Here is a 195,144-nt window from a genome sequence, read left to right on the forward strand (position 1 = left end):
GCGAAATGTTGAAAGGCTCGGTGCTTGACATCGAAACCATTGCTGCAAACCTTGGATACTCAGACCGGCGAAGCTTTACCAGTGCCTTTGTCAAGTGGCAGGGTATCTCTCCCAGAGAGTTCAGAAATCAGCACTGAAACCTTTCGACCATGTTTACTGCCCGTATTTCATGTTTAAATTTTGGCTGTCAATAATCGCATTTAATTTTGGAGCTTCCCATGACCCCCACCACCGACCTTTGTGATGCAAACGAAGACAAAATTGCCGCGGGCACATTGCGTGTTGTTGAACCCATGTTTCAAAGCTGGGGCCTGAAAAGCAGTTTTATGGGCCAGGCGCATACGTTGAAAGTGTTCGAAGACAACTCGCTGGTGCGCAGCGCCCTGGAGAAAGACGGGCAAGGCAAGGTGTTGGTCGTGGATGGCGGCGGCAGCATGCGTTGTGCCCTGGTCGGTGGCAACCTTGGGATGCTGGCCGAGAAGAACAACTGGGCAGGTATTCTTGTGTACGGCTGCGTGCGTGACACACTGGAGCTGGATGAGTGCGATGTGGGCATTCGCGCATTGGCCACACACCCCATGAAAAGTCAGAAGCGGGGTATTGGCCATGAGAACATTGATGTTGCGCTCAGCTTCACCACCGTGCGCCCCGGCAACTGGGTGTATGCGGATGAAGACGGCGTGCTGGTGAGTGACCAGGCGTTGATCTGATTTGCTGATTTGCGCAGCCAAGTTCATTTGAAATTTAAGCTGCGCCGCATGATTTAGAGTGCATCCTCTTTTTCATTTAGAGAAAAAGTATTTCACATCGTGATTAATTGGAGTTAAGTCATTGATTTTAAATGATACGAAAAAAAGTCTTGTATAAGATATAACTCTTGTTGCTCTGCGAAATGATCTGTAAGATACGGCTCATCACCTGATCGACACCACTTGCCCAAGTGATACCCGCGAAGCTGTACACGCAGGGCACCGCAAGTAGGCCATCAAGCGAACCGTTTTCTTTTTTCTCTATCGCCTCTAAGGAAATCACCATGAAATCTTTTGACCAACAGGTTCAAGAACTCAACAAAGACTGGGAAACCAACCCCCGCTGGAAGCTGGTAAAGCGCGGCTACAAAGCTGAAGACGTGGTACGTCTGCGCGGTTCACTGCAGCCAGAGTACACACTGGCCAAGCGCGGTGCTGAAAAGCTGTGGGAAAAAGTAAACGGTACAGCCAAGAAAGGCTACGTGAATGCGTTCGGCGCGATCACTGCTGGCCAGGCCATGCAGCAAGCCAAAGCTGGTTTGGAAGCCGTGTACCTGTCAGGCTGGCAAGTTGCTGCTGACGGTAACAGCTCTGAAACCATGTACCCCGACCAGTCTCTGTACGCTTACGACTCAGTGCCAAAAATGGTTCGTCGTATCAACAACACATTCCAGCGCGCTGACGAAATTCAGTGGAAGAACATTTGCGACGGCAAAATGAAGTCCGACGACGCAATCGATTACTTCCTGCCTATCGTGGCCGACGGTGAAGCCGGTTTCGGTGGTGTTTTGAACGCCTACGAACTGATGAAGAACATGATCGCTGCAGGTGCTGCTGGTGTTCACTTCGAAGACCAATTGGCCGCTGTGAAGAAGTGTGGTCACATGGGTGGCAAGGTATTGGTTCCAACCGCTGAAGCGATTCAAAAGCTGATTTCTGCACGTTTGGCCGCCGACGTAATGGGTGTTCCCTCAATCGTGTTAGCTCGTACCGACGCTGAAGCCGCTAACCTGCTGACTTCTGACTTCGATGAAAACGACAAGCCATTCTTGACTGGCGAGCGCACTCCTGAAGGTTTCTACCGCGTAAAGAATGGTCTGGAACAGGCCATTAGCCGTGGTATCGCCTACGCACCTTACGCTGACCTGGTATGGTGCGAAACAGGTACACCCGACATCGGTTTTGCCCGTGAATTTGCGCAAGCTGTTCTGGAAAAGAACCCAGGCAAGCTGTTGAGCTACAACTGCTCACCATCATTTAACTGGAAGAAAAACCTGAACGACAGCCAGATCGCTTCCTTCCAGGAAGACCTGTCAGCCTTGGGTTACAAGTACCAGTTCATTACATTGGCCGGTATTCACGTTAACTGGTACAACACATTCAAGTTTGCCAATGCATACGCCAACGGCGAAGGCATGAAGCATTATGTCAATATGGTTCAAGAACCTGAGTTCGCAGCGCGCGAACAAGGTTATACTTTTGTATCTCACCAGCAAGAAGTTGGCGCAGGTTACTTCGATGACGTAACGACTGTGATCCAGGGTGGCGCTTCTTCAGTAACAGCCTTGAAGGGCTCTACAGAAGAAGAACAGTTCCACTGATTTGCTGGTTGAACTGAATTTGTCGGCAATCTTGGCAGTCTCCCACCCCAAGAGGGGTGGATAGGTTGACCGACTAAGGGGGGGAGAGGAGACAAGCTCAAAAAACCAATTCAAGAGTATTTTTCCCCTTGCTGGGCCTTTACAAAAGGCCCAACAGCGAGTGCTGAAGCCCGGTAAGAAACTTGCCGGGCTTTTTATTTGTGCTTGAGCATGTCGTGAACAATGGCGTCGCAAAGCGTGTCTTCCCAGCGGTAAACATGAACATCCTGAAGCGCACCCAATAATTCTTTTTCCTCTTTCGAGTACGCCTGTACAAATATTCGAATGCTGGGGTTCAACATTTTCGCGTTCTCAATCATTTGGGTCAGTCCCGGTGTATCGCCAGTGGCTATCACAAGGCTGTTGGCATTCGTCGTGTGCGCTTGCACCAAAGTGACAGGATCCGCATATTCGCCAGAAACTGCTGCAAGGCCATTCTTTCTCAGCTTGGCCACTACCTCACGGCTGGTGTCGACGATCACATGCGCTACATTTTTCTTTTTCAGTGATTTGGCGATTCGTTTACTCAGTTCAGTGTGGCCAACCAGAACCACATGACTCCCCAGGTACTTGCCATCGGTTTGCTGCGGCAGTTCTTCCATGGTGTGGCCACGGGCATTCAAATTACGAACCCATTGAAAGCGTTTGACCATGCCACTGTTCAATTTCGGGATGAGTGAGAAGATGACCGGGTTCAAGGCAATCGACAAGATTGCACCCGAGACCACCAGGCTTTGTACCTGCAGGTCGACCAGGCCCAGGTACAAACCCAACCCAATCAAAATGAAAGAAAATTCGCCAATTTGTGCAAGGCTGGCAGCAATCACCAATGCGCTTTTGAGCGGGTATTTAAACAGCAGCACCAAGGCACCCGCAGCCAGCGATTTACCCAGCACGATAATGGCCACCACAGCCAGCACGCGCAGCGGGTATTCAAATAACACGTCGACCTGGAAAAGCATGCCCACCGACACGAAAAACAGCACGGCGAATGCATCACGCAAGGGCAGGGATTCCTCGGCTGCGCGGTGGCTTAATTCAGATTCGCGCATGACCATGCCGGCAAAGAAGGCACCCAGCGCAAAAGACACATCGAACAAGCCCGCCGCCACGAAGGCCAGGCTGATGGCCAGAGCGATGACTGACAGTGTGAACAATTCGCGAGAACCAGTTTTTGCGATGTGCCATAGCATCCACGGAATGACCCGCTTGCCCACCACCAGCATCAAGCCAACAAACAGGGCGACTTTCACCAAAGTGAATCCGATTTCAAACACCAGGTTGGTCTCTGGATCCAGCGAGCCGCCCTTCAACAAACCAGCCAGCGGGGGAAGCAGCACCAGAATCAGCACCATGGCCAGGTCTTCAACCACAAGCCAGCCCACTGCAATTTGCCCATTTGCACTGGTCAACATGCCGCGGGCTTCCAATGCCTTCAGCAACACCACCGTGCTGGCCACTGACAAGGCAAGACCAAAAACCAGACCTTGGCCCATGGGCCAATCCCAGTAATGGGCCACACCCATGCCCAATAGCGTGGCTGCCGTCATTTGAACAATGGCGCCAGGCACGGCGATATTCTTGACGGCCAACAGGTCTTTCAGGGAGAAGTGCATGCCCACACCAAACATCAGCAGCATCACGCCCACTTCAGCCAACTGGTTGGTGAGCGCAGGGTCTGCCACAAAGCCGGGTGTGGCCGGGCCAATCAGGAACCCGGCAACCAGGTAACCCAGCAAGGCAGGCGTTTTCAGTTTTTCTGCGATAAAGCCGAAGATGAGCGCAAGGCCAAAGCCAAATGCCAATGTGGCAATCAGGGAAACGTCATGGGGCATGTTGGGGGCAGTCCTAATGGTATTGTTCTAATGATAGCAAGTACATATAGAATGCACTCACCTCATAGACAAGGACTTCCCCCCGAAGTTGCGAACAAGAAGCGTCTTATTCTGTTTTAAATACCTTGATTGCATTCATCATTGATAGCGACACGCCAGACAAGTGCGTTGCCACTTGAGTGTTTTGTTGGGCAGCAGCTGTATTCTCTTCAGTCATCTGTGCAACACGTTCCACGTTGCGGCTGATTTCGATGCTGACATTCGATTGTTCTTTCATGGACACCGCAATGGCGGCAATCGCCTCAGAAACCCGGTCAGAGTCAGACTTGATTTTCTGTATGGTTGTGTTCACCACTTCGGCTTGATCGATCCCTTCCTGTACCAATTGCACCGAGGTGTCCATCGATTTGACTGCACCTTGCGTGATGTTCTGAATTTCAAACACCATGCTGGAAATTCGGTCGGTAGATCCTTTGGTTTGTTCGGCCAATTTGCGAACTTCATCGGCGACCACAGCAAAACCTCGGCCTTGTTCCCCAGCGCGGGCGGCTTCAATGGCGGCGTTCAAGGCCAGCAAATTGGTGCGGTCTGCAATCTCGGTAATGGTCGAAACAATCTCTGAAATATCTGCAGATTGTTTTTCCAGTGTTTGTACTGCTTGCGCACTGGTTTGAACTGATGCTGCAATCCGCTGTATACCCTCAACCACCTCACCCAAAGTCACCATGCCATTGTCGGCCGATTCACGCGCTGCGTTGGCAGTGGTGGTGGCGTCATTTGAATTCTCTGAAATTTGTGAAATGCTGACAGTCAATTCCTCTACGGCGGCTGCCATTGATGAGGTGGCATCAGCCTGTTCTACACCCGCATTGGCCATGGTTGATGAAGACTCTTTCACCTGTGTCGCGTTGCTGCTCAACTCAAGTGCAGATTGGCGAATGCCATCGATTAACTTTCTCAAGTTACCCTGTGCGGTAGCCAGTGCAGCCAAGAGCTGGTCTACTTCATCCTTGTTCTGGTGGTTAATGGGGCTGTTCAGCTCACCATTGGCCAAAGCATTAATGTGCTTGCCTGCAGTGCCTAATTTGTTTTGAAGCAGCTTGACCAAACTGATGGTTGCAAACACACCCACCACGAAGCTGGCAATCAGGGCGGCAGCCACCGACCACAGTGCTGTTTGATAAGTCGTCTCGGCCGCTTGGGTACGAATTTTCAGCAAATTCAATTCTTCTTGTTCAACCTGTCCAATCAGCTCGCGCATTTTGTCCATGATGGGCTTGCCCGACAAGGAGACGAATCGGTTCATGAACTCGGTTTGATCAATTTCCTGATTGTTGAGTGATTGGCGCAGTTCAATGGTTTTCTCGATTGAAAACTTCAACCAGTTCGAATACATTTCTCGCAGGCTGTTAAATCGTTCGGTTTGTGCGGGGTTGTCTGAGGTGAGTTTGATCGCCGCCGCAAAGTGCGTGTCAATTTCCTTTTTGCCTTCGGTGTAGGGCTCAAGGTAAGTGGGGTATCCCGTGACCAGAAAGCCGCGTTGGCCGGTTTCAATGTTGGTCATGTTTTCCCGTATCAAACTAACTTCCCGCAGCACCTCATGGGTGTGCTCATTGGCCTGGGCTCCTTCCATGATTTTCTTGGCATTCAAAAGCCCAAGTGCGCCCGTCAACAGGCCCAGAGCAATCACGAGAGCAAAGCCAAATCCCAGTTTGGCACGTATGGTATTAAACATGGCACTTCCTTAGTGGTGGTTTATTTGTTGTAGTCGAGCAAGTATCGCCAATGTTTACAAAGTGAAGTATCTCTAGTTTTGGGGGATTCCCCTTTTGAGTGCTTTGAAACTAAAGCGATTCTGTGGATTGCTGCCCTTGAATATCCAGCAGTATCCGAATCAGGGTCTCTTTCTTGAATGGTTTGATAACGTGCTCGCACATGCCGGCGTTCAGAATGTCCATGCGGTCCTGCTCGCTGGCCGATGCGGTTACGGCTACGATGGGTGGTGCTGCATTGCCCAACTCTTCGAGAATTCTGGCGGTGGCTTCATAGCCGTCCATTTCCGGCATTTGCAAGTCCATCAACACCATGTCGTAGCGTGCAGTGATACAGGCTTGCACGGCTTCCTTGCCATTTTCTGCCAGGTGCACTTGTGCCCCCCATTTCTTCAGCATTTCCGAGGCCACCATGCGGTTCAGTTTGTGGTCATCGACGACCAATACGAGCTTGTTCAACATCGGCGGAATGGCCGGTCCAGTGTCAGCGGGTGCGTCCTGAGTTTGCAATTTCAAGGCTTGTTGATCCTCAGCCCTTACTTTGAATTCGGGCTCAATACAGTCCACTGTGAAGTGAAAGGTTGTGCCCAGTCCTGGCTTGCTTTCTACCCAAATACGTCCGCCCATCAGCTCAACCAGGTTTTTACAGATCGACAGGCCCAATCCAGCACCACCATAGCGGCGTGATGAACTGTCGTCGACCTGGCTGAAGGGCTTGAACAAAGCTGCACATTGTTCCTCGTTCATACCTATGCCGCTGTCATTTACGCTGAACTGCAACTGTCTACCGTCCGCCACGCTTTGTACCTGCAAATGAATTCGCCCCTTCTCGGTAAATTTCAGTGCATTGGACAACAGGTTGTTCAATATCTGAGCCAAACGCAGTCGATCGCCTTTCAGGCTGACCGGGCAGTTGGCGTCTTTGGTGCAATACAGTTGAATTGCCTTTTCTTCGGCCCTGTATGCGAAAAGATCGGTGGTTTTTGTAAGTACATGGTCCAGAAGAAAACGGCTGCAGCTTAGCTCCAGCTTGTTGGCCTCAACCCTTGAAATATCCAGGATATCGTTCAGCACATTCAGCAATACATCTGCAGCGGAACCGATTTTACTGAGGTAGTCGCGTTGTTTTGCTTGCAGGTCCGTGTCCTCGAGCAATTGCAGCAGCCCCATGATTGCATTCATCGGCGTGCGAATTTCGTGACTCATATTGGCCAGGAATGCGCCTTTGGCTTTGCTTGCTGCCTCTGCTTGTTGGGTACGGTCGGTTAATACATGGTTGATTCGTTCAAGCTCGCGTTGTTGAGCCTTGAAGTCGGTGATGTTGGTGGAGATCGAGAAGAAACCCTCAACTTTGCCGTACAGCACGTCGGGAATTAAATGTACCAGCATGTCGGCATGGTCACCCGAGGGTAGGGCCTTTCTGCGCTCGAACCGCTGTTTTTCTCCTTTGAGAACGCCCAATACATAGTGGTGGTCATGCAAGAACAGTTCTTCACCAAGCACTTTGCGCATGTGCTGCCCGCGCATTTTGTCAGCAGGAATGTCTGACCATTTTTCATGGTTGCGGTTGGCAAAATGACAGCGCAAGTCTGTGCTCCAGTAAGAGACCAGTCCTGGCAAGCACTCCGACAAGGTGCGTAAAAAGTGTTCACGTTCAATCAAGGTGGCTTCATTGCGCTTGCGCTCTGAAATATCTTGAATTTGGGAAATGAAGTAAATCACCCGCCCGTTGTCATTGCGAACGGCCGACACCGAAAGGTGAACCCACACGACATGTCCGTCTTTGTGAATGTACCGTTTCTCCAGCTGATAATTGTGTCGCCGACCCTTCAGCACATCACGCACCAGATGGGTGTGTTGCATGGTGTCCTGTGGATGTGTAATCGCATCAAAATTGAACCCCAGCAATTCTTCCATGCTGTATCCAAGAATGTCTGACAATGCTTTGTTAACCTGCAAAAACTGGCCTTTGAAGTCCAGCATGGCCATGCCAATTGCCGCCCACTCAAACGAGGCGCGGAATCGGGCCTCGGCCTCGCGCAAGGCATCTTCAAATTGGCGTTGCACTGTCACATCCACGTTCACTCCAATCGTTCTGAACGGAATGCCTTTGGCGTTTCGATGGGTTTTTGCACGGGCCTGAATGTGGCGAATCCGGCCATCGCTGGCGCGTCGAATATTGAAGTTGAATTGAAACGTATCTTGATTCCTGGACGCCTCAAGCAAGACTGTTCCCAATGTGTTGACGTCTTCAGGTACCACGTAATTCAACCACTCTCGGTAGGACACCAATTCCTGGCTGTCTTGCACGCCATAAATTTTGCGCATAGCGCTGTCCCAGCGAATTAATTTGTCCTGAATGTTGTATTCCCAAACACCGATCCCTGCGCTTTCGGTGGCCAATTGAAAACGTTCGTCATTGAATTGTTGGTCTGCTTTGATTTTTTCTTTTGCCAGAATTCGTTGAGCCTGGTGGTTCATGCTGGCTTTGATCATGAGCACGGCAAGTATGCAAAAAGCCAGGTAACCCAAAAACAAGCTGATGGTTTGCTCTCGCCACCGGGCTTTCATGGGTGCAGCGTCTGCCCAGGTAATCAGGTAAAGGGGAATGGGTGTATTTAATTCTTCCGAGTTTGCAAGCGACAGGCTGGCGAAGTAGTGATCCTTGAACAGCCCGTGTTCAATTAAATTGCCCGTCACGTCCGCAGAATTTGCCTGAGCACGAAAGGATTCGAAATAGGGCAGTTGTTTGCCCAGAATTTTGTTGAACTCGGGTTGGATGAGAAGTACGGTACCGTCTTTGTAGGCCAGCCCACTGCGCATGTGATCGCCGAGTTGAAGCGATGTCACCTTGCGTTCAAGGTATCGGGCATCAAGTCTGCCTTGAATGATCCCCAGCGTTTCACCGCTTGCAGTTTTGATCTGATAGTTAATGATTAATACAAGTTGCTTGTTTGCAGTGAATGATTCGGAAAATGACACCAGCCGTTCGTTGTGCAGCAGTTTTGCATTCGGTGTAAACGTCGCCTTGTTACTCATCAACTCAGCGTCTTCACCGGTCTGACCCAAAATATTGCCTGCAGCATCCCTGACTACAATGGCTTGCATTGCTGGAAGTGCGCTCTTGAGCAACTCCAGTCGCGTCCGAATATTGTTGGTGTTGTTCAGTCCAATCTGATCAGACAACTGGTGTGTGGTTTCATCAAACGATCGCACAATGGCACTGAATTCGTCATGCAAGATATCGTGAAGTAATCGGAGCTGTGTTCGTGTGTTTTGTTCGGCTGAATCATTGATACGACGAAGATCAGCCGCCGCCATCGCAAGCAACGCCAGACCAAGCACGCACAGCATAGCCGCGGCCAGAATCCATTGATGTCGGATGTTGCGTGTAATCACCGTAGAAGGCCCGTGGCAAGTGGAAAAAGAGTGCTGTGTGTTGGGGGCAAATCACCCCATAGCGATTCTGTTACACCTTCCTGCACATCAATACAAAGATTAAAGGGGGGTTTTCACGGCTTATTGCCCTCAAGTTTCAGGCGTTCCAGTACGAGCCAACACTGTAGCGGTGTTTCAGGAAATCAATCCACAAGCGAACGCGCAGGGGGAGGTGTTTCCTTTGAGGGAATACAACGTAAATTGCATTGGGTGGCGCAATGAAATCGTCCAGAACGGTAACCAGGCTGCCGTGGCGAAGGTGCTGTTGCACCTCCCAGCGGCTGCGCCAAGCCAGCCCGGCATCGTCCAGTGCCCAATCCAGAATCGACGAGCCGTCATTGCAAGCCAGACTGCCGCTCACCCTGATTTGTGTGGCTTCGCCATTGATCGTAAACAGCCAGCCACTTGGGGCGCCCGAGCTCACCAGATTCAAACAATTGTGTTGGGCCAAATCATTGGGGTGCTGCGGACAACCGTGCCGTTGCAGGTAGGTTGGGGTGGCAACCACCAGCCGTTGGTTGTCTGCCAGTTTCACACCGACCAGGCTGGAGTCAGGCAACACACCAATGCGGACTGCACAGTCCATGCTTTCATTCAACAAATCCACAACCCGGTCTGACAAATCCAGCGACACAGTGACTTCTGGATGCTCGCGCACGAAATCATGCACCAACGGTGCCACGTGCTGTCTTCCGAAGCCACCCGGTGCAGATACGCGAAGGTGCCCACTGGCTTTGATACCGCCCAGGCTTACACTGGCTTCAGCGTTGGACAGGTCGTTCAGTATTCGCTGACAGTCTTCCAGGAATGCTGAGCCCTCATAGGTCAGGTTCAACGTGCGGGTGGTGCGAATCAGAAGCTTCACGCCCAAGCGTTCCTCGAGCGCATCAAGGCGTCTGCTGATCACAGCCGGTGCCACGCCTTCATCCCTGGCCGCTGCCGAAAGGCTGCCTTTCGTGGCCACTGCCGCAAAGGTGGTGATTTGTTTAAAGTGATCCATGCTTTTGCGTAAAAGGTAAAAATGTCTTCAATTTATTGAAAGAGTATGCTGGTTTAATTCAATAAACTAGAGATTAATCAATTCGCAATGAAAGGTGTAATGAATGGCAACTCCGAAATTGGTACTTTTTGATGCGTATGGCACCTTGTTTGATGTGTATTCAGTCTCTAGCACGGCAGAGCAAATATTTCCCGGGCAGGGCGCAGCGCTCTCCGTGCTGTGGCGCGATAAACAAATTGAATACACGCGCCTGCGTGCCATGGCTGGGCGCTACAAGCCCTTTTGGGACATCACCATTGATGCGCTGCGTTATGCTTGCGAGGCACTCAAGCTTGATTTAAGCGAAGAACGCCAGCGGCGTTTGCTCAATGTGTATTCAAGTCTTGCGGCTTATCCCGAGAACAGAGCGGTGTTGCAAGCGTTGAAAAGTCGGGGCATCAAAACTGCAATTTTGTCCAACGGCAACACAGAAATGCTGAACGTGGCAGTGCGTGGGGCGAACTTTCAGGACTTGCTCGATGCCGTACTGTCCGTCGATTCGCTGCAAACCTTCAAAATTCACAGCGCTGTGTATCAAATGGGTTTGAATCACTTTGGGCTGCAGGCGTCTGAGGCCTTGTTTGTTTCCAGCAATTGCTGGGATGCATGTGGCGCCTCCTGGTTTGGTCTGCCCACACTCTGGGTGAACCGCGCTGGTTTGCCTCTGGAAAGGCTGGATGTAGAACCCATGGCGACTGGCCGCAATTTAAACGACGTGTTGTCCCTCATCTGAGGGAGCAAGAGTCCAAGATTTTGCCAGCCATGTTGATTCGTGGCACCGTAATAAAAAAATACTGTCGATCCTTGTCTTGAATTCAAGCAAAGGAAGTAGTAATGGCTGGCTGCCCACCATTGGTTTCAACGCATTCGGGCACTGATGTGCCTTTAGAATTAATGTTTTCGCCCAGGAAAGATGATTTTTCTTTGGCCGCCTGTCGGGCTCACACCATTCGCAAAGCGAACTACAAATCGCTAGGCCATGGGCAGCTGGTTCGCAAAGGCTGGCAATCCAGGCTGCGGGCCTGGATCGAGGGTAACAATGCAGACGCGCGTTATCACCGGGCGGCTTACGAAAGCAGCCAGCGGGTATCCGCTGCATTGTTTGCGGAGCAGTACAAAAATGCTGTTGGCGGCAAACCAGTTAATGTCTTTGACAGTGCCTTGCTCAAGGCACGGTTTTACCGACAAGACAATTTAAGGTTTAACCCCGAATTAAGTGAGCCCCGGTTTGGTTTGTCCAAACCAGATCAGCGTGCGGTCAAGCTTTCTCGCTGGGCCCACTGCGCAAATGGTGTCACTGAACTGGGTGCAGCGCCCACTGGCTTGCTGTTGAAACTCAGCAAAATCGCAATAACGCCCAATCGGGATGACAAGTCCTTCACCAGCCAGCTGCGTGTCCTGGCTGCTCTCCCCTTGGTCGCGGGCGCCGTAGCACTGTTTTCCCGAGGGGTATTCACCGAGGGTTTGGGCCGGGCTTTCAACAATGTGTCGCAGGCATTGCTTGCTGACATGCGCGCCCTTGCATGCAGCTTTAGTGCAATTTCGGCGGTCTCTGCCATGGTGTCTCTGGCACTTGGTGCAAGCAGTTGCATGGTCGCTTCAAAATCCAGTTTGAGTGGCGCAGTGACGGGCCTGATCCAGTTCAACAAGGACAAGCACCTTCACCGTATTTTTTTGTTGTTAAATGACGTCAAAAACAAGCCAGGCGCCATCACCTTGCTGGCAAAAGCCTTGCGATACAAGATCGGCGAAAAATACTGTGCTGCAAATAGTTTGCCTTTGTTGTTGAATCGGCTGCTTGAGAACACCAACAATTGTCAAAACGAAGCACAGATCAAGCAGGCCATTGAAAAAACGATTGGGTCTTATCTTACGGAGTTAAGCCCGACTGGCAGTACATCAGGCAACTTTCTCGATGCCAAGTCAGCCAAAGCCGAACTGTTGGCCCGTGAAAATCACTTTTTGGCTTTGAGCAACTTGATCGAACATTCTGCCGTTCATTCTGATCCACACGAAAATTTCATGGATCTTCGCCACTGTGTTGAGAAGGGCGCAGAGACGTTGCGCAAGGGTGTGTCCAACAGTCTTGTGCATGTTCTTGGTTTTGTCAGGAAAGAGGGTGGGCAGGCGCAAGTTCGGCCAACCGCAGCCAGCTTGCGTTACAGCGCGGAAAGTATGCTGAACAACTCGCATCAATATGGGCCGGTGACGCGCAGTTTGGCCCGGATGTCCGAGGGGCTGAGGGTGTTTAATCACGGCATTCTGATGTCTCTGAATTATCAGTTAACCCGTCCAATCGCCAAGTTGGCGGGATACATTACCGAGTCGGCACTGAAAATACCCAATTCCCGCACGGCGAGTTTCAGCATAGGCCGGGCAGTGGCCAGCTCTATCTGGGCCGCAGTTGATGCGTTTCTTTTTCTTTCTCTAGCTGCGGGCAATGGTGTGGGCTTGGGTGGGCCCGAGGCATTGACCAAGGTCAAATTCCCCTTGAATGTACCTTTTGGTGCCATTGGCTTGGGAATTTCAATCATCAGCACTGCTGCGCAAATGCTCTTGGTTGCCATACCAGCCGCCATTTTGATGGGGGCTGCCAAAGGCGCTTGTCATCTCGAGGGTTGGAATGGCAACGTGGCGAGGCCACTGGAACTGGCGGGTAGCAAAAGAAAACCTGTGGCCTGGGCTTGACACGACAGGCATAAAAAAAGCCGCCCGAGGGCGGCTTTTTCACGTAGACGCGAGAATTACAGCGCTGTTACGTTTTCAGCTTGTGGGCCTTTCTGACCTTGAGTCACAGTGAAAGACACTTTCTGGCCTTCAGCCAAGGTTTTGAAGCCGTTGCCCTGAATGGCGCTGAAGTGTACGAACACGTCAGGACCGTTTTCACGGGAAATGAAGCCAAAGCCTTTGGATTCGTTGAAAAATTTAACTTGACCGGTTACGGTATCAGACATAGCAATATCCTGGATTTCTGAATTGAACAAAATAGCTAAAAAACTGGGTGAAATTCGAGAAACAGAACTATTGCTTAAGCGGTTTGCCTGAATTGAACTGACCTGAAGTAGCGCCAAATTTTTTTTGCTGAAGCCAGTTTAGGCTTTTCCTGAAGCTTGTCAAGCAACATTTTCAGTTCAGTCACCTTTTCTTCACATTTCTTTTATCGCACTGTCACATGCAATCCGTACATTTCGTGTCATCGAAATGACAAATGGACCCTTGGATGGAAGCGATCAAGCACGATGTCACCAAGCAAGATGCCTTGAGAAATGCCTTGTACCTAAGTACTCCTGCGCGCGCACAGGCCCCTTCGCTGGAGGTTTGTCTGGCCAGAACAGCCGCTGAGGTGCTTGAGGCCCAAAAACTACGTTTTAATATTTTTTCCGAAGAATATGGTGCAGATCTGGGTAGTAACGGGATTGATCATGATGTGTTTGATGCCTACTGTGATCACCTTCTTGTAAGAAACAGCCAAACCGGCGAAGTGGTGGGTACTTACCGCATTCTCGCGCCAGAGAATGCGGCACGCCTGAAATGCTGGTACTCAGAGACCGAGTTTTTCATGAACCGCATTGAAAGGTTGCGCAAAACCACCGTTGAGGTAGGCAGGTCTTGCGTACACCCGGATTACCGCAATGGCGCGGCCATCATGCTGCTGTGGAGTGGTATTGCGCAATACATGAAGCTGGGTGGCTACAAGCACCTGATTGGTTGCGCAAGCGTCAGCCTGCGCGATGGAGGCCACCAGGCTGCCAGCCTGTTCAAGCAGCTTGAGCCGCACCTGGCCGAAGCCAGCTGCCAGGTATTCCCTAAGAACCGTTTACCGGTTGAGCGCTTGCGTTGCGACGTGGAAATTGAGCCGCCACCCTTGGTAAAAGGTTATTTGCGCCTTGGCGCGGTGGTGTGTGGCGAGCCCGCATGGGATCCCGATTTCAACACCGCAGACTTCATGATGCTGTTGTCAATCGACAAGATGAGCCCACGTTACGCAAGGCACTTCGGCTTCATTTGATCGGGTTTGAATAAGCCCGGTTCAGCGCCGGGTCAGCAACTCCAGTTCAAGCCCGATTCGTTGCCACTGTTCAACCTCTGTTTCAAGGCTGTATTGGGTCAAGGGGTGGGTGATCAGCCAGTTTTTAGGCACACTTATTTGAATGCCTTGTTCAAGCAGCTTCACCTTGAGTTCAGGCAAGGCCTCTACCTCCCTGCGGCGCAAAAACAGGGCTGCAAGGCGCAAGCACATGGGCGCTGCCCAGTGAATGGCGGTGTTGGCGATGTCGCTGACCTTGCCCAGTTTTCCGTTGTGAGCAAGCACCCAAGTCGACAACAATTGTTGTTCGCGTTTTGAAAACCCGGGCATGTCTGCGTTACTGAGAATGTAGGCAGCATGCTTGTGGTGACCATTGTGACCAATCGACAAACCAATCTCGTGCAACATGGCAGCCCAATGCAGCATCGGTAGCTGCTCTTTTAATTCGGGCAATTGTTTCATGAGTTGCTTGAACAACAGTTCGGCCAGTACTTTGACCTTGCCCGCATGTTTGCTGTCAATTTTGTAGCGGTGTAAAAACTGCGCAACTGTAATTTCGCGCATGTCTTCGTTGTGCTGGCGGCCCAGCATGTCATAGAGCAAACCTTGGCGTAACGCACCATCGGTCACATCCATTTGTTCAATTTCAAGCTCTTCAAACACGGCACTCATCACTGCAAGGCCGCCAGGCATCATGGGCAAGCGATCAAGCTTCAGCCCCTCAAGGGTAATGTTGTCCAGGTGCCCGGCTGCCGTGACATGTTCTCGAATCAGCCTTAGGCCTTCAGCAGACATGCCATGTTGGGTAAACCCGTTTGAAATGCATATTTCAGCCAAAGCCCTTGCTGTGCCTGAAGATCCAATGGCGTGAGTCCAACCCATGTCCAGCATCTGGCGGCGCAGTACCGCAACTTCTTTGCGTGCCGCCATGATGGCGTTTTTCATGGCGCGGGGGCTGATGCTGCCATCGGTAAAGTATTGCTGGGCGGTGCTCACGCAACCAATGTACAAACTTTCCATGGCTTCGGGCTCGTAGTCTTCGCCAATAATGAATTCAGTGGAGCCCCCACCAATGTCGACCACCAGGCGCTTGCCTTGTCCAATGGGCAATTGGTGGGCAACACCGCAGTACACCAGGCGAGCCTCCTCAACACCCGAAATTACATCGATCGGGAATCCCAGCGCGGCTTCAGCCTTGGCAATAAATTCGGCAGCATTGCGCGCCACCCGCACTGCGTTCGTGGCGACGGCACGCACCTCGCCCGGCTTGAACGAGCGCAAACGTTCGCCAAAACGGCTCAACGCGCCAAGAGCGCGCTCTTGGGAGTCTTCGTCCAGGCACTTCTGAGCGTTCAGGCCTGCACCCAAACGAACGGGTTCTCGAAGGGTATCAATGATGTAAATTTGGGATTGCCCGTTGAGCTCTTCCACTCGGGCAACAATCATTCGAAAGCTGCTGGAACCCATGTCAACGGCGGCAATCAACTGGCGTGGCTTGGACATTGTGTGGTCTGTGATTCGGGTCAGGCGCTAGGATGCCACAAATGAAGCACCCTGGTTTTGTTTGTGGCCATTTGACCACTTTCAAATGTTTGTCACATTTTTGAAATACCATCAAGGGTAACGCATCGACACTTGGAGTATTGCTTGAAAGTAGCAACCGTCACTGACGTAGCACCCAATAAAGAATTGTATTTGAACCGCGAGTTGGGTGTATTGGCCTTCAATCGTCGGGTTTTGGCCATGGCCGAAGACGAGAGCGTGCCTTTGCTGGAGCGTTTGAAATACCTGTGCATCGTGTCCAGCAACATGGACGAGTTCTTCGAGATCCGGGTGTCGGGGTTGCAAGAACAAATCCGGCAAAATCCGGAATTCACCGACAAAGACGGCTTGAGCGCACTGGAAACATTGCACCGGGTTTCTGTGGCCTCGCAAGAAATTGTTGGGCAGCAGTACCGTTTGCTCAATGAATCGGTGTTGCCCGCCCTTCGGGAGGAAAGCATTGCCTTGATGACACTGGCGACCTGGAATGAGGAGCAGGCACACTGGGCCCGCCAATACTTCCGGCACGAGGTGTTGCCTGTTTTAACGCCGATTGGACTCGACCCCGCACACCCGTTTCCACGCGTGCTGAACAAATCCTTGAATTTTGCTGTTGAATTGACTGGCCATGATGCGTTTGGTCGAGCATCGAATGTGGCCATTGTGCAGGCCCCACGCGCTTTGCCACGCCTTGTTCGCATGCCATCCAATTTGTCGGGTTACGAACATGGTTTTGTGATGTTGACCTCGATTTTGCAGGCTTTTATTCCCGAACTTTTCCCGGGTATGGAAGTGCACGGTGTGTACCAGTTTCGCGTAACCCGCAACAGTGACCTTTATGTGGATGAAGAAGAAATCACCAATCTGCGTGTGGCTTTGCAGGGCGAGTTGTCGCAGCGACATTTTGGCGATGCTGTGCGTCTTGAGGTAAGCGATCAAACGTCAGCCGACATGACTTCACGTCTGTTGAAGGAGTTCGGGCTATCGGAACAGGCCCTGTATCGCGTGAACGGCCCCGTGAATTTGGTGCGCTTGATGCAGTTGCCAGACTGGGTGGATCGCCCTGATTTAAAGTTTGCGCCTTTCGCGCCAGGGCGACCTGAAGCACTTGTGAAGCAGCCTGATATCTTCAAGGCGATTCAAAAGGGCGATGTATTGCTTCATCACCCTTATCAAAGTTTTAGCCCTGTGCTGGAATTCATCAAGAAGGCTGCGACTGACCCCGATGTGGTGGCTATCAAGCAGACCATATACCGCACGGGCACTGAATCGGTGTTGATGGACAGCTTGTTGGCTGCAGCCCGCAGTGGCAAGGAAGTGACGGTGGTGCTGGAGTTGATGGCCCGTTTTGATGAAGAAGCCAATATTAACTGGGCATCCAAGCTTGAGCGCGTGGGTGCTCATGTGGTGTATGGGGTGGTGGGGCAGAAAACCCACGCCAAAATGGTGATGGTGGTTCGCCGTGAAAAAACCGAGACCGGCAAGGTGATATTGCGCCGCTATGTGCATTTGGGTACGGGCAATTACCACCCGAAAACTGCGCGTTTGTACACCGATTTTGGTTTGTTTTCCTGTGATGAATCGTTGGGGCACGATGTGCACGAGGTGTTTAACCATTTGACTGGTTTGGGCCGTGCCCGCAAGTTAAACAAAATATGGAATTCGCCCTTTAATTTGCACAGCAATGTGGTGATAGCAGTACGAAAAGAGGCTGAGCTGGCCAAAGCCGGTAAAAAATGTCGGATTATGGCGCGCATGAATGCCTTGCTCGAGCCGAATTTGATCAATGAGTTGTATGCGGCTTCGCAAGCCGGTGTAAAAATTGATTTGATCGTTCGGGGTGTGTGCGCGCTGCGTCCCGGAGTTCCGAACCTAAGCGAGAACATCACCGTTCGCTCTGTGGTGGGTCGTTTGCTGGAACACAGTCGAGTGTTTTACTTCAGCAATGATGGCGATGAAGAAGTCTTTATTTCCAGCGCAGACTGGATGGACAGAAATTTCTTCAGGCGTGTGGAGTTGGCCGTACCGGTTGCCGACAAGAAACTGAAAAAGCGCGTGATTGACGAAGGATTGAAAGCTTTGCTGGCTGACAACATTCTGGCGTGGACCATGGATTCTCAGGGGAATTACACCCGCAAGAAGCCCACGGGAGCGCGCCGCATGAACTCGCAGAATTATTTGTTAACAACACTGGCGGCCAGTTTTGTGGAACACAGGGAACCTGTCAGCCCGCCGGAATCAAGTTGAATTAGCGTCGCCGCACTTCAAACACCCCGTTGACTTCGAGCAGGTGTGTCAGTGCGCCTCGCAATTGTTCACCGCTGTTGACTTCAGCGGTGAATTGCATTTTGGCAACCCCGCGTTGTGTTTCAGTTTGCACGCCAATCACGTTGATTTTGTCTTTTGAAAACACTTCAGTGATATCGCGCAACAAACCTTGCCTGTCATTCGCGGTCACTGCAATGTCGACCGGGTAATGAAGGCCCGAGGATTCTCCCCAGGTGGTTTCAATCAGGCGCTCGGGTTGGCGACGCATGACCTCGGCCAGGTTGGAGCAGCCCAGGCGGTGAATGGATACACCTTTGCCACGGGTTACAAAACCGATAATGGGATCGGGTGGAGCAGGGCGACAGCACCGGGCCAGGTTGGTCATCAGGGTGCTGACACCCACCACCAACACGCCCGATTCTTTGCCCGTTGAGTTGCCCAATGAGCCGGCTTTGCGCTTGTTAAGAATTTCAATCTGTTCTTCGTCGGACAAGGGGCCCGAGGGTTGCAGGTCGGCCCGCAATGCATTTTCGATCGCGCGGGGTCGTATTTCTTCACGGGCCAGCGCAACATACAAGTCATCGGGTTTCTCGTATCCCAGCTTCTGGGCCAACAACTCCAGGTTTTGTGCGGTTTGCCCAATGCGTTGAAGTTCGCGCTCGGCAATAGCACGGCCGCGTTCAAGCGTTTCTTTGCGTTCTTGTTGTGCAAACCACTGCTTTACCTTTTGGCGTGCGCGGTGGCTGATCAGGTACTTTTGGGTCGGGTTTAGCCAGTCGCGGGAAGGCCCGGTGGCCGCGTCGCCCCGCGCGCTCACAATTTCCACAGTTTGGCCGTTGTCCAGCGGGGTGTTTAATTGCACCATTTGCCCGTTTACCTTGGCACCCCGGCAGCGGTGACCCAGCTCGGTGTGTACATGGTAGGCAAAATCGAGTGGTGTGCTGCCAGTGGGCAATTCCACCACTTTGGCTTGCGGAGTGAACACGTACACCCGATCATTCAGGGCGCTGGTTTTCATTTCCTGCGCCCAGTCGCTGGCCTCGCCCATGGTGTCGGTCACATCTTTTTGCCACGCCAGCAGTTGGCGCAACAAGGCAATGCGTTCCTCAAACTGACCCTCAGCGCGACTTTCGCCGGTGTAACCGTCTTTGCCCGATTCTTTGTAGCGCCAATGCGCAGCCACACCATATTCAGCGAACTGATGCATGGCCTCAGTGCGAATTTGCACCTCGAGTGTTTTACCGGTTTCGTCCTGCACCACGGTGTGCAGACTTTGATAACCGTTGGGCTTGGGTTTGCTGATGTAGTCGTCAAACTCCTCGGAAATGGGGGTCCACAAGTTGTGAACAATTCCCAAGGCTGTGTAGCAGTCATCGACTGTGTCTAAAATCACCCGGCAGGCACGCACATCGTACAGCTTGTCAAAGCTGACGCCTTTGCCACGCATTTTGTTCCAAATGCTGTAGATGTGTTTTGGGCGACCGGTGATTTCGCAATGAATACCGGCAAGCAGCAGGTTTTCCTTGATACTTGTCATTGCAGATTCAATGAAGGCTTCGCGCTCAATGCGCTTTTCATCCAGCATTTTCGCCACGTTTTTGTACGTGTTCGGTTGCAAAATGCGGAATGACAAGTCCTCAAGTTCCCACTTCAGTTGCCACAGGCCCAAGCGGTTGGCCAAGGGTGCATACAGGTCAAGGGTTTCTTGCGCGTGCGACACGGCATAGGCCCACAAAGGACCTTTTTCGTTTTTGATGTCGTCGTGACTGGTGAAGTGCCGCAGGGTTTGAAGACGCGAGCACAAACGAATCATGATGACGCGAATGTCGGTGGACATGGCCAACAACATTTTGCGCAGGGTTTCAATTTGATCGGCCCAGCGCAAGGTTTCAATGGTGGTGCGGCTGGCACTGGGACCCACCATGGATCGCATTTTGAAAAGCTTGCGCAGGCTGGCCAGCATGCGGCCTACCTCGTCCCCAAATTTCTTCTCCATTTGGCTTTCAAGGTGTTTGTCGAAAAACACCAAGGGGCCCAAAGCACCGGCAATTCGGGTGTTGGCGTCAGCTCGCAGCTCAGCCAACAGGTCGGCCACCGCCAGCATGTGTTGAATGGCAGATTCTTGGGTGTCCAGAAGATGATCGGCCGCATGAGCCCGGGCGTAGTTGAGTGCTTCCTCAACGCGGGCAGCGTCAAATTTATTCAACAACACCAGGGCAGGCGCAGAAGCGCTGCCTTTTTTTTCAGAGCCCAGTGTTGATGAAACTGAAACCATGTGTGCTTGGGTGGATTCGTTAAGACCAGTTTAAAACAAAAAGTCGCGAACAATATTAATTTGCTCGTTCTGCATGAAAGTAGGGGCATGACCAACGCCCGGCACCTCGATAACGCGTGGCCTGGGGCCACGTTGACTCATTTCCGACACTGTTTGTTTCGACAGCAGGTCGGAGTGTTCCCCGCGCACCACCAAGGTGTCGGCCTTGATCGCATCAAATGCTGCCCAAAGTGCAGTTTCATGCAGCAAGGTGGTGGATTCTGACAGGTTTTGAAATGCCTGGCCGATTGCGGGGTCGTAGTGGGGCTGCCAATGTCCGTTTTTTTCGATCAACACGGAATCGCACAATTCATTCCATTGCGATTCAGAGTGTGGGCCAAAGGGTTGGGAAATTGTTCGAATATAAAGGCGTGCTTCTTGAAGTGTTTGAAATTGAACGGGTTTCCCAACGTAATCGCCAATGCGTTGCAAAGCGCTGAAATTCAGGCTTGGCCCAACATCATTCAATATCAGCTTTCGAATGGGGTTTTTGGGCAGGCTAGCATAGCCCATGCCGATCAGCCCACCCATGGAGGTACCCAACCAGTCCAGTGTCTCTGCATTTAAACGGGCCACCAGTGCCACACAGGCGCCAACATAGGTGGGTACGCCATACAGGGCAGGATCAGCCAAGCAATCCGATTTCCCCCGGCCTGGCATGTCGGCTGCTACAACGCGTATGGATTTGCCCAATTCCTGGGCCAGCGCTTCAAAATCAGCACTGCTGCGGGTGAGTCCATGCACACACAACAGCACATGTGGGTTGTCGGGGTCGCCCCATTCGCGGTAGGCTAAATTGTGTAAGCCTTGCGGGCTTAACCATTGCACGGTGTGCAAGCGCGCTGTCAGCATTGTTCAATACCCTCCAGTGAATTGTTTTAATCAGTATTTCAGAGTTTCATTATCGAAAGAGGTTCATCCGTGGATTTTAAGAACATGAATGCGTTGGTCACTGGTTCGACCAGTGGTATCGGTTTGGGTATTGCCCAGCGCCTGGCTGCCAAGGGCGTGAACGTGATGCTCAACGGTTTTGGGTCGCCTGAACAAATTGAAGCGGCCAGGCAAAGTATTGCTGCTTATGGCGTGAAAGTGGGTTACCACGGCGCTGATTTGACGAAGGTGGTTGAAGTTGAAGACTTGGTGAGAAGTACAGAGGCTTTGTTCGGCAGTCTGGATGTTTTGGTGAACAACGCAGGTATTCAACATGTTTCGCCGGTGGAAAGCTTTGATCCTGCAAAGTGGGATGCTGTCATTGCGATCAACCTGAGCGCGGCTTTCCACACCACGCGATTGGCCTTGCCCGGTATGCAGGCACGCAACTGGGGGCGTATTGTCAATATTGCTTCGGCGCATGGTTTGGTGGCGTCGGCCAACAAATCGGCTTATGTGGCGGCCAAGCACGGCATTGTGGGTCTGACCAAGGTAGTGGCTTTGGAAAATGCGAAAAGCGGTATTACCTGCAACGCGGTGTGCCCGGGCTGGGTGCTGACCCCGCTTGTACAGGCGCAGGTTGATGCGCGTGCGGAAAAAGAGGGCGTTTCCGTGGAAGATGCCAAAGTGGGCTTGTTGAGTGAAAAGCAACCTTCGCAAGAGTTTGTAACACCCGAGCAGTTGGGTGGGCTGGTGGTGTTTTTGTGTTCGGACGATGCACAGGAAGTGCGTGGTGCTGCATGGAATATGGACGGCGGGTGGGTGGCGCAGTAAGCGTCGCTTTGTGGGCTGCAGATCCCGATTTTCTGGGTCACCGCCACGGTTTGTTGCCCACTCTGCATGGGTTACTTGAGCCGCACTTGAATGTTCACCGCTGGGTTCAGTGCCCAATCGGCGGCGGTGTTTCGATCGCTTCGCCTTCAAGAAAACCTGCCCGTTTGAATTTACCCGCCACGGTCGGCCAAAGGCCGGCACCGAGACTCGGCCCGCCTTTTTGCCGAGCGAGGTGAGTCAGGGTGAATTTCAAAAAGGGAGGATCAGGTTTTCAGGCGAGAGATTGAAACCCAAGCCGATTTGGCAGTTAACGGGCGTTCTAGAAAGCGGAACCCAAGCCGATCGGGCTATAAAAACCAGTTGGTAATCTAACCAACCCGCTCAATGGTCACTTGAACGTCCAAACTTTCTTGCCCACCCCCAGTGCGAATGCCGCGAATTGGTGATGCACCAGTGAAGTCTTTGGCAACAGCCAGGCGGCAGTGATTGCCTTGCACCAATGATTCGTGCGTGGCGTCTACCCCCAACCACTGCTGCCGATCTTCGTCGAACACCTCGACCCACGCGTGGCTGTCGTGTTGCTCCACATTGGGATTGAAAAAATAACCGCTCACATATCGCGCAGGAATGCGATGCGCACGCAGGCAGGCCAGCATCACATGCGAGTGATCCTGACAAACACCCTGACCATTCTCGAAGGCTTGCATGGCAGAATCAGCCACCGTGGTGCTGCCTTTGGTGTACACAACCCGGTCTGCTACTGCATGCGCCAGTGTCAGTATTCGATGTGCAAATGGAACGTGGGTATCGGTCACGAAACTGGCAAAGTCCCGCATCTCATCGCTGTACTGAGTCAATGGCGTTGTGGGCGTGTACACCAGGGGGTTGAGTGAAAATTGGCGGGCCGGGGTATAACCATCGTCAAGTGGATCAATTTCAACCTGCCCTTGTGACTGTACCGTTAATTCCCGATGTTGCTGATTGACTGAGAAGGTGTGCACCGCATTGCCGTGGTGATCGCGCGCACTGTGATGTTTCGCGGGTGTTTTTATTTTCCAGTCGATAATTCTTTGCTTGGTGTCTTGCTGCGGTGTCAGGCGCACATGCTGAATGCTGTACAGCACGGGCCAGGTGTAGCGGTAAGTGGTGTGGTGTTGAATGCGCAGTTTCATGCCTCAAGCGGCACCAGGAAATCTTTGCTGATTCGGTTGCCCAAATCGTTCACGCGTTCCAGGAAATTGGTGAGATAAGCGTGCAAACCCATCTGCAAAATGTCGTCGATTTGGCTGTACAGCAATTCAGCACGCAGCTTACCCGCGCGGCGTTCAGTGGATGCGGAATAATCGTTTCGAATCATCTCCAGGTTGGCACACACTTCGTTGAGCGAGGCCAACAGTGACCTTGGCATGTCATCACGCAAAATCAGCAGCTCGGCAACACGGTCGGGTGTAATCACATCCCGATACACCTTTCGGTAAGTTTCGAAGGCAGACACTGAACGCAAAATCGCGGCCCAGTGATAATAGTCGGCATGTGGGTCGGCGGTATTCAAATTGGCCAAAGGGCTAAAAGGCATGCTGTGGAACTTCACATCCAACAGTCGCGCGGTGTTGTCTGCACGTTCCAGAAAGGTGCCCAGCCGAATAAACCGAAATGCGTCGTCCTTCAACATGGTGCCAATGGTCACCCCCCGGGACAAATGGCTGCGAAACTTTACCCACTCAAAAAACTCGGATGGATCGCGTTCTACAGTTCCGTCAGTCAATACCTTTTTTAATTCAAGCCAGGTGGTGTTGTTGGTTTCCCAAACTTCGGTGGTGAGTGCGCCACGCACCGCACGTGCGTTTTCCCGGGCACCTTGCAAGCAGCAATAAATGCTGGAGGGGTTGCTGGGGTCTTTGACCATGAAGTCAATCACGGCCTCTGCGCTAACCTCGTCGTGGCGTTGCGCAAATGCTTCGGTCAATTCGCAAATTGACAACATGGCTCGCCATCCTTGTTCCGCATTCTCCGGGTCTTGCGGAAGCAGGGCAGTTTGTACGTTGACATCGAGCATGCGGGCTGTGTTCTCGGCACGTTCAATGTAACGTGCCATCCAGAACAAGTGGTCAGCAGTTCTACTTAGCATGTTGATTGCTCCTTATCGTTCCAGTACCCAAGTGTCTTTGGTGCCACCGCCCTGGCTGCTGTTCACCACCAGCGAGCCCTCGCGCAGCGCCACCCGGCTCAGGCCGCCCGGGATCAGGCTGACCTTGCTGCCCGATAACACAAAGGGGCGCAGGTCAATGTGGCGGGGCGCCAAGCCCTGTTCCACAAAGGTGGGGCATGTCGACAAAGCCAGTGTGGGTTGGGCAATGAATTTCGCAGGATCAGAAATGAGTTTCTTGCGGAAGTCTTCAATTTGCGCCTTGGTGGATGCCGGTCCTACCAACATGCCGTATCCACCCGCGCCATGCACTTCTTTCACGACCAGTTCAGGCAGTTTGTCCAGCACCTCTTTCAATTGCTCGGGTTTGCGGCATTGCCAAGTGGGTACGTTTTGAATAATCGGTTCTTCGCTGAGATAAAAGCGAATCATGTCAGGCACATAAGGATAGATCGATTTGTCATCGGCCACACCCGTGCCTATTGCGTTGGCCAGTGTGACATTGCCTGCGCGGTACACCGACAACAAACCTGGGACACCCAATTGCGAGTCTTCCCGAAAGGCCAGTGGATCGAGAAAGTCGTCGTCCAGCCTGCGGTAAATGACATCCACACGTTTTGGACCTTGAGTGGTGCGCATGTAGAGCACTTCCTCATCCACAAACATGTCTTTTCCTTCCACCAATTCAATGCCCATTTGCTGGGCCAGAAAGGCGTGCTCGAAATAGGCCGAGTTGTACATGCCTGGCGTAAGCAAAACCACTGTGGGGTCGGTGCTGTTTTGTGGCGAGACCGAACGCAGGTTTTCCAGCAAATTGTCGGGGTAATGTTCCACTGGGGCCACGCGGTTGCGGGCAAACAGTTCCGGAAACAGGCGCATCATCATTTTCCGGTTTTCGAGCATGTAGCTGACGCCTGAAGGCACTCGCAGGTTGTCCTCGAGCACATAAAACTCGCCTTCACCGGCACGCACCACGTCAACACCGGCAATGTGGGCATAAATATCGCCAGCCACTTTCACGCCCTGCATTTCAGGGCGGTATTGTTCATTGTTGAAAATCTGTTCAGGCGGAATTAGCCCTGTGCCCAGTATTTTTTGCTCGTTGTAAATGTCTTTCAAAAACATGTTGAGCGCTTGGACACGCTGGCGCAATCCGGCTTCCAGTGTTTTCCATTCAGACGCCTTGATGACGCGCGGCACGATGTCGAATGGAATTAATCGCTCCGTTCCCGATTCTTCGCCATACACAGCAAACGTAATCCCCACCCGTCTGAAAATAAGATCTGCCTCGGCTCGCTTGTTTTGCAATTTCTCAGGGGTTTGTATTTCCAGCCATCGCGAAAAATCCAGGTAATGCGGGCGAATTTCGCCGCCGGGCGTGTACATTTCGTCGAAGGGTGTTGCTGACATAAGTTGATTATTCCTGTTCTGTGTAGTTTTGAAGTAACAAGAAGCATGCCAAGCGCATGCAGGCTGATTGTGTCGCGCTCAGGCATAAAGTTAACAGTGTTAACGACCTTTTGCACCGCTTTCGTGCATGTGCCAGTATCGCTGGCGTTGCTGGTGTGCGTTGAGCACTTCAGGCTGAACGTTCATGTGGTTGAACTTCCATTTCATTGCACCATTTTGGGCGGTATTGGACCATTGGACGCCCATGGTTTCGTATCGTTCAATCACGTGTCGGTGTGGATGACCAAACTGGTTTTCCCAGCCAGATTGTATGAGGGCGTACTCGGGCCGCACAGCGTGAAGAAACGGAGTGGTTGATGACGTTTTTGATCCATGGTGGGGCACTACAAGTACCCGGGACCTTAGCGCTTTTGCCCCGTGTTGTGCCAACAAGGTCATTTCCGAAATCGCTTCGATGTCACCCGTCAACAGCACACTGTGCAGCGTATTGCTGATTCTCAGTACGCAACTTTGATTGTTCTTTGCCAATAACTTTTGGGACTTATCGTGGGGTGAGTGAAGTCCGAGTGGGGTGAATGTCACCCCGTCCCAGGTCCACGGCTTCAGGGTGTGGCAATTGCTGGTGCTGCTTTGAAGAGTTTGAGCAAGCAAGTTTAAATGGTGTTGTTTGTCGATGGACGACGCAAACTGAGCGGGTACTGATTTTTGTAATAACAGGGGTGCACCGCCGGAATGATCTGCATCGTCATGTGACAGCATGAACATATTGGCCTGCCGATATCCATGGGCGGCCATCCATGGCAGGACCACGCGCCTGGCCGAGTCGGATCGCGAATTGAAAGCAGGGCCAGCGTCGTAAATCAGCAAGTGTTTCCGGGTTTGAATGCTGATGGCTGTGCCTTGGCCGACATCCATCAGGGTCATCCAGAAATCATTGTGTTCTGGCCGCGGTGGCGGAAGTGCCAGCAAGCCAATCAGCCCGATTCCGACCCACCGGGCAATAAGTCCGGCAGGTAAAATCAATACCAGACAACCCGTCGCCACCAATGCATTGATCCACCAAGGCTGGTTGTGTACCGGTACGGTGGCCCAGCTCAATTCATTGAAATAGACAAGCCATTCGCGCTGTACAGAAAGACTGTCGGCTGCCAGCAGCAGCGCCCATGCTTGTTGCGTCAGGCCGCCAATCAATGCCAGGGGCGTGCTCACAAAACTCATCCAGGGAATGGACAGGGCATTGGCCACAGGGCTGATGAGTGATTGTTGGTTGAATAAAATTGCGCACGGAAGTATCAAACCAATGGTGACCGTGTACTGGGCTTTCAAAGCGTTGGCAATGAATTCATGCCGGGGTTTAATGAAGTAGTAATGCCCTTGGGTGACGAGGATCAACAGTGCCACGGCACCGAAGGAGAGAATGAAACCTGCATCCTGTACAGCCCAGTTGTCGAACGCCAGGGTTAAGAACAAAGCGAGAAAAAATGTGTCCCAGCTGCTTTGATGCCCCGCGCGCACTTGCCCCACAAACAATGCAAACAGCATGAACACGGTGCGTTGGGCGGGTACGCCCCAACCTGCAATCAAACCGTACAGGACTGCAAACAGCAAACCGAAGGCACTGCCCGCCAACGGAGCGGGTAGCAGTAGACAAAGCAATGAGGAGCGACGCCACAACGCACTGAGAAATTTGCCTGCCAGCATGGCAAACAGTGTGATGTGCAAACCGGAAATGGCAACCAAATGCGCAATGCCAGTGGCATTGAACATTTCACGATCCTCGGCGCTGATCAAGCCTTGATCACCGACTACCATGGCCAACACCAAAGCCCGTTCGGGGTGGTTTTGCAGGGCGGTCACAATGGTGTTTGCAACATGCAGACGAGCACGCTCCATCCAAACCAACGGATTCAGCATGGCTGCTTCAGGTAATTTCTCCAGCACGCCTTTCAATTGGGCAGTGCCAGCGATTCGATTGGCAAACCAGTGGCGGTGAACATCGAAACCTTCCAGCTGCAAAGGTGCTTTGGGCGATTTGATGCGAACCATTGCCCGGAAAAACTCTCCTGGCAGCAGTTCTTGGTAAGTGGATGCATTGTCAACAAAAACTTGCAAACGAGCGCCGTTCATCAGGCAGTCACTCTTAATCCACGGGCTTTCTGGTGTGTGTTCAATCAGCCAGGTTTGTGCGCTGTTGTCGCGGAATGTTTTTTCAAGCAGGCGGAATTCGGATTTGATTTTTTGTTTGTTGCAACTCAAGGGGACCTGTGCGTGTTGATGTGCAGCCGCTTGAAGGCCCGCGCACATTTGCGCCATGACAGCACCCAGAATAAACCAGCTTATTTTCTCGCTGATGGATTTGCTGACGCCGCCGCGAATACCAAGCATCAGGAAACTTGCTGCCCATGCGAACAGAATGAGACTGTTTCCGCCCAGCGCTTGATGAACTTTTACCCACGTCCATGGCAGAGTGGTTTGGCTGTGGAATAGCAGAAGGCTTAGCAAGTAAGCTGTTGTGAACAACGGCAGGGAAGGCACGACTTGGTATTGGTGTGGAGGCAAGCCCACAAGCGTGCACCAATGTGTTCAAGTTCACCAATGGTGACCGAATTTGGGTGATGGTTTTGGTTAGCTTTGCAGGGCGAGTGCGGGCAGTGCGCGTTGCGCGTTTCGTTCTGTTTGCGCTGAAAGTTCTTGTAAACTCAGCCCGCGCAATTGCGCAATGGTCTGTGCAATTCGGGGCAAATGCTCCGGTGCGTTGCGTTGTTTGTTGATCCATTCAGGTGCAATGTCAGGCCCATCGGTTTCAAGCACCATGGCATGCTCGGGCAGCTCGGTAGCCAGTCGCCGCAGCTGCAGTGCCCGCGTGAATGTGCTTGCACCGCCAAAGCCAAGGCACATGTTCAAATTCAAAAAATGTTCAGCTTGCTGAAAGCTGCCGTTAAACGCGTGGGCAATGCCGCTGCGTGGTTTATAAACACGCAGGCTTTTTAAAACCGGGTCTTGTGCCTTGCGCACATGCATGACCACGGGCAAATCAAAATCGCGGGCCAGCTTCAATTGCGCGTTGAAAAACCGCACCTGCTTTTCCCAATTCAGGCCAGGCACAAACCCATCCAGACCTATTTCCCCGATGCCCGCAAACTTGGGGTCATCAATTGATAGCTGAATTTTTTGCTTCAAGGTCAGCAAATCTTCTTCGCGTGCATTGTCTACAAACATGGGGTGTATGCCCAGGCAATAAACCGCGCCTGCGGTGTGGTGGGCCAATTTTTTTACGGTATCAAAATTGAATGCGCCCACGGCGGGCAATACAAAGCGGGTAACATGCAATTCACGCGCACGCTGAACCACAGCAGTGCGATCACTGTCGTATTCAGAAGCATCAAGGTGTAGGTGCGTGTCGGTCCACATACTTTAAAGTTTGCCATGTTTCGTCGGAAAATTCGCAAGTACCTGCCCACGCCCGATCATTTCGATCGCCTGGCTTGGGCACGGCCATTCAAACGCTTCTTGGGGCACCCGAATATTTGGGCCTTGAATCGAAAAAGTATCGCGGGTGGCGTGGCTGCTGGCCTGTTTTGCGGGTTGATCCCCGGGCCTTTTCAAATTTTCGGTTCTCTCATTTGGGTGCTGGTGGGCAAGGTGAACATGCCCGTGGCGTTTGTCGTCACCCTGTATACCAACCCGATCACGATTGTGCCGCTTTATCTGATTGCTGTCGCTTATGGTGACTTTCTTCTTGGCGGGATAGGGCAGGCCAATATTCAACCTGCACCACACTGGAACTGGTCCGCTTGGTTGGATTCGTCACGCGCTTTCCTGGACTGGATGTTCTCCATGGGGCCATCGCTGGCGGTGGGGCTGCCCGCACTCATGGTGACCTTGTCAATATTGGGCTATATCAGCGTTCGCGTGGCCTGGAACATTGGCGTTCGAATTGCGGTGATACGCAGGCGCAAGCGTTTGGGTTAACCCAGAACCAACCCACTCTCACCACTTGTGGTGGCACCTTTTTCCATCCAAAACGCGGCATGTTAGCTTGTTCGGTTATTGACCGAACAGAGCAAAACCATGCCATTGATGATTCGCCAAGGCGACACCACCAGCCACGGTGGCACAGTGCTTGAAGGCTTTCCGTTTTACACCGTTGAAGGCCGTACAGTGGCCGCCATGGGCCACAAGGTGGCCTGCCCGCTGTGCAAGGGCGTGTTCCCGATTGCGCAGGGCAACCCAGCCCACACATTCAACAATGTGCCCCTGGCCTATGAAGGCATGAAAACCGCGTGCGGTGCTTCGTTGATCGCCTCGCAAGCCAGCACCACCCACGCCGCGCCAACAGGTTCTGTTGCCCGAATTGCGGAACAGCAAATTCCCGACAACCCCTTGGGCAATCAAACCGAAGACAAAGTGGTGCAGTTTGTAATTCGGCACCATGAAACCCAAGAACCGTTGGAAGGCGTGCCCTACAGCATCAAGTTGTCCACTGGCGCAGTTGAATCGGGGCACACCAACGCCGAAGGTTTGACCCGCAAACTGGTGGTCAACAAAACCGTTCAGGCAGAATTGATTGTGCACACCATGCCATGACCAACAATTGCTTTCCCCACCTGCTTAGCGACGACCTTCTGCTACACAAAGGCGCGCGCACGCTGGACAAGTGCAAGTGCTACAGCACCGACCGCTACGACAACACCGAAAAACTGATTGCGGAAGTTGAAGTATTAACCTGCGACTGCCTGTGGCGCATTTACCAGCGCGAAGCCCAGCACATTGTTGCCCCCGGCGGCGTGTTGATTGCCGACCCCATTGCGCGCAACAGGCGCATTAATGCGGCATATGCAGCGCTATGGAAAGCCGACAGCCGCTTTGAATGGGCCGGGCTTGCGGCTTTTGCATCCAAACAGGTGGGCTGTGGCCTGTTACACGCAGCCACAGGCATGGAACAGATCAACCGCACCCAGCGCGAACTGGAGAATATTGAACGAAAACCTTGGGTACCGCCCGGTGCAAAAATTGGATCAGCTGGTGTGCGTGGCGGCATGGAAGGTGCAGAGGTGTCGATGAAGTATGTGTTCGACACCCTGGCCCTGGGCAACACCGCCTTGTTTCTGGACATTTACCCGCTGCACATGTTTTACAAAAAGCGGGGGATTGGGGAAATGAAAAAGTGCATGAACGCACGCCAGAAGATTGACCAAAACCCGAAGTTTCCGATTTTTTGGCCGATTGCAAGCAAAGTAAAGTTTGGTCGACCATACGAAGAAATCATTCCCGCATTCGAAGCAATTGAAGCTGGGGATATTTTTGAGAGTGTTCGTTTGCTTGCTCGTCATGAACAAGCGAATATTCTTCAACCCGCCATTTACGAAGACTTTTTGATGCGTGGGCTGTTACAAAGCAACCAGGCAGCCAGTTCACTGGCCTATGTCACCAATATTTCCACGGGGCTGGAACAACCCGTTCAACTGACACTGGCCAATCAATGTGCACCCTTGCAAGATGGCCGCAGCATTGAATTCAGCACCAGTGCCGTTGCAAATCTTGCCAACATGGATGAACGCATGCCTTTTGTATTGCGTGCAGCAAGGCAATTCCACAACCTGCTAAAAAGCGGAAACCGACACTTGATTGAACAAAGCCTGGGTGAAATTTCAAACGGAAACGCCATTCGATGAAAACACACAACAATCTGTTGCAGTGGGTCAGACGGCACAAAATTCTTGCTGTATTTGCCGCGACACTTCTTGTAGTAGGTGCTTGCAAAGCAGCTGAAATGCTGACGCCAGCCAAGGAAATTGCATTAATAATCGGTGAACCGTGGAAAGACATGCAGGCCAGATCGACTGCCGAGATTGCCGATGATATACCCGATGAAATTTGGTACCGCACGCCCAAAGAACTTGCTTATTTAAGGTTTGCGGACTCTGAATATGGATTTAAAACTCCTCCAGCTAAATTTTTCATGGTTGGTTTCAACAGGGGAAAAATAGACAGTATTAGGATGTCCCCCCAAGTCGAACCACTTCCATTCCAGGAAGCCTTGGATATCGTGCTGGATCTGCAAAATCAATGGAGAAAATCGGGGTGGGAACTTGATGAGCCAGAAGAGTTTCCAGCATATGACGACACTCCTGTTTGGCACGAAGCGCTTAAAAAGTGCGCTGCCCTAAGTACTCACTGGAATGCAGGGAAATTGTACCAGCTGATGGTGGCTATTGATTGTTACGAGGACAGCCGCTATCCGGACAACAAAGGTTACCTGGTCACTATTTCCATGGGTAAGTATAGAGAATAAATAATAATTCGCCTGCCGATGCGCACTCTTGAAAGATGGCCGCAGCATTGAATTCAGCGCCAGTGCTTTTGCAAATCTGGCCAATCTGGGTGAACGCATGCCCTTTGTATTGCGCGCAGCAAAGCAATTCCACAACCTGCTAAGAAGCGGAAATCGACACGTGATTGAACAAAGCTTGGGTGAAATTTCAAATGGAAGCGCTATTCGATGACCGTGCACGACAATCTGTTTCAGTGGATCAGACGGCGCAAAATTCTCGCTGTATTTGCCGCGACACTTCTTGTAGTAGGTGCTTGCAAAGCAGCTGAAATGCTGACGCCAGCCAAGGAAATTGCATTAATAATCGGTGAACCGTGGAAAGACATGCAGGCTAGATCAACAGCAGAAATTGCTGATCACATACCCAATGAAATTTGGTATCGGATGCCTAAAGAACTCGCTTACTTGAGGTTTGCTGACCCCAAACACGGCTTTGTTACACCGCCTGCAAAGTTTTTTACTGTTTCGTTTGACGACGATGCTTCAATTCGATCTGTCAGAATGTCCCCCCAAGTTGAGCCGCTGCCGCTACAGGAAGCTCTGGAGATCGTGCTGGATCTGCAGAATCAATGGAGAAAGTCCGGGTGGGAGGTGATGTACCCCGATGAAAATCCACCTTATGAAAATTCCGCCTTGCTGGTTGAGAAAATGACACGTTGCGCCCCTGACTCAACTTATTTGGAGGTTAAAGGTAAATATCAGATCATGCTGATCATGGCTTGTTACAAAGATGAAAGATATCCCGATGAACAGCGCTTTTTAATTAGCTTGTCGATGGGCAAACCATGGCATTAGGCATTCGATGACAGTGAACAACAATCTGTTTCAGTGGGTCAAACACCATAAAACTCTCGCGGTTTTTGCAGCGACACTTCTTGTAGTAGGTGCTTGCAAAGCAGCTGAAATGCTGACGCCAACCAAGGAAATTGCATTGATAATCGGTGAGCCTTGGAAAGACATGCAGGCCAGATCAACTGCCGAGATTGGTCCCGTTTATGAGGGCCGTCATTGGTATCGCCAACCCAAACAGTTGTCGTACATGCGTTTTGCAGACCCTGTTCATGGGTTCAAAACTCCCGCAGCAAAATTTTTTACTGTCGGCTTTGATGACAAAGGCAATATTGACGGCGTACGACTGTCCCCCCAGGTAGAACCTTTACCGCTACAAGAGGCCTTGGATATCGTGCTGGATCTGCAAAATCAATGGAGAAAATCGGGGTGGGAACTTGATGAACCAGAAGAATATCCTGCGTATGACAACACCCCTGTTTGGCACGAAGCGCTTAAAAAGTGCGCTGCCCTAAGTACTCACTGGAACGCCGGGAAACTATACCAGCTCATGATCGTGATCACCTGTTACGAGAACACCCGATATCCGGACAACAAAGGGTACCTAGTCACTATTTCCATGGGCAAATACAGGGAGTGAACATAAACAATACTTTGCTTGCTTATATCTTTGGTGGAATTTCAAATCGACTCACCATTCGATGACAGTGCACAACAATCTGTTTCAGTGGATCAAGCACCACAAAAATGAGCTAAGTCGATTCGTATAGTTCACTCCGCCTTCAGTTCACCCTTCTCAAGCCTCAACACCTTACTGCACTTGCGCGCCAGTTCCATGGAATGGGTCACGATGATCAAGGCAGATTTGTTGGCTGCCTTGCTGTGAATCAGGCTTTCAAATACCTGGTCGGCAGTTTCCTGGTCCAGGTTGCCGGTGGGCTCATCAGCCAAAATGGCTTTTGGGTTGGTCACCATGGCGCGCGCAATCGCCACGCGCTGACGTTCGCCGCCCGACAACTCCGCAGGGCGGTGGTTTAGCCGGTGTTCAAGCCCAAATTGTTTCAACAGCACAGCGCTTTTTTCTCGTGCCACTTGTTTGTTCTCACCACCAATGCGCAATGCCATGGCTACATTGTCCAAGGCATGAAACTCGGGCAGTAAATGGTGAAACTGGTAAATAAATCCCAGCGTTTTGTTGCGTTCCATGCCCAGTTTGCGCACCGACCATGGCTCAATAGCCTGGCCAGCCCACAGCACTGAACCGCTGTCGGCTTTCTCGAGCCCACCCAACACATGCAACAGTGTGCTTTTGCCTGCGCCGGAGGCACCAACAATTGCCACGGTTTCGCCTGCCTGCACCTGAAAGTTCAGGTTTTTGATGACTTGTGTGGCTTTGTCGTTCGCAGTAATGCCTTTGAACGCCTTGCTCAGGTTTTTGGTTTCCAGAACAACATTACTCATAACGCAGGGCCTCCGCAGGTTCGGCACGCGATGCGCGCCAGCTTGGGTAAATGGTGCTGAGCACGCTGAGCACCAAGGCCACGGTTACGATAGTGACCACATCGCTTGCGCGTGGGTCGGAGGGCAACTGGCTGATGAAGTAAATTGATTTTGGCAAAAATTCAACGCTGAGTGCGCGCTCGATGGCCGGCACAATGGTGCCCAAATTAATGGCCAGCAACCAACCCGCTGTTACACCCAGAAATGTGCCTATCCAGCCCACCAATGCGCCTTGCAACATAAAAATTCTTTGAATCGCAAATGGGCTTGCTCCCAAGGTGCGCAAAATCGCGATTTCGCCGCGTTTGTCTTTCACGGTCATTACCAGCATCGAAACCAGGTTGAATGCGGCCACGGCAATGATCAGGGTCAGGATAATGAACATCATGCGTTTCTCGGTTTGAACCGCAGCAAACCAGGTGCGGTTTTGTACCGACCAATCGCGAACCCACACGCTAGGTGGCAATTGGCTTTCAATGTCGCGGGCCACAAAGGGGGCGGCGTCCATGTCGTTGAGCTTCACGCGAATGCCTGTGGGGCCAAGGCTGCGATAAAAACGTGCTGCGTCGTCGATATTCATCAGCACCAGGCCACTGTCGTATTCATAGTGGCCAGTGCTGACCAAGGCAGTAATTTCGAATGCCTTCAGGCGGGGGATCATGCCAGCGGGGGTCATTTGGCCCGAAGGCGCAATCAGCGTAATTCGGTCGCCCACGCTGACACCAATCTGCTTGGCCAACTCAATGCCCAAAACAACGCGGAATTCGCCAGCTTGCAGGTTGCTGAGGCTGCCGGAAATCACTTCCTTGAAATCCGACACTTGCTGTTCTTGCGCGGGGTCAATGCCGCGAACAATGGCGGGGCGCAATAAATCGCCATGGGCCAGCATGCTTTCACCGGCCACGTAAGGCGCAGCACCAATTACTTTGGGGTTGGCGCTTTTGATCGCACCCACCAGCGCCTCGGGGTTGTCGAACCCTTCCTGCGGGGCCAGTACCTCGATGTGTGCAATCACCGACAGCATGCGGTCGCGCACTTCTTTCTGAAAACCGTTCATCACCGACAACACCACGATCAGGGCGGCAACGCCAAGCCCAATACCGGCCATGGACAATCCAGAAATGAAGGAAATGAATTTGTCGCGGCTTCTGTGGCCGCCACCGCGCACATAACGCAGTGCAATTTCAACATCAAAGGGTAAACTAATCACAAATTGTCCCGAATTGTTCAAATGCGCTTCCGAAGTTTCAAAGCGCTCTCATTGTAGTGTGAATAAAACCGTGTCCAAACCAAGCAATGCGCCTTTGTGGGTGTTCGTTCCCAACATTCTTGTGCCTGAAATGGCACTTGAACGCCTGTCTGCCAATTCGCAGGCCCAGTCTTTTGCGGGCTTGCCAGCCGGTTTGCTGCAAACCATGGCCAGAAACGCTGCGCCAGAATACCAAAATGCCGATGGGCTTGACCGTATCGAAGCCTGGCTGTTGCGATACTTGGATTCACAAGCCCGGGCAAAGTTCGACCAGTACCCGGCTTGGGCCATGGTTCAAAACCCGGAGGCAGGCGACAACACAGCACCTCTAACGCCTTTCACCCGGTTTTGGGGCACAGTGGGTTGTCTGGAAATTGAACGCGATGGCGTGCGCTTTACGCCACCCGAGGTGTTGCAGGTTGGCCAAGCTGACCTGGACGCCTTCTGGAGCGTGGTGAAACCTCTGCTGGAAAAACATGGCTGGGCCTTGAACACGCCCGCTGGTTTGCACAGCCTGTTGAGCAACCCTGTGCCTGTGCCCATGGAGCAGGCTTCGCCTTGGTCGGTGCAAGGCATTCGATTGACCGATTACCTGCCCATGACCCACGAATGCAGCGACTGGCGGCGCATGTGGCTGAATATGCAGGTGGAATTGCACAACGCTGAATTCAACAAGGCCCGCGAGGCCAAAGGCTTAAAGCCTTTGAATGCGTTGTGGTTTTGGGGCGGTGGTGAGGCTTGGCAAACGGAAGTGCCTTTGCCGCGTGTGAAATCGGTGTCAGAGGATGGCGTGTTTGATGCCGTAAAAATGACCGATGGTGCAGATGAAGCCCTAAACCGCTTTGTGTTCTGGACCCAATTGCTGGGTCCCGTATTAAAACAGGGCGCCCATTCCGGGCCAAAACCCGATCATGTGTATTGCGTAAACTTTCAAGGTTGGGGTGGCAATATTGCTGTGTTCAAACTGCTGGAAAGCGAAGTGCTGCAACCCATGCGCCTGGCGGGCTTGGCCTTTAACTGGGTGCTGTTGGGCAACAATGGATGGAAAACTTTAAAAAGTAACTGGATGAACCGCTTTAAATTTTGGCAGAACACACCCAACTGGGCCGTGCTGGGTGAACCCGAAGTGCAGGAAGGTCCTTCCGAGGAAGACCTGCAAGCCGCATGGCAACAAGGCCAGCGCGACCAGGACAGCATTCAGGCTGAATGGGAGGGGCGGTCATGAACACTTTGAACAATGCGGTTCAGCACCGGGTTCGAACGCCACGTCCGCAAGTTGAGGCTGTACTTCGCAGCCAAGGCATGCACCCTTTGTTGGCCCGCTTAATGGCCACGCGCGGAGTCGATACCCAAGCTGAAGCAGAAACCAAACTGGCTGATTTGATTCCGCCTGCTCAACTCAAAGGAATTGATCAAGCCGCAGAAATTTTGGCAGATGCACTGGAAGCCGGTGCGCGCATCGTGATTGTGGGTGATTACGATTGCGATGGCGCAACTGCGACAGCGGTGGGCGTGCGCGGCTTGCGCATGCTGCTGCAAAGCCTGGGCGCCGATGAAGAAGCCGCCAAGTACCACATTGATTTTTTGGTGCCCAACCGCTTTGAATATGGTTACGGCCTAAGCCCTGAAATTGTTCAACTGGCAGCCCAAGAATTTGAACCTGATTTGCTGGTGACCGTGGACAACGGCATTGCCAGTGTTGACGGCGTGAATGAGGCCAATGAGCTGGGTATTGGCGTGATTGTGACCGACCACCACTTGCCCGGCGAGCAACTGCCGCAAGCCTTGGCCATTGTGAACCCCAACCAGCCAGGTTGTGAATTTCCCAGCAAATCGATTGCCGGGGTGGGCGTGATGTTTTATGTGTTGCTGGCCACCCGTGCCGTGTTGCGCGAACGCGGCGTGTTCGATGCCGCCAGCCAACCCCGCATTGATGCGCTGCTTGACCTTGTTGCGCTTGGTACCGTGGCCGATGTGGTGAAGCTGGATGCGAACAACCGCCGCTTGGTGGCGCACGGTTTACAGCGCATACGCGCAGGCCGCGCCCAGCCGGGTATGCTGGCCTTGTTTCATGAGGCCAGCCGTGATCCCCGCAAGGCCACAGCCGCCGACATGGGTTTCGCATTGGGCCCGCGCCTGAATGCCGCTGGCCGCCTGGCCGACATGGCCATTGGCATTCGCACCTTGCTGGCTGACGATGCCGCCGAGGCCAGCGCCTTGGCCGCCCAGCTTGGGAAAATGAACGAAGAACGCAAGCGCATTGAAGCGGACATGAAGCGCGATGCGCTGGAAGACATTGAAAAATTCATCAGCCAGGACGAACCTGCTGCGGGCATTGTGGTGGCGCACGGCACCTGGCATCAGGGTGTCATCGGTATTTTGGCGTCTCGCATCAAAGAACGCCTGTATCGCCCCACCATTGCCTTGGCCCCCGGCGACGACGGCTTCTGGAAAGGCAGTGGCCGTTCCGTGCAGGGCGTGCATTTGCGCGATGTGCTTGATTTGGTGTGCAAACGCCTGCCCGAAGGCAGCATGCCCAAGTTCGGCGGGCACGCCATGGCGGCTGGCTTAACCATTGCCGAGGGCGCCATTGAGCAATTCAAAATTGAATTTGCCAAAGCCATTCTTGATTTAAGCGACCCCAGTGCGCTAACACAGGTGGTCGAAACCGATGGTTCCATTCCCGCCGACTACATTGCAGCCAGCGCTGTGGATTTGCTGGACACACAGGTGTGGGGGCAGGGCTTCCCGGCTCCTCTGTTTTGTGATGAATTTGAGGTGCTGGAGCACCGTTTGCTGAAAAACGCACACAGCAAGTTCACCTTGCGCCGCGATGGGAAAACCTTCGTGGCCTTGCGTTGGCGAGCAGTAGAGGCACTGCCGGCCAAAGTGAAACTGGCTTACCGGTTTGAACGGGACACTTTCACCGGCGGCGATGCGGTGCAAATCATTGTGGAGCATGTGTTGTAAGGCGGCTTGCGTTACAATATCGGGTTACGCACATTGAATACATTAGAGAAACATGGAAGCCGAACGCCTGAATGCCATCATCAACGCCCTGACTGACCAAGCCGACCGTGCTGGCCAGTTGCGGAGGTATCTTTGACGTCGACCGCAAGGCCGAGCGACTCACAGTAGTTGACGCCGAACTGGAAGACCCCAATGTTTGGAATGATCCCAAACATGCACAAGAGCTGGGCAAAGAGAAAAAGATGCTCGATGGCGTCGTGGTGACCATGAACACCGTGCAATCCAATATTAGCGACGCACAAGAACTGGTCGAAATGGCCCAGGCCGAGGGCGACTTCGATGCGCTGGAAGCCATTGAAGGCGATGTCGCAGAATACGAAAAAATCATTGCTGACCTCGAATTCCGCCGCATGTTCAGCAACCCGGCCGACCCGGCCAACTGCTTCATCGACATTACTGCGGGTGCCGGTGGCACCGAAGCCCAAGACTGGGCCAGCATTTTATTGCGCCAATACCTGCGCTATTGCGAACGCAAGGGCTTCAAGGTCGAGGTGATGGAACAGTCTGACGGTGAAGTGGCCGGCGTTAAATCTGCCACCATCAAGGTGGAAGGTGAGTATGCGTTTGGTTACCTGCGCACCGAAACCGGCGTACACCGTTTGGTTCGCAAATCGCCTTTCGATTCCTCGGGTGGGCGACACACCTCATTTGCTTCCCTGTTTGTGTACCCTGAAGTGGATGACTCATTCGAGATCGACATTAACCCCGCCGATGTGCGAACCGACACCTACCGTGCCAGTGGTGCGGGTGGTCAGCACATCAACAAAACCGACTCGGCTGTTCGCCTAACCCACATACCCACAGGCATTGTGGTGCAGTGTCAAAACGACCGTTCGCAGCACCGCAACCGCGATGAAGCCTGGGGCATGTTGAAAGCCAAACTGTATGAGTTCGAAATGCGCAAGCGCATGGCCGAGCAACAGGCTTTGGAAGACACCAAAACCGATGTGGGCTGGGGCCACCAAATTCGCAGCTATGTGCTGGACAACAGCCGCATCAAAGACCTGCGCACTGGTGTTGAAATTTCCAACACCCAGCGCGTACTCGATGGCGATCTCGACCCATTCATTGAAGCCAGCTTGAAGCAAGGTATCTAAACCATGAACGACAAAACACAAGCCGCTGGCGACGAAATGCCAGTCGACGAGAACCAGATTATTGCCGAGCGACGTGGCAAGCTGAGCAAATTGCGCGAGAAAGGTCAGCCTTTCCCCAACAGCTTCAAGCCTGAACACCGCGCTGCCGATTTGCACGCGCATTACGGTTTGCTGGACAAAGAAACACTCGATCCGCAAGGCATTGAGGTATCCGTTTCTGGCCGCATGATGCTCAAACGTGTGATGGGTAAAGCCAGTTTTGCAACCGTGCAAGACGGCACTGGTCGCATTCAGTTTTACATCAACAATGAAGGCGTGGGCGAAGACGTTCACGGCGAATTCAAGCACTGGGATTTGGGCGATATCGTTGCGGCCAAAGGCAAGCTGTTCAAAACCAACAAAGGTGAATTGAGCGTGCACTGCACGGAAATTCATTTGTTGGCAAAAAGCCTGCGCCCGCTGCCCGACAAATTTCATGGCTTGGCTGATCAGGAAATCAAATACCGTCAGCGTTACGTGGATTTGATCGTTTCCGAGCAAACACGCGACACCTTTGTGACTCGTTCCAAAGGCATGTCCTCGATTCGAAATTTCATGACCAATCACGGGTTTCTGGAAGTGGAAACGCCGATGTTGCATGTGATTCCTGGCGGTGCTTCGGCCAAACCATTCGTCACACACCACAATGCACTGGACATGGAAATGTACCTGCGCATTGCGCCTGAACTGTATTTGAAACGCCTGATTGTGGGCGGCTTCGAGCGTGTGTTCGAGATCAACCGCAACTTCCGCAATGAAGGGGTCAGCCCACGCCACAACCCTGAATTCACCATGATGGAATTCTATGCGGCGTACTGGAATTACCGCGACCTGATGGACTTCACCGAGCAGGTGATTCAACACGTGGCCACTACAGCAACCGGCAGTGCAAGCTTGACTTACCAGAGTCGTGAGCTTGATTTGTCCAAGCCGTTTGCACGCTTAACGATTGTTGAGGCGATTCAAAAGTATTTCCCCGAATACGGCACGGAAGATTTGCAGAATATCGACTACCTGAAGCAGGCCTTGGCCAAGAAGGGTGTGCATGTGGACAAAGAGCCTGCACTGAAAAACGCAGGCATCGGTGCTTTGCAGTTGGCTTTGTTTGAAGAAACCTCTGAAAGCCTGTTGTGGGAACCCACGTTCATTGTGGACTACCCGGTTGAAGTGTCGCCTTTGGCGCGAGCATCCGATGCGAATTCACAAATTACCGAGCGCTTTGAGTTGTTCATTACGGGCCGTGAAATTGCCAACGGGTTCTCTGAATTGAACGACCCGGAAGACCAGGCGGATCGATTCAAGAAGCAGGTTGAAGCGAAAGAGGCAGGCGATGACGAAGCCATGTTCTACGACGCTGACTTTATTCGTGCGCTTGAATACGGCATGCCACCCACTGGTGGTTGTGGCATCGGTATTGACCGTTTGATGATGCTGATCACTGACAGCCCGAATATTCGGGACGTGATTCTGTTTCCGCACCTACGGCGCGAGGACTAAGTCAAATTTGCACCGCGCGGGCGTGATTCAGTCTCCTGCGCGGTTTGTGTTCACCGCAAGTGCAATGCTCACCTCATGTGTCGCACCATCCCGCCTTGGCGGGCTTTAATCCCTTCTTGATTGCTGGCTCGGTTCATGCGAAACGCAAAAGCGTGTTCGCATCGATTGCTTGCGCAATCGCCCCTCGCTGCGCATCAAACGGGCAGCCCACCTGAAATCGGCGGAACGGTGCAACACATGAGGTGAACTTGAGCGCCGGTGATGCACAACAGAACATTTAATTTGCGTTCTGTGAGCGCACTATTACACTGAGCATCCAAAATATTGCTCGGCTCACTATGCTTTGCTCTGCCTTTGTTGTAATACTTGCTTCCCTTCCGATTATTTCTGCATGTTCCGCGTCTGATCAGCGACTATCGACTCAACTGTTTATGCATTCGGAAACTGCATGCGAGTTGATATTCAAATCTCATGAAGTGTTGATCGTCGAGAATTTTTGCGACACTGATCAGCGACCAATCTTGATCAAGACGGCTGATCGGGAAATCAGATCCGATTGGATTGACGAGAAGACCAGTCGTTTTCTGTTTCAGGAAGGTTGTGCCCAAGCGGATGAGTGTTTCTATGAACTGAGTACAAACGATGCTGGAGTGAGCGGCCGCTTTTCGTATCGAATCAATATGAGGGAAGGTGAATACGGCTTCGAAGTCAATAGGTCTGGACAGTCGAAGGTGTTCAAGCAGTCATCCAAGGATATTCCGTCTTGAAAGGATTGTCACAGGCATTTTTAGGCCTCCGCGCTTTGTTGCATTCATCTCGCCGAGTTCAGGTGGGCTGCCCGCTTGATGCACAGCGAGGGGCGCTTCCGATAGGAAGCGATGCGAACACGCTTTTGCGTTTCGCATGAACCGAGCCAGCAATCAAGAAGGGAATAAAGTCCGCCAAGGCGGGATGAAGCGACATGAGCGGAGGCCATCAAGAAAGCAGCTGGAGGATACGCGACAAGCGTGGAGGCAGCAAACGAACTGGTGAATAATCCAACGTGCACGGAGGCCAACAAGCAACTGGCTGAACGACGCGCAACTCAGAACACCGTTACAGCCACCTTCAGCGTATGCTCTCCACCCCCATGCACAACCCCGCGCATCGGTGGCACATCAGCATAGTCACGCCCAATCGCCACAGTCACGTAGCGCGTGTCCGGTAACTGGTTGTTGGTCGGGTCGAAGTCGACCCAGCCCACATCAGGCCCGCACCAAAGCGATGCCCAAGCATGGCTGGCATCGGCGCCCAGCAGCTTGGGCTGCCCGGGCGGTGGTTCAGTCAGCATATAACCACTCACATAGCGCGCTGAAAGTCCAAGTGATCGGAGTACGCCCAACATCACATGCGCAAAGTCCTGGCAAACACCTTCGCGGCTTTGCATCACTTCTTCAACGGTGGTGTGAATGGTGGTTGATCCGCTTTGATAGCTGAACTCACGAAAAATACGCTGCATGAGCGCTTGCCCTGCATGCACAATTTGACGGCCTGGCCAGAAATCAAGACTGCCGTAATCGCGAAGCGAGTCGAGCAGCGGCACATGCTTGGATTCAAACCTGAACTGATAATCGCTTGAAATCGCCTGACCGGCCTGATAGCGCAACTGGTCTACCAAATCATTCCAGCTTGGGCTGATCAAATCATCGATTGGACCTGTGTGCAAAAAGCTGCTCACCTCGACTTCACTTTCACTGAGCACTTCCAGATTGTCATGTGGGTAATTCATCTCAAAGTGATGAACCACATTGCCGAATGCATCGGTGTTGCTTTGCACGCTTGAAGGGTTTGGCCGAATTTTCAAACTGTGCGAAATCAGCTTTTGCCCCTTGCGCAAGGGGCCGGCTTGCATGCCTACTCCTTCCTGCGGTTGGAGGATACAAATTTGCTGAGCGCACTCTGCGGGTTGGTGATAGTCGTAGTCGGTGACATGGGTCACCTTTCTTCTTTCGGAGAAGGTCATTGATTTATCTTCCCTGAATGACTTGATCGGGCAATTCAGCCAGTCTGAAATATTGAGCGCCGACCAGGTCGGAAACCTTGAGGGCGGTATCGAGTAATTCTTGCAACCAAACACGCAACTGACGCCCTGTTTCGGCCGGGAAGGGTGGTTGCAACCCCTCAAGGCTAAGTCCCTTGGGCATGTCGCCATTGCGGTACACGCTGTCGAACAATTGGCGTATTTGACTGGTATCGCCAGGCAAACGGTCGATCACAATGTCCAGCTTATACAGAATTCGGCGAATGGCATAGGGCGCGTCTTCGTCAAAAATCAGCAGGTCGAGTGTGGGCAACCATTCAAAACGGTGCTGGTAGCGCGACCTGTAGGTAATCGTGCTGTCGGCAAGCGCAATGGCCAGGGCCAAACCATGTTCACCGGCACGCCCGGGCATGCTCGTCATTGACAACAAGCAGTCGCAGGCACCGCACAGGCGTTCAAGCTGACGCCCTAGCTGTAAAAAGCGCCAGCCATTGTCGCGGGTCATGTGGTCGCTTTGTTCACCGTGCATGGCCAACAAATACAACTGTACCTGTTCAAGTGATGAAGTGGGCAAGGTGCGCTGGAAACGAACCCATTCGGGTTCGGTCAGCACTTTGGCGCAATCGTTCAGCAGGCGCCAGTGGCCACTGCTTAAGCGCTCGCGCAGTTGACCCGCCACGTTGGCCAGTCCATTCAGTTGACCTGCCAAACCCACCGCGGCAGGTGCATCCACGCCGGTTTTGTACCACAGCCTTTCAAGAATATTGGTTTCCAGTTCATCTTGAGTCAATGGTTCGGCCGGGTCCAGCTCAGTGCTTAAGCCCTGTTTGCCGCACAATTCATGCAACAGGCCGAGCGTGGTGGGGTCCAGGTATTCTTCCTCGTTCAGCAGCAATTGGGCGCGCATCAACAAGCGAAGTGAAAAACTGGCGCGCTCGGTGTAACGCCCCAACCAGAACAGGTGTTCAGCGGCTCGGCTGGAAACAGGTCTACGCAACGCTTGCAAATCTTTGGCTTGTAGCTTTTCTTTCAGGTTGGTGGTGCGTTCTACGGGTTCGCCACTGCGCACCCAGGTGTCCAGGCTGGTGCCACCTTTTTGCATGCTCACAATGCCATTTTGGTCGCCTGCCACGCGGGTTAGTCCGCCGGGCATGACCGTGTAGTTGCCTTGCCCGTCGGTCACTGCGAATAGTCGCAGCATCATGGCGCGTTCTTCAATGCCACCTGCGCCGGTCCAAATGGGCACGCGCGAGAGCGGTATTAATTCCTGCAAGGTGTACTGCGAAGGCCGTTGGCTGATCTTCGACAGCCACGCGCGTTTCTCGATTTCATCCAGCTCGGAGCCCATGATCGAATCCATGGTTCGCCCGCGCCGGTTTGGCCCTGTGGATTTAATCACCAGGTTGTTCAGCCTTTCGCTGGCTTGCGCCCAGGCGGGTGATTCCCCACACCACCAACTCGGTACGCTGGGCAGCAGCAAATCTTCCTGAAGGTAATGTTGGCCAAGACCTGGCATGAAGCCATGAATGGCCGGGCTTTCCAACCAGCCGGAGCCCGGCATGTTGGCCATGACTACGCCGCCAGTGCGAATGGCCTGCAGCAAGCCGGGAACACCCAGTTGCGAGTCTTCGCGCAGCTCAAGTGGGTCCAGCCACTGGTCGTCGGTACGGCGAATCAGGCCATCGATGGGTTCAAGCCCGTTTACCGTTTTCAGGAATACATGGTTGTTGCGTACGGTCAGGTCACTGCCTTCAACCAACGATATGCCCAGGTAGCGCGCCAGGTAGGTGTGTTCAAAATAGGTTTCGTTGTAGGGGCCCGGGGTCATCAGGGCAATGCGTGCATTGTCACCTTTGGGTGAAAGTCTGCGTATGCCGTCGATGTAGTCGCGGTAAAACCCCGCCAAATGCTGAATGTGCATTTCGCGGAAACCACGCGTGAAACTGCGCGAAATGCTCAAGCGGTTTTCAAGGGCATAACCCAGACCGGAAGGTGCCTGCATGCGGTGGGTAATCACCCACCATTTGCCATCGGGACTGCGGCCCAAATCAAATGCCACCATGTGCAGCCACACCCCGTTTTGAGGTTCGGTGCCTTGCATTTGTGGCAAGTAGCCAGAATGCCCGTACACCAAATCGGCGGGTAGCAGACTTTTGGAGAGCAGTTCGCGCTTGCCGTACACATCGGCCATCATGGCATTTAGCAGGCGTGCGCGCTGGGCAATGCCGGCTTGAAGTACAGCCCAATCGGCTTGGTCGATGATGAAGGGCAGCAAATCGAGAGACCATGGGCGTGACGTGCCTTGTGCATGGTCTGCGTAAACATTGTAGGTAATGCCGTTGTCGCGAATTTGCTTGGCCAGCGCATTCAGTTTGCTGTCCAGGTGATCGCTAAGCCCCGTGGTGGGTAATCGGTTGACAAAGTCAGCCCAGACAGGTCGAAGAACGCCCTTGACCGCCAGCTCGCTGTAGTACGCACTGGTGCCTTGTAGGATGCTCTGTTGCCAGGGCACCTCAACATTTGCAAGGGTGGTGTTCGGGTTCGCGCTCAAAGCGGTCATTGCCTAAAGTTCGGTGCCCTATTGTAAATGCCTAACACCATCTTAGGTCTAGTGTGATGGGGAACTCCGGTCTTCCACTTGGGCTTTTTACACTAACCTTTCCTTGGGTGTGGCCCATGCGGAAAAAGCGCGTCAACCTGCGGCTTTCCGCTTCAAAGGCATTCACCGGGAAAATATCGTAGTTGCGCCCGCCAGGGTGTGCCACGTGGTACTGGCAGCCACCCAGGCTGCGGCCGTTCCAGGTGTCGATCAGTTCAAACACCAAGGGCGTGTGTACATCAATGGTGGGGTGCAAGGCATTGGGTGGTTGCCAGGCCCGGTAACGCACACCAGCTACATATTCGCCTTCAGTGCCGCTGCGGTGCAGGGGCACTTGCACGCCATTGCAAGTCAGTGTGTAGCGCTCGTCCACAAAGTTTTTCACTTTTACTTCAACGCGTTCAAGTGAGGAATCTACATATCGCACCGTCCCACCCGGTGCACCTTCTTCGCCCAAGACATGCCAGGGTTCCAGTGCACTGAAAATTTCCACCTCCACACCCCGGCTGGAAAAGTCGCCCATTTTTGGAAAACGAAATGCAAAGTGCGGTGCAAACCAATCCAGTTGAAACGGAAAGCCTGCGGCCTGCAAATCAGCCACCACGTCGGCCATGTCATTTTTTACAAATGTCGACAGCATGAATTGATCGTGCAAGCGCGTGCCCCATTTCACCAAACGGCCGGTGTAGGGGGTTTTCCAGAATTTGGCAATCAGGGCGCGCAGCAGCAGTTGTTGAGCAAGGCTCATTTGCGCATTGGGTGGCATCTCGAAGGCACGCAACTCGAGCAGCCCCAGTCGACCTGTTGAGGTGTCAGGGCTGTACAGCTTGTCGATACAAAATTCGCTGCGGTGGGTGTTGCCCGTTGAATCAATCAGAATGTTGCGCAACAAGCGATCGATAATCCACGGCGGTGGGTTACCCGCGTGTTTTTGCATTTGCCGGCCCAGTTCGGTGAGCGCAAGTTCCAGCTCATGCACCTGATCGCTGCGCGCCTCATCCACTCGCGGTGCCTGGCTGGTGGGGCCAATGAACAGACCCGAAAACAGGTATGACAGACCTGGGTGGTTGTGCCAGTAACGCAGCAGGCTGCCCAGCAAGTCGGTGCGGCGCAGGAAAGGGCTGTTCTCGGGTGTTTCGCCGCCCATCACAAAGTGATTACCGCCACCCGTGCCGCTGTGCCGGCCATCGAGCATGAATTTCTCGGTTGAAAGTCCGATCAACCGTGCGTCCTCGTACAAATTATTGGTCAGGTGCAGCAATTCAGCCCATGTTTTGCTGGGTTGCACGTTCACTTCCAATACGCCCGGGTCGGGTGTCACCTGCAGCATGGTCAGGCGTTTGTCACGCGGGGGCGGATACCCTTCCAGCACCACGGGCTGGTTCATCGCCTCTGCAGTGTCTTCTATCCGGGCCACCAGCTCCAGGTAGTCGTCCAGTACTTCCAGTGGGGGCATGAATACATACAGGTGTCCATTTCGCACCTGTACACACATGGCAGTGCGTACCACGTGGGTTGCCGATTCTTTCAACACAGGCTCGGTGTCATCCGCCGCGCCGGTTTTTGCACCTGGCTTTTGCAGCGCCATTCGGGAAGGTGCTGCTGGCGCAAACGGATCGGCAGGAATGGTGTACGGAAAATCTTTCTTGGCCACCCAGGGTTGTGAATCAAGTGGCAGGCGATAACCCATTGGCGAATCGCCAGGAACCAGATACAGGCGTTCATCGCGCAGAAACCATCGCCCTGTTCGCCATTGCCCTTTGGCCGATTGAATGGGCAGGCAGTATCCCACTTCCTCAGTCAGACCTTGGGTGAATACCTTGTTCAAGCGCTTTCGTTCAAGCGGGTCGTCAAGCCGCGAATCGAAGGGGTCCACATTCACTGGCAATTTGCGTTCGCGCCACATGTAGTACCAGGCGTCTTCGAAACCGGGCATGACATAGCGCGGGTGCAGTCCCAACCGGCTGCAAAGCTCCTCCATGAATTGTTTGGCGGTGGCGTTGGTCGCCTTGCCGTCAACTTGCTCATGGCTAAGCAGTTTCGGATTTTTCCAGATTACCTCACCGCTTTTCAGCCAATACATCGACAAGGCCCAGCGGGGCAATTGTTCGCCCGGGTACCATTTGCCTTGCCCAAAATGATAAAAACCACCTTTGCCGTAGTATTTGGCCAGCTTGTTCAGCATCTTGATGCCGTAGTCGCGCTTGGTGGGGCCCAGTGCATCCACATTCCACTCCGCTGCGCCGCGGTCGGTGTTGGCCACAAAAGTGGGTTCGCCGCCCATGGTCAGGCGCACATCCAGCGCGTCCAGTGCCTTGTCCACTTCAAAGCCCAGTGCTTCGATACCTTTCCACTGCGCCTCGGTGTAGGGCTTGCTGGTGCGCGGCGATTCGTAAATACGCTGCACACTCATTTCATGTTCAAATTCAACTTCACATTCATCCAGCGTGCCGGTAATGGGTGCGGCGCTTCCGGGTTCGGGCGTGCAGGCCAAGGGGATATGACCCTCACCCGCCAGCAAACCCGACGTGGGGTCCAACCCGATCCAGCCAGCCCCGGGCAAATACACTTCACACCACGCATGCAGATCAGTGAAATCTTTTTCCGGGCCATCGGGGCCGTCGATTGCTTTGACATCGCTGGTCAATTGAATCAGGTAGCCAGAGGCAAACCGCGCTGCCATGCCAAGGCGCCGAAATATTTGCACCATCAGCCAAGCGGTGTCTCGGCAGGAACCAGAGCCACTGTTTAAGGTTTCATCGGGTGTTTGCACACCGGGTTCCATCCGGATCAAGTATTTGATCCGCCCAGCAAGGTCTTGATTCAAGGCCACCAGGAAATCAATGGTTTTTACACGGCTCAAATTCAGCTCGGCCATGTAGGCATTGAACGCCTTGCCTGTGTGGCAGGGCACCAGGTAGGGCGCCAATTCCTGATCCAGCGACGCATCGTATTTAAACGGAAAGTACTCGGCGGCTTCCTCCAGGAAAAAATCGAAGGGATTCAGCACCGACATTTCAGCCACCAAATCAACTGCAATTTCCATCATCCCGGTGCGCTCAGGGAATATCAAGCGCCCCAAATAGTTGCTTTGCGGGTCTTGTTGCCAGTTGATGAAATGAGTTTGCGGCAGCACTTTCATGCTGTAGCTCAAAATACGTGTACGGCAATGCGGAGCAGGGCGCAAACGCACCACTTGAGGGCCCAGGTTGATCAAGCGGTCGTATCGGTACCGTGTAATATGGCGCAGAGCAACGTGAATTGACACTTTGTAATCCCAAAAATGAAGCCGAACAAACAAAACCCGTTTACGGCGTGGAGAGAAGCATGAACCATGCCGAAGAAATCTGGAAAACCTTGGTGCGGGCCACAGTGGACAAAAAGCACCCATGGCGTGTAGTCGCATTCAGCACTGCGGGTGCAAAAGGACCACAGGCGCGCTCTGTTGTTTTGCGAGCCGTGAATATGGCTGAACACGCGCTGGTGTTTTACACCGATCGTCGAAGCCAGAAAATGGCTGACCTGGCCCACGACTCGCGTGTCGCTTTGTTGTTCTGGAACCCGCGCAGCAACACCCAACTCAGAGTATGTGGCATTGCAAAGCCTGAGACCAGTGAATTGATTGTGAATGGTTTTTGGGATCGAATCCCCGAATACGCCAGAAAAGACTACGCCACCCTGAGCGCTCCCGGAGATGCGCTTGTTGGTGACAGCTTGACTTACGATTTCGACACGGCCCGCATGAATTTTGTGGTGTTGAACGTGAAAGTTTTGAATGTCGAATTATTGGAATTGAAGCGCGAGGGCCATGTGCGATTTCGCTGTGATCTTGACGAAACCGGACACTGGATTCATCAAAACATGGTTCCCTGAAGGTATCCTAAACCTTGATATTTTTTGAGCAGTTAGCAAAGCGAGGTCAGAATAATGAGTGATTCCAAATACACGCCACCCAATGTATGGGTGTGGGACAAAGAAAGCGGTGGCAAATTTGCCAACATCAATCGCCCCATTGCTGGCGCCACCCATGAGAAAGATTTGCCCGTGGGCGAGCAGCCCTTGCAGTTGTATTCCCTGGCCACGCCCAATGGCGTAAAAGTGACTGTAATGCTGGAAGAATTGCTTGCCTTGGGGCATTCCGGTGCGGAATACGATGCCTGGTTGATCAATATTTCCAACGGCGACCAGTTCAGCAGCGGATTTGTTGAAGTGAACCCCAACAGCAAAATTCCAGCCCTGCTTGACCGCAGCACCAACCCACCCACACGCGTGTTTGAATCGGGTTCGATCCTGCTGTATCTCGCCGAGAAGTTCAAGGCATTCTTGCCCACTGACCCTGCAAAGCGAACAGAAACCTTGTCGTGGTTGTTCTGGCAAATGGGCAGCGCGCCTATGTTGGGTGGCGGTTTTGGGCATTTTTATGCCTATGCGCCTGAAAAATATGAATACCCGATTAATCGCTACGCGATGGAAGTAAAACGTCAGCTTGATGTGCTGGATCGCCAATTGGCCGATCAGGAATACATTTCAGGCAGCGAATACACCATTGCGGACATGGCGATTTGGCCGTGGTATGGTGCTTTGGTCACCAACAAAGTGTATGACGCCGCAGAGTTTCTGGAAGCCCACACTTATACCAATGTGTTACGTTGGACCGAGCAAATTGCCAAACGGCCTGCTGTAATTCGCGGGCGCATGGTGAATCGCGCCTGGGGCGAAAGCAATGAGCAGGTGCTGGAGCGGCACAGCGCCAGTGATTTCGATGGCAAGGCCATTTAAGGTCAGCAGGCTGGGGCACAATGTGCCCTTTCTTTGATTTGTTGTGGAGTTCTATTTTGCAAAAGCTTGTGTTTGCGGTGGCGTTGGCCTGCCTGGCGGGTTGTGCTTCCACCCATGATTTGTCCAAAGGCAACAACATGCTGGGCGGTGGTTACAAACAGGAAGAAGTTGGACCGGGTTTGTTTTATATTTATGCGCGTTCAAACCATGCACCCTGGACCAATATTGATGCCGCCAGAACCACTTGGCGAAACGGGGCAGAACGGGCGTGTTTGTCTGCAGCCTACGACGAACTGAGTATTCAGGAAGGCGAAAAAGACACAGGCTTGCAAAACAGCAGTGGTGTGCGTTATCTGGTGACCGAGCGAACCGGGTATGCGAAATGTGACTCTTCAACGTTAAGTAGCGCAGAGATCAATAAAATTATCGGAAAGGACTCCGCTGTTCGATAATAAAAAAAGGGGGAGTTGATGCGCCTGTTCAATGCGGTATTTCTTGCATTCTCTTTTGTTTTAAGTACTGTTCACAGCGCCACTCCGCTTGAAGTAGTGGAACGCCCTGAATGGAAAACCTTCTTTGAGCAGCACAATGCCGAGGGCACCCTAGTGGTGTTGGACCAACGCACTCCCGGTGCAATTGTTCAGGTTCACAATCCAAAACGTGCCAGTACTCCCTATCTGCCTGCCTCCACTTACAAGATTCCCCATGCCCTGTTTGCACTTGAACACGGGGTGGTGAAAGACGAGTTTCAGGTGTTCAAATGGGACGGGAAGAAACGTGACTTCGATGTCTGGAACTCGGACCACAACCTTCGCTCTTCCATGCGGGGCTCCGTGGTGTGGGTTTATCAGTGGATTGGCCAACAAATTGGCGAGAAGGCCGCCCGCACCTATCTGGAAAAAGCGGGCTATGGCAATGCCGACCCCAGTGGCGGAAAAGACGGTTATTGGCTCGACGGAAATATTCGAATCAATGCCTTCGAGCAAATCCAGTTTTTACAAAAGCTTTACACGAACAGTTTGCCTTTCAAGCTAGAGCACCAGCGACTCGTGAAAGACATCATCATTGTCGAGGCGGGAAAAGACTGGATACTTCGCGGCAAAACGGGCTGGGAAGGTCGCTTTGGCTGGTGGGTTGGCTATGTTGAATGGCCAGATGGGCCCGTATTTTTCGCCTTGAATATCGACACGCCCAATCGCATCGGCGACTTGCCAAAGCGAGAAGCAATTACCCGGGCGGTACTTCGTTCCATCAACGCTTTGCCTGCCAACTGACATGAGCCGCTTGCTTGTTCGGGCCTCAGTTTTTCTACTGCTTGGTTTGCTGCAAGGCTGCGCACTACCGCTCCTCAATGACCGCATTCAATCCAGCGCGCTGAGTGAACAACTGGCCCGTCAAACCAGTTTGGGCAGGGCACTGGGCCCACTGGAAACCGAGCATCGCGGCAAAGCAGGCATATACCCCATACAAGACCCCAAGGATGCCTTTGCCAGTCGGGTGATCTTGCTGCGAGCGGCCGAACGCACCATTGATATTCAGTCTTACCTGTGGCGCAATGACACCACAGGTACCTTTATGTTCAACGAATTGATCAAGGCGGCTGACCGTGGCGTGCGGGTTCGTTTGCTGCTGGATGACAACGGCATTGCCGGTCTGAACAATCAATTGAATCGGCTGGACCGTCACCCCAATATCGAGGTTCGCCTGTTCAATCCATTTGTCATTCGCAACCCCAAATGGCTGGGCTACTTCACCGACTTTTCTCGCGTGAACCGGCGCATGCACAACAAGTCGTTCACGGTCGACAACATAGTTACCATTTCTGGTGGGCGCAACATTGGGGACGAATACTTTGGTGCAACCGATGCGGCTGTGTTCATGGATCTGGACATGTTGTGCGTGGGCCATGTGGTCCGAGCCGTATCGCGGGATTTCGATGCCTACTGGCGAAGCGACTCGGCGTATCCATCCGCTAAAATTTTGCTGCCCACCGAGCCAGCCATTCTTGATCAAATTGATCAAAGCGCACTGAACTTTGAGCAGACCGAGCGTGTCATGGAGTATCAGACTCCGGTAGAGAATTCAGTTTTTTTGCGCCAATTCATGAATGGCACTTTGCCACTTCAGTGGACCTCTGTGCGCATGGTGAGCGACGACCCGGCCAAAGGGTTGAACACAGCCAACCGAGAAAATTACCTGGTGACTGAGTTGCGTGATTTCATTGCAGAACCCAAGTTCAGCTTGAGTGTGGTGTCGCCGTACTTTGTGCCGACTGAACGTGGTGTTGCATTCTTTTCCCGCTTGGCCAAAGCAGGTGTAAATGTCCAGGTATTGACGAATTCGCTGGAGGCCACTGATGTGGCCGCCGTGCATTCCGGTTATGCAAAAACCAGAGTGGAGTTGTTGAAAGCTGGCGTGAAGCTGTTCGAATTGAAAAGTGCCCCAGGCGCTAAAAATTCTGACCGAGGCAAACGTAACCTGATGATCGGCAGTTCGGCTTCAAGCCTGCACACGAAAACTTTCGCAGTGGATGGTTCTCGCGTATTTGTGGGCTCGTTCAACTTTGATCCACGGTCTGTGAACTTGAACACGGAAATGGGCTTTTTGATTCAAAGCCCCGCGCTGGCAATGCAAATTGAATTGGGCTTTCAGGCGCTGCCAATTATGGCTTATGAAGTGCGTCTGGATGAGAACGATGCTTTGGTGTGGATAGAGCGGCAAGCCGGGAAGGAAATTGTTCACAATCTGGAGCCCAAGGCCACACTGTGGCGAAGGACTGTGGTGTTTTTCTATTCCCTGCTGCCCATCAACAGCTTGTTGTAATCAATCCTGCTCTTCAATCCAGGTCATCTGGATTGCTTCCAGAATTTTTTCATTTGACTTGTTGGGGTCATCTTCAAAGCCGGGCAGGGCACATACCCATTTGTGCAAATCCGTGAAACGAATGTACTTTGGGTCCACATCGGGGTGTGCATCAATCAATTCAAGCGCAATATCCAGCGTGTCAGTCCATTTCATGTTGTGGCCCCCTTGATCAGTGATTTTCGCGTGCGTGGTTGATGGTGTATTTCGGCAATTCCACCACCAGGTCTTTGTCGGCTACTTTCACCTGGCAAGACAAGCGACTTTGGGGAGTCAGTCCCCAAGCCATGTCCAGCAAGTCATCTTCATCATCATCGCTTTCATTCAGGCTGTTGAAACCTTCCTTGATCACGACATGGCAAGTGGTACAGGCACAGCTCATTTCGCAAGCGTGTTCCAGTGCAATGTCGTTGTTCAAAATAGCTTCGCACAATTGGGCACCCACGGGTACTTCAAATGTTTTGCCTTCAGGGCAAAGGCTTTCATGGGGCAAAATTTTAATAATTGGCATCTCTAAATCTCTCGTGTTCTGTTGTGTCGCGTTTATTTCGCAGCGCCGCCAAGGGTGGTGCTCACAGTGTCGATGGTTTTTCCGGTCAGCGCTTTGCGAATACCTGCATCCATTCGGCGTGCGGCAAAGTCTGCTGTCAAATGGCTTAAGTCGTCGATGCCTTTTTCAATGGCACGCAAATCCTCGGTTTGAGCCAGTTCTCGCAATGCATTCACACTGGCATCAATCGTGTTGAGTTCGGTGGTGTCGAGCAATTCACTGTCTTTCGCAATGGCCGCTTCAACCGATTCCACCAGGCGCATGGCTTCCACTTGCTGCTCGCGCAACTGGCGTGCGTTCATGTCAGCTTCTGCAAACTCAAAACTGTTTTTAAGCATGCCGGCAATTTGATCGTCGTCCAGTCCGTAAGAAGGCTTTACGGTGATATTGGCCGATACGCCAGAACCTGTTTCCATGGCATTTACAGCGAGCAAGCCATCGGCATCAACCTGAAAGGTGACACGAATGCGCGCCGCACCAGCCACCATGGGTGGGATGCCGCGCAGCTCGAACCGCGCCAGTGAACGGTTTTCTGACACCAGTTCGCGTTCACCTTGCACCACGTGAATGGCCATGGCGGTTTGCCCGTCCTTGAAGGTGGTGAATTCCTGTGCACGCGCAACTGGAATGGTGCTGTTGCGGTTAATGACTCGCTCAGTCAGGCCACCCATGGTCTCAAGGCCCAGGCTCAGTGGAATCACGTCAAGCAGTAGCAGTTCGTCGTCGCTTCGGTTGCCCGCCAAGGTATCGGCTTGAATGGATGCGCCAATCGCTACCACTTCATCCGGGTTCAAGTTCACCAGCGGGTCTTTGCCAAAAAACGCTTTCACAGCTTTGCGAATCACGGGCATGCGGGTAGAGCCACCCACCATGACCACGCCATCAATTTCATCGGTACTCAAGCCAGCGTCGCGCAATGTTTTGCGGGCGGCTTGAATGGTGCGTTTCACCAACGGCTCTACAATGGCCTCAAACTGCTCGGCGGTGACTGTTTCTGCAATGGTTTCACCGCTTTTAAATTCCACGCTTAGAAATGCAGTGTGCTCGTGAGAAATTTGTTCTTTCACGCGGCGGCAAGCCATGACCAGGCGTGATCGCTGTTGCGCGTTCAGTTCTTCAAAGCCATGTGTGGCAATGAAGTGGTCGGCCATGGCGCGGTCGAAATCGTCACCGCCCAACGCTGAATCACCACCTGTGGCCAGCACTTCAAATACACCGGCTTGCAGGCGCAGAATGGACACATCGAATGTGCCACCACCCAAATCGAACACCACAAACTGGCCCTGCGCATTTTGATCAAGACCGTACGCCACAGCAGCTGCGGTGGGCTCGTTGATCAGTCGCAGTACGTTCAGACCAGCCAGTTGTGCTGCGTCTTTGGTGGCTTGGCGTTGTGCATCATCGAAATACGCGGGTACTGTAATTACCGCACCGACCAGCTCGCCACCCAAAGTGGCTTCAGCGCGTTTGCGCAATGCACGCAAAATATCGGCAGACACTTCCACCGGGCTTTTGGTGCCATAGTCAGTTTCAATTTCAACCATGCCGCCGGAATCTTTCACACGGTAGGGCAGGTTCAACCCCTGCACATCCTTGTGACCTCGCCCCATCAGGCGCTTGACCGAAAACACGGTATTGAATGGGTCTGTGTCCGCACAGGCCAAGGCGTCTTCACCCATGTTCTTCACGCCTGTTTCGCCGTAACGCACCACGCTGGGCAAAATGACACGGCCTGAAGAATCGGGCAAACATTCGGCGCTGCCGCTGCGTACGCTGGCCACCAGTGAATGCGTGGTGCCCAGGTCGATCCCCACCGCGAGCCTGTGCTCATGCGGTGCTGTCGACATGCCTGGTTCAGCAATTTGTAACAAAGCCATTAGCTGGCATCCTCCAGTTGCTCCAATTTCTTGGTCAACTCAATCATGAATTTGTTAATGAACAGCAAAGCCTGTGCAGTGCCATTGGCTGCCTGCGCGTTCTTTTCTGTATCAATTTGTTGTGCGATCAAGGTCAAACAACGCTTTTTCTCGGCGGCCACTTCGCTCAGCAAATCTTCAAGTGCTTCTACGCCCTTGATTTCTTCAAGTGATTCTCGCCATTCCATTTGCTGCATCAGCAGTGCAGGTGGCAGATTACTTTGTTGCCCACGCGGATTTTCGCCGTGTAGTTCGCACCAGTAAATGGCACGTTCCATCGGGTTTTGAAGGCGTTTGTAGGCTTCGTTCACACGGGTGGCCCACTGCACTGCCAGCCTTTTTTCCTGAGCGCCGGCATTCGCAAAGCGATCAGGGTGGGTTTGGCTTTGAAGTCGCAGATAAGAAGCAGAAAGGGCTGCGCTGTCCAGAGCAAACTGGCAGGGCAACCCAAAAATATCAAAATCGCTGTCGTTTAACTTGATTGCTAAGTTGGTCATTGGGCTGACAATTAAACGGTGAAGCTTTCACCACAGCCGCAGCGCGCCTTTTCATTGGGGTTGTTGAATTTGAAACCTTCATTCAAGCCTTCGCGTGCGAAGTCCAGTTCAATGCCTTCAAGGTAAGGCATGCTTTTGGGATCCACAAAAAGCTTCACACCATGGGCTTCGAATACATTGTCTTCGTCGGAAACAAGATCCACAAACTCCAGCTTGTAAGCCATGCCGGAACAGCCGGTGGTGCGCACACCAATGCGCAAACCAATTCCCTTGCCGCGTTTGGTCAGGAACTTGCTAATGTGGTCGGCGGCGCGCTCAGTCAATGTAATCGCCATGGTGTTCAATTCCTTATCAACAACTTTTCAACAATCAGGCGTGCTTCTTTTTGTAATCTTCAACCGCTGCCTTGATGGCGTCTTCAGCCAAAATGGAGCAGTGAATTTTTACAGGTGGCAAGGCCAACTCTTCAGCAATCGCCGTGTTCTTGATTTCCAAAGCCTGGTCCAGGGTTTTGCCCTTGACCCACTCGGTGACCAATGAAGACGATGCAATGGCCGAACCACAGCCGTAGGTTTTAAACTTCGCATCGGTAATCAAACCGTCGGCGCCTACCTTGATTTGCAGTTTCATTACGTCGCCGCAAGCGGGTGCGCCCACCATACCTGTACCCACTTCGTCGTCGCCCTTTTCGAACGAGCCCACGTTGCGGGGGTTTTCATAATGGTCTAGAACTTTTTCGCTGTATGCCATGGTACTTCTCCTCAATCTTCAAATATTTCAGTGCTCAGCCCATTGAACGGTGCTTAAATCCACGCCGTCCAGGTGCATTTCCCAAAGGGGCGACAATTCACGCAACTTCGCCACTTTGGCTTTCATCAATTCGATGGTGAAATCAACATCGGCTTCAGTCGTGAAACGACCAATCGAGAAACGAATCGAGCTATGCGCCAATTCGTCGCTGCGGCCCAATGCTCGTAGTACATAGGAGGGCTCAAGAGAGGCCGATGTACAGGCTGAACCAGACGATACCGCAATTTCTTTTACGCCCATGATCAGCGACTCGCCTTCCACGAAGTTGAAGCTCACGTTCAGGTTGTGCACCACACGCTGATTCAGATCACCGTTGACATAAATTTCATCAATGGCTTTCAAACCGTTGAGCAAACGGTCGCGCAATGCTTTCATGCGTGGCAATTCACTGGCCATTTCTTCTTTGGCAATGCGGAAGCATTCGCCCATGCCAACGATTTGATGGGTGGCCAAGGTGCCTGAGCGCATGCCACGCTCGTGGCCGCCACCGTGCATTTGTGCATCAATGCGAATACGGGGCTTGCGGCGTACATACAGGGCACCAATGCCTTTGGGGCCATAAGTTTTGTGCGCAGAAAAGCTCATCAAATCTACTTTCAGCTTTTGCAGGTCGATTTCTACCTTGCCGGTGGCTTGCGCAGCGTCCACGTGGAAAATGATGCCTTTCTCGCGACACAATTCGCCAATGGCGGGAATGTCTTGAATCACGCCAATTTCGTTGTTCACAAACATGATTGAAATCAACACAGTGTCTGGGCGAATGGCAGCTTTCAGGGCGTCCATGCTGATCAGGCCGTTGTCCTGAACGTCCAGGTAAGTGGCTTCAAAGCCATGGCGTTCCAGGTCGCGGAAGGTGTCTAGCACAGCCTTGTGTTCAGTTTTCAAGGTGATGATGTGCTTGCCCTTGGTTTCGCCATAGAAAAGCGCCGCACCCTTGATGGCCAGGTTGTTCGATTCGGTTGCGCCAGAAGTCCACACGATTTCGCGTGGGTCGGCGTTGACCAAAGCGGCAACGTCTTCACGGGCTTTTTCAACGGCTTCCTCGGCGGTCCAGCCATAGGCGTGACTGCGGGATGCCGGGTTGCCAAAGCTTTCACGCAGGAAAGGAATCATGGCGTCGGCTACGCGCGGATCCACAGGGGTGGTGGCGCTGTAATCGAGATAAATCGGCATCTTCATAGTGTATTTGCTCCAATCAACTGCTATTTAATGTGTATGTTGTGCGGCTGCGGCATTAGATGCCGTTGGCCTTTCACGAAACTGAATGGTTCGCTCAGCGTCTTTTTGTTTGTGCTTTTCAACCAAGCACTGCAAAGTGACTGAGCCCAAATATTCGAGCATTTTGGTGTTAAGGCTGCTCCACAGGTCGTGCGTCATGCACTGGCCTTCATCGGTGCAATTTTCCTTGCCACCACACTGGGTTGCATCCAGCGGTTCATCCACAGCCAAAATGACGTCAGCAACGCTGACTTCCTTCAGGGCGCGGGCAATATGATAACCGCCACCGGGGCCGCGAACGCTTTCAACCAGCTCGTGCCTGCGCAGCTTCGAAAACAACTGCTCCAGATACGACAGTGAAATACTCTGGCGCTGGCTGATGCCGGCGAGCGAAACCGGCCCTGTGTCTTGCTGTAAAGCAAGATCAATCATGGCTGTAACGGCAAATCTGCCTTTTGTGGTCAATCGCATGGCAATCCTTTTATTGCACCCTTAAAAGCCTTCCGGCTAATTCCTACTATTTTGATCAAGTATAGCAAAGTTGACTGTTTTACTCAAGTATTCGGCGGGTTTGAATGGCTAGGGGAAACCTTGGTCTGCAAAAGAAAAACCGCCAGCCTGGGCTAGCGGTTTTTTATGATTTGCCCGCTTTCACACGGGCGTTGTGCAATTATGCTGCTGCGAACTGAAATACACGTTTGCGCAACACTTCCAACAAGCCTGTGCAGCTGTCTTCAATGTAGTTCAACACGGTGTCAAAACCATCGGGGCCGCCATAGTAGGGGTCGGGCACGGTGGCTTCGTCATGTTCAGTGGCGTAGCGCATCATCAATTGAATTTTGTGCGCGTACTGGCGTGGGCACTGCTGTTGAAGCAGGCTCATGTTGTCCCAATCCATGGCCAGGATCATGTCACTGTCGCGGAAATCGTCAGCAGTGACCTGGCGTGAAATCAGATTGGAAATGTCGTAACCACGCTTGGCTGCAGCTGCCTCGGCGCGGGGGTCGGGCGTTTTGTCCAAATGGTAGGCATGCGTGCCGGCTGACTCAACAGAAATTTCATGGTCAAGACCCGCTTCGCTTACCATCTGCCTGAAAACGCCTTCTGCTGTTGGTGAGCGGCAGATGTTTCCCATGCACACAAACAAAACTTTGCTTTTCATATTGGCTTCCTATTGTCCTGAACCCATTAAAGTAAAACTCTTCAAATCTTTGCAACGCGCCTGCTTGCTTCAGGCGCTGCGTTTGGCATCCAGCGAGGTCACGTTGGACTCGCCCTTGCTGCCAAACAACTGTTCTTTCAGCAAACCCAACTGGTCGCGGGCCTGGGCGGCTTTTTCAAACTCCAGGTTCTTCGCGTGTTCCAGCATGAGTTTCTCAAGCCGTTTAATCTCTTTTGCCAACTGCTTTTCACCCAAGGGGGCAACTTCCATGGCCTTATCGGCTTTGCGTTGCCTTGAAGCGTTTGGATCGAACACACCGTCGATAAGTTCCTTGACCTGTTTGTTCACGCCCCGTGGGGTAATGCCGTTTGCTGTATTGAACTCAATTTGCTTGTTTCTGCGGCGGGTGGTTTCGCCAATTGCCAATTCCATGGAATTGGTAACCCGGTCTGCGTACAAAATGGCTTTGCCGTTCAAATTGCGGGCAGCGCGGCCAATGGTTTGAATCAAACTGCGTTCACTGCGCAAAAAGCCTTCTTTGTCGGCATCCAGTATTGCAACTAGGGACACTTCCGGAATATCCAAGCCCTCGCGCAATAAATTAATTCCAACCAGCACATCAAATTCGCCCAAACGCAGGTCACGGATAATTTCAACGCGCTCAACGGTTTCAATGTCGGAATGCAAATAACGCACGCGAACACCATTGTCGCTGAGGTAGTCAGTGAGGTCTTCGGCCATGCGCTTGGTCAACGTTGTGACCAATACTCGATCGCCAGCGCGAGTTCGTTCGTGAATCTCGCTGAGCAGGTCATCGACCTGGGTGGTGGCAGGGCGCACCTCAATCACAGGGTCAATCAGCCCTGTGGGGCGCACCACTTGTTCAACCACTTGGCCAGAATGCTCTTTCTCGTAATTCGAGGGCGTGGCTGAAACAAACACTGTTTGCCGCATTTTGGACTCGAATTCCTCGAAACGCAAGGGGCGATTGTCCATGGCAGATGGCAGACGAAAGCCGAAGTTAACCAAAGTTTCCTTGCGGGACCTGTCTCCACGGTACATTCCGCCCAGTTGGCCAATGGTGACGTGGCTTTCGTCAATGATCATCAAGCCGTCTTTGGGCAGGTAATCGATCAGTGTGGGGGGCGGCTCGCCAGGCGCTGCGCCTGACATGTGGCGGCTGTAGTTTTCAATGCCTTTGCAAAAACCGAGTTCGGCCAGCATTTCCAGGTCAAAGCGGGTGCGCTGTTCCAGGCGCTGGGCCTCGACCAGTTTTCCGGTTTTGACAAAGAAATCAAGTTGTTCGCGCAATTCTGCTTTAATGGTTTCAATGGCACGCAGCACCGTGGCGCGGGGCGTTACATAGTGGCTGCTGGGGTAAATCGTGAAACGTGGCAGTTTTTGGCGAATTTTGCCGGTTAGCGGGTCAAATAGCTGAATTGCATCTATTTCATCGTCGAACAGGTCGATACGCACAGCCAACTCGGAATGTTCGGCCGGGTACACGTCGATGGTGTCGCCCCGAACCCGGAAGGTGCCGCGCGTGAAGTCCAGGTCATTGCGCTTGTACTGCATGGCGATGAGGCGTTTCAGAATGTCGCGCTGGCTGAGCTTGTCGCCATGGCGAATACTCAGAATCATGGCGTGGTAGTCCGATGGATCACCAATGCCGTAAATGCAGCTGACCGTGCCCACAATAATGGTGTCGCGGCGCTCCAGCAGGCTTTTTGTGGCTGAAAGCCGCATTTGTTCAATGTGCTCGTTGATCGAGCTGTCTTTTTCAATGAACAGGTCGCGGCTGGGCACGTAGGCTTCGGGCTGGTAGTAGTCGTAGTAGCTGACGAAGTATTCCACCGCATTTTTGGGGAAAAACTCGCGCATTTCAGCGTACAGCTGGGCAGCCAGGGTTTTGTTGGGGGCCAAAACCAAAGCCGGGCGCCCGGTTTGGGCGATTACATTGGCCATGGTGAAGGTTTTGCCCGAGCCGGTAACGCCCAGCAGGGTTTGAAACACCTCGCCATCGTTCACGCCTTCGATCAGCTTTTCAATCGCGGTCGGCTGGTCGCCAGCCGGGGAGTAGGGCTGGTAAAGCTCGAACGGACTGTTGGGGTAACTGATAAATCCAGGGGCCATGTTAAACTACGAGTCTTGATGCGAGGCAACCACAAAGCACAGCGGTTTTAGCCAATGATTAACCCCACGGGTTGAACCTTCTGGCCAATCCCGTAGAATTACGGAGTTGCATCATTGGGCTGTTGGCTGCAGAAAATTCGCAGCATTTTGTGATAAGCCAATCCTGCATTATCGTCGGAAATGAGTTTTTTTTCCAGACTTGACTTTTTCTTTTTTCACTCCCAGACAACGGAATCATGCTTTCAAATCGCGCACTTACGATCAAACCTTCCCCTACACTTGCCGTGACAGCCAAGGCGGCCCAACTGAAAGCCGAGGGTAAAGACATTATCGGCTTGGGCGCTGGTGAACCCGACTTCGACACGCCTGACCACATCAAAGAGGCTGCCAAGAAAGCCATTGATGCCGGCTTTACGAAATACACAGCCGTTGGTGGCACCGTAGGCCTTAAAAACGCCGTGATCGCCAAGCTAAAACGCGACAACGGGCTGGAATACAAAGCCAATGAAATTGTTGTTGGCGTGGGTGGCAAGCAATGCATTTTTAATATGGTGCTGGCTACCATCAACGATGGTGACGAGGTGGTAATTCCTGCACCTTACTGGGTGAGCTACGCTGACATTGTTGAAATTGCTGGCGGTGTGCCCAAGCTGGTGTTTGCCGGCATTGAGCAGGGCTTTAAAATTTCCCCTGCCCAACTGGAAGCCGCCATTACGCCAAAAACCAAGATGTTCATGATCAACAGCCCCAGCAACCCCACGGGCGCTGTGTACACCAAGGAAGAGTTGGCGGCCTTGGGCGAAGTGCTGTTGAAGCACCCCAATATTATTGTGGCCACCGATGACATGTACGAGCACATCAACCTGGCTGGTGTGCCGTTTGTGAATATTTTGAACGCCTGCCCCGCATTGAAAGACCGTACCGTGGTGTTGAACGGTGTTTCCAAGGCGTACAGCATGACCGGATGGCGTATTGGTTTTGCAGCGGGCCCGGCCAAGTTGATCGATGTGATGACGAACCTGCAAAGCCAGTCCACTTCCAACCCCACGTCTATTTCACAAGTGGCCGCGGAAACTGCCTTGAGCGGCGACCAGGATTGTTTGAAGCCTATGGTGGCTGCGTTCCGTGAACGCAATGAGTTTGTGACCAAGGCTTTGAATGCTGTGCCGACGATTCAAACTTTGAAAGCCGAAGGCGCTTTCTACGCATTTGTAGACGCGCGCAAGGCCATCGAGAAGCTGGCTGCAGAAGGCAAGATCAAGGCAGCAAATGATCTGGAACTGACGGCGTACCTGCTGGAAGCCGGTGTTGCTGTGGTGCCTGGTTCTGCTTTTGGTGCTGAAGGTTACTTCCGCATTTCATTTGCTACCAGCATGGGCAACCTGGAAAAAGCCTGCGAGCGCATTGCGAAAGCATTGGGTTAAACAGGGGTTAAGCAATAAGTTGCCTAAGGTTTAAGCAGGCAGCGGGGTTTTTGTAATTCATTTGTCCAATTTGGGTATTTGGGGTTGCACAAAAAAATTTCGCTGCTATAATCTCGGCTCTTTCCCCGATAGCTCAGTCGGTAGAGCGACGGACTGTTAATCCGCAGGTCCCTGGTTCGAGTCCAGGTCGGGGAGCCAAATACAGAAAGGGTTTCGAGAAATCGGAGCCCTTTTTCTTTTCCCGCAAAAAACGCACTTTCCCGCAAAAAAACTACCCCCCAAAACAGATAGCTTCTCTAAGTAATATTTATGCATTTAAACTCGTTCTAATGCTTTAAATAATGTAAAAAAAATAACGGGGTTGATGTGGAAGATATATTGGTATATGCCGCCATTGCGGCGCTCATCGTTGTTCCTTTTTTTCGAATCATAGGCCGTGCGGGTTTCAACCCTTGGCTTGCCCTTTTTGCTGCGATTCCATGGCTTGGGATTGTCATCCTTGCCTGCATCCTGTCTTTTGCTGAGTGGCCAGCACCAAAACAAAAAATAGAGGGGAAATGAAATGGGCAGCTTTTCGATTTGGCATTGGATCATTGTGCTGGTGATCATTCTGCCTAATATTTTGATCGCCCCCGCTGTTAAAAAAGCAGGTTTCAACAAAGCTTGGGCTTACATATCAATAATTCCTGGCGTCGGGTTGGTTCTGCTATGGATCTTTGCGTTTGCAAAATGGCCCAATCATCCGGATAGGTAATGTCAAAACTTTTCACGCACTATGACAACCTGAAGGTTTTGAGGAACGCGCCGCCTGAGGTGATCAAGGCAGCGTACAAAGCACTGAGCCAGCGCTACCATCCTGATCGAGAAGGCGGGGACGAACGCATCTTCAAAATCGTTAAAGATTCCTATGAGGTTTTGATCGACCCTCAGCGTCGGGCCGAACACGACGAATGGATCAAATGGCAAGAGGAATCGGGTCAATACGAAAATGAAAACGATGCTGATGAAATAGGTGACTGCAAGGATTGGATGCCAGATCCAGTCCCTATGGCACCGGCCAAAGCCGGTTTTTTTCAAAAGTTTTACGACTCAACTGATGCGTATGCCGTCATCTCTATACTTATTGTTGTTCTGGTCGGCATTGGTTATTTCAGCGAAGAGTCAGCACCCACACCCCCAGCGACTGTAGCCGATAACTATCAACCCCCTGTTGCCCCTGCCTTTAATCCAAATAGCCGTTCGTATATGAAGTACGAAAATTGCGACTCTGGCGGCAAGGTCCACGGTGGCATGGCTTGGGCTTCAAATGTCGGCGAAAAAGTTGCGCCGCTAAGCATCAGCACAACAGCGGGCCAGGATTATTTAATAAAGATGGTGAATCTTTCCACTGGTCAGGATGATGTATTTATCTACGTAAAGGGTGGGCAGCCATTTAAAACTGAAGTCCCCTTGGGACGGTACGAGATGAGATATGCGACAGGAAAGGTGTGGTGCAACTCACAAATTTATTTTGGTGACGATACTTTGTTCAGCAAGGTTGGAGAGCCATTGGAGTTCAATCTAGACATACAAACAGGTCAATATATGGGCTACGTCATTGAACTAATTCTTCAAGCAAACGGCAATTTAGACACGCCGTCCATCCCAAAAAATCAGTTCTAAAATTAGGCATACAATGATTCGAAATCAAATCCTATGTGCTTTTTTAATGTTTGGCATTCATTGCTATTCCAAAGCTTCCACTAATTTTGTAAATCTGGAACTGGAATGCAAGGTTGTTGGCTCAATGTCTTTTTCACTTTTAGATCCTAAGTCTCCAAAAAAATTTGGTGGCGTTGAAACTGTAACCATTAACAAATTCGATGTTGATTCAATTTATATAAATTTTGGTACAGATCAATTTTTTGAAGACATAAAAGTCAGCGATGGTAACTTGAGCAATGGAAAGCTTATATCAAGAATATTCGATGATCAGCAAATTTATTTTAAGTTCACAACTCAAAGTCCTGGTCAATCGATTGTGACCACGGAATTTAAGATTGATCGCTATTCTGGTCTAATATCGCAAAACAGCAAATCTGAAAACTCTAATTCTGAAGTAAATGGTACCTGTCAGAAAAGGCAAAAAAAGTTTTAATTTACTAACCTAAATTTTTAAAGATATTGTCCACCACTTCGCCTTTGGTCATTCCGCCCTTCGCCAAAGCCCGAATCCGCCTGTCTGTTTCTTCGGCCACGAAGATTGAAATGCGCTTGAAACCGGCCGACTCCTTTCGAGCTTTGTGAGCAGCAACCCGCTCAGCCACGTTGCTTTTACCATTATTCATATTAGGCCTCTAGCTTTTCGAACTTTTTGGCAATGTATGAAAAAAGCGCTGATCGGTCCTTGGCGAATTCCTCCTCGCTTCCTTTGTATGCTTCATTTACCTCATCGTAATAATCAACATCAATGGGCTGAGGAATAAACGGGAAACGTGGGCTGTAGTCCATATACTCCCCATCGCAATCAAACTCAAACTCGAATTTCTTTCCACCAATTATTACATCGCCACAAATTAATGGGTTTTTTCCTCCATTGTCTTCGGCGCTAATAATTTCAAAACTTTTCATTTCAATTTTTCCAAAGTTCATTTTTTATTCCTTATAAATTTTTAGGTTTGTATTTCTTTATTTTCTAGCAAAATCGATTCACACTTCGCACCATTCGCCGTTGACCATCTCCACTTCTACTACCTCCCCCAGGTCAACCGCATTAACTGTCTGACCACTTTCGTTTTGATAAAACCAACCATCGCGCGAATCTACACTGCCGGTGCTTATGTTCATGTACATTTTTTCGCTTTTCATTTTTTTCCCCTTTAAAAAATTAATTAGATTTTTTCAACGAAACCAAATTCGATTGGCCATTTGTCGCCATCCTCGGCGGCTTCCAATACTTCTTCGTCGGTGTAATCTCGGCAGCGCTCAAAAAATTCATCGCGCAGTAGGTCGAGTTGATTCTCGGTATAACCAACATAGGTTAATTTTTCTTTTTCCCATGCTCGCTGAACGCTGCAACACCCTTGGTGGTGAAACGCAGAGCCATTTTCAAACAATTCAACAATCATGGCTAGCGGGCATTTTTTGCTAATTTGATAAGTAGTCATTCTTAATCCTTTTGTTATTTTTCGGACTAATTTTTTTCGTCCATGTGCTTATGTTAGCGCTAACAAAAATAAAGGCAATAGCCATAACCCCATGAAATACATCGTATATTTGCATTGTGTGTAACTTTAAGAAAATATACATCTAACAGAAATGCTGATTTTCTTAATCCGATATTTAGAGTATTTATTCTAACTTGTAGATTTATTTGATTTACGTTCAATAATGGCCTTTGCCATCTCGCCCAAGTGGGGTGCCGCAAAGTAAAAAGCAAGTATTAACATAACCGCATCATTCATGTCCGTTGCACCAATCCGAAGGATTTCAGCGGCCTCGTTGGCCTCAGTTGCTCGACCGGCGTAAACCGCAACCAGCGCGAACGCCTGGCTTAGGATGTACTGACCCAGCCAAACGGCAGTAATGGCCAGAGAAATAACTCGGCGAGCGATGTTCTGCCCGGCGGTGGCCTGCATCCACTCAACGATCATCTTCCTCGCTTCGCTTCGTTCTGCCGATGCGCTCTCGGCTTTTTCTTGCTCAGTTAGTATTAGCTTATCTAGCCCCTTGCTCACCGTCTCAACGGTTTGGGTCAGCGCCTTGTCGGTGCCAAAAAGTTTCCCTAAAAATCCCATGCTTCACCTCAGGGTTGAAAAATTTGAATTTGTTTTGTTCCGGTGTTGGCCGTATCGAAATGCAACCAGGTCTTGGTCGCCCGGGCGTCTTCCAGGCGTCGTATATGCGGGAATGCCGCTGGGCCTTTCAAGATCGCGTCAAACACGGCAATCGGGTTTGTGTCCCTAAAAACGCAGTCGAAGGCGCGGCCGAACCTGTGCAAAGAAAAAGGGGCCCCTGGGCCCCCTGTCATTGGTCTGAGACCTGAAAACTGCCTAGGCCCACCCCATAAATAATTGTTTACCGTGATCTGACCAAATCTTTACCTCATTTGATCCAGTGTGGCCACCGCCAAAGGGTCTAGGAATTGCCAGGCACGATCCCCGAACTTTTCCACGTAGCTTGGGTGAACCAGCTCTTCGAGTTTGAAGTGTTTGGCTTTCATGCTGCACCTCCTTCCAGCGCGGCTAAGGTAGTAACAATGGTTTCACTTGATTCCCCTTTTGGCATAGGTGGGTGTGTTTTCAATTGCAGGTGGCACGTAACCAGGGCGATCTTCGAAATACTGAGTACGTCCGTGGAAAGATGAGTAAGCCGTACCCGTTTTCCCACCGCGACATTTGAGAACAATGTGTTCGCAAAGATCGGGGTCACTGAAATTCTTGTCATACTCAATGGGCCTATGCAGGCCAATGACGACATCGCAATCCTCCTCGACCCCTCCTGACCCTTTAAGGTTTGAAAGCAAAGGCCGCTTTTCTGAATTGTTTTCGGTATCCCGATTGAATTGGGCCAAAATAACAACCGCGCACTTCATTTCCCGGCTTAAAATTTTTAATTCGCCGCTCATCTTTTTAATACGCTGTGCCTCGTTTTGTTCGTCCCTTTCGCTTCCAATGATCCCTAGATAGTCGATAACGATAACGTCTGGCTTGTTTTTAACGGCCATGCGCTTTGCTTCGCGAACAATTGAGCGAACCGTTTGTCGTGGTGTGTCGTCTATGAAAACGCCATTAAGATCTTCGCGCGCACGCTCAATTCCGGCCGAAAAAGCTGACCAATCGGTTTCGCTCATTTCTTCTGGGTTCTGAATCGAGTAAAGGTTTACGCCGCTGTAGTTAGCCACGACGCGATCACCCAACTCAAAATTGTCCATTTCCAGTGAAAAATGAAACACTGTTTTGCCAGAGCGTGATGCATGTGTGATTAGGTGCTGACCCTTCGCCGACTTACCCATTGCCGGGCGCCCAGCAATACAGTACAACTTGCTCGATCTCAGTCCACCGCCAATAAGCCTGTCAAGATCCATCAGCCCTGTGCTGATTTTTGTAACCTTGCCGTCAAGGCGATTCTGCATTGCATCAAGCTGGGCGTTCAATACCTGGGACATGTGCACCAATCCATATCCTGGGGCACGCTTGGTGTCCATCAATGCGCTTAGCTTTTCTTGAAAATCGGGAACTAGATCATCCAGCGAAGCCCCTGGCGACTGCAGTTCACCCATCAGGGCGTTAATAGCCTCGATCATTTCAGCCTTGGCCGCCCGGTCAATTACGGTGCGGGCATGCACAGGCAGCATTTCAGGCTTAAGCGCCGAGGCCTCAATTAAAAGGTCTGTGACCTTTTGCGTTTTTTCAACCTTGGCGGTGGCACTTACCGTTTGACCGACGCTGTACCAATCAAACGTGTCCAGTTCATCATCCAGCTTTACGCATGCTTCAAAAATCTGGCGAGTAAGAGTGCCGCGGAAGTGGTGTGGTCTAAGTCCCTGGGCCATGCAGGTGTGCATGTGTACCTTGTGCGCGCAGAACATGCCGAGCAAGTTCTTTTCAATTTGCAGGATTGGGTCAACGCGGGAAGCGTCCATTTCCATTACGTCATAGCTCATAGCTGCACCCCGTGCAATTTGGCAGCAGCGCGGCCGGTTGAAGTAAGAATTACTTGGCCATCAGCCTGGATGTAGTAAAGCTTGTGCCATCCGTTCGTAACGGCGTTCGCAAAGGTTTGCAACCAGTCGGCGTATTTTTTAGATTTTGTTTTGGCACCAGAGGTGTATTTGTCTTTAAAAACCGCCCATTCCAAGTTCACCATGGGAACGGTCAGGCCGATCGCTTCTGCTTTGTCCCACACGTAATGGTTTTCAGGCACCACCTCCAAGTCATTTTCTTGGCAATTGGCTATGTATTCCGTGAGTGTGATCTCTGTCTTTTTCTTACCTGCTTTAGCAGGAACAGAGGGAAGGGGGGAAGCGTCAGCTTCCTTACCTAATGGTTCAACTGATTGTTCTACTGATAGGTTAGTGGTGCAAATTGACCTCTTACGTGGGGTCAATTTGACCTCACGTAATGGGTCAAAATGACCTGTTACTTTGTCACCATCAGTAATAGTGCAAATTGACCCATTACTTTCAGCTATACCTTGCTCTTCTTCTGCTAAGGAAGTTGTGATTTTTTCACCAAGGATTAGATTTCGAATTTCCTCCTTGCGCTCCCGAGAAGGAATTCCAGAGGAAAATTCAGTGCGCAGAGGACACGGAATTGGCGTCAGTTTGTAAAAATTCGATTTATGGGCGCGCTTTTGCTTGGCCAGGTGGCCATCTTTTATCAACCGGGCAATAGCCCTTTTTATAGTAGATTCCGACAACCTGGTGTGAATCCGTATGTAGGTTATTCCTGGGTAACATGTGCCATCGTTGCCCGCTATGTCCGCAAGTTGCATTGCAACTTTAAGGTCAGTGGGGTTGCTAATAGTAGAGTTTGCAACCAGGTTGGAAATTGAGAAGCTCATTTTGAACCCCCAACAAAAACATGCACTTGCGCAACAAATAACTGTTGCTTTTTAATTAATAAACTGGTATTCTTTTTCATATCGAATGTCATCCCTTAATGACGTTTTGATAAATTCACTAAGCTTGTTAGCGCAAGCAAAAGTGAGACCGAAAGGATCCTGCGCGGGTCCTTTTTGTTTTTCTAACTACAAAAAAAATTAGTGCACCAGAACCGATCCGTTGATGATTGGTTGCTCTGGCAGTCCAGAAATCATGTCCCCCGCCAAAACAAGCTGACGAACACGATCACTCGTGATTTTCATGCACACATCAGTTATTGCAACTTTCTTCTGATCAACCTCCTTTGTTGCTAATTCCTGCAATTTGCTAATTGCCTTGCCAAGTTCGGCATAGGCTCCCAAAAATCCAACTGAGTTAATTTCTCGATCAAAAACAAACCCGCGCATTACTTGCTGGGCGCATCTGTTGATCACCTCCCCCGACACCTGGTCTGTCTTTAAAACTTGATCAGCCAGGCCTTGGTCAATTTCCTGAATTTCACCAAACCTTAAAATCATATTAATTACCCCAATTTTTTTGTGGGCGAAGAACCCTGTTTTTTCCAACTATTTTTTATTGCTTTAAATTTCAATCGTTCTTCTTGCTGCGCCCAGGGCGTTGCTTTAACATTTCAACTGGAATTCCAGTGTATTCAGCAACGCGCTCCACCATGTTTTTGGGGATTCCCTGAACCACCCAATTTTGGACGCCCTGAGGTGTGTACCCAAACTTCTGGCCCGCCTTTGTTTGGCCACCCAAAACGCGGATGGCGATTTGTGGGCCGCTTAGGCCTTCAAAGCATTGATCTTTAATTTCCATTTGTACCCCCGTTGTTGATGGTTTAAATATAATTCAAATTTAAAGTGATTGCAAGCACTTTCGGGAATATTTCTTTCAATTCAGTTGACTTTTAAATTAAAATATTGTAGGATTGACACCAATGAATGAAAATTTTGAAGCGGCAATAAGCCACATCCTGCATAAAAAATTCGGGGGTAATCGCTCGCGAATGGCCGATGCGCTTGGGTTTAGTCCGCAGCAGGTAAGCCAGTGGTCGGCTGGAAAAACGAGACCGAGCGTGGATAGCTGTAGGCAAATCGCTGATTATTTAGGCATGTCGTTTGAGGAAATAAGGGATGGGTCGCAGTTCCTGGTGGTCGAAAAAAGCTTGGAACAACGTGTGACTGAACTTGAATTAAAACTGGCCAGCATGAATTTACCGGCCGGCAGCGATGATGATATTGCTCACATTGTTCAGGTATTGCAGTCAGGCTCGCCTGAATTTAGGCGGGCAGCAAGAAAAATGATTGACTCCCTCGCGGGAAGTTTTTGATAAAGGGGTACATGATGGCTTGTTCAAAATTTGACCGCGCTGACGCGACAGACATTGGTTTTGACCTGATGTATTACAAAAAAACCATTATGACCCGCATCACATTTGAAGCAATTTGTTCCGTTGAAAACTTGGCTGATCAACTGCTTCAAAACGCTCAGCTTGCACAGGCCGGGCTGATTGAACACTTCGTCCGCTAAATAATCCCCACCGCCAACGAATTTCTTAGCCCCACCGCCAGGGGCTTAGGCCCCTTTTTGCTTGGAGTTTTAAATGTCCAATTTTGAAGAGAAAAATGGGCCATTGAGTTGGTATCGGGTACACGGTGGTATGACTTACATGGCATGGCACCAAATTTACAAAATGCACCATTCCGGCGACTTTTCCTTAATCGTGCCCGAAAAATTGGCCAAGCAATTGCAAATTGTGGAGCAGTTTGCCGATGTAAAAAAGAAGCGGGACCCGCTTGTCGAGGAACTGAATAAAGCGGGACTGCCTGTAAAAGATGAAGAGCCCGAAGAGCCCGAGGAAAAGTTCGACCACGACGAAACGCCTGCTGAGTTTCGTCTGCCAGAATGGCACCTGTTGCAAAACGTACTAAGTCGTGACCGAGAGACCATGCACGACGAAGAGTCTGCATTTTTCAAAAAATTGAAATCCTTGGCCAGAGTTGCTGGCAAGCAAAAATCGATTTACAAAAATCAGTATGACCCGCGCTTTGCGGTGCTGGAAGAAATCTTGACCGAAAGCCACCCAGCTATGGGGCAGGCGATCGATTTCCTTTGTAGCGAATTGATTTTGTCCGCTAAGCAGGAAAAGCCATCGCCGCGGCCAATGCTTCTAGTTGGTTCGCCAGGTATTGGCAAAACCCATTTTGCGAATTCGATTTCGCAAATCACAGGGGCACCATTTATTAATTTTTCTTGCGCCACCGCCGACGCACCATGGGCATTAACGGGCTCAAACTCGACCTGGAACAAAGGTAAGCCATCCAATTTCATTTTTGAGATTGCACGCACAAATGCCCATGCTGGCGTATTTTTCTGCGACGAAGCGAATAAAGGAAATCCAGACAATCGCCATTACCCAATTGAGCCAGTTTTGCTTGAGCTTTTGGACCTGGATCAATCCAGGCGGTTTAAGGACCTCTACTTTGAGCACGAAATGGACCTAAGCGGATGGATCAAGATCCTTGCTTGCAACTCCACCGCCGGCATGGACTCCGCGATTTTGGATCGCTGTGAAGTCATTCATGTGTCCCGTCCTACGCCGGAACAGCAGCTAAAAATCATTCAAATGATGGCCGCTAAGTTGCCAGTAGCGTTTGATAGCAAGGCTCTTGAGGCCTTGAACGTCTCAACCCGATCCCTTCGCCAGATCAATGCAGACCTACGCAGATTGGCCGCACGCGCCCTTCGAAACAGCGCTGAAGAGGTCAACCTGATCGACGTAAAGCGGCTTGGTTTGAAGTCGGAATTTCGTTCATGAAAATATAGTTGCCTAAAACCCCTGTTTTTTTACACAGGTGTAATTTTTAAAGCTAATTTATTTTCATGTGATTGAAAAAAGAGGCCTAGATGTTTTTGTCCGAAGAAGAAATGGTTGAGCTAAGTGGCATTGGTGTTGGAAGAAGCGGCCTAACCAAGCATGAGCTGCAGTGTGCTTTCCTGCGTAATGCTGGCATTCCTTTTATTCAGAACGCCAGGGGCAGGCCCATTGTGGCCCGTTCCTACTTTGAGTCAACTCGTGTTTCGCCACCGCCGGCCGCTCAAAAAGCAACCTGGCAGCCTGGAGTTATGTAAATGGGCCGCACCGCGTACAAGAATAACAACTTGCCGCCCAGGCTGAGAAAGCGGACTAAAAATGGCACGGACTACTACGCCTATGACTTGGGTGGTCGCCCACGCAAAGAAGTGGCCTTGGGAACCGATTATTTGAAGGCGGTGGAACGATGGGCTGAGCTCGAAAAGCAATATAGCGGCGTTCTGGTCATTAAAGATGAGGGGCCTACCTTTATTGACCTGGTTCACCGGTACGTGAAGGATGTGCTCCCTACCAAGGCGCCACGCACACGCCAGGATAACCTCAAAGAAATTGAGAACCTGAAGAAGTTTTTTGGAAAGCCACCAGCTCCACTTGATCAAATCCGGCCTCTTCATGTCAGGCAGTACTTGGACCAAAGGACAAAAGATGGCAAAGGCCACGTGCGCGCTAATCGTGAAAAAGCCTTGTTTTCGCATATGTTCAACTTCGCCCGAAGCGTTGGCATGACGGACGCTGAGAACCCAGTAAAGGGGATCAAGGGTTACTCAGAGACAGGGCGCGCAACTGTTTACGTTGAAGACGATGCATTTGAGGCGGTGTTAAAAGAAGCTGACCAGCCCACCAGGTTTGCAATGAAGTTGGCTTACCTCACTGGCCAGCGCCCAGGTGACGTGCTTTCGGCCACCGCCGGGGACATTCGAGATGGCTTTCTTCATTTTGAGCAGTCAAAAACCGGCAAAAAGCTGAGGATCGAAATTGTTGGTGAGCTCAAGGTGTTAGTCGAAGAGATTCAGGCCTACCGGCGGGTCAAAAACGTGATCCACCAGTATTTGCTCGTCACTGAAACAGGCAGTAAGCTGACTGAGGGCGCACTGAAAGGGCGCTTCACCAAGGCCAGGGCTGCCGCTGGGGTGGATATTAAAGGGTTCCAGTTTAGGGATTTGCGGGCTAAGGCGGCGACCGATACCACCGAAGCCACTGGGGATATTAGGCAAGCCCAAAGGCAACTTGGCCATGCCGCATTGAGCATGACCGAACATTACACTAGGCAGCGTCGTGGTGATGCAGTCAAGCCCACCAAGTAACATCAAGAGGTCTTACATGATGGTAGAAGCGATCAAGGTGATTGAAAACACGCACACTGGTTTGGCGGTGGTCGGTGGCTCACATGTTGAGCTAGTCTCCTTTTTTGATTATCTGGCTGCCAGCAATGAAGTACAAAACATTGGGGCGGGGCTTGGGGTCGATGGCGACCAACTACGGGCTCTATTTGCAGAATCAGCTCGCTTGTTGACTCTAGTAAGACCTCTTCATATTTTGAAAAAGGCCGCTTGATCAATAAATCCCACAGTGGGATTTTTTAGAAAACTTAGTCATGAACATCGATCCAGATCTTCCACCTGACGCCTTTGAGATCATGAAGGAACGGCTGCTACACCATTCCTACATGTGCCCATTCTGCTCAAGCCTAGACCTCTCCCGGACACTAAGTGGAATTCAGGATTCAAAGGGCGAGGAGGGTATGCGGGCTACAATTTTGGTGTTCTGTAGAAGCTGTGAGGGCACTTGGTCCCATGTGATGGCCCACCTGGGGATCACCCAAGTGGGCGTGGGTTGCGAGCTCATTGATTAAAGTTGCTTGCGGTATAAAACGATGGCTGCCATTTGGTGGCATGCTGGATTAAAAACAAAATCATCATCCCCGAACTTCGTCAGCCCATGCAGCTCATACTGGCGACCATCTCGCAAGTCAGCAAGCTCATCAAAGGATTCGGCCTCTATAACTTCTAGCAAGTCTACTGCCGCAGCTTCAACTAGTCCTCTTTTTGTATCTTTCAAGCCCACGCCAAAAATGAAGTCCCTATCAATTTCGGTGAGGGTCCTTTTGGCCCAATCAAACGCAATTGCGTTCGAAATTTCCCAGGCAAACAGACAATTAAAATCGTCTTCATCATATCTAATTGGACTTTCGGGAACGCCAAGGCCTTTTGCTTCGCCAACAGCTTGCTTCAGTAATGCGATGTTGGCCAGCTTAGATTTGTCCATTGAGCCTGTTCCTTAAAAAGTCACCTGCACCGCCAGTCAGTGGGCTCGGCTCAGGCTTTTTTGTCATCGCTGCTACCTTGACCTGAACCTCTTCTGGAAGCCCCTTGAGGCTGGCTTCCGTTGCAAAACTGGGTCTGTTTTTATTTGCAACCTTTGGCTCCATGCTTTTGGGCTTGACCTCTTCGTGCTTTTGCCCACTCGAAGCCTTCTCGCCCCGTGGCATGCGCTCCCTTTTGTCGATGGTGACGCCGAATAATGCCTTGTCAATGTCTGTCCGCAACCAAGCAAGGAACTCTTGGCTTGCTTCAACATTCGGCATGTGCTCGCGTACGAACTCGCCCACTTTTTGAGTTTTTCTTGTCTCTTCGATACGTGCTTTTTTAATTAAGAGAATTTGTTTGCGTTCAATTTCAGCAAGTCGTTGTTGTGCTGTTCGCATTTTTTTCCTTCTTTAGTTATGGCTTTGAGCACTAAATTTAGAACACAGTGCTTTTGAGGTAAACGAATTACTAGGTTAAAAAAGCAGTGAGATTTATTCTTGAGAACAAGTTGAAGAACGCAACCATGCAAAACATGCAGTGATCTGTTGTTCTGAAATATTTCTTGATCTGAACGTACGCGACCACACCAATTTGCTCTTGTTTCAGATACGCAAACTACCTTTTGGAGTATTAACGTGAAGAACTTTAAGTGCCAAATAAATGTTGTTTCAAGGTCTGACGGGGCTTCGATTGTGCAGCGCTCAGCCTATCGAGCAGGTCAAAAAATCACCGATGCGGAAACAGGGAAGACTTACGATTATTCGCATCGAAAAGATGTTTGCTTCAGTTACATAACGGCCCCAAAGAATTCCCCGGGTTGGGCTTTGTACCCAGAAAAAGTGTGGAACGCAGCAGCCAAGGCAGACACGCGAAAAAATAGCCGCTTGGCCCGTGAGCTTATGATTTCTTTGCCCGCAGAATTTTCCTATGAAGAACGTGCTCTATTGGTTGCGGAAATTGCGCACTACCTGGTTAAGCAATACAAGGTGGTTGTTCAAGCGGACATTCATGAGCCAAAGATTTTTTCGGCGGAGGAGCTTTTCAAACTCAAAGGGCAGCACGCAGTACCCATGCAAAGTGCACCCGGATTTTTTCATAACCAAAATTGGCACACGCACATTTTATTTTCAACAAGAGAAATGACCCCACGCGGGTTTGACAAAAAAACAAGGGTTCTAGACGATGGCAGAACCGGCCGAGTCGAGATCGAGAAGATCAGAACGGAGGTGGCAAATATGATCAATGCGAAGGCTAGGGAGGCAGGAATTGACCTGTTCATGCATTCGAAGTCGGCGAGGCGTCGTGGATCACCTGAGATTCCAACGATTCCACTGGGGCAAAAGGGGCATTGGGCGACTAAGCGCGGCCTACCAAACGCAACCGCTGAATTGAACCAGCGAATTGCTGAGCACAATCGTACATTGACCGAAGCCGACTTCGACGAGTTTCTCAAGCAGCCAGAATTCACAAAACCAAGCCTAGGAATGAGCATGTAACCTGCCGCTCATTTTGCGCAGATGAGCTACTCTTGGCGGCACTTCTGGGCAAGATGTTGCACACGTGATTAAAGATAAATTAAGTTGCTATTCGAGTATTGCAGTCTTGGAATTGAAGAGTTGCTAAGGATTTTGGGGTGCTTTTAGATGGGCATTGAATAAATTTTGACCGTGACGGTATACTGATTATATATACAGTAAATATAATGTGAGTTTCGTAATGGCCAAAAATTCTTCAAGCCCTGTATTCAAGCATTCTATCGGCACCTTGTCACAGTCCCCAGGTTCAATTGTTCAAGGGGCGAAAAGTCATAGGATGCGCTTGGTGTTGCACAGTCTGTCTGCCGGGTTTCCTTCGCCTGCGGCTGATTATGCGGAAGATGGGTTGGACCTGAACGATTACTTGGTTCGCAACAAACCTGCTTCCTTCATGTTCACCGTGAAAGGTGATTCAATGATTAATGCAGGCATTGTGGAAGGCGACAAGGTGATTGTTGACCGATCAGTGAACCCCAAAAGCAAAGACATCGTGGTGGCGGTGGTAAATGGTGAGTACACCATCAAGCGGCTTTATAAAACTGCTTCGAAAGTGGAATTGCGGCCAGAAAACCCGAACTACCAACCCATTGTATTTAAAGAGGGTAGCGAGCTGGAGATTTGGGGTGTGGTTGTGGGAGTAGCGCGCCGCTATGGTACCCAAAGCTGACCCAGTTTTTGCGCTGGTTGATGTAAATAATTTTTATGTGTCTTGCGAGCGGGTTTTTAACCCCAAGCTTGAAGGCGTGCCCATGGTGGTGCTGTCCAATAACGACGGCTGTGCTGTTGCCCGCAGTGCCGAGGCCAAAGCCCTCGGCGTAAAAATGGGCGAACCCTGGCACAAGTTAAAAGACCTTGCTAAACAACATGGAATTTTGGCGTATTCATCGAACTACACCCTGTATGGCGACATGAGCCAACGGGCGGTGGATGTGCTTTCTACCTTTTGCCCGGACACCGAAGTGTACAGCGTTGATGAAAGTTTTCTGCAAATTGAATCGGTACTGAAGCTTTACCTATCGGCCACAGCCATGGGGCAACAAATGCGCGAGCGTATGCGCCAATGGTTGGGCTTGCCTGTGTGTGTGGGCATTGGCCCCACCAAAACCCTGGCCAAGTTGGCCAACCACATGGCCAAGAAAATGCCGCATTTCAATGGCGTGTGCGACCTGCATGACATTCCACGACCCGAGCGCGTGAAACTGATGGCCGCAATTGATGTGGGCGAAGTGTGGGGAGTAGGGCGGCGCGTGGCTGCGCGTTTGAATGACATGGGCATTTACACGGTGCTTGATCTTCGCAACGCCAAGCCTGCTGAAATTCGCAAACACTTCAATGTGGTGATGGAACGAACCTGCCAAGAACTGCGGGGCCTGCCGTGCCTGGAACTGGAAGATGTTGCACCGGACAAGCAGCAAATTATGAGTTCGAAAAGTTTTGGGCAACCCGTTACCGAGGTTGCGCATTTGTGTGAAGCCATTTCCGCTTATGTAGAAAGGGCGGCCCAGAAACTGCGTGCACAGCAATCACTGGCGGGTGGTTTGTATGTGTTTCTTCGTACCAATCCGTTTGATCCGAGGGCTGCGCAATACAGTGCCAATCACCATGTGTCGTTCGGGATTCCAACTGACGACACACGATTGATTTCAGACCTTGCTGTGCAGGTGATTAAGCATTTGTTCAAGCCTGGCTTTGTGTACAAAAAAGTGGGTGTGATGTTAACGGGCTTAACTGAAAAAGCGAGTTATCAGCATGATCTGTTTGCGGATACAGCAGGGCAGGAAAAGTCTGCAAAACTGATGAAAGCACTGGATGAAATCAATGTCAGGTTTGGACGAGATTCCTTGATTACAGCTTCTAGCGGATTCGACAGAACTTGGGCGATGAGGTGTGGGAACAGAAGCCCGAAGTACACGACATGTTGGGGTGAGACGCCGATCACGAGTTGAGCGCTTTTCGGCCTTAGTGGACTCACCTTTGCAATCCAAGACGTCCGATAACAGTTATTTTCGAGTCAATTACCATCGACTTTGCCAATAACCGTTTCTATCGGGTCGGTCCAAGCTTCATTTTAGAACGCTGTTCAGTGATTCAGCAGGATGTATCTTATATGGTTAAATGCCTTAGGTTATGCCAAAGCAGGTTTTCCCCGGTTTGCGTCAACTACCGAATTCAATTCTATCGTTCCGAATATGCCCAAGAAAAAGAATCGATCCACTGATGGGACTCCCGTAGCGGCACCGGCGGAAGGTGAACGCAGAGCAATCCGTGGCTATGTCGGCCAATATGAGCAGGCTGGCGCTGCAATCTACTCAGCGCTGGAGCGCGACGAGTTGCTGTGGATCGGCGTCGCCGACCGAAACGCGGGCATTGCCGACGACCTGGTACTCGGCTTCGATCGCTTGGTGGTCGGCCACCAGTTCAAGACTTCCAAGTTCCCTAGCACCTTCACTGTTGAGACCCTGTTTACTGGCGCCAACGGCCTATTGAAGCCCCTGGTTCATGCTTGGCAATGCCTAAGCAAGGACAACCCGGGAAGCCAGGTCGAGATTCGCCTGGTTGTCAATGACTTTCCGTCGATCACTGACAAGCCAGGCGACGGCACGCCGCCCCACAGCGCGGCATTTCTTGAAGAGCTCCAGCAGCATCGGAGTCGGCCGATAGCCGATTGGTGCACGCCAAAATGGAGTCGCCTGATCGACAACCTTCGCAGTAAAGCTGGCCTAGGCGCTGACGACTTCGAAAAGTTCTTGCACAGCCTTCGTGTGGTGTACGGAGCTGCGGCCGACTTCATCCAGTCGCACAAGCTAAACGCGGAGCAGGCCCGACAGGCATCCGAGATTGCCAGCGTACTGCCCAAGCTGGTCGCCGATGTACGCGACAAGGACAGGTGGACGCGTGACGAGCTGCTTCGTGAGCTTGGCTGGCGCGATCCCGCCAAGACGTTGCTTATTCATCGGTTCCCGGTAGGCGCCTATGTCCAGCGCAACCGCGACACTGAGGTCAAGCTGCTGGCCGCGCTGCATGCCGTAGACCAGGGCTACGTCTCACTCATAGGACCACCTGGCTCAGGGAAATCAACCCTCCTGCAGGTTGCGCTGGCCACTGAAGCAAATGTCCGGCTCGTTCGCTACTTGGCGTACGTGCCAGGCGCTGCTCAAGGCGTTGGTCGCGGGGAGGCTGACAACTTCCTGATCGACGTCGGCACGCAGCTGCGCAACAGCGGTTTGGTTGGACTTCGTCTCCGCGATGACTCGCTGCATGAGCGCCGCGAACAATTCGGAGTCTTGGTGCGGCAGGCTGGCGAACGCTTCAACCGCGATGGGATACGAACAATCATCGTCGTCGACGGGCTCGACCATGTGCCTCGCGAGGAGAGGCCGACCAATTCGCTTCTGGGCGAGTTGCCTCTTCCCGCGGCTATCCCTAACGGGGTTGTGTTCGTGCTCGGCACGCAGCGGCTGGATCTTGCTAATCTGAAGCCGGCCGTAAAAGAGCAAGCGGAGAAGAGCGAGCGACAGGTTCTCATGGGGCGTCTCGGCCGCGAGGAGATCGCCCGGATGGCAGATGCGCTCGGCCTGCCTGCCGAGATTCCTAGATTGGACCTGAGCAATCTCACGCAGGGCCACCCGCTGGCAACGCGCTACTTGATTCAGGCGCTGTTACACGCCGACGAAGCCAGCCGCAAGCACCTTCTCAGTGGCGGGATGCCGTTCGAAGGTGACATTGAGACCGTTTACACCGCTGCCTGGCGCGAAATCGCAAGCGACAGTGATGCCATGGACGTACTGGGCTTCATCGCCCGGGCCGAAGCGCCAATGGATCTGCGGCTGCTGGCAACGGTGGTCAAGGAGTCCGCGATTGAGCGCGCCCTGTTCGTTGCACGGCACCTGCTCCGCAATTCACTCCATGGATGGAGCGTCTTCCACAACAGCTTCAGGCTATTCGTCATCGCTCAACCGCGAACCCGCCTCGGAAGCGTCGACGCCGAATACTCTCAGCGCGTGTACCGTGACCTCGCCGAGCTGGCGAAGAACGCGCCGCACGACTCGGCTCAGCGGTGGCTTGAGCTTCGCTACCGCGCCCGTGCCGGCGACGGTGCCGATGTACTTGCGCTGGCGATGCCCGCTCGCTTCAGACAGCAAATGGCTAATGGGCGTTCTATCGCAGAGATCCATGCCGACATCCGGCTGGCTCTGCTGGCAGTGCGTGGAACGCATGATGCGACCGCCTTCACGCGGCTGCTGCTATGTCGTGACGAAGTGGGCCGGCGCGAAACAGCCCTTGAATATGCCGAGCAGTTGCCGCTGGCGATGCTGGCGGTCGGGGATATTGATTCAGCGCTCTCTTTCGTGCAGTCCTTCCCCAGCCAGGGCTATGAGGTTGTCGATGTCCTGTTGGCGCGAGGCGACTTCGAGCGAGCAAGGGAGCTGTTTGAAAGCCTTGAGCCACTAGCGCAGCTCCATACGTCCAAGTTCCAGAACCACGGGAACGACTACAACATCAAGGAATTCGAAAGATGGGCAAGGCGCGCCGTCCACTTCCGAGATACCGAGCAGATCCGAACAGCAATTGACCACCTCGTCGCAGAGGGGCTACGCCAGCCCGAAACGGTGGATCCAGAAACTAGCGTCGCGCTGCGCCAGCATTTGAGGAGGGAAGCAGCCGAGGCACTGCTTCTTCAGAAGGTTGGAGCCGATCCGCAAGAAATCTGTAGCAAGCTCGAGGTAGCCGACGAAGATAAGCCGTCCGTGATGGTTTACGCAGGGCTTATGGCTAGCCGGCGTGGCGACGTTGCGCAAGCGATTACCCTTTTTGATTTTGCCGCCGCCCTTCCTGGTTTCGGAGACGTACCCAACGGCTACCGCCGCCGGATAGCACTGATTGCATTCGAAGTTAACCGTCGTGATCTAGCCGAGGCCCTGTTCGACAAGCTGGTTGCACCGATGATCTCCATGTGCGATGACGAGACAGACCTAGCTGGGCTGGGTGATCTGGTCGGCGCGGTGATGCATCACGCGAGGCTTTGCACCCTTCTCAATAAGCCGCTGCCGAGCGCGACACCGTCGAAGCACACGTTCCTTCATCCGGTCCAGCAGCACGCCTCGGCGATAGGCGTGCTGCTAGGTCGCGTCGCCGTCGACAACGCGACCGTGCCGGTTGGCAGCATCCAGGAAGAAGCTCGCGTTGCCCTTGGGTACATCCTGCGTTTGAAATCACAAGGCGGCAGCGAGTCATATCTCATTCAGCAGGCCTTCAAAGCAGTCCCCGTGCTCGCGCAAGCGCTGCTGAGGCTTGGCGCAAAGTGTGGCGAAGATGAGTACCGCGCAGTACTTCGAGAAATTGACGCAGCCATCGCCGCATCGACGCTGGGGGGGACTACGTACCTGCGACGCAGATTGGCCGTCGATGCGTATCGGGTTGACGGCGACAGGGGGGCGGCCGTCGAGCGGCTCAACGCCCTCGTGGCGGAGCTTCAAGAGAGTACGCCAAGCGAGCATATCGACGGGTTGGCGGATCTGGCCATCGCGTTAGCTGCGGTCGGGGGAGTAGCGCGGGCGAAACAATTGCTGGCGACGGTCCCCGAGCAATGCCTTGGCTACGCGCTGGCACCCAAAAAGGATCCGCAGTACGTAATCTGGCGAGACATCCTGGTCCTTGCGAACGCTGCGGACCCGGAGAATCGTGTCAAGCGGATCTCAAACTTGATGCGTCAAGTCGGTGGCATGATCGAAACGGAAGGCTCGTCGGCCGCACATCGCCTGACTATGTCGCTCATTGAGGAAGCGATGCTGGTCAGACCTCGCTTCGGCTTCGAGGTATCAAAGACACTGGGGGATTGGCATCTAATTGGCTGGCCGAACCGCGTCGACCTGCTTATGACTGGGATGGTCCGGCGAAGCCCTGAGTTCGTCTTGACTTGCGCGACCGTCTGGTGCGGGCTGTGCCTGCCGTTCTACATGGAACCGTACTACCGGGACCCGTACCACATCGGCGACTTCATCGAAGTCGCCGTGGACGCTGCCGGCCCTGGCCAGATTGAACCACTCGCTCTGATGCTGTTGGGAGCCGTCGAGGTTGCCAGCAGAGCGCACGAAAGGGTCGCGCTGCTCCAGCGCCTTCGCACGGCTGTCGGAAAACATAGTTTCTCGTTCGCCGAACTCGAAGCCGCTGTAGCCCGGTGGACGTCAGAAGCGCCGGAACCTCGACACTCGTCTACGCCCAGCAAGTACGACTCGGAAGCTACTCTTGAGGAGCTTGAGCGCGCGTTTGAAACGGATGGCGACGAGCTGAACTACAACGCCCCGTACCGTTTCAGAGATCTAGTCGAGACAGCTCCGCTTCATCTAGCGCGGAGGATGTTTGATCGCTGGCAGGTTTTGCAGGACAACGCGCGCTGCCGCTTCCTGATGGTGAAGGGGTTTGCTGCGGCGGGTGACGTCGAGTACGCCAAGTTGCTGATGCAAGGCTACGAGACGAGCAAGGACCCGTGGAGTTCCTGGAGCCAGTGGATGGGTGGCGGCAAGTTCCTCTACTTTGAGGCGAAGAAGCTACTGGAGGGGCCGGGCACGTCCCCCGCTGCCTTCGAGAACATTGTCGATTCAGTAGTGGCCGGCCAAGAAAACACGCAATCGTTGCTGACAGAGCTGGATTCGATACTGCCGGTAATCAGCGCGACGCCGGATTGGCCGGCTATCTGGTCGGTACTTGAGGAGCAGATGGCCTGCACTCGCGAGTTCAAGCTGGGGCGACCCTTCCAACCGAGCGAGCTACCATTCAGCGACACGGAACTTCTGGAGGATTTGCTGCACTTTGCTTATCGGCTGCCCGTTTCAGAAGTTCAGCGACACGCACGCAATTGCACGCTGAGCTTGTCAAGGCAAGCCGGACTCGGTCAATCTCTGTTCAACTCCCTTATGCGGCGACTTATAGCCGGCGATTTAGATGCCCCCTTACAGGCGCTCGGAACGTTGCTGGCTGCTGACAGCGCGGACCTTGCACCCGAGTTGGGCAGCGCCGTGGCTGCGTTGGTCAATCACCCTGACATCGCGGTAGCAGAGTCAGCAGCACTCTTGTCGCATCGGTGGGGGCTGACTGTCACCTTGGACGGGAAGCCACTGCCGCTCTTTTATCGCCTCGAACTCGAGCACCAGCCAGAGGGCGACCAGGCATTCATGGACGATAGAACTGGCGCTATGCGCGTCGAGTCGCCGCTTGGCTGGACCGAGATGCTGCGCTCGACCGCACGTCACATTGCGAAGTCGGCAGGCATTGAAGAGATGACAGTCCGCCGGCGCGCGGCGCTGTTCATCCAGGATTGGGGGGGACTCGAAGCATTCGGACCCTCAGGCGTCAAAAGGCTTGAGGCTCAGCTTCGCGCCCTCGATATGCAGATCACCTACCTGAAGCCCCACGCCTATATAGCCATTGCCGCCCTTCGCCACGTTGCGGGAGAACTGCGGCTGGCCGGTAAGCTAAAAGGCCGCGACATGCCGACGCTGTTGGAGAGTTTGGGTTGCCCCCTTCCACCACGTCCGCCGCAGCTGCCGCGAGTGCGTCCGGGATGGATTCGAATGCCTCTGATTGACCTAAGTGTGGGTTGGTCCGAGCGAGAGCAGAAGTGGGTTGATGAAGTCGAAGGTGACGTTGCCCCTTTCCCTGCCCACCATATTGGTAAGATCGTGGCTGAGGTGTCGCGCTGGAAGATCTTCAAACCACGCTTGGCAGAATATCATTTCCATCGATTTCGGATTCCCTCGGCACAAATTGATGGAGATGACTTCGATCAGTGTTATGAAAGATTGCCAGTCGCTGTGTGGCTAGGTAAGTACATCGCCCTCGACAATGAATTGGCACCCATGCTGGTAAGGAGAATTGTTTGCTCTATCGACATGGGCTTTGATGCACCAGCCTATTCATTCGCGTTGTGCCCGAACTGGCTAAAGAGGCTTCGCTGGCGAATGCATGACGAAGAACCAGGCGTCTTCCTAGACGCTAGCGGAGCTGTAGTTGCAAAGCTCTATTGGTGGCGTGACGCTGGTCCAGTTGACATTGAAGCAGAATCTTTATGGGGCGAGGGCTCTTACCTCGTTCTGACGCCTACAGGCTTCGAACAGGTAGCCTCTATCCATGGGAAACTGAGTGCTGAAATCAATGTTTTCGCAAGCAGGCAGATCAAGCAGTCAAGCAATGGTCAGTTTTTTATCAGGACGGCGAGGAACAGCTACGTTCTTTAATACACGCAGGTTCACAGCAGCGATATGAAGCGAGAGTGAAATCTCCCTTTATCTTTTTACACCACTATTTCGATAGCTGCTTTTTTTGACAGCTTTGCGCCATACAAAACCCCAATCAATGCGTTGTCAACACTAACAGGTGCCGCCTATATCTCAACTGGCATACACATTCCCAACAAGTTAAGACAGTCCGTCTTTTGAGACCTAACGCCTAACATGTTCAGCAGCAAAAAGTAGTGGGATAAAGTGACAGCCCTTTTCCTTATCTGAGATCATTTGATTGATAGGCTCCTCATAGGTTTTCAAAGTAACCTACACTCTTACCAGCATGGGATTCGACTTCGGCGAGCTTCGGGTGAAGTTTCTCATTTGAGTTGTGTGCAATTAGTTCAGGTAACGACAGTCTGAAACCCTTGCCAAGCGGTTTAAATAACAGCACGCACAACCCGTGCAATAAATCTTCTCCAACACACCCTTTTACATCTTCGATTTCGGCAATCCCTATAACCCAATTCATTTTTCTTGCAAGATTGAGGTTAAGAACAACATATTTTGAAGAGGGCAATATCGTTAGTGTTACTCCATGCGTGATTCCGCACACGTTTTTTAGAAATTCACTATCCTGACTCAGGTTGCTCTCACCCACTATGCGGGGCTCAGGATCTCCTTCCTTATACCAAAGAGCTTTATGTAGTTCTCTGGCATAGCCTGAATTATCGAATTTCTCACCAAATAAGATATGACCAAGACCAATCGCCAGTTTAGCCATGAACCGAATGTCATAACGAACGTACATTGATAATCGGTTTTTTCGCTCTTGACCGTTACTGCATTTTTCGTTGAAGTAAGTAATTCGTTCTAAATCCAACTCATCTGGCTCTGAGAAGCCAATCTCAGCCAAATTAGCGCCTTTAACTGAAGTGCATGAAACTTTCCTAACTTTTCGACCATTAAAAGCATCTTTGAAAGATAGCCAAGTAATTATTGGTTTTATTTGAGAGCGTTCTGACCATATGAAGTAGGCTCTCGTTTTTACACTTTTAACTGTTCTTGGGTTTCCCCCAGAGTACCAATACATTCGTTCATCTGAAGGACGAATCCAATATATTTGCTCACCTAAAGGACCAATCCAGCACTCACATATTTCCCCTTCTTTCATTTTCGGTGGGCTAAGGTCAGATACCCAGCCTAAGCCAGTAGACCGACAGCTTGCTCAAGCCATGAATGGCATGAACCGAAGAAAAAGGCACCCCGTTGTCTGAACGAATCGCTTGGGGCAAGCCGTATTCTCGGAATATGCGCTCAAAAGCAGTGATGGTCAGCGGATAACAATAACGCCTGTCGCCCAGCATGAACTCGCCTTTGTAATCAACGCACCACAGATCATTGGGGCTTTTGGCTGCGCTCAAGGCTGTGCCTTGAGCGCGGTATCGACGGTTCTTGCGTGTCTTGACCAGGCCGTGACGGTCCAGCACGGCGTGCACAGTGCTGGTGGCCGGGGTGGAAATATCCGGGAAATGACTGATCAGTCGCTCGCGAATCTTGGGGGCACCCCACTGGGGCCACTGTTGCTTGATCTTGATGATCTGTTGCTCAACCTGAAATGGCAATTGATTGGCAAAGCGTACAGGCCTTCGACTGCGATCAGTCAGCGCTTCAAGGCCGCTTTCCCGATAACGGGAGATCACCTTATGACCGGTGACTCGGGAAATACCAAACTCCCGGCAAAGCTCTGAAATACCCTCTCCATCGAGGTACCGAGCAATGAATTTCAGCTTCTCGTCCATCTTCGTACTTTCGCTCCAAGGCATAGTCGGTCCCTCCTATGCCAAAAAACTGTAAAGCATGTGTCCGGAATAATCTGTAAATCATGTCTCGGTAAGTACAAAGTACGAAGCCCTTGAATCTATTGATTCTTGGGCTTTTTGTTTTTCTAGGCGACTGAACTTGAAAGTTTAGAAGTTCAAAAACTGGCCTTTGCCGGAAATCTGCCGGAAGGTAACCATTGAACGTGAATCGCCCCGAGTTAACTAGACACTCGTTGGCCTCGTTAAAAATTGGTTTTCAAAATCGACAGGCGACATGCCGTTGGTGAACGAGTGCCTGCGCTTTCGATTGTAAAACACCTCGATGTAATCAAAGACTTCTTCTCGGGCCTGATTTCGGTTTTCATAGGTTCGGCGTCGAATTCTTTCCCGCTTGAGCAGTTGAAAGAAGCTTTCAGCCACTGCATTGTCGTGGCAGTTTCCCCGTCGGCTCATGCTGCACACCAGCTTGTTGGTGCTCAGAAAGTCCTGCCATTCTTTGCTGGTGAATTGGCAGCCTTGGTCGGAATGCACAATCACCTGCTGCTTTGGTTTACGTCTCCAAACCGCCATCAGCAAAGCATTGATAACCAGCTCAGTGTCAATTCTTGAACCCATGGACCAGCCCACGACTTGCCTTGAGAACAAATCAATCACCACGGCCAAATACAACCAGCCCTCGTGGGTGCGGATGCAAGTGATGTCAGTGACCCAGGCCTGATTGGGCTGGGGCACTGTGAAGTTCTGCTCAAGACGATTCGGTGCTGCCTGTGCCATGGCACCAGAACGCATATAAGGCCTTCGATTGTAGCCACGCTGTGAAGCAAGCTTGGCTTGCTTCATCAGTCTGTACACGCGGTGTTTGCCGCATTGGGCACCAATGTCTCTAAGGTCATCCGCCACTTTGCGATAGCCATAAATGGAACCGCTTTCCAACCAGCTCTGTTTAATCAGACCAAGAAATTTAGTGTCCTGTTTCTTGCGTTTCGATTTAGGATTGGCCTGCCATGCGTAATAGCCACTGCGGTTCACATTCATTACCTTGCAAAGGGTTCTAACAGCGTGATTGGGTTCTTCCCTGGCAATGAATGCGTACCTCACCTTGACTGACTGGCAAAGTACGCGGCGGCCTTTTTTAAGATGTCGCGCTCCTCGGTGACTTTACGAAGTTCGGCTTGCAGACGTTTGACTTCCTCCTCGGCTGCAGATACTTCGACAGGTTTCTTGAACTCCTTCAGCCAGGCATACAAGCTGTGGGTGGACACACCGAGCGCGGCAGAGACCTCGGCCACGGAGCGGCCTCGGTCAACAATTTGACGGATGGCTTCTTGACGGAATTCTTCAGTGAATTGAATCTTGGGCATTGCACATTTCTCCTTGCACATATTGTGAGGATAAAAAGTGCCTAGGGAAAGCGGGGCGATTCAGTCTCAACTGTTCAGTTTTGCCGGGCCACTTCTTCAGAACGTACTGTAAAAAAATCGAACACTTAAAATCAATAAGTCATTTTTCATTTCTGCCAATTTGGCGAAAAATAACCCCTTTTTGTCTGTTGCAACTCTTTGCAGAAAATGACCCCCTCCGCATAATGACCCCAATTGGCTTGTTAGCATTTTTTTACATTACAACAATTACTTGGAGGCAGACATGTTTGGTTTTCTAAACAAAGGCGCAACTCACCAAGCCCGTATCAACGGCAAATCCATCCAGGTTGAAGCAGACGAAACACTACTTCTAGCCGCTTTGCGTCAAAACGTAGAAATACCTAATATTTGCCGGGTTGGGGGTTGTGGTTCCTGTAAATGCAAGCTGAAGAGCGGGAAAGTTCACGAGTTGACAGAGAGTGCATACCTGCTGTCTGAAGAAGAGATTGCTGAAGGCTACATTCTGGCCTGCCAGAGCCGTTTGAAGTCAGACATTGAGGTGGAGATGGACGAAAGCGCTGCGATTACCTCTGCGCCAATAACTGGAGGGATTGTGGGGCGTGAGTTTTTGACTCACGATATCGTGCGGGTTGACGTGCAACTTGATCAACCCGTCAATTATAAGGCGGGCCAATTCGCTGAGTTGACATTAGATTCTGTCAAAGACGCACCCCGGAGCTATTCATTTTCAAATGCACCGGACAAACAAGGCCGGGTCAGCTTCACCATTCGCCGAGTGCCCGGTGGCCGGTTTTCAACTTATGTGTTCGATAACTATGTCGAAGGCGAAACATTAACCGTCCGAGGCCCGGGGGGAGACTTCTGGCTACGTGAAGGCAAGGAAAAGGTTGTGTTTATTTCCGGTGGCAGTGGCTTGGCTCCAATGCTAGGAATGCTTGAGGAGATGGAGCGCAAAGGCGATCGGCGGCCGGTCACGCTGATGTTCGGTGCACGCACAGAGCAAGATCTATACGAACTAAAACGTCTTGAAGCTTATGCAAACAATTGGCCTGAATTTCGGTTTGTACCCATCCTCAGTGAGGATGATTTCAATCACGACTGGAGTGGTTTGCGTGGTTTGGTGACGGATCATATTCGTAGGGAAGCTGCAGGTGCGACACAAGCCTACCTATGCGGCCCACCTCAAATGATAGATGCTGCGATCAAGGAACTAAAAGAGAACAACATCGCCGCGCAAGGTATTCATGCTGATCGCTTTGTTGTTCGAGAAGTTAAGAATACCGGCTTTTATGGGGCGGTTGGTTTGCCCACGGTTGAGAGAACGCCGGCGACCATCGGTGATTATCTGAAGTTCATGATGTTTCATTTGATGGGGGTAATCGCAGTATTCGCTTATTTGGCAGGCGGCGCGTGGATCTCTGCAGGTTTTGCAAGCTTTTTGGGCTTCTATGTTTTGGGTGACATGTTGACAGGCGACGACAAAGTGACGCCAGAGTACCGAAAGCCTTGGATTCTGACCGTTCAGTTGTGGTTGGCTTTGCCACTCCTCTTGTTCATCGGTTTCTGCTTTATGTGGACGATATCGACCGGAGATCCGCTGGGACTGGGTACCTTTGTCATGAATCTGACCGGTTACGATGTCTTTGCGGCGCGAGACGCGACCTCGTCTGTACACCGCTATTTTTCAGGAATTATTTACTACGGCTATCTGATTGGAATCATGGGCACCGTGGTTGCTCACGAATTGACTCACCGGACCTGGGATCCCATTTCCTTGTGGGTTGGTCGTTGGCTGCTGGCCTTTAGTTATGACGTAGGCTTTGCCATTGAGCATGTGTATGGTCATCACCGTTATGTGTCAACTGAACACGATCCGGCGACAGCACCTCGTGGCCGCAATGTATATCTCCATGTATTGATCTCAACAATCAAGGGAAATATCAGTGCTGCGAAGATTGAAGCAGAGCGCCTGAACAAAAAGGGGCTACCTGTTCTGTCTCATCACAATGCTTACATACGGGGTCTGCTCATGAGTGTGGTGTTGAATGTGGCAGCCTTTTCGGTAGCTGGCTGGACGGGTGCGCTGTGCTTCACCTTGGCGGCTTTGTTCGGTAAATCCTTACTTGAAATAGTAAACTACATGGAACACTACGGCATGGTGCGATTGCCTGAACAGCCAGTGCAGCCACGCCACTCCTGGAACACAAACCGTCGCATGACGTCGTGGGGCATGTTCAACCTGAGTCGTCATTCGCACCACCATGCACAAGGCGAAGTGCCCTATCAGAACTTGATGCCACTGCCTGATGCGCCTGTGATGATCGGTGGATACCTGACCACAATTTTCCTGACGCTTTGCCCACCCCTTTGGCACAAGCTCATGACGCCAAAACTGGTTGAGTGGGACCGTCACTTTGCTTCTCCAGAGGAACGAATCCTGGCTCTTCGTGCCAATCAGCGAAGCGGAATTAAAGAGTTGGTCAGCTATGACCCCCGTCAATGGCCTCTGAGTTCGATCAAGTCTTCGGCTTGAGAGAACGACAGATTTTTAGCTAGGAGATCATTATGGAATTCGATTTTGTGGTCGTGGGTGGCGGATCCTCTGGAGCTACTTTGGCGGCCCGCTTAAGTGAAGACTCTTCAGTAACAGTCTGCTTGCTTGAGGCCGGTGGTCGTGGAGACAGTCCGTTGATTCGAACACCCGCTGCTATGGTTGCGATGGTTCCCGGTCACGGAAAGCTGAACAACTGGGCTTTTAATACGGTGCCTCAGCCAGGTTTAAATGGACGCATTGGTTACCAGCCTCGTGGCAAGGCATTGGGTGGTTCTTCCGCGATTAATGCCATGTTATACGTCCGCGGACAAAGACAAGACTACGATGGTTGGGCAAACCTAGGTTGTGATGGCTGGGACTGGGACAATGTGTTGCCTTATTTTAAGAAGGCAGAAAACAACGAGCGCGGTGCTGATCCGTTTCACGGAGCGGACGGACCACTTCATGTGTCGAATCAGAACAGCCCACGGCCCGTGACTCGGGCATTTATTGAGGCAGCAAAAGCCTGGGGGCTACCCGAGCGGCAAGACTTTAATACAGGTGACAATGCTGGGGCGGGGCTGTATCAAGTGACCCAGTTTCATGACTCAGACAAGCACGGGGAGCGTTGCTCAACTGCAGCCGCTTACTTGCATCCCATCATGGACAAGCGGTTAAACCTGGCTGTGTTTACAAATGTCCGAGCCTCTCGCATTCTTTTTGACAACAAGCGCGCAATGGGTGTGTTCTATCACAATGGTAACAGGCAAGTTCTGGTTAAAGCCCGTCGCGAGGTGATTGTTTCCGCGGGTGCATTTGGTTCACCCCAAATCTTGCAATTGTCGGGAGTGGGCCGGTCACAAGACATCACGCCTTATGGGATTGGAATGGTGCACGAGTTAGCCGGTGTAGGGCAAAACATGCAAGACCACCTGGACTTCACATTGGCGTACAAGTCACTCGACACTGACAACTTTGGATTAGGTTTTGCCGGAGCAGTGAGCTTACTCAAACATCTGGTTCTGTGGCGCCGCAACGGCACGGGTATGTTGTCTTCTCCCTTTGCGGAAGGGGCGGCCTTTCTTAAGTCATCCAGTTCAATTGATCGTGCAGATTTACAATTGCATTTTGTAATTTCTGTGGTTGAAGACCACGCACGCAAACTGCATTCGGGCTATGGCTTTTCTTGCCATGTGTGTACTTTGCGTCCGTATTCTCGTGGGGAGATTTTCTTGCAATCGGCGAATCCTTTGGATGCACCGGGGATCGATCCAAAGTTCTTGTCGGATCCAAGGGATCTGGAAACTTTAATCAAGGGGGCAAAAATCACCCGTGAAATTTTGATGCAAACACCATTAGAGAAGTATCGGTACAAAGAGCTTTTCGGCGTACATGATGGTATGAGTGATGCGCAATGGGAGGCGAATATTCGCGCCAGAGCGGACACCATCTATCACCCCGTAGGGACTTGCAAAATGGGAACCGACCCGATGGCGGTTGTGGATACAGAACTACGCGTGCATGGACTGCAGGGATTGCGGGTAGTAGATGCGAGCATCATGCCAACACTGGTTTCTGGTAATACCAATGCGCCTTCAATCATGATTGCCGAGAAGGCGGCAGACCTGATTCTTGGTAAAAAACGAACCACCAAGACAGGCACGGGCTTGCAGAAAAGTGAGAAAGGAAAGGAGATGAGTCATGTCTGATTCATTGGAAAAATTATCGCCAGAACAGTTAACTGTTCAAAATCTAATACACAGTGGGGAGGAGGCTGTGTCTGAAGAGATCCGACTCTGTGACGAGGCATTGTTGGTTCTTGATGAGGGCAAACACGAGTGGGCTCGTACCAGTTGCGCTGATCGTATCGTCATTCTTCAGCAAATCAAGACTGCACTTCTTCAACAATCTGAGGGTTGGGCTGAAATTGCAGCACGTCGCAAGAGTTTACCTGCACAATCTACGCTGACTGGTGAGGAATGGTTTGCGGGCCCCTTGCCTGTAATGGCCACCTGCAATGGCCTTGTTGAAACACTCTCCAACATGGAGAACAAGGCGTTTCTGGCGCAGCTGCCCCATCGCCGTGTTGCAAAAGGTCAACTTGCGTTGCAAGTGTTTCCGCACACGCTTTGGGACAGGCTGCTTTTGTCCGGTGTTAAGGCAGAAGTCTGGATGCAGCGCGGCGTAAGTGAAATTTCCATCGAAGCCGCTTCTGCCTATGATCCACCTGCCAGTGAAAGATTTGGCAAATTAGCCCTGGTCCTAGGGGCTGGTAATGTGTCAGCGATTAGTCCATTGGATGCATTCCACAAACTCTTCGTTGAAAACGAAGTGGTGTTGCTTAAACTCAACCCGGTCAATGATTATCTTTTTGATTATTTGAAAGCTGCGCTCAAGCCATTGATTGATCGCAACGCACTTCGAATTGTGCGAGGCGGAGGTCGGGTAGGAGCATATTTGGCAGAACATCCCTTGGTGGAGAGCATTCACATTACTGGAGCAGCGGCCACGCATGACCTGATCGTATGGGGTGTTGGGACTGACACAAACGCACACAAAAAAACCGGCAAACCACTCAATACCCGGCGGATTACCTCCGAGCTAGGTGCGGTTTGCCCGACCATTGTCGTTCCTGGTCCATGGACAAAAGCAGACATTCGCTTTCAGGCTGAGCAGATTGCAACTCAAAAAATGCAAAATTCCGGTTACAACTGCGTGGCCATGCAAACGCTCATACTGCCTGAAGCGTGGGAAGGAACGGAAGCGTTACTTAGAGAGCTAAAGGCTGTCATAGCCTCCCATGGTCAACGGGAGCGATATTATCCGGGCAGTCAGCAGCGTGGCGCTGATTTTCGAGCGCATGGCGGCATTGATGCTTTTGATCAATCTGGAAATCTTGCCTGTTTGGTGGCGGACTTTGATCAGGACGATTCTGATTGGCTGGCCAACAATGAAGTTTTTGCCCCTGCCTTTACGATCAAATATTTGCCTGAAGAAAATCCAAGAACCTATTTGACATCAGCCATTGATTTCGCCAATGAAAAGTTACACGGTACTTTGGGGGCAAACATCGTGATTCACCCTGTAACCATTAAAAAAATGGGGCATGACAAGTTCGAATCGCTTCTAGGGCAACTCCGGTACGGCACCATTGCGATTAACACGTGGACCGGATTGGCCTTTCTTCTCAACGCCTGTCCCTGGGGTGGTTTTCCTGGAGCCAGTTTGAGAGAACCCGGATCAGGAATTGGTACGGTTCACAACACCTGGATGCTCGAGCGAACCGAAAAAACGGTGGTGCAAGCACCGTGGCGACCTTTCCCGAGAAATTTGTTGTCTTTGAATTTTAGCTTGTTGCCGCGACCCCCTTGGTTTATCACAAACCGAAAACAACACATCCTGGGACGTTTGCTGACCTATTTTCAGTACTATCCTTCAATCAGGAAGCTACCGGGAGTTTTCATCAATGCGCTCAAAGGTTAAAAAACTGCCTACCTCGAATGACTTGGGAAATACCGTAATTCATTACATGCCACAGATCGCCGAGCAACTGAGCATCAAAGGACTGGATGTGGTTGGTTGGCTTGCAGGTGTAGGGCTTGATGAAACCTGTCTGACCAAACCCGGTTATGAAGTGCCCGTTTCAACCTATGGTGCACTGCTGGAGAGAGCCATTGAGTTGACGGGAGATAGTGGGTTTGGTTTGAAATTGGGGTGTAATCTTGCGCCAAGCGCCCATGGTAACGTGGGTTTGGCCGCATTGGCTGCAAACACGATACAAGACTCGATGCAAATCATTGAAACGTACGTCCCGTTGCGCACGTCATTGCTGTCCATTCGGTCAGAAACAGTCAATGACACATTTCGTGTGGTGTTTGAGCCGATGCCAGGACTCGGAGATGTTGGTAATGTCGTTGCTGAAATTGCATTGGGGACTGTCAAAAATGTGATTGATGCCACAGTGGCGAACGATAGTCCGTGTCAACGTGTTTTATTTTCGATGCCTGAGCCTGCACATGCAGCCCTTGCCCGGGAATTGCTGGGTTGCGAAGTGCTTTACGGGCAATCGTGGACAGGCATGTCCTTCAATTATTCGGAGGTACTAAGCCCTTTGAGTCATCGCGATGCGCTCGTCATGTCCGAAGCGTTGTCAATTTGTCGGCGCGAGTTGGAACGCCTAGAATCGAGCCATTCAATTGTGGCGCGTCTTGAAAGGTTGTTGCTGGAAAGTAAACAAGGAGGGTTTCCAAATCAAAATGATTGTGCCCAGGTGTTGAATTTGACTCCTCGTACATTTCACCGGAGGCTTCAGGAGAACGGAACCTCGTATCGGGATGTACTGAACAATGTGCGCCGTCGCCTTGCCCACGAGTACCTTAAGATGATGCATTTGGGAGTGAAGGAAACCGCCTACCTATTGGGCTATGGAGACATCGCAAATTTTAGGAGGGCATTTACCCGCTGGTATGGCTTTCCACCATCCAAATTGTAAGAATCCGTTACTCCAAGGACTGACAAGCAACTGCAAATGCCTAAGCCCCGAGTTATACCCCCAGCGTTTTGCCGACCTAATGAGTGGCGTCAATGTTTTTGCGAATGGCCAATGGAGAACGCCCGAAATGTCGTTTGCAAAATCGCACCAAGGTAGCCTGTTCAGCGAACCCCAACATTGAGGCAAGGTGTGCCATCGGAATCTCCGTCTCTGTTAGGTACCGAAGAGCCTCCTGAGAAACAATCTGTATTTTTATTTGTTCAAATGAAGTGCCTTCATCAGACAAATGTCGCTGCAGGGTCCGGGGATGGATGGCCAACAAGCTAGCGACTTCTTTTTTATTGCACACCGCTTTTCCGAGTACCTTCTTGATGACTTGGGCCGTTCGGGTTGAATACGTTCCGCGAAGACTGCGGAAATTCATTTGAATGTGAAGATCAACAATATTGCTGAGCTCTTTATTGGGTTTATCCAATCGAGTGTCAAGTGTCGAATGGCTCAACAGCAACGCTGCTTTGTTGCTCTCAAACTCAACTGGAGAGCCGAAAAATCGCGTGTAAAATTCCTGGCATGTTTTCGCGCTGTGAGGCACGGTTGCTTTGATCAACTGGTAATTCTCTCCAGCCAAAATCTTCACAAATCGGTGAAGATTGCCCAAGCATATGTCCAAAGTCTGTGTGCTGACTGTCGGCTTTCCCAAATCAACTGAAATGCTCACCCAAGTGTTGGGCTGAGACCTTTGAACTTTTGCGCGCTCTGGATAAGGTTCGATGACAATCGCTGGGGACATAACATCAATATGCTCGGCAGCATAGACCACAGCCTCATGCACGGTGGGCAAATTGCTGATAACCAGGGAAAGCGGTCCTAGAATACTGATGTCGTGATAGGGGGACATGCTCAAGCCCAGGCTGGGAATATTCTTCGCTCTTGCGGTGAATTCAAGCATTTTGACAAAGTCATTCATCGCAACGAATTCGTTATCCTGATTTGCCAGCCCGAGGTCTATACCAAATTTGGATGCAATCTCGTTCGCATCGCTCCCGTGACAGTTCAATACTTCAGAAAATCCCAATAGGACTGTAGATCTTATTAAATGGTGCATTTGTCTCGATAGGTCAAAAAAAAGTCTCCAATGGTCAAGAGTATATATTTTCACCGATGTGATAATTGTTTCAATTATTAAAACGATAGGGAGACATAAATGAAAAGTACCATCAAAAGCCTTTGTGGGGCGAAGCTTTTGAGCATCGTCTTGGCAAGTGCCTTAAGCACATCAGCCCACGCTCAACAGGGAACCCAGAAGTTGTGTGTGTACGATCTTCTAGGTGCGGCTGGTGATATGTTTGCGATGGCCAAGGATTACGTGGTCGCGTCAAAAGCCTGGGGCGCCAACTTTAATTTACATGCCTACACCGATGAGCGGATTGCTTCGCAAGACTTTATCGCGGGTGAATGTGATGCAGTGTTTGCGACAGGCTTTCGTACCCGCCAATTCAACTCCACTACTGCTGCCATTGACTCTCTAGGCGCGTCCTCCATCGTAAAGAACGGCAAAGTGGACATGGACGCCAGCTACGAAGTGGTGCGTCGAGCAGTCCAGGTTTTTTCTTCTCCAAACTCCACAAAAGTTGCTACCAACGGGAAGTATGAAATCGCCGGCATAATCCCCTTCGGCACCGCCTACCCGGTGTTGAATGATCGAAAGATCCAGACCGTTGAAGATCTTGCAGGCAAGAAAATTGCAGCTTTCGATTATGACAAAGCGCAGGCTGTGATGATCCAGAAAATTGGTGCCCAGCCAGTTTCTGCAGACATCACAAATTTTGCCAGCAAATTCAACAATGGTGTGGTCGACATGATTGCCGCACCCGCAGCTGCATACAAACCCCTAGAACTTTATCGCGGCATTGGAAGCAAGGGAGCCATTAACCGCTTTCCGATTGTAATTTTGAGTTATCAGATGGTGATCAATACAAGCAAGTTCCCAACTGGATTTGGACTTGAATCAAGAAAATACTGGAGTGGTCAATTCGATCGTGCATTGAAATTGATCCTCCGGGCGGAAAAAACAATCCCTGAAACAACGTGGAGCGACCTGACTCCTGAAAACATGATCAAGTACACCATCATGCTAAGAGAAAGCAGAGGTTCAATTGTTGAGCAAGGAATCTACGATAAACAGGGACTGAGCATCATGAAAAAAATTCGATGCAGCGTGAACCGTGCTGATTCCGAATGCACGCCTGACAGCAAGTCATTCTGAAATTCAAAACACACAGCTCAAGTTTTCCGACACATCAAGCCACGTAAGTTTGTCGCTATAAGCAGACAACGTGGCTTGTTGTTTTCGCCGGAATTCGACATCTCACGAGAACAACTCCATTCCTCAGGGGGAGACACCTTGAATCAAAGAACGCGGTATTGCGCGACATTCAAGCCGTTAATTTTTGGCGCGCTAACAGCCATCACAGTTAACACTTTGTTATCAAGCAGGGCCTACGCCGGAGGAACAGCATTTGATGGCACTTCCGTCAGTTCTATGGGAAATGCCAACGCGGGCATGGCTGCGGAAGCGGGTGATGCTTCCATTCTGTTTGCAAACCCCGCGGCACTCACACGACTCAAGCGGGCAGAGGCAACACTCGGTGCCGTATTTGTTGGAATAAACACGTCTTATACCTCGGGGCAAACCCCGGACGGGTCTCCCACCAACAGTGGCAACACAGGTAGCACTGGGCAAGAATTCAATCGAAACAGCGGCTATGATTCAACTGCACTTGCACCAAATCTGTACGTTGCAATCCCGGTCAACAACAAATTGATTGTGGGGTTCGGTGCTGCCGCATCCCATGCACTGATCCTTCGTTACGATGAAAATTTTCCAGGACGCAATCAAGGCCGAGACATCGACTTCAAGGTTAGCCGGGCAAACCTCGGGTTTGGCTACAAACTCACACCGAGCTTGTCAATTGGGGCAAATGGCTCCTATGAAAGGTATTTTCAGTCACTGAAATTGAAGCTGAACTATCGGGATGCCGTTGACGGGCTGCTGAACAACGGCTCAACCCTGCTTGACGGGCTGAACGCCGCGGGACAGGCTCCACCCATTCCTGAAGAAGCTGATTTAAGCCTGCGGATGTTTGGCTGGGCTTTCAACGCACAAGTCGGCGCGCTTTGGGAACCCACTGACAAAACTCGAGTCGGAATTTCTTATCGCCCGAAAACCCGCTTTACTGGCATGCGTGGCAAGCTGAAAATTCAAGAGACCTCGGAAGGCGTTGCCTTCAGGGAGTTCCTGAATGGCGGACTTATAGGATTGGCTGGCCCATTTCTTAATGTAGACGGACCACAAGCTGCCGACGACTTGCTTCCAGAACAAAGAATCAAGCAAGACATCACACTGCCCGACGAGCTTCGCTTGAGTGTCTTTCACCACACCAGCCCCAAGCTCGACCTCATGGCCACTTATACCCGTCAAGACTTTTCAGTGACACAACTGAAATTCTTCCGGGAATCAAACGGGCGTGTTCTGCAAGACATTCAACAAAACTTTGTAGTCGCCAACAGTTACCGCGTGGGCATGAATTACAAAGCATACAAACGCCTCACCTTAAAAGCCGGCTACGCAGTGGAGAACAGCGTAATCGATGACTCAACACGAATTACGGTGCTGCCTGATTCAGACAGACGCTTCTATAGCTTGGGCGCCCAACTGGAACTGCAACGCGACACCACCGTAAACGTCTCCTACATGAAACTCGACTTGGAACCCGGTGCAACCGGCTCCAACGGCCAAGTCAGTCCTGCCGAAGTGGCTGGTGGAAACTTTCAGGGTACAACCAAACTTGACATTGACTATCTGGGTGTAAGTATCACCGAGCGTTTCTAAAAGGTACGAATCCGCATGATCACCACACAAAAACTGTTGAACAAGATCTTGGCTTCTGGAATGGCAGCAATACTGACCGGTTGCGCCAGCGTTCAGGGTGGCATCACAAACTTTGCCATCGGCATCGTCGAGGATCGCATTGTCCCACCGATCCTTGAACTCAACGATGTCGACATGGGGTGCCAATTTGCCACCAGTGGGTTCCCACTAATTTCAAGTGCAACGCGTGCTTTTTATGGTGACCCCGCACTGCTGGAAGCATTGCTGTACACCACATCTGCAGTGTGTTCAGAGAAGCGCTCGGTCGACGAGGAACTTCGGTACCTTAGAGCAACCCGTGCGAGTCAAATCCCGGAAGCACAAGATGCACGAATCGCACAGAAACGTCTTCTAGAGATAACTGCACAAAGGCAATTCTCGGCATTCAAATTGATGCGTAGCCATTTGGAAGCAAAATATGATTTTCAATACGGCGAAACATGCCCAACTTTTGAACGTGATTACGATGAACTCACTTATGTTCTGGGAACAATTGCAGGATTGCAGGCAGTAATTAACGACATTGCATCCCAACAAATGATTGGCGTGCCAACCGACATTGCACCTTTGTCTGAGCGAGCCATGAACTGTGTCTCCAATACGAAGTGGTGGGGGGTACCCTTGGCAGCGAAAGCCGTAGTTTGGAATATCTTGCCCGGTGGGTCTGAAGGCAAAAATGTTTGGGGCAGTTTCAATCGATCGATAATTATTGCTGAGCGCAGTGGCGTACGGTTAGCGCATGTCATGTACGCAATATCAGCACAAGCCGCGGGAAATGAAGAGCGTTTCAGGGACGCGACAAAGCGATGGGCAAAGGCAGAAAGCTTCAAGCCAAGCAAGCAGTATCGTTTGATAGAGGACATTTCCACACTTACTATGACGAATCTTTCTGACCGCTACTGGGCTGAGAACGTCGGCACTCGCACACCGATCGCATCAATCGGAAGTTACTGGGACGAGTCAAACGCCTCAGCACAAGATCTTGATCTGGGCGACTTGCTTGACCAATGAAGCACTGGCGTTGACAACTGGAGTTGGAGTTAACCCTTTTAGATGCAGTAGTTCCGATCCTTCACTATCAGATCAAGTAGAAACTACTGCACCTCAGGTCTCTTTCCGCGTCGATTACATCTCCGAGCCACGGTCTAGACAAAGGAAATGTCGGTGTTGGCCACCAGTTGGGCAAATTTTGGGCACACGCAGTTGGTGGCTCATAAAACAAAAAATCAACCGTCGCCAAGTGATTGGTTTTAAAGGTGACAATTTGGTTGCGGGGCGGGATTTGAACCTATGACCTTGGTTATGAGTATTTCCTTTTATACCGATCACAATCCAGGTGCCATCACGAGTGGCTAAGTCACGACATGTTTCAGATCAAAGACGTCAATTCGATATCTAGATCACTCAACTCTTCAGCGTTAACGTTTTTGCCTTTGTAGACCAGCTGCTTGCCGACCATAAAAGCCATGGGCATGTTGATCGCGTCGACAGCGATAAGACGGCCTTTCCGAATATAAAACACCGAAAATCCCTTGTCTATGGGATTTCCACGAAGAACACGCTGATCATGATTCTGGGACAAGCCTACCATCTGCAAGCGAACGTTATATTGGTTTGACCAGAACCATGGGACACAGTCGTACGGCTTGTCCTCTCCCATTAAGGTTGCCGCGGCGGTACGTGCCTGTTCAACGGCGTTGGCGACCGATTCAACCCGTTGCAGCTGTTCGAAAAAAAGATTCCGGTGACGGGTACAGTCGCCGATTGCCAGGATAGCGGGATCATTGCTGCGAGTATGTTCGTCCACCAAAATTCCTCCATCACAGGCCAGGCCAGCGGCCTCGGCCAGTGCAGTTTCTGGTGTAACGCCAACGGAGACCAGCACAATATCGGCTGGCACGGTGCAGCCGTCTGATATGGTTACGCCAGCGACATGGCCGAAGCCGTCAGTCTTGAAGCTGGATACAGTAGAGCCTAATCGCACGTCCACGCCCGCGTCACGATGCTTGTCGTAAAAGAATGCAGAGATCTCCGGACCTGTGACTCGTTGCAATAGTCGCTCGGAGGCTTCCAACACCGTGACGTCCAGACCTATTTTGACGGCGATGGCCGCTACCTCCAAGCCGATGTAGCCACCACCAACAATTACCAGTCGTTTATCAGGGCTTAACTGTTGTCGTAGGATATCCGTATCGGCTATATCGTGTAGGTAATGAATTCCTTTCAAGTCTGCGCCAGGAACTTCGAGGCGTCGGACTCGTGATCCGGTGGCCAAGACGAGCTGGTCGTATTTTAAAACGCTCTGGTCCGACAGCCGAATGGTCTTGTTGTTCCGATGAACTTGCTCGACACTCACGCCTAGGCGCAGTTGGTAGCCTGCGCTCTCGTACACTGACAACGGCTTGAGGTACAACGATTCCCTGTCAACATTACCCGCCAGATAATTTTTCGACAGTGGTGGACGCTGGTACGGAGGGTAGGGCTCATCCCCTACCAACACCACTTCGTGTGGGTATTGCTTCTGAATCAGAGTGGTAAGTAGTGCGCCTGCTGCATGCCCACCCCCAACGATTACCGTTGTCTTTTTTTCTTTTGTTGTCATCGCCTTTGTCTCCAAAAAGGCTATTGAGATCAGACTGTCCCGTAGTTCAATGGCTTCATAAATGCGACCCCACCTATCGAGTGAGTACCCTTTGCTTGACCGAAAAGGAAATAACTAATCCTCTCTCTGCTCGGGCAACTCTTACGCGGGCGTCAGTTTAACCATCATCTCGGAATAGCCCCGTACGAAGTTCGACTGCACCCGATCAGGCTCGCCAACAACTTCTATATTTTCAAATCGCTTGAGCAATTCCTCCCACAGAATACGTAGTTGTAATTCGGCTAGGCGGTTGCCCATGCAACGGTGGACGCCGTAACCAAATGACAGGTGATTACGCGCGCCTGAGCGGTCAATGATGAATTGATCCGGATTCGCGAACTTGCGTTCGTCCCGATTTCCCGAGGCGTACCACATCACCACTCGATCCCCCTTTTTTATAGTTTTGCCGTTTAGTTCAACGTCCTGCTTGGCGACCCGACGCATATAAGCCAACGGTGTTTGCCAGCGAATGATTTCCGAAACCATGTTCGGAATCAGTTCCGGGTTTGCCTTCAGTTTTACGAACTCCTCTGGAAACTGGTTCATAGCCAGCAAGCCTCCGCTCATGGAGTTACGCGTGGTGTCATTACCGCCGACGATGAGTAGTGCAAGATTGCCAATAAACTCCATCGGACGGTTGATCAGATCACGTGTTTCCTCTCCACTTTGCAACAGACTAATCAAATCAAAGCCTGGCGCTTCACCAGCGGCGCGGCGCGCCTGCTTATCCCGCCAAAGTCTAGAAAAATCACGCGCCATGTCGGCTGCCGCATCGAACATTGCTTCTTCGTCAGTAAATTCACCGCCGGTAGCTGATGCCGCGCCAGCGAGCAGATCCGACCAATAGATTAGTTTTTCACGGTCGTCGTAAGGGAAATCCAGAAGGGTAGCCAGCATGCGCCCGGTCAATTCCTTTGATACCGTCGACACCCAGTCAAAGGGTTGGCCCAAGGGAAGGCTGTCGAGCACATCCCCTGTGCGAGAGCGTATCAAACCCTCCATTTCCTTCAGATTTTGCGGAGCTACCACACCTTGCACAGAGCTTCGCTGTGCATCGTGTTTTGGCGGATCCATGGCTATGAACATTTCCACCGACAGGCCTTCCGGAGGGTCACCCAAAATGATAACCGGTTCGGCGGAGAACAGTTCGTGATGTTTATCCACGAACAGAATGTCTTCGTAGCGTGTCACTGACCAGAACGGGCCGAATTGGCTGTTTTTCTGGTAGTGCACCGGGGCCTCATCACGAAGCCGTTTGAAATAGGCGCGCCACTGCCCCTGCCGATATAAAAACGGATTGCTGACATCAATGTCTTCGAGGTTCAACGTGCCTACATCCGGAAGCGGTGTTTCGACAAAGTTGGGTATCGGCCTACGTGCGCCTATGGTCTTTTTCTTGGCCCTAATTAACAGCTTCAACCCCTGAATTTGCATATGCATTGGCAGTACTTTGGAGGTGGCGTTAATAACCCTCGTTTGAATTTCGTCAAATTTTTTGGATTGCGTTGACATGAAGTTCTCCGATGCTTACATCTGAAATTCGGGAAGGCGAACGGTCATGCCGTCCATTGCCTCGGTGGTCTTTACCTGGCAGCCCAAGCGCGAAGTTTTTGTCCGCTCCGGGGTCATGGACAACATTTGCTCTTCATCATCGCCAGGAGCACCGGTCTTTTCGAACCACTCATCAGCGACGATGATGTGACAGGTGCCACAGGCGCATTCTCCTCCGCAGTCTCCATCGATGCCCGGAATGGCGTTATCTACGGCGACTTGCATCAACGAGGATCCAACCTTGAATTCAATGACGTGTGTCGTGTCGTCATGCTCAATAAAGATAATTTTGCCCAACGCTTCTCTCCTACGAGTAACTTGCTCTAGCAAAGATGTTAGATTGGCACCAATAAAGCGACTAGGTCATTTCTTGACGAACAAAGGGTCATTTAAAGACAATGCGCTAATATATAAATCTTAGATAGGTAGCGCCAATGATGCGACAGGCGAATACTTCCCATAACCTGACAGCCGATATTCCGTCGAACTACTCACGACTTATTGCTCGTGAGCTGGATCTGACAGCCAAGCAGCTGCCTTGTTTACTACGTGGTACCGGACTTGGTGTTGCGCAGTTTCTTAGCGAAGATAGCTTGCTCACAGCGACCCAACAGGTGCAGATTCTGAGAAATGCGTTGGCGTTGTCCGGCCAGCCGGAATTCGGCTTGAGGCTTGGCAAGCGCCTGACACCGGCAACCCACGGTGCGATGGGTTTTGCTGCCTCCAGCAGTCCAAACCTACTCAGCGCTCTAAGGGCTATACACACATTCCTGCCCACGCGGGCGAGCGTTATCGAGTTGCATTTGCTGCAGGTTGAAGAACACCTCGAATGCATGCTGAATTTCAAGATGTCACTGGACAATGACATACAGCGCTGCTTGGCCGATGCGATAGTCAAGGCGCTCCTTGAATTCGGCGAGTTCATTGTTGGCCGCCCCTTACATGAGGCTGAAGTATGCTTTGTTCATCCAGCACCCGCGTACCACGCCATCTACTCCAACTATTTGTCGGGTCAGATTCGCTTTGGTTGCGATCATTTAAAACTCAGGTTGCCGATGACATTGTGCCTGGAACCGAACGCCTCTGCCAATCATGAAAACTATCAGTTTGCTTTGCAGCAATGTGAATCGATGATTGCGCAACTTCAGTCCCATAAACCGAGCTATCAGATACGGCTGAAAAAAATGATGTTGTCGCGTCCGCCTGGTACGCTAAGTGAAGACGAAGCTGCGGCCTCCCTGTTCGTGAGCAAACGCACCATGGCGCGAAAACTAAAAGCGGAGCACAGCGGTTTTCGGCAAATTCGAGATGAGATCCTGTCCCAACAGGCGGCGAGCTACTTGTGTGACAGCAAACTATCCATTGAGGCCATTGCTGTGTTGATGAATTATCACGACAGCGCCAATTTCAGGCGTGCCTTTAAGCGTTGGTTTGGCCAGCCGCCAGAGAAATTTAGACTCAATGCCAAGTCCCAAATCAAGCATTCAACTGATTTGGGATCCTAAAAAAGTGGTTAGTTAGGCATTTGTAAATCGGCGCATGTGCTCGCGTTGCGCGCTTTGATTGATTACGCCGTTAACAATGGCTTTCCAGACAAAGTTGCCAATGGTATCGGGTGTATAGGTACCATTCGGATCGAACCATGTTGCAACCCAGTTAAGGGCTCCAAGGCCGAGCAGGCGAAGTAGACGCCCATCAACGCCCTGCTGAATGACCCCCTGTTTAATCATCGTTTCCAGGATGTCTATCCAGAGGGATTCATACTGATCACGCAGTTTGATGATTTCCTTTCGCGCCTCAGGGCTCAATGCTCGCCATTCAAACAGCAGCACGTAAACCATGTCTGAATCACCCAGCAGGGCTCGCAGATGCGCGTTGATGCATAGACGCAGCTTCTCTACGGGATCATCTGAGCTGGCGTACGCTACTTCGACCTCTTCTGTAACCAAGTAGATTCCTCGGCGCATCAGTTCAACAAGAAGTGCTTCCTTGGTGTTGTATCGATAGTACAGACTCCCGGGTAGCATGTTACATGCTTCCGCGATTTCCTTTAGCGAGGTTTTTTCGAATCCTTTCTCGCGAAAAAGCCGGGCTGCATTCGATAAAACATTACCCTGATCGTCCAGCTTGTCCTCAGGTCGGGGCTGTCTTTGCGTCATAGTTTGAACGTCTCCTCATCAGATCATCAGATTTCACATTAACATTGTCATGAACAGACCTGTAGCCTTGATTGTATGCCATCGGGCAGGTCGCTGGCATTTACATTGAGCACATCCTTGACTTTAGTTGGTTAACCAACCAAAATCATTTGGTGGTTTTGTTTCAGAGTAATTTTCATGGTGATTACCTATGCAATCAGCAGCTGCCAGCCAATCTCCCATCTACCTTAAATTCCTTTGAGCGCACAGATTTGATGACTGAGTCAAAAAAAGTTCAACTCAGTGACGCCGTGGAGACTGCGCGGCGTTTCACCGAACAAGTTCCCCACAACAGTGATCTGGGTATGCAGGTCGTCTCTGTGGATGGGAGCAAGGTTTGTATGCGCCTGACCCCACAGGCATGGATGTTCTCCGATATCGGCAGAAGCGAAATCTGCACCAGCATCTTGTATTCCCTAGCGGATTCGGCTAGTGGGCTGGCAGTGTTCGCAGAGGCACAGGAGTTGACTCCTATAGCTACGCTGAGTTTGCATATGGATTATATGAAACCGGCCTATGCAGGCCGCGCCTTGTTGGCAGTTGCCATCTGCCGCCATTTAATTGATGACATTGCTTTCATCCATTGTGACATCTTCTCTGAGGGCGATAGTCAGCCGGTGGCAACGGGCAGTGCCACCTTTATCCGAAATACCTGGGGTCAACGCTTTAAAGTGGCTGAATCAAAAAAGGAAGGGTATGAGTGATAATGTCAGTTCAGCACAGGCAAGCGCTGATTCACAGGTAGGCAAGAATGAATGCACCGCTTGGCAAACCTTGCTGCAGCGTATTCCATACTCCGGGCATCTTGGGCTTGAGGCCCAACAATGTGATGCCGGGATATTGATTCACCTGCCTTACCGTGAGGCTTTTATTGGTAATTTCATGTTGCCAGCGCTACACGGAGGTGTCATTGGAGCGCTGATAGAGATCACTGCGCGAGTTGCTGCTCAAAGGGAAGATACGCAAACACGGTGTCCGCGTATTCTGGGAAGCAATATCAATTACCTTCGCTCTGCACAGGCACAACCTACCTTCGCGATCGCCGAGATTGTGCGTCAAGGTCGGCGCACCAGCTTGGTACAGGTGAGCTGCTGGCAGGGTGACAAGACTGCACCGATAGCCAGCGGACGTGTTCAGTTGCTGTTCGCCACTTCAGGTGCTAATCAAGATGATAGTCATGAGGGATAAGCAAAGCTTGGCCGAACGCTACGGATTTCATGCTTCGGATGGCCAAGAAATTACCTTGTGGCACTGGCCTCGATCTGAGGGGCGCCCCACTTTGCACTGGGCGCATGCGACTGGTTTTCATGGTCGCTTGTACACGCCGCTTCTTGACGATCTGTCAGACCATTGCAATGTTATGGCCTGGGACATGCGTGGGCATGGCGCCAGCGCCAGCGCGGCAGATACTTCGGCATTTCGAGGTTGGGAATCCTACTATGGAGACCTGACCGCGCTGCTGGCGAGTTTGGATGAACCAATTTGGTTGGCAGGCCATTCCATCGGTGCTACCGCCAGCATAATGGCTGCGGCCCGACAACCAGACAAAGTGCTTGGATTGATTCTTGTAGAGCCCGTGATCATGGATTTCTGGCAGGGCCGGATGTTGTGGTTGTCCAAGTTGCTACATCAATCACACCGATTATCACTGGCCGCTGGGGCTGCACGTCGGCGTGGGGTATTCGACTCTCACGTCGCTGCTCTAGACAACTATCGTGGCCGAGGAGGCTTCAAGACCTGGCCAGAGTCATGGTTAGAGGCCTATGTCCAGCATGCTTTCATACCGCAGGGAGAGCATGTTCGCCTAGCCTGCTCACCGGAGTGGGAGAGCATCACCTTCGCCCATACGGAGCATAACCCTTGGCCGGACATCCGCCAGTTGAGGTGTCCGGTTATTGCGCTTGCTGCAGAACGTGCTTCAACCTTCTCTTCAGCAGCGCGCAAACGTTTGAGAAAGTTATTGCCGTCCGCTGAAGTGAGCGTGCTAGCCGGAACCACCCACTTCTTGCCGATGGAACAAACGGATACGGTTCGCGACGCGATGCTTAAAGTCATGCTGTCCAAATGCCGCAAGACCTGATGTGGACAACCATCGGATTTGAGTTCGTGTAACAAAACATGCACTAAATATGAGGAGCGAAAAAATGGACAGGCAAGCCCAATACGATTTTGTTGTGGTGGGAGCAGGCTCCTCAGGATGTGTTTTGGCAAACAGATTGACTGAAAATGGCAAATTCACGGTATTGCTGTTGGAGGCTGGTCCGAGCGACAAAACCAACCCATTCATTCACATGCCAGCGGGTATGGTTGGCCTCATGCACAGTCGTAAGTACAACTGGCGACTCTGGACTACGCCACAAACACATCTGAATAACCGTGTCCTGTTCCAACCACGTGGAAAAACGCTTGGAGGGTCAAGCTCAATTAATGCCTGTGTCTACATTCGCGGCCATGCAAGTGACTATGATCATTGGGCTGACCTAGGTTGCGAAGGCTGGTCATACAAAGAGCTACTCCCTTACTTTAAAAAGTCAGAAAATTTCCATCCAGCCCCTTTCTCCGCAGGTGTCAATCAAAAAGACCTGGAGGAATATCACGGTTCAGGCGGCCCATTGAATGTAGCATCGCCCGACCATAGAAATCCACTTTCGCAGGCCTTCATCGAGGCGGGCGTTCAGGCAGGCTATGAAAGAAACCCGGATTTCAACGGAGCCAAGCAAGGGGGCGTCGGACCCTACAGCGCCTATCACAAAGACGGCCAACGCTGGAGCAATTCTAGAGCTTATTTATGGCCAGCCATATCCCGCCCCAATCTGACAATTCTGACCAATGCTCGGGCTACCCGAATATGCCTTGAGAACGGAAGCGCTTCTGGTGTGGAGTATTTTTATGAAGGACAACTCCGCAAGGCACTGGCCAGGAAAGAAGTTATTTTGAGTGGTGGTGCTTTTAATTCCCCGCATCTGTTGATGTTGTCTGGAATTGGTCCAAGGCAGGATGTAATGCAACATAACATTCCGCCAACACACGAATTACCGGGTGTGGGGCGGAATTTGCAAGATCATTTGGATGTGTTTCTGGTGATGCGGACACGCAATCGTTTACCTATTTCCCTGCACCCTCTGTCTTGGATGCGTTGGGTGTTGCAACTGGCCAAATATTTAATGTTCAAACGGGGTGAACTGAGCAGCAATCTTGCTGAGTCCGGCGGTTTCGTGAAGTCCTCTGCGGAAGAACCAATAGAAGACTTGCAACTGCATTTTGTCCCGCTCCCGGCCATCCGGCATGGTTTGAATTTATGGCCATTGTTTAAAAGTTATGCTTATTCCATCATGATCTATGACCTGCGTCCCCACTCCAAAGGAACGGTTAGGCTAGGAAGCCCAAACCCGCTAGGCTTGCCTGTTGTGGATCCGAATTATGGCGAGCACCAAAGAGACATCGACCGACTGGTCAAGGGAATTCGAATTGCGCGAAATATTGCAGCGCAGCCTGCATTAGGAAGAATGAATCGGGAAGAAGTTGCGCCCGGGGAACACCTGCAAACCGATGAGGAACTAGAACAGTGGGTTAGGGAAACTGCCGAAACGGCCTACCACCCAGTTGGCACTTGCAAAATGGGCACGGATGAAATGTCTGTTGTTGACCACCGGTTACGGGTGCATGGTTTAGCGAGTCTGCGAGTTGTGGACTGTTCAATTATGCCGACCTTGATCGGAGGCAACACCAATGCCGCAGCCACAATGATTGGAGAAAAGGCTGCCGCCATGATTCTTGACGATCACAATCAAGAAAATGGCTGATATAAATAGGCCCTACATCATGGTGTCAGTTGCTTTTCTAATCCAACTTCTTGGCTCTTCTGGCAATTGGGGATTGAATTGACCCGAATTAACTAGACACTCGTTTGCTTCGTTAAAAATTGCTTTTCAAATTTCACGGGCGACATCCCATTGTTGAACGAGTGCCTGCTCTTTGCTTTGTTCTTTGTTAATGAGTATCAGATTCTTGTGCAGGTGGATCAACACAACTCCAACATTTTTTCTGCAGCCGAAATTTTAAAGTTTGAGGCACAGCATGCGGTGCCAATCCAAGACGCCCCGGGTTTTTTATCCACAATGAAAATTTCCATGCTTATATTTTATTTTCAACTCGAGAACTTACACCCTTTGGGTTTAGCCAGAAGACGTGAAATCTGGATGACAAACAACCAGCAGGTAAGTTGAACGCATTAGGGAAACGGTGGCCAGCATAATTAACGCCAAGGCCCAAACACTTGGGATCGATTTGTTCATGCATGCCAAGTCAGTAATGCGACGTGGTGCCACCACAATCGCAACCATGACCCTTGGCCAGAAAGGTCACTGGGATGCTGATGATTTTGCCGATCTAAATTTTCTCGCAAACGAAAAGGCAACCAGCATTCATGAGGATCTTGAAGGATCGAATAAATAGATTTTGCGGGAATAATATGGTATTAAGTTGTTGATTCGATTGGTTTTAGCCCCGGACTGTTAATCCGCAGGTCCCTGGTTCGAGTCCAGGTCGGGGAGCCAAATACGAAAAGGGCTTAGCAATCGCTAAGCCCTTTTTTATTGCTTTTTCAATGTTTGCCGGGCCTGAACGGCGGCGCCTTGGGAAACTGGAATACGCCTTGGGGAATATCTACTTCGGGCGCCTTCTCGCTGGTCCATACATGGGCCATGGGTTGGAATTCGAAAGGTGGCCCCAGCCTGTCTGCGGCCACACCCAACAGGCCAGTCAGCGCATCGACAGTGGCATAAACAAAATCATTGCATTGGCTGCATCTGCGGTATTGCTTGGGTTTGCCAGAGCCGCCTGTCATGTCAATCGCCTTGAATTCGCCCTGTGTGCATTGTTCCTCGGCTTTAAAAAAAGCGGCCTTCGCGTAAGGCATGCCGCTAATGGTTTGGCAATCACGGCAATGGCAGACCAATTGTGCAACGGGCGCCTGGGTGAAGGTAAGCGTCAATTGACCACATTGACACTGTGCGCGGAAGGTGTTGTTCATTCAATCACTCATGTGTTAGGGGTTTTACGTTCGGGACATAAACTTGGCTGGCAGTCGACTTTTTCACTTTCATCGTTGTCATTTCGATTTCTGCTGCCCTGTTGTGGAATATTTTCTAAAATCTTCGATCGCATAACTGGCCGCAGGCGACTGTAAACGACTGCTCAAGTTCACTACGGCAATATTGCTAAACAATGGCGGAAAATCGATGATCTCCAGCTTCACCAGGCTGCCATTGTCCAGCCAGGGTTTGGCCGCAAGTTCAGTCGAGGCCACAACGGTGTTGGTACTCAAGGCCACTTGATGTAACAGGTTAACGTCGTCGCATTCCAGTGCAAGTTGCAGCAGGTTTCGGCTGTTTTGCCCCAACAGCTGACCCAGGCCAGCCTTGAGCATGTCGGGTAACTTCACTGAGGCTATCCCATATTCCCAGGCATCTTCGAACCGGTGGGTCTTGCCCGCCAAAGGGTGCTTGGCGTGCGCATACAAATGCCCATACTGGCGCATCAATGGCTGAATGTTCAAGTAGGGCGCAGCATTGATTTCTCCCGTGTCGGCAACGAAGAAATCGATTTCTTCTTTCAATAACAAAGCCAACAGGTTTGCCGGGTTGTCAATTTCAATGCGAACCGAAACTTTTGGAAACGCCAAGCGAATTTTTTCAATGACCCGTCCAGCCAGCGTGACAGCGGGAAATGGGCCCACGCCAAACACCAGCTCACCCACCTCTCCTTGCAGATAAAGACCAATGTCGCGCTTCAGAGATTTGGCTTCGAGTACAAGAATTCGGGCACGTTGAATTAGAAACTGACCTGCGGGTGTGGGGCGTATTTCGCCGCCCTTGCGTTCGAACAGCAGTAAGCCGGTTTGTTTTTCAAGCGATTGAATGCTACGGCTGAACGCAGGTTGGCTGAGGTGAACCTTTTGCGCTGCTTTGGCAAAATGGCGCGTTTCGTCCAGGGCCAAGAGATGTTCAAGCTGATGAAGATTGGTCAATGTGATGCGCTGATTGCATTGAAAGTGAATTAATTATGCATTGGACGTATATTCAGTACAAGGTTAAATTCAAGCTATCGTTGAACCACGCGGACCCATCATGCAAATCTCGGAATTTCAGAACGTACTGATTTTGATTGCCATTGCAGGCTTTGCCTTGATGGAGTTCGCCACGCGTCGCTACCAAACCACGGTGAATGCCACGGCGAATGACACCAAGCTGGACTTGCTTGTGTTTATCAGTGTGGTGGCTGTGTCGCAGCCTTTGGCAATTTTCACAACTCAACAACTCGGCGAGGCCTGGTTTGCGCAGTGGCAGGGCATTTGGGCTGACTGGCCCTGGTGGGCCATGTTTGGCGTGTTGTTGTTGGGCGATGATTTAACGCAATACCTGTGGCACCGGGCTTCGCATTCGCCGTTGTTGTGGCCTTTGCACCGTGCCCACCATTCTGCGCAGTACATGAGTGTACGCATGACTTTTCGCAACAACTTTTTTTATTACCTGATGATGCCTGGCCTGTGGATTGCCGGTGTCTTGTTGTTCTTGGGGTTTGGCGGCTGGGTGTACGCCAGTTATTTAACCCTGAAGCTGACCATCATTTTGGGGGCGCATTGCTCCTGGCGTTGGGACGAACCACTTTACAAAATCAAGGCTTTGCATCCGGTGATGTGGGTTGTTGAGCGCACCATTTCAACACCCGCCACGCACTGGGCCCACCATGCACTCACCAACAAGGATGGCATCGGACACTACACGGGCAACTTCGGCAACATGCTTTTTTTGTGGGACGTTATTTTTGGAACAGCTCACATTACCCGCAAGTACCCTGAACACATCGGTTTGATGGACGATCGCATTCACGGGCAGGAGCACTGGGCGCACCAAATGTTTTATCCCGTGTTGCATTCAAAGCGTGACGATTCTGCTTTGCGCTTTGGTGGCACTATTTACGATGAGAATAAGTGATCTGATGCTTCGCCTTCACGCTCGGCGTAAGGGTATGCGAAGTTTGAAGATTGTGGCTGATTACCCTTTTGTCGCTTTCCTTTTTATTGTGTTTCGATTCAAGTGTACGCAAGATAAAAATTTGAATTGCTGATGTGGCTATTATTTAATTGTTAATGTTTTTTAACCATTATTAATGGTTTTTAACTATTGAGCCGGAAAATGTCAATTTGTTTGAATTTTTTTATAATGCGTAATCGTAATTATGATGATAATTATATGATTATTGATCATACAGTTTTCGTAAAATTAATTTCTTTTTGTAATGTTAATGCAATAATAGTTTTTAAAAAAACAATTATAAATCTTTGTTTTTTATAGAAAAATTTTAAATATGGAATTGTTTTTATAAAATTAAAAACGTTGATTTTTTTGGTTTTTTTATATTTTGTTGTAAAAATTATTGAAAATAAATTCCACCGTTCATTTAAATCCCCCCCCACGAGTGAGTCCCTGCCGTAACTGGTTATGTTACGTCCTAAGTTAATAATCTATTGTGTCTTCCTGCGTGATATTGAGAGAGGACGTGATGGGCGTCGAAGACCAAAAATTATCAATTAATAGTAAATTTACTATAAAAGTAATAATTAATTTACTACTCGGTATTGGTTTGTTTTTTTGCGGTTATTTATTTGCGGGTCAATATTATTTTGTAGCTTCTTTGATTGCAGCTTCAATTTTATTGGTTCTTGCATTTTTTGCGCGGCTAAACACGCAAAGCGCGGCAACCGCTGCTGTCCTGGTAATGGATTCAGAGGCTTCTGATTTGGCTCCGAGTTTCTCTGCCAATCTCACCGTGATTGTCGAGAACATGCAGTCGTTGGGGAGTCTTTGGTCCGAGAATATCAAGCTCGCAAGATCCAAATGCGAGGAAGCGATTGTAGAGCTCAATTCGGAGTTTTTCGAGATCAGTTCGGAGCTCGACAATATCATCAAGGCCGATGAGTCTGGCACCGCTAGCGACAGAAATATTGTTGAAACAATCACTGACAGCAATACAAAAATGCGGGATCTGTCCGCGACGCTGGACAGAATCCTGCTCGAGCGATCCAAGCTAATCGAAAAGATTCGTGGACTCAGCAGCCATGTGGATTCGTTGAACAAAATGGCTTCACAGGCCAGTGCTATTGCTGGAAGAACGAACCTGTTGGCGTTGAATGCTGCAATCGAAGCAGCAAGGGCAGGGGAGTCAGGACGGGGATTTGCAGTAGTGGCCGAGGAAGTTCGCGCACTGTCAAATCAGTCCAGCGAAACCGGCAAGAACATGTCCAAATCTGTCGAACTGATCAATAACTCCATTCGCGAGGTGATTCACGCATCGGAGCTCAGTGCCGAGTCAGATCAAGCAATGCTCAATGAGTCCAGCAACAAAGTGGAAATCGTACTCGATGACTTAGGGCAATCTTGTGAAGCCTTGGTGCTCGCGTCCCGTCGTTTGAAGGAAAGTGGCCTGAAGACCCAGACGGACATCTCAAATCTGATCGTGTCTCTGCAATTCCAAGATCGTGTCAATCAAATTCTGGGTTTAGTCGAGTCCAGCATTCTCGAATTTTCAAACGAGACCCAGCAAGTGTTGTCCCGGGATCCTCTATTCAAGCCACGTCAAAAGAGCGAGTGGCTCTCAATGCTAAGTACTCAATATGCGATGCGTGAGCAAAGAGAGATTCACCAGGGAAGTGGATCGGCGTCTTCACCCAAGCAAGATGTCACTTTTTTTTGAAGGAGATAACTCAAATGCCAAAAACAATCATGGTGGTGGATGATTCCAACACGATTCGCCAGGTGGTTTCTATGACGCTTAAATCTGAAGGTTACGACGTGCTAGAGGCATCCGATGGAAATGATGCACTTCAAAAAATCAAGGGCAAGAAAATTCATTTGGTAATCAGTGATGTGAACATGCCCGGGATGGACGGTATCACGCTGGTTAAGGAGTTAAAAAAATTGCCTGAATTCAAATTTATGCCTGTGATTATGCTGACCACAGAAAGTCAGGACTCCAAAAAGGCCGAGGGACAAGCCGCTGGTGCAAAGGCATGGGTAATCAAGCCCTTTCAGCCGGCGCAGATGTTAAGCGCAGTATCCAAACTTATTTTGCCTTAAACAAGGAGTTCAACATGTCTTTAACCATAAGGGATGTCAACCATGCGGTCGAGTTGTCTTTCAGCGGAGATTTAAATATTTACAACATTGCTTCAATCAAGGAGCAGGTGCAAAAAGCGCTGGAGTTTGCCACGCGTGTCAGTCTTGATCTGCGCGATATAGAGGAGATGGATACCTCAGGGTTGCAGCTGTTGGTTGCGCTGAAAAAAGAAATGAGTGCCCGGGACATCCAATTGGATGTGATTCACCTGGGGGCAGCAGTCACGCCAATCTTCTCACGCTGCGAGTTTGAACGCTCGTTCGGCCTGACTTCCTACGTGAGGTGAATCATGAGCATAAATCTAGACGCAGTGCTGCAAACATTTTTTATTGAGTCTCGGGAGCTGCTTGAGGACATGGAAGAGTGTTTGTTGAAGATGGAATCAGACCTGCGCAATCAGGAGCTCATTGACGCAATTTTCAGGGCGGCACACACCATCAAGGGTTCTGCTGGATTATTTGGGTTTGATGAAATCGTCTCTTTTACCCACGTGGTGGAAGACATGCTGGATCGACTGCGAGGAGGATCGTTGTGCATGAATGAGCGCAAGATCGCATTGCTACTCTCGTGTAGAGATCACATTGCAAGGTTGGTGGAAGCCGCTGGCACTGATGGTGAATCCACAGCAGAGGATTTGAACAGTAACGGTGCGTCACTACTGGAGCAATTGAAGGAAATATCGGATTTTGGAGGCGATTTGCCAGATTCCTGTGGAGTGTCTACATCGCAGCCAGCCGCCATCATCAACACGGGTAGTGTTGCAGATGAGGCAGTATCTTGGCGTATATCTGTTGTGTTTGGACGCGAGGTATTTCGATTTGGAATGGACCCCGTTTCATTTGTGAATGCTTTAACCCGCAAGGGCGAAGTCACCCGGGTGGATAGTCGAGTGGTAGACATGCCAGCCCTTGAAGAGTTCGATCCAGAAGATTGTTATTGGGCAGCGGATATTCAGTTGCGGACCCTGTGTTCCAAGGAAGATATCCTGGAGACATTCGACTTTATTGCAGACTGTTCAGTAATCAATGTTACTCAAGCGTTTGCGGTAGAACAGAGCAAGCCACAAGAATATTTAGTGAGCGATTTGATTTGCGGTGAAGATGTGGCCGCTAGTGCGCAAGTAGATCCCGCAACTTCGAGCCAATCGCCACAGCCAGCTTCGCTGATGAAAAACATGTTGTCAGGGTCTGTTGGTTCTAAAGATTCTCAGTATGTACGTGTACATGCCGAGAAGCTGGACAGCTTGATTAATTTGGTTGGTGAGTTGGTCATTGCAGGTGCTGGCGCATCGCTGCTTGCGAAGAGTTGTAAAAACGATCTTTTGTTTGAGGCAACGTCAAGCATTTCCTCCTTGGTTGAGCACATCCGAGACGGGGCCCTTAAGTTGCGGATGATTCCAATAGGCGACACCTTCAACAGGTATCAGCGGGTTGTACGTGATGTAAGCAAAGAGTTGGGCAAACAGATCGAACTCAAAATCAGCGGCGGCGAAACAGAACTCGACAAAACAGTGATCGAAAAAATCGGTGATCCATTGATGCATCTGATTCGAAATGCAATGGATCACGGTATTGAATCTCCGCAAGAGCGCCAAGACGCGAGAAAGCCAGTCAAGGGTTCGGTCCATCTGAATGCGTACCACGAGTCCGGGAATATCGTCATCGAAATCACCGACGATGGCCGTGGCCTGGACAAGGATCGTATCGTCAGCAAGGCGCTCGAGAAAGGATTGATCTCAGCACCTCCAGGCAGCGATCAGGAGATCTTCAATTTGATCTTTGAGCCTGGATTTTCTACAGCGTCGACCATTACCAATATTTCTGGCAGAGGCGTTGGCATGGATGTTGTAAGGCGCAATATTGATGCACTCCGAGGCTCGATTGAGCTTGATAGCAAGATGGCGGAAGGAACTACCGTTCGAATTCGTTTGCCGCTTACTTTGGCAATCATCGACGGATTTCTTGTTGCTGTCGGGAAGTCACGGTACGTCATTCCCTTGGACATGGTCCAAGAATGTATTGAGCTTTCGGACTCTCAGTTTTCCGCAACCAAGGGCAAGCAGTACTTGGATCTACGTGGAGAAGTTTTGCCTCTCATATTTTTACGCGAGCACTTTTCGGTGAAAGAGGGTGTCTCCAAACGGGCGAACGTGGTGGTTATTAACACGGGTGACCGCAAGTTTGGTTTGGTGGTAGATGAGCTTCAAGGCGAGTTTCAGACCGTCATCAAGCCACTTGGAAAGTTGTTCAGTGTGGTGAAGGGAATTGCTGGTTCAACCATTTTGGGTGATGGATCAGTGGCCCTGATTTTGGATGCAGTGTCTTTAACAAAAGACATTCACCGTCCCGACAAAAAAATAAATAGTGACCTTGCAGTGCCTCAAATGGTGTAAGTCAATCCGAATATCTATTGTTCTTCAGGAGCATCAAAATGAAATGGTTTTACAACTTGAAAATTAGCAAAAAATTAATTCTTTCTTTTTTGAGCGTATTGGCGCTTACCACCTTCATGGGTGGATTCTCAATCATCCAACTGGGAACGGTAAATCAGTCTTCGGTGAACATGAGTGAGAACTGGATGCCCAGCATGCGAGCAGCTGCCGGGATGCGGTATTACATGTCGCAATATCGTTTAGGCGAAGGCCGCCATATTCTTGCACAAGATGAGCGCGACATGAAGGAGATTGAGGATCAATTGCAACAAGCGCTCAAAGAGTTCAACGCACGCAATGCTAATTATGAGCAACTAATGAGCAACGATGAGGATCGTGACCTGTTGGGTGAGTTCAATCAGGTTTGGCAGGCCTATTTGACTACTAGCAAGGGGTTGATTGAGCTATCGCGTGCATTGAAAACTGATGAGGCACGCTTAATGTACAACTCCAGTAGTCAGGATTTGTTTAGGCAACTTGAGCAGTCGGTCGGAAAACTTATCGAGTTCAATAACAGTGGCGCCAACCAGGCTGCAGCCAAAGGTACCGAAACCTACGAAAGTGCCCGACTTGCCATTATTGTTGTTTTGGTGACTGCGTTGGCTTTGGGTTTGGCGTTGGCCATGTTTGTGGCGCGAATTATTTCTAAACCTCTGACACAGGCTGCTCAGGTGGCCAACCAATTGGCCAACGGCGATTTAACTGCTTCAATCGAAGTAAGCTCCAAGGATGAAACTGGGCAGTTGTTGGGTGCAATGAAGTCCATGGTGGACAAGCTATCCAAGATTATCGGCGAGGTGCGTAACTCAGCCGATAACCTTGCAAGCGCGTCAGAGGAGGTCAGTGCAACAGCTCAATCCATGAGCCAGGCAACAAGTGAGCAGGCTGCCAGCGTGGAGGAAACCAGCGCATCGATTGAACAGATGAGCGCAAGTATTAATCAAAACACCGAGAACGCCAAGGTAACGGACAGCATGGCCAGCAAGGCAGCCCGTGAAGCAGCAGAAGGCGGCGAGTCCGTACAAAAAACAGTGGCTGCAATGAAGCAAATCGCCGAGCGCATCAGCATAATTGATGACATCGCGTACCAGACCAACCTGTTGGCGTTGAATGCCGCAATTGAGGCCGCTCGCGCTGGTGAACATGGAAAGGGCTTTGCGGTGGTTGCGGCGGAGGTTAGAAAGTTGGCAGAGCGTAGTCAGGTTGCTGCACAGGAAATTGGTGAGCTGTCTTCGAGTAGCGTTGTTGTTGCCGAAAATGCTGGCAAGTTACTTGCCGAGATGGTTCCCTCCATCAATAAAACCTCTGACTTGGTTCAGGAGATTAGTGCAGCGTCAACAGAGCAGGCGTCGGGCGTCAATCAGATCAATACAGCCATGACGCAGCTCAATCAAATCACTCAGCAAAACGCAGCGAGCAGCGAGGAGCTGGCCGCTACTTCAGAAGAGATGAGCGGTCAGGCTGAACAGTTGCAACAGGCCATGAGTTTCTTCAAAGTGGACTCCGTGGACCACCTGGTGAATTCGTCTCCCTCGGTGCGCACTGCAGCTGCTGTCAAGCCGATACCAAACCGTGGCAAACCGTCAACCTCGGTCAAAAGCGTTCGCACTGTACATTCTCCTCAGCCGTCGTATGCCGATGAAACTGAGTTCACCAAGTTTTGATGTCAAGGAGCACTCAATATGAACCTTAAGCCTGAGGGGGGCAACGCGCCCTCCAATGAAGATGGTGAGTCTCAGTACCTGACATTTCAGCTCGGGCACGAGATGTTTGCAATCGGTATTCTTGGTATCAAGGAAATTCTCGAGTACGGCGTGCTCACAACGGTGCCAATGATGCCTGGATTTGTTCGGGGTGTGATTAATCTCAGAGGCGCCGTGGTTCCTGTGATTGATTTGTCAGCAAGATTTGGCCGACATTCTTCAGAGGTTACACGACGCAGCTGCATTGTCATTATTGAATCGAAAGGCGAGACTGGCTCACAAGATCTAGGAATACTTGTGGATTCGGTGTCAGAGGTTTTGGAGATTGCCGCCTCCGACATTGAACCAACCCCTGATTTTGGGACTGGTCTGCGACAGGAGTTCATCTCTGGCATGGCCAAGGTGGACAATAAGTTTGTGATTACACTGAATGTGAATCGTGTTTTGTCCGTTGACGAGATGCTAATGCTTGCGGAGTCCGATAGGTCGGAGCAAACGGCTTGATTGTTACAGGTGGAGGATGGGCGTATCTTTGTCGACCCATCCAATTTTTTGGATTAAGTCAATATGAGCAACTCAGTTCCATCCATCAATGATCGTGAGTTTAACCAGTTCAAAAGCTGGATCTACAAAAGAGCAGGCATCAATTTAACACCTGCCAAGAAGTCACTTGTGGCCGGCAGGCTGTACAAACGCCTCAAACATTACGACATCCCGTCTTATGGTGATTACTTCAAGATGATCATGGACGAGGGCAACAAAAATGAGTTGCAGTGGGCTCTCGATTTGTTGACCACCAACGAAACCTATTTTTACAGAGAACCCAATCACTTCGATTTTTTGGTCAAGCATATTATTCCCACAGTGTCGGCAAGTGGACAATTTCGAATTTGGAGTGCAGCAAGTTCCTCTGGCGAAGAGGCGTACACCATCGCGATGATGTTGATGGAAAAAATGGGCGATGGTAATTGGAGCGTTTTTGGCTCGGACATCAGTGAGCAAATTCTAAGTCATGCGCGGCGTGCCCAGTTTCCCCTGGTCAAGGCACGTAATTTGCCAGAGATGCTTCTAAGAAAATATTGCTTAAAAGGTGTTGGCAATAAAGAAGGTTTTCTGATGGTGCAATCCGCTTTGCGCAGCAAAGTGGACTTCAAGAACATCAATCTGATTGAACGAATTCCCAACGTTGGTCTGTTTGATGTGATCTTTTTGCGCAATGTGATGATTTATTTTGATACGGCAACAAAACAAAAGGTGATGCAGAATTTGTTGCCACATTTAAAACCTGGAGGCTATTTCATCATCAGCCATTCGGAAAGCCTTAACGGAGTTTGTGATGCTTTGAAATTGGTGTCTCCGTCGATTTATCAGAAATCATAGGGCTAGGTCAGCATGCAAAAAATCAAGGTGTTTATCGTGGATGACTCTGCCGTTGTTCGGCAAATGATGGTCGAGATTCTTAAGCATGATTCTGGTATAGAAGTGATTGGCGTGGCTTCTGATCCTTTGTTTGCCATGGATAAGATGAGCAAAGCCTGGCCTGACGTTTTGATTTTGGACGTCGAAATGCCACGAATGGACGGAATTACCTTTTTAAGAAAGTTGATGAGTACAAAGCCTATTCCAGTGATCATTTGCTCGTCATTAACAGAAAAGGGCGCTGAGACAACTTTGCAGGCGTTGTCGCTTGGCGCGTTTGAAGTCATATTTAAGCCCAAGGTCTCTGTCAAAAACTTTTTGACGGATGCTGCCCAGTCTTTGATTGCCACCGTCAAGGCCGCGGCAAATGTGCGTGCAGATCGCTTAAAACCAAAACCTGTTGTCAGTCTTGATGTGAGCAAAAAACTCTCTGCGGATGCCGTGCTTCCCACGCCAACACCCCAGGCCATGTTGCAAACCACCGAAAGTTTAGTGGCAATTGGTACTTCGACTGGAGGAACTCAGGCCTTGGAACAGATTTTGACCCGTCTTCCCAGAGTATGCCCAGGCATCGTGATTGTTCAACACATGCCAGAGAAATTCACTGCATCCTTTGCAATGCGATTGAATCAGCTTTGCGAAATAGAAGTTCGGGAGGCTCAGAACGGTGATAGGGTACTGCCGGGGTTGGCGTTGATCGCACCAGGTGGAAGGCATATGGCGCTTAAACGGTCTGGTGCGACTTATCACGTCGAGATTCTTGACGGGCCATTGGTGAACCGTCACAAGCCATCTGTAGATGTTCTCTTTCGATCTGTGGCGAGATATGCGGGCAAGAACGCAAAAGGCATCATCATGACTGGCATGGGGGACGATGGGGCAAAGGGATTACGAGAGATGTACGATGTAGGCTCTCAAACTTTTGCTCAGGATGAGAACAGCTGCGTTGTGTTTGGTATGCCCAAAGAGGCAATCAAGCTGGGCGGAGTGGGTAAGGTGTGTTCGTTGTTGGAGTTTCCGCGAATCATTTGCGGCTGATGGATTATCAATAAATCCATTTGTTTTTTGTACTTTGGGCTTTGATCTGTGGATCTCAGATTTAAATCTACCTTGATGCACTAACTTAAATCTTTCGGTTCGAGCAGTTCACCAAACAAAGTACAGCAATCAAGTATTCAGGCTAGGCACGCAAATAGCTGACCACCATTTCAACCAACTCAATTTCCAGTTCCTCGTCGGTGATGAAAGGGCTGGGTTCACTGATCGCGCGGATCATGGTGAACACGATGGCGTTGGCAATAATGAAACTTCGAATTTGAAGCCGTTCGGGGTTGTTGCTCAGCGGGTTCTTCAGCAGGTACATCCGCATGAAGTCCAGCAGAGTGTCTTGCAGCAGCCGAACCACATTCTGGGTGGGCAGGCGGTACCAGTTGCGCACCAGCTCAACTGCAAGGCCATCGTCGGCACGCAAAAAAGACATGCCGAAGTGCACGGACCGTTGCACCATGTCGCGAAGATCGGTGGTTTTTTCCAGTACCAGCGTATTCAAGCCTTCGCGAAGATTCAGCGTGACTGTGTCCAGCAAGGCCTCAATCAAGTCTTCGCGTGAATCAAAATACTGATACAGCGACCCCACGCTGACGCCTGCCAGTTCGGCCACATGGTGCGTGGTGAACTTGTCCATGCCTTGTTCCCGAATGGATTGGGCGGTGGCGTCAACCAGCCGCGCAACCAGTTCTTTGGAACGTTGCTGCTGTGGAATTTTGCGCATGGGTTTTAGAACTTGCCGATGTAGAAGTCCCGTTGAATTTCATCCACGCGCGCCGGGTTGTTGGCGTATTGCGTGAAATCCGATACCCCGGTTTCGCGCAGCACTTCTTCATCCAGCCAGCTTACCTTGGCAGCAAAGCGATCGCGCTGATTGATCAACTCAAATGCAGCATCGGCCATCACTTCGGGTTTGCGCGACACATTCAAACCTTCTTCGCCGCTGAACATGCCCACTGCAGCGGTGGCGATCAAGGTGGCAGGCCACAGGGTTTTAACTGCAATACCTTTGGCTTTGACTTCCTGCTGAAAACCCATGCTGAGCAATGTCATTGAATACTTGGTGCTGGTGTAAGGAATGAATGCACCCAGCCAGCCTTTGTCCAGGTTCAGCGGTGGGCACAGGTTCAGCACGCTGCCTTTGCTGGCTTGCAGGTAGGGCAGGCATTCGCGCATGGTGATCAGCGGGGCGCGGGTATTCAGCGCGTGCATCAGGTCGAATTTTTTGGTCTCGGTAATGCCCAGTTGGGTAATGCCCAAAAAACCGGCGTTGTTCACCAGCAAATCGATGCCGCCAAACTGTTGCACGGTGGCCTGAATGGCACGTTTGATTTGTTCCTCGTCACGCACATCGGTGGCCACTGGCAGTGCTCTACCGCCAGCTTCGATCACTTCCTGCGCGACCGAGTGAATGGTGCCGGGCAGCTTGGGGTTGGGTGTGTCTGATTTGGCAGCAATCGTAATATTGGCGCCTTCTCGCGCCAATCGCAAAATGATTTCTCGCCCAATGCCACGGCTGCCGCCGGTGATGAATACTGTTTTATTCGACCAGCTTCCCATATTGCCCCTGCCTTTGTTATTCGAACGATCGTTCAGTTTAATACGACTTATTGTTCGTATTCAACTCGCGTTGACGGAAACAGGTGGCACGGCCTGTTGAACTTGCCGCTGTTGAAGTTCGGCCACTGCAATTTCCTGCGATTTGCGGCCTTGGCGAATGTGCCATGTAGCCAGCCCTGGCGTGCATCGCCCCAACATATGCAGGGCAGCCCTTGCGGGTACGGCCAATAAGGCAATGAAGGGACCAAAGGGAGCGCGTAGCCCCAATTTGCGGAACATGCGCGGGCCCAGCAAATACCACGATGAACTCAAATGCTTTTGATGGGCATAAGCCCTGCGCAGGTTTTGAAAGTTGTTGTACCCGCGGCTAAGCGGTTCGCCAGCCAGTGCGGTGGCCAGGCGGTGGGTGGATTCGTCGGGTGGGGAATGAGTAAACAGAAACCGGCGCAGCTGAATGAGCGCCTGTGCCTCCGTATCAACCAGCCATTTTTCCTGTACACCCATTTGCCAGCCGATCAATTTCCACAGTTGCATCACAGCCCTTGAATTGCGGGGTGTTACTACAATGCCCATTTTGCGAAGACCCAGCAGCATGACAGTGCTAAAGCCCAGGTACGTGGCGGCCATGTCAACCTGGTTGATGGGCAGCCCCCATTGCGTCGTGTTCCATTGTGGGTTGTGCTGCAACTGCTTGCGCACCAGTGCATGCATCCAGCGAACGCGCAGTGTGGACATGGCACCGGGGCCACCCGCGTGGTTGGCGTGTGGGTTGACCACTTTGAGCCACCATTGCGCTGTGCTGGCCAGCCGGGGGGCTGCGCCTTTTTCCAGTTCGCCGGTCAGAATCAGGGTTTTGTTGAAAGCGACCATCAGGTAGCCGCCCATCAAGGCCATGTCACGCAGCACGTCGGTGGCGGCACGCCCGGTGCTGTGAATGAATTGCACACCTTCCTCGATCAACGCCCAGTCTGCCCAGTCGGGGTTGGTGCAGGTGAACTGCAACAACGTTTGAAGTGCATCGCTGCCCTGACAGATCAGTGGATTGTTTGACTGCAGGGCTTGGTGAAATTCCCGCCAATCGGGCTGATCAGGCGACGCTTTGATTCGCGCCTCGATGTATTGGTCCATCACCGGATCACCTTCAAACAAACCCCTGTGCAAATCAAGGTACTGTTGCTGGCTTGGAGCGAACTGCCCACCCAGTAATTGTTGGATGGGCCAGGGTGTGTGAACCTGGGTCAGCGGAAAAGGCCTTAGTCGGGTGGGGTGGGGGTGATCAATGGTGGTCATGTGGCTGAGGCATGCTGTGAAGATGCCTCAGACTAAAGCGAATTTTTAGTCGCATTCAAGTCGCATTTTGAAACCAGTGTTTATTCATGGCGCTGTTGTAATTCGCGCTTGTAATCGGCATAAACACCGGCTGCATGCTTCTGGTTGGTAACCACCCAGATCAGTGCGTTCTCGCCGTGGTTGACGTCCATCAAGCGATCGGGGGCGATGCTGCCAAATCGAATGCCCGAACTTTGCTTGTGTGCTTCCTGGCGACATGCTGACAAGGCGATCTGGTCCAGAAACCAGATTGATTTGCCTTTGTTCAGGTTGTCTTCAATAAACGCAACCACTTGCGCAATGTATCGCTGGGCGGCCGGTGTGTTGTTCAAGTACACCACACCCGCTGCAACATGTTCCCAAAATGGCGCCGCCTTGGGTTGGCACACAATGACATCGTTGTTGGCCAATTCGCCCAGGGTGGCCGCCCAGGGCTTGCGCCACAAGGCATCGGCATCAATCAGTATTACAGGTGAATTCAGGTGTGTCAGCAGGGCTTTGCTGGCGGCAAAACGACGGGTTGCAAACTCCACCACTTTGGTGGGTGATTCCAAATCGATTGTTTCCCGCGTGGCAGTAATTTCCAGTTGTGGATATTTGCCTGCAAGGTCTTGAACGTGTTGAATCACACCGGCGTTGGGTGTGTACAGGTGAAAATGCACCAGCAGGTCGGCATTGTTGTGTTCAATCACGGAATACAGCAGGGTCAGCGCGTGTTCATAAAAGTACTTGTCGTCGCAGGCAATCAACACAGTGGGTTTGGTGCGTTGTGTTTTGGCTGGTTCGATGATCCATGCATAGGGGAATCCTGTTTCCGCCTGTGCAGGTGTATTGGCCAGGCTGGCAAAGTCGACGGGTTCGTCAGGCAGGGCACCCAGTTCGTACATGCAGGTCATGCTGAGAAGTTTGACCTGCGAATTGTTTTGGTGGGCACCTGAATCCACAAGTTTGACCAGGTAAGGCAGTGCTTCTTCGTAACGCGCTTCCATGGTGTACACCATGGCGACGATTTGTTGCAGGTGTGGCGAGGTGTCAACAATTTTTTCGTTTTTGCGCACCAAAGCCATGGCCTCATCGATTTCACCAATGCGGTACAAAATCTGAATGGCGTTCATCAGGTATTTCACGCTGGGCACTTTTTGCAGCACACGCATGAGCCCATCGCGAATGCCTTTTTTATAAGCCGCAGGCAGGGGTGTTTGAATGCCATTGCGGTGTTTGTCCATGGACAAATGGGATTGTGCAATCAGCATGATCATTTGTTTCAGTGCCAGGTCTTTTGCAGCGGGCAAACCCGATTGCACGGCATGCAGGGTTTCAGCACACAACACGGGGTCGCAGGCATTGGTGTCGATCAACGAAATCAGTGTTTCTTTCGGGATTTTGCCAAGCTCTTCAAAGAAGTAGGTTTTCACCAGACTGTCGCGATAGTACTGGTGCATTTCCTGGCTGCGTTTGAATTCCGTCACGAGGGGCTCCTGTGGCCTTTTGGGTTAAAACCATTTAACCGAAAGAATAACCGCAGGGTAGCCGCACTGAAAACCGGAGAAAAGGGGTAATGCCGATTCAGTGCGCTAGTTCAGTAACTGCGCCGTGATCCGCCTTGCGATGGGGGCCAGCATGTAGATGGCTGGCACGGCAGCCAAATAACCAATGAAGTAGGTTTTTCCCCAGGTGGCCAGAAAGTTGCCACCAAAGCCAAAATTGCTGGCGGTGGTCACAAAGGTGACGATGCCCACCATCAGAAAACCCATGATGAGTGCGAAGACCAGTTGGAATAATTTTCCGGGTTGGGCGGGAAGTGCTGCGTTCATATTGCGTTGTGACAGGTTTTTTGATTCGTGAATTTTAGCGGCAATTGCCGGTGCCTGCTCTCAGGGTAAACACCTTCATTTCTTTCTTGATGATTCGTTGCGTATTTCACACGGAATGATTAAAGAAATCCTTTCAATCTCAAAGGCTTGTTTCTATAATTCGCCTTTTTCCTGGGTGCCGTGCCAATGACTTTTCGTGTGGCTGATTCAGATCGCAGGCCTGAGTTATTCAACACGGGCAGGCATGTGTTGGTGGATGCGTCTGGCGCAGGGCAGGGGCGTTACTGCATGGCGGCGGTGTGCATTGAAAATGGCGAGGTGGTGCAGTTGTGCAGCAGACCTTGTGAGGCCTATAGCTCGGTGTTGGCCGAGCAGGAAAGTATTGAGTGGGCTTTGAAAATTTGGCCCAACGCACTGGTGTGGAACGATTGCATACCTGCAATTGAAGCAGCGTTGACACAGAAACCAGGTTTGGCGGGACAACTGTTTTGGCCCACGCCACGCATGCGCAAACCCTTTCACGACATGGCGCACAGCCTGTCGGTGAAGGCGCGAGAGGAACCAACACCCAGGCAATGGGCGTTGATTGAACTCTCATGATTTCAACTTTCAGGCTTTGTTAATTGCGGGGTCAGCCCGCTCAATAATTGTTTTCACCTGCATGCCCTTGGGCAAGGCGCCGTAGTTGTGGTGCCCTTGTGCCGCCAGGCGGCTTGCACAGAAGGCCTCGCTAACCGCAGCAGGTGCATGGCGCACCAACAAAGATGCTTCAAAGGCCAAGGCCATTTGATCGACCATGGTGCGGGCACTGTACTGCAAGCCATGCAGGTCGGCAGGGTTCATTTGCCTGAACTGTTGGTTCATGCCATCCAGGTAGGTATCAAGTATGGAGTTGCCACCACGTGCTTTGTTCAATTCGGCATTGAATGCCAGAAGCACAGCCGGTGTTTTTGCAATGGCACGAAGTACATCCAGACATTGCACATTGCCGCTGCCTTCCCAGATCGGGTTGATCACACTTTCCCGGAACAGGCGTGGGTAAATTGAATTTTCCATGACACCGCTGCCGCCAATACATTCCATGATTTCGTAGCTGTGCTGGGGTGCGCGTTTGCAAATCCAGTACTTGCCAACAGCTGTGGCCAGGCGCGCCAGTTGGGCTTCGTGTTCGTCGCTGTCTTTCATGTCCAGTGCCCGGGCCATGCGCATGGAAAAAGCCATGGCGCCCTCGTATTCCAGTTGCAAATCGGCCAACACGTTTTGCATCAGGGGTTGGTCAATTAATTTGGCACCGAAGGCGGCGCGCTGTTTGCAGTGGTGAATGGCATTGGCCAAGCCAGCGCGCATCAGGCTAGCGGATGCGCCCATGCAGTCAAAGCGGGTCAGGCTAACCATTTCAATGATGGTGGGCACACCGCGGCCTTCATCGCCAATCAACCAGCCTTGCGCACCACGAAATTCCACTTCGCTGGATGCATTGGATTTGTTGCCCATTTTGTCTTTCAGACGAATCACGTTGAGTGCGTTTTTTGTGCCATCGGGCAACCAGCGGGGCACGGCAAAGCAAGACACACCAGCGGTGGTTTGCGCCAGAATCAAAAACACGTCGCACATGGGGGCCGACAAAAACCACTTGTGGCCCACCAGGGAATACAGTTGCCCGGCACCGGGCTGATTAACCGGTGTGGCCATGGTGCTGTTGGCCCGTACATCGGATCCGCCCTGTTTTTCGGTCATGCCCATGCCCACGGTGATGGACTGTTTTTCATCAATGGGCACATTGCGCGGGTCGTAACCGCGATTCAGAATTTTGGATTCGAAAATTGCAGCCACTTCGGGTTGTATGCGGAAGCTGGGAACCGAGGCAAATGTCATGGTGACAGGGCAACCATGGCCGGCCTCCACCTGGCTTTGCAGGAATGCTTTTGCACCGCGCACCACATGGGCACCTTCTCGCGGGTGGGTCCAGGGCTGGCTGTGCAATCCTTCCTCTAGCGCTGATTTCATCAGTTCATGGTACGCACCGTGGTAGCGCACAGAATCAACCCGGTTGCCGAAGCGATCATGGGTATCCAGTTCAGGTGTGTATTTGTTGGCCAGAAAACCCAGTTCAAGGTATTCCGGTTTGCCACATTTTTCGCCAAAGGCAGCAACCTCCCCAACACCCCACGCGCCACCTTCGCGCTTCACGCCCTCAAGCAGGGCAGCGTCAGTGGTAAACAGGTTGTAGCTGTGCAAATCACTGGCCACATTGTGCACCTGGTGGGTTTCACCCACGATTGGGCTGGCTTGCAATTCTTTGGCGGTTTTCATGGCGTTCATCCCTGTAATTCTTGAAGTATCTTCCAATAATTACTCATATTTATCAATAATGCAAATAGTTGTAATTAATTGGGTGGGCTTTGACCCATTTTGTGCTGGTTTTCTGTACAGCGTTATGGTAGAACGAAGGTGTGCTCACCACGGAGAAACACCATGGCAACAACGCATCAAGTAGAAATTGATTTGAACACCTTAGTGATGTTGGTCAATGAAGTTGCCAAGGAGGATCCACTGGACTATGGCGATCTTGCAGTGGATGAAATGGCGCTGCGCCACTCTTGTTGCCTGGGGGCTTTGAACATTCTTCAAAATGCTGCCATGTTCAAGGCCGAAGACCTCATTTATGTGCTGCTTAGTTCAATGGCGAAGCTGATTGAGGAAAACGTGCTGCTACACGCCCAGAATGTGGAGCGCGGTGAGCAGATACGCAGTGAGCTGGTGGTGCAAATTCTGGACCGAGCCAAGAAGGGGTCCTAGCAAGTTCGATTCAACTTTTGTGTGCTGCTGCCGTTATCAAGTGAATTGATACGGAGAAAATGCATGGATGTATCCCCAGCCGCCATGGTGAATGCCACGGTTCAAATGCAGCAGGCCCAAAATATTCAGCAAGGTCAAATTGCAGTGTTCAAGAAAACCATGGACATCGCGGAATCTTCTGTTGCCCAGCTGATTCAGTCCATTCCACAACCACCACCTTTGGCAACCAGCGGCAATTTGGGTACTCGCCTGAACGTCTACGCCTGAGGGCTTACGGTTAAATGCATCAGGCTCTTGTAGCCAACATTAAAAAACTTTGCCGAGCAGCTTGTTCAAGTTGTTTTCGGCTAAGGCTTGGGTCGTTGTCTTGCGCAAGCTGTGAAACAAGCCCGTGAATTTGGACCACAATCATGGCTGCCCGCAGCTTGTATTCCGACTTGCTGATTTTTGGTTCCAGCCCGTAAATCAGTTTAAAAATTTCTTTTCTTTCCCGCGCATACACCGCATCAATCAATCGGGCTGCAAAAGGCAAACGGTTCGATAACGCATAAATTTCAGCCAGTACGCCAAAGGTTTCCGGGCGACGTATTTCCAGCAAAATCAAATCCACGATGGTGGTAAATCGTTCCAGCTGACTTTTGTCGCTCATCGCATTCATCACCTGCGCAACCGCTGCCTGGTAATTGTCCATCACATAAATCAGCAAGGCCTCAACCAAGGCTTCCTTGTTGGTGTAGTAGTGCTGCACAGTACTCAGTGAAATACCCAGTTGAGTGGCTACGCTGCGCATGCTCAGCCCGGCATAGCCCTCAGCGGCCAATATGGCTTGGGCTGTTCTCAATATTTCTTGCGAACGAATGTGACCTTTGTCAGTGGTGGCGTGTGTGCTCATGGGCGTTACTTTAACTCAAATATTGACAAACCGGTCATGTGACCTATAATCGATTCACTGCAACCGGTCGGTTGACCTATAACTTTGAGAGTGCGAAGAGACAAATGAGATACCCCAACCCCAGCTGGATGAATTCCGACCTCGAACTGTACCGTTCCAATATTCGTCGTTTTGTTGAAACAGAGATCAAACCCAATCAACACAAATGGGCCAAGCAACAGTATGTGGACCGTGAGTTGTGGAACAAAGCCGGTGAAATGGGTTTGTTGTCTGCTGACATTCCCGAAGAATACGGTGGCGCAGGCGGTGATTTTACCCACATGGCTGTACTGTTTGAAGAACTGGCCTACAGCGGTGACCGGTCGTTCGGGGTGCATGTGCACGCGATTGCTGCGCAGTATATTTTGAACCACGGTACCGAAGCACAGAAACAATACTTTTTGCCGAAAATGGCCAGCGGTGAAATGATTGGTGCAATCGCGATGAGCGAGCCTGGTGCCGGTTCAGACTTGCAGGGTATTCGCACCAGCGCGGTGAAAGACGGCAACCACTATGTTGTGAATGGTTCCAAGATTTTTATTTCAAATGGTTATCACGCCGATGTCATTATTCTGGTGGTGAAAACCGACCCCAGCGCCGGTGCAAAAGGCACCACCTTGCTACTGCTTGAAACCAAGCAGGCAGAAGGTTTCAAGGTTGGCCGCATTCTGGAAAAACTGGGCCAAAAAGGACAAGACACTTGCGAACTGTTCTTTGACAATGTGCGTATTCCAACCCAAAACGTGTTGGGCGCTGAAGGCATGGGCTTCATGCAGTTGATGGTTGAACTGCCTTACGAGCGCCTTATGTTGGGCGTGGGCGCCATGGCCGCCATTGAAATGGCCATAGAAATTACCCTGGAATACACCAAAGAACGCAAGGCCTTTGGCAAGTCGATTTTTGAGTTCCAGAACACCCGCTTCAAGATGGCAGAGTTGAAATCGCAGGCTGTAGTGGCCCGTGCATTTATCGACAACTCCATTGAGAAACTGGTTGCCGGTAAGCTAGATGCGGCAACAGCCTCAATTGCCAAGTTGCATTTGAGCGAACTGGAATGCAAGGTGATTGACGAGTGCCTGCAGTTCTTCGGCGGTTATGGTTACATGATGGAATATCCAATTGCGCAGATGTACGCCGATGCGCGCGTGCAGCGCATTTATGGCGGCTCCAGCGAGATCATGAAAGAGATTATCGCGCGGTCACTGTAAGGCAAACTGACTATCAAAAAACCCGCTTTCGAGCGGGTTTTTTTGTTGCACTGGCTATTCGGTGGTGCGTGAATACTTCGTGTGTTAAATATTGTTCACAATTTTTAGTGACAATATTCGAATCTGTTCCTGGCGATTGGGTGTATTAGTTGTGTCAGAAAACTTACAGGTGTACACCTCATGATTGATCAAACCCCGGTTGCCAAAATTCAGACCCCCAATGCAACGCCCACGGTGACCCGAAATGGTCAGGCAGTGGCCGATGCCGAGTTGTTCCAATGGGGTGATGAGATTTCCAATACCTCTGCAACTCCCATGGAAATTCGAATTCCGGCACGTGGTGCAGGGCAGGGCGATACCTTGTTGGTATTGCAGCCGGGTGCCGCTGCGCGTCTGGAAGAAATTGGCTCTGACGTAGCAGGCGCGGCTTCGCGTACCAAGGTAGTTGCCTTGACTGAAGGTGTCGAACTTTACGACATTGACGACGATATTTCATCTGCAATTCTGGAGCAAGGCACCGGCGAAATGTCTGGGCTTGTTGGCGCTGGTCTGCTGGCGGGTGGTTTGGGTGGTGGCGCAGCCGCTGGCTTGGGTGCCGTGGCTGCAGGTGCTTTCATTCTGGGCAACGACGATGACAACGGCGGTGCTGGCGATGGTGGCTCCGGTGCTGGTGGTTTGGCCGGTGGCGTTGAGTCTGTTGGCGATGGTCTGGAGGAAACTCCATTGGCACCCGTGGCTGGCGCAACTGATGCTGTGTCCGATGGCTTGGGTACCGTGGGTGGCGCAATCGGAGGGATTTCCGATCAAGACCCCACAGGTTTGACGGACGTGCTCGCCGGTGTGGTTGGCGATCCCGGTAGCGGTGATGGCTCCGATGCCGGTGGCGTTGTGGGTGCGGTAAACGCAATTTCAACCGGACTGGACAGTGGCACGGAAAATACCCCCTTGGCTCCTGTTGTAGACCCACTGACTGAAACCCTGGGTTCTGATTCTGGCGCGGTGGATGGCGTTGCAGAAGGTTTGGCCGATGTGGGCAATACGCTGGCAGGCGATGACAGCCCCCTGGCACCGATTACATCTGATATTTTGGCGCCAATCGTGGGTACCAGCGACGATACCAGTGACACCAACGGTTTGCCTGGTACTTTGAGCGAGGTGAGTGAGGGCCTTACCGACCTGACCGCTGAAGACGCAGCGTTAGCACCACTTGACCCAGTAACCAGTGCCGTGGGCGATGGTGTGGATACCCTGGCTGGTGGAGTTGAAACTTTGGGTAATGCGGTGACCGATGCCTCTGCTCAAGACCCCACTGGTTTAATTGGTACGGTCGGCGAGGTGTTGGGCGGCGACACAGCAAGTTCTAGCGATTCAAGTGCAGGTACAGATGCCTTGCCTTTGGATATGCTCACCGGTGCGTTGCCGATTTCTACGGACGGCGGTGGCTTGGGTGCCCTTGATCCAGTGACAGGTGCTTTGCCAATCTAATCAGGTTAGTTTGAGTGGTACAAAAAAGCTCCTTTGGGTAACCATGGGGGCTTTTTATATTGTGTGTGATATAAACCTTTACGCTGGAGGTATATGGCAGCCTTGCGGTTTTCCAGTGATTGCTGATGGTTTGAATGTCCCCGATCGTTACAAAACCGACCCTATATATTTGTGAAAAAATTAATTGCCGTAGTTGTCTCTTTGACCGTGGGTGTAAATTCGGCACAAGCCGGCCGTCCCATTGAAACTGATGATGCGTCAGTCACTGCCCACAGAATCTGCCAACTTGATTTCTGGACAGAAACTGCCCTTGAAGTCCGACAGGACAATTTCAATGGAGGTTGCAATTTCCTTGGCAACGGCGAATTCAGTCTGGGGCTTGGTGCTGCACATGGCAATCAGGAAGATCTATCCCTGAACTCGCTTGGTTACAAACACATACTTCGAGATTTCACCGAGAACTCGACAGGATTTGGCTTGGCAGCTAGTCGCGAATGGGGGCGCTTGAAATTCAGCGATGAATCTTCGCAAGAAACGCTGCTTACTACCATTGCCTCTGTGCCCCTGCATGGCACCGATTTACTGCTTCACTTGAATTTGGGCTATTTGCAATACAGTGACCAAATCCAAAGCGACAACAGTGTCTTCAAAGCAGCAGCACTCGATTATTCGTTCAATGAGCGAGTCGGGTTTTCTGTTGAAACCTATTCAGGTGTGAATGACAGTTTAAGTTGGCGTATTGGGGTGCGGTACACGCTGATTCCCGATTTTCTGCAAGTGGATGCCAGCTACGGCAGCGACTATGGCACTTTTCAAGAGGCCAGAGCTTTCACGATTGGTTTCGGAATTACGCCGGGATTTTGAATCACTTAAATATTCTTCACCACCATCAGTGCCGCCACAATCACGCACATCACGCCAAATGCTTTTTTCAATTGTGCACTTGGCATTTTGTTGGAAACCAGCCGCCCTCCCATCATGCCGCACAAGGCGGCGGCTGCGAAAGTAATACCGATTTCATAATTGAAAGCGCCGGCGCTGGCGCTGTTCAACACGCCAAATGTTGAAACAATTGCAATCACCGCCAATGAAGTGACAGTGACCGATTGCACACTTAAGTTGGTGAAGCGCTGCAAGGCGGGCACCAGCACAAAGCCGCCACCCACACCCAGCAACCCTGATAGAAAGCCCGCTACCGCACCAGAGAAAACAAGTGCGCGAGCGCATGGCCAGGTCCATATAAAGCGCCCGGTTTCCGGACTACGTATGCAAGGGCATTTGCTTTTTTCCGAATCGGGCGGCGCATCAATCACATTCAGCTCTGAATTTGCAGCACCCCGAAATGCGTTGAATGCAACCCACAACAGCACCGCCGAGAACACAAGGCCCAGCGCTTTGGTATTGACTTGCTGAGCCACCCAAAAGCCAACAGGTGATAGCAGCAAGCCCACAGACCCCATCAGGCCTGCAGCTTTGTAGCGCACCTCGCCTGCGCGAAGGCCAAGTGCCGCACCCAGCGTTGCCGCCAAGCCCACCGCCAGCAAACCAATGGCAGACACCTGTTGAACAGGCAACCCGGTTGTAAATACCAGTAGCGGTACAGCAAGCACGCCACCGCCAGCGCCCGTCAGTGCCATGACCAACCCCACCAAAAGTCCCAAGGCCAGCGTACCAATCATGCAAATACCTGCTTCAAGATTTCTCCTGTAAAGATTGAGTATTGAACATTTTGCCTTGCCGTATTTGCATACTGCATGACAGGCAATAAAAATATAGAATGCCATTTATTATATGCGCGAATACGCATATATAAAATATTGAGGACGGAATATGATTTTCAAGCAACTATTCGAGCCGGTGTCCAGCACTTACACCTATTTGTTGGGCTGTGAGCAAACAGGGCAGGCCGTGTTGATTGACCCGGTGGTGTCCGCAATCGATCGAGACCTGGCAGTGGTCAATGAACTTGGTTTGACTCTCGCCTATACCCTGGATACACACATACACGCAGATCACATTACTGCCGCACTTGAGTTGAAGAAAAAAGTGGGCAGCAAGATAGCCGCTCCCGCTTTCGATCGTTTGCCTTGCACCGACCATGGTATTGAAGAAGACCGACAGTTTTTAATTGGCAGTATTGAAATTCAGCCCTTGCACACGCCGGGGCACACCGATGGTCACTTTTCCTATCGCTTGGGGGAAAGGGTATTTACTGGCGATGCGCTGTTGATTGATGGCTGTGGGCGAACCGATTTTCAGAACGGTGATGCACCCACCTTGTACAAAAGTGTGAGGGAAAAATTATTTTCTTTGCCTGAAGACACCTTGGTTTATCCGGGGCACGATTATCAAAACCGGCGGGTTTCTTCGATTGCTCAAGAGAAAAGTCGAAATCCGCGTTTGGGCGAACAAAAAACGCTTGAGGAGTTTATCGAGATCATGGGTAAATTGAATTTACCCTATCCAAAGTTTATTGATTATGCGGTGCCAGGTAATCGCCGTTGTGGTATTTGCCCCAGCCATTTGCCCGAAGAACTTGAAAAATATTGCCAGCAGATTACAGAAAGTCAACAGGGTTGATTCAATGTTTGTGTTGTTCAGTTTGTGGTGTTTTTGTTGTGAATAACCTTGTATGCTCTTGTTTTGCACTTTGGTTTATCACATCGAATGTTATTGAATCACGAATCAAGCCAACTGGTTTTAATTGATTATCAAGAAAAGTTGATGCCTGCCATTCATCAGGCAGATGATGTTTATAACAATGCGCTAATTTTGGCCTCCTTGGCCAAAAAGTTGCGTGTACCTGTTTTTGGTACTGAACATGTTCCGGACAAAATAGGTCCGTTTGTGCCAGCCCTGGGTGCATTTTGCAAAGCCACAATGCGCAAAACCCACTTTAGCGCCTGTCCGGAAGGTTTGGTCGACTTACTGACCTCAAAAGCACCAGCAGGCAATGCGCGCAGTTTGCCCAAGCATTTGCAAAAGAATAATCAGGATTCTGAGCGCCCCAGTATTGTGATTGCCGGTGTAGAGGCGCATGTGTGCTTGCTTCAAACCGCACTCGACTTGTTGAATGAGGAAATGGAGGTCTGGGTTGTCACCGACGCCTGTGGATCCAGAACTGAGAGAAATCGGGATGCCGCGTTTGACCGGCTGGCGGGCAATGGGGCCGAGCTGGTCACAACCGAAATGGTGGTGTTTGAATGGTTGGAAAGTGCAGAAAATGAGCACTTTAAATTCGCGCTTGACTTGATTAAGTAATCAATTTAGGTTGTGGTTTGTGGTTAATATCAAATTTAATTACAATCGGGCTTGTTAATAAACTTTCTTAAAATTAAAAATGAAAAAACTAAATCTATCGGCGTTAAGTGCTTCTGAGCTTCAACAATTGAAGTCAGACATTGAAAAAGAATTGAGTGAACGTAGTTCTAAATTGCAGGCAATTGAAGAAGTAAAGAAACTTGCTGCTTCAAAAGGTTTGAAGCTTGAGGAATTGTTTGCAGAATTGGGTGGGGGCAAAGTCAAGGGCAAACGCGAACTGGGACCAGCGCCGGTGCGTTTCCGTCACCCTCAGGAATCTTCATTGACCTGGTCTGGTCGTGGCAAGCGTCCAAACTGGATGAAAGACGCCTTGTCCAAGGGTTTGACCGAAGACCAAATGCGCGTTTAATGCACACTTCCGTCATGAAAAAGCCGCTGATGAAAATCAGCGGCTTTTTTTTACCCGTTCGCGTACTTCCTGGCCAGTCAGCCCAGCCCGCGCGCCAAGTCCTTCTTCAAGTCGGCAATATCCTCAAGGCCAATCGCCAAGCGAATCAAGCCCTGCTTGATACCGGCAGCTTCACGCGCTTCAGGGCTTAGCCTTCCGTGCGTGGTAGTGCCAGGGTGGGTAATCGTAGTGCGGGTGTCGCCCAGGTTGGCAGTAATCGACATCAATTGGCTGTTGTCAATCACATTCCATGCGTTGGCGCGTGCGTCGTTCTCGTTCATGGCTTTCACCTCGAACGACACAATTGCACCACCTGTTTTTTGCTGCTTCATCGCCAGTTCATGCTGTGGGTGGCTTTTCAGGCCCGGGTAGTACACCTTGCTCACAGCAGGGTGCGCTTCCAGCCAGGTGGCAACTTCAAGCGCAGCAGCCGATTGCGCCAACATTCGAATGTTCAGCGTTTCCAAACCCTTGAACAGCACCCAGGCGTTGAATGCAGACAGGGTTGGGCCCGCTGTACGCAGTACGGGCAGAATTTTGTCTTTCAACAAGTCTTTGGGGCCACAAATGGCACCACCCAGCACACGGCCTTGGCCATCCAGGTATTTGGTGGCGGAATGAATAATGATTTCGGTGCCGAAATCGACGGGCTTTTGCAGGGCAGGGGTACAGAAGCAGTTGTCGACCACGTTGTAAATGCCGTGCTTTTTGGCCAGGTCGCTCAGCGCCCTCATGTCCAGAATTTCAGTCAGCGGGTTCGACGGTGTTTCGCTATAAAACAACCTGGTGTTGGGTTTGATCGCCTTTTCCCAAGCCTCAATGCTGGTGCCATCCACAAACGTCGTTTCAATACCAAAGCGCGACAGAATGTTCACAAACAACTGCACAGTGGCGCCAAACAAAGCCTTCGACGCAACAATGTGGTCGCCTGCATTGAGCAAGCCCATGCAGGTTGTTGTTATGGCAGCCATGCCGCTGGATGTGGCCAGGCAATATTCCATGTCTTCCAGCACGGCCAAGCGTTGTTCAAACATTTGCACGCTGGGGTTGGTAAAGCGGGCATACACATTGCCTTCTTCGGTACCGGCAAAGCGTGCGGCGGCCTGTGCGGCACTGTCGAACACAAAGCTCGATGTTAAAAACATCGCTTCGGAATGTTCGCCAAATTCAGTGCGGTGGCTGCCCGCGCGAATGGCCTGGGTGGCTGTGCCCCAGTCGGCAGGGTTCGCCTTGGGTTTGTTGTTGCTCATGATTGCAATCCTTGCGCAATTCGAGTTTGTACAGTGTGCTTGCCCAGCAAGTTCATTACCTTGTCAATTGAAGGCGTTTGCGTGATGCCCGTCAACATCAAACGCAAGGGCATGGCCAGCTTGGGCATTTTCAAGCCGTGGTTTTTAATGGTGGCTTTCACCAAACCATTCAGTGCTTCCACATTCCAGTCCACACCGTTCAGGCCCTCGTTGAATTCGGCAAGCGCTGCGCGCACACCCGCTTCGGCCAGCATGGGGGCCAGCTCCTCAGCATTCACCTGTGGCACTTTGTAAAATAGCGCGGCTTCGTCGCGCAGTTGCACCAAGGTGGAGGCGCGTTCAAGCACCACATCCAGCACATCATTCAGTTTGGGGCCTTCAAATGCATTCACACCGTCTTGCTCCAGGCGGGTTTGCAAGTCCGACAGCAGCAATTCTTTCGGGGCCTGTTTCATGTAATGGGCGTTCACCCATTTCAGTTTTTCAGGGTCGAACTGTGCGGCCGATTTCGACAGGTTGGTCGAGTCAAACCACTCGATCAATTGCTCGCGGCTGAAAAGTTCGTCATCGCCGTGACTCCAGCCCAAGCGGGCCAGGTAGTTGATCATGGCGTCGGGCAAAAACCCTTCTTCGTGGTACTGCACCACACTGACCGCGCCGTGGCGCTTGGACAGTTTCTCGCCATCGGGGCCAAGAATCATCGGAATGTGGCCGTAAACGGGCTGCTCACCGCCCAGCGCCTTCAAAATATTGATTTGGCGCGGCGTGTTGTTGATGTGATCGTCGCCACGAATCACATGGGTAATTTTCATTTCCCAGTCGTCCACTACCACGCAAAAGTTATAGGTGGGCGTGCCGTCCTGGCGGGCGATAATCAAATCGTCCATTTCTTCGTTGTTGATTGAAATGGGCCCTTTCACCAAATCGTCCCAGCTTACAGCGCCGCTCAAGGGGTTTTTGAAGCGCACCACAGGCTTGACGTCGGCGGGTGGCGCGGGCAGCACTTTGCCAGCCTCGGGTCGCCAGATGCCATCATAACGAATGCGCTGACCATTTTCCCGTTGCTTTTCACGCATTTGATTCAACTCATCTTGCGTACAGTAGCAAAGGTAGGCATCGCCTTTTTCAAGCAGTTTGTCGATCATGGCCCGGTAACGGTCCATGCGCTGCATTTGGAAAAACGGGCCTTCATCGTAATCCAGGTTCAACCAGGCCATGCCGTCCATGATGGCTTGAACGGCTTCGGGCGTAGACCGCTCAACATCGGTGTCTTCCACGCGAAGAATGAACTGACCCTTGTGGTGGCGGGCAAAAGCCCAGCTGTACAAAGCGGTTCTGGCGCCACCCAAATGCAAATAGCCGGTAGGGCTGGGTGCAAAACGGGTGCGAACTGTTTGATTTTGGCGATCTGTTGACATGGATTAGTGACTTTTTTTCAAAGAACTCATATTATAAGTTCAAGTAAATTCTTAAGTTATGGCAATGCACAATTTCGACCGACGATCATTTCTCAAAGCGGTAAGCACTTTGGCCGTTATTGGCTCGGTAGACACATTTCTGAATCGCGGCGTTTTGGCCGCTGGTTCCGATTTGCTTCCTCCACCCGATTTGTTCGATCCGGGGCTGGTTGACCTGACATTTTGGTTGCAACCGCGCACCCTTGAAATGGTACGCCCACAATCGGGCGAGCGCTTGAACATTACTTACTGGAAAGACGGACATCTTAACCCAATCGCCTACGAACAGATTTGTGGTTTGCTTCGAGACGTGCAGGCAAATCAGATTTTCCGCATGGACACGCAAATTATCGACACCCTTTGGGCTGCACAGGCCTTTGTTCGTCGTTATGGCTTTGTTGCCCCGGTTGAAATCACCTCGGGTTATCGTAGCCTCAAAACCAATTCTCGCCTGATTGAACAAGGCCTGCCCGCAGCCCGAAATTCTTTGCACTTGAAAGGACAGGCGGTTGATTTCCGGCTGCCCGGCTTGCACCCCAAGGTATTGGGTGAGTTGGTAGAAGGTTTCCGTGCTGGCGGCGTGGGCTTTTACTTCCGGGTCGGTTCAAAAGGTGGCTGGATTCATGCTGACACGGGTCCGGAGCGCGTTTGGCGTGGTTAAATAAGGCCATCTAAAAAAACAACAGTGCGAGGGTGGTTTTTTGGCAGTTTTCCAGCGTTTCGCAAAAGCAGTTCAGTGGAGTGGTGGTTTTGTTGTGGCGGCGGCTTTGGGCCTTTCCTTGGCCGCATGTAGCAAAGCACCCAACAATCCCTATGTTGAAACCGCCACAGACAAAAAACTCAACACCCTTTACACCGCCTTCACAGCTCGGCCCAAACACCTGGACCCGGCGCAGTCCTATACGTCAGACGAAGCCGAATTCACCTACCAAATTTACGAACCGCTGTTTCAGTACCATTATCTGAAACGCCCTTATCAGCTTGAACCGCTGGCGGCTGCGGCCATGCCAACGCCCGTTTACCTGGATGATGCGGGCAATGTGTTACCCGACGATGCGCCCTTGGACGCCGTCAAAACCAGTGTTTACACCATTCAATTAAAGCCGGGCATCAAATACCAGCCGCACCCTGCGTTTGCCAAAGATGAGCAAGGCAATTTTTTGTATCACCAACTGGGCGACGAAGCCCGCAAGTACAACAGCCCCCTGCAATTCGAGGTGCAGGGCACGCGTGAACTGACCGCACACGACTACGTGTACGAGATCAAGCGCTTGGCAAGTTCCAGAATTGTGTCGCCAATTTTGGGGCACATGGGTGACTACGTGGTCGGTTTGGGCGAGTTGTCCAAAACCCTGCAAGAACACGACAAAGCGCTGAAAGAAAAAATCCAGAAGGAAACTGGCGACGCGTTTCCGCCTGCCACTGCAGATTTGCCGTGGCTTGATTTGCGCGAATTCGATTTGCCTGGTGCCCAAGCGCTGGGCGACCACACCCTTGAAATCCGCGTAAACGGCAAATACCCGCAGTTTATTTACTGGTTGGCCATGCCGTTTTTTGCACCCATTCCCTGGGAAGCCGATGCCTTTTACAGCCAAAAAGGGTTCATTGAAAATAACCTGGTATTGGATTGGTGGCCCGTGGGTACTGCCGCCTATATGCTGACCGAGAACGATCCGAATTCCCGCATGGTGCTCACTCGCAATCCCAACCACCGGGGTGAGCCCTATCCTTCAGAAGGTGAGCCTGACGACGAAACCAAAGGGTTGCTCGCCGATGCTGGTAAAACCATGCCATTCATTGATCGAGTCGTGTTCACGCGCGAGAAAGAAGGCATTCCTTACTGGAACAAGTTTTTGCAGGGCTATTACGACACCTCCGGTGTCAGTGCCGACACCTTCGACCAAGCCATTCGCGCTAGTGCAGATGGCGACGCGGCCCTGACCCCTGAAATGGCCGAGAAGGGCATTCGTCTGGAAACTTCTTTGTCCACCAGCATGTTTTATCTGGGCTTTAACTGGCTCGATCCTGTGGTTGGGCCAGGTCAATCTGCCCAAGATGCCGAGCGCGCCAAGTTGCTTCGTCAGGCGATTGCAATCGCTATGGATTGGGAAGAGTTTTCGCAGATATTTACCAATGGCCGTGCTGTACCCGCACACGGGCCTGTACCCCCAGGTTTGTTCGGCTTTGAGGATGGCGAGGCGGGTTACAACACGCAGGTGTACAACATTGTCGATGGCAAGCCAGTGCGCAAGCCCGTTGAAGATGCATTGGCTTTGCTGAAACAGGCTGGCTACAACAACGGTATTGATCCGAAAACAGGGCAACCTTTGACTTTGGCTTTAGACACCACCGGTGGGGGCCCTGGCGACAAAGCCCGCTTTGACTGGTACCGCAAGCAGTTTGCCAAATTGAACATTCAGCTGGATATTCGGGCCACAGACTGGAATCGTTTTCAGGAAAAAATCCGCAAGGGCAATGCGCAAATTTTCTTCCTGGGATGGAATGCCGATTACCCCGATCCGGAAAACTTTTTGTTCCTGCTCTATGGCCCCAATAGTCGAGCAAAAACTGCGGGTGAAAACGCATCGAATTATTCCAACGCGCAGTACGACGCGATGTTTGAGCGCATGAAAACCATGCCGAACAACGAGGAGCGCGCACAAATTATTTCCCAAATGACTGATCTGGTTCAAGACGATGCGCCGTGGCTGTTTGCTTTTGTGCCCCAGCAGTTTGGTCTGATTCACGAGTGGTACGGGAATGTGAAACCCAACGACCTTGCGCGCAACAGCATTAAATACAAAACAATCGACACGGCCAAGCGCGACGCTGCCAGGAAAGAATGGAATCAGCCTGAGTGGTGGCCCATTCCAGTGCTGTTGATTGCACTGGCGTTGTTTATCTGGCCAGCATGGGCTGCATGGAAACGCCGCGAACAGGCCATGGGTATCCGCGAAGATTTGGCCAAAAGCACCGGAGGGCAACGCTGATGGGCAACTATTTGCTGCGCCGTGTGTTGTACGGTTTGTTGGTGCTATTGGGCGTCAACCTGATTACCTTTGTGTTGTTTTTTCAGGTGAACAGTCCCGATGACATGGCCCGTTTGGCATTGGGTGGCAAGCGGGTTTCGCAAGAGTCGGTGGATCAATGGAAGCGGGAGAAGGGGTACGACTTGCCACTGCTGATCAACAGCGAAGCGCAAGCCACAGGCAAGTTGACAGAAACCATTTTCTTTCAAAAGTCGGTACCCATGTTTGTGGGCGAATTTGGCAGTTCGGACGACGGCCGCAACATTGCCAATGAAATTGCGAAGCGTGCAGGGCCCAGCCTGGCTTTGGCCGTTCCGGTATTCATTCTTGGTTTGTTTTTGAACATTGTGCTGTCGTTGCTGCTGACATTTTTCAGGGGCACCTACCTTGATTTATCTGGCGTGGTGTTGTGTGTACTGGCCATGTCCATTTCCGGTTTGTTCTACATCATCGGTGGTCAGTATCTGTTCTCGAAAACACTGGCGCTGGTACCAATTTCCGGATATGACTCGGGCCTTGATGCTTGGCGTTTCCTGATCCTTCCTGTTTTCATTGGCGTGGTCAGTGGCTTGGGTGGTGGTACGCGTTGGTACCGCACCATTTTCCTTGAAGAAATCAACAAAGATTATGTGCGAACCGCACGCGCCAAAGGCTTGTCGGAAGTGCAAGTGCTGGGGCGGCATGTGTTGCGCAACGGGCTGATTCCAATCCTCACTGGCTCCGTCACGGTCATTCCCCTGTTGTTCATGGGTTCACTGATTTCCGAATCGTTTTTCGGCATTCCCGGCTTGGGCAGTTACACCATCGAGGCCATTCAGTCGCAAGACTTCGCAATTGTACGTGCCATGGTGTTCATAGGTTCCGTGCTTTATTTGGTGGGTTTGATTTTGACCGACATTGCTTACACCATCGCGGACCCTCGGGTTCGTTTGGCTTAAAGGGCGCTGGCTGATGATACCCACACTATTGCTCACTGATGTACTCATTTGGCTGCTGGTTTTGGGCGTATTGGCCTATGCCCGCAGTGTGATCAAAAGCCCGTTGTCGCGCGCTTCTTGGGGTTTGGTGTTTCAATCAAAAATTGCCAGTGCCAGTTTGGTGATTCTGCTGTTGGCGGTGGTCATTACCTTGTTGGACAGTGTTCATCTTCGGTTGAATGTTGACCAACAAAGCCGCTATGCCAATCCCATCATTTCGGTGCTGGACGTCGCCTTGGGCCCATTGGCCTACGAGCGCGAAAAATCGTATTCCGCGCCCCTGGCCACTCGAGCCCTGAGCAAAGAGACCATGGAGTTGAACGGCAAACCCGTGCGCGATTATGCCCGTTTGCAGTTTGGTGGTGCGCACCTGCAAGATGAAAGCCTGAAAGGCCAGGACCTGTTGAAACGGGCGTATCAAGGCGCACTGGGCGGTGCGGTGTTGTGGGCATTTTTCCTCTCGGCCTTGTGGATTATTCGCCGGGCCATGTCCAATGCCGAACACCAAAACAACATCAGTGTGTTCACCGGCAGTGGTGCATATCAGGCTGTGGTGTGGACCTTGTTTGTGTTGTGTATTCTCGGCGGTGTGGTTTGGAAGTGGGCCGAGGCCTACCATGTGCTGGGCACCGACAAGGTGGGTGTTGATGTGTTTTACATCGCCTTGAAAGGCCTGCGCACCGCAATGCTGATTGGCTTGTTGACCACTTTGCTAACACTGCCCGTGGGCATTGCCATGGGTTTGGCCGCTGGTTATTTCAGGGGTTGGGTCGATGACATTATTCAGTACATCTACACCACCTTGAATTCCATTCCTTCCGTGCTGCTGATTGCCGCAACGGTACTGATGTTGCAGGTTGCACTGGATGCCAACCCCGAAGCATTTGCATCCTCGGTTGAAAAGGCAGACCTTCGCCTGTTTTTCCTGTGCGCTATTTTGGGCTTGACCAGTTGGACAGGGCTTGCCCGACTAATTCGCGGCGAGGTATTGAAAATGCGCGAGCAGGATTACATTCTCGCAGCACGGGCCAGTGGTGTTTCCAGCGTAAAAATTCTGTTCTCGCATTTGTTGCCCAATTTGATGCACCTGATTCTGATCGCCATGGTGATGGATTTCTCTGGCCTGGTGCTGGCCGAAGCCGTGCTGAGTTATGTGGGCGTGGGCGTAGACCCAAGTACCTTCAGTTACGGCACCATGATTAATGCGGCACGGTTGGAGTTAAGCCGTGAACCGATTGTATGGTGGAGCCTGGTGGCAGCGTTTGTATTCATGCTGTTGCTGGTGCTGTCAGCCAACCTGTTTGCCGATGCCGTGCGTGATGCATTCGATCCCCGCGCACGCCAGTTGAAACAATCTTTGGTAAGGGTGTAAGCGTATGAGTTTGCTCGACATCCACGGACTTTCTACCCGGCTGGCCAGCGAGGCCGGTTGGGTGCATGCATTGGACGACATTTCTCTGGCCATTGAAAAGGGGCAGACTTTCGCCTTGGTGGGCGAATCGGGTTGTGGCAAGTCCATGACAGCGCTGAGCATTGCGCGCTTGCTGCCCGACAGTGGCGCCATTGTGGCCGGACAAGTGAAATTAAGTGAGGGTATTGCCGGTACCGAGGGTACGGACGTATTGCGTATCAGCGAAACTGCCATGCGAACCTTGCGGGGCAAACGCATTGCCATGATTTTCCAGGAGCCCGGTACCAGCCTGAACCCGGTGATGACCGTGGGCGATCAGCTCACTGAAATCATTTGTTTGCACACCGGCGCTGCCAAGGCACAGGCTTTGAAAGAGGCCGAGGAATGGCTTGCACGGGTGGGCATTCCCGAGCCCGCAAAACGCCTGCAACAGTACCCATTTGAAATGTCGGGCGGGCAAAAGCAGCGGGTGATGATCGCCATGGCTTTGAGTGTAAAGCCCGACTTACTGATCGCGGACGAACCCACTACCGCCCTGGATGTGTCCATTCAGGCCCAAGTGCTGGATTTGCTGAAAACTCTGCAGCGTGAGCAGGGCATGGCCATGCTGCTGATTACGCACGACCTGGCCATCGTGAAGCAAATGGCTGACACGGTGGGGCTCATGTATGCAGGCCAACTGGTTGAAAAAGCCAGCACCGCCGAGTTTTTTGCGGCGCCGCGGCATCCGTATGCCCACGCACTGGTGAAGTCCTTGCCAAGCCAGGCCCAGCGCGGGCAGACCTTGTATGCGCTGGAGGGCCGGGTGCCCTCTTTGGTCAACCCGCAGCCGGGTTGCAGGTTTGCCGCCCGCTGCATGCATGCGCAAGACAATTGCCAAGAGAGCACTCCTGAATTGAGTGCTGCCACAGACACCCATGTCGTGCGCTGTTTTTACCATGCTGATTTGTCGTTCAAGAAACCACAGGCCAATTTGCAGGCTGCCGATGACTCGGTATCGATCGGTAAACAGGGCAAAGTGGTTTTGCAAACTGTGTCGCTGTCAGTGGCCTATCCTGAAAAAAGCGGTTTGCTGAAAAAACAATTCAAACCTGTTTTAAACAAGCTGGATATAACCTTGCAACAGGGCCGTACCGTGGCCTTGGTGGGCGAGTCAGGGTCGGGTAAAACCACAGCCGCCCGGGCCTTGTTGGGCCTGCTGGGCAGCAATGCGAAAGTAGACGGCGATGTGCTAATGGAAAGCCGACCACTTCGCCAGTGGGCCGAACGTGGCCCCCAAGGCTGGCGCTCTAAAATTCAATTCGTGTTTCAGGATCCCTTTGCCTCGCTGAACCCGCGCCACCGAATTGCTGAAATTCTGGAAGAACCATTGCTGAGTTTGCGTCCTGACATGGATGCGCAGGCCCGCGCCTTGCGAATCGCGAAAGTGATCGAACAAGTCAGCATGCCCGCCGAGGCACTTGCGCGTTTTCCGCATGAGTTCTCTGGAGGGCAACGCCAGCGCATCGCGATTGCGCGTGCCTTGGTATCTGAGCCGAAAATTTTGATTTGTGATGAACCCACTTCTGCGCTAGATGTTTCAGTGCAAGCCCAAATACTGAATTTGCTCAAACGATTGCAAAACGAAACAGGCGTGGCCTTGCTGTTCATTACCCACAACCTGGCTGTGGTGCAGTATCTGGCCGATGAAGTGGTGGTGCTAAGGCACGGCGATGTCGTTGAACGAGGTTCTGCAGAACATTTGTTTGCCAATCCTCAGCATGCCTACACCCGCCAGCTAATCGACGCTGCACCTGTGTTGTAACAATTCAGGATTCCCAGTTGCCTGGCTTTGGGGCGTTGGGAATGCCCAATTTCATTCCGGGTTTGATCAGCTTCTTCTTGCCCAATCCGTTGAGGCGTTGCAAAGCCTTAACGCTCACGTCAAAACGCGCTGCAATTTCACCCAAGGTGTCTCCTTTCCTCACGGTGTAGCTGCGTTGGGGTTTGGGTGGTTTGTATACGCTCAGGCTTGCCTGAATTTTTGCGCTGTACTCAATGGGTACCAGAAGTGTGTTGCTGTGGGCTGCATACAAAATTGGTTGGTTCAAGCCTGGGTTTAATTTGCGAATTATCTCCAGTTCAACGCCTGCCAGTCTGGCAATTTCTCGCAGATCAACGTCTGCGCTGCGTTTGATTTCCGCAAAGTAAGGCTTGTTGGGAAACTTGGGCAAAGTGGTCCCGAAGCGCTCCGGGTTTTGGATCAGGTTTTTCAAAGCCTGTAATTTGGGAATGTAATGTTTTGTTTCCAGGGGCAATTCAAGATTGTCCAGGGTGGGTTCCAGGCCAGCCTCTTGTGCTTTTTTTACTGCCCTTAACACGGATCCTTCGCCCCAGTTGTAGGAAAGCAAGGCCAGGTGCCAGTCGCCATGCATGTCGTACAGGTAGGTCAGGTAATCCAGTGCGGCTCGGGTTGAGGCCACCAGGTCCCGGCGTTCATCCACCCACGTGTTTTGTTTCAAGTCAAACTGACGACCTGTGCTGGGAATAAACTGCCACAAACCTTCAGCGGCCGACGGAGAGCGGGCATGCGGATTGAATTGGCTTTCGATGAAAGGCAGCAGCGCAAGCTCGGAGGGCATACCGCGTTTTGCACATTCCTGGGCGATGAAATAAATATAGGGCTCGGAACGCTGCAGCATGGTGTTGACCAGGCGTTTGTTTTTCAGCAGCGCACGTTCCCGAACTTTGATCGCCGGTGTTTCAAGGTCGGGTATTGAAAAGCCTTTTCGGATGTCGGCCCACACATCGCCCGGTTCTTCAGCAAAATCAAGTGTGATCAGCTTCAGAGGACCTGACAGTTTCAATTCAAGTCCAGGGTTTGGTGCGACCAGTCCAAACAGTTGTGCGTCTTCGTTGCCACCGTTTAGTGCAATTTCTGCTTGCTGGGTGTTGGCCCATGCAAGGTTGGGCCCGAGAAATAGACCGGCCAAAACCGTCAGCATCGCCTTGAAACGTCCCAAGGAGGGCGTTTTAACTGCGTGCTTGATTCCATTTTTGAACGAGTCGTGTTTCAAAGGGTATGGGTGCCGGGCAGGGCGAAGTGCGAAACGAAAGTGCATCCTATGTTGAACTTTTGTGTAGGTCAATCGAGAGTTGACCCATGCCCCAGCTTGAGTGATACCCCTTGAATTATTTCAAATAAGTGTGATCGTAAAATAATGTTAATTGATTATTGCGATCAGAATTTGTCTTTTGCCTCACGTATTTGTTTGAATTCAATGGGGTTTGCTGCATTGATAAACAAATTACTGAGCCGTTCGGTCTCCAGTGTTGTCGGAATAGTGCTTAATCCTTGTTCCCGAATTCTGCGGACTTCACTTTCTCGATCTTCAATTTTTTTGGAGTCTGGTGCGTAGGCTCGCGAAAAGCGCATATTGGATTCTGTGTATTCATGCGCACAGTGCACCCGGGTATTTGCAGGAAATTGATTGAGTTTTTGAAGCGATTCGAACATTTGCTGGGGGCTGCCTTCGAACAAGCGGCCGCAACCGCCGGAAAACAGTGTGTCGCCGGGAAACATCCAGACTTCCTCGCTGTTCATGGTGTCTTTGAGCTCGATCACGTAGGCGATGTGATCCAGCGTATGGCCCGGTACTTCCAGAACTTTTGCCACCAGGCAGTGAACATCCACCGTGTCGCCCTCGCGCACCGGGCGATTGATTTGCGCAATCCGTCCGCTGGCGGGTCCATACACCGGCAGGTCTTTCTTTGCTTTGCCCAACAGCGCATCAATTCCCCCCACGTGGTCCATGTGGTGATGGGTGATCAAAATACCGCTAAGATGGTAGCCACGGGCGTCCAGAAAATCTTGAACCGACTTGGCACAACCAGGGTCTACTACCATGCAGGCCTTGCTGGGTTCATGCACGATCGCCCAAAGGTAATTGTCCTGAAAGGCCGGAATGCCGTAGACCGACCAATTCGAAACTTGAGAAGACTTGAATGATTCCATCTGAACCCCTGAACGAACTGAGTACACAACAAGCTCAAATGTTAGCACTCGACGCATGGTTGAGCACGCCAGCGGGCCGGTACTTCACAAGTCGTGAGCAGGCATGGATCGATTCAGTGGTGCCCGATCTGTTTGGCTTCAGGGCGGTGCAACTTGGCACCCGCTTGGTCGATGGTCTCAAAGAAAGCCGCATTCCGCACAAAGCCTATGTGCAGCAGGGTTTGGTGGCCGACAAGCCTGCCGGTGTCGAGGTGATCAGCCCGGATTGTTTTGCCGAGTTTGAAGAATTGCCTTTCGAGAGCAAATCGCTGGACATGATCGTGTTGCCGCATGTGCTCGAATTTTCTGAGAATCCTCACCAGTTGCTGCGCGAGGTAGAGCGGGTGTTAATGCCCGAAGGGCGCGTGGTTATTACCGGTTTTAATCCAATGTCATTGTGGGGCTTGCGCCATGCCGCCCTGAAACGCTGGGCACCTGTGTGGCCAGAAGGTTGTGAACCCATTCATTTGAGTCGCTTGAAGGACTGGTTGAAACTGCTTTCCTGTGAACCCGAGTTTGGTCGTTTTGGTTGCTATCGCTTTCCCGCCTTCACCGAGAAGGGCCTGAGCCACATGGGTTTCATGGAGCATGCGGGCGACCGGTGGTGGCCCGTCTGTGGCGCAGTCTATTTTGTATGCGCAGTCAAGCGCGTGCGCGGCATGCGTTTGATTGGCCCTGCTTTCAAGGACAAAAAAGTATCCGCGCGTCAACTGAAACCTGTGGCCAATAAGGCGCTGAATAAAACACCTACAATAGGCGACCGTGGATAAGGCCAACAGGATTTTATTGTGAGTGAACAGAGAATTGCCAGCGTTGTGATGTATGCCGACGGGGCATGCAAAGGCAACCCGGGGCCAGGTGGTTGGGGTGTGTTTTTGCAATCGGGTGACCATGCCAAAGAATTGTGTGGCGGTGAATTGAATACCACCAACAATCGCATGGAACTGACTGCTGTCATTGAAGGATTGAATGCTTTGAAGAAGCGCTGCAGCATCGACGTGTACACCGATTCGCAGTACGTGCGTAAAGGAGTATTGGAGTGGATGCCGAAGTGGAAGATGAACGGTTGGAAAACCTCGGACAAAAAGCCGGTGAAGAATGCCGACTTGTGGCAAATACTGGACGAAGCCAGCGTGCGCCATTTGGTTCGCTGGCACTGGGTAAAAGGCCATTCCGGCAACCCCGGTAACGAAAAGGCCGATGCGTTGGCAAACCTTGGTGTAGAAAAGGTGATGAAACAATGAGATACGTGGTACTCGATACTGAAACAACTGGTCTGGAAGTTCGGCAAGGCCACCGCATTATTGAAATTGGTTGTATTGAGGTGAACGGACGGCAAGTCACCGATCATCATTTTCACCAATACGTCAATCCTGAACGCGAGGTGGATGAGGGCGCTTTTCAGGTGCATGGAATTTCCGGTGAAATGTTGGCGGACAAGCCCAAATTCAAACAGATCGCCAAAGATTTTCTCGACTTTGTGCAAGGCAGCACGCTGATCATTCACAACGCATCATTTGACATCGGTTTTCTGGATGGCGAACTTGAACGCCTTGGTTTGGGCAAGATGGCCGATTATGTGGATGGCGTCATTGACTCCCTGGGCATGGCGCGTGAAATGTTTCCCGGCAAACGCAACAATCTGGATGCGTTGTGTGACCGACTTGGCGTGAACAATGCGCACCGTCAATTGCACGGCGCTTTGCTTGACTCGCAAATTCTGGCTGAGGTGTATTTGGCCATGACACGCGGGCAAGATAGCCTGGTGATTGATCTGAATGCACACCATGACGATGACGGTGTAGAGCGCATTAAACTTAGCGCCCTGGATTTGCCAGAGCCCGAACCGACTGAGGATGAGCTGGCTTTGCACGTGGCTTATTTGACCGAGATTGAAAAAGTGGCCAAAGGCCCAAGTGTGTGGAGCAAGATCAGCCAGACCACGGACGAACAAGCAGCTTAAGGGAGGTGCGCCATGAAAAAGGCGATTGCATGGGGTGTGGGCATTGTGGTGGGGGTGCCAGTTGTATTGGCAGCCACCGCAGCGATTTTGGTGAATACCATTGACCAGCAGGCTTTGTTGAATAAAGCCAGTGCGGTGGTCAAGGAAAAACAGCAGCGTGATTTGGCATTCACCGGCCCTGTGCAGTTAAAGTGGTTTCCCTCGATTGGCGCCGACCTGAATGGCGTAACACTCTCTGAATTTCAAAGCACCGATCAATTTCTGAAAGCGGACAAGGTCAGCATTTCATTGGCCTTATTGCCCCTGTTGAGTTCCGAAGTGGTTGTCGACGCTGTCCAGGCCAGCGGTGTCACTGTGAACGTGGTGAAAAACGCCGAAGGCAAGTTCAATTTCGATGACTTGAGCAATCCCGAGAAAAAAGACGAGCCTCAAGCAGAGCCTGAACCAACGCAGCAAGCGGGTGAGCAAGCACTGAATTTCTCGGTGGACTCGATCGCGCTTGAAAAAGTAAATGTGACCTACACAGACAATCAAACAGGTCTGCAAGCCTCCCTGAATGACTTCTCAATGCAAAGCGGCCGCATTGAACCCGGCGTGCCAACCGACATTGCACTGAAGGGCAATGTGAAAGCCAACAAACCACAAGCTGATTTGAACATTGACCTGAACACCCGCCTTGAGTTTGGTTTGGGTGAAAACCTGTATGCCAATTTTGAAAACCTGAAATTTGCCGTGTTGGGGCAACTGGATCAACAACAGGCTGATGTGAATGTGCAGGCCAGTACGTTGAACGTAAACCCGAAAACGCTGGAAGTCAAAGCGCAGTCGCTGGATGCCAAGGCCAAAGGGCAATTGCCCAATGTGGGCGCATTCGATGTCAGTTTGAACTCGCCCTCGCTGGAACTCAGTGAAACGGTTGCCCGCGGCGAAGCTTTCAATTTCAAAGCGGATTTGAAGCAGCCCACACGCAGTATCAAAGCCACGATCGATTTGACTGGCTTGCAGGGTAATTTAAAGCAGGCGGTTTCTGCAGCCTTGAACACCACGGTTAATTTGGTGGAAGGCGAGCGCACAGTGAATTTGAAGCTGGCCAGCCCCATGAGCCTGAACATGAAAAGTCAGTTAATCGAATTGGCTGCCTTGACCGGGCAGCTGGATGTGAAAGACCCGGCATTGCCTAAAAAAGAAGCCAGCATGCCCTTGGCAGGTCGGCTTGTGGTCAATAACACCGAGAAAACTGCCGAACTGGATTTGAATTCGAAATTTGAAGCCACCCGTTTCGATTTGAAAGCGGCAGTGAAAAACTTTACCAAGCCAGCAATTACTGCAGTGCTGAACGCAGACAAGCTGGACATTGATGCGCTGCTGCCGCCCAAAAAAGCGGCTGACTCCACCAATTCAGGCAAGCCTGCAGAAACCGCCAAAGACACGCCAGTTGACCTAAGCCCCTTGCGCAATTTGAATCTGGACATTACCGCCAATATTGGTGAATTGAAGGTGTCCAATCTTCAGGCTCAGCAAGTGAAAACCAAGGCAGTGGCGCGGGGTGGCAAGCTGACTATTTCTCCATTGGATGCAAAGTTGTATGGTGGATCAACCAAGGGTGTGATCACCGCCGATGCAAACACCCAAACCGTGACCGTGAACCAGAACATGACCGGTGTTCAGGTTCAACCGGTGATCAAAGCCTTGCTGGACAAAGACATGGTGGAGGGCAAGGGCAATGTGGGAATCAATATTCGCACCACCGGCAATACCGTGAACCAGATGAAGGCCGCGCTGGATGGCAAGGTGTCTGTCAGTTTGCAAGACGGGGCCATTAAAGGCATCAACCTGGCCGAGCGGTTTCGCAATGCCAAATCGCTGCTAAGCAGCGGCAGCAATGCCACGCAAAAAACAGATTCCACCCAGAAAACCGATTTCAGTTCCCTCGCAGTTAGTTTTGACATTGCCAATGGCGTTGCAACTTCGAACGATTTAAGCGTGATGGCGCCGCTGTTTCGAATTGGTGGTGCCGGGCAAGTGAACCTGGTCAAGAACAGCCTTGATTACTTGGCCAAAGCGTCCGTGGTCGCAACCAGCACCGGCCAGGATGGCAAAACACTTGATTCCGGTTTGAACGGAGTGACCGTGCCTGTTCGCCTGTATGGCCCGTTCACCGGGGTTCAATGGGAGTTGCAGTTCAAAGAACTGGCCAAGGAGGCCGCAAAAGCCAAACTGCAACCCAAAATAGATGAGAAAAAGGAAGAATTGAAAGGCAAGGCGGAGGAAAAATTAAAAGATGCCTTCAAAGGATTTCTGAATCGATAGGCAATCGCGGATCGGGGGCCCCATGGGGGTAGGTGTTTGGCAAGGCAATAGTTTGCTAACATTCAGTCAAATTATTCTTATAACGGTGCCCCTTTGTCCGAACCCGCTGACTTGCCAGTGATAGAGCTGAGTTATGCCGTTGAGCTTTTGTCTAAAAAGCTCGAAATTCAGCCAAGTGAAGCTGAGCAGTTAATTCGGTTGGCAAAACTGGTTCATTTGCGCCGTGCTGACACCTTGTTTGAACAAGGTGAGGCCAGTCTCCATTTTTACCTTTTGTTACAAGGCCAGCTGAAAGGGCAGCGTTTTCGTCCGGATGGTTTTCAAGACATTACCCTCTCTTTTTATCCAGGTGAAATGATCGGCGAACTTGGTTTTTTTGACCAAGCCCCTCGCACGCTCACAATTTCTGCCCGCCGCGACAGTGTTCTACTCCAGATCGATCAGGCTGCCCTGGAACAATTCGGCGAGTACAGCAGATCGGTCTACCATCACCTTATCCGAATGTTGGTGTCCCGATTCAAGCGAGAACTCGGGTACAGCGGTCCTTTGAAGCAGCATCAATTTATTTTGTTTCAGTCATTTGTTCGGCCCGAGGGTTTTAACACGCAGGCGATCGAAGGTTTTCAGTCTGCCATGGCACGGCATTGCGAATTGCGGCGATGGAAGCAGCTCAGCGATGTGACGCCACCCCATTCGCTCAGTGCGACAAGCTGGCTGGTGGAAATGATCGAGACTGAACCGCTGGAGCAACTGGACGACCGCCTGATCGAAGAAGTGGATTGCATGGTGGTGATGCTCTGCGCAAGTACCTTGAATGATTCGCGCAGTTGCGAATTATTGAGGGCACAACTGAAATCGGCCAACGATGATTTGCCCGTTTGGTTTGTCCTTGTTCACGAGGCGGGCTGGGTTGAGCAGTCGGTGGTTGAGCGTATACACAAAGAATTTGGCAGCGGTTTCAAACTGCTGCATGTGCGGCGGGGGCACCATTCAGACAATGCACGCACGGCACGCCATGTGCTGGGGCTGACTCTTGGTTTGGTGCTTGGCGGTGGTGGTGCCCGCGGGTTTGCGCATGCCGGATTTTTTCAAGCGCTTGAAGAGGCCGGTGTGGTGGTTGACTCTGTGGGTGGAACATCCATGGGTGCACTGGTTGGCGCCCTGATTTCGTCGGGTCGATCTTCAGCAGAAGTGAACAAAGTGCTGGCTACCAGTTTTAAAAAAGGATTGCCATTCAAACTGACTGATTACTGGATACCCAAACACGGTTTTGTAAAAAGCAAGGCAGTCAATGACATGTACCAGAGCGTATTCGGAGATTTGTTGATTGAAGATCAACCCATTCCGTTTTTCGCGGTGAGCTGCAATTTGACCTCGGGCAATCAGTTTTTGTTTGAACAAGGCCCGTTGTGGGAGGCGGTGCGCGCCAGTACGTCGATTCCCGTGTTTTTTGAGCCTTTCATGGCGGGTCGGCATGTCATGGTAGATGGCGCACTGGTCAACAATGTGCCTGTTGATTGCATGCGTGCCCGCGGCGCACGAAAAATTCTCACCGTGGATGTTGGGCTTGAGGAAGACATCACCGCGCACATGGTCGATGAGGGCAGCGTGCAAATGCCCAGCATGATGAAGTCGCTCATGCGGGTCATTGAGCTGGGTGGCATTGAGAAATCAAGGCAAGCCAAGGTGATTAGTGATTTGTATGTTCAACCTCCGATCGAGCAAATCGGATTGATGGAGTTTGAGCGCAGAGAAGAGATCGTTGCCTTGGGTTACGAGGCTGGGCGTAAGGCAATTCCGGATATACTGGGTTTACTTCACAAAATTACATAACAACGCAGTCGTCATTCTTACGAGGCTTTGATGCAAAAACACTCTACAGTAGAGGTGTTGGGTTGCAGCGGCAGTATCGGTATCCCCGGACAAGGAACAACTAGCTTCCTGATCGACAGCGATATTTTGATCGATGCAGGCACAGGGTTGTGCGAGCTTGACTTTGCTCGCTTGGAGCAAATTGAGCATGTCTTCATCACGCATTCACATCTTGATCACATTTGTGGATTGCCCTTCCTGATCGATACGGTGGGCGTTGGTCGTGAACGCCCGTTGAAGGTCTATGCCACCCCCCCCACAATCAAGGCCTTGCAACAGCATATTTTCAATGAGGAAATATGGCCTGACTTCTCAAAAATTCCGAATGCAGAAAACCCGGTACTGGAGTATGTTGAGATACAGCCTGAAGAAGAACTGGTATTCGGTAAACGCAGAATTACAACGGTGGCAGTGGACCACACGGTGCCTGCCGTGGGTGTATTCCTTGATACGCCCACAGGTGGATGGTGCTTTTCTGGAGACACACACCAAACAGACCGGTTGTTCACCCTTATCAACCAGGCAAAAAAGGTAGATTATTTCTTTATCGAGGCTGCTTTTCCCGATAAGGAAAAATGGCTTGCAGATTTGGCCAAGCATTTGTGCCCAAGTTTGTTGTTTGGTGAGCTTCAAAAATTAAACGCAGCATGTGAAATCTGGATTAGTCACCTAAAACCCAGAGAACACGACCAGATTCAAAAAGAGTTACAGCAGTATCCGGGAAGCCAGCCGCTGCGCATTTTATCGGCCGGAATGATTTTTAACATTTAACGGTTACACAACAATTCTATGAAATTCAAACTATCCGCAGTCGCCTGTGCAGTGGTGCTGTTGGTCAATTCGCATTTGCAGTTCGCGAATGCACAACCCTTGCCTGAAAGCACAGCCAATTCGAAGTCCAGCAGCGACAAATATCAGGAACCCAGCTTCCAGCTTTCCGGTTTTGAGGTGTTGGGCCCAGAATTGGTGCCGCGCGATCAAGTGATGTCGATATTGCAGGGTTTTTCAGGAAGAGAAATCACCTTTACTGATTTACGAGCGGCCACCGTGGCGGTGGAGCAACTACACGCCGAGGCGGGCTATGAGGTTGTTCGTGTGCTCATTCCTGAGCAAGAAATTACGCCGGGAGAAAAGCTCAAGCTGCAAATTGTGGATGCCCGACTCGATGTGGTGACCGTGGCTGGCAATGATCATTTCACCGCAGAATCCATTCAGCAAAGTTTGGTGGTGTTGCAGCCCGGTGCCCTGATCAACACCGTCGACATGGACAAAAACCTGCGTCTGATCAATGACAATCCGGCAAAAATTGTACGTGTTCGCCTTGAACCCAGCGACAAGCCCGGCTTGGTGGATGCCAAAGTACAGGTGTCTGATCAAAATCCCTTGGCAGCTTATTTAACACTCGACAATTCAGGCACCAATGCCACCGGTGACTTTCGCATGGGCCTGGCCCTGCAACACAACAATGCATTCAACAAAGGCCACATGGCCTCGTTTCAATACGTGACCTCGCCTGGGCGGTGGTCGGATGTTGAAGTCTTCGGCTTGAATTACAAGGTGCCGTTCTATTCCCTGGATTCCATGCTGGAAATGGCTTACAGCGATTCCAACGTCGATGCGGGCAATTTGAGTGTGGGGTCTGGCCCATCTGCCAGTTCCGTGTCGGTGGCGGGTGCGGGTACCACCGTGGCCATTCGTTGGGTGAAATTACTGGATCGCTTGGCGGGGTTTGACGCGCGACTCACTTTTTCTCATGAAATCAAAGAATTTGTCAGTCAGGTGCAACTCAATGGTTTTGGCCCAAGCCTGGTGCCTGAACTGGAAAGTCGGCCTGTGGGCGTGTCGTATTCCCTGACCGAGGCGCAGGATTCTCGCCAGCGGGCTTTTCAAATTGGCTATTTCAAGAATTATGTGACCGGCGGAAATAATTCAACTGCGCAATACAGCATGACCAACCCTGCAGCCGAAGCCAATTTTGACGTTATTCGCGCCAATGCAAGCTGGTCTGAACAGGTCATGCCAGGTTGGCGTTTGACCGCGCAGCTGGATGCGCAGCACACCGACTACTCATTGATCCCTGGTGAGCAGTTTGGTGCTGGTGGTGTTTACTCGGTGCGTGGTTTCGAGGAACGCGTTGTTTCCGCAGACCGCGGCCTTCGCCAGTCTCTCGAGTTGATGGGGCCGAATATCAATAAAACATTTGGAACACTGTTTGAACGATTGCAGTTCGTGGGCTTCGTAGATGCTGCCCAATTGAAATTCAACAACCCGGTGTTTGGGTCGCCGGTTGAGCCGCACTTGATGTCCTACGGTGTCGGCGTCCGTTTTGCATTCTCCCCCAAACACCAATTCCGAGTTGACCTGGCCAAAGTTGTGTCGGGCTTACCCATTCAACCGCATGGTGACGTGATGTTGCACGTCACTTTTGCCACTTCCCTGTAAGGAAAGACACCATGAAATCCAATCGTCTTTCAAGCGGCAGTTCAAATACCCGGTTTCGTCGCAAGGCAGTGGCTTTGGGCGTGGCAATGGCCATTGCAAGTTCGGCGTATGCCAACCCCACTGGAATGTCGGTGGCTGCAGGGCAGGCCACCGCGCAAACCATTGGTAACCTGATGCAAATTACCAATACGCCGGGTGCCATTCTGAATTGGCAACAGTTCAATATTGACGTGGGGCAAACCACACAGTTTATTCAGCAAAATACAGCCAGCCAGGTGTTTAACCGAGTCACAGGTGGCGATGTTTCCCAAATTCTTGGCACCCTTCAAAGCAATGGGCAGGTGTTTTTGATCAACCCGGCCGGCGTGTTTTTTGGGCAGGGCGCAGTGGTTGATACAGCCGGGTTTTTGGCCAGCACCTTGGCGGCCTCGAACACTGATTTGTTAAACGGGCATTTGCGTTTCAACGACTCCACAGGCACCGCCGGCAATATTGTGAATCAAGGTTCGCTGACCACGCACTCCGGCGGCTCCATTGTTTTGTTGGCCCCCAGTATTGAAAATAGCGGCATTATTCATGCTGATGGTGAGGTGTTGTTGGCGGCGGGGCACAGTGTCACGATTGTTGACATGAGGCACCCCACGATTGGCCTCACAGTTGCCGCGAAAGAGGGCGACAAGGTGGTGAACCTGGGGCAAATCATCAGCAAAAACGCCTCCCTGTTTTCGCATTTGGTGAAAAACAGTGGCGTGGTTGAAGCCACTGGCGCGCAGGTTGGCGAGGGCGGCGTGATTCGATTCATCGCCCAAGGCGATGCGTTGGTGGGCGGTCAGCTGCTTGCCGAAGGCAGCAGCGGCCAAGGTGGTGAAATCGATATCACCGGTCAGCGAGTTGCTGTGCTGGAAGGGGCCCGAATTTCCGCAGATGGCGCCACGGGTGGCGGTACAGTGCATGTGGGTGGTGGCTGGAAAGGGCAAGACGCCAGTCTTGCCAATGCGCAACAAACCGTGGTGCAGGCCAATACCCGAATTTCTGCGAATGCCACTGCCAACGGCAACGGTGGTGAAGTGGTGGTGTGGGCCGATGGACACACTGTGGTTGATTCCGAGGTGCAAGCCAAAGGCGGCGCATTGGGTGGTAACGGCGGTCGGGTAGAAACCTCGGGCAAACAAAGCCTGGCGGTGAATGTAGCGGCCAATACTTCTGCGGCAAATGGTGAGGCCGGGCAGTGGCTCATCGACCCGGCCAACCTGACGATTGTGGATCAAATTCCGGAAGGTGGTTTCAACCTGGAACCTGGGCAACAAAGCCCGTTTTTCTCGACAGACGACATTAGTTCGACCTTCTCGCCAACCGAGTCCTTTTTGCTGAACAGCACCGTGGTGAGTGGCCTTGAGAACAACGGTTTTGTTCAAATTTACACATCGGGGACACAACCCGGAGACGGCAACTTAACCATCTCTGCACCCATTCTGATCAGTCAGAATTTCTCACAAACTACGGGCGTGAATCCTTTGCTGTTTCTTGAAGCCAAGGGTGAAATCAACATTGATTCGGCTGTTGGTTTAAACCCCGGACAACTTGCATTCGACGGGTTTGATTTGCACTTGAGTTATGACATTGCAAAGCCTGTGTATATCGATGCACCACTGTATTTGGGCAATTCCGGCAGCTTGATTCTGTCCCCTTACGATGTCGGCAATACATTGCCCACCAATACACTTGGGCAATTGCCGCTGGATGGTGTGAATTTGCTTTCGGGCATGAACAGTGCCAACACGTCTCAACCATTGCTGCTGAATCAGATCTATGTCACCAGTGCGGTAGCCACAGATCCAATGACCGAGCAAAGCTTGAATGTTGATCCTGTCAAAACAGTCAAGTTGAACGTGTTGGGCGCCAATTTGATGGTGAACAATCTCAGCTTTTTTTCTGATGAATTCACGCCTGCAACCGACATTCGAGTCGGTGTAGACAATTTCGATTTGCCCGCGCCCATTCAAGGCAATCTGCAATACAACTTTATGGATGCCAACAGCCTGACCGTGGACGCTGGCAGCACTGTGTCTACATTCACTCGGTTTGATCCAGAATTCTCATTTGATTTGAATCCAAATACCATGTTGAACAGGCTGGTTTCAAGCGGCACCGTGAACTTCAATGGTGGATTCAACGAGATTTTCGAGATTGATACCAATGCGGGCACCCTGAACTTTCTAAGCAACTCTGGCAGCAGCAGCTCGCCATTCGGTTTTTACGAAATTGGCGACCTTGCGGCAGGAACGGGAAGCACGATTAACCTGGTGGGTGCCAGCATGTCCTACCAAAAGGCAGTGCTGGATGGAACCTTCAATTTGATGTCCAATGAATTCGGTTCTTCTGCTTCGTTGAGCGCGATTGACACCGATTTGAATGGAAGCATCAACTTTGCCCCGGGCTTTGCAAATGCAAGTTTTCAGGCGCTCGGTATGGGTGCCAATTCACGAATCAATTTGTCGGCGGGATCCTATCTTGAGTTGGGGAGAGCATTCACTTCCTCTGGCTCTACACCAATGGTTCTGGCCAAGCAGGAAGGCGCTTATATTTCGACCACACAAGGGCAATTCGTTGCCCAGCAGGGTGCTCGCATTGTCATGAACGGGGCGGCTACCGATGACATCATTCACTCAGAACCCCCCCTTCAAGCGGCAAGTTTTTCAAGCTCACCCTTTGGTGGCGCAATTGTTGACATCACCGGCCTGGACGGTCGCCTGGATGCGCCGGTCACCATCGAGGTCAACGGATTCTTGAACTCGATTCAAACCGATACTGAGAATTTTGACTTCAACTCGGAAGTCAGCGTGTCGACTCCAATTAGCACCATGGTGATCGAATCGGCCAACATTCAGGTGAATGCTGGTGGTGACGGACGTTCCTTAAGGATCGGGGAAATTCAGTTTTCCGAGACGCAGAACTCTGATTTCGAATCTGTTGTTGACTTGGATTTCAATGGTTCGCTAACCGTGAATTCGGGCCGTGTGCGTCTTGAGGGTAAAAATATTTCGACCACAGACGGGAGTCTGAATGTAAACGGCACGAACTCATTGATCGCCTTGTCTGGCAACTTCGTTTCTGCAGACCTGTATGGTGTAAACCGTACAAATGGCGGTCGATTGGCGGCAGAGGGGGTGTGGGACAACAGTGCCGTTAACGCCGCCAATGCAGCAACTTCTGCGCCGCTTTCCAAGGGCAGTATTCTGGTTGCTGAAGACTTGGTGGTCACTGGTGGCTTGCTCACCAGCGCGGGCACTTCCAATTCAATCAACATTGCGCCAGATGGCTTCCTGGAACTTCGCAACACCGAAGTAACCACAACCATCAATGTATCGCCTACGGGCGTCGTTCTGCTCGCCTCTCAAGATGAAAATGGTGCCCCTGTCACACCTGCGGTACTGAATGGTGCCAACATCAACATGGGCGGCGACTCTTTCCTGATTGTGGAATCCAATGCCGAAGGTGTAGCGAATTTGAATGGCACCGCCACCATTAGCTCGGGTACGCAGGGCAACCTGATTCTTGCTGGTCGTCGCGCCTACGACCCAATGGCGGTGGATTCAATTCCTGATTCCATGACCCTGAATGTGGGCAGTGGAATCACGCTCAATGTGACCGGTAACGCTGCCAGTTTGCCACCGGCACTCAGCCTGTTCTATGGAAACACGCCAGCGCCACAGCGCCCTGTGTTCCTGGTGGGTCAGCTAACACCCGAGGCCGTGGCGATTGCCGAGTACGAGGACTTTGATGGATTCTCCACGCCTGTTACTACCGTGTTGTCCGGTTTTTCAAATCCGTCTTTTGTAATTGACGGTACGCCTGATTCGCTGACAGACGGATTCACCTGCTCGGTGTTTGATTTCTGTGTGAAGTTTGATGTGAACCAGGCTGTAGCCTACTCGGGCATGGTACTGACCTCGCTCGGCTCGCCCAGCCCCACTTTGGCCAACAGTGGGGTCGCGTTCGCCGCTGGAACCGATCTCAGTGGTTTGCGGTATGTATTTCAGAGCATCGACGAGATTCGGTTCATGATGGGCTTGAACATTGTGACTGCGGCTGATCTGCAAAGTGGTCGACGCATTGTCAATGGTGTTTCTTCAACTGTGCGCTTGGGACCCAATCAAACCAACGAGACAATTACCAACAACATTGAGAATAATGGTTTGTTTGAACTGCAAGGCAATTACACCTACAGTGGATTGCTTTCCGGTACGGGCACGCTGAGCAACAGCGGTAACCTGATCCTGAGCAACAGCTCAGGCAGTCTGATCCAGAACAACATCATGAACAGTGGCTCCATCAGCAACACTGGCTCGTATGTTCTCAATGGCTTGGCATCGTCGGGCACAGCGGGCTTTTTCAACAGCGGTAACTTAACCTTCAATGCAGGCCAGTTCTCCTTTGGCAGCGGTGGTTATGTTCAGACCGCTGGCAATCTCAATGTGCAACCTGGCGCCGTGTTGAATGGCAATGTCAATATCAACGGCGGTGCCTTGCGGGGCTTTGCAAGCATCAATGGCAACTTGAACGCACAAGGCGGCCGAATTGTTCCTGGTGCTTCTCCTGGTTTGATGACAGTCAGCGGTGATTTGAACCTGGACTCAACCAGTGTCATTGATATTGAGATAGCCAGCGACGGCGGCGTAAAAGGCACTGATTTTGACTGCATTATTGTTCAAGGCAATGCCAACCTGGCAGGTCAATTGAACCTGATTGATATTTCCGGAGGCACTTTGACTGCTGGCAGCCAATACGCGTTTCTGGAAGCCAATGCCATCAACGGAAGTTTCGGCAGCGTCTCGAATGCCCCTGCCAGTTCTGCTTACACCTTCTCGTCTCCAACTGTGGCAAGTGTGAACCAGATTCAGCAGATGAGTACCACGACTGTTGCGCTCAGTTCGCCACCTCCTGTGTCCGAACCAGGTTCAACCACAAGTCCGACCACCTTGACTCAAACAACAGGCACCTCGGACTCCTCAGTGGGGCAGAATTTGAATCAGGCGTTTACTCCGACCTCAACGTCTACCTCAACAACGTCGACAAGCTCCAGCCGCTCTTCGACCACTCAGCAAGAGGAGCAGGCTGTGACAGTGGCAAATCAGAATACCGGAGGTACAACCATTTCACAGCAGTCCAATGACATTGAGTTGAAGACCACACAAAGTGATCCACAGCGTGCTTCGGCAGTGTGCAAATGAGGACCTACAACATGCATAAATTATTGGCCCTTGGACTTTTCGCCTTCACCTTCGCGGGTACCAACCCTGCCTTGGCCCAGAATATTCAATCGAAAGACCTGGCACCTGCAGGCGCTTCAGCAAGCAATCAACCAGCCAAGGCGATCGTCGGTAGCATCAAAGTGGTGACTGGTTTGGTGAATTTGCAAACTGCCGAAGGCAAAAATAAATTCGCCAGTGCAGGGACCAAACTGAACGTGGGCGATGTCATTAATACGCAGGCCAAAAGTACGGCGGTGCTTGAATTTGTCGACACCACGCAAGTGGCCTTGCGGCCCAACACGCGCTTTGTGGTTGAAAACTACGAGTATCAGCCCGAACAGCCGATAGCCGACAAGGCAGAATTTAAACTGGTGAAAGGGGGGTTGCGTACCTTGACCGGTTTGATCGGCAAGCGGGGCAGTGCAGATGCATTTGCACTGAAAAGCGAAACTGCAACCATTGGTATTCGAGGCACCGATTTCTCTGCTCGAATTTGCAATGGCAACGAGTGTAATCGCCTTGCCAAGGGTGAGTCTGAGAAAGCCACTGTGACGAACACCTCCACCTCAGATGTAGCAGGACGCGTGTCGCAATTGACCGGCGAGTTGTTCGCCATCTCGTCAAATGGAAAACGCCGTCCCCTGCAAAAGGGCGCTGCGGTGTTTGCTGGCGAAACGGTGGATGTTCCTGAGGGTGGTTATGCCGTGCTCAGCATGGCAGATTCCACCCGTTTGACCTTGCCGGGGGGTAGCTCCATGCAGGTGGCGGCTTATCGTTATGCACCCGCTTCGCCCCAAACATCAGTGGCATCGTTCAAGTTGTTGAAGGGTGCGGTACGCGCCGTTACGGGCGCAATCGCCAAGGCAGAACCCAACAATGTGAAGTTTTTCACAGAAACCGCAACGGTGGGTATTCGGGGCACTGCAGTTGATATCTCGTGCACTTCAGCTGCAGGCGGACTGATTGTGTGTTCTGGCGGCGCCAACCTCACTGTTGAGCTCCGCAACGGGCAAATTGTTGTGACCTCGGGTGACATGAATTCCGTGATTAATGCCGGGCAGTCTGCAATCATTCCTGCTGGCAATGTGAAAATTCAGGTCATCAATTCATTGCCCAATGTGTTGGGTAATGTACCCAATGCCGGACCATTGCCCGAGACAACACCCGCGAATTTTGAATCCTTGTCGTCCACGCCAGTGCAGTCCTTGCAGCAGGGCGCTGACTCTGAAGGTGGAGCACAGCTTTATGTGGCTGTGAATGATGGTGTGATCGTGATCACGAACTCCAATCAAACTCCGCTGGAAGTCAATCGGGGCGAGGGTGCTTTTGTGCAAACGTCAACCAATTTGCCACCTCAGTTGTTGACTGCGCCGCCTGACATTATCGTTGAAGACATTACCCTGTCTTCGCCGCCTTTCTCTGCACCTCAGTGCGCACCATAAGGGTAGTCAAGGCGTGAGTACATTCAAGAAGTCCTGGCGAAGAATCGCAGGCAAGGCTTTTCGCATTGGCGTGGGCTTTTCATTTACCGCCATAGCCTTGCTGCATGTGTTGGGTTTTGCGCCCAGCGATGTGGTGAAGCGTCTCGATTATCTGGTTTACGACGTGCGGCTTCGGGCCGAGGCACAAAAGCCCGAGCTTGATCCGCGCATTGTGATTGTCGACATTGATGAGAAAAGCCTGGGTGAAGTGGGGCGCTGGCCTTGGTCGCGAGATGTCGTGGCGAAATTGGTGCTTGAATTGACCGACAGGCTGGGTGCAGCTGCAGTGGGGTTCGACATTGTGTTTGCCGAGCCTCAGCAAAGTGATGCATTGTTGGCGCTTGGGTCCATTCTTGAAAGCAAACCCGCCTTAAAAAGTGAGTTGCTAGGTTTGGAAGGGCAAATTACTGCCGAATTTGATCGTGATGCGCAACTGGCGAAAGTCCTGACCGATCGCCCAGTGGTGTTGGGGTATTACCTGAATCAGGATGCGACCGCATTGTCTGGAGCACTTCCACCCGCCTTGTTTAAAAAAAGTCAATTGGGTGAACTGACTCTGGACAGTACAGCTTGGCAGGGATACGGTGGCAATATTCCGATTCTGCAAAAGACTGCCGAAGGCGGCTATTTCAATCCAATCGTGGATGAGGACGGCACAGTGCGTTCCATTCCGCTGCTGGCCCAATTCAACGAAGCTTATTACCAAAGTTTTGCCTTGGGTACACTTCGACGCGCGCTGGGTAACCCACAGGTGATTCCGGTATTTCCGGAAGGTGTACCCGATGACTATGGCGCAGTTGAATTAATAGCGCTCAGGTCTCCAGAAGTTGAATTGGACATTCCTGTAGAACGCGGTTTGTTGACGCGCGTGCATTTTCGCGCCAAGGGCGGTCCCAATGCGGGCGGCTATCGTTATGTCTCGGCGGCCGATGTACTTGCGGGAGTACTAAAACCCGAGGATATCGAAGGTCGAATTGTACTGGTTGGAACCACCGCACCTGGTCTGCTCGATTTGCGAAGCACGCCCGTGAACCCGGCCTACCCGGGGGTAGAGGTCCATGCCAATGTCATCAGCGGCATGCTCGACGGCATCTACAAGCTTCGCCCCGAGTATTCCCAAGGTTTGCTTTTCATCACCGTGCTGGCTGTCGGTGTGGTGCTCAGTGTAATGATGCCGATTCTCAACGCCACCTGGTCGCTGTTGGTTGCGTTTGCGGTGTTGGTGGCCAGCGTGGCCATCAATTCAGTGTTGTACTTTCAGGCAGGCCTTGTGTTGCCTGTGGCGGTTGTGCTGTTGTTGGTATTGGCGATTTTTGTGTTTGACGTGGCCTATGGTTATTTGGCTGAATCGCGCAGTAAACGGCAAATGGTGGATTTGTTTGGAGAGTACGTGGCCCCTGAGTTGGTGTCTGAAATGGCATCGGATCCCACACGCTATTCCATGGAAGGCGAAAGCCGCGAACTCACCGTGCTGTTTTCCGATGTGCGTGGTTTCACCACCATTTCAGAGTCACTCAAGCCCAATGAATTGCGTGAGTACATCAATGAGTACCTCACGGTGATGTCTGAAATCATTCGTTCCCATCGTGGCACTTTGGACAAGTACATTGGTGACGCCATCATGGCATTTTGGGGGGCACCCATTGCCGATGCAGAGCATGCGGAGTTGGCCACCAAAGCCGCCATTGCCATGCAGGAGGAAGCCGTGCGTTTAAACGAACGGCTCTTGGCGCGCAACTGGCCCACACTGGCCATTGGGGTGGGTGTAAACACCGGTCAAATGCGTGTGGGCGACATGGGCTCTAAAATTCGCCGTGCGTACACTGTGATGGGCGACGCAGTGAACCTGGGCTCTCGACTTGAAGGCATCACCAAAACCTATGGTGTGGGCGTTATCGTAGGCCCGCAAACCAAAGCAGCTGTTTCTGGCATGGTTTTTCAAGAGTTGGATGCTGTGAAGGTAAAAGGCAAGAATGAGCCCGTATTCATTTATGCCCCCTTGGGCGAGCACAGCGCCGTGACAGAGCAGCAATTAACCGGTTTGCGTGTGTGGGAGACCATGTTGACGCAATTCAAGGCGCAACAATGGGACGCTGCGCTGCAAAGCCTGGATGAATGGCACGGCCATTCACCGGAGTTCAATGTACTTTACGACTTGTATGCCGCACGCATTGCGTACTTCAAAGAAACACCACCCCCTGAAAACTGGAATGGTGTAACCCAGTTCGACACCAAGTAAAACGAACTGATTCAGCTTAGATCAGTTCGTTTTGCTGGTTCAAATACACCTCGGGTGAAATCCGGAACGCAGCGCCGGTTGGGCACGCGCGAACACAGGCCGGGCCGCCTTCTTTGCCATGGCACAAGTCACACTTGTACGCTTTCTTGATGGCGTTGGCGTCGTACTTCACAGGGCGTTCGCCCAAGGGGCCGCCCGAACCGAACAGCAACCAAGACAACAAGCCAGTTTTTCTGGGGGGCGGTTTTACGCGCAATTCAATCGCGTTGTATGGGCAGTTTTTGGCACAGTTCCCACAACCAATGCAGGTGTCTGCAATCATTACCTCGCCTTTTTCATTGCGGCGAATGGCATCGGGTGGGCAGTCTTTCATGCAGTGCGGCTGTTCACAGTGTCGACAGGAATGCGCCAGATGAATGTTCTGGAAGGTGGGCCCCGCGTCGCGATCCAGGCGGGGTATCCCATCGTGGGTTTCTGCACACGCACGCTCGCAATTGTCACAGTGCACGCACAAATTTTCATCGATAACCAAGGCGTTGGTTGCGTCACCCAAACCTTGCTTCATCAAAAAATGAATCAGATCGCTTTCGCGTTTCGCCGTGCTTTCCCGGAAAATAGCGTCGTGCACGCGCTTGCCAATCTTGGCCTGCAGCGCTTTTTTCCAGTTGCTGTTTTTGCTCAATACATCGATGACCGCGTCGGCTTGAATCAAAAGCACTTCAGTCAGTACCGTGGCGGTGCAGGTGGTTTGGCGGTCTGTGCCATTGACCAGATCAATTTCACCGACATAGCTGCCTGCGGATACATAAGAAAGCACTGAATCCTGATCATCCAGCAATTTGGACACCGACACCGATCCGCGTCGGATCAGGTGCAAGCCGTCGGTTTTATCACCTTCACTGAACAGTTTTTCACCCCGCACGTAGCGGGTCACACTGATGCCCGATGCAATCAGTTGTTCGATTTCCTGAGGCTCTAGCTGTGGGGCAAGGTGCGTGGACAGGGCGCGACGCACGAACGTTTCGTCGATGGTTCGGCGCACCGCATCCACCGAGGCAATCAACTTCAACATCGCTTTGCGGGGTGTTTCGATCAATACGCAGTTTTCTCCTGCATAGACCGTGGCCGTGCGGCGTCGCCCGGAGATCAGGCCCATTTCGCCAAAATAATTGCCTTTGTCGAGATTCAGGATAAAAGGCTTGCCTTCCTTGTTCACCAATTCAATGCCCACGCTACCTTGCACAATTGTAAAGAAAGTACTGGTGTAGTCGCCTTTGTGAAAGATGACAGAGCCTTTCTTGGGTTGGTGCAGCGTTGATTCCAGCATGAATTCACGCAGTTGAAGGCGGGTCATCTGGTTGAACAGGGGAACGTTGTCCAGAATCATGTCAAGCACGGCCGAGACAGAAATATTACCCAAGGGCATGAATTTCTCAGCGAGCAGTGGTTCGTCTGCAGGTACCACAGGCAGGCCCATGATCGAGTCGACCACTTCATGGCCCTGGTTCATCGCTTGCTTGATCAAAGGGTAGCCGCCCAGGGCACCTACAATAAACAGGCCGGGTACGTTGGATTCATAAGTTTCGCTAAGCGCAGGCACTGCATTGGGATCGCTGTTGGGAAAGGTCACCCCGAAACTTTCTACCAGGCCACGGGGCGGTGTCGCCCCCAAGCGGGCAATGATTCGGTGCACGGGCATGGCTTGCTCGCCTTCCGGGCCTTTGTAGCGGTAGTTCAGGGTGGGCTCGCCGTCTTTGGCCTCCGGTATTTCTTCGATCGCACTCGTACTCGTGTTGTAGAAAATGCGCAGGTCTTCGTTCCTGTCTGCTGCAAGAATCTGATTCAGGTTGCCTTCTTTACACCGGGCAAATTCATCTTTGCGGTTGATTAGCACCACCTTGTTGTTTTTCATCAAGGCCAGTGCGTTTTCAATGGCGGCATCACCAGCCCCAATCACAATGATGGTTTCATTGTTGAACTCATCAGGATCAGCCAAGGTGTATTGAACATTGGGAAGGTCGTCGCCCGCGGTGCCAATCTTTCGAATATTTCCCTGTAGACCAATGCCCAGAATCACTGTGCGGGCTGTGGTTGTAGTGCCGTCTTCACAGGTCAATTCAAAAGGGCCGGCACCATCATTGAGCCTGATTATTTTGCTGACTGTTTTCTTGTATTGAATATTGATTTTTTGATCAAGCAGCTGAGAATCCCAGGTGCCCAAAACACTTTCGCGTTTGCCCGCATCAAATGACATGCCACTGCGAAGCGGCAAAAAGCCGGGCTCAGCCATCACATGCTTGCCCTTTTGGTACTTGTAAATGGTGTCCGATGCGTGTTTCTCTGATTCGAATAACGCGTATTTGCAACCCAGTTGTTGCGCACGCGCAGCGGCAGACAGGCCCGCTGGGCCAGAGCCAACAATTGCAATATCCAGATCAGCTGACAGATCGCTGAACATGGGGGTTGGCGTAATGCGCGTGGTCGTGTCGGACATGTGTTTAACCCCCCACCGCGGCTTTCAAGGCCAGCAGTTCGGTCTGGAATTGTTTGCGGTCATATCGTTCGTCATTGTTCAATAACTTCAGCAGGCGATCCATGCGTGCATTCACGGCACTGGCCAGTTGCGAATTGCCTTTGTTTGCAAGGCCGTTGGCTACACTGCTAATGGACATGTAGGCCTGTTCAGCACTGGCGTAATCGGGGTATTGGTTGCTCGCGGCCATGGTTACCAATTCTTTCAAAAGTTTTTCCATAATGGGTTCAGTGAATGACACCTTCTGCACAACAGATCGGACCCTGTTTAGCTCGCTGTTCAGGCTTCGCGCAATGCGTTCAATCTCTTGCATGCTGGCCGCTGGCGATGTGCTTTGAATGTGAAGCTGCTCAATCAGACCTCTCAAGGCAGGTTCTTGCGCGGGTGCTGCGGCCCGAACCACGGCCTGAACCATGATCAGGCTGGCATTGTTGATGCGTGGCTGGCCAGGGGTCAGTGCCAGGTCTTTGCTCCAGTCTTTCTTGCTCATGGGTGAATGGCAGGCGTGGCAGTCGAACATCATGAGTTCCGGCACAATGCCTTGGCGATTCCGCTTGGGGTCAGCAATTAATTCCAGCAGGTTTGCGCTGGTGGCGAACTGGCCCATCGCCCATATTTTTCCGGTGTCGAATGCACCTTTGCGTTCTCGCCAGTCATCATCAATGCGGTAATGGGGTGGCTCCAGCGCCATGAATGTTTCAACTTCGATTGAAATGCGCGGGTGGCCCGCACCCATGATTTGGTGGGTGATCGGGCGGCTGGAATCACCCACATGGCAGCTGGTGCACAATTTTGCAACCGCATAGGGGTCGCTGGTGGGGTAAAGGCCATTTTCAATGTTCTTGGCATGGGTGGCTTTCGGCTCGACGTGGGTTTTAATCCACTTTTCGGCAGGGCCATGGCAGGCCTCGCAGTTCACGCCATCGCTCTTGTCAAAGCGGGGGCCTTGTTTGCTGGCAGGCACATTGTGGCTGTGGCAATCCAGGCACACTTTGGCTTCGTGTGCAGGTTGGGCAAGGCCCAGGTTTTTTGCAATGCGTTGGGATTGCGCGTTTTTCAGCACCGCATAGGCTTGGGTGTGTGGGTCTTGCCGCAACCAAGTGGTGTATTCATTTTGTAAAACAGGGGTGGCTGTGCGCTCGGCAATGCTGCCGTGGCATGTGCTGCTGGCGCAGTTCACGGTGCCCACCGATTGGTTGGGCGACTGGTGTGGCATGGTTTGCGCTGCACCAGTCAGGGGCATGGCAAGCATCCCCACCAAAAAGGCGATTGCGGGCGAGAAAAGAAGACGGGCTGTCATGGCTTAATCCTTTCTGAAAGCCACTGAATTCACTTTGGGCTTGGGCAAGTAGTTTTCCTTTTCAACTTTGTCGGTCACCGTCCACAAGCGGCCATCGGCCCGCAGGTAAAACGCTTCCATTTCCTTGCGTGTGAAAGGGCGAGAACCAATGCGGCCAAACACAGCAATTTGCCCGCCGGTTTCATCGACAGCGCGGTCGCGGTCCAAACCTTTTGATATGGACAAAGCCGGGCTTGGCGTTTTGCGCCATGCAATCAATTCAGGCATGGGCGCAGGCGAAAAGCCGTAAAACCTGGGCTGCGTATCTGGCGAGGTCAGTTGCAATACTTTCAAACCGTTCACACCGTCGGCCACATAGGCAAACAGGGATGCATTGGTAGAACCCACCACCACATCATGCGCGTCATTCAGTTGGCCGTCAGCAGTAAATTGTTGGTACATCACAGGCTTGCGCGGGCGCTCTATGTCCACGATCACCAAGCCCTGTTTTTTCGCAGCCACATAGGCGTAGGTGCGGGCCAGGTACACGCGTTGCGCATCGGCCATGGGCACTACTGCGCCAGTGTGTTCCGGTTTTTCAGGGTGGGTAATGTCGATCACTTCCAGCCCTTTGGCGGTGGTGGCAAACAGGTAACGGAATTGCACCGCTGTGGCGCGTGCGTCCTGCAAGGGCAGGGTGGTGATGTGCCTTGGTTTTAGCGGGTCGTTGATATCAACAAACACCAGGCCCTTGGGCGTGGTGATGTAGGCGTAATGCCCGCCCAGCGCAATGTGGCTTGCGCCATTCAACACCCCGTTTTCATTCCAGGTCACAGCGCGTTCAAAGAAGTTGTTGCGCGGTTCGCCATCGGCCAGCGTATTCACATTCACCGCAATCAAGCCTTCTTCACTGTCGGTGATGAAAGCGTAGTTGTAGATGGGGTGGAAGGGCTGTTCCATATTGGTAATGCGCATCAAATCGCCCTGGTTTTTCTCGGGGTTGATGGGCTGGTTGGTGGGCAAGGCCATGCAGGTGGCATTTTTGCTGGCCACATGGGTGTCGTGCCCCAGTGGGCTGAATGGTGCCGTAATTACACGCTGACCAAAGCCCTTGTTGGCCACGCTGGCCGCGTCGTAGGCCCGGAAGCCGCCTTTGCCTTCGGCCACAAACACGTACTCGCCACGCAACTGAATGCAACTGGCCACACCCTTGGTGGCGTGGTCCATTAACGCTGGCACCACGGTGTCGGCCAGTTCGCGCTTGCGGTTCAAGTGGTTTTGGTAATAATCGGGGTAGGCGTATTTGTGCAGGTAACTGCCCAACACGGCTTGGGGTTCATCCCATTCGGTCACTGTAATTGCAGCAATGTGTTCGCTGCCACCCAGCCAGGCATTGAAACCAATGAAGTTCACGAAGTTGGTGCCCTGCAAAAGCAGTTGCGCCATGATGGCGTTGTTGTCATCTTCGCGAGACAAATGGCAATCGCTACAGGTTTTGGTTTCTTCTTTGCGCTCGGTGTGTGGGTAATGTGGTGCGAATGCCTGCGATGAAAAACCGCTGGCAGCAATCGGCGGCTGCTGAATGTAAATGCGTTCGCGGTTGGCGTTCATCGACGAAAGAATCAAGGCTGAGCTGGAGCGAATTGGCGCAATGCGATTGCCTTTTACAGGCCCATGCACGCCAAGCTGAAACATGTCATCGCGAGCCACTTGCGGGTTGTAAGTGGCGTAGTTCCGTGTTTCTCCGCCCTCATAGTGCAAGCGTTCGGTTTTCCAGTTGGCCTGAATCGGCAAGTGGCAACCCGCGCAACTGGTGGTCCAGCTTAGGTGGCAGGTAAAGCAGGTCATCTTGTCGTTGTCGTGCGCCAGTTCTTTCACGCCCGGGCCCCATTTTCCGTCTTGTCCTTCCGCGCCTGCGCCCATCAGTTTGGCGCGTGCGGCTTTGGCGTTGTATTCCGGGTGGGCCGGGTTCATATTGTCTTTGACCAGGCTCATTTCCCATTCTTTGTCGGGGTCCAGTGCCGCCCGCTGGTACAACTTGCCATCGCGCCATTCAAACCGCTTGCGGCCGTCTTGCGTACGCAATTGGGTTAAATCGGTGCCGCTGGGGGGCGCGGCTGGCCCGCTGGTGCGCAGCGTGGGGTATTTGGTGGCCGTGCCGTGGCAGTCGGCACAATCCACTTCAACAGCCGCAGCCACTTCACCATAAATATGGCCGTTGCCGTGCATGTCTTGAGCAAAGTGGCAGTCTACGCAGTGCATGCCCACGTCCAGGTGAATCGAGCTTAAATGCACCGCCTTGTCGAATTTTTTGGGGTCGTCGTCGGCAACAATGTTGCCTTGCGCATCCAGCAATGCACCCTTGCGGTTGCGTTTGAACACGGCACGGAAGTTCCAGCCGTGGCCGTGGTAATCCGCAAACTGGGTGTCTTTCAATTTGCTGTTCAGCGTTGAAACATTCTTCAGGAATTCCGGGTCGCTCCACTTGCCTCGCACTGCTGCTTCTTCGGGGTTGCGGTCCAGAATTTCACGCATTTCAGAATCGGTGGGGTAACGCTGCTTTTCCGGCCACATGTGCGGCGCATCGCTTTCGTAATCCCACATGATGTAGCCGTAATAACTGTTCACAAACACGTTGGGCTGGTGCATGTGGCACACCATGCACTGCGAACTTGGAATGGCGCGGGTGAATTCATGTTTCACCGGGTGGCCACTTTCATTTTTCGCAATGGTGGGGTCGATGGTTTGTGTGGTGCCGTCGTGACCAAACTTGGCGTAGGGGCCTGCGTGCCTGGGGTCGCGGTCGTTGGTGTACACCGTGTGGCAACCTGTGCAGCCCGATGAACGGTAATCGCCCGGTTGTTCGTTGGTGCCCAAAAACCAAAGGTGTGGGTCATTCAGGCGGGTTTTGGTCACGTTGATCAACGGCACCGCAATGCGTTGGCCTGTGCCGGGGCCACGGTTCGATTGTTTAATGTCTGGCCGGCCCGGTTCATCCAGGCGCTGAATCTGACCCAGCACGTTGGGCAAACCCACTTCCGGAAAAATACTGTTGATTACCTTTCCGCCACGTTCAAACACCCGGAAAACGTCACCGGGTGGGGCGGTTTCCCAAGCGGGCAGCGGGGCAAGTTCATTCAAAATGCCTTTGTGTACAAACAGTTCGTTGTTCGCTTCCACCGGATTTTTCAACAAACCGGGTTGACCATCTTGCGTATACGCTTCGCCCAGAATGTAACGTTTGTAAGGCAATATGCCGTTGTTGTAGGCAGCACCGCCCCACAGCATGGCCGACGTACTCATCAAGCTGCGTTCTTGCGCTTGAATCACCGGCAGGTGGCATGCGCCGCAAGCCTCGCGCGCCACGCGCAAATCACCAGGGTTGATAAACCGGATGTAGGCTGGGTGTTCTTTGTTCAGTTTGGAATAAGAACGCTTGGGGTTGGCCGAAGAAGGGTAGTTCCAGAACTTTTCGTTGCGGGGTGCAATGTGGGCTTTGTCCAGCGCAGCGCGGTATTCGGGTGCAAACCCTTTTTCGCGTGCAGCGCGTGTGTGGTCGTAGGCAAGCGTACCTTGCTTTTGCTCCGGCCCATTCCACTTTACTGTGGCATCACCACCGTGGCAATCGGTACAACCAATGACCACACCTGGGTTGGCATGCATGGTGTGCTGGTCGGTTTGCGTGTGGCAGCTCATGCAGCCTTCGGTTTTTGCAAAGGCCTGTTGTGCGGTTTGGCGCTCCGGTGCAGCTGGCGCCATGGTGTAGCTTTTCTCTGGCAAATTGTCGCTTGCTGAATGGGCCACACCCGCGCTGAATAACAGCGCGAAACCGAGCGCAGAAAGCCACCCCTGCCAACGGAACTGGTTGGCTGGTTTGGCTTGCGCTGCTTTGGCATTATTCAAATTCATCAACAAACAACCTGCTTTAAAAACTTAAAATCACGTTGAACAAAAACGAGTAAGGATCTTCATCTTCGGGGAACAGTTCTTTGTAACCCTTGCCCGGCAAAAGTTTGGCAAATGAGCCGTTCACAACAATGTTTTGGGAAAAGAATGGGCGGTATTGAAAACCCACCGATGCATCAATACCCAAATCAGTCGAAGGCGGGCGTTGTTGGCGCAAAGTACCGAGCACATTGGTGTTGTCAAATTCCAGCTTGTTCAAATTGGCAACCAAACGAAGTTCGGGCAACACATCAATATCGGCACCAACCCCCACCAACCACAGGCCTGGGTTAATGAAATTTGATTGCCCCTGTTCCTTGCTTGAACGCAAGGATGGCAACAGGCCATTTCTACCCGATAAAAACACGCCACCACCACCGACCAAAGGAATATTTTGACGGATGAAGAAGCTGGTGTCTGCCCCTGCAAACTGGGGGTTTTCGAAAATTGCATCGAAGCCTTCCGCTTTGCCGTCGAACGGATCTTTATCGCCCGATGCATACAGGAAACTGCCGCGCAGGCGGAACCAGTCGAAGTCGCGTGAAATCTCTGTGGCGTGAAAGAGCGCGTCAATGTTCTGTTCACGTTGGGCCAGTGGGTGGCGATCTGTTTTACCCGTGGCGTAGTAGGTCGAGGTTGTAATGTTTAGCCGCCCATAGTGGCCGTCACCGCTGAGTCCAAAATAATCCACGTGGTAGCCAAACGGCTTTTGATCACCCAGCGAGGAAGGGCGCGCCAAAAAGCCATTCGCATCAAAGTACCGTTGGCCGTCTTCATCATTGCGGTTGTGAATGTACGAAACCTGGCTGGTGAAGCCCAAGAACGGGAAGTCTTGCCTGTACAGGTTGGCGACAAAAAAATCATCGTCGCGCAGGTCTTGGCGAATGTCGTTCAGGCCACTGTTGGTGTCTTTTTCAACCCGCTTGAAGTAGCCAATGTTGTATTGATAAATGTTGTTGTTGCGGTTGCCGAACAGGCGAATGCCCATGGGCAGGTCCTGAAACAGGAAGCCGCGGAAATCGCTGATGAAAGGCTGAATACCCACGCGCAGGCTGTCGAAGTCGTATCGATCGGATACGTTTCGCAAGTGCACATCCACAAATGCTTCCTGAATACCCACAAAGCCTTCGCGGCGAACATCGCCTGAAGAGGATGAGATTTTCAGCAAGCGGTCTTCATTCACCCGCACATCGGTGTAGTTGAATACCGGTGTTAAACGGAATTCGTAATCGGGTGGTTTGAATGTGGTGTTGCCCTTGGTCAGTGACAAACTCACGATCAGGTTGTGCGCAAAAATGGACTGCTCGCCATTACCAAAAATATTCGCTTGCCCACTGGTAGTAGAAGTTGCCGGGGGCACAGGCACCGGGAAGTTGCGTTGTTCGTAAAGCGTGTCAGCAATAATGCCCAGGTTAAAAAACCAGTCAGGACCCAATGTGTTTTGCAACACCGGCAGGTCGCCCTTGATCACGTTTTGATTGTAAGGGTCGTACAAGGGAAACTTGAAGCCCAGCGATTGCATGATCCGCCAGCGATCGGGCACTGCCACGGTTTCGCGTGGCAGGTTGGGCAAGGGTGGGGGCACCTGGCTAGGGTCGATGACCGGAATGGCAATGTCGCGCGGCACAATGGGGGTGTCGCGGCCAGGAATGGCGCGTTGAACCTGGGGTGTTTGGGGTAAGGCTTGTGGCACCAAGCCAGGCGTTGCATTTTGCGAAGGGCGAATACCCGTGCCCGCCTGGTCTTGCAGCACATCGGCAGAAAACGCTCTGGGCGCAAAAATACCCAGGGATTGTTCGCCATATTGACCTGTACCTTGTTGCACCCAGCCATCCGTGCTGCCTAGTAGGCTGTCTTGAATTCGGACACGGTACCATCCATTTTTTTCTTCAAAGGCATCCACCAGTTGCCCTTTGAAAAACTCACCAATTGCACGCGAATCCGAGTTCGGTTTCGAATAGACAATACTTCGGTTGTCAAACACCTGCAGCAACACCAAAGGGCGTTCAGCGTTGTCCAGTTCATCAAGCTCTGGAATACCCGCTACTTTGCGACCCACTTTCTCAACGGTCTCTGTGACTTGCGCAACAACATCTGGTTTGGTGTCGCTTCGAATGTCTGCCCGAATTTGCGCCATGGCTGGCAGGGGCAACAGGCCTGCCAGAGTCAGCCCGACAGCCAAGGGTTTTAAACGCATTATGTTGTTGTTCTTTTTGCTCATGGTGTTGGGCACACGTTTTGTTCACTGCTGTTGTTGAACGGAGTCTGAGGGCATTGCACGTATTTCAGGAATTCGCCAGAATTTGACAACTCGTTGGCAGTCAACAAGGTGGATGGAAATGGGCGCATTGTGCTTCCCACAGCCGCTGCACTATTGATTACACCCAGGTAGCCCACCATATCGTCTTGGTCCACACCGTCACCCGATACACCCACAGCACCCACCAATGTGTCGCCTTTGTAAATCGGAAAACCGCCCGGGAAAATTTGAATTCCATTGGCAAAGCGGCTTTGCCGCCCTGCGGGTATGTTTCCATCATCCACACAGGTCAGCGCCGCGGGTGGTGAAAACTGATTCGCTACGCGCGTGGTTGCGGTCAAGGTTCCCAGCACCTTGTTAGTCACAATATTCAGTTGAAAACCAACGTTGAAAGGGCTCCACTCAGCAATTGGAGACGACAGGGGGCCTTTGGGTGTGCCAACCTCACCGTCAGGAAAATAGGGCCGATGCACGTTGCCGATTGCACGTGCCGAATAGGCGGCTGAACCGTTTAATGCGTTCGAAGTCTGCGAGAAAAATGTGTTCATGGCATTGGCAAAGGCGGCATGGTTGCCCGCATCAATTGCCGTGAAATCCGTCAATGCCTCGGCTGAACTGAATGCGAGTGCCGAACGTGCTTTTTGAACGGCAACATCGGTACCAAAAATTGGCGCATCAGAAGAACGCACCAAGCCAAGCACCTCGCCAGTCGTGTCAACCACGCTCACCGTGACCTGTGCCGCTGCACCCAACGGTATGCGAATTTGCGCCCGGGCCCGGTTGGCAATTTTCATCCCTTCAACCAGAATATTTTGAACCTCGGGCTGCGTTAGATTGCCACCAGCGATTGGCGGAAAACGCACCGAGGTGTTATCTGCCGGGTTGGTGATCAAGGTAAAGGTGTCAAGGCCATTGAAAGCGGGTGCTGTGGTCGCCACGTATCCCGATTGACTGTTGCCGTAAGAGGTTCCTGCGATCACACCGGCGGCTGCCTTGTAGCCGGTCACTGCCACAAAATTGCCATTGCCTGCCAAAGAAGCAGCCCCTGCCTCTGCGGGCGTGGAGTTGGAAAACTGGAATGTTTGACCGTTTGCAGTAATCCGGTTGGCACGTATTTGCTCAGGCGCACGGAATGCCTCAGGAAGTGCAGCAAACGCAATTTCTTCTTCAAGGTCGACTTCGTTGGTAAGAATGTCGCGATCGAGTCCATACACGCCTTGTGTACCGGCATCGGTCGATGCGATCACGCCAATTCCACCCACTACACGTCCTTCCTGATAAATCGGGAATCCACCTGGGTCTGCAGACAAGCCCAATGGTGAACGTTTGGGTCCAATCGTTGAGTTCTGAGAAAGCCACACATTCAGGTCAGAGCAGGGCAGTTGACTGAACTGCACACCATACAGCGGACCGCTGGGCTGACCTGTTTCACCCGGTTGAAAAAACTCCTGAACAATCTGGCTGGCGGTTCGGGTGCTGAATGCGTTGCCTGTAGACGACAGGTAAGCGCCGGTAATTGCTTTGGCAATTGCAGCCAGTTCGCTGGGCACCGGGGTGAATCCGTCCAGCCCCTTCCCGTCGGCACCACTCAATCCACTGGTGATAATTACGCTGGGGCTGGAGTTGGTCATTCGATACACAGCCAACACATTTCCAACGCGGTCCGTGACAGCAATGGTGGATTGCACGCCCCGTGAAATGGAAGCCTGTATCGCGCGACTCACGATGTCGTTGATCTCTGCGATGGACAGGCTCTGTGTTCCCAAAGGCTCAACGTTGAAACTTGGCGTGGTGGAGGCCGGGCCGTCACCACCGCCCCCGCCTCCGCACGACACCAGAATCAAAGGTGCGGCCAAACAAACGGCAACTCCCATTGCAATTCGTTTGAATTGTTTAACGCCATTCACGGCGTGTGTGCGTGTACGCATCGACTTCTAACTCGCTCATCTTTGTTGTTCAATGGGCCCACTTGCCTGTGCGCCCCCAGTTCACTGCTGGTCTGTCTACTCAAGTTACTGCGTCGAATGGCGTTTTTACTTCGCTGCCACTTCTTTGTTGTGTATGTGGTATTCGTGGCAAACGCCACAGTTGGATTGCACTTTGTTCATCACGGGTTTGCTGCCAGCGTGGCAGGTTTGGCAGCCTTCTATTGAAGGCATTAGTACATCGCTGGCTTCTTCGGATCGACTTGCCTTGTGGCAGCTCTCACAGCTTTCAAATTCGTGGGCCTTGTGGTCGAATTTGGCCATTGGCATCCACGGATGCGTTGGGTTGATGTCGGCAATTTGGTACTGCGGCATTCTAGAGCCCGAGGTTTTGGTGTTGCCCAAACCATCCACAGCTTTTACCTGGTGGCACACGGCACAAGCCGTATTTTCAAACAATTCCACCGTTGCAAAAGCAGCCTGTGCACGCGGATTGCCACTCAGGTTTCGCAGGTTGGACCTGTTGGGGTTTTTCTCGCCAGGGCGAGCGCGCAATACAGCGCGTTGAGCATTCACTTTGTTGCGTTCTTCGGGATGAAGGGCAAGGTAACTGTAAAACTCCTCAACAGTGCTGAGTACGGCGTCAACAGGTCCGTGGGGAACCTGGCGATCAGGCAAAGCTGGTTCGAAACTCAGTTTGTGACAGTCCAGGCAGTGGCTTTCCATGCTTAGTTTTTTAAAGCCGGTTGCCGTGTCTGCGGGCTCGTGGCAGTTGGCGCATTTCATCACCACCTTCTTGCTTGGGCTGTCGATTCCTTTGGGGTCAAGGTGAACATCGTGCGGAAACTTCAGGCTGGTTTTTTCGACAACTGGTGTATTTGCCACCATGCGAATTCTACGCAAATCAGTGGGTTCAGGACCTGTGGCAACAGTAATTCGAAATGCAGGGTGTTTGTCGCCCGCAAAGTCGCTGACTGCAAGAGTTTCTGTTTTTGGGGCAACGGTTTTTATGTCTGTGTGGCAAGCAGCACAGTCGGCACCCACAAAATGTTTATTCTGTTCGGCAAGGCTTTCACGGCCCTTGTGGTCACGGTGACAACTGGCGCAGCGGCCTTCTTCAAATGAAGTGTTCGGCAAGGTTTGTTCGGCCACATGCAAGCCCATATTGCTGTGGCACACCATGCAGCTTTCATCTTTCACACGGGAAAAATCACCGGCGTGGCAGGCCTGACAATCGCCCTCCAGATTCGAATGAGCAGACGCAAGCGGACCTGGGTTCCAAATTGAATCGAGTGCCAGAGCCGTGGCGTTGCGTGTGTTTGGGGCCGCGGTGTTTTGAAGGCTCGGGTGTGCGTTTAAGGGCAATTTTTCAGCGCGAACCGTTTGTGGATCTTTGTTCGTACTTGTTTGTTCAACACCAAACAATTCAGGTGCCTGCATGGCCACTAAAGGCAAAATCAAAAACGCGAAAAGAATAGGGACAAAAAGAATCCACGACAGGGGGCGTTTTAACCCCAAGGGCTTTTGCAATGCCAGTTGCTCACGTTGAAGCGGGCTTTTTTCTTGTTCTGCCATGTTCGCTTACCAGTAAATGAAAACAGAAAGCACGTGTGCGATCAGTGCTGCCAGCAACCCAAACGACAAGGGAACGTGGAAAGACAGCCAGAGTTCAAGCCAATAACGCATGTGGTAATACCGGCGTAGCTGTTTCAAGGCGCGCAGGCGCTGAACCTGATTTCCGTAAATGTCAGAAAGTCCGTCAATTCGCGTCATTTCCTGCTGCAAATAATGAACCGCTTTTTCGGTGGCGCAGTCTTTCACAGTTCCTTTGCGTTGATTTCTGCGAGTGGAAAAAATGTGTTGATTCAGCGAGGCATTGACGATGCGGGTAACCATGTCGGTCGTGTTTTTAAGCAGTTTTTGCGCCTCGCGATCAAGCGTTTGAATTTGTCCCACAATTTGTTCGGGGCTTTGGCGGTTCAACACATTCGACATTTCTGTGGGGTAGCGCAGGTAAAAGCTTAAGCCCCATACACCTGTGCCAATGGTGGCCATGGTCAGCACATAGGCCAGTGAATGAATGTTCCAGCCGATTTGAAAACCCGTGTGCAATGTGGCTACTACAGACAAAGCCAAACCCAAATAAATATGTGCTGAAACCCAGCCGCGCAAGTTACCTGTTTCATTGGCGTACTGGCGCTTGCGCACCCCAAACCACATCAGCCAGACAATCAGCAAAGCGCCGATGGTTCCCAGGGTGTAGCCCAGCCAAGTGCCACCATTGGCATTGATTTTTGGTTGGTCAATAAGGTAGGCAAACGATGAAATGAGGGTCAGCAGCAAGGCCCATTTCAGAAAAACAAATCGTTTGTAGTTAAACAGGTTGTCCTGAATCATGTGTTCAGCGCCTTGGCGAATGGTCAGAGGTAATGCTGCTCAGGGTTTACGCTTAATTCTGTGTAGCCTTTAATGTTACGTGATCATTGGTAATGTTAGTATCCCTACTTCATGTCTGGGGGTTAACAATTGAGTCTTGGCGTGGCCTTTGTAGGCTTTATCTTCCTGTTTTTTCTAGTATTTTGCCTGTATTTCGCGTGGAATGAATTTTTTTTCTCCAATGAGAAAAAAACCACGAACGAGGTAGGGACTCTGGAGGACAGCCCGGAGTGGCGCGCTTTTTTGAATCGACGTCAGGAAATTGAAACAGACCCAACACTCGACAATTCCAGCAAGCAGGTGCTCATCGAAAACTGGCTGAGCATGGCCAGCGAAAGCAAGCAACACATGGCACCTGCAGGTACCTCCACACAGCGTCTCGCCTGGGCCAAGCCCAAACTCATGCCTTGGTTGATTCTTGCCAGCTTGGGTCTAGCTGTTTTGTTCACTTATTCAATTGGGGCAATACACCGCAGTGCTTTTACATGGCCGCAAGGAAATTCTGCCGACATCGCCGTATCCAATGTTGATAAGGCAGTGACCGCTTCAGCAGGGCATCCAGGTGATGGTGCCAGCCTTGAGGACAGATTGGCTGGCCTTAAACTGCGACTTGCAGAGCAGCCTGATGATTTGCGTGGCTGGGTGTTGTTGGCGCGTACACATGCTTCAATGGCCAATTATCAGGAAAGCGCAAGTGCCCTGAAAAAAGCGTTGGAGTTAACACCCGGGCATCCGGACATTCTTGCCGATTTGGCCGACATGACCGCCATGGCGCAAGGTCGGCAATTGGCTGGCGAGCCAGAAAAGTACATTGCAGCTGCCCTGCAAAGCGATCCAAGGCATGAAAAAGCACTTGCACTGGCAGCCAGTGCAGCGGAGCAGGCAGGTGACCAAGACAAAGCGCAGGTGTACTGGCAGCTTCTTAGTCAGGTTCAGCAAGCCAGCCTGAAAAATACCAGCCAGCCCGTGCCTGAAGACGTGCTTACCGCCGTCACGGTCACCATTCCAGCAGCTGTCTTGAAACGCGTTGGCGACAGTTCAGCCTTGTTTGTGTTTCTCAAAGCGCAAGCTGGCCCCGGCATGCCTTTGGCAGTGGTCCGCGTGCCTGCATCCCGGTTAATCGCTGGTGAGCAGGTCGTGCGAATGGGGCCTGGTGACTTCATTCAGGAAGGTGGTGTTGGCAATTTGCCAGATACCGTGCACATCCAAGCGCGCTTGTCGATTCAAGGCATGGCGCAAACCGGTGTCGGAGATATCGAGTCGGCCTGGCGAACGCTTGCCCGCAATCAACTGGCCTCTGGTGTCGAATTGAGTTTGCCCGATATTCCGGCAAGTCCATGATGCAAGTTTCACTTTCAGTGACCGGATTACAGGTTAAAACGCCAGCTCTCGAGGCGGCCACTGTGCTTTTGTCCGGACCAATCGAGTTCGAATTGAAGTCGGGTGAAATCAACGTCATTCGTGGCGGAAATGGCGTGGGCAAATCAACATTGCTGAGGTTGATGAGCAACGCATTGCCGGGACAGGGCATTTTGTTCAAGCCTGAATTTGGCTTGCGCGACGAATTGCTCGTTGATACGCATCTTCAAATTGTGATGGACCACCTTGGGGCCGATTCAAATCAGATTGAGCAACTGCTTGAACAGGTGGGCCTGAGCAATTGGCAATACGAGCGTATTGGTACCTTGTCCTCAGGCCAACGCGCGCGTTTGGGTTTGTGTACCTTGCTGGCCGGGCAATTCAAGGTTTGGCTGCTCGACGAACCTTTGAATGCCCTGGATCATGACGGTGTGGCCACCTTGGCCAAGGCCATCGAAATCCACTTTCAGCGGGGCGGCATCTTGTTCATGGCCACGCATGTGGATGCGGCAGTGTTGAGTCAACACTTAAGCCTTGTCCCGGTCAAAGAGGGCTGGCTGGAACACGGCGGCTTGGTGGGTAACTTCGCACCTGCAAGTGCTGATCCACTTGCCCCTTCCGAAGTGAGCCAACTTCCTGTCAGGGTCACTTTGTCTGCGCTGCTCAAGCGCGACTGGGCGGTGGCCTGGGGCAATCCTCAAGCCCTGTTGTGGGGCGCTTTGTTTCACTGGATGGTGCTGAGTTTTTTTGGCATTGGATTGGGAAAGCCCAGTGCCGAATTTGCGCAAGTGGCCGTGTGGGTCAGTTTGTTGCTCGCGCTGTTGCTGGGTGCAAAAGACTGGTTTGCCGAGGATCACCGTGCAGGCTGGCTGGGTTTTGTGGCCAACCTTAACGCAGACAACATTGCGTTTTATTGGCTGATGCGGGTTGTTTTTCTGGCCTTGTGCCAGGCACTGGTGTTGGTGCCCGTGACCGGCCTGGTTGCACTGCAACTGGGTTTGACCGGTGTACAAACCCTTGAACTTGTTTGCGCGTTGATTGCGGGCATTTGGGCGGTGGCGCCTTTGTTGGGCTTGATCGCGCTTTTGGTGATGTTGACCCGCGGCGGTGCTGTATTGGTCTACCTGCTTGCCTTGCCGTTGCTGGTGCCCGTGCTGATTTTCGGGCTTGAAGCCAGCCAGGCGGGGGGGGTGGGCCGCACAGCCGTTGCACCGCTTGCCGTGTTGGCAAGCCTGGGTATGTTGGGTTGTTTGCTGGGGCCGTTTGTGGCCAAGCGCCTTGTTGCTTTAATTCAGGAATAGCGATGTTTGCACAGTTGGCTTCACCCCCCAAATTTCACGCCCTGGCCAGTTGGCTTTGGGTGTGGCTGCTCGCTGCCGGTGGGCTGTTGCTGGGTTTTGGTTTGTACACGGGGCTTTTCCTCGCGCCAGTGGATGTGCAGCAGGGCGAGGTTTACCGCGCCATTTACGTGCATGTGCCCGCAGCCTGGATGTCAATGTTCTTGTACCTGGTGGCCTGTGGGTATGCTGGTTTGAATTGGGTGTATCGCAGCGATGTGTCCGCCGTCATGATGCGGGCACTGCTGCCCACCGGGGCCTGGATGACGGCCTTGGCCTTGATCACCGGCGCGCTTTGGGGCAAACCGACCTGGGGCACCTACTGGGTTTGGGATGCAAGAATGACTTCCGAGCTCTTGTTGCTGTTTATTTACCTGGGCCTGATTGCCCTGGGCCAATTGACCACCAACCCCGCCAAGGCCGATCGCGTGCTGGCAGTGGGCTTGTTGATTGGCGCAGTCAATATTCCACTGATTTACCTCTCGGTGGTTTTCTGGAATACGCTTCATCAAGGCTACAGCGTGTCGATGAGTGGCAACCGAATTCACCCCGACATTGCCATGGGCATGTGGCTTAGCGTGTTGGGCTTCTGGTTGATTTGTGCCAGCACGGTGTTGAACCGTGCGCGGCGTTTGTTGGTACAACGGCGTTGGCTTTAACGGGTAAAAGGCAAAAGCAATGAATCTTGATGCATGGCAAACAATTTGGGTTTGTGTGGTTTTAAGCCTGTTGGTTTTGGGTTTGGATGGGTTGTTGGCCGGTCGTGCTGGCCCCAGCAAAACCGACTTGGTTCGTGAACAAAAGCGCGCCAATCGAATGGCAAAACTTGGCAAGGGGGCAGGCAATGAGTAACGCACGCGCACACAGGGCCGCCTGGCTGGCAGCCATTGTGGTGGTTGCTTTGGGTTTTGGTATCGCCTTGGTCAAAGTGTTCAACGACAACCTGGTTTTCTTCTACACCCCCACCCAGATACTCAGCGGCGATGTGCCCAAGGGCGAGAAAACGTATCGCTTGGGCGGCATGGTTGAAACGGGTAGCGTTCAACGCGAGGCCGACTCATTGAAAGTACGTTTTGTAGTCAGCGATTTGAATAACAAGGTGCCGGTTGAATTCAATGGCATTGTTCCTGATTTGTTCAAAGAAGGCACTGGTGTGGTGGCCGATGGCCAATGGGACGGCACAACTTTTGTGGCCAGTGAAGTGTTGGCCAAACACGATGAAGATTACATGCCGCCAGGGGTGCAAGAGTGATCGCGCTTATTTCGCAATTTAGCCTTGCCTTGGCCACGGTGTTGGCCTTGTTCGGTGCAGTGGCCGGTTTTGCAGCGGTGCGCGGTGTGTACAACCATGCCCCGGCAGTGCCTTTGTTGAAATCGATTCAACGCAATGTGTTGCTGGTTTCCGGGCTGGTGGGCACTGCCTTTATTGGTCTGATTTATTCCTTCGTCATCAGCGACTTTTCAGTTCGCAATGTGGCTGAAAATTCAAATCTGACCTTGCCTGTGTTTTACAAAGTGGCTGCCAGTTGGGGCTCGCACGAGGGCTCATTCTTGTTGTGGGTACTCATGTTTGCAGGTTGGACCCAAGCCGTGGCCTGGGCTAAATTCGAGGTGTCGGCCTGCTTCAAAGTGCGCGTGTTGGCCACCTTGCAATTGGTGTTGGTGGGGTTTTTACTTTACCTGTTAATCGCCAGCAACCCATTTGAATTCCTGTACCCCACACCCATTGATGGTCGGGATTTGAACCCGCTGCTGCAAGACATTGGCATGATCATTCACCCGCCTTTGTTGTACATGGGCTATGTAGGCTTTGCAGTTACCTTTGCATTCGCCGTGGCTGGTTTACTCGAGGGCCGTTTCGACATGACCTGGGCCCGCTGGAGCCGCCCCTGGACTAATGTGGCCTGGGCCTTTCTGACCATGGGCATTGCCTTGGGCAGCTGGTGGGCTTATCGGGAATTGGGTTGGGGTGGCTGGTGGTTTTGGGACCCAGTCGAAAATGCATCCCTGATGCCATGGTTGGCCGGTACGGCGTTGATTCACTCGCTGGCCGTGTCTGAAAAACGCGGTGCACTGCGCAGTTGGACTTTGCTGCTGGCGCTGACCACTTTTGCCTTGTCCCTGTTGGGTACATTTTTGGTTCGCTCCGGTGTGCTTACATCGGTACATGCTTTCGCAACCGACCCCGAGCGCGGTGTGTTCATTCTTGCCTTGTTGTTCATCGTTGTAGGTTCTTCCTACATTTTGTATGCGCTTAAAACAGGCGAGGTGGGGCAGGGCGGTAACTTCAAAGCCACCGGGCGCGAGTCGCTGCTGTTGTCGAATAACGTGTTGATGAGCGCGGCACTTGTGGCAGTTATGTTGGGCACGCTTTACCCCTTGGTGGTCGAAGTAATCGGTGGGCGAAAAATGTCGGTGGGGCAACCTTATTTTGAAGCCATGTTTGCCCCCATTCTGCTGCCTGCCGTGTTGTTAATGGCATTGGGCCCCGATTCCCGCTGGCGCGAAACCCGCCTTGCACAATACGTAAAGCCAGGCGTTGTTGCATTGTTTGTCGCGGTGCTGGTTTTGCTGGGCGCGGCATTGTTCAATGCGCACTTCAGCCTGTTGTGGGCCATTGGTGTGGTGTGCGCGGTGTTTATGGCGGTGGCCACTTTGGCTCATGCGGCGGTGACTACACGCAAGGCCGGTGCCGCTGCGCCTGAAAGTGGTTTGCTTTATCGCATGCGCCGTTTGTCACTTTCCTACTGGGGCATGGTGCTTGCGCATTTGGGTGTGGCCGTGTTCGTTGTGGGCGTTAGCTGGGTAAAAACTTTCGAAACAGAAACCGATGCTGTGTTAAAGCCGGGCGAAACTTCTGAAATTGGCCCATGGCGTGTCACTTTTATTGGTGTTGATTCCGTGCAGCGACAAAATCATGTGGCTGCACTGGGCGTGTTTGAATTAACGCGCGGTGATGGCACAGTGATCCATTTGCTGGAACCCGAGAAGCGTCGCTATCAAAGTTCCGAGCAAATCATGACCGAAGCAGCCATTCACAGCGACTGGTTTTCTGATGTGTATGTTGGTTTGGGAGATGCAGTACAAAGCAGCACCAACGCAGGTGCATGGGGTGTTCGCTTGTATTACAAACCCTTGATCAACCTGATTTGGTGGGGCTGTGCGCTAATGGCATTGGGTGGTTTGGTCACCGTGTTTGATCGCCGGTATCGCCCCAAAAAAGCAGGGGTTGCAGCATGATCAAAAAACGCTTGCGCCTTTATTTGCCCATTCTGGTGTTGTTGTTTCTGGGTGTGTTTTTGCTGCGCGGTTTGTGGCTTGATCCCAAAAAATTACCCTCGGCCTTGATTGGCAAACCTGCACCAGCTGTGGTGTTGCCTGTGCTCAGCTTTAACGGGCCTGAGGCGGGTGCGGTGCAGCTTGCCGACATTCAAACACTGCAAAACATTGATGCCCTAAAAGGCCAGCCATGGGTGCTGAATGTGTTTGCATCGTGGTGCCAGGCTTGTTTGGTAGAGCACCCGCACTTTATTGCCTTGGCCAAACAGAAAAAAATAAAGCTGGTGGGTTTGGCTTACAAAGACGACTTGGCCAACACCCGCCGGTGGCTTGCGCAATACGGCAACCCCTACGATTTGATTTTGGTAGACCAGCAAGGCCAGTACGGCATTGAATTGGGCGTGTATGGCGTGCCCGAAACTTTTTTGATGAGCGCCAACAACACCATTATTCACAAGCAGGTAGGCCCCATACCGGCCGATTACTTTGACAGCATGGCACTGCCCGCCATTGAGGCTTCCCGATGAATGTGAACGACCTGAATGCAGTTGAGAAAGAACAGTACAAAGAAGTTGCCAGCGAACTGCGCTGCCTGGTGTGCCAAAACCAATCGCTGGCAGATTCACATGCTTCTCTCGCAGTGGACTTGAAAGAAAAAATTGCAGAACAAATTCGTGCGGGCAAAACCAACGAAGAAATCAAAAGCTACATGCAAGACCGCTATGGCGAATTTGTAATCTACAAGCCCGCCTACAGCGCGGAAAATGCAGTGCTGTGGCTGGGGCCTTTTGTGGTGCTGGTAATTGCCGTGGTGTTGGCGCGCAGGGTAGGGAAGAGCAAAACCCCTGCGGCTGAACCTACCGCGCAATGGGCAGAAAACTTGTACGCCAAAACAAAAAACAAAAAAGACAACTAACTGTTGGTGGAGCTACAGAATCAGTAGCTGCTCGTTAATTTTTTTTGCCTGAGCAGGTGGTACCCCCGCCAGCGATGCGAATTCAGGCCAGCGTTCAATGGCTTGGCGAACCTCTCGAATAACTCTGGGTGCGGAACCTATTGCAAAGCGCTCCGCCTCTTCCAGCAAATCAAGCTCTGCGAAATTCTTGAATTTTCCATTCACCGACATCAAGTGTTGGTGAGTCCATTCACCCTCAGGGTTGTGTGCAAAGGTAATGTCGTAGGCTGGTGCCAGTTCCCAGCTTGATCCTTCCTTCAGCAAAAACGAAAAGTTCTTGGTGTGATCGTCGCAGTTTCTTCCCATTACATTGAATACCATGCGTCGAAATGCTTCCTCCTTTTGTTCATAAGGAAGTTGCAGTTTCACAATGCATTCGAATAATTGCGCGTAAGCATTCGTGCCTTTCTTTTTGTAGTCCAGGTGGTTGAATGCGCACAGCGTTTGGATGTGATGCCGCACATTGTTTGCAGCCCGGTCAAAACGGCGTGTCATGAAGTGCGCACGGCCGTTTTCTTCAAGCAAGCGGCATTCTGAAATGCCAATGTTTGCCGCCTTGGCCATCAAATAATAGGCATATTCAATTCGGCCATAGCCACCTGATGCACCCAGTTCATTGTCTTTGCCCATCCCGTCGAATTTGAGTAGCCAGTGTTCGAACCCTGGCGGTGTATCCACTTGTCCGGAACGAATTTCGTGAGTGTTCCGGTTCCAGGCAATTACCGCCTTGGCACGGGCCCCACCAGCTGAAGTGCCCACATCAATAATGCTGCGCAAGGCTGCGTTGGTGTATTCATCTTCATCGTCGTCAAACTGACCGGTAACCGCTTTTCTGGCGTGTTCTACCAGGCGACTCAATTCAATTGATGTGGCCACACGCTTTGAAGGCCCGCGGCTTGGTTTGAATGTGAGCGCACCCATGGCGCGGTTACCCATGTAGGCCAGGCGATCAAGTGCAGTAATGTCACTTTTGGACAAACCCCGCTCGGCCATGTAACGGTCAATCAATGCATTGCCAAAATCATCGGGCAGGGCATCGGCCAGCATGGCAGGCAACCGTTTGTAGGTTTCAACTGGCAGGTCGGTGAACAAATACGGATCGCCGTTGTTCAAAGGCATTTGCAGTGGGGCAGGTTCAATGCCGGTTTTCAGAAAGGCAGGTGCGTAGGCGAAGGCGTAGTAGCCATACACAGGGTCTAGTGCTACCGCGCCCACTTGTTTGCCCCAAAGAAATACCTCAACACGATCCACGCGTTGATAAGCCTTGCTTCTTGTGCGGGTAGTTTTCTTCTTGATATTCATGGCTTACTCACCTTGCGCCTTGCGCCTTGCGCGCTGGCGAGGTGCTGCTTTGGCCACCATGGCCATGGGGTTAATGGTGGCAACAGGTGCAATGGTGTCGAACCAGCTTTCACGCCCCAAGGCGCGAACAACCTTCACCAGTGTTTGCAATGATGAACCTTCCCCGTTTTCCAGGCTTTGCAGCGCACGGGTACTGACACCGGCTTGTTCAGCCAGTGTGCGTTGGTCGGTGTTTCGGCTAAGGCGAAGCTGTTTCAGGTTTTCGCCCAAAGCGGTTTCCAGTTCTGCTAGCGTTTTTTGAGTCAATTTATATTATTCCCAAAACGTGTTATTGCGCGTTTTAATTAATGTATTGTATTTTATACGCGCTATTAAGCGTATTGTAATAATTTGAATATTTTCAGTCAATGTGATGTTGTAAAACGCGTATAAACGCTTATTAGCATATTTTTTTATTCTTACACGCGTATTTATGCGCAATAAAATTATTGGATTTTATTGAGCATGCCTGGTGCAGTTTTGCATGCTTACCCCGCAAATGCAGGGTGGCGCGTGTTGCCTTGTTGCGTACAACGAGGCTGGGCGGGCCTTTGGGCATTGCTTACTTCCCAAGAAATAGGGTGAACGGATCAGCTTGCTTGCTGTTGCATACCAATTAATTTACATTTTGAAACTATTGAAATTGCATCCCGAATACCTTTATTGGCTTTGGCACCGGCCTGCGGTAGCCATGGTGGGTTGGGAAAATGAGTGCAAAACAAAACCCGGTACACGTAAGCTTCTTCGGCTGTACAGGAAAAGTGTCTAGAGCGAATCGTAGTACGCAATTGATTAAGCAAACGCGGCGAGTTTTGGGCTTTGGTTAGACTGTTGATTTGTACAGTTTATCTCCTGGTCGTCGCGATGTGCAAAGGGCTCAGTTGGTTGGGGAGCTTCTAGGAGTGATGTTCGGATAAATGGATATCGCCGTTATTGTTCGATAAAACTAGTTAGGGGAATCAATGAGCGACATATCCGAATTTGAGCGCATTGAATCCATCGTTAAAAGCGGCGGGCTTGAAAAAATGCCAGTGGCATCAGCTCGTAAAGAGCGTGATGTTCTACTCCGCTCAACCCCGACATCAAACAACCCACAATTCATACAACGTTGGGATCGTGTGCTATTTGCTCTAAACGACCGCATCGAGGAACTGGCTTGGTGGCAAAAGCCTTTAGGCACTATCGCCATAACCGTCCTCGCAGCAGTAATTTCCGCCGCCTTAACGTTCTGGCTCGGACTGACATGAGCAAAACAAACGCCACAACAAATCCCGTTATCCCGGCCACTATCACTGGCAATGTGAGCCATTCCCCTAACATGGCGGTCAAGCGGGACGCTCCGCTAGCAAGCTGGCTACGCGCCCCTTACCTTCAACGTTAGACCGCACAGAAACCCGATGCCTTACTACCGCGTCATGCTCCATGGAACCGGAATCCGCATGCCCAGCCAAGCCTCGGGACAGGACCTCATTGGCTTCTACACGACGCGTTTGGTCCGTGCCTCTTCAGAGGAGGAGGCTGAGAGGAGAGCACACGCGAAGGTCGGATCGCAGTGGAGGACGGCGGAGTACGCACGCAATAACCTGGGTGCCCCTCCGGAGCTGTCCACTGAATGGATTCGGCGGACGTCGTTCCTCGACTTGTTCTTCTTCACAGCAACAGGTCATGCTTTCTACTTCCAGGACGCCGATGCGGTCTAACAGAACGGTCGACTCGGACACGTTACGGCAAGGCGCCGGTCACCTTCACGTTAGGCATCACAGGAGAGATCGTGACAATTCATCGCGCCGCGGCTTTTGCACATTGGAACTATTTCCTCGCCTTAGAAGAGGATCTGGATCGTTTATCTAGGTATGTCGATTTTTCAGGAAACGATGACGCCTACTCGCTTGAGATTGCCCGCCTCCTACTCGGTGCTAGCGCCGAGGTCGATGTTGTTCTGAAGCTTCTGTGTAAGCGCTTCAATCCAAACAGTGCTGCGTCGTCCATCGGCATGTATCACGCGGAGGTGAGTGCGAATTGCCCAAACTTCATCAACTTCGAGACTCAGCTTCCGCGCTATGGCGTAACTCATCAGCCGTGGATTAGCTGGACAGCAAATCAACCTCCACTTTGGTGGTCAGATCACAACAAGGTAAAGCATCAGCGCGACCAGTACTTTGAGCGCGCCACGCTGAAGAACTGCCTTAACGCAGTTGGGGGTCTGTTCGTTGCGGTACTGCATCTCTATGAGCAGGAAGCCGCAAACGGCGAGTTACTCCAGCTTCCTCGTCTATTCAATGTCGGCAATCAATTCTTTGCCGGCACCCAGATGGGCCGATACGGTCACAGCTTCAAGTACAGAGTGCGGTGATGCCTAACCCTTCCATTGATGCGGACGTCCAAGGGCTATCGCCCTCGACCTCCCCTCATGTCAAACGTTAGGCTGCACATGAACGACCAAGTTAATCGCATGTTTCACGAAGCCCAGGATCGGCTGCACGATGCGGACGTTCTTGCGCGCTCTCTCGACACGCGATCCGACTCGCAGGCAATTCTCCGAATCCTTGGATTTGAGATTCTGTTGAAGTGCGCACTCCTTCTCTCTGGCCAAGAACCGAAGAATTCGCACAACTACAAGAAGCTGTGGCTAGGCCTTCCCGGTCACGTGCGAAAGAAGGTTCTAGAGGTAGCGTCGGCAAGGATGCCCGGCCACGCAGACCTGTCGAATCTCGAAGAGAAGCTGGAGTGGTGGCAATTTGTATTCGAGCGCGCACGCTATCACTACGAGCTCTACGAAAACTACACGTTGAAAGAACAAACCGAGCTCGGCGCGCTATGGGTCGCACTCGGTGCGCCGAGCAACGAAGCTGTAGTTCAGTGCTTTCCCTCCGAGTTGCAATTCTTAGTCGAAGGCCTCACTGCCCATGTCGAAGGTGCGGCCTAACCCTTCCATCGAGAGGACTCGCCCCGGCAAGCCGGGTCGAGCCTCTCATATCAAACGTTAGAGCTATTAATGCAAATACCCGCAGCGATTCAAAATAGAAATCTTATTGCCTTCGTTTATGATGGCTATAGTCGCACCGTAGAGCCACATACACTTGGTGTTGACGGTAAGGGACATGAGGCTCTCCGAGCCTATCAAGTCGCTGGCGGTAGTGGGTCTGGTGAATTTGTTGGCTGGAAGATTTTTCACGTCAGCGAGATGCGATCATTAATCGTCTTACCGCAACACTTCGCTGGACCTCGCCAGGGTTATAAGCGGGGAGATAAAGCGTTCTCTGTAATTCATGCAGAGCTCTAACCTTTCGGTCAACGTGACAGCCCAAAGCTGCGCTTTGGGTTCCCTCAGCTGCTGCGCAGCTCCGGCTGCTCGTTCCCTCCAACGTTAACTGCTATACAGGAATCGGAACATAAGAATGCAAGAGTTTTCTCTAGAAAGGATTTCAGAGCAAATCCATTACGGTAAAACAAAGGGCTACTTTCAAGAGGTATTGTCCTCGTACAATAACGGCAACTACCGATCCGCTGTGGTTATGCTGTGGTCAGTAGCTATATGCGACATCGTTTACAAACTTCAGAACTTGATAGATTTATACGACGATGCAGCGGCAAAGGAAATTCTTCGAGAAGTTACTACAATCCAAAATGAGGACTACAAGTCATCAGCATGGGAAATAAAGCTTCTTGATGAGGTTCATGATAAAACTTACTTGCTAGATTCTTCCGAGTATGAAGATCTGCGTTACCTTCAGAAACAAAGACATCTTTCTGCGCATCCAGTTCTCAATTCTGAGCGGGAGCTTCATTCACCAAATAAAGAAACTGTGCGATCTCTCCTGAGAAATACTTTGGAAGGGCTGCTAATTAAGCCGCCATTTTATACGCAGCGAATAATGAAGGAGCTATTGGAAGATCTCGCTGAGTCTTCTGACGTTCTTAATGATAGAAAAAAAGTAAAAAAATATATTGAAAGTAGGTATCTAAGTAGAACCACACGGTCTGTAGAAATAAGTATATTTCGATCTTTGTGGAAGCTCGTTTTCAAATTAGATAACGAGGAATGCGAAAAGAACCGAATAATCAATCTTCATGCTTTGGAGGTTTTGTCCAATCGGAATATAGCTTCAATCCCCAATGAAGTTCAGGGTGACAATGACTATTACAGCAATATCGCATCAACTGGAATGCCACTATCTTACTTAGTCTTTTACCTTTCGAATAACCATCAGATTTACCCTTTGTTAAGCGAGGATGCGCGTTTAAAAATTGATCATTGCATAAATAATGTTGACGTGGGTAAGACTGTGGGCTGGTTTATAAAAGCCGATTTAGGTGCACATGGAAACGATGTGGAAGAATGGATAAAAGGTGGAGAACACCCTAATTTCACTACAGGCCAATTCGACGCTCTTTTAGAAATATCTGACACAGAGGAATGGCAGAAAAAATTCTGCCGAATCGTGACAGCATACTATTCAGTTAGTTATAGCTTTGATCAAGCAGATACTAGATTTCAGGTAGCAATACCAAAATACATCGGCCTATTCGACCGCGACTCACTCATTTATTTGGCGGAACAAATCGAGAACAATGGACAATGTTATGCGCGCGGCAGAGCGCGAGAAGACTATGTTGTGATCAAAAATCGTATCGATGAATTATTTGACGATGATTTCGATTATGAAGGCGTGCCTTCTTTTCGACGTAAAGTGGTAACGGCGGAATAATGCAGTTAACAAACGCGTCAATTCGGACGCTCGCAAGCTCGCGCCTATTACGCGGGCGTTATGTCTAAACCAAGATTAGGAGCACTTCAGTGAGTGGAATAATCGAGCACCCAAATAGCGGTGATGGAAATATCGAGGTTATAAAAATTGGAGAAGCTTCTGCCCCTGTATCGCTAAAAACTTACCAAGACATTTACCATCAAGTCACAGGCAGAACAGAGCAAATTAAGAAAAGATACTCTGAAAATTTGCTTGTCGAGTTTTCAGAGATCGAACAGCTCCACCACAAAATAAAACAACTTTGCGATGTGCACAACATCGTTGCATCTAATGAAGTCGTCTCCGTTTTTCATGAGAAGGAACGGAAAGAGCAGTTCACGTCATTTGAAAGATTCAGGGCGTATAACTCAAATACAGCCAGCCCGACAGTAACCCTAGTTCTGAAATACAACTTCTCCATAATTCCTGCTGGTCGAGAGCGGCCTCAAGAATATGCAGTAACTGTTCGATTGACATCTCGAGTTGCGATGCTTGAACAAGTAGAACGGGAGGCCCCATCTTTTGTCAGGCCGCACCTTGTCGGTATCGTCGCGCTTAACACCGCTGAAGTAACCGTTGACTATTCCGACTATGTGATTGCCCGGGGCTTTCTTGAGGCAGTCGACGAGTGGGTGGGGGGATGCAGAAAGACACCACCGATCAATTGGCTCAATGTTCTACGCAGGTGGTCTCACTTTGCTCCGGGCATATCAAAGCTAATTGCCGGAGGTTTACTGGCTTGGTTTGCGCTTCAATCTATCCCGGCACACTTTTCGGCTACAGCCACAACGGAAGTCGGGGCTAGGTTCTTCGTTGTATACGGTAGTGGAGCATTGATACTTGTCCCACTTATGGGGGCGATCGGAGGCATGATAGAGGAAGCAATTGATAGCTATCCGATACTGTCCTACCTCAAACTCAATAAAGGCGACTCGAATTTGATTGAGCAATTTTCTGAAAGAAAGCGGTCTGTTTTCATAAAGCTGTTTTTTAGCGCGGTCGCCAGTATTGCCCTTGGTATTGTTTCAGCAAAGCTTGAGCGCCTTATTTAAACATAACCTCTCGGTTAAGGGGACAGCCGAAAAGCTGCGCTTTTGGGTACCGGCACCTTACCTCCAACGTTAGGCACTTAAGTGAAGCCGCAATGGAATTTGAAGCAGCTTCGTGAATACATCCGGGGCTCGCGGTCGGATAGTGCAGTGCTGCTCGATATTGTCCACTCCATTGATCGTTACACCCAAATTTTTCTGTTCCATCTTGAAGGAGCTCGAGATGTCATGAATGGAATCGGAGACGCCGAAAATCCCCGAAGCAGAAAGAATCTCGAGATTGTATTCGGCGTATCGTCTCAGCAAGATGAATACCACTTGGCGAAGGTTGCTAGCGAAGCTCACATCCTGGGAGTTGTCCATTCCACACGGGCAATGTTCGATGTTTTCGCTTTTCTTGTAAACGCAATGCTTCTCAATGGTGAAATTCCCGAGCATCGTTGTGATGTCAGCCGTGTTATCCAGAAAATTCCAGCTTCACCTCTAAAGCAAGAGCTTGAGAAACTGGCCGGATCGTATTGGTTCGGTTACGTTTCAGCCTTTATAAATACCTCTAAACACCGGATGCTCGTTCGTCATTCGTTTCATGTGGGTATCGAGGAACCATACGTTGGAATTCGTATCGGCGCATTTGAATACAACGGTCAAAGTTTTCCCGTGTATAGGCTCCGGGAATTGCTAGAGGGCGTCTTAGAGGTCAAAAATGCTATCGTGCGTTGTGGAAAAGCCTTTAATGATCAGGTGGTTGCCGGTGCCTGACAACATATTGCAACCGACTCTTGATTTGCTGTCCACCTTTAAAATCGCAAAATCAAGAGCAGGCCTCGGAAATTCGGACAGGTGGATAAAAGATGACAGCTCTGCTTTTTGGGCCAACAATATTGGCCAGAAAAGGAGAAATCATGAGTC

172 protein-coding genes and 1 tRNA gene (1 of these 173 cut by a window edge) are annotated in these 195,144 nt (G+C 51.5%); 100 read left to right on the plus strand and 73 right to left on the minus strand.

The window, feature by feature from the left end:
* Both ACVL1J_RS13260 and rraA read left to right on the plus strand, forming a co-directional pair.
* Positions 1-137: the 3' end of an AraC family transcriptional regulator gene (locus ACVL1J_RS13260; RefSeq protein ID WP_341237405.1), read on the plus strand. 868 nt of this gene lie to the left of the window's left edge; only the last 137 of its 1,005 coding nucleotides appear in the window; its start codon lies beyond the left edge, outside the window; it ends in the stop codon at positions 135-137.
* Between the two features lie 81 nt (positions 138-218).
* Positions 219-710, plus strand: a complete 492-nt coding sequence (rraA, locus tag ACVL1J_RS13265; RefSeq protein WP_341237404.1) for a ribonuclease E activity regulator RraA — start codon at positions 219-221, stop codon at positions 708-710.
* A 127-nt stretch (positions 711-837) separates the two neighbouring features.
* Here the strand turns inward: rraA and ACVL1J_RS13270 are convergent, their stop codons facing one another.
* Positions 838-1,035 (minus strand): hypothetical protein, encoded by a 198-nt coding sequence (locus tag ACVL1J_RS13270; protein ID WP_491665373.1) that lies wholly within the window; start codon positions 1,033-1,035, stop codon positions 838-840.
* Here ACVL1J_RS13270 and aceA point away from each other — a divergent pair.
* Entirely contained in the window at positions 1,034-2,350 is a 1,317-nt protein-coding gene (gene aceA, locus ACVL1J_RS13275) for an isocitrate lyase (RefSeq protein WP_201301490.1), read from the plus strand. The two genes, ACVL1J_RS13270 and aceA, sit on opposite strands and share 2 nt — an antisense overlap.
* A 194-nt stretch (positions 2,351-2,544) precedes the next feature.
* On the opposite strand, the gene ACVL1J_RS13280 is transcribed toward aceA, so the two are convergent.
* The 4 genes from ACVL1J_RS13280 to ACVL1J_RS13295 all read right to left on the minus strand — a co-directional run bounded on the left by ACVL1J_RS13280 (position 2,545) and on the right by ACVL1J_RS13295 (position 10,434).
* Positions 2,545-4,224: a cation:proton antiporter domain-containing protein gene (locus ACVL1J_RS13280; protein ID WP_341237403.1), complete on the minus strand. Its 1,680-nt coding sequence runs from the start codon at positions 4,222-4,224 to the stop codon at positions 2,545-2,547.
* Between the two features lie 106 nt (positions 4,225-4,330).
* On the minus strand, positions 4,331-5,959 hold the full coding sequence (locus ACVL1J_RS13285) for a methyl-accepting chemotaxis protein (protein ID WP_341237402.1): 1,629 nt from the start codon (positions 5,957-5,959) through the stop codon (positions 4,331-4,333).
* A gap of 109 nt (positions 5,960-6,068) precedes the next feature.
* The gene (locus tag ACVL1J_RS13290) at positions 6,069-9,395 is read right to left on the minus strand and encodes a PAS domain S-box protein (RefSeq protein ID WP_341237401.1); all 3,327 of its coding nucleotides are present in this window, start codon (positions 9,393-9,395) and stop codon (positions 6,069-6,071) included.
* 136 nt (positions 9,396-9,531) lie between these two features.
* Entirely contained in the window at positions 9,532-10,434 is a 903-nt protein-coding gene (locus ACVL1J_RS13295) for a LysR family transcriptional regulator (protein ID WP_341237400.1), read from the minus strand.
* A gap of 103 nt (positions 10,435-10,537) precedes the next feature.
* On the opposite strand from ACVL1J_RS13295, the gene ACVL1J_RS13300 reads away from it, so the two are divergent.
* Both ACVL1J_RS13300 and ACVL1J_RS13305 read left to right on the plus strand, forming a co-directional pair.
* Positions 10,538-11,206, plus strand: a complete 669-nt coding sequence (locus ACVL1J_RS13300) for a haloacid dehalogenase type II (RefSeq protein ID WP_159571583.1) — start codon at positions 10,538-10,540, stop codon at positions 11,204-11,206.
* A gap of 161 nt (positions 11,207-11,367) precedes the next feature.
* A complete protein-coding gene (locus ACVL1J_RS13305; protein ID WP_341237399.1) occupies positions 11,368-13,161 on the plus strand; it encodes a hypothetical protein in 1,794 nt (597 codons plus the stop codon).
* A gap of 56 nt (positions 13,162-13,217) precedes the next feature.
* Here the strand turns inward: ACVL1J_RS13305 and ACVL1J_RS13310 are convergent, their stop codons facing one another.
* Complete coding sequence (locus ACVL1J_RS13310) at positions 13,218-13,427, minus strand: cold-shock protein (protein WP_008251850.1); 210 nt, start codon at positions 13,425-13,427, stop codon at positions 13,218-13,220.
* A 254-nt stretch (positions 13,428-13,681) separates the two neighbouring features.
* Between ACVL1J_RS13310 and ACVL1J_RS13315 the strand changes: the two genes are divergently transcribed.
* Positions 13,682-14,482, plus strand: coding sequence for a GNAT family N-acetyltransferase (locus ACVL1J_RS13315; protein WP_201301489.1), 801 nt, complete (start codon positions 13,682-13,684; stop codon positions 14,480-14,482).
* Positions 14,483-14,503: 21 nt separating this feature from the next.
* Here the strand turns inward: ACVL1J_RS13315 and ppx are convergent, their stop codons facing one another.
* Positions 14,504-16,003 carry an exopolyphosphatase gene (ppx, locus tag ACVL1J_RS13320; protein WP_159571577.1) on the minus strand — a complete coding sequence of 500 codons (1,500 nt, stop codon included), beginning with the start codon at positions 16,001-16,003 and terminating at the stop codon, positions 14,504-14,506.
* A 144-nt stretch (positions 16,004-16,147) separates the two neighbouring features.
* Between ppx and ppk1 the strand changes: the two genes are divergently transcribed.
* Entirely contained in the window at positions 16,148-18,289 is a 2,142-nt protein-coding gene (gene ppk1, locus ACVL1J_RS13325) for a polyphosphate kinase 1 (protein ID WP_341237398.1), read from the plus strand.
* A 1-nt stretch (position 18,290) separates the two neighbouring features.
* Here ppk1 and ACVL1J_RS13330 read toward each other — a convergent pair whose 3' ends face one another.
* Complete coding sequence (locus ACVL1J_RS13330; RefSeq protein WP_159571571.1) at positions 18,291-20,585, minus strand: RelA/SpoT family protein; 2,295 nt, start codon at positions 20,583-20,585, stop codon at positions 18,291-18,293.
* A gap of 30 nt (positions 20,586-20,615) precedes the next feature.
* Positions 20,616-21,476 (minus strand): alpha/beta fold hydrolase, encoded by an 861-nt coding sequence (locus tag ACVL1J_RS13335; protein WP_341237397.1) that lies wholly within the window; start codon positions 21,474-21,476, stop codon positions 20,616-20,618.
* An 84-nt stretch (positions 21,477-21,560) separates the two neighbouring features.
* On the opposite strand from ACVL1J_RS13335, the gene ACVL1J_RS13340 reads away from it, so the two are divergent.
* Positions 21,561-22,328, plus strand: coding sequence for a 3-hydroxybutyrate dehydrogenase (locus tag ACVL1J_RS13340; protein WP_341237414.1), 768 nt, complete (start codon positions 21,561-21,563; stop codon positions 22,326-22,328).
* A gap of 368 nt (positions 22,329-22,696) precedes the next feature.
* Here the strand turns inward: ACVL1J_RS13340 and ACVL1J_RS13345 are convergent, their stop codons facing one another.
* The 5 genes from ACVL1J_RS13345 to ACVL1J_RS13365 all read right to left on the minus strand — a co-directional run bounded on the left by ACVL1J_RS13345 (position 22,697) and on the right by ACVL1J_RS13365 (position 29,295).
* Complete coding sequence (locus ACVL1J_RS13345; protein ID WP_341237396.1) at positions 22,697-23,500, minus strand: transglutaminase family protein; 804 nt, start codon at positions 23,498-23,500, stop codon at positions 22,697-22,699.
* The gene (locus tag ACVL1J_RS13350) at positions 23,497-24,456 is read right to left on the minus strand and encodes an alpha-E domain-containing protein (protein ID WP_341237395.1); all 960 of its coding nucleotides are present in this window, start codon (positions 24,454-24,456) and stop codon (positions 23,497-23,499) included. Before ACVL1J_RS13350 ends, ACVL1J_RS13345 begins: the two co-directional genes overlap by 4 nt.
* 12 nt (positions 24,457-24,468) lie before the next feature.
* Positions 24,469-25,884 carry a circularly permuted type 2 ATP-grasp protein gene (locus tag ACVL1J_RS13355; protein WP_341237394.1) on the minus strand — a complete coding sequence of 472 codons (1,416 nt, stop codon included), beginning with the start codon at positions 25,882-25,884 and terminating at the stop codon, positions 24,469-24,471.
* A 99-nt stretch (positions 25,885-25,983) separates the two neighbouring features.
* Entirely contained in the window at positions 25,984-28,269 is a 2,286-nt protein-coding gene (locus ACVL1J_RS13360; protein ID WP_341237393.1) for a DNA internalization-related competence protein ComEC/Rec2, read from the minus strand.
* 240 nt (positions 28,270-28,509) lie between these two features.
* Complete coding sequence (locus tag ACVL1J_RS13365) at positions 28,510-29,295, minus strand: TatD family hydrolase (protein ID WP_159571554.1); 786 nt, start codon at positions 29,293-29,295, stop codon at positions 28,510-28,512.
* A gap of 15 nt (positions 29,296-29,310) precedes the next feature.
* Here ACVL1J_RS13365 and ACVL1J_RS13370 point away from each other — a divergent pair, with 15 nt between their 5' ends.
* From ACVL1J_RS13370 to ACVL1J_RS13400, 7 genes are all read left to right on the plus strand, one after another.
* Positions 29,311-29,856, plus strand: a complete 546-nt coding sequence (locus ACVL1J_RS13370) for a DUF2062 domain-containing protein (RefSeq protein ID WP_159571551.1) — start codon at positions 29,311-29,313, stop codon at positions 29,854-29,856.
* A 78-nt stretch (positions 29,857-29,934) separates the two neighbouring features.
* Positions 29,935-30,471, plus strand: a complete 537-nt coding sequence (locus ACVL1J_RS13375) for a PAAR domain-containing protein (RefSeq protein ID WP_491665374.1) — start codon at positions 29,935-29,937, stop codon at positions 30,469-30,471.
* Positions 30,468-31,559, plus strand: a complete 1,092-nt coding sequence (locus tag ACVL1J_RS13380; protein WP_341238041.1) for a DUF2515 family protein — start codon at positions 30,468-30,470, stop codon at positions 31,557-31,559. Before ACVL1J_RS13375 ends, ACVL1J_RS13380 begins: the two co-directional genes overlap by 4 nt.
* A complete protein-coding gene (locus ACVL1J_RS13385) occupies positions 31,556-32,179 on the plus strand; it encodes a hypothetical protein (RefSeq protein WP_341238040.1) in 624 nt (207 codons plus the stop codon). Before ACVL1J_RS13380 ends, ACVL1J_RS13385 begins: the two co-directional genes overlap by 4 nt.
* A gap of 28 nt (positions 32,180-32,207) precedes the next feature.
* Positions 32,208-32,390, plus strand: a complete 183-nt coding sequence (locus tag ACVL1J_RS13390; RefSeq protein ID WP_491665375.1) for a hypothetical protein — start codon at positions 32,208-32,210, stop codon at positions 32,388-32,390.
* Entirely contained in the window at positions 32,387-33,013 is a 627-nt protein-coding gene (locus ACVL1J_RS13395) for a hypothetical protein (protein WP_341238039.1), read from the plus strand. The genes ACVL1J_RS13390 and ACVL1J_RS13395 overlap by 4 nt, the downstream gene beginning before the upstream one ends.
* A 7-nt stretch (positions 33,014-33,020) precedes the next feature.
* Positions 33,021-33,647 carry a hypothetical protein gene (locus ACVL1J_RS13400; RefSeq protein WP_491665376.1) on the plus strand — a complete coding sequence of 209 codons (627 nt, stop codon included), beginning with the start codon at positions 33,021-33,023 and terminating at the stop codon, positions 33,645-33,647.
* A 131-nt stretch (positions 33,648-33,778) separates the two neighbouring features.
* Here ACVL1J_RS13400 and ACVL1J_RS13405 read toward each other — a convergent pair whose 3' ends face one another.
* Together ACVL1J_RS13405 and ACVL1J_RS13410 are read right to left on the minus strand one after the other, a co-directional pair.
* Positions 33,779-34,468 carry an ABC transporter ATP-binding protein gene (locus tag ACVL1J_RS13405; protein WP_341238037.1) on the minus strand — a complete coding sequence of 230 codons (690 nt, stop codon included), beginning with the start codon at positions 34,466-34,468 and terminating at the stop codon, positions 33,779-33,781.
* The gene (locus ACVL1J_RS13410; protein WP_159571875.1) at positions 34,461-35,714 is read right to left on the minus strand and encodes a lipoprotein-releasing ABC transporter permease subunit; all 1,254 of its coding nucleotides are present in this window, start codon (positions 35,712-35,714) and stop codon (positions 34,461-34,463) included. The genes ACVL1J_RS13405 and ACVL1J_RS13410 overlap by 8 nt, the downstream gene beginning before the upstream one ends.
* Positions 35,715-35,787: 73 nt before the next feature.
* On the opposite strand from ACVL1J_RS13410, the gene ACVL1J_RS13415 reads away from it, so the two are divergent.
* The 4 genes from ACVL1J_RS13415 (at position 35,788) to lysS (ending at position 41,419) form a co-directional block, all read left to right on the plus strand.
* Positions 35,788-36,981, plus strand: coding sequence for a hypothetical protein (locus ACVL1J_RS13415; RefSeq protein WP_341238036.1), 1,194 nt, complete (start codon positions 35,788-35,790; stop codon positions 36,979-36,981).
* A complete protein-coding gene (gene recJ / locus ACVL1J_RS13420) occupies positions 36,978-38,726 on the plus strand; it encodes a single-stranded-DNA-specific exonuclease RecJ (protein WP_491665377.1) in 1,749 nt (582 codons plus the stop codon). The genes ACVL1J_RS13415 and recJ overlap by 4 nt, the downstream gene beginning before the upstream one ends.
* 52 nt (positions 38,727-38,778) lie before the next feature.
* A protein-coding gene (gene prfB, locus ACVL1J_RS13425; protein WP_159571524.1) for a peptide chain release factor 2 occupies positions 38,779-39,883 on the plus strand; the annotation gives its coding sequence in 2 pieces (ribosomal slippage) (positions 38,779-38,859 and positions 38,861-39,883; 1,104 coding nt in all).
* A gap of 3 nt (positions 39,884-39,886) precedes the next feature.
* A complete protein-coding gene (gene lysS, locus ACVL1J_RS13430) occupies positions 39,887-41,419 on the plus strand; it encodes a lysine--tRNA ligase (RefSeq protein ID WP_491665378.1) in 1,533 nt (510 codons plus the stop codon).
* 1,084 nt (positions 41,420-42,503) lie between these two features.
* Here the strand turns inward: lysS and ACVL1J_RS13435 are convergent.
* From ACVL1J_RS13435 to ACVL1J_RS13445, 3 genes are read right to left on the minus strand one after another with little or no spacing between them, the layout of a single operon-like run.
* Positions 42,504-43,421 (minus strand): transglutaminase family protein, encoded by a 918-nt coding sequence (locus tag ACVL1J_RS13435; RefSeq protein WP_341237761.1) that lies wholly within the window; start codon positions 43,419-43,421, stop codon positions 42,504-42,506.
* Positions 43,422-43,425: 4 nt separating this feature from the next.
* On the minus strand, positions 43,426-45,999 hold the full coding sequence (locus ACVL1J_RS13440) for a circularly permuted type 2 ATP-grasp protein (protein ID WP_474562236.1): 2,574 nt from the start codon (positions 45,997-45,999) through the stop codon (positions 43,426-43,428).
* A gap of 31 nt (positions 46,000-46,030) precedes the next feature.
* On the minus strand, positions 46,031-49,306 hold the full coding sequence (locus tag ACVL1J_RS13445; RefSeq protein ID WP_491665379.1) for a transglutaminase family protein: 3,276 nt from the start codon (positions 49,304-49,306) through the stop codon (positions 46,031-46,033).
* 59 nt (positions 49,307-49,365) lie between these two features.
* Between ACVL1J_RS13445 and ACVL1J_RS13450 the strand changes: the two genes are divergently transcribed.
* The 5 genes from ACVL1J_RS13450 to ACVL1J_RS13470 are packed head-to-tail and all read left to right on the plus strand — an operon-like array spanning position 49,366 to position 53,640.
* Complete coding sequence (locus tag ACVL1J_RS13450; protein ID WP_341237758.1) at positions 49,366-49,911, plus strand: pyridoxamine 5'-phosphate oxidase family protein; 546 nt, start codon at positions 49,366-49,368, stop codon at positions 49,909-49,911.
* Between the two features lie 54 nt (positions 49,912-49,965).
* Positions 49,966-50,817 (plus strand): glutathione-dependent disulfide-bond oxidoreductase, encoded by an 852-nt coding sequence (gene yghU / locus ACVL1J_RS13455; protein WP_159571506.1) that lies wholly within the window; start codon positions 49,966-49,968, stop codon positions 50,815-50,817.
* Positions 50,818-50,873: 56 nt separating this feature from the next.
* Positions 50,874-51,269: a hypothetical protein gene (locus ACVL1J_RS13460; protein ID WP_159571504.1), complete on the plus strand. Its 396-nt coding sequence runs from the start codon at positions 50,874-50,876 to the stop codon at positions 51,267-51,269.
* Between the two features lie 18 nt (positions 51,270-51,287).
* Positions 51,288-52,091 carry a class D beta-lactamase gene (gene blaOXA / locus ACVL1J_RS13465; RefSeq protein ID WP_341237757.1) on the plus strand — a complete coding sequence of 268 codons (804 nt, stop codon included), beginning with the start codon at positions 51,288-51,290 and terminating at the stop codon, positions 52,089-52,091.
* 1 nt (position 52,092) lies between these two features.
* Positions 52,093-53,640: a phospholipase D family protein gene (locus ACVL1J_RS13470; protein WP_491665380.1), complete on the plus strand. Its 1,548-nt coding sequence runs from the start codon at positions 52,093-52,095 to the stop codon at positions 53,638-53,640.
* Here ACVL1J_RS13470 and iscX read toward each other — a convergent pair whose 3' ends face one another.
* From iscX to uvrB, 10 genes are all read right to left on the minus strand, one after another.
* Positions 53,641-53,835, minus strand: coding sequence for a Fe-S cluster assembly protein IscX (iscX, locus tag ACVL1J_RS13475; RefSeq protein ID WP_159571497.1), 195 nt, complete (start codon positions 53,833-53,835; stop codon positions 53,641-53,643). It lies immediately after the preceding gene.
* Between the two features lie 16 nt (positions 53,836-53,851).
* On the minus strand, positions 53,852-54,190 hold the full coding sequence (gene fdx, locus ACVL1J_RS13480; protein ID WP_159571493.1) for an ISC system 2Fe-2S type ferredoxin: 339 nt from the start codon (positions 54,188-54,190) through the stop codon (positions 53,852-53,854).
* 32 nt (positions 54,191-54,222) lie between these two features.
* On the minus strand, positions 54,223-56,106 hold the full coding sequence (hscA, locus tag ACVL1J_RS13485; RefSeq protein WP_159571490.1) for a Fe-S protein assembly chaperone HscA: 1,884 nt from the start codon (positions 56,104-56,106) through the stop codon (positions 54,223-54,225).
* Positions 56,106-56,642: a Fe-S protein assembly co-chaperone HscB gene (hscB, locus tag ACVL1J_RS13490; RefSeq protein ID WP_394672620.1), complete on the minus strand. Its 537-nt coding sequence runs from the start codon at positions 56,640-56,642 to the stop codon at positions 56,106-56,108. Before hscB ends, hscA begins: the two co-directional genes overlap by 1 nt.
* Before the next feature lie 11 nt (positions 56,643-56,653).
* Positions 56,654-56,977 (minus strand): iron-sulfur cluster assembly protein IscA, encoded by a 324-nt coding sequence (gene iscA / locus ACVL1J_RS13495; RefSeq protein WP_159571484.1) that lies wholly within the window; start codon positions 56,975-56,977, stop codon positions 56,654-56,656.
* A 34-nt stretch (positions 56,978-57,011) separates the two neighbouring features.
* Positions 57,012-57,392: a Fe-S cluster assembly scaffold IscU gene (gene iscU / locus ACVL1J_RS13500; RefSeq protein WP_138519366.1), complete on the minus strand. Its 381-nt coding sequence runs from the start codon at positions 57,390-57,392 to the stop codon at positions 57,012-57,014.
* Positions 57,393-57,419: 27 nt separating this feature from the next.
* Positions 57,420-58,631, minus strand: a complete 1,212-nt coding sequence (locus tag ACVL1J_RS13505) for an IscS subfamily cysteine desulfurase (protein ID WP_159571481.1) — start codon at positions 58,629-58,631, stop codon at positions 57,420-57,422.
* A gap of 27 nt (positions 58,632-58,658) precedes the next feature.
* Positions 58,659-59,141 (minus strand): Fe-S cluster assembly transcriptional regulator IscR, encoded by a 483-nt coding sequence (gene iscR, locus ACVL1J_RS13510; protein ID WP_341237752.1) that lies wholly within the window; start codon positions 59,139-59,141, stop codon positions 58,659-58,661.
* A gap of 199 nt (positions 59,142-59,340) precedes the next feature.
* Positions 59,341-59,832 carry a low molecular weight protein-tyrosine-phosphatase gene (locus ACVL1J_RS13515; RefSeq protein ID WP_159571475.1) on the minus strand — a complete coding sequence of 164 codons (492 nt, stop codon included), beginning with the start codon at positions 59,830-59,832 and terminating at the stop codon, positions 59,341-59,343.
* Positions 59,833-59,901: 69 nt separating this feature from the next.
* The gene (gene uvrB, locus ACVL1J_RS13520) at positions 59,902-61,965 is read right to left on the minus strand and encodes an excinuclease ABC subunit UvrB (RefSeq protein ID WP_159571472.1); all 2,064 of its coding nucleotides are present in this window, start codon (positions 61,963-61,965) and stop codon (positions 59,902-59,904) included.
* 236 nt (positions 61,966-62,201) lie between these two features.
* Between uvrB and ACVL1J_RS13525 the strand changes: the two genes are divergently transcribed.
* Together ACVL1J_RS13525 and ACVL1J_RS13530 are read left to right on the plus strand one after the other, a co-directional pair.
* Positions 62,202-63,389 carry a pyridoxal phosphate-dependent aminotransferase gene (locus ACVL1J_RS13525; protein ID WP_159571469.1) on the plus strand — a complete coding sequence of 396 codons (1,188 nt, stop codon included), beginning with the start codon at positions 62,202-62,204 and terminating at the stop codon, positions 63,387-63,389.
* Positions 63,390-63,511: 122 nt separating this feature from the next.
* Positions 63,512-63,587: transfer RNA gene (locus ACVL1J_RS13530), tRNA-Asn, on the plus strand.
* 117 nt (positions 63,588-63,704) lie between these two features.
* Here the strand turns inward: ACVL1J_RS13530 and ACVL1J_RS13535 are convergent.
* Positions 63,705-63,998 carry a hypothetical protein gene (locus ACVL1J_RS13535; RefSeq protein ID WP_491665381.1) on the minus strand — a complete coding sequence of 98 codons (294 nt, stop codon included), beginning with the start codon at positions 63,996-63,998 and terminating at the stop codon, positions 63,705-63,707.
* 144 nt (positions 63,999-64,142) lie between these two features.
* On the opposite strand from ACVL1J_RS13535, the gene ACVL1J_RS13540 reads away from it, so the two are divergent.
* Positions 64,143-65,051, plus strand: coding sequence for a J domain-containing protein (locus ACVL1J_RS13540; RefSeq protein WP_341714415.1), 909 nt, complete (start codon positions 64,143-64,145; stop codon positions 65,049-65,051).
* A gap of 124 nt (positions 65,052-65,175) precedes the next feature.
* A complete protein-coding gene (locus tag ACVL1J_RS13545) occupies positions 65,176-65,526 on the plus strand; it encodes a hypothetical protein (RefSeq protein ID WP_491665382.1) in 351 nt (116 codons plus the stop codon).
* A gap of 4 nt (positions 65,527-65,530) precedes the next feature.
* Here ACVL1J_RS13545 and ACVL1J_RS13550 read toward each other — a convergent pair whose 3' ends face one another.
* The 10 genes from ACVL1J_RS13550 to ACVL1J_RS13595 form a co-directional block, all read right to left on the minus strand.
* Positions 65,531-65,716 carry a hypothetical protein gene (locus ACVL1J_RS13550; protein ID WP_341714413.1) on the minus strand — a complete coding sequence of 62 codons (186 nt, stop codon included), beginning with the start codon at positions 65,714-65,716 and terminating at the stop codon, positions 65,531-65,533.
* A gap of 1 nt (position 65,717) precedes the next feature.
* Entirely contained in the window at positions 65,718-66,020 is a 303-nt protein-coding gene (locus ACVL1J_RS13555; RefSeq protein ID WP_341714412.1) for a hypothetical protein, read from the minus strand.
* 57 nt (positions 66,021-66,077) lie between these two features.
* Positions 66,078-66,236 (minus strand): hypothetical protein, encoded by a 159-nt coding sequence (locus ACVL1J_RS13560; protein WP_491665383.1) that lies wholly within the window; start codon positions 66,234-66,236, stop codon positions 66,078-66,080.
* 23 nt (positions 66,237-66,259) lie between these two features.
* Complete coding sequence (locus ACVL1J_RS13565; protein ID WP_491665384.1) at positions 66,260-66,535, minus strand: hypothetical protein; 276 nt, start codon at positions 66,533-66,535, stop codon at positions 66,260-66,262.
* A 189-nt stretch (positions 66,536-66,724) separates the two neighbouring features.
* On the minus strand, positions 66,725-67,165 hold the full coding sequence (locus ACVL1J_RS13570; protein WP_341714409.1) for a hypothetical protein: 441 nt from the start codon (positions 67,163-67,165) through the stop codon (positions 66,725-66,727).
* Between the two features lie 302 nt (positions 67,166-67,467).
* Positions 67,468-67,590, minus strand: coding sequence for a hypothetical protein (locus tag ACVL1J_RS13575; RefSeq protein WP_341714408.1), 123 nt, complete (start codon positions 67,588-67,590; stop codon positions 67,468-67,470).
* Positions 67,591-67,632: 42 nt separating this feature from the next.
* Positions 67,633-69,033: a replicative DNA helicase gene (locus ACVL1J_RS13580; RefSeq protein WP_491665385.1), complete on the minus strand. Its 1,401-nt coding sequence runs from the start codon at positions 69,031-69,033 to the stop codon at positions 67,633-67,635.
* Entirely contained in the window at positions 69,030-69,932 is a 903-nt protein-coding gene (locus tag ACVL1J_RS13585) for a helix-turn-helix domain-containing protein (protein ID WP_491665386.1), read from the minus strand. Before ACVL1J_RS13585 ends, ACVL1J_RS13580 begins: the two co-directional genes overlap by 4 nt.
* Before the next feature lie 198 nt (positions 69,933-70,130).
* Entirely contained in the window at positions 70,131-70,538 is a 408-nt protein-coding gene (locus ACVL1J_RS13590; RefSeq protein ID WP_341714405.1) for a hypothetical protein, read from the minus strand.
* Between the two features lie 22 nt (positions 70,539-70,560).
* On the minus strand, positions 70,561-70,791 hold the full coding sequence (locus ACVL1J_RS13595) for a helix-turn-helix domain-containing protein (protein ID WP_341714404.1): 231 nt from the start codon (positions 70,789-70,791) through the stop codon (positions 70,561-70,563).
* 121 nt (positions 70,792-70,912) lie between these two features.
* Between ACVL1J_RS13595 and ACVL1J_RS13600 the strand changes: the two genes are divergently transcribed.
* The 6 genes from ACVL1J_RS13600 to ACVL1J_RS13625 all read left to right on the plus strand — a co-directional run bounded on the left by ACVL1J_RS13600 (position 70,913) and on the right by ACVL1J_RS13625 (position 74,404).
* Positions 70,913-71,305: a helix-turn-helix transcriptional regulator gene (locus ACVL1J_RS13600; protein ID WP_341714403.1), complete on the plus strand. Its 393-nt coding sequence runs from the start codon at positions 70,913-70,915 to the stop codon at positions 71,303-71,305.
* Between the two features lie 14 nt (positions 71,306-71,319).
* Entirely contained in the window at positions 71,320-71,505 is a 186-nt protein-coding gene (locus ACVL1J_RS13605) for a hypothetical protein (protein ID WP_341714402.1), read from the plus strand.
* A gap of 73 nt (positions 71,506-71,578) precedes the next feature.
* Positions 71,579-72,793 carry an AAA family ATPase gene (locus ACVL1J_RS13610; RefSeq protein ID WP_341714401.1) on the plus strand — a complete coding sequence of 405 codons (1,215 nt, stop codon included), beginning with the start codon at positions 71,579-71,581 and terminating at the stop codon, positions 72,791-72,793.
* Positions 72,794-72,882: 89 nt separating this feature from the next.
* Positions 72,883-73,107 (plus strand): DUF4224 domain-containing protein, encoded by a 225-nt coding sequence (locus ACVL1J_RS13615; RefSeq protein WP_371832431.1) that lies wholly within the window; start codon positions 72,883-72,885, stop codon positions 73,105-73,107.
* A complete protein-coding gene (locus ACVL1J_RS13620; protein WP_341714400.1) occupies positions 73,108-74,154 on the plus strand; it encodes a tyrosine-type recombinase/integrase in 1,047 nt (348 codons plus the stop codon).
* 16 nt (positions 74,155-74,170) lie between these two features.
* Positions 74,171-74,404, plus strand: a complete 234-nt coding sequence (locus ACVL1J_RS13625; protein ID WP_105028693.1) for a hypothetical protein — start codon at positions 74,171-74,173, stop codon at positions 74,402-74,404.
* 294 nt (positions 74,405-74,698) lie between these two features.
* Here ACVL1J_RS13625 and ACVL1J_RS13630 read toward each other — a convergent pair whose 3' ends face one another.
* Positions 74,699-75,115: a hypothetical protein gene (locus ACVL1J_RS13630; RefSeq protein WP_105028695.1), complete on the minus strand. Its 417-nt coding sequence runs from the start codon at positions 75,113-75,115 to the stop codon at positions 74,699-74,701.
* Complete coding sequence (locus ACVL1J_RS13635) at positions 75,102-75,554, minus strand: hypothetical protein (protein ID WP_105028696.1); 453 nt, start codon at positions 75,552-75,554, stop codon at positions 75,102-75,104. The genes ACVL1J_RS13630 and ACVL1J_RS13635 overlap by 14 nt, the downstream gene beginning before the upstream one ends.
* A 237-nt stretch (positions 75,555-75,791) precedes the next feature.
* Here ACVL1J_RS13635 and ACVL1J_RS13640 point away from each other — a divergent pair, with 237 nt between their 5' ends.
* The 4 genes from ACVL1J_RS13640 to ACVL1J_RS13655 all read left to right on the plus strand — a co-directional run bounded on the left by ACVL1J_RS13640 (position 75,792) and on the right by ACVL1J_RS13655 (position 84,925).
* On the plus strand, positions 75,792-76,652 hold the full coding sequence (locus ACVL1J_RS13640; RefSeq protein ID WP_491665387.1) for a MobA/MobL family protein: 861 nt from the start codon (positions 75,792-75,794) through the stop codon (positions 76,650-76,652).
* Between the two features lie 220 nt (positions 76,653-76,872).
* Positions 76,873-77,358: a LexA family protein gene (locus tag ACVL1J_RS13645; RefSeq protein WP_491665388.1), complete on the plus strand. Its 486-nt coding sequence runs from the start codon at positions 76,873-76,875 to the stop codon at positions 77,356-77,358.
* The gene (locus ACVL1J_RS13650; protein WP_491665389.1) at positions 77,342-78,637 is read left to right on the plus strand and encodes a Y-family DNA polymerase; all 1,296 of its coding nucleotides are present in this window, start codon (positions 77,342-77,344) and stop codon (positions 78,635-78,637) included. Before ACVL1J_RS13645 ends, ACVL1J_RS13650 begins: the two co-directional genes overlap by 17 nt.
* A 243-nt stretch (positions 78,638-78,880) precedes the next feature.
* The gene (locus tag ACVL1J_RS13655; protein ID WP_491665390.1) at positions 78,881-84,925 is read left to right on the plus strand and encodes an ATP-binding protein; all 6,045 of its coding nucleotides are present in this window, start codon (positions 78,881-78,883) and stop codon (positions 84,923-84,925) included.
* Positions 84,926-85,217: 292 nt separating this feature from the next.
* On the opposite strand, the gene ACVL1J_RS13660 is transcribed toward ACVL1J_RS13655, so the two are convergent.
* The 3 genes from ACVL1J_RS13660 to ACVL1J_RS13670 all read right to left on the minus strand — a co-directional run bounded on the left by ACVL1J_RS13660 (position 85,218) and on the right by ACVL1J_RS13670 (position 88,094).
* Entirely contained in the window at positions 85,218-86,084 is an 867-nt protein-coding gene (locus ACVL1J_RS13660; protein WP_491665391.1) for an HNH endonuclease, read from the minus strand.
* 16 nt (positions 86,085-86,100) lie between these two features.
* Positions 86,101-86,736 (minus strand): helix-turn-helix domain-containing protein, encoded by a 636-nt coding sequence (locus tag ACVL1J_RS13665; protein WP_491665392.1) that lies wholly within the window; start codon positions 86,734-86,736, stop codon positions 86,101-86,103.
* A 219-nt stretch (positions 86,737-86,955) separates the two neighbouring features.
* Positions 86,956-88,094, minus strand: a protein-coding gene (locus ACVL1J_RS13670) for an IS3 family transposase (RefSeq protein ID WP_491665393.1) whose coding sequence is annotated in 2 segments (ribosomal slippage) — positions 86,956-87,860 and positions 87,860-88,094 — 1,140 coding nt in all. Because the reading frame shifts where the segments join, the coding sequence is not laid out codon by codon here.
* Positions 88,095-88,377: 283 nt separating this feature from the next.
* On the opposite strand from ACVL1J_RS13670, the gene ACVL1J_RS13675 reads away from it, so the two are divergent.
* From ACVL1J_RS13675 to ACVL1J_RS13690, 4 genes are read left to right on the plus strand one after another with little or no spacing between them, the layout of a single operon-like run.
* Positions 88,378-90,648 carry a fatty acid desaturase gene (locus ACVL1J_RS13675; protein WP_491665394.1) on the plus strand — a complete coding sequence of 757 codons (2,271 nt, stop codon included), beginning with the start codon at positions 88,378-88,380 and terminating at the stop codon, positions 90,646-90,648.
* A gap of 32 nt (positions 90,649-90,680) precedes the next feature.
* Entirely contained in the window at positions 90,681-92,357 is a 1,677-nt protein-coding gene (locus ACVL1J_RS13680) for a GMC family oxidoreductase (protein WP_491665395.1), read from the plus strand.
* A complete protein-coding gene (locus tag ACVL1J_RS13685) occupies positions 92,350-94,131 on the plus strand; it encodes an aldehyde dehydrogenase family protein (protein WP_491665396.1) in 1,782 nt (593 codons plus the stop codon). Before ACVL1J_RS13680 ends, ACVL1J_RS13685 begins: the two co-directional genes overlap by 8 nt.
* The gene (locus tag ACVL1J_RS13690; protein WP_491665397.1) at positions 94,115-95,140 is read left to right on the plus strand and encodes an AraC family transcriptional regulator; all 1,026 of its coding nucleotides are present in this window, start codon (positions 94,115-94,117) and stop codon (positions 95,138-95,140) included. The genes ACVL1J_RS13685 and ACVL1J_RS13690 overlap by 17 nt, the downstream gene beginning before the upstream one ends.
* A 76-nt stretch (positions 95,141-95,216) precedes the next feature.
* Here the strand turns inward: ACVL1J_RS13690 and ACVL1J_RS13695 are convergent, their stop codons facing one another.
* Positions 95,217-96,215: an AraC family transcriptional regulator gene (locus ACVL1J_RS13695; RefSeq protein ID WP_491665398.1), complete on the minus strand. Its 999-nt coding sequence runs from the start codon at positions 96,213-96,215 to the stop codon at positions 95,217-95,219.
* Between the two features lie 129 nt (positions 96,216-96,344).
* On the opposite strand from ACVL1J_RS13695, the gene ACVL1J_RS13700 reads away from it, so the two are divergent.
* From ACVL1J_RS13700 to ACVL1J_RS13710, 3 genes are all read left to right on the plus strand, one after another.
* Positions 96,345-97,406, plus strand: a complete 1,062-nt coding sequence (locus tag ACVL1J_RS13700; protein WP_491665399.1) for a putative solute-binding protein — start codon at positions 96,345-96,347, stop codon at positions 97,404-97,406.
* 216 nt (positions 97,407-97,622) lie between these two features.
* Entirely contained in the window at positions 97,623-99,032 is a 1,410-nt protein-coding gene (locus tag ACVL1J_RS13705; protein WP_491665442.1) for an OmpP1/FadL family transporter, read from the plus strand.
* 15 nt (positions 99,033-99,047) lie between these two features.
* Entirely contained in the window at positions 99,048-100,082 is a 1,035-nt protein-coding gene (locus ACVL1J_RS13710) for a hypothetical protein (RefSeq protein ID WP_491665400.1), read from the plus strand.
* Positions 100,083-100,440: 358 nt separating this feature from the next.
* Here the strand turns inward: ACVL1J_RS13710 and ACVL1J_RS13715 are convergent, their stop codons facing one another.
* The 3 genes from ACVL1J_RS13715 to ACVL1J_RS13725 all read right to left on the minus strand — a co-directional run bounded on the left by ACVL1J_RS13715 (position 100,441) and on the right by ACVL1J_RS13725 (position 103,560).
* On the minus strand, positions 100,441-101,673 hold the full coding sequence (locus ACVL1J_RS13715; RefSeq protein WP_491665401.1) for an NAD(P)/FAD-dependent oxidoreductase: 1,233 nt from the start codon (positions 101,671-101,673) through the stop codon (positions 100,441-100,443).
* 141 nt (positions 101,674-101,814) lie between these two features.
* Entirely contained in the window at positions 101,815-103,224 is a 1,410-nt protein-coding gene (locus ACVL1J_RS13720) for a cytochrome P450 (protein WP_491665402.1), read from the minus strand.
* Positions 103,225-103,239: 15 nt separating this feature from the next.
* The gene (locus ACVL1J_RS13725; protein ID WP_288107609.1) at positions 103,240-103,560 is read right to left on the minus strand and encodes a 2Fe-2S iron-sulfur cluster-binding protein; all 321 of its coding nucleotides are present in this window, start codon (positions 103,558-103,560) and stop codon (positions 103,240-103,242) included.
* A gap of 137 nt (positions 103,561-103,697) precedes the next feature.
* Here ACVL1J_RS13725 and cypR point away from each other — a divergent pair, with 137 nt between their 5' ends.
* Positions 103,698-104,768, plus strand: a complete 1,071-nt coding sequence (gene cypR, locus ACVL1J_RS13730; protein WP_491665403.1) for a transcriptional regulator CypR — start codon at positions 103,698-103,700, stop codon at positions 104,766-104,768.
* 12 nt (positions 104,769-104,780) lie between these two features.
* Here the strand turns inward: cypR and ACVL1J_RS13735 are convergent, their stop codons facing one another.
* The gene (locus tag ACVL1J_RS13735; protein WP_288107605.1) at positions 104,781-105,422 is read right to left on the minus strand and encodes a TetR/AcrR family transcriptional regulator; all 642 of its coding nucleotides are present in this window, start codon (positions 105,420-105,422) and stop codon (positions 104,781-104,783) included.
* 71 nt (positions 105,423-105,493) lie between these two features.
* Here ACVL1J_RS13735 and ACVL1J_RS13740 point away from each other — a divergent pair, with 71 nt between their 5' ends.
* From ACVL1J_RS13740 to ACVL1J_RS13765, 6 genes are all read left to right on the plus strand, one after another.
* Positions 105,494-106,165, plus strand: coding sequence for a PaaI family thioesterase (locus ACVL1J_RS13740; RefSeq protein ID WP_491665404.1), 672 nt, complete (start codon positions 105,494-105,496; stop codon positions 106,163-106,165).
* Complete coding sequence (locus ACVL1J_RS13745; protein ID WP_288107601.1) at positions 106,158-106,649, plus strand: PaaI family thioesterase; 492 nt, start codon at positions 106,158-106,160, stop codon at positions 106,647-106,649. The genes ACVL1J_RS13740 and ACVL1J_RS13745 overlap by 8 nt, the downstream gene beginning before the upstream one ends.
* 7 nt (positions 106,650-106,656) lie before the next feature.
* Positions 106,657-107,541 carry an alpha/beta fold hydrolase gene (locus ACVL1J_RS13750; RefSeq protein WP_491665405.1) on the plus strand — a complete coding sequence of 295 codons (885 nt, stop codon included), beginning with the start codon at positions 106,657-106,659 and terminating at the stop codon, positions 107,539-107,541.
* A 64-nt stretch (positions 107,542-107,605) separates the two neighbouring features.
* Positions 107,606-109,264: a GMC family oxidoreductase gene (locus ACVL1J_RS13755; RefSeq protein ID WP_491665406.1), complete on the plus strand. Its 1,659-nt coding sequence runs from the start codon at positions 107,606-107,608 to the stop codon at positions 109,262-109,264.
* A gap of 153 nt (positions 109,265-109,417) precedes the next feature.
* Positions 109,418-109,687 carry a hypothetical protein gene (locus ACVL1J_RS13760; protein WP_491665407.1) on the plus strand — a complete coding sequence of 90 codons (270 nt, stop codon included), beginning with the start codon at positions 109,418-109,420 and terminating at the stop codon, positions 109,685-109,687.
* Positions 109,688-109,703: 16 nt separating this feature from the next.
* Entirely contained in the window at positions 109,704-109,916 is a 213-nt protein-coding gene (locus ACVL1J_RS13765; RefSeq protein WP_491665408.1) for a hypothetical protein, read from the plus strand.
* A 148-nt stretch (positions 109,917-110,064) separates the two neighbouring features.
* Here ACVL1J_RS13765 and ACVL1J_RS13770 read toward each other — a convergent pair whose 3' ends face one another.
* Positions 110,065-110,493 carry a GFA family protein gene (locus ACVL1J_RS13770; protein WP_491665409.1) on the minus strand — a complete coding sequence of 143 codons (429 nt, stop codon included), beginning with the start codon at positions 110,491-110,493 and terminating at the stop codon, positions 110,065-110,067.
* A 78-nt stretch (positions 110,494-110,571) separates the two neighbouring features.
* Positions 110,572-111,489 carry a LysR family transcriptional regulator gene (locus tag ACVL1J_RS13775; protein WP_341238287.1) on the minus strand — a complete coding sequence of 306 codons (918 nt, stop codon included), beginning with the start codon at positions 111,487-111,489 and terminating at the stop codon, positions 110,572-110,574.
* Between the two features lie 100 nt (positions 111,490-111,589).
* On the opposite strand from ACVL1J_RS13775, the gene ACVL1J_RS13780 reads away from it, so the two are divergent.
* From ACVL1J_RS13780 to ACVL1J_RS13820, 9 genes are all read left to right on the plus strand, one after another.
* Entirely contained in the window at positions 111,590-112,456 is an 867-nt protein-coding gene (locus ACVL1J_RS13780) for a sterol desaturase family protein (protein WP_491665410.1), read from the plus strand.
* A 568-nt stretch (positions 112,457-113,024) separates the two neighbouring features.
* Complete coding sequence (locus ACVL1J_RS13785; protein ID WP_491665411.1) at positions 113,025-114,215, plus strand: methyl-accepting chemotaxis protein; 1,191 nt, start codon at positions 113,025-113,027, stop codon at positions 114,213-114,215.
* Between the two features lie 14 nt (positions 114,216-114,229).
* Positions 114,230-114,598, plus strand: coding sequence for a response regulator (locus ACVL1J_RS13790; RefSeq protein ID WP_159571430.1), 369 nt, complete (start codon positions 114,230-114,232; stop codon positions 114,596-114,598).
* Between the two features lie 14 nt (positions 114,599-114,612).
* Positions 114,613-114,924 (plus strand): STAS domain-containing protein, encoded by a 312-nt coding sequence (locus ACVL1J_RS13795; protein WP_159571427.1) that lies wholly within the window; start codon positions 114,613-114,615, stop codon positions 114,922-114,924.
* A 3-nt stretch (positions 114,925-114,927) separates the two neighbouring features.
* A complete protein-coding gene (locus ACVL1J_RS13800) occupies positions 114,928-117,030 on the plus strand; it encodes a chemotaxis protein CheA (RefSeq protein WP_491665412.1) in 2,103 nt (700 codons plus the stop codon).
* 38 nt (positions 117,031-117,068) lie between these two features.
* Positions 117,069-118,733 carry a methyl-accepting chemotaxis protein gene (locus tag ACVL1J_RS13805; RefSeq protein ID WP_491665413.1) on the plus strand — a complete coding sequence of 555 codons (1,665 nt, stop codon included), beginning with the start codon at positions 117,069-117,071 and terminating at the stop codon, positions 118,731-118,733.
* An 18-nt stretch (positions 118,734-118,751) separates the two neighbouring features.
* Positions 118,752-119,276: a chemotaxis protein CheW gene (locus ACVL1J_RS13810; protein WP_159571418.1), complete on the plus strand. Its 525-nt coding sequence runs from the start codon at positions 118,752-118,754 to the stop codon at positions 119,274-119,276.
* Positions 119,277-119,339: 63 nt separating this feature from the next.
* Positions 119,340-120,152, plus strand: coding sequence for a CheR family methyltransferase (locus ACVL1J_RS13815; protein WP_159571415.1), 813 nt, complete (start codon positions 119,340-119,342; stop codon positions 120,150-120,152).
* A gap of 12 nt (positions 120,153-120,164) precedes the next feature.
* Complete coding sequence (locus ACVL1J_RS13820; protein WP_491665414.1) at positions 120,165-121,229, plus strand: protein-glutamate methylesterase/protein-glutamine glutaminase; 1,065 nt, start codon at positions 120,165-120,167, stop codon at positions 121,227-121,229.
* A 142-nt stretch (positions 121,230-121,371) separates the two neighbouring features.
* On the opposite strand, the gene ACVL1J_RS13825 is transcribed toward ACVL1J_RS13820, so the two are convergent.
* From ACVL1J_RS13825 to ACVL1J_RS13845, 5 genes are all read right to left on the minus strand, one after another.
* Positions 121,372-121,962 (minus strand): TetR/AcrR family transcriptional regulator, encoded by a 591-nt coding sequence (locus tag ACVL1J_RS13825; protein WP_159571409.1) that lies wholly within the window; start codon positions 121,960-121,962, stop codon positions 121,372-121,374.
* Between the two features lie 5 nt (positions 121,963-121,967).
* Complete coding sequence (locus ACVL1J_RS13830) at positions 121,968-122,798, minus strand: SDR family oxidoreductase (protein ID WP_491665415.1); 831 nt, start codon at positions 122,796-122,798, stop codon at positions 121,968-121,970.
* Between the two features lie 60 nt (positions 122,799-122,858).
* Complete coding sequence (locus tag ACVL1J_RS13835; protein WP_491665416.1) at positions 122,859-124,088, minus strand: oxygenase MpaB family protein; 1,230 nt, start codon at positions 124,086-124,088, stop codon at positions 122,859-122,861.
* 80 nt (positions 124,089-124,168) lie between these two features.
* A complete protein-coding gene (locus tag ACVL1J_RS13840) occupies positions 124,169-125,596 on the minus strand; it encodes a glycosyltransferase family protein (protein WP_491665417.1) in 1,428 nt (475 codons plus the stop codon).
* A gap of 105 nt (positions 125,597-125,701) precedes the next feature.
* Complete coding sequence (locus tag ACVL1J_RS13845) at positions 125,702-125,941, minus strand: DUF2798 domain-containing protein (RefSeq protein ID WP_159571396.1); 240 nt, start codon at positions 125,939-125,941, stop codon at positions 125,702-125,704.
* Between the two features lie 186 nt (positions 125,942-126,127).
* Here ACVL1J_RS13845 and ACVL1J_RS13850 point away from each other — a divergent pair, with 186 nt between their 5' ends.
* Complete coding sequence (locus ACVL1J_RS13850; RefSeq protein WP_491665418.1) at positions 126,128-126,541, plus strand: hypothetical protein; 414 nt, start codon at positions 126,128-126,130, stop codon at positions 126,539-126,541.
* Positions 126,542-126,550: 9 nt separating this feature from the next.
* On the opposite strand, the gene ACVL1J_RS13855 is transcribed toward ACVL1J_RS13850, so the two are convergent.
* A complete protein-coding gene (locus tag ACVL1J_RS13855; protein WP_341237479.1) occupies positions 126,551-128,254 on the minus strand; it encodes an acyl-CoA dehydrogenase family protein in 1,704 nt (567 codons plus the stop codon).
* A gap of 162 nt (positions 128,255-128,416) precedes the next feature.
* On the opposite strand from ACVL1J_RS13855, the gene ACVL1J_RS13860 reads away from it, so the two are divergent.
* Complete coding sequence (locus tag ACVL1J_RS13860) at positions 128,417-128,740, plus strand: hypothetical protein (protein WP_159571387.1); 324 nt, start codon at positions 128,417-128,419, stop codon at positions 128,738-128,740.
* Between the two features lie 63 nt (positions 128,741-128,803).
* Complete coding sequence (locus ACVL1J_RS13865) at positions 128,804-129,007, plus strand: YjfB family protein (RefSeq protein ID WP_159571384.1); 204 nt, start codon at positions 128,804-128,806, stop codon at positions 129,005-129,007.
* A 19-nt stretch (positions 129,008-129,026) separates the two neighbouring features.
* On the opposite strand, the gene ACVL1J_RS13870 is transcribed toward ACVL1J_RS13865, so the two are convergent.
* Positions 129,027-129,632 (minus strand): TetR/AcrR family transcriptional regulator, encoded by a 606-nt coding sequence (locus tag ACVL1J_RS13870; RefSeq protein ID WP_159571381.1) that lies wholly within the window; start codon positions 129,630-129,632, stop codon positions 129,027-129,029.
* A gap of 104 nt (positions 129,633-129,736) precedes the next feature.
* Here ACVL1J_RS13870 and ACVL1J_RS13875 point away from each other — a divergent pair, with 104 nt between their 5' ends.
* The 3 genes from ACVL1J_RS13875 (at position 129,737) to ACVL1J_RS13885 (ending at position 133,228) form a co-directional block, all read left to right on the plus strand.
* Positions 129,737-130,879, plus strand: a complete 1,143-nt coding sequence (locus ACVL1J_RS13875) for an acyl-CoA dehydrogenase family protein (protein ID WP_491665419.1) — start codon at positions 129,737-129,739, stop codon at positions 130,877-130,879.
* A gap of 180 nt (positions 130,880-131,059) precedes the next feature.
* A complete protein-coding gene (locus ACVL1J_RS13880; protein ID WP_491665420.1) occupies positions 131,060-132,364 on the plus strand; it encodes a hypothetical protein in 1,305 nt (434 codons plus the stop codon).
* Between the two features lie 171 nt (positions 132,365-132,535).
* Positions 132,536-133,228 (plus strand): PA4824 family protein, encoded by a 693-nt coding sequence (locus ACVL1J_RS13885; protein ID WP_159571375.1) that lies wholly within the window; start codon positions 132,536-132,538, stop codon positions 133,226-133,228.
* A gap of 5 nt (positions 133,229-133,233) precedes the next feature.
* On the opposite strand, the gene ACVL1J_RS13890 is transcribed toward ACVL1J_RS13885, so the two are convergent.
* Positions 133,234-134,043, minus strand: coding sequence for a sulfite exporter TauE/SafE family protein (locus ACVL1J_RS13890; protein WP_159571372.1), 810 nt, complete (start codon positions 134,041-134,043; stop codon positions 133,234-133,236).
* Between the two features lie 151 nt (positions 134,044-134,194).
* On the opposite strand from ACVL1J_RS13890, the gene ACVL1J_RS13895 reads away from it, so the two are divergent.
* From ACVL1J_RS13895 to ACVL1J_RS13905, 3 genes are all read left to right on the plus strand, one after another.
* Positions 134,195-134,944 carry an MBL fold metallo-hydrolase gene (locus ACVL1J_RS13895; protein ID WP_394672608.1) on the plus strand — a complete coding sequence of 250 codons (750 nt, stop codon included), beginning with the start codon at positions 134,195-134,197 and terminating at the stop codon, positions 134,942-134,944.
* Positions 134,945-135,031: 87 nt separating this feature from the next.
* Positions 135,032-135,625, plus strand: coding sequence for an isochorismatase family protein (locus ACVL1J_RS13900; RefSeq protein WP_159571366.1), 594 nt, complete (start codon positions 135,032-135,034; stop codon positions 135,623-135,625).
* Between the two features lie 79 nt (positions 135,626-135,704).
* Positions 135,705-136,034, plus strand: a complete 330-nt coding sequence (locus tag ACVL1J_RS13905; protein ID WP_341237475.1) for an H-NS histone family protein — start codon at positions 135,705-135,707, stop codon at positions 136,032-136,034.
* Between the two features lie 77 nt (positions 136,035-136,111).
* Here ACVL1J_RS13905 and ACVL1J_RS13910 read toward each other — a convergent pair whose 3' ends face one another.
* Both ACVL1J_RS13910 and gltX read right to left on the minus strand, forming a co-directional pair.
* Positions 136,112-137,323: an O-succinylhomoserine sulfhydrylase gene (locus ACVL1J_RS13910; RefSeq protein ID WP_491665421.1), complete on the minus strand. Its 1,212-nt coding sequence runs from the start codon at positions 137,321-137,323 to the stop codon at positions 136,112-136,114.
* Positions 137,320-138,741: a glutamate--tRNA ligase gene (gltX, locus tag ACVL1J_RS13915; RefSeq protein ID WP_341237473.1), complete on the minus strand. Its 1,422-nt coding sequence runs from the start codon at positions 138,739-138,741 to the stop codon at positions 137,320-137,322. Before gltX ends, ACVL1J_RS13910 begins: the two co-directional genes overlap by 4 nt.
* 64 nt (positions 138,742-138,805) lie before the next feature.
* On the opposite strand from gltX, the gene ACVL1J_RS13920 reads away from it, so the two are divergent.
* Genes ACVL1J_RS13920 through ACVL1J_RS13940 form a run of 5 tightly spaced genes read left to right on the plus strand, consistent with a single transcriptional unit; the run spans position 138,806 to position 146,001 of the window.
* Complete coding sequence (locus ACVL1J_RS13920) at positions 138,806-139,441, plus strand: YcbK family protein (protein WP_159571355.1); 636 nt, start codon at positions 138,806-138,808, stop codon at positions 139,439-139,441.
* Positions 139,442-139,481: 40 nt separating this feature from the next.
* Positions 139,482-141,770, plus strand: a complete 2,289-nt coding sequence (locus tag ACVL1J_RS13925) for an ABC transporter substrate-binding protein (RefSeq protein WP_491665422.1) — start codon at positions 139,482-139,484, stop codon at positions 141,768-141,770.
* Positions 141,770-142,747: an ABC transporter permease gene (locus tag ACVL1J_RS13930; RefSeq protein WP_491665423.1), complete on the plus strand. Its 978-nt coding sequence runs from the start codon at positions 141,770-141,772 to the stop codon at positions 142,745-142,747. The genes ACVL1J_RS13925 and ACVL1J_RS13930 overlap by 1 nt, the downstream gene beginning before the upstream one ends.
* Positions 142,748-142,760: 13 nt before the next feature.
* On the plus strand, positions 142,761-144,158 hold the full coding sequence (locus ACVL1J_RS13935) for an ABC transporter permease (protein ID WP_491665424.1): 1,398 nt from the start codon (positions 142,761-142,763) through the stop codon (positions 144,156-144,158).
* A gap of 4 nt (positions 144,159-144,162) precedes the next feature.
* On the plus strand, positions 144,163-146,001 hold the full coding sequence (locus tag ACVL1J_RS13940) for an ABC transporter ATP-binding protein (RefSeq protein WP_491665425.1): 1,839 nt from the start codon (positions 144,163-144,165) through the stop codon (positions 145,999-146,001).
* Between the two features lie 4 nt (positions 146,002-146,005).
* Here ACVL1J_RS13940 and ACVL1J_RS13945 read toward each other — a convergent pair whose 3' ends face one another.
* Together ACVL1J_RS13945 and gloB are read right to left on the minus strand one after the other, a co-directional pair.
* Positions 146,006-147,298 carry a transglycosylase SLT domain-containing protein gene (locus tag ACVL1J_RS13945; RefSeq protein WP_491665426.1) on the minus strand — a complete coding sequence of 431 codons (1,293 nt, stop codon included), beginning with the start codon at positions 147,296-147,298 and terminating at the stop codon, positions 146,006-146,008.
* 119 nt (positions 147,299-147,417) lie between these two features.
* Positions 147,418-148,191, minus strand: coding sequence for a hydroxyacylglutathione hydrolase (gloB, locus tag ACVL1J_RS13950; protein WP_159571340.1), 774 nt, complete (start codon positions 148,189-148,191; stop codon positions 147,418-147,420).
* Between gloB and ACVL1J_RS13955 the strand changes: the two genes are divergently transcribed.
* The 10 genes from ACVL1J_RS13955 (at position 148,182) to ACVL1J_RS14000 (ending at position 165,789) form a co-directional block, all read left to right on the plus strand.
* Positions 148,182-149,000, plus strand: coding sequence for a class I SAM-dependent methyltransferase (locus ACVL1J_RS13955; RefSeq protein ID WP_341237469.1), 819 nt, complete (start codon positions 148,182-148,184; stop codon positions 148,998-149,000). The two genes, gloB and ACVL1J_RS13955, sit on opposite strands and share 10 nt — an antisense overlap.
* Before the next feature lie 33 nt (positions 149,001-149,033).
* Complete coding sequence (gene rnhA / locus ACVL1J_RS13960; RefSeq protein ID WP_201301496.1) at positions 149,034-149,474, plus strand: ribonuclease HI; 441 nt, start codon at positions 149,034-149,036, stop codon at positions 149,472-149,474.
* Positions 149,471-150,193 (plus strand): DNA polymerase III subunit epsilon, encoded by a 723-nt coding sequence (gene dnaQ / locus ACVL1J_RS13965; protein WP_159571334.1) that lies wholly within the window; start codon positions 149,471-149,473, stop codon positions 150,191-150,193. The genes rnhA and dnaQ overlap by 4 nt, the downstream gene beginning before the upstream one ends.
* 12 nt (positions 150,194-150,205) lie before the next feature.
* Positions 150,206-152,503, plus strand: a complete 2,298-nt coding sequence (locus ACVL1J_RS13970) for an AsmA family protein (protein WP_491665427.1) — start codon at positions 150,206-150,208, stop codon at positions 152,501-152,503.
* Positions 152,504-152,596: 93 nt separating this feature from the next.
* Positions 152,597-154,336, plus strand: coding sequence for a patatin-like phospholipase family protein (locus ACVL1J_RS13975; protein ID WP_341237467.1), 1,740 nt, complete (start codon positions 152,597-152,599; stop codon positions 154,334-154,336).
* A 30-nt stretch (positions 154,337-154,366) separates the two neighbouring features.
* Entirely contained in the window at positions 154,367-155,146 is a 780-nt protein-coding gene (locus tag ACVL1J_RS13980; RefSeq protein ID WP_159571326.1) for a 3',5'-cyclic-nucleotide phosphodiesterase, read from the plus strand.
* Positions 155,147-155,164: 18 nt separating this feature from the next.
* Positions 155,165-156,817 carry a ShlB/FhaC/HecB family hemolysin secretion/activation protein gene (locus ACVL1J_RS13985; protein WP_341237466.1) on the plus strand — a complete coding sequence of 551 codons (1,653 nt, stop codon included), beginning with the start codon at positions 155,165-155,167 and terminating at the stop codon, positions 156,815-156,817.
* An 11-nt stretch (positions 156,818-156,828) separates the two neighbouring features.
* On the plus strand, positions 156,829-162,048 hold the full coding sequence (locus tag ACVL1J_RS13990) for a two-partner secretion domain-containing protein (protein WP_491665428.1): 5,220 nt from the start codon (positions 156,829-156,831) through the stop codon (positions 162,046-162,048).
* A gap of 11 nt (positions 162,049-162,059) precedes the next feature.
* Entirely contained in the window at positions 162,060-163,511 is a 1,452-nt protein-coding gene (locus ACVL1J_RS13995; protein ID WP_341238143.1) for a FecR family protein, read from the plus strand.
* Positions 163,512-163,524: 13 nt separating this feature from the next.
* On the plus strand, positions 163,525-165,789 hold the full coding sequence (locus ACVL1J_RS14000) for a CHASE2 domain-containing protein (protein ID WP_341238142.1): 2,265 nt from the start codon (positions 163,525-163,527) through the stop codon (positions 165,787-165,789).
* Between the two features lie 16 nt (positions 165,790-165,805).
* On the opposite strand, the gene ACVL1J_RS14005 is transcribed toward ACVL1J_RS14000, so the two are convergent.
* From ACVL1J_RS14005 to ACVL1J_RS14035, 7 genes are all read right to left on the minus strand, one after another.
* Positions 165,806-168,283 (minus strand): cyclic nucleotide-binding domain-containing protein, encoded by a 2,478-nt coding sequence (locus ACVL1J_RS14005; RefSeq protein ID WP_341238141.1) that lies wholly within the window; start codon positions 168,281-168,283, stop codon positions 165,806-165,808.
* Positions 168,284-168,287: 4 nt separating this feature from the next.
* Positions 168,288-169,622 carry a multiheme c-type cytochrome gene (locus ACVL1J_RS14010; protein ID WP_491665429.1) on the minus strand — a complete coding sequence of 445 codons (1,335 nt, stop codon included), beginning with the start codon at positions 169,620-169,622 and terminating at the stop codon, positions 168,288-168,290.
* A gap of 3 nt (positions 169,623-169,625) precedes the next feature.
* Positions 169,626-173,510, minus strand: a complete 3,885-nt coding sequence (locus tag ACVL1J_RS14015; RefSeq protein WP_491665430.1) for a hypothetical protein — start codon at positions 173,508-173,510, stop codon at positions 169,626-169,628.
* A gap of 16 nt (positions 173,511-173,526) precedes the next feature.
* The gene (locus ACVL1J_RS14020; protein WP_341238115.1) at positions 173,527-175,743 is read right to left on the minus strand and encodes an SH3 domain-containing protein; all 2,217 of its coding nucleotides are present in this window, start codon (positions 175,741-175,743) and stop codon (positions 173,527-173,529) included.
* A 20-nt stretch (positions 175,744-175,763) separates the two neighbouring features.
* The gene (locus ACVL1J_RS14025; RefSeq protein WP_491665431.1) at positions 175,764-177,734 is read right to left on the minus strand and encodes a GlcG/HbpS family heme-binding protein; all 1,971 of its coding nucleotides are present in this window, start codon (positions 177,732-177,734) and stop codon (positions 175,764-175,766) included.
* A 105-nt stretch (positions 177,735-177,839) separates the two neighbouring features.
* A complete protein-coding gene (locus tag ACVL1J_RS14030; protein ID WP_341238117.1) occupies positions 177,840-179,306 on the minus strand; it encodes a cytochrome c3 family protein in 1,467 nt (488 codons plus the stop codon).
* 6 nt (positions 179,307-179,312) lie between these two features.
* Complete coding sequence (locus ACVL1J_RS14035; protein WP_341238118.1) at positions 179,313-180,128, minus strand: hypothetical protein; 816 nt, start codon at positions 180,126-180,128, stop codon at positions 179,313-179,315.
* Positions 180,129-180,257: 129 nt separating this feature from the next.
* Here ACVL1J_RS14035 and ACVL1J_RS14040 point away from each other — a divergent pair, with 129 nt between their 5' ends.
* From ACVL1J_RS14040 to ACVL1J_RS14075, 8 genes are read left to right on the plus strand one after another with little or no spacing between them, the layout of a single operon-like run.
* Entirely contained in the window at positions 180,258-181,508 is a 1,251-nt protein-coding gene (locus ACVL1J_RS14040; RefSeq protein ID WP_491665432.1) for a tetratricopeptide repeat protein, read from the plus strand.
* Positions 181,505-182,827, plus strand: a complete 1,323-nt coding sequence (locus ACVL1J_RS14045; protein ID WP_341238209.1) for a heme exporter protein CcmB — start codon at positions 181,505-181,507, stop codon at positions 182,825-182,827. Before ACVL1J_RS14040 ends, ACVL1J_RS14045 begins: the two co-directional genes overlap by 4 nt.
* Before the next feature lie 2 nt (positions 182,828-182,829).
* A complete protein-coding gene (gene ccmC / locus ACVL1J_RS14050; RefSeq protein WP_341238210.1) occupies positions 182,830-183,522 on the plus strand; it encodes a heme ABC transporter permease CcmC in 693 nt (230 codons plus the stop codon).
* A 19-nt stretch (positions 183,523-183,541) separates the two neighbouring features.
* The gene (locus ACVL1J_RS14055) at positions 183,542-183,715 is read left to right on the plus strand and encodes a hypothetical protein (protein ID WP_159571284.1); all 174 of its coding nucleotides are present in this window, start codon (positions 183,542-183,544) and stop codon (positions 183,713-183,715) included.
* Positions 183,708-184,115, plus strand: a complete 408-nt coding sequence (gene ccmE, locus ACVL1J_RS14060) for a cytochrome c maturation protein CcmE (protein WP_159571281.1) — start codon at positions 183,708-183,710, stop codon at positions 184,113-184,115. The genes ACVL1J_RS14055 and ccmE overlap by 8 nt, the downstream gene beginning before the upstream one ends.
* A complete protein-coding gene (locus tag ACVL1J_RS14065; RefSeq protein ID WP_491665433.1) occupies positions 184,112-186,103 on the plus strand; it encodes a heme lyase CcmF/NrfE family subunit in 1,992 nt (663 codons plus the stop codon). The genes ccmE and ACVL1J_RS14065 overlap by 4 nt, the downstream gene beginning before the upstream one ends.
* On the plus strand, positions 186,100-186,669 hold the full coding sequence (locus tag ACVL1J_RS14070; RefSeq protein WP_491665434.1) for a DsbE family thiol:disulfide interchange protein: 570 nt from the start codon (positions 186,100-186,102) through the stop codon (positions 186,667-186,669). Before ACVL1J_RS14065 ends, ACVL1J_RS14070 begins: the two co-directional genes overlap by 4 nt.
* Positions 186,666-187,058 carry a cytochrome c-type biogenesis protein gene (locus tag ACVL1J_RS14075; RefSeq protein WP_491665435.1) on the plus strand — a complete coding sequence of 131 codons (393 nt, stop codon included), beginning with the start codon at positions 186,666-186,668 and terminating at the stop codon, positions 187,056-187,058. The genes ACVL1J_RS14070 and ACVL1J_RS14075 overlap by 4 nt, the downstream gene beginning before the upstream one ends.
* A 12-nt stretch (positions 187,059-187,070) precedes the next feature.
* On the opposite strand, the gene ACVL1J_RS14080 is transcribed toward ACVL1J_RS14075, so the two are convergent.
* Positions 187,071-188,399: a type II toxin-antitoxin system HipA family toxin gene (locus tag ACVL1J_RS14080; protein WP_491665436.1), complete on the minus strand. Its 1,329-nt coding sequence runs from the start codon at positions 188,397-188,399 to the stop codon at positions 187,071-187,073.
* Between the two features lie 3 nt (positions 188,400-188,402).
* Positions 188,403-188,705 (minus strand): helix-turn-helix domain-containing protein, encoded by a 303-nt coding sequence (locus ACVL1J_RS14085; RefSeq protein ID WP_491665437.1) that lies wholly within the window; start codon positions 188,703-188,705, stop codon positions 188,403-188,405.
* A gap of 695 nt (positions 188,706-189,400) precedes the next feature.
* Here ACVL1J_RS14085 and ACVL1J_RS14090 point away from each other — a divergent pair.
* The 7 genes from ACVL1J_RS14090 to ACVL1J_RS14120 all read left to right on the plus strand — a co-directional run bounded on the left by ACVL1J_RS14090 (position 189,401) and on the right by ACVL1J_RS14120 (position 194,994).
* Positions 189,401-189,685 (plus strand): hypothetical protein, encoded by a 285-nt coding sequence (locus tag ACVL1J_RS14090; protein WP_394672582.1) that lies wholly within the window; start codon positions 189,401-189,403, stop codon positions 189,683-189,685.
* A 192-nt stretch (positions 189,686-189,877) separates the two neighbouring features.
* Positions 189,878-190,138, plus strand: a complete 261-nt coding sequence (locus tag ACVL1J_RS14095; RefSeq protein WP_394672581.1) for a hypothetical protein — start codon at positions 189,878-189,880, stop codon at positions 190,136-190,138.
* Between the two features lie 71 nt (positions 190,139-190,209).
* On the plus strand, positions 190,210-190,791 hold the full coding sequence (locus ACVL1J_RS14100) for a hypothetical protein (RefSeq protein ID WP_491665438.1): 582 nt from the start codon (positions 190,210-190,212) through the stop codon (positions 190,789-190,791).
* Positions 190,792-190,869: 78 nt separating this feature from the next.
* Positions 190,870-191,364, plus strand: a complete 495-nt coding sequence (locus ACVL1J_RS14105) for a hypothetical protein (RefSeq protein ID WP_394672579.1) — start codon at positions 190,870-190,872, stop codon at positions 191,362-191,364.
* Positions 191,365-191,836: 472 nt separating this feature from the next.
* A complete protein-coding gene (locus tag ACVL1J_RS14110; protein WP_394672578.1) occupies positions 191,837-193,147 on the plus strand; it encodes a hypothetical protein in 1,311 nt (436 codons plus the stop codon).
* A gap of 89 nt (positions 193,148-193,236) precedes the next feature.
* Positions 193,237-194,238, plus strand: coding sequence for a hypothetical protein (locus ACVL1J_RS14115; protein WP_394672577.1), 1,002 nt, complete (start codon positions 193,237-193,239; stop codon positions 194,236-194,238).
* Between the two features lie 81 nt (positions 194,239-194,319).
* Positions 194,320-194,994, plus strand: a complete 675-nt coding sequence (locus ACVL1J_RS14120) for a hypothetical protein (protein WP_491665439.1) — start codon at positions 194,320-194,322, stop codon at positions 194,992-194,994.
* Positions 194,995-195,144 lie beyond the last annotated feature (150 nt).

It is taken from the genome of Limnobacter sp. G6BE5S, from assembly GCF_058448965.1.

Coding starts and splice junctions, on each gene's coding strand:
- ACVL1J_RS13565 (WP_491665384.1), bottom strand. CDS start 66,535: ATGACTACTTATCAAATTAGCAAAAAATGCCCGCTAGCCATGATTGTT.
- ACVL1J_RS14055 (WP_159571284.1), top strand. CDS start 183,542: ATGAATCTTGATGCATGGCAAACAATTTGGGTTTGTGTGGTTTTAAGC.
- ACVL1J_RS14105 (WP_394672579.1), top strand. CDS start 190,870: ATGAACGACCAAGTTAATCGCATGTTTCACGAAGCCCAGGATCGGCTG.
- iscX (WP_159571497.1), bottom strand. CDS start 53,835: ATGAAATGGACTGACACGCTGGATATTGCGCTTGAATTGATTGATGCA.
- ACVL1J_RS13875 (WP_491665419.1), top strand. CDS start 129,737: ATGAGATACCCCAACCCCAGCTGGATGAATTCCGACCTCGAACTGTAC.
- lysS (WP_491665378.1), top strand. CDS start 39,887: ATGAACGACAAAACACAAGCCGCTGGCGACGAAATGCCAGTCGACGAG.
- ACVL1J_RS14045 (WP_341238209.1), top strand. CDS start 181,505: ATGATGCAAGTTTCACTTTCAGTGACCGGATTACAGGTTAAAACGCCA.
- ACVL1J_RS13810 (WP_159571418.1), top strand. CDS start 118,752: ATGAACCTTAAGCCTGAGGGGGGCAACGCGCCCTCCAATGAAGATGGT.
- ACVL1J_RS13680 (WP_491665395.1), top strand. CDS start 90,681: ATGGAATTCGATTTTGTGGTCGTGGGTGGCGGATCCTCTGGAGCTACT.
- ACVL1J_RS13865 (WP_159571384.1), top strand. CDS start 128,804: ATGGATGTATCCCCAGCCGCCATGGTGAATGCCACGGTTCAAATGCAG.
- ACVL1J_RS13330 (WP_159571571.1), bottom strand. CDS start 20,585: ATGGTTTCAGTTTCATCAACACTGGGCTCTGAAAAAAAAGGCAGCGCT.
- ACVL1J_RS13665 (WP_491665392.1), bottom strand. CDS start 86,736: ATGCCTTGGAGCGAAAGTACGAAGATGGACGAGAAGCTGAAATTCATT.
- ACVL1J_RS14075 (WP_491665435.1), top strand. CDS start 186,666: ATGAATGTGAACGACCTGAATGCAGTTGAGAAAGAACAGTACAAAGAA.
- ACVL1J_RS13635 (WP_105028696.1), bottom strand. CDS start 75,554: ATGCGAACAGCACAACAACGACTTGCTGAAATTGAACGCAAACAAATT.
- iscU (WP_138519366.1), bottom strand. CDS start 57,392: ATGGCATACAGCGAAAAAGTTCTAGACCATTATGAAAACCCCCGCAAC.
- ACVL1J_RS13355 (WP_341237394.1), bottom strand. CDS start 25,884: ATGTCAGCAACACCCTTCGACGAAATGTACACGCCCGGCGGCGAAATT.
- ACVL1J_RS13650 (WP_491665389.1), top strand. CDS start 77,342: ATGGTACCCAAAGCTGACCCAGTTTTTGCGCTGGTTGATGTAAATAAT.
- ACVL1J_RS13615 (WP_371832431.1), top strand. CDS start 72,883: ATGTTTTTGTCCGAAGAAGAAATGGTTGAGCTAAGTGGCATTGGTGTT.
- iscR (WP_341237752.1), bottom strand. CDS start 59,141: ATGCGATTGACCACAAAAGGCAGATTTGCCGTTACAGCCATGATTGAT.
- ACVL1J_RS13580 (WP_491665385.1), bottom strand. CDS start 69,033: ATGAGCTATGACGTAATGGAAATGGACGCTTCCCGCGTTGACCCAATC.
- ACVL1J_RS13870 (WP_159571381.1), bottom strand. CDS start 129,632: ATGAGCACACACGCCACCACTGACAAAGGTCACATTCGTTCGCAAGAA.
- ACVL1J_RS14030 (WP_341238117.1), bottom strand. CDS start 179,306: ATGGCAGAACAAGAAAAAAGCCCGCTTCAACGTGAGCAACTGGCATTG.
- ACVL1J_RS13855 (WP_341237479.1), bottom strand. CDS start 128,254: ATGAAAACCGCCAAAGAATTGCAAGCCAGCCCAATCGTGGGTGAAACC.
- ACVL1J_RS13900 (WP_159571366.1), top strand. CDS start 135,032: ATGTTATTGAATCACGAATCAAGCCAACTGGTTTTAATTGATTATCAA.
- dnaQ (WP_159571334.1), top strand. CDS start 149,471: ATGAGATACGTGGTACTCGATACTGAAACAACTGGTCTGGAAGTTCGG.
- ACVL1J_RS13540 (WP_341714415.1), top strand. CDS start 64,143: ATGTCAAAACTTTTCACGCACTATGACAACCTGAAGGTTTTGAGGAAC.
- ACVL1J_RS13935 (WP_491665424.1), top strand. CDS start 142,761: ATGATACCCACACTATTGCTCACTGATGTACTCATTTGGCTGCTGGTT.
- ACVL1J_RS13645 (WP_491665388.1), top strand. CDS start 76,873: ATGGCCAAAAATTCTTCAAGCCCTGTATTCAAGCATTCTATCGGCACC.
- ACVL1J_RS13310 (WP_008251850.1), bottom strand. CDS start 13,427: ATGTCTGATACCGTAACCGGTCAAGTTAAATTTTTCAACGAATCCAAA.
- ACVL1J_RS13585 (WP_491665386.1), bottom strand. CDS start 69,932: ATGAGCTTCTCAATTTCCAACCTGGTTGCAAACTCTACTATTAGCAAC.
- ccmE (WP_159571281.1), top strand. CDS start 183,708: ATGAGTAACGCACGCGCACACAGGGCCGCCTGGCTGGCAGCCATTGTG.
- ACVL1J_RS14035 (WP_341238118.1), bottom strand. CDS start 180,128: ATGATTCAGGACAACCTGTTTAACTACAAACGATTTGTTTTTCTGAAA.
- uvrB (WP_159571472.1), bottom strand. CDS start 61,965: ATGGCCCCTGGATTTATCAGTTACCCCAACAGTCCGTTCGAGCTTTAC.
- ACVL1J_RS13945 (WP_491665426.1), bottom strand. CDS start 147,298: ATGCACTTTCGTTTCGCACTTCGCCCTGCCCGGCACCCATACCCTTTG.
- gloB (WP_159571340.1), bottom strand. CDS start 148,191: ATGGAATCATTCAAGTCTTCTCAAGTTTCGAATTGGTCGGTCTACGGC.
- ACVL1J_RS13805 (WP_491665413.1), top strand. CDS start 117,069: ATGAAATGGTTTTACAACTTGAAAATTAGCAAAAAATTAATTCTTTCT.
- ACVL1J_RS13370 (WP_159571551.1), top strand. CDS start 29,311: ATGTTTCGTCGGAAAATTCGCAAGTACCTGCCCACGCCCGATCATTTC.
- ACVL1J_RS13830 (WP_491665415.1), bottom strand. CDS start 122,798: ATGGGAAGCTGGTCGAATAAAACAGTATTCATCACCGGCGGCAGCCGT.
- ACVL1J_RS13825 (WP_159571409.1), bottom strand. CDS start 121,962: ATGCGCAAAATTCCACAGCAGCAACGTTCCAAAGAACTGGTTGCGCGG.
- ACVL1J_RS13955 (WP_341237469.1), top strand. CDS start 148,182: ATGATTCCATCTGAACCCCTGAACGAACTGAGTACACAACAAGCTCAA.
- ACVL1J_RS14095 (WP_394672581.1), top strand. CDS start 189,878: ATGCCCAGCCAAGCCTCGGGACAGGACCTCATTGGCTTCTACACGACG.
- hscB (WP_394672620.1), bottom strand. CDS start 56,642: ATGACCAACTTAGCAATCAAGTTAAACGACAGCGATTTTGATATTTTT.
- ACVL1J_RS13735 (WP_288107605.1), bottom strand. CDS start 105,422: ATGACGCAAAGACAGCCCCGACCTGAGGACAAGCTGGACGATCAGGGT.
- ACVL1J_RS13920 (WP_159571355.1), top strand. CDS start 138,806: ATGCACAATTTCGACCGACGATCATTTCTCAAAGCGGTAAGCACTTTG.
- ACVL1J_RS13860 (WP_159571387.1), top strand. CDS start 128,417: ATGGCAACAACGCATCAAGTAGAAATTGATTTGAACACCTTAGTGATG.
- ACVL1J_RS13505 (WP_159571481.1), bottom strand. CDS start 58,631: ATGAAGATGCCGATTTATCTCGATTACAGCGCCACCACCCCTGTGGAT.
- ACVL1J_RS14025 (WP_491665431.1), bottom strand. CDS start 177,734: ATGCGTACACGCACACACGCCGTGAATGGCGTTAAACAATTCAAACGA.
- ACVL1J_RS13340 (WP_341237414.1), top strand. CDS start 21,561: ATGAATGCGTTGGTCACTGGTTCGACCAGTGGTATCGGTTTGGGTATT.
- ACVL1J_RS13435 (WP_341237761.1), bottom strand. CDS start 43,421: ATGACCTTCTCCGAAAGAAGAAAGGTGACCCATGTCACCGACTACGAC.
- ACVL1J_RS13595 (WP_341714404.1), bottom strand. CDS start 70,791: ATGGAAATTAAAGATCAATGCTTTGAAGGCCTAAGCGGCCCACAAATC.
- ACVL1J_RS13335 (WP_341237397.1), bottom strand. CDS start 21,476: ATGCTGACAGCGCGCTTGCACACCGTGCAATGGTTAAGCCCGCAAGGC.
- ACVL1J_RS14080 (WP_491665436.1), bottom strand. CDS start 188,399: ATGAATATCAAGAAGAAAACTACCCGCACAAGAAGCAAGGCTTATCAA.
- ACVL1J_RS13600 (WP_341714403.1), top strand. CDS start 70,913: ATGAATGAAAATTTTGAAGCGGCAATAAGCCACATCCTGCATAAAAAA.
- ACVL1J_RS13360 (WP_341237393.1), bottom strand. CDS start 28,269: ATGCTTGGTATTCGCGGCGGCGTCAGCAAATCCATCAGCGAGAAAATA.
- ACVL1J_RS13610 (WP_341714401.1), top strand. CDS start 71,579: ATGTCCAATTTTGAAGAGAAAAATGGGCCATTGAGTTGGTATCGGGTA.
- ACVL1J_RS13795 (WP_159571427.1), top strand. CDS start 114,613: ATGTCTTTAACCATAAGGGATGTCAACCATGCGGTCGAGTTGTCTTTC.
- ACVL1J_RS13675 (WP_491665394.1), top strand. CDS start 88,378: ATGTTTGGTTTTCTAAACAAAGGCGCAACTCACCAAGCCCGTATCAAC.
- ACVL1J_RS13395 (WP_341238039.1), top strand. CDS start 32,387: ATGACCGTGCACGACAATCTGTTTCAGTGGATCAGACGGCGCAAAATT.
- ACVL1J_RS14005 (WP_341238141.1), bottom strand. CDS start 168,283: ATGTCCGACACGACCACGCGCATTACGCCAACCCCCATGTTCAGCGAT.
- ACVL1J_RS14070 (WP_491665434.1), top strand. CDS start 186,100: ATGATCAAAAAACGCTTGCGCCTTTATTTGCCCATTCTGGTGTTGTTG.
- ACVL1J_RS13400 (WP_491665376.1), top strand. CDS start 33,021: ATGACAGTGAACAACAATCTGTTTCAGTGGGTCAAACACCATAAAACT.
- ACVL1J_RS13755 (WP_491665406.1), top strand. CDS start 107,606: ATGGACAGGCAAGCCCAATACGATTTTGTTGTGGTGGGAGCAGGCTCC.
- ACVL1J_RS13880 (WP_491665420.1), top strand. CDS start 131,060: ATGATTGATCAAACCCCGGTTGCCAAAATTCAGACCCCCAATGCAACG.
- ACVL1J_RS13815 (WP_159571415.1), top strand. CDS start 119,340: ATGAGCAACTCAGTTCCATCCATCAATGATCGTGAGTTTAACCAGTTC.
- ACVL1J_RS13715 (WP_491665401.1), bottom strand. CDS start 101,673: ATGACAACAAAAGAAAAAAAGACAACGGTAATCGTTGGGGGTGGGCAT.
- ACVL1J_RS13995 (WP_341238143.1), top strand. CDS start 162,060: ATGCATAAATTATTGGCCCTTGGACTTTTCGCCTTCACCTTCGCGGGT.
- ACVL1J_RS13785 (WP_491665411.1), top strand. CDS start 113,025: ATGGGCGTCGAAGACCAAAAATTATCAATTAATAGTAAATTTACTATA.
- ACVL1J_RS13405 (WP_341238037.1), bottom strand. CDS start 34,468: ATGAGTAATGTTGTTCTGGAAACCAAAAACCTGAGCAAGGCGTTCAAA.
- cypR (WP_491665403.1), top strand. CDS start 103,698: ATGATGCGACAGGCGAATACTTCCCATAACCTGACAGCCGATATTCCG.
- ACVL1J_RS13605 (WP_341714402.1), top strand. CDS start 71,320: ATGGCTTGTTCAAAATTTGACCGCGCTGACGCGACAGACATTGGTTTT.
- ACVL1J_RS13745 (WP_288107601.1), top strand. CDS start 106,158: ATGAGTGATAATGTCAGTTCAGCACAGGCAAGCGCTGATTCACAGGTA.
- ACVL1J_RS13835 (WP_491665416.1), bottom strand. CDS start 124,088: ATGACCACCATTGATCACCCCCACCCCACCCGACTAAGGCCTTTTCCG.
- ACVL1J_RS14090 (WP_394672582.1), top strand. CDS start 189,401: ATGAGCGACATATCCGAATTTGAGCGCATTGAATCCATCGTTAAAAGC.
- ACVL1J_RS13385 (WP_341238040.1), top strand. CDS start 31,556: ATGAAAACACACAACAATCTGTTGCAGTGGGTCAGACGGCACAAAATT.
- ppx (WP_159571577.1), bottom strand. CDS start 16,003: ATGTCCAAGCCACGCCAGTTGATTGCCGCCGTTGACATGGGTTCCAGC.
- fdx (WP_159571493.1), bottom strand. CDS start 54,190: ATGCCAATTATTAAAATTTTGCCCCATGAAAGCCTTTGCCCTGAAGGC.
- ACVL1J_RS13720 (WP_491665402.1), bottom strand. CDS start 103,224: ATGTCAACGCAATCCAAAAAATTTGACGAAATTCAAACGAGGGTTATT.
- ACVL1J_RS13660 (WP_491665391.1), bottom strand. CDS start 86,084: ATGAAAGAAGGGGAAATATGTGAGTGCTGGATTGGTCCTTTAGGTGAG.
- ACVL1J_RS13710 (WP_491665400.1), top strand. CDS start 99,048: ATGATCACCACACAAAAACTGTTGAACAAGATCTTGGCTTCTGGAATG.
- ACVL1J_RS14020 (WP_341238115.1), bottom strand. CDS start 175,743: ATGCGTTTAAAACCCTTGGCTGTCGGGCTGACTCTGGCAGGCCTGTTG.
- ACVL1J_RS14110 (WP_394672578.1), top strand. CDS start 191,837: ATGCAAGAGTTTTCTCTAGAAAGGATTTCAGAGCAAATCCATTACGGT.
- ACVL1J_RS13270 (WP_491665373.1), bottom strand. CDS start 1,035: ATGGTGATTTCCTTAGAGGCGATAGAGAAAAAAGAAAACGGTTCGCTT.
- ACVL1J_RS13300 (WP_159571583.1), top strand. CDS start 10,538: ATGGCAACTCCGAAATTGGTACTTTTTGATGCGTATGGCACCTTGTTT.
- ACVL1J_RS13770 (WP_491665409.1), bottom strand. CDS start 110,493: ATGAACAACACCTTCCGCGCACAGTGTCAATGTGGTCAATTGACGCTT.
- ACVL1J_RS13345 (WP_341237396.1), bottom strand. CDS start 23,500: ATGAAACTGCGCATTCAACACCACACCACTTACCGCTACACCTGGCCC.
- ACVL1J_RS13620 (WP_341714400.1), top strand. CDS start 73,108: ATGGGCCGCACCGCGTACAAGAATAACAACTTGCCGCCCAGGCTGAGA.
- ACVL1J_RS13985 (WP_341237466.1), top strand. CDS start 155,165: ATGAAATTCAAACTATCCGCAGTCGCCTGTGCAGTGGTGCTGTTGGTC.
- ACVL1J_RS13845 (WP_159571396.1), bottom strand. CDS start 125,941: ATGAACGCAGCACTTCCCGCCCAACCCGGAAAATTATTCCAACTGGTC.
- aceA (WP_201301490.1), top strand. CDS start 1,034: ATGAAATCTTTTGACCAACAGGTTCAAGAACTCAACAAAGACTGGGAA.
- ACVL1J_RS13470 (WP_491665380.1), top strand. CDS start 52,093: ATGAGCCGCTTGCTTGTTCGGGCCTCAGTTTTTCTACTGCTTGGTTTG.
- ACVL1J_RS13895 (WP_394672608.1), top strand. CDS start 134,195: ATGATTTTCAAGCAACTATTCGAGCCGGTGTCCAGCACTTACACCTAT.
- ACVL1J_RS13850 (WP_491665418.1), top strand. CDS start 126,128: ATGACTTTTCGTGTGGCTGATTCAGATCGCAGGCCTGAGTTATTCAAC.
- ACVL1J_RS13380 (WP_341238041.1), top strand. CDS start 30,468: ATGACCAACAATTGCTTTCCCCACCTGCTTAGCGACGACCTTCTGCTA.
- ACVL1J_RS13575 (WP_341714408.1), bottom strand. CDS start 67,590: ATGAAAGCCAAACACTTCAAACTCGAAGAGCTGGTTCACCCAAGCTAC.
- ACVL1J_RS13350 (WP_341237395.1), bottom strand. CDS start 24,456: ATGCTAAGTAGAACTGCTGACCACTTGTTCTGGATGGCACGTTACATT.
- ACVL1J_RS13905 (WP_341237475.1), top strand. CDS start 135,705: ATGAAAAAACTAAATCTATCGGCGTTAAGTGCTTCTGAGCTTCAACAA.
- iscA (WP_159571484.1), bottom strand. CDS start 56,977: ATGGCGATTACATTGACTGAGCGCGCCGCCGACCACATTAGCAAGTTC.
- ACVL1J_RS13295 (WP_341237400.1), bottom strand. CDS start 10,434: ATGGATCACTTTAAACAAATCACCACCTTTGCGGCAGTGGCCACGAAA.
- ACVL1J_RS13285 (WP_341237402.1), bottom strand. CDS start 5,959: ATGTTTAATACCATACGTGCCAAACTGGGATTTGGCTTTGCTCTCGTG.
- ACVL1J_RS13570 (WP_341714409.1), bottom strand. CDS start 67,165: ATGGGATTTTTAGGGAAACTTTTTGGCACCGACAAGGCGCTGACCCAA.
- ACVL1J_RS13555 (WP_341714412.1), bottom strand. CDS start 66,020: ATGAACTTTGGAAAAATTGAAATGAAAAGTTTTGAAATTATTAGCGCC.
- yghU (WP_159571506.1), top strand. CDS start 49,966: ATGAGTGATTCCAAATACACGCCACCCAATGTATGGGTGTGGGACAAA.
- ACVL1J_RS13450 (WP_341237758.1), top strand. CDS start 49,366: ATGAACCATGCCGAAGAAATCTGGAAAACCTTGGTGCGGGCCACAGTG.
- ACVL1J_RS13780 (WP_491665410.1), top strand. CDS start 111,590: ATGCAAATCTCGGAATTTCAGAACGTACTGATTTTGATTGCCATTGCA.
- ACVL1J_RS13560 (WP_491665383.1), bottom strand. CDS start 66,236: ATGAAAAGCGAAAAAATGTACATGAACATAAGCACCGGCAGTGTAGAT.
- ACVL1J_RS13910 (WP_491665421.1), bottom strand. CDS start 137,323: ATGAGCAACAACAAACCCAAGGCGAACCCTGCCGACTGGGGCACAGCC.
- ACVL1J_RS13655 (WP_491665390.1), top strand. CDS start 78,881: ATGCCCAAGAAAAAGAATCGATCCACTGATGGGACTCCCGTAGCGGCA.
- ACVL1J_RS14015 (WP_491665430.1), bottom strand. CDS start 173,510: ATGAATTTGAATAATGCCAAAGCAGCGCAAGCCAAACCAGCCAACCAG.
- ACVL1J_RS13625 (WP_105028693.1), top strand. CDS start 74,171: ATGATGGTAGAAGCGATCAAGGTGATTGAAAACACGCACACTGGTTTG.
- ACVL1J_RS13970 (WP_491665427.1), top strand. CDS start 150,206: ATGAAAAAGGCGATTGCATGGGGTGTGGGCATTGTGGTGGGGGTGCCA.
- ACVL1J_RS13980 (WP_159571326.1), top strand. CDS start 154,367: ATGCAAAAACACTCTACAGTAGAGGTGTTGGGTTGCAGCGGCAGTATC.
- hscA (WP_159571490.1), bottom strand. CDS start 56,106: ATGGCTTTGTTACAAATTGCTGAACCAGGCATGTCGACAGCACCGCAT.
- ACVL1J_RS13550 (WP_341714413.1), bottom strand. CDS start 65,716: ATGAATAATGGTAAAAGCAACGTGGCTGAGCGGGTTGCTGCTCACAAA.
- gltX (WP_341237473.1), bottom strand. CDS start 138,741: ATGTCAACAGATCGCCAAAATCAAACAGTTCGCACCCGTTTTGCACCC.
- ACVL1J_RS13940 (WP_491665425.1), top strand. CDS start 144,163: ATGAGTTTGCTCGACATCCACGGACTTTCTACCCGGCTGGCCAGCGAG.
- ACVL1J_RS13990 (WP_491665428.1), top strand. CDS start 156,829: ATGAAATCCAATCGTCTTTCAAGCGGCAGTTCAAATACCCGGTTTCGT.
- recJ (WP_491665377.1), top strand. CDS start 36,978: ATGAACACTTTGAACAATGCGGTTCAGCACCGGGTTCGAACGCCACGT.
- ACVL1J_RS13545 (WP_491665382.1), top strand. CDS start 65,176: ATGTCTTTTTCACTTTTAGATCCTAAGTCTCCAAAAAAATTTGGTGGC.
- ACVL1J_RS13800 (WP_491665412.1), top strand. CDS start 114,928: ATGAGCATAAATCTAGACGCAGTGCTGCAAACATTTTTTATTGAGTCT.
- ACVL1J_RS13280 (WP_341237403.1), bottom strand. CDS start 4,224: ATGCCCCATGACGTTTCCCTGATTGCCACATTGGCATTTGGCTTTGGC.
- ACVL1J_RS14010 (WP_491665429.1), bottom strand. CDS start 169,622: ATGACAGCCCGTCTTCTTTTCTCGCCCGCAATCGCCTTTTTGGTGGGG.
- blaOXA (WP_341237757.1), top strand. CDS start 51,288: ATGCGCCTGTTCAATGCGGTATTTCTTGCATTCTCTTTTGTTTTAAGT.
- ccmC (WP_341238210.1), top strand. CDS start 182,830: ATGTTTGCACAGTTGGCTTCACCCCCCAAATTTCACGCCCTGGCCAGT.
- ACVL1J_RS13305 (WP_341237399.1), top strand. CDS start 11,368: ATGTTTTCGCCCAGGAAAGATGATTTTTCTTTGGCCGCCTGTCGGGCT.
- ACVL1J_RS13820 (WP_491665414.1), top strand. CDS start 120,165: ATGCAAAAAATCAAGGTGTTTATCGTGGATGACTCTGCCGTTGTTCGG.
- ACVL1J_RS13890 (WP_159571372.1), bottom strand. CDS start 134,043: ATGATTGGTACGCTGGCCTTGGGACTTTTGGTGGGGTTGGTCATGGCA.
- ACVL1J_RS13930 (WP_491665423.1), top strand. CDS start 141,770: ATGGGCAACTATTTGCTGCGCCGTGTGTTGTACGGTTTGTTGGTGCTA.
- ACVL1J_RS13685 (WP_491665396.1), top strand. CDS start 92,350: ATGTCTGATTCATTGGAAAAATTATCGCCAGAACAGTTAACTGTTCAA.
- ACVL1J_RS13525 (WP_159571469.1), top strand. CDS start 62,202: ATGCTTTCAAATCGCGCACTTACGATCAAACCTTCCCCTACACTTGCC.
- ACVL1J_RS13690 (WP_491665397.1), top strand. CDS start 94,115: ATGCGCTCAAAGGTTAAAAAACTGCCTACCTCGAATGACTTGGGAAAT.
- ACVL1J_RS13535 (WP_491665381.1), bottom strand. CDS start 63,998: ATGATCACCAGCACAATGATCCAATGCCAAATCGAAAAGCTGCCCATT.
- ACVL1J_RS13630 (WP_105028695.1), bottom strand. CDS start 75,115: ATGGACAAATCTAAGCTGGCCAACATCGCATTACTGAAGCAAGCTGTT.
- rraA (WP_341237404.1), top strand. CDS start 219: ATGACCCCCACCACCGACCTTTGTGATGCAAACGAAGACAAAATTGCC.
- ACVL1J_RS13515 (WP_159571475.1), bottom strand. CDS start 59,832: ATGAAAAGCAAAGTTTTGTTTGTGTGCATGGGAAACATCTGCCGCTCA.
- ACVL1J_RS13315 (WP_201301489.1), top strand. CDS start 13,682: ATGGACCCTTGGATGGAAGCGATCAAGCACGATGTCACCAAGCAAGAT.
- ACVL1J_RS13365 (WP_159571554.1), bottom strand. CDS start 29,295: ATGTGGACCGACACGCACCTACACCTTGATGCTTCTGAATACGACAGT.
- ACVL1J_RS13440 (WP_474562236.1), bottom strand. CDS start 45,999: ATGACCGCTTTGAGCGCGAACCCGAACACCACCCTTGCAAATGTTGAG.
- ACVL1J_RS13790 (WP_159571430.1), top strand. CDS start 114,230: ATGCCAAAAACAATCATGGTGGTGGATGATTCCAACACGATTCGCCAG.
- ACVL1J_RS13700 (WP_491665399.1), top strand. CDS start 96,345: ATGAAAAGTACCATCAAAAGCCTTTGTGGGGCGAAGCTTTTGAGCATC.